Origin of the sequence: Solibacillus isronensis (assembly GCF_023715405.1) — a bacterium.
Taxonomy (GTDB): domain Bacteria; phylum Bacillota; class Bacilli; order Bacillales_A; family Planococcaceae; genus Solibacillus; species Solibacillus isronensis_B.
The window spans coordinates 748,885-979,570 of sequence record NZ_JAMBOC010000001.1 but is presented as its reverse complement, the minus strand read 5'-3'; the positions used below and the strand labels follow the sequence as shown (position 1 = coordinate 979,570).

The 230,686-nt window shown below is 37.4% G+C and carries 228 protein-coding genes, 1 tRNA gene, 3 pseudogenes and 4 riboswitches (2 of these 236 running past the window's edge); of the genes and pseudogenes, 59 read left to right on the top strand and 173 right to left on the bottom strand.

What is annotated here, in order from left to right; genetic code table 11:
- Positions 1 to 721, top strand: partial view of a nucleoside-diphosphate sugar epimerase gene (locus M3166_RS05010; RefSeq protein WP_251687931.1) — the 3' portion only. It extends 653 nt beyond the left edge of the window; the window shows 721 of its 1,374 coding nt (coding positions 654–1,374); the start codon falls outside the window, past its left edge; its stop codon occupies positions 719 to 721.
- Positions 722 to 833: 112 nt separating this feature from the next.
- Here the strand turns inward: M3166_RS05010 and M3166_RS05005 are convergent, their stop codons facing one another.
- Together M3166_RS05005 and M3166_RS05000 are read right to left on the bottom strand one after the other, a co-directional pair.
- Positions 834 to 1,001, bottom strand: a complete 168-nt coding sequence (locus M3166_RS05005) for a hypothetical protein (protein WP_251687929.1) — start codon at positions 999 to 1,001, stop codon at positions 834 to 836.
- On the bottom strand, positions 994 to 1,155 hold the full coding sequence (locus M3166_RS05000) for a transcriptional regulator (RefSeq protein WP_251687927.1): 162 nt from the start codon (positions 1,153 to 1,155) through the stop codon (positions 994 to 996). Before M3166_RS05000 ends, M3166_RS05005 begins: the two co-directional genes overlap by 8 nt.
- Before the next feature lie 199 nt (positions 1,156 to 1,354).
- Between M3166_RS05000 and M3166_RS04995 the strand changes: the two genes are divergently transcribed.
- Positions 1,355 to 2,614: a mechanosensitive ion channel family protein gene (locus M3166_RS04995; RefSeq protein WP_251687925.1), complete on the top strand. Its 1,260-nt coding sequence runs from the start codon at positions 1,355 to 1,357 to the stop codon at positions 2,612 to 2,614.
- Between the two features lie 131 nt (positions 2,615 to 2,745).
- Here M3166_RS04995 and M3166_RS04990 read toward each other — a convergent pair whose 3' ends face one another.
- Complete coding sequence (locus M3166_RS04990; protein WP_251687923.1) at positions 2,746 to 3,687, bottom strand: tyrosine recombinase XerC; 942 nt, start codon at positions 3,685 to 3,687, stop codon at positions 2,746 to 2,748.
- A gap of 277 nt (positions 3,688 to 3,964) precedes the next feature.
- On the opposite strand from M3166_RS04990, the gene M3166_RS04985 reads away from it, so the two are divergent.
- Positions 3,965 to 5,386, top strand: coding sequence for a CorA family divalent cation transporter (locus M3166_RS04985; RefSeq protein ID WP_251687921.1), 1,422 nt, complete (start codon positions 3,965 to 3,967; stop codon positions 5,384 to 5,386).
- Positions 5,387 to 5,439: 53 nt separating this feature from the next.
- On the opposite strand, the gene M3166_RS04980 is transcribed toward M3166_RS04985, so the two are convergent.
- Together M3166_RS04980 and M3166_RS04975 are read right to left on the bottom strand one after the other, a co-directional pair.
- The gene (locus M3166_RS04980; protein WP_251687919.1) at positions 5,440 to 5,844 is read right to left on the bottom strand and encodes a hypothetical protein; all 405 of its coding nucleotides are present in this window, start codon (positions 5,842 to 5,844) and stop codon (positions 5,440 to 5,442) included.
- A 38-nt stretch (positions 5,845 to 5,882) separates the two neighbouring features.
- On the bottom strand, positions 5,883 to 6,752 hold the full coding sequence (locus tag M3166_RS04975; RefSeq protein WP_251687917.1) for a tyrosine-type recombinase/integrase: 870 nt from the start codon (positions 6,750 to 6,752) through the stop codon (positions 5,883 to 5,885).
- A 172-nt stretch (positions 6,753 to 6,924) separates the two neighbouring features.
- On the opposite strand from M3166_RS04975, the gene M3166_RS04970 reads away from it, so the two are divergent.
- A complete protein-coding gene (locus tag M3166_RS04970) occupies positions 6,925 to 7,728 on the top strand; it encodes an enoyl-CoA hydratase/isomerase family protein (protein ID WP_251687915.1) in 804 nt (267 codons plus the stop codon).
- Between the two features lie 210 nt (positions 7,729 to 7,938).
- Here the strand turns inward: M3166_RS04970 and M3166_RS04965 are convergent, their stop codons facing one another.
- Together M3166_RS04965 and M3166_RS04960 are read right to left on the bottom strand one after the other, a co-directional pair.
- The gene (locus M3166_RS04965; protein ID WP_251687913.1) at positions 7,939 to 9,303 is read right to left on the bottom strand and encodes an FAD-binding oxidoreductase; all 1,365 of its coding nucleotides are present in this window, start codon (positions 9,301 to 9,303) and stop codon (positions 7,939 to 7,941) included.
- A 168-nt stretch (positions 9,304 to 9,471) separates the two neighbouring features.
- Positions 9,472 to 10,272 carry a hypothetical protein gene (locus tag M3166_RS04960; RefSeq protein WP_251687911.1) on the bottom strand — a complete coding sequence of 267 codons (801 nt, stop codon included), beginning with the start codon at positions 10,270 to 10,272 and terminating at the stop codon, positions 9,472 to 9,474.
- Positions 10,273 to 10,454: 182 nt separating this feature from the next.
- Between M3166_RS04960 and M3166_RS04955 the strand changes: the two genes are divergently transcribed.
- Positions 10,455 to 11,618 (top strand): aminotransferase class I/II-fold pyridoxal phosphate-dependent enzyme, encoded by a 1,164-nt coding sequence (locus tag M3166_RS04955; RefSeq protein ID WP_251687909.1) that lies wholly within the window; start codon positions 10,455 to 10,457, stop codon positions 11,616 to 11,618.
- Positions 11,619 to 11,663: 45 nt separating this feature from the next.
- On the opposite strand, the gene M3166_RS04950 is transcribed toward M3166_RS04955, so the two are convergent.
- The 3 genes from M3166_RS04950 to M3166_RS04940 all read right to left on the bottom strand — a co-directional run bounded on the left by M3166_RS04950 (position 11,664) and on the right by M3166_RS04940 (position 14,407).
- Positions 11,664 to 12,056 carry a cysteine synthase gene (locus tag M3166_RS04950; protein ID WP_251687907.1) on the bottom strand — a complete coding sequence of 131 codons (393 nt, stop codon included), beginning with the start codon at positions 12,054 to 12,056 and terminating at the stop codon, positions 11,664 to 11,666.
- 107 nt (positions 12,057 to 12,163) lie between these two features.
- On the bottom strand, positions 12,164 to 13,375 hold the full coding sequence (locus tag M3166_RS04945; RefSeq protein ID WP_427711591.1) for an AI-2E family transporter: 1,212 nt from the start codon (positions 13,373 to 13,375) through the stop codon (positions 12,164 to 12,166).
- A 93-nt stretch (positions 13,376 to 13,468) separates the two neighbouring features.
- Positions 13,469 to 14,407, bottom strand: coding sequence for an LCP family protein (locus M3166_RS04940; RefSeq protein WP_251687905.1), 939 nt, complete (start codon positions 14,405 to 14,407; stop codon positions 13,469 to 13,471).
- Positions 14,408 to 14,694: 287 nt separating this feature from the next.
- Here M3166_RS04940 and msrA (M3166_RS04935) point away from each other — a divergent pair, with 287 nt between their 5' ends.
- Positions 14,695 to 15,216: a peptide-methionine (S)-S-oxide reductase MsrA gene (gene msrA / locus M3166_RS04935; protein WP_251687903.1), complete on the top strand. Its 522-nt coding sequence runs from the start codon at positions 14,695 to 14,697 to the stop codon at positions 15,214 to 15,216.
- Between the two features lie 72 nt (positions 15,217 to 15,288).
- Here msrA (M3166_RS04935) and M3166_RS04930 read toward each other — a convergent pair whose 3' ends face one another.
- From M3166_RS04930 to M3166_RS04915, 4 genes are all read right to left on the bottom strand, one after another.
- Positions 15,289 to 16,536 (bottom strand): helix-turn-helix domain-containing protein, encoded by a 1,248-nt coding sequence (locus M3166_RS04930; RefSeq protein WP_251687901.1) that lies wholly within the window; start codon positions 16,534 to 16,536, stop codon positions 15,289 to 15,291.
- 284 nt (positions 16,537 to 16,820) lie between these two features.
- A complete protein-coding gene (recQ, locus tag M3166_RS04925; protein ID WP_251687899.1) occupies positions 16,821 to 18,584 on the bottom strand; it encodes a DNA helicase RecQ in 1,764 nt (587 codons plus the stop codon).
- A 307-nt stretch (positions 18,585 to 18,891) separates the two neighbouring features.
- Entirely contained in the window at positions 18,892 to 20,001 is a 1,110-nt protein-coding gene (locus M3166_RS04920) for a hypothetical protein (protein ID WP_251687898.1), read from the bottom strand.
- A gap of 88 nt (positions 20,002 to 20,089) precedes the next feature.
- Complete coding sequence (locus M3166_RS04915) at positions 20,090 to 20,251, bottom strand: hypothetical protein (RefSeq protein ID WP_251687896.1); 162 nt, start codon at positions 20,249 to 20,251, stop codon at positions 20,090 to 20,092.
- Between the two features lie 254 nt (positions 20,252 to 20,505).
- On the opposite strand from M3166_RS04915, the gene M3166_RS04910 reads away from it, so the two are divergent.
- Positions 20,506 to 22,110, top strand: a complete 1,605-nt coding sequence (locus M3166_RS04910; RefSeq protein WP_065215942.1) for an ABC-F family ATP-binding cassette domain-containing protein — start codon at positions 20,506 to 20,508, stop codon at positions 22,108 to 22,110.
- Between the two features lie 46 nt (positions 22,111 to 22,156).
- Here the strand turns inward: M3166_RS04910 and M3166_RS04905 are convergent, their stop codons facing one another.
- From M3166_RS04905 to M3166_RS04895, 3 genes are all read right to left on the bottom strand, one after another.
- The gene (locus tag M3166_RS04905) at positions 22,157 to 23,854 is read right to left on the bottom strand and encodes a hypothetical protein (protein ID WP_251687894.1); all 1,698 of its coding nucleotides are present in this window, start codon (positions 23,852 to 23,854) and stop codon (positions 22,157 to 22,159) included.
- Between the two features lie 215 nt (positions 23,855 to 24,069).
- On the bottom strand, positions 24,070 to 24,270 hold the full coding sequence (locus M3166_RS04900; protein ID WP_079526785.1) for a cold-shock protein: 201 nt from the start codon (positions 24,268 to 24,270) through the stop codon (positions 24,070 to 24,072).
- A 214-nt stretch (positions 24,271 to 24,484) separates the two neighbouring features.
- Positions 24,485 to 24,775 (bottom strand): DUF1033 family protein, encoded by a 291-nt coding sequence (locus M3166_RS04895; RefSeq protein ID WP_251687892.1) that lies wholly within the window; start codon positions 24,773 to 24,775, stop codon positions 24,485 to 24,487.
- Positions 24,776 to 25,072: 297 nt separating this feature from the next.
- Here M3166_RS04895 and M3166_RS04890 point away from each other — a divergent pair, with 297 nt between their 5' ends.
- Both M3166_RS04890 and M3166_RS04885 read left to right on the top strand, forming a co-directional pair.
- Complete coding sequence (locus tag M3166_RS04890) at positions 25,073 to 25,720, top strand: 5-bromo-4-chloroindolyl phosphate hydrolysis family protein (protein WP_251687890.1); 648 nt, start codon at positions 25,073 to 25,075, stop codon at positions 25,718 to 25,720.
- Positions 25,721 to 25,723: 3 nt separating this feature from the next.
- Positions 25,724 to 26,836, top strand: a complete 1,113-nt coding sequence (locus M3166_RS04885; RefSeq protein ID WP_251687888.1) for a toxic anion resistance protein — start codon at positions 25,724 to 25,726, stop codon at positions 26,834 to 26,836.
- 46 nt (positions 26,837 to 26,882) lie between these two features.
- Here M3166_RS04885 and M3166_RS04880 read toward each other — a convergent pair whose 3' ends face one another.
- The 10 genes from M3166_RS04880 to dapF form a co-directional block, all read right to left on the bottom strand.
- On the bottom strand, positions 26,883 to 27,080 hold the full coding sequence (locus M3166_RS04880) for a DUF6501 family protein (protein ID WP_079526794.1): 198 nt from the start codon (positions 27,078 to 27,080) through the stop codon (positions 26,883 to 26,885).
- Positions 27,081 to 27,418: 338 nt separating this feature from the next.
- Entirely contained in the window at positions 27,419 to 28,153 is a 735-nt protein-coding gene (locus M3166_RS04875) for an amino acid ABC transporter ATP-binding protein (RefSeq protein WP_251687886.1), read from the bottom strand.
- Between the two features lies 1 nt (position 28,154).
- Positions 28,155 to 28,901 (bottom strand): amino acid ABC transporter permease, encoded by a 747-nt coding sequence (locus M3166_RS04870; protein WP_251687884.1) that lies wholly within the window; start codon positions 28,899 to 28,901, stop codon positions 28,155 to 28,157.
- A gap of 124 nt (positions 28,902 to 29,025) precedes the next feature.
- Positions 29,026 to 29,862, bottom strand: coding sequence for a transporter substrate-binding domain-containing protein (locus M3166_RS04865; RefSeq protein ID WP_251687883.1), 837 nt, complete (start codon positions 29,860 to 29,862; stop codon positions 29,026 to 29,028).
- Between the two features lie 114 nt (positions 29,863 to 29,976).
- Positions 29,977 to 30,164: riboswitch (Lysine riboswitch) on the bottom strand.
- A 330-nt stretch (positions 30,165 to 30,494) separates the two neighbouring features.
- Complete coding sequence (gene odhB / locus M3166_RS04860) at positions 30,495 to 31,760, bottom strand: 2-oxoglutarate dehydrogenase complex dihydrolipoyllysine-residue succinyltransferase (protein ID WP_251687882.1); 1,266 nt, start codon at positions 31,758 to 31,760, stop codon at positions 30,495 to 30,497.
- A gap of 93 nt (positions 31,761 to 31,853) precedes the next feature.
- On the bottom strand, positions 31,854 to 34,661 hold the full coding sequence (locus M3166_RS04855; protein WP_251687881.1) for a 2-oxoglutarate dehydrogenase E1 component: 2,808 nt from the start codon (positions 34,659 to 34,661) through the stop codon (positions 31,854 to 31,856).
- Between the two features lie 315 nt (positions 34,662 to 34,976).
- On the bottom strand, positions 34,977 to 36,371 hold the full coding sequence (locus M3166_RS04850) for a HAMP domain-containing sensor histidine kinase (protein WP_251687880.1): 1,395 nt from the start codon (positions 36,369 to 36,371) through the stop codon (positions 34,977 to 34,979).
- Positions 36,372 to 36,376: 5 nt separating this feature from the next.
- Entirely contained in the window at positions 36,377 to 37,048 is a 672-nt protein-coding gene (locus M3166_RS04845) for a response regulator transcription factor (RefSeq protein ID WP_251687879.1), read from the bottom strand.
- A 123-nt stretch (positions 37,049 to 37,171) separates the two neighbouring features.
- Positions 37,172 to 39,184, bottom strand: a complete 2,013-nt coding sequence (locus M3166_RS04840; RefSeq protein WP_251687876.1) for a GGDEF domain-containing protein — start codon at positions 39,182 to 39,184, stop codon at positions 37,172 to 37,174.
- Between the two features lie 25 nt (positions 39,185 to 39,209).
- Positions 39,210 to 40,172 (bottom strand): diaminopimelate epimerase, encoded by a 963-nt coding sequence (dapF, locus tag M3166_RS04835; RefSeq protein WP_251687868.1) that lies wholly within the window; start codon positions 40,170 to 40,172, stop codon positions 39,210 to 39,212.
- Between the two features lie 379 nt (positions 40,173 to 40,551).
- Here dapF and M3166_RS04830 point away from each other — a divergent pair, with 379 nt between their 5' ends.
- The gene (locus M3166_RS04830; RefSeq protein WP_251687866.1) at positions 40,552 to 41,100 is read left to right on the top strand and encodes a GNAT family N-acetyltransferase; all 549 of its coding nucleotides are present in this window, start codon (positions 40,552 to 40,554) and stop codon (positions 41,098 to 41,100) included.
- Between the two features lie 131 nt (positions 41,101 to 41,231).
- On the opposite strand, the gene M3166_RS04825 is transcribed toward M3166_RS04830, so the two are convergent.
- From M3166_RS04825 to M3166_RS04785, 9 genes are all read right to left on the bottom strand, one after another.
- Positions 41,232 to 42,308 carry an undecaprenyldiphospho-muramoylpentapeptide beta-N-acetylglucosaminyltransferase gene (locus M3166_RS04825; protein ID WP_251687864.1) on the bottom strand — a complete coding sequence of 359 codons (1,077 nt, stop codon included), beginning with the start codon at positions 42,306 to 42,308 and terminating at the stop codon, positions 41,232 to 41,234.
- 448 nt (positions 42,309 to 42,756) lie between these two features.
- Positions 42,757 to 43,587: a CAP domain-containing protein gene (locus M3166_RS04820; protein ID WP_251687862.1), complete on the bottom strand. Its 831-nt coding sequence runs from the start codon at positions 43,585 to 43,587 to the stop codon at positions 42,757 to 42,759.
- Positions 43,588 to 43,766: 179 nt separating this feature from the next.
- The gene (locus M3166_RS04815; protein ID WP_251687860.1) at positions 43,767 to 44,669 is read right to left on the bottom strand and encodes a CobW family GTP-binding protein; all 903 of its coding nucleotides are present in this window, start codon (positions 44,667 to 44,669) and stop codon (positions 43,767 to 43,769) included.
- Positions 44,670 to 44,735: 66 nt separating this feature from the next.
- Positions 44,736 to 46,238, bottom strand: a complete 1,503-nt coding sequence (locus tag M3166_RS04810) for a S41 family peptidase (protein WP_251687825.1) — start codon at positions 46,236 to 46,238, stop codon at positions 44,736 to 44,738.
- Between the two features lie 167 nt (positions 46,239 to 46,405).
- Complete coding sequence (locus M3166_RS04805; protein WP_251687823.1) at positions 46,406 to 47,251, bottom strand: DUF6612 family protein; 846 nt, start codon at positions 47,249 to 47,251, stop codon at positions 46,406 to 46,408.
- A gap of 189 nt (positions 47,252 to 47,440) precedes the next feature.
- The gene (locus M3166_RS04800) at positions 47,441 to 47,899 is read right to left on the bottom strand and encodes an RND transporter (RefSeq protein WP_251687821.1); all 459 of its coding nucleotides are present in this window, start codon (positions 47,897 to 47,899) and stop codon (positions 47,441 to 47,443) included.
- A gap of 183 nt (positions 47,900 to 48,082) precedes the next feature.
- Positions 48,083 to 48,628, bottom strand: a complete 546-nt coding sequence (locus M3166_RS04795) for a hypothetical protein (protein WP_251687819.1) — start codon at positions 48,626 to 48,628, stop codon at positions 48,083 to 48,085.
- A gap of 177 nt (positions 48,629 to 48,805) precedes the next feature.
- Entirely contained in the window at positions 48,806 to 49,513 is a 708-nt protein-coding gene (gene deoD / locus M3166_RS04790; protein ID WP_251687817.1) for a purine-nucleoside phosphorylase, read from the bottom strand.
- Positions 49,514 to 49,703: 190 nt separating this feature from the next.
- Positions 49,704 to 49,928: a YozE family protein gene (locus M3166_RS04785; protein WP_251687815.1), complete on the bottom strand. Its 225-nt coding sequence runs from the start codon at positions 49,926 to 49,928 to the stop codon at positions 49,704 to 49,706.
- A gap of 90 nt (positions 49,929 to 50,018) precedes the next feature.
- Between M3166_RS04785 and M3166_RS04780 the strand changes: the two genes are divergently transcribed.
- Entirely contained in the window at positions 50,019 to 51,809 is a 1,791-nt protein-coding gene (locus M3166_RS04780) for a methyl-accepting chemotaxis protein (RefSeq protein WP_353056554.1), read from the top strand.
- 44 nt (positions 51,810 to 51,853) lie between these two features.
- Here M3166_RS04780 and msrB read toward each other — a convergent pair whose 3' ends face one another.
- The 5 genes from msrB to M3166_RS04755 form a co-directional block, all read right to left on the bottom strand.
- A complete protein-coding gene (msrB, locus tag M3166_RS04775) occupies positions 51,854 to 52,282 on the bottom strand; it encodes a peptide-methionine (R)-S-oxide reductase MsrB (RefSeq protein WP_251687813.1) in 429 nt (142 codons plus the stop codon).
- Complete coding sequence (msrA, locus tag M3166_RS04770; protein ID WP_251687811.1) at positions 52,283 to 52,810, bottom strand: peptide-methionine (S)-S-oxide reductase MsrA; 528 nt, start codon at positions 52,808 to 52,810, stop codon at positions 52,283 to 52,285.
- Between the two features lie 17 nt (positions 52,811 to 52,827).
- Positions 52,828 to 53,400 carry a YpmS family protein gene (locus M3166_RS04765; RefSeq protein WP_251687809.1) on the bottom strand — a complete coding sequence of 191 codons (573 nt, stop codon included), beginning with the start codon at positions 53,398 to 53,400 and terminating at the stop codon, positions 52,828 to 52,830.
- A gap of 4 nt (positions 53,401 to 53,404) precedes the next feature.
- Positions 53,405 to 54,316 (bottom strand): GDSL-type esterase/lipase family protein, encoded by a 912-nt coding sequence (locus M3166_RS04760; protein WP_251687807.1) that lies wholly within the window; start codon positions 54,314 to 54,316, stop codon positions 53,405 to 53,407.
- 156 nt (positions 54,317 to 54,472) lie between these two features.
- Positions 54,473 to 55,318 carry a DegV family protein gene (locus tag M3166_RS04755; protein WP_251687805.1) on the bottom strand — a complete coding sequence of 282 codons (846 nt, stop codon included), beginning with the start codon at positions 55,316 to 55,318 and terminating at the stop codon, positions 54,473 to 54,475.
- Between the two features lie 197 nt (positions 55,319 to 55,515).
- Between M3166_RS04755 and trhA the strand changes: the two genes are divergently transcribed.
- Positions 55,516 to 56,160 carry a PAQR family membrane homeostasis protein TrhA gene (gene trhA / locus M3166_RS04750; protein WP_251687803.1) on the top strand — a complete coding sequence of 215 codons (645 nt, stop codon included), beginning with the start codon at positions 55,516 to 55,518 and terminating at the stop codon, positions 56,158 to 56,160.
- Between the two features lie 53 nt (positions 56,161 to 56,213).
- Here the strand turns inward: trhA and M3166_RS04745 are convergent, their stop codons facing one another.
- The 3 genes from M3166_RS04745 to M3166_RS04735 form a co-directional block, all read right to left on the bottom strand.
- Positions 56,214 to 56,684, bottom strand: a complete 471-nt coding sequence (locus M3166_RS04745) for a dihydrofolate reductase (RefSeq protein ID WP_251687801.1) — start codon at positions 56,682 to 56,684, stop codon at positions 56,214 to 56,216.
- 12 nt (positions 56,685 to 56,696) lie between these two features.
- Positions 56,697 to 57,674, bottom strand: coding sequence for a thymidylate synthase (locus M3166_RS04740; protein WP_251687799.1), 978 nt, complete (start codon positions 57,672 to 57,674; stop codon positions 56,697 to 56,699).
- A 236-nt stretch (positions 57,675 to 57,910) separates the two neighbouring features.
- Positions 57,911 to 58,102: an ABC transporter permease gene (locus M3166_RS04735; RefSeq protein ID WP_251687797.1), complete on the bottom strand. Its 192-nt coding sequence runs from the start codon at positions 58,100 to 58,102 to the stop codon at positions 57,911 to 57,913.
- 436 nt (positions 58,103 to 58,538) lie between these two features.
- On the opposite strand from M3166_RS04735, the gene M3166_RS04730 reads away from it, so the two are divergent.
- Positions 58,539 to 58,880, top strand: a complete 342-nt coding sequence (locus tag M3166_RS04730) for a DUF378 domain-containing protein (protein ID WP_251687795.1) — start codon at positions 58,539 to 58,541, stop codon at positions 58,878 to 58,880.
- A gap of 655 nt (positions 58,881 to 59,535) precedes the next feature.
- Here M3166_RS04730 and M3166_RS04725 read toward each other — a convergent pair.
- Positions 59,536 to 60,129, bottom strand: coding sequence for a YpjP family protein (locus tag M3166_RS04725; RefSeq protein ID WP_251687793.1), 594 nt, complete (start codon positions 60,127 to 60,129; stop codon positions 59,536 to 59,538).
- Between the two features lie 671 nt (positions 60,130 to 60,800).
- On the opposite strand from M3166_RS04725, the gene M3166_RS04720 reads away from it, so the two are divergent.
- On the top strand, positions 60,801 to 61,856 hold the full coding sequence (locus M3166_RS04720; RefSeq protein ID WP_251687791.1) for a nucleoid-associated protein: 1,056 nt from the start codon (positions 60,801 to 60,803) through the stop codon (positions 61,854 to 61,856).
- A 65-nt stretch (positions 61,857 to 61,921) separates the two neighbouring features.
- Here M3166_RS04720 and M3166_RS04715 read toward each other — a convergent pair whose 3' ends face one another.
- From M3166_RS04715 to rsgA, 4 genes are all read right to left on the bottom strand, one after another.
- Entirely contained in the window at positions 61,922 to 63,718 is a 1,797-nt protein-coding gene (locus tag M3166_RS04715; protein ID WP_251687789.1) for a M3 family oligoendopeptidase, read from the bottom strand.
- A 124-nt stretch (positions 63,719 to 63,842) separates the two neighbouring features.
- Positions 63,843 to 65,291 carry a cardiolipin synthase gene (gene cls, locus M3166_RS04710; protein ID WP_251687786.1) on the bottom strand — a complete coding sequence of 483 codons (1,449 nt, stop codon included), beginning with the start codon at positions 65,289 to 65,291 and terminating at the stop codon, positions 63,843 to 63,845.
- A 223-nt stretch (positions 65,292 to 65,514) separates the two neighbouring features.
- Positions 65,515 to 66,144, bottom strand: coding sequence for a hypothetical protein (locus M3166_RS04705; RefSeq protein ID WP_251687784.1), 630 nt, complete (start codon positions 66,142 to 66,144; stop codon positions 65,515 to 65,517).
- Between the two features lie 120 nt (positions 66,145 to 66,264).
- The gene (rsgA, locus tag M3166_RS04700) at positions 66,265 to 67,326 is read right to left on the bottom strand and encodes a ribosome small subunit-dependent GTPase A (RefSeq protein WP_251687782.1); all 1,062 of its coding nucleotides are present in this window, start codon (positions 67,324 to 67,326) and stop codon (positions 66,265 to 66,267) included.
- A gap of 366 nt (positions 67,327 to 67,692) precedes the next feature.
- Here rsgA and M3166_RS04695 point away from each other — a divergent pair, with 366 nt between their 5' ends.
- From M3166_RS04695 to M3166_RS04670, 6 genes are all read left to right on the top strand, one after another.
- Entirely contained in the window at positions 67,693 to 68,208 is a 516-nt protein-coding gene (locus M3166_RS04695; protein WP_251687780.1) for a GNAT family N-acetyltransferase, read from the top strand.
- A 9-nt stretch (positions 68,209 to 68,217) separates the two neighbouring features.
- Positions 68,218 to 68,820 carry an FMN-binding negative transcriptional regulator gene (locus M3166_RS04690; protein ID WP_251687778.1) on the top strand — a complete coding sequence of 201 codons (603 nt, stop codon included), beginning with the start codon at positions 68,218 to 68,220 and terminating at the stop codon, positions 68,818 to 68,820.
- A gap of 133 nt (positions 68,821 to 68,953) precedes the next feature.
- On the top strand, positions 68,954 to 69,481 hold the full coding sequence (locus M3166_RS04685) for a YceI family protein (RefSeq protein WP_251687775.1): 528 nt from the start codon (positions 68,954 to 68,956) through the stop codon (positions 69,479 to 69,481).
- 115 nt (positions 69,482 to 69,596) lie between these two features.
- A complete protein-coding gene (locus M3166_RS04680; protein WP_251687773.1) occupies positions 69,597 to 70,142 on the top strand; it encodes a DUF5412 family protein in 546 nt (181 codons plus the stop codon).
- Between the two features lie 5 nt (positions 70,143 to 70,147).
- Positions 70,148 to 70,819 carry an HAD hydrolase-like protein gene (locus M3166_RS04675; protein WP_251687771.1) on the top strand — a complete coding sequence of 224 codons (672 nt, stop codon included), beginning with the start codon at positions 70,148 to 70,150 and terminating at the stop codon, positions 70,817 to 70,819.
- A 1-nt stretch (position 70,820) separates the two neighbouring features.
- Positions 70,821 to 71,084 (top strand): translation initiation factor 2, encoded by a 264-nt coding sequence (locus M3166_RS04670; RefSeq protein ID WP_251687769.1) that lies wholly within the window; start codon positions 70,821 to 70,823, stop codon positions 71,082 to 71,084.
- 56 nt (positions 71,085 to 71,140) lie between these two features.
- On the opposite strand, the gene M3166_RS04665 is transcribed toward M3166_RS04670, so the two are convergent.
- From M3166_RS04665 to M3166_RS19485, 7 genes are all read right to left on the bottom strand, one after another.
- On the bottom strand, positions 71,141 to 71,824 hold the full coding sequence (locus M3166_RS04665) for a hypothetical protein (RefSeq protein ID WP_251687767.1): 684 nt from the start codon (positions 71,822 to 71,824) through the stop codon (positions 71,141 to 71,143).
- Positions 71,825 to 72,029: 205 nt separating this feature from the next.
- Entirely contained in the window at positions 72,030 to 72,764 is a 735-nt protein-coding gene (locus tag M3166_RS04660) for an alpha/beta hydrolase (RefSeq protein ID WP_251687765.1), read from the bottom strand.
- A 9-nt stretch (positions 72,765 to 72,773) separates the two neighbouring features.
- Positions 72,774 to 73,559 carry an ABC transporter ATP-binding protein gene (locus M3166_RS04655; RefSeq protein ID WP_251687763.1) on the bottom strand — a complete coding sequence of 262 codons (786 nt, stop codon included), beginning with the start codon at positions 73,557 to 73,559 and terminating at the stop codon, positions 72,774 to 72,776.
- 6 nt (positions 73,560 to 73,565) lie between these two features.
- A complete protein-coding gene (locus M3166_RS04650; RefSeq protein WP_251687761.1) occupies positions 73,566 to 74,594 on the bottom strand; it encodes a FecCD family ABC transporter permease in 1,029 nt (342 codons plus the stop codon).
- A complete protein-coding gene (locus tag M3166_RS04645; RefSeq protein ID WP_251687759.1) occupies positions 74,584 to 75,594 on the bottom strand; it encodes a FecCD family ABC transporter permease in 1,011 nt (336 codons plus the stop codon). Before M3166_RS04645 ends, M3166_RS04650 begins: the two co-directional genes overlap by 11 nt.
- Positions 75,595 to 75,725: 131 nt before the next feature.
- The gene (locus M3166_RS04640) at positions 75,726 to 76,724 is read right to left on the bottom strand and encodes an ABC transporter substrate-binding protein (protein WP_251687758.1); all 999 of its coding nucleotides are present in this window, start codon (positions 76,722 to 76,724) and stop codon (positions 75,726 to 75,728) included.
- Positions 76,725 to 76,843: 119 nt separating this feature from the next.
- The gene (locus tag M3166_RS19485) at positions 76,844 to 77,653 is read right to left on the bottom strand and encodes a helix-turn-helix domain-containing protein (protein ID WP_251687757.1); all 810 of its coding nucleotides are present in this window, start codon (positions 77,651 to 77,653) and stop codon (positions 76,844 to 76,846) included.
- Between the two features lie 239 nt (positions 77,654 to 77,892).
- Here M3166_RS19485 and M3166_RS04630 point away from each other — a divergent pair, with 239 nt between their 5' ends.
- Complete coding sequence (locus M3166_RS04630; protein ID WP_014823793.1) at positions 77,893 to 78,231, top strand: GlpM family protein; 339 nt, start codon at positions 77,893 to 77,895, stop codon at positions 78,229 to 78,231.
- 79 nt (positions 78,232 to 78,310) lie between these two features.
- Here M3166_RS04630 and M3166_RS04625 read toward each other — a convergent pair whose 3' ends face one another.
- A complete protein-coding gene (locus tag M3166_RS04625; protein ID WP_251687756.1) occupies positions 78,311 to 79,663 on the bottom strand; it encodes a TraB/GumN family protein in 1,353 nt (450 codons plus the stop codon).
- A 321-nt stretch (positions 79,664 to 79,984) separates the two neighbouring features.
- On the opposite strand from M3166_RS04625, the gene M3166_RS04620 reads away from it, so the two are divergent.
- Positions 79,985 to 80,458, top strand: coding sequence for a YusW family protein (locus M3166_RS04620; protein ID WP_251687755.1), 474 nt, complete (start codon positions 79,985 to 79,987; stop codon positions 80,456 to 80,458).
- Between the two features lie 129 nt (positions 80,459 to 80,587).
- On the opposite strand, the gene M3166_RS04615 is transcribed toward M3166_RS04620, so the two are convergent.
- Positions 80,588 to 82,381 (bottom strand): S-layer homology domain-containing protein, encoded by a 1,794-nt coding sequence (locus M3166_RS04615; protein WP_251687754.1) that lies wholly within the window; start codon positions 82,379 to 82,381, stop codon positions 80,588 to 80,590.
- A 259-nt stretch (positions 82,382 to 82,640) separates the two neighbouring features.
- Between M3166_RS04615 and M3166_RS04610 the strand changes: the two genes are divergently transcribed.
- Positions 82,641 to 85,148, top strand: a complete 2,508-nt coding sequence (locus M3166_RS04610) for a sensor domain-containing protein (protein WP_251687753.1) — start codon at positions 82,641 to 82,643, stop codon at positions 85,146 to 85,148.
- Between the two features lie 64 nt (positions 85,149 to 85,212).
- Here M3166_RS04610 and M3166_RS04605 read toward each other — a convergent pair whose 3' ends face one another.
- The 3 genes from M3166_RS04605 to M3166_RS04595 are packed head-to-tail and all read right to left on the bottom strand — an operon-like array spanning position 85,213 to position 89,955.
- Positions 85,213 to 87,027 (bottom strand): ABC transporter substrate-binding protein, encoded by a 1,815-nt coding sequence (locus M3166_RS04605; protein WP_251687752.1) that lies wholly within the window; start codon positions 87,025 to 87,027, stop codon positions 85,213 to 85,215.
- A gap of 19 nt (positions 87,028 to 87,046) precedes the next feature.
- On the bottom strand, positions 87,047 to 88,543 hold the full coding sequence (locus M3166_RS04600) for an ABC transporter permease (RefSeq protein WP_251687751.1): 1,497 nt from the start codon (positions 88,541 to 88,543) through the stop codon (positions 87,047 to 87,049).
- Positions 88,544 to 88,557: 14 nt separating this feature from the next.
- Positions 88,558 to 89,955 carry an ABC transporter permease gene (locus tag M3166_RS04595; protein WP_251687749.1) on the bottom strand — a complete coding sequence of 466 codons (1,398 nt, stop codon included), beginning with the start codon at positions 89,953 to 89,955 and terminating at the stop codon, positions 88,558 to 88,560.
- A gap of 170 nt (positions 89,956 to 90,125) precedes the next feature.
- On the opposite strand from M3166_RS04595, the gene M3166_RS04590 reads away from it, so the two are divergent.
- Entirely contained in the window at positions 90,126 to 91,862 is a 1,737-nt protein-coding gene (locus tag M3166_RS04590; RefSeq protein WP_251687748.1) for an ABC transporter ATP-binding protein, read from the top strand.
- Between the two features lie 52 nt (positions 91,863 to 91,914).
- Here the strand turns inward: M3166_RS04590 and M3166_RS04585 are convergent, their stop codons facing one another.
- From M3166_RS04585 to ilvD, 13 genes are all read right to left on the bottom strand, one after another.
- On the bottom strand, positions 91,915 to 93,042 hold the full coding sequence (locus M3166_RS04585; RefSeq protein ID WP_251687746.1) for a Ger(x)C family spore germination protein: 1,128 nt from the start codon (positions 93,040 to 93,042) through the stop codon (positions 91,915 to 91,917).
- A complete protein-coding gene (locus M3166_RS04580) occupies positions 93,017 to 94,132 on the bottom strand; it encodes a GerAB/ArcD/ProY family transporter (RefSeq protein WP_251687744.1) in 1,116 nt (371 codons plus the stop codon). Before M3166_RS04580 ends, M3166_RS04585 begins: the two co-directional genes overlap by 26 nt.
- Entirely contained in the window at positions 94,129 to 95,472 is a 1,344-nt protein-coding gene (locus M3166_RS04575; RefSeq protein WP_251687742.1) for a spore germination protein, read from the bottom strand. The genes M3166_RS04580 and M3166_RS04575 overlap by 4 nt, the downstream gene beginning before the upstream one ends.
- Positions 95,473 to 95,698: 226 nt before the next feature.
- Positions 95,699 to 95,833, bottom strand: a complete 135-nt coding sequence (locus M3166_RS19330; RefSeq protein WP_285848729.1) for a hypothetical protein — start codon at positions 95,831 to 95,833, stop codon at positions 95,699 to 95,701.
- A 74-nt stretch (positions 95,834 to 95,907) separates the two neighbouring features.
- The gene (locus tag M3166_RS04570; RefSeq protein ID WP_251687741.1) at positions 95,908 to 96,474 is read right to left on the bottom strand and encodes an ABC transporter substrate-binding protein; all 567 of its coding nucleotides are present in this window, start codon (positions 96,472 to 96,474) and stop codon (positions 95,908 to 95,910) included.
- A gap of 123 nt (positions 96,475 to 96,597) precedes the next feature.
- Positions 96,598 to 97,188, bottom strand: coding sequence for a 3-isopropylmalate dehydratase small subunit (leuD, locus tag M3166_RS04565; RefSeq protein WP_251687739.1), 591 nt, complete (start codon positions 97,186 to 97,188; stop codon positions 96,598 to 96,600).
- 12 nt (positions 97,189 to 97,200) lie between these two features.
- A complete protein-coding gene (leuC, locus tag M3166_RS04560) occupies positions 97,201 to 98,610 on the bottom strand; it encodes a 3-isopropylmalate dehydratase large subunit (RefSeq protein ID WP_251687737.1) in 1,410 nt (469 codons plus the stop codon).
- A 72-nt stretch (positions 98,611 to 98,682) separates the two neighbouring features.
- Positions 98,683 to 99,783, bottom strand: a complete 1,101-nt coding sequence (gene leuB, locus M3166_RS04555) for a 3-isopropylmalate dehydrogenase (RefSeq protein ID WP_251687735.1) — start codon at positions 99,781 to 99,783, stop codon at positions 98,683 to 98,685.
- A 126-nt stretch (positions 99,784 to 99,909) separates the two neighbouring features.
- Complete coding sequence (locus tag M3166_RS04550; RefSeq protein ID WP_251687733.1) at positions 99,910 to 101,454, bottom strand: 2-isopropylmalate synthase; 1,545 nt, start codon at positions 101,452 to 101,454, stop codon at positions 99,910 to 99,912.
- Position 101,455: 1 nt separating this feature from the next.
- Positions 101,456 to 102,469, bottom strand: a complete 1,014-nt coding sequence (gene ilvC, locus M3166_RS04545; RefSeq protein WP_079526917.1) for a ketol-acid reductoisomerase — start codon at positions 102,467 to 102,469, stop codon at positions 101,456 to 101,458.
- Positions 102,470 to 102,697: 228 nt separating this feature from the next.
- A complete protein-coding gene (gene ilvN, locus M3166_RS04540; protein ID WP_008403681.1) occupies positions 102,698 to 103,213 on the bottom strand; it encodes an acetolactate synthase small subunit in 516 nt (171 codons plus the stop codon).
- Positions 103,210 to 104,955, bottom strand: a complete 1,746-nt coding sequence (ilvB, locus tag M3166_RS04535) for a biosynthetic-type acetolactate synthase large subunit (protein WP_251687731.1) — start codon at positions 104,953 to 104,955, stop codon at positions 103,210 to 103,212. Before ilvB ends, ilvN begins: the two co-directional genes overlap by 4 nt.
- A gap of 447 nt (positions 104,956 to 105,402) precedes the next feature.
- Complete coding sequence (gene ilvD, locus M3166_RS04530; RefSeq protein WP_251687729.1) at positions 105,403 to 107,073, bottom strand: dihydroxy-acid dehydratase; 1,671 nt, start codon at positions 107,071 to 107,073, stop codon at positions 105,403 to 105,405.
- Positions 107,074 to 107,747: 674 nt separating this feature from the next.
- On the opposite strand from ilvD, the gene M3166_RS04525 reads away from it, so the two are divergent.
- Positions 107,748 to 108,290: a cysteine hydrolase family protein gene (locus M3166_RS04525; protein ID WP_251687728.1), complete on the top strand. Its 543-nt coding sequence runs from the start codon at positions 107,748 to 107,750 to the stop codon at positions 108,288 to 108,290.
- Positions 108,291 to 108,461: 171 nt separating this feature from the next.
- The gene (locus tag M3166_RS04520; RefSeq protein ID WP_251687726.1) at positions 108,462 to 108,719 is read left to right on the top strand and encodes a GlsB/YeaQ/YmgE family stress response membrane protein; all 258 of its coding nucleotides are present in this window, start codon (positions 108,462 to 108,464) and stop codon (positions 108,717 to 108,719) included.
- A gap of 52 nt (positions 108,720 to 108,771) precedes the next feature.
- On the opposite strand, the gene M3166_RS04515 is transcribed toward M3166_RS04520, so the two are convergent.
- Positions 108,772 to 109,455 carry a lytic transglycosylase domain-containing protein gene (locus tag M3166_RS04515; protein ID WP_251687724.1) on the bottom strand — a complete coding sequence of 228 codons (684 nt, stop codon included), beginning with the start codon at positions 109,453 to 109,455 and terminating at the stop codon, positions 108,772 to 108,774.
- A 141-nt stretch (positions 109,456 to 109,596) separates the two neighbouring features.
- Here M3166_RS04515 and mscL point away from each other — a divergent pair, with 141 nt between their 5' ends.
- From mscL to metC, 3 genes are all read left to right on the top strand, one after another.
- Complete coding sequence (mscL, locus tag M3166_RS04510) at positions 109,597 to 109,989, top strand: large conductance mechanosensitive channel protein MscL (RefSeq protein WP_251687721.1); 393 nt, start codon at positions 109,597 to 109,599, stop codon at positions 109,987 to 109,989.
- Positions 109,990 to 110,172: 183 nt separating this feature from the next.
- Positions 110,173 to 111,288: a methionine biosynthesis PLP-dependent protein gene (locus tag M3166_RS04505; protein ID WP_251687719.1), complete on the top strand. Its 1,116-nt coding sequence runs from the start codon at positions 110,173 to 110,175 to the stop codon at positions 111,286 to 111,288.
- Complete coding sequence (gene metC, locus M3166_RS04500) at positions 111,285 to 112,448, top strand: cystathionine beta-lyase (RefSeq protein WP_251687717.1); 1,164 nt, start codon at positions 111,285 to 111,287, stop codon at positions 112,446 to 112,448. Before M3166_RS04505 ends, metC begins: the two co-directional genes overlap by 4 nt.
- A gap of 55 nt (positions 112,449 to 112,503) precedes the next feature.
- On the opposite strand, the gene M3166_RS04495 is transcribed toward metC, so the two are convergent.
- Positions 112,504 to 113,241: a DUF4362 domain-containing protein gene (locus tag M3166_RS04495; RefSeq protein WP_251687715.1), complete on the bottom strand. Its 738-nt coding sequence runs from the start codon at positions 113,239 to 113,241 to the stop codon at positions 112,504 to 112,506.
- 240 nt (positions 113,242 to 113,481) lie between these two features.
- Between M3166_RS04495 and M3166_RS04490 the strand changes: the two genes are divergently transcribed.
- Complete coding sequence (locus M3166_RS04490; RefSeq protein ID WP_251687713.1) at positions 113,482 to 114,420, top strand: ring-cleaving dioxygenase; 939 nt, start codon at positions 113,482 to 113,484, stop codon at positions 114,418 to 114,420.
- Positions 114,421 to 114,433: 13 nt separating this feature from the next.
- Entirely contained in the window at positions 114,434 to 115,489 is a 1,056-nt protein-coding gene (locus tag M3166_RS04485; RefSeq protein ID WP_251687710.1) for an LLM class flavin-dependent oxidoreductase, read from the top strand.
- Positions 115,490 to 115,638: 149 nt separating this feature from the next.
- Here M3166_RS04485 and M3166_RS04480 read toward each other — a convergent pair whose 3' ends face one another.
- The 14 genes from M3166_RS04480 to M3166_RS04415 form a co-directional block, all read right to left on the bottom strand.
- Complete coding sequence (locus M3166_RS04480) at positions 115,639 to 116,553, bottom strand: 3-hydroxyacyl-CoA dehydrogenase (RefSeq protein WP_435368072.1); 915 nt, start codon at positions 116,551 to 116,553, stop codon at positions 115,639 to 115,641.
- 133 nt (positions 116,554 to 116,686) lie between these two features.
- On the bottom strand, positions 116,687 to 117,220 hold the full coding sequence (ssuE, locus tag M3166_RS04475) for an NADPH-dependent FMN reductase (protein ID WP_251687706.1): 534 nt from the start codon (positions 117,218 to 117,220) through the stop codon (positions 116,687 to 116,689).
- Positions 117,221 to 117,232: 12 nt separating this feature from the next.
- A complete protein-coding gene (locus tag M3166_RS04470; protein WP_251687704.1) occupies positions 117,233 to 118,555 on the bottom strand; it encodes an LLM class flavin-dependent oxidoreductase in 1,323 nt (440 codons plus the stop codon).
- Between the two features lie 11 nt (positions 118,556 to 118,566).
- The gene (locus tag M3166_RS04465; RefSeq protein ID WP_251687702.1) at positions 118,567 to 119,694 is read right to left on the bottom strand and encodes an LLM class flavin-dependent oxidoreductase; all 1,128 of its coding nucleotides are present in this window, start codon (positions 119,692 to 119,694) and stop codon (positions 118,567 to 118,569) included.
- Between the two features lie 12 nt (positions 119,695 to 119,706).
- A complete protein-coding gene (locus tag M3166_RS04460) occupies positions 119,707 to 120,078 on the bottom strand; it encodes a chemotaxis protein CheY (protein ID WP_251687700.1) in 372 nt (123 codons plus the stop codon).
- 15 nt (positions 120,079 to 120,093) lie between these two features.
- Positions 120,094 to 121,392: an O-acetylhomoserine aminocarboxypropyltransferase/cysteine synthase family protein gene (locus M3166_RS04455; protein WP_251687698.1), complete on the bottom strand. Its 1,299-nt coding sequence runs from the start codon at positions 121,390 to 121,392 to the stop codon at positions 120,094 to 120,096.
- Between the two features lie 15 nt (positions 121,393 to 121,407).
- A complete protein-coding gene (locus tag M3166_RS04450; RefSeq protein WP_251687696.1) occupies positions 121,408 to 121,899 on the bottom strand; it encodes a redoxin domain-containing protein in 492 nt (163 codons plus the stop codon).
- Positions 121,896 to 122,249, bottom strand: coding sequence for a FixH family protein (locus M3166_RS04445; RefSeq protein ID WP_251687694.1), 354 nt, complete (start codon positions 122,247 to 122,249; stop codon positions 121,896 to 121,898). The genes M3166_RS04450 and M3166_RS04445 overlap by 4 nt, the downstream gene beginning before the upstream one ends.
- The gene (locus tag M3166_RS04440) at positions 122,246 to 123,016 is read right to left on the bottom strand and encodes an ABC transporter permease (RefSeq protein ID WP_251687692.1); all 771 of its coding nucleotides are present in this window, start codon (positions 123,014 to 123,016) and stop codon (positions 122,246 to 122,248) included. The genes M3166_RS04445 and M3166_RS04440 overlap by 4 nt, the downstream gene beginning before the upstream one ends.
- Before the next feature lie 13 nt (positions 123,017 to 123,029).
- Positions 123,030 to 124,100 carry an ABC transporter substrate-binding protein gene (locus M3166_RS04435; protein WP_251687691.1) on the bottom strand — a complete coding sequence of 357 codons (1,071 nt, stop codon included), beginning with the start codon at positions 124,098 to 124,100 and terminating at the stop codon, positions 123,030 to 123,032.
- Positions 124,101 to 124,112: 12 nt separating this feature from the next.
- Positions 124,113 to 124,988: an ABC transporter ATP-binding protein gene (locus M3166_RS04430; protein WP_251687689.1), complete on the bottom strand. Its 876-nt coding sequence runs from the start codon at positions 124,986 to 124,988 to the stop codon at positions 124,113 to 124,115.
- Between the two features lie 4 nt (positions 124,989 to 124,992).
- Complete coding sequence (locus tag M3166_RS04425) at positions 124,993 to 126,132, bottom strand: acyl-CoA dehydrogenase family protein (RefSeq protein WP_251687687.1); 1,140 nt, start codon at positions 126,130 to 126,132, stop codon at positions 124,993 to 124,995.
- 259 nt (positions 126,133 to 126,391) lie between these two features.
- Positions 126,392 to 126,610, bottom strand: a complete 219-nt coding sequence (locus M3166_RS04420) for a hypothetical protein (RefSeq protein ID WP_251687684.1) — start codon at positions 126,608 to 126,610, stop codon at positions 126,392 to 126,394.
- A gap of 22 nt (positions 126,611 to 126,632) precedes the next feature.
- Positions 126,633 to 127,001: an SLAP domain-containing protein gene (locus M3166_RS04415; RefSeq protein ID WP_251687682.1), complete on the bottom strand. Its 369-nt coding sequence runs from the start codon at positions 126,999 to 127,001 to the stop codon at positions 126,633 to 126,635.
- A 111-nt stretch (positions 127,002 to 127,112) separates the two neighbouring features.
- Between M3166_RS04415 and M3166_RS04410 the strand changes: the two genes are divergently transcribed.
- Positions 127,113 to 127,496 (top strand): SET domain-containing protein, encoded by a 384-nt coding sequence (locus M3166_RS04410; protein WP_079526970.1) that lies wholly within the window; start codon positions 127,113 to 127,115, stop codon positions 127,494 to 127,496.
- A gap of 21 nt (positions 127,497 to 127,517) precedes the next feature.
- Here M3166_RS04410 and M3166_RS04405 read toward each other — a convergent pair whose 3' ends face one another.
- On the bottom strand, positions 127,518 to 128,267 hold the full coding sequence (locus M3166_RS04405) for an alpha/beta hydrolase (RefSeq protein ID WP_251687680.1): 750 nt from the start codon (positions 128,265 to 128,267) through the stop codon (positions 127,518 to 127,520).
- Between the two features lie 156 nt (positions 128,268 to 128,423).
- Between M3166_RS04405 and M3166_RS04400 the strand changes: the two genes are divergently transcribed.
- Together M3166_RS04400 and M3166_RS04395 are read left to right on the top strand one after the other, a co-directional pair.
- The gene (locus tag M3166_RS04400; RefSeq protein WP_251687678.1) at positions 128,424 to 128,987 is read left to right on the top strand and encodes a copper resistance CopC family protein; all 564 of its coding nucleotides are present in this window, start codon (positions 128,424 to 128,426) and stop codon (positions 128,985 to 128,987) included.
- Positions 128,984 to 130,063 (top strand): copper resistance D family protein, encoded by a 1,080-nt coding sequence (locus M3166_RS04395; RefSeq protein ID WP_251687676.1) that lies wholly within the window; start codon positions 128,984 to 128,986, stop codon positions 130,061 to 130,063. Before M3166_RS04400 ends, M3166_RS04395 begins: the two co-directional genes overlap by 4 nt.
- A gap of 61 nt (positions 130,064 to 130,124) precedes the next feature.
- On the opposite strand, the gene M3166_RS04390 is transcribed toward M3166_RS04395, so the two are convergent.
- From M3166_RS04390 to ribE, 6 genes and pseudogenes are all read right to left on the bottom strand, one after another.
- Positions 130,125 to 130,850: a TspO/MBR family protein gene (locus tag M3166_RS04390; protein ID WP_251687674.1), complete on the bottom strand. Its 726-nt coding sequence runs from the start codon at positions 130,848 to 130,850 to the stop codon at positions 130,125 to 130,127.
- A 111-nt stretch (positions 130,851 to 130,961) separates the two neighbouring features.
- Positions 130,962 to 131,594, bottom strand: coding sequence for a LysE family translocator (locus M3166_RS04385; RefSeq protein ID WP_251687672.1), 633 nt, complete (start codon positions 131,592 to 131,594; stop codon positions 130,962 to 130,964).
- A 325-nt stretch (positions 131,595 to 131,919) separates the two neighbouring features.
- Positions 131,920 to 133,116 (bottom strand): DUF2812 domain-containing protein, encoded by a 1,197-nt coding sequence (locus M3166_RS04380; protein ID WP_251687670.1) that lies wholly within the window; start codon positions 133,114 to 133,116, stop codon positions 131,920 to 131,922.
- A 239-nt stretch (positions 133,117 to 133,355) separates the two neighbouring features.
- The gene (gene ribH / locus M3166_RS04375) at positions 133,356 to 133,820 is read right to left on the bottom strand and encodes a 6,7-dimethyl-8-ribityllumazine synthase (protein ID WP_079526989.1); all 465 of its coding nucleotides are present in this window, start codon (positions 133,818 to 133,820) and stop codon (positions 133,356 to 133,358) included.
- Positions 133,821 to 133,838: 18 nt separating this feature from the next.
- Positions 133,839 to 134,447: pseudogene (ribB, locus tag M3166_RS04370) on the bottom strand (3,4-dihydroxy-2-butanone-4-phosphate synthase); the annotation flags it as partial.
- Between the two features lie 14 nt (positions 134,448 to 134,461).
- Complete coding sequence (gene ribE, locus M3166_RS04365) at positions 134,462 to 135,097, bottom strand: riboflavin synthase (RefSeq protein WP_251687668.1); 636 nt, start codon at positions 135,095 to 135,097, stop codon at positions 134,462 to 134,464.
- A 120-nt stretch (positions 135,098 to 135,217) separates the two neighbouring features.
- Positions 135,218 to 135,352, bottom strand: a riboswitch (FMN riboswitch).
- A 98-nt stretch (positions 135,353 to 135,450) separates the two neighbouring features.
- Positions 135,451 to 135,587, bottom strand: a riboswitch (FMN riboswitch).
- Between the two features lie 321 nt (positions 135,588 to 135,908).
- Here ribE and M3166_RS04360 point away from each other — a divergent pair.
- From M3166_RS04360 to M3166_RS04340, 5 genes are all read left to right on the top strand, one after another.
- Positions 135,909 to 136,592, top strand: a complete 684-nt coding sequence (locus M3166_RS04360) for a VC0807 family protein (RefSeq protein WP_251687666.1) — start codon at positions 135,909 to 135,911, stop codon at positions 136,590 to 136,592.
- A 107-nt stretch (positions 136,593 to 136,699) separates the two neighbouring features.
- The gene (locus M3166_RS04355) at positions 136,700 to 137,080 is read left to right on the top strand and encodes a group-specific protein (RefSeq protein ID WP_251687663.1); all 381 of its coding nucleotides are present in this window, start codon (positions 136,700 to 136,702) and stop codon (positions 137,078 to 137,080) included.
- Positions 137,081 to 137,087: 7 nt separating this feature from the next.
- On the top strand, positions 137,088 to 137,603 hold the full coding sequence (locus M3166_RS04350; protein ID WP_251690011.1) for an RNA polymerase sigma factor: 516 nt from the start codon (positions 137,088 to 137,090) through the stop codon (positions 137,601 to 137,603).
- On the top strand, positions 137,587 to 137,835 hold the full coding sequence (locus M3166_RS04345) for a hypothetical protein (protein ID WP_251687661.1): 249 nt from the start codon (positions 137,587 to 137,589) through the stop codon (positions 137,833 to 137,835). The genes M3166_RS04350 and M3166_RS04345 overlap by 17 nt, the downstream gene beginning before the upstream one ends.
- A 36-nt stretch (positions 137,836 to 137,871) precedes the next feature.
- Positions 137,872 to 138,084 (top strand): transcription initiation factor TFIIIB, encoded by a 213-nt coding sequence (locus M3166_RS04340; RefSeq protein ID WP_435368049.1) that lies wholly within the window; start codon positions 137,872 to 137,874, stop codon positions 138,082 to 138,084.
- A 153-nt stretch (positions 138,085 to 138,237) separates the two neighbouring features.
- Here the strand turns inward: M3166_RS04340 and M3166_RS19325 are convergent, their stop codons facing one another.
- The 7 genes from M3166_RS19325 to M3166_RS04310 all read right to left on the bottom strand — a co-directional run bounded on the left by M3166_RS19325 (position 138,238) and on the right by M3166_RS04310 (position 143,060).
- Complete coding sequence (locus M3166_RS19325) at positions 138,238 to 138,372, bottom strand: hypothetical protein (protein WP_285848725.1); 135 nt, start codon at positions 138,370 to 138,372, stop codon at positions 138,238 to 138,240.
- A 125-nt stretch (positions 138,373 to 138,497) separates the two neighbouring features.
- Positions 138,498 to 138,677 carry a hypothetical protein gene (locus M3166_RS04335; RefSeq protein WP_251687660.1) on the bottom strand — a complete coding sequence of 60 codons (180 nt, stop codon included), beginning with the start codon at positions 138,675 to 138,677 and terminating at the stop codon, positions 138,498 to 138,500.
- 16 nt (positions 138,678 to 138,693) lie between these two features.
- Positions 138,694 to 140,964 carry a 5-methyltetrahydropteroyltriglutamate--homocysteine S-methyltransferase gene (metE, locus tag M3166_RS04330; protein WP_285848724.1) on the bottom strand — a complete coding sequence of 757 codons (2,271 nt, stop codon included), beginning with the start codon at positions 140,962 to 140,964 and terminating at the stop codon, positions 138,694 to 138,696.
- 162 nt (positions 140,965 to 141,126) lie between these two features.
- Positions 141,127 to 141,306: riboswitch (cobalamin riboswitch) on the bottom strand.
- 357 nt (positions 141,307 to 141,663) lie between these two features.
- Positions 141,664 to 142,278 (bottom strand): SCO family protein, encoded by a 615-nt coding sequence (locus M3166_RS04325; RefSeq protein ID WP_251687656.1) that lies wholly within the window; start codon positions 142,276 to 142,278, stop codon positions 141,664 to 141,666.
- Between the two features lie 106 nt (positions 142,279 to 142,384).
- Positions 142,385 to 142,525 (bottom strand): YvrJ family protein, encoded by a 141-nt coding sequence (locus M3166_RS04320; protein WP_251687655.1) that lies wholly within the window; start codon positions 142,523 to 142,525, stop codon positions 142,385 to 142,387.
- 63 nt (positions 142,526 to 142,588) lie between these two features.
- On the bottom strand, positions 142,589 to 142,810 hold the full coding sequence (locus M3166_RS04315; RefSeq protein WP_251687653.1) for a DUF2922 domain-containing protein: 222 nt from the start codon (positions 142,808 to 142,810) through the stop codon (positions 142,589 to 142,591).
- Positions 142,811 to 142,841: 31 nt separating this feature from the next.
- On the bottom strand, positions 142,842 to 143,060 hold the full coding sequence (locus tag M3166_RS04310; RefSeq protein WP_251687650.1) for a DUF1659 domain-containing protein: 219 nt from the start codon (positions 143,058 to 143,060) through the stop codon (positions 142,842 to 142,844).
- 164 nt (positions 143,061 to 143,224) lie between these two features.
- Here M3166_RS04310 and M3166_RS04305 point away from each other — a divergent pair, with 164 nt between their 5' ends.
- Positions 143,225 to 143,659, top strand: coding sequence for a DUF2621 domain-containing protein (locus tag M3166_RS04305; RefSeq protein WP_413078878.1), 435 nt, complete (start codon positions 143,225 to 143,227; stop codon positions 143,657 to 143,659).
- Between the two features lie 51 nt (positions 143,660 to 143,710).
- Here M3166_RS04305 and M3166_RS04300 read toward each other — a convergent pair whose 3' ends face one another.
- From M3166_RS04300 to M3166_RS04260, 9 genes are all read right to left on the bottom strand, one after another.
- Complete coding sequence (locus M3166_RS04300; protein WP_079527013.1) at positions 143,711 to 144,202, bottom strand: CcdC family protein; 492 nt, start codon at positions 144,200 to 144,202, stop codon at positions 143,711 to 143,713.
- 125 nt (positions 144,203 to 144,327) lie between these two features.
- The gene (locus tag M3166_RS04295; protein ID WP_251687648.1) at positions 144,328 to 145,038 is read right to left on the bottom strand and encodes a cytochrome c biogenesis CcdA family protein; all 711 of its coding nucleotides are present in this window, start codon (positions 145,036 to 145,038) and stop codon (positions 144,328 to 144,330) included.
- 215 nt (positions 145,039 to 145,253) lie between these two features.
- Positions 145,254 to 145,631: a hypothetical protein gene (locus M3166_RS04290; RefSeq protein ID WP_251687646.1), complete on the bottom strand. Its 378-nt coding sequence runs from the start codon at positions 145,629 to 145,631 to the stop codon at positions 145,254 to 145,256.
- Between the two features lie 115 nt (positions 145,632 to 145,746).
- Entirely contained in the window at positions 145,747 to 146,379 is a 633-nt protein-coding gene (locus tag M3166_RS04285) for a hypothetical protein (protein ID WP_251687644.1), read from the bottom strand.
- A gap of 144 nt (positions 146,380 to 146,523) precedes the next feature.
- Positions 146,524 to 147,165 (bottom strand): cyclic di-AMP binding protein CbpA, encoded by a 642-nt coding sequence (gene cbpA / locus M3166_RS04280; protein ID WP_251687642.1) that lies wholly within the window; start codon positions 147,163 to 147,165, stop codon positions 146,524 to 146,526.
- 94 nt (positions 147,166 to 147,259) lie between these two features.
- Complete coding sequence (locus M3166_RS04275; RefSeq protein WP_251687640.1) at positions 147,260 to 148,591, bottom strand: dehydrogenase; 1,332 nt, start codon at positions 148,589 to 148,591, stop codon at positions 147,260 to 147,262.
- Positions 148,592 to 148,606: 15 nt separating this feature from the next.
- Positions 148,607 to 149,230: a serine protease gene (locus M3166_RS04270; protein ID WP_251687638.1), complete on the bottom strand. Its 624-nt coding sequence runs from the start codon at positions 149,228 to 149,230 to the stop codon at positions 148,607 to 148,609.
- 122 nt (positions 149,231 to 149,352) lie between these two features.
- Positions 149,353 to 150,540: an NAD(P)/FAD-dependent oxidoreductase gene (locus tag M3166_RS04265; RefSeq protein ID WP_251687636.1), complete on the bottom strand. Its 1,188-nt coding sequence runs from the start codon at positions 150,538 to 150,540 to the stop codon at positions 149,353 to 149,355.
- A gap of 35 nt (positions 150,541 to 150,575) precedes the next feature.
- Complete coding sequence (locus M3166_RS04260) at positions 150,576 to 151,004, bottom strand: DUF1641 domain-containing protein (RefSeq protein WP_251687634.1); 429 nt, start codon at positions 151,002 to 151,004, stop codon at positions 150,576 to 150,578.
- Between the two features lie 537 nt (positions 151,005 to 151,541).
- Between M3166_RS04260 and M3166_RS04255 the strand changes: the two genes are divergently transcribed.
- Positions 151,542 to 152,381, top strand: a complete 840-nt coding sequence (locus tag M3166_RS04255; protein ID WP_251687631.1) for an aldo/keto reductase — start codon at positions 151,542 to 151,544, stop codon at positions 152,379 to 152,381.
- 62 nt (positions 152,382 to 152,443) lie between these two features.
- Here the strand turns inward: M3166_RS04255 and M3166_RS04250 are convergent, their stop codons facing one another.
- Positions 152,444 to 152,827: a winged helix-turn-helix transcriptional regulator gene (locus M3166_RS04250; RefSeq protein ID WP_251687630.1), complete on the bottom strand. Its 384-nt coding sequence runs from the start codon at positions 152,825 to 152,827 to the stop codon at positions 152,444 to 152,446.
- 107 nt (positions 152,828 to 152,934) lie between these two features.
- Between M3166_RS04250 and M3166_RS04245 the strand changes: the two genes are divergently transcribed.
- Positions 152,935 to 154,158 carry an MFS transporter gene (locus tag M3166_RS04245; protein ID WP_251687629.1) on the top strand — a complete coding sequence of 408 codons (1,224 nt, stop codon included), beginning with the start codon at positions 152,935 to 152,937 and terminating at the stop codon, positions 154,156 to 154,158.
- 204 nt (positions 154,159 to 154,362) lie between these two features.
- Entirely contained in the window at positions 154,363 to 155,163 is an 801-nt protein-coding gene (locus M3166_RS04240; protein WP_251687625.1) for a M15 family metallopeptidase, read from the top strand.
- Between the two features lie 85 nt (positions 155,164 to 155,248).
- On the opposite strand, the gene rarD is transcribed toward M3166_RS04240, so the two are convergent.
- From rarD to M3166_RS04225, 3 genes are all read right to left on the bottom strand, one after another.
- Positions 155,249 to 156,175: an EamA family transporter RarD gene (gene rarD, locus M3166_RS04235; protein WP_251687623.1), complete on the bottom strand. Its 927-nt coding sequence runs from the start codon at positions 156,173 to 156,175 to the stop codon at positions 155,249 to 155,251.
- An 86-nt stretch (positions 156,176 to 156,261) separates the two neighbouring features.
- Positions 156,262 to 158,028, bottom strand: a complete 1,767-nt coding sequence (locus M3166_RS04230) for an ABC transporter ATP-binding protein (protein ID WP_251687621.1) — start codon at positions 158,026 to 158,028, stop codon at positions 156,262 to 156,264.
- A complete protein-coding gene (locus M3166_RS04225; protein WP_251687618.1) occupies positions 158,018 to 159,781 on the bottom strand; it encodes an ABC transporter ATP-binding protein in 1,764 nt (587 codons plus the stop codon). The genes M3166_RS04230 and M3166_RS04225 overlap by 11 nt, the downstream gene beginning before the upstream one ends.
- A gap of 273 nt (positions 159,782 to 160,054) precedes the next feature.
- Between M3166_RS04225 and M3166_RS04220 the strand changes: the two genes are divergently transcribed.
- On the top strand, positions 160,055 to 160,633 hold the full coding sequence (locus M3166_RS04220; protein WP_251687616.1) for a copper resistance CopC family protein: 579 nt from the start codon (positions 160,055 to 160,057) through the stop codon (positions 160,631 to 160,633).
- A gap of 62 nt (positions 160,634 to 160,695) precedes the next feature.
- On the opposite strand, the gene M3166_RS04215 is transcribed toward M3166_RS04220, so the two are convergent.
- The 12 genes from M3166_RS04215 to M3166_RS04160 all read right to left on the bottom strand — a co-directional run bounded on the left by M3166_RS04215 (position 160,696) and on the right by M3166_RS04160 (position 171,291).
- Complete coding sequence (locus M3166_RS04215; protein WP_251687614.1) at positions 160,696 to 161,430, bottom strand: glucose 1-dehydrogenase; 735 nt, start codon at positions 161,428 to 161,430, stop codon at positions 160,696 to 160,698.
- 76 nt (positions 161,431 to 161,506) lie between these two features.
- Complete coding sequence (locus M3166_RS04210; protein WP_251687612.1) at positions 161,507 to 162,139, bottom strand: TetR/AcrR family transcriptional regulator; 633 nt, start codon at positions 162,137 to 162,139, stop codon at positions 161,507 to 161,509.
- Positions 162,140 to 162,262: 123 nt separating this feature from the next.
- Positions 162,263 to 162,451, bottom strand: a complete 189-nt coding sequence (locus tag M3166_RS04205; RefSeq protein WP_008403793.1) for a hypothetical protein — start codon at positions 162,449 to 162,451, stop codon at positions 162,263 to 162,265.
- 15 nt (positions 162,452 to 162,466) lie between these two features.
- Positions 162,467 to 163,663 (bottom strand): class I SAM-dependent rRNA methyltransferase, encoded by a 1,197-nt coding sequence (locus M3166_RS04200; RefSeq protein ID WP_251687610.1) that lies wholly within the window; start codon positions 163,661 to 163,663, stop codon positions 162,467 to 162,469.
- Between the two features lie 153 nt (positions 163,664 to 163,816).
- The gene (gene bioB / locus M3166_RS04195; RefSeq protein ID WP_251687608.1) at positions 163,817 to 164,812 is read right to left on the bottom strand and encodes a biotin synthase BioB; all 996 of its coding nucleotides are present in this window, start codon (positions 164,810 to 164,812) and stop codon (positions 163,817 to 163,819) included.
- A 249-nt stretch (positions 164,813 to 165,061) separates the two neighbouring features.
- A complete protein-coding gene (locus tag M3166_RS04190) occupies positions 165,062 to 166,303 on the bottom strand; it encodes an ABC transporter permease (protein WP_251687606.1) in 1,242 nt (413 codons plus the stop codon).
- Positions 166,287 to 167,189: an ABC transporter ATP-binding protein gene (locus M3166_RS04185; protein ID WP_251687605.1), complete on the bottom strand. Its 903-nt coding sequence runs from the start codon at positions 167,187 to 167,189 to the stop codon at positions 166,287 to 166,289. The genes M3166_RS04190 and M3166_RS04185 overlap by 17 nt, the downstream gene beginning before the upstream one ends.
- Before the next feature lie 220 nt (positions 167,190 to 167,409).
- A complete protein-coding gene (locus tag M3166_RS04180) occupies positions 167,410 to 167,820 on the bottom strand; it encodes a VOC family protein (RefSeq protein WP_251687603.1) in 411 nt (136 codons plus the stop codon).
- Positions 167,821 to 167,841: 21 nt separating this feature from the next.
- Complete coding sequence (locus M3166_RS04175) at positions 167,842 to 168,285, bottom strand: AraC family transcriptional regulator (protein WP_251687601.1); 444 nt, start codon at positions 168,283 to 168,285, stop codon at positions 167,842 to 167,844.
- 13 nt (positions 168,286 to 168,298) lie between these two features.
- On the bottom strand, positions 168,299 to 168,745 hold the full coding sequence (locus tag M3166_RS04170; RefSeq protein ID WP_251687599.1) for an aspartate aminotransferase: 447 nt from the start codon (positions 168,743 to 168,745) through the stop codon (positions 168,299 to 168,301).
- A gap of 115 nt (positions 168,746 to 168,860) precedes the next feature.
- A complete protein-coding gene (locus M3166_RS04165; RefSeq protein ID WP_251687597.1) occupies positions 168,861 to 170,753 on the bottom strand; it encodes an N-acetylmuramoyl-L-alanine amidase in 1,893 nt (630 codons plus the stop codon).
- A 301-nt stretch (positions 170,754 to 171,054) separates the two neighbouring features.
- A complete protein-coding gene (locus M3166_RS04160; RefSeq protein WP_079527068.1) occupies positions 171,055 to 171,291 on the bottom strand; it encodes a hypothetical protein in 237 nt (78 codons plus the stop codon).
- 224 nt (positions 171,292 to 171,515) lie between these two features.
- Here M3166_RS04160 and M3166_RS04155 point away from each other — a divergent pair, with 224 nt between their 5' ends.
- Together M3166_RS04155 and M3166_RS04150 are read left to right on the top strand one after the other, a co-directional pair.
- Positions 171,516 to 172,142 (top strand): LysE family transporter, encoded by a 627-nt coding sequence (locus M3166_RS04155; protein ID WP_251687595.1) that lies wholly within the window; start codon positions 171,516 to 171,518, stop codon positions 172,140 to 172,142.
- A 93-nt stretch (positions 172,143 to 172,235) separates the two neighbouring features.
- Positions 172,236 to 173,465, top strand: a complete 1,230-nt coding sequence (locus tag M3166_RS04150; protein WP_251687593.1) for an MFS transporter — start codon at positions 172,236 to 172,238, stop codon at positions 173,463 to 173,465.
- A gap of 46 nt (positions 173,466 to 173,511) precedes the next feature.
- Here the strand turns inward: M3166_RS04150 and M3166_RS04145 are convergent, their stop codons facing one another.
- Positions 173,512 to 173,775: a YqhV family protein gene (locus tag M3166_RS04145; RefSeq protein WP_420820144.1), complete on the bottom strand. Its 264-nt coding sequence runs from the start codon at positions 173,773 to 173,775 to the stop codon at positions 173,512 to 173,514.
- Positions 173,776 to 173,969: 194 nt separating this feature from the next.
- Here M3166_RS04145 and M3166_RS04140 point away from each other — a divergent pair, with 194 nt between their 5' ends.
- Positions 173,970 to 175,220, top strand: coding sequence for an MFS transporter (locus M3166_RS04140; RefSeq protein ID WP_251687591.1), 1,251 nt, complete (start codon positions 173,970 to 173,972; stop codon positions 175,218 to 175,220).
- A 96-nt stretch (positions 175,221 to 175,316) separates the two neighbouring features.
- Here the strand turns inward: M3166_RS04140 and M3166_RS04135 are convergent, their stop codons facing one another.
- Entirely contained in the window at positions 175,317 to 176,210 is an 894-nt protein-coding gene (locus M3166_RS04135) for a stalk domain-containing protein (RefSeq protein WP_251687589.1), read from the bottom strand.
- A gap of 55 nt (positions 176,211 to 176,265) precedes the next feature.
- Positions 176,266 to 177,069, bottom strand: a complete 804-nt coding sequence (locus tag M3166_RS04130; protein ID WP_251687587.1) for an N-acetylmuramoyl-L-alanine amidase — start codon at positions 177,067 to 177,069, stop codon at positions 176,266 to 176,268.
- A gap of 190 nt (positions 177,070 to 177,259) precedes the next feature.
- On the opposite strand from M3166_RS04130, the gene M3166_RS04125 reads away from it, so the two are divergent.
- Positions 177,260 to 178,186, top strand: a complete 927-nt coding sequence (locus M3166_RS04125) for an EamA family transporter (RefSeq protein WP_251687585.1) — start codon at positions 177,260 to 177,262, stop codon at positions 178,184 to 178,186.
- A gap of 407 nt (positions 178,187 to 178,593) precedes the next feature.
- Here M3166_RS04125 and M3166_RS04120 read toward each other — a convergent pair whose 3' ends face one another.
- The 4 genes from M3166_RS04120 to M3166_RS04105 all read right to left on the bottom strand — a co-directional run bounded on the left by M3166_RS04120 (position 178,594) and on the right by M3166_RS04105 (position 182,181).
- The gene (locus tag M3166_RS04120; protein ID WP_251687583.1) at positions 178,594 to 179,484 is read right to left on the bottom strand and encodes an IS3 family transposase; all 891 of its coding nucleotides are present in this window, start codon (positions 179,482 to 179,484) and stop codon (positions 178,594 to 178,596) included.
- The gene (locus M3166_RS04115; RefSeq protein ID WP_014822792.1) at positions 179,481 to 179,783 is read right to left on the bottom strand and encodes a transposase; all 303 of its coding nucleotides are present in this window, start codon (positions 179,781 to 179,783) and stop codon (positions 179,481 to 179,483) included. Before M3166_RS04115 ends, M3166_RS04120 begins: the two co-directional genes overlap by 4 nt.
- 210 nt (positions 179,784 to 179,993) lie before the next feature.
- Complete coding sequence (locus M3166_RS04110; protein WP_251687581.1) at positions 179,994 to 181,013, bottom strand: serine hydrolase domain-containing protein; 1,020 nt, start codon at positions 181,011 to 181,013, stop codon at positions 179,994 to 179,996.
- A 289-nt stretch (positions 181,014 to 181,302) separates the two neighbouring features.
- A complete protein-coding gene (locus M3166_RS04105; protein WP_251690008.1) occupies positions 181,303 to 182,181 on the bottom strand; it encodes a helix-turn-helix domain-containing protein in 879 nt (292 codons plus the stop codon).
- Between the two features lie 191 nt (positions 182,182 to 182,372).
- On the opposite strand from M3166_RS04105, the gene M3166_RS04100 reads away from it, so the two are divergent.
- The gene (locus tag M3166_RS04100; RefSeq protein WP_251687579.1) at positions 182,373 to 183,056 is read left to right on the top strand and encodes a VOC family protein; all 684 of its coding nucleotides are present in this window, start codon (positions 182,373 to 182,375) and stop codon (positions 183,054 to 183,056) included.
- Positions 183,057 to 183,087: 31 nt separating this feature from the next.
- On the opposite strand, the gene M3166_RS04095 is transcribed toward M3166_RS04100, so the two are convergent.
- The 9 genes from M3166_RS04095 to M3166_RS04055 form a co-directional block, all read right to left on the bottom strand.
- A complete protein-coding gene (locus tag M3166_RS04095) occupies positions 183,088 to 183,657 on the bottom strand; it encodes an AAA family ATPase (protein ID WP_251687577.1) in 570 nt (189 codons plus the stop codon).
- A 30-nt stretch (positions 183,658 to 183,687) separates the two neighbouring features.
- Entirely contained in the window at positions 183,688 to 184,092 is a 405-nt protein-coding gene (locus M3166_RS04090) for an HIT family protein (RefSeq protein WP_251687575.1), read from the bottom strand.
- A gap of 57 nt (positions 184,093 to 184,149) precedes the next feature.
- Positions 184,150 to 184,650: a DUF402 domain-containing protein gene (locus tag M3166_RS04085; RefSeq protein WP_251687573.1), complete on the bottom strand. Its 501-nt coding sequence runs from the start codon at positions 184,648 to 184,650 to the stop codon at positions 184,150 to 184,152.
- 148 nt (positions 184,651 to 184,798) lie between these two features.
- The gene (locus tag M3166_RS04080; RefSeq protein WP_251687572.1) at positions 184,799 to 185,008 is read right to left on the bottom strand and encodes a hypothetical protein; all 210 of its coding nucleotides are present in this window, start codon (positions 185,006 to 185,008) and stop codon (positions 184,799 to 184,801) included.
- Between the two features lie 735 nt (positions 185,009 to 185,743).
- Positions 185,744 to 185,935, bottom strand: a complete 192-nt coding sequence (locus tag M3166_RS04075) for a DUF6366 family protein (protein ID WP_251687570.1) — start codon at positions 185,933 to 185,935, stop codon at positions 185,744 to 185,746.
- A gap of 60 nt (positions 185,936 to 185,995) precedes the next feature.
- Positions 185,996 to 186,595 (bottom strand): protein kinase, encoded by a 600-nt coding sequence (locus tag M3166_RS04070; protein WP_251687568.1) that lies wholly within the window; start codon positions 186,593 to 186,595, stop codon positions 185,996 to 185,998.
- Between the two features lie 85 nt (positions 186,596 to 186,680).
- On the bottom strand, positions 186,681 to 187,040 hold the full coding sequence (locus tag M3166_RS04065) for a DUF4440 domain-containing protein (protein ID WP_251687566.1): 360 nt from the start codon (positions 187,038 to 187,040) through the stop codon (positions 186,681 to 186,683).
- A gap of 45 nt (positions 187,041 to 187,085) precedes the next feature.
- On the bottom strand, positions 187,086 to 187,871 hold the full coding sequence (locus M3166_RS04060) for a GNAT family N-acetyltransferase (protein WP_251687564.1): 786 nt from the start codon (positions 187,869 to 187,871) through the stop codon (positions 187,086 to 187,088).
- Positions 187,872 to 187,957: 86 nt separating this feature from the next.
- Complete coding sequence (locus M3166_RS04055) at positions 187,958 to 189,220, bottom strand: M48 family metallopeptidase (protein ID WP_251687561.1); 1,263 nt, start codon at positions 189,218 to 189,220, stop codon at positions 187,958 to 187,960.
- A 160-nt stretch (positions 189,221 to 189,380) separates the two neighbouring features.
- On the opposite strand from M3166_RS04055, the gene M3166_RS04050 reads away from it, so the two are divergent.
- Together M3166_RS04050 and M3166_RS04045 are read left to right on the top strand one after the other, a co-directional pair.
- Positions 189,381 to 189,602, top strand: coding sequence for a hypothetical protein (locus tag M3166_RS04050; RefSeq protein WP_251687559.1), 222 nt, complete (start codon positions 189,381 to 189,383; stop codon positions 189,600 to 189,602).
- Positions 189,603 to 189,726: 124 nt separating this feature from the next.
- Positions 189,727 to 189,799, top strand: a tRNA-Val gene (locus tag M3166_RS04045).
- A 66-nt stretch (positions 189,800 to 189,865) separates the two neighbouring features.
- On the opposite strand, the gene M3166_RS04040 is transcribed toward M3166_RS04045, so the two are convergent.
- The 15 genes and pseudogenes from M3166_RS04040 to M3166_RS03970 all read right to left on the bottom strand — a co-directional run bounded on the left by M3166_RS04040 (position 189,866) and on the right by M3166_RS03970 (position 211,183).
- A complete protein-coding gene (locus tag M3166_RS04040) occupies positions 189,866 to 190,417 on the bottom strand; it encodes a site-specific integrase (RefSeq protein WP_251687557.1) in 552 nt (183 codons plus the stop codon).
- A gap of 23 nt (positions 190,418 to 190,440) precedes the next feature.
- Entirely contained in the window at positions 190,441 to 191,679 is a 1,239-nt protein-coding gene (locus tag M3166_RS04035) for a hypothetical protein (protein ID WP_251687555.1), read from the bottom strand.
- A gap of 8 nt (positions 191,680 to 191,687) precedes the next feature.
- Positions 191,688 to 193,229 (bottom strand): hypothetical protein, encoded by a 1,542-nt coding sequence (locus M3166_RS04030; protein ID WP_251687553.1) that lies wholly within the window; start codon positions 193,227 to 193,229, stop codon positions 191,688 to 191,690.
- 373 nt (positions 193,230 to 193,602) lie between these two features.
- Positions 193,603 to 195,921, bottom strand: a complete 2,319-nt coding sequence (locus M3166_RS04025; protein WP_251687551.1) for a hypothetical protein — start codon at positions 195,919 to 195,921, stop codon at positions 193,603 to 193,605.
- Between the two features lie 20 nt (positions 195,922 to 195,941).
- Entirely contained in the window at positions 195,942 to 198,143 is a 2,202-nt protein-coding gene (locus tag M3166_RS04020; RefSeq protein WP_251687549.1) for a hypothetical protein, read from the bottom strand.
- Between the two features lie 4 nt (positions 198,144 to 198,147).
- Positions 198,148 to 200,586, bottom strand: coding sequence for an AAA family ATPase (locus M3166_RS04015; RefSeq protein WP_251687547.1), 2,439 nt, complete (start codon positions 200,584 to 200,586; stop codon positions 198,148 to 198,150).
- A complete protein-coding gene (locus M3166_RS04010; RefSeq protein ID WP_251687545.1) occupies positions 200,586 to 202,265 on the bottom strand; it encodes a hypothetical protein in 1,680 nt (559 codons plus the stop codon). The genes M3166_RS04015 and M3166_RS04010 overlap by 1 nt, the downstream gene beginning before the upstream one ends.
- Entirely contained in the window at positions 202,255 to 205,335 is a 3,081-nt protein-coding gene (locus M3166_RS04005; RefSeq protein WP_251687543.1) for a DEAD/DEAH box helicase family protein, read from the bottom strand. The genes M3166_RS04010 and M3166_RS04005 overlap by 11 nt, the downstream gene beginning before the upstream one ends.
- Complete coding sequence (locus M3166_RS04000; protein ID WP_251687542.1) at positions 205,332 to 206,732, bottom strand: serine/threonine protein kinase; 1,401 nt, start codon at positions 206,730 to 206,732, stop codon at positions 205,332 to 205,334. Before M3166_RS04000 ends, M3166_RS04005 begins: the two co-directional genes overlap by 4 nt.
- Positions 206,733 to 206,734: 2 nt before the next feature.
- Complete coding sequence (locus tag M3166_RS03995; RefSeq protein WP_251687540.1) at positions 206,735 to 207,469, bottom strand: protein phosphatase 2C domain-containing protein; 735 nt, start codon at positions 207,467 to 207,469, stop codon at positions 206,735 to 206,737.
- Positions 207,466 to 208,179: a vWA domain-containing protein gene (locus tag M3166_RS03990; RefSeq protein WP_251687538.1), complete on the bottom strand. Its 714-nt coding sequence runs from the start codon at positions 208,177 to 208,179 to the stop codon at positions 207,466 to 207,468. The genes M3166_RS03995 and M3166_RS03990 overlap by 4 nt, the downstream gene beginning before the upstream one ends.
- A gap of 722 nt (positions 208,180 to 208,901) precedes the next feature.
- Positions 208,902 to 209,252, bottom strand: a pseudogene (locus tag M3166_RS03985) (tyrosine-type recombinase/integrase); the annotation flags it as partial.
- A 62-nt stretch (positions 209,253 to 209,314) separates the two neighbouring features.
- Entirely contained in the window at positions 209,315 to 209,638 is a 324-nt protein-coding gene (locus tag M3166_RS03980; RefSeq protein WP_251687536.1) for a hypothetical protein, read from the bottom strand.
- Between the two features lie 648 nt (positions 209,639 to 210,286).
- Positions 210,287 to 210,439 carry a hypothetical protein gene (locus M3166_RS03975; RefSeq protein WP_251687534.1) on the bottom strand — a complete coding sequence of 51 codons (153 nt, stop codon included), beginning with the start codon at positions 210,437 to 210,439 and terminating at the stop codon, positions 210,287 to 210,289.
- Positions 210,440 to 210,712: 273 nt separating this feature from the next.
- Entirely contained in the window at positions 210,713 to 211,183 is a 471-nt protein-coding gene (locus M3166_RS03970; protein WP_251687532.1) for a DinB family protein, read from the bottom strand.
- Positions 211,184 to 211,488: 305 nt separating this feature from the next.
- Between M3166_RS03970 and M3166_RS03965 the strand changes: the two genes are divergently transcribed.
- Positions 211,489 to 211,833: a hypothetical protein gene (locus M3166_RS03965; RefSeq protein ID WP_251687530.1), complete on the top strand. Its 345-nt coding sequence runs from the start codon at positions 211,489 to 211,491 to the stop codon at positions 211,831 to 211,833.
- 321 nt (positions 211,834 to 212,154) lie between these two features.
- Here M3166_RS03965 and M3166_RS03960 read toward each other — a convergent pair whose 3' ends face one another.
- A complete protein-coding gene (locus M3166_RS03960; protein ID WP_251687528.1) occupies positions 212,155 to 212,511 on the bottom strand; it encodes a cupin domain-containing protein in 357 nt (118 codons plus the stop codon).
- A gap of 32 nt (positions 212,512 to 212,543) precedes the next feature.
- Positions 212,544 to 213,593, bottom strand: coding sequence for a spore germination protein (locus tag M3166_RS03955; RefSeq protein WP_251687526.1), 1,050 nt, complete (start codon positions 213,591 to 213,593; stop codon positions 212,544 to 212,546).
- 428 nt (positions 213,594 to 214,021) lie between these two features.
- Between M3166_RS03955 and M3166_RS03950 the strand changes: the two genes are divergently transcribed.
- From M3166_RS03950 to M3166_RS03940, 3 genes are read left to right on the top strand one after another with little or no spacing between them, the layout of a single operon-like run.
- Complete coding sequence (locus M3166_RS03950; protein ID WP_251687524.1) at positions 214,022 to 214,231, top strand: spore coat protein; 210 nt, start codon at positions 214,022 to 214,024, stop codon at positions 214,229 to 214,231.
- A 12-nt stretch (positions 214,232 to 214,243) separates the two neighbouring features.
- Positions 214,244 to 214,606 carry a spore coat protein gene (locus tag M3166_RS03945; RefSeq protein ID WP_251687522.1) on the top strand — a complete coding sequence of 121 codons (363 nt, stop codon included), beginning with the start codon at positions 214,244 to 214,246 and terminating at the stop codon, positions 214,604 to 214,606.
- A 21-nt stretch (positions 214,607 to 214,627) separates the two neighbouring features.
- Positions 214,628 to 215,764, top strand: coding sequence for a zinc-dependent alcohol dehydrogenase (locus M3166_RS03940; RefSeq protein ID WP_251687520.1), 1,137 nt, complete (start codon positions 214,628 to 214,630; stop codon positions 215,762 to 215,764).
- A 659-nt stretch (positions 215,765 to 216,423) separates the two neighbouring features.
- Here the strand turns inward: M3166_RS03940 and M3166_RS03935 are convergent.
- The 3 genes from M3166_RS03935 to M3166_RS03925 form a co-directional block, all read right to left on the bottom strand.
- The gene (locus tag M3166_RS03935) at positions 216,424 to 216,963 is read right to left on the bottom strand and encodes a DUF402 domain-containing protein (protein WP_251687518.1); all 540 of its coding nucleotides are present in this window, start codon (positions 216,961 to 216,963) and stop codon (positions 216,424 to 216,426) included.
- A 100-nt stretch (positions 216,964 to 217,063) separates the two neighbouring features.
- The gene (locus M3166_RS03930; RefSeq protein ID WP_251687516.1) at positions 217,064 to 217,549 is read right to left on the bottom strand and encodes an NUDIX hydrolase; all 486 of its coding nucleotides are present in this window, start codon (positions 217,547 to 217,549) and stop codon (positions 217,064 to 217,066) included.
- 426 nt (positions 217,550 to 217,975) lie between these two features.
- Positions 217,976 to 218,224, bottom strand: coding sequence for an NUDIX domain-containing protein (locus M3166_RS03925; RefSeq protein ID WP_251687514.1), 249 nt, complete (start codon positions 218,222 to 218,224; stop codon positions 217,976 to 217,978).
- 823 nt (positions 218,225 to 219,047) lie between these two features.
- Between M3166_RS03925 and M3166_RS03920 the strand changes: the two genes are divergently transcribed.
- Entirely contained in the window at positions 219,048 to 219,479 is a 432-nt protein-coding gene (locus tag M3166_RS03920) for a hypothetical protein (RefSeq protein WP_251687512.1), read from the top strand.
- A gap of 266 nt (positions 219,480 to 219,745) precedes the next feature.
- A pseudogene (locus M3166_RS03915) lies at positions 219,746 to 220,574 on the top strand (GNAT family N-acetyltransferase).
- A gap of 480 nt (positions 220,575 to 221,054) precedes the next feature.
- Here the strand turns inward: M3166_RS03915 and M3166_RS03910 are convergent.
- The 6 genes from M3166_RS03910 to M3166_RS03885 all read right to left on the bottom strand — a co-directional run bounded on the left by M3166_RS03910 (position 221,055) and on the right by M3166_RS03885 (position 226,647).
- Complete coding sequence (locus M3166_RS03910; RefSeq protein WP_251687509.1) at positions 221,055 to 221,435, bottom strand: hypothetical protein; 381 nt, start codon at positions 221,433 to 221,435, stop codon at positions 221,055 to 221,057.
- A gap of 184 nt (positions 221,436 to 221,619) precedes the next feature.
- Positions 221,620 to 222,195: a hypothetical protein gene (locus tag M3166_RS03905; protein WP_251687507.1), complete on the bottom strand. Its 576-nt coding sequence runs from the start codon at positions 222,193 to 222,195 to the stop codon at positions 221,620 to 221,622.
- A gap of 258 nt (positions 222,196 to 222,453) precedes the next feature.
- Positions 222,454 to 223,083 (bottom strand): hypothetical protein, encoded by a 630-nt coding sequence (locus tag M3166_RS03900; RefSeq protein ID WP_251687505.1) that lies wholly within the window; start codon positions 223,081 to 223,083, stop codon positions 222,454 to 222,456.
- A 214-nt stretch (positions 223,084 to 223,297) separates the two neighbouring features.
- Complete coding sequence (locus M3166_RS03895) at positions 223,298 to 223,789, bottom strand: hypothetical protein (RefSeq protein WP_251687503.1); 492 nt, start codon at positions 223,787 to 223,789, stop codon at positions 223,298 to 223,300.
- A 231-nt stretch (positions 223,790 to 224,020) separates the two neighbouring features.
- On the bottom strand, positions 224,021 to 225,328 hold the full coding sequence (locus M3166_RS03890; protein WP_251687501.1) for a sensor histidine kinase: 1,308 nt from the start codon (positions 225,326 to 225,328) through the stop codon (positions 224,021 to 224,023).
- 674 nt (positions 225,329 to 226,002) lie between these two features.
- Positions 226,003 to 226,647 carry a hypothetical protein gene (locus tag M3166_RS03885; protein ID WP_251687499.1) on the bottom strand — a complete coding sequence of 215 codons (645 nt, stop codon included), beginning with the start codon at positions 226,645 to 226,647 and terminating at the stop codon, positions 226,003 to 226,005.
- A 324-nt stretch (positions 226,648 to 226,971) separates the two neighbouring features.
- On the opposite strand from M3166_RS03885, the gene M3166_RS03880 reads away from it, so the two are divergent.
- A complete protein-coding gene (locus M3166_RS03880; protein WP_251687497.1) occupies positions 226,972 to 227,472 on the top strand; it encodes a hypothetical protein in 501 nt (166 codons plus the stop codon).
- 315 nt (positions 227,473 to 227,787) lie between these two features.
- On the opposite strand, the gene M3166_RS03875 is transcribed toward M3166_RS03880, so the two are convergent.
- Positions 227,788 to 228,081 (bottom strand): NUDIX domain-containing protein, encoded by a 294-nt coding sequence (locus M3166_RS03875; RefSeq protein ID WP_251690006.1) that lies wholly within the window; start codon positions 228,079 to 228,081, stop codon positions 227,788 to 227,790.
- 326 nt (positions 228,082 to 228,407) lie between these two features.
- On the opposite strand from M3166_RS03875, the gene M3166_RS03870 reads away from it, so the two are divergent.
- Positions 228,408 to 228,848, top strand: coding sequence for a hypothetical protein (locus M3166_RS03870; protein WP_251687495.1), 441 nt, complete (start codon positions 228,408 to 228,410; stop codon positions 228,846 to 228,848).
- Positions 228,849 to 229,564: 716 nt separating this feature from the next.
- On the opposite strand, the gene M3166_RS03865 is transcribed toward M3166_RS03870, so the two are convergent.
- Positions 229,565 to 230,686, bottom strand: the 3' portion of a protein-coding gene (locus M3166_RS03865) for a catalase (RefSeq protein ID WP_251687492.1). Its footprint extends 528 nt past the window's final position; only the last 1,122 of its 1,650 coding nucleotides appear in the window; its start codon lies beyond the right edge, outside the window; the stop codon is at positions 229,565 to 229,567.

Below are 230,686 nucleotides of genomic sequence, written 5' to 3'. Positions count from 1 at the left end.
CAAGCCTGTACTTGCGCGGTTGTCGATGTCCTTTAAACGTTATTTAGTAACAACATTAATGGCCAACAAAAAGCGTTTGAATCCGGATTTTGTCGATCAACTGGATGACTTCATTGAAAGTAATGTCTTTTATAATTCATTTGAGCTTATTTATTTACCGGAAGCCGATGAAATCCCGGATATGGATATGCAGCTTTTCGAATATGACCGCGGTTCGTATAAATGGTCTGGGAGTGAGCATTTAGTGAAAGGAATTCCGTCACTAGTCAGTCAGAAGTATAACCGGTATGGGGACCGACGATTAACAAATGCCGAAATGGATAAAAAATTTAAGGCATACAGTGACGAACAAAAACAGTTATTTACCGCAATTGCGGAGCTGCATTGGCTGAATAAGTACAAAAATGAGCTGGATTGGTCTTACATTTGCCAATATAATGTGCATTTAACGGAACAATTTTTAACGGCGCATATCAATTATGTCGATTTCAATGCGCTGGGCCAAAACACGGATATTGCAGTAAATGAGGATTTTTTATCGACCTATTTACACCGGTTTAACCATCAAAAAGCGGTTCCGTTAATAATCTCTCATTTGACAGAGCAGTTCTATTTAACACATAAAGATGAAATCAAAGTCGATCTCGATTTGCTGTATAAATATATGGACAATATCGATGAGGAAGAGTTTTTGCGAATTGAAAGTTATTTGCTTGATTAATAAAGGCCTGCTTTGTAACTCGATTACGAAGCAGCCTTTTTGATTTACAAAGAGCCAAACAATAAAAAAAATCAATCTACAACGGATTCGTAGATTGATTTATAACAGTAGATTAAGTTGTAATTTCATAAACACCTCGATGCAGCATGGCGTAATTTGCACATATGTGGGACATTTCCATCGTCAAATCGGGCTGGATATAGTGGATGTTCACGAGTTCGATTGAATGAATCGGCATTACATCCTTATAATAAACTGTTTCGGTTTGAGGACTAATCATTTTGTCTCATCTCCTGTTCCATTGCATAGCCGTTATACGCAAGTAATTGCTGATAGGAAAGCTGATTTACGTAATACCGGAAATTCAATGGCTGTAATCCAAACTGTTCACACTTTTCTACATACATTTTATACCCTTTTTCAAAATAACTCATTGTTCTTCTCTCCTTTGTTATATAACAGTTTTTATTTGTAAATTAAATATATAACAGTTTAGGGACAGTGTCAATGAATTATCTGAATCTTTATTTTACTTCCGGAAATTTTCGACAAGGGTTTTTATCAGGAATCCGCAGTAGACAATCATTTCATCTTATCGACATCTTTGTTACCATAGGAGGCGGGAGGAATTAGATGAATCTTATTTATAAAAAACTAATCGATTTTGGCGTAAATACTATAGTTGCTGAGTATCTCTCAGTGGGAATCATGATTATTTTTATCGTGCTCCTTTGTTTATTGGCAAACTTTATAACTAAAAAGATTGTCATCAGATTTATTACACATATTGTGAATAATAATAAATATACGTGGGATAACATCCTTTTAGAAAAGAAAGTATTCCACAAGTTATCTCATATCGTTCCGGCGATTATTATTTATCATTTTGCTGAAGCTTTTACGTATCAGGACCTCATTGAAAAAGGGGCCACTACGTATATCATCATCGTCGTAATAAGTCTAATAGGCAGTTTATTGAATGCTGTTCATGATATTTATCAAACATTTGAAATTTCCAAAGTTCAGCCGATTAAAGGTTATATTCAAGTAGCGAAAATTATTGTCTATGTACTGGGGATTATATTAATCATCGCGAACTTAATTGGTAAAAATCCACTGATTATCCTAAGTGGACTTGGTGCACTGTCAGCTGTGCTGCTGCTCGTTTTTAAAGACTCCTTATTAGGTCTTGTCGCAGGGATTCAATTAACATCTAATGATATGGTCCGTGTAGGAGATTGGATTGAAATGCCGAAATACGGCGCAGACGGTGATGTCATTGATCTTTCATTAAATACCGTAAAAGTCCAAAACTTTGATAAAACAATAACAACGATTCCTAGTTATGCATTGATTTCGGATTCTTTTAAAAACTGGAGAGGTATGCAAGTTACTGGTGGCAGAAGGATAAAACGCTCCATCTTTATTGATACAACAAGTATCGCGTTTTGTTCTGAGGAAAAGATCAAGGAGTTGCGCAAGATTCATTATCTTACGGACTATATTGATACGAGACAACGGGAAATTACGGAATACAATATTAAACATCGTATTGATATTAGCCATCAGGTGAATGGCAGAGCACTGACAAATGTCGGGTTGTTCCGAACATATATTAGCAACTATTTAAAAAACCATCCAGGAATCCATAAAGATATGACAACGATGGTAAGACAATTGGCGCCAAGTGAACATGGGTTACCACTTGAAATTTACACGTTCTCAAACGATATCAACTGGGCAGTTTATGAGTCGATCCAATCGGATATATTCGATCATCTCTTTGCAATCGCATCCGAGTTTGACCTGAGACTCTTCCAAAATCCAACCGGAAATGATTTTAAAGCAATGAACTCCATACAACTGAATAAAAATGAAGGCGAATTACATTAATTGATCGCTTAAAAAAACACCCGTTTTCTAACAAATAGAAAATGGGTGTTTTTTGGATTTTAACAGGATATGTGCCGATCTTCTTTCCTGATTAAGTCTTTTATATTTATTTAGTTTACATAATATTATTATTATAAATTATTGAATGGATTATTTTTAAGTACTTCCTGAATTTGTTCGTCTTCGATATGCGTATAAATTTGTGTTGTTGCTACACTCGAGTGGCCAAGAATATGCTGCAATGTTCGAATGTCCGCTCCGGATTTATACATCATGGTCGCGGAAGTATGTCGAAGTTTATGCGGTGTCAGCTTTTCTTTCGGTGACTGACTGTTGGCGTTGATCACTTTCACGATCCGTGCAATCGACTGTCTCGCAAAACGTGTCCCTTTTTGAGAAATGAACAGTGGTTCTTTCCCTTCCCCTTTATATGCATGTCGCTCCTGTAAATACTTTTCTAATGCATTTATACACGCATCATTTAAATACACATGCCGTTCCTTATTCCCTTTCCCGATCACCGTCAGCATTCGGCCATTGATGGAATCGATATTGAGTGAACACAACTCGGAAACACGAATACCGAGGTTCAGGAAAAAGACCATCATGCATTCATCGCGTGCACTGTAAGACTGTATCTGTACAGCACCGATAAAATCCTTTGCCTCATTATAATTTAAATAAACCGGTTGGCGTCGTCCGATTTTTGGTGTTTCCAAATGTTCAGCCGGGTTTTCATTAATTAGACGGCGCTTTCCTTTTAAATATTTGAAAAAGGATTTTAATGTTGCTACTTTACGAGCGCGGGCTGCAGAGGAGTTGCCGCGTTGTACTTCGCAATACTCCATAAACAAATATAAGTCTTCCAGAGACACTTCTTTAATTTGATCAACTGTAAACGTAGAAATGTCGATTGTATGTAAACGGTCTAACGGGATATCTTCTTCGATCGCTTTTAGAAAACGCATGAACAAAATAAGATCATATTCATATTCTTTTCGGGTTCTTTGGGACTTTCCCGTAATCGTTGTTAAGTAAATTAAAAAATCACGTAAAAATTTCGGCAGCTTCATTTTCGTCCAATCCCCTTCTATTTCGCTCTAATTATAGCATAAAAAATGTTCCCAAATTCATATTTGGGAACATTATTGCTAATTTAGTAGATTTAAGCGGTTTTTCGACAATAAATAGAAACATATGTTCTTGTTTCGCGATTTCGCTCTCAGACGAAGTGAAATGTCGAATCGTGTATGATGACCCGTGTCGAATCGTCTGAGATCGATTTCTGTCGAAGCCCTTTTTGGTTAAATTTATCGAATTTTGGGAATAGATGTTCCAGGAGGTGAAAGGATGAATTCGCTAAAAACCCACTATGTTTTTTATTATCCTTTCAATTATCGACAGTACGATTTTGAAAAGTTACAGCAAGTATTAAAGCGCAACAAATTTTATCACTTTACGATCGATGAAGAGGAATTTAACGAAACACTTTACGGACCCGATATTAAAGTATCCCCCCAATTGTTAACGCAATTCTTTTATCCTTTCATGGAGGAGAAATTATTGAATGACGAAATTTCCGTACGAAACTTCAACCGTTACTCGAAAAAAATCCAATGTGAAGGAAAAATGAAGACGGCATTCGATGAAATTCCATTTACGTTATTGAGTGCGGATATTAATCTGTGTCCATTTGGTATTGGAATTTTAGCGCTGAGAATTCAGTTGGCGGATAATGTCGATATGAATGCCGCGTTATCATTCGGTCATTTTTTTAGAGTGCTGCGGCCAAAAATTGATGAAGAGCTTGGTACGGAAATTTATTACGACAATTTTTTCTTTAATAATACAGACGAATTATTATTAAAAAAAATCGCCCCATTTTTGGAAAATTATTTTGTTGATTATTCATCAATTCACAAAAACATAAGCAAAATCCCATTTTTTGAAGATGAGCGCATGTATGTCAGTGCTTTTTTTCATATGGGAGAAGACGCGGAAATCGATGAACATTTACTGTATCGGGCAGGACAATTAAATGGTCGGGACAGCAAAGGGGGTCCTTATATTTCGAGTACAAATGAGGAGTATATCAAACGCTTTGTTGAGGAACATTGCTACGAAAGATGGGCACCAAAATTTCATATTATTACAACATTGCAAGGCCATATTCACCTATCATCCGTAGATGACAAAAGCATGTATAAAAATTTAAACAGCTTTCACTCAGTCTCTTACTATACATTGCTTATTCACTATTTTTATAAGCTGATGTTGTTAAAGCTCGTATTCGAACATAGTGAATTAAAGTTTTCAAAAGATAAGGATATTGTAAAGGAGTTAATCGAACAGATTACGAAGTTTGCATCGAGGTATTATTTTACTGAGGTATCGGCACGTACAGAGGGGAAGGAAATCTCGCACTATTTCAGGAAAGTATTCCGTATTGACGGACTATACCGCGAGACGAAAGAAACGCTAGAAGAACTGTACCGGATACAGGAAGACCGTTCAACAGACCGGTTAAATAAACTGATTTTTATTTTAACGATTTTCAGTATGATTTCCGGTATATACGGAATGAACCTTGTCATTGAAATGCTGGCAGAGCCATTTAAACTATCCGAAATTTTTAGTTTTACTTTCTTTGAATGGATCGCACTTATACTGATGGTTATCGGCTTACTGACGCTGGCACTGCTCATTTTAAACCAGGTTTATAAATATTCAATTAGCTATTACGGGAAAATAAACAGGCGACGACAACGCTAAAGGGGGTATGGGATGAGTCAATTGACTGTTCCCATATCCCCTTTTTATACCAACTAGACAAATAATGTAATTAGTTCCCCATTACGCTCGACTTTCCAGTTTGAAGAAAGCATTCCGCGAATGTGCTGTTCAGTGATCGGATCGACTTTTAATGATTGCAGACCGTTCCCTTCAGGCAGCAGTTCATACTGGTCATCGGAAATTTGAAAACGCATGCGCAGCAAGTTTTTCAAACCATTGATCGTTACAAATTTCACCTTATAGTTTCCTGCAAAAGCCCGTTCCATCTCTTCAGCCTTTTCATTCAATAAAATTTTCAAACTATCTGGATCTATATCATAAGTATCTGTTAATAGATACATTTCGTCATTTTCAATAAAGTGTTTAACTTGTTCAAATGTATAAGGATGAGTTTTTAATAATTCAATCGTATATGCTTCCATCATTGAAATTGCCATTGTATTCCCTCTCAATCTTTCATCAATCATATTAATTACTAGCCGTTTTTCGGGAATCGTTGTTCTCGTTCAAGCAGGACGCCTTTTCTCGCATAGCCGAACTGCTCATACAAAACTTTTGGATCCTCTTTTTTTGTTAATAGTTTTTGAATTGCATGATAGCGCATATTGGTAGCGGTCACTTTAAATTGGAGCTGTTCGGACATCGACTTAAAAATCCGTTCGATCGTTTTGACGGTGACCGGCTCCCCCATTTTATTACCGACACCGAGCCAAACATACGGTGACTGCTCCGTTAGCGGCATGAATTCAATTGTATGGCGTTTATAGTCTTCAAGCAGTTCGAGCAGTTTTTTTGAACACTGCAAAACACGGTAACTTTTCGAAGCCAGTACAATGATTTCTCGCTTTTCGGCATGGATATGCTTCCATTCCATCCGCACAAGTTCTGCTGGTTTAATACCAAGCTCCGCAATGGTAAAAACAATGACGGTATTGCGTAATGCAAGCCATTCATGTTCCTCATTTAACGCAATCTCATACTGTTTCGGCCAATAGGCTAATGCCCGATTAAATTGCTTTTCCTTCAGTACATTCAGTTCCGTTTCCTGCTTTGTCAACGGAGCAATGATTTCTTCGTTATATACGGAAATCACACCGCGCAGCTGTAAGAAAGTAAGGAAATGGCGAATGGATGCGAATTTGCGGTTGACCGAATTGAACGAAGGATACTTTTCCTGAATCATTTTTGAATAAAGTTGCAATGCTTCATTAATCTGATTCTCATGTTGAATGATTTCCGCGAATTGCTTTGCGTCCAATGTATATTGTTTCGTCGTATGAAAGGATTTATTTAATGACTTCAAGTAAGCTGTAAACGCTTTAACATACGGTTGGATTTCTTCCACATTTTTCGCCCCTTTCTTTATATTGTAACATGCGAAGTGGTAATAATTACACGGATTTCATACATGAAATTGCTGAATATTCGATATATTTACTTGAACCATCCGGAATGCATGTTATTGTATATTGTTTCGTCTATAATGACTATGTATACATAATTAAGGGGGACCATCAATGCAAGTACGTACGACAAGACTTGAAGCAGAAGAAGCGAAAATCATTTATCAGGAAACTGCGGGGCTCGCCATTATTACGATTCATCGCCCGCAACTTAAAAATGCATTAACGGCGAATATGTGGGATCAGCTTGCCAAAATTGCATTGCGTACATTGGAAAATCCAAAAAACAAGGTGCTGTTATTGCGCGGATCTGGCGAGAACTTTACAGCAGGCTCGGATATTAAAGAATTTAATTCGATTTCTCTGGAAAAAGCGGAAGAAGCCTTCGTGCATATGGAAAAAACGATTTCGACAATAGAAAACTTGCCGATTCCGGTGATTGGTGTCATTAACGGACCGGCAATGGGTGCTGGGCTGGAGCTTGCCCTTGCATGTGATATTCGTATCGGCTCGGACAAAGCGAAAATGGGCATCCCGGTCGGTAAGCTCGGCATTACTTTGAATAATAAATTCGCTAAGCGATTAGTCGATTTGGTCGGACCATCCGCAACGAAAGATTTTGTATTCACTGGACGAATGTATAAAGCAGAAGAAGCATTTAAAGCTGGAATGCTCAATTATTTAGTTGCCGAAAAAGATCTGAACCGTTTTGCAATCCGTATGGGTAAGCTTGTTGCCGGAATGTCACCTGATTCCTTATTAGCAGTAAAACGCTCGGTTAAAGAATGTGTGGATTCGGCCCCTGTTTTATGGGAAAGATCAACACCATTTGTTTCCGAAAGAGACTTTTCTGAAGGTGTTCGTGCATTTGTTGAAAAACGTCAGCCGGTTTTCACAAGACAGCTTCCAAAACAATAAAAAAACTGCCTCCTTTATGCGAGGCAGTTTTTTCGTTAGGAATGCATCAAATTAAAGTTCCTTAATTAGACGCCATTCGTGCAGAATATACAAAGTCGTTTGAGCTGTTTTTAACAAGACGCTTGTCAAATGCTGTTGAATTGCCTGTAGTTCAATTGTTTTTTATTTAAGTTCTGTAACTGTAGCGAATTTCGACAAATCGTTCAACCACTAATCAAGAAAAATTTTGCCGGGGTTCATAATGTTGTTCGGATCAAATACCCGTTTAATCTCTTTCATCCACATGTAGGCAAGTCCGTGTTCTTGCTGTTGGTACTTTTTCTTACCATAACCTACACCATGTTCTCCCGTACAAGTGCCACCAAGTGACAAGGCGTATTCAACGACATGTTCATTCAGTTCTTTTGCTCTTGCAATCTCTTCTTTACTTTCCATATCTACCATCAGCAATATATGATAATTGCCGTCTCCTACATGCCCGACAATCCCCGCGTCAATCTGCATGTTTTCAATTTTCTCGCGGGAATTTTGAATCGCGTCCGGCAATGAGTTAATTGGTACAACAACATCTGTAGACATCAGTTTTTTCCCTGGTGCGGAATGAATATATGTATAAGCCATGTTATGTCGTAGCTCCCATAATTGATTGCGCGCACGTTCGTCCTGTTCAAATGCCAGCTCAATACAGCCATTGTCGTTCAATAATTCAGTCGCAAAAATAACATCTGACTGCAAACCTGCCTCATTACCATGGAACTCCAAGAATAGCGTTGGAGTCTCGGGGAAATTTGTTCCGGAAGCAAAGTTTACTTTTTCAATACTTTGTTTATCGACAAGTTCCATTCGGGCCATTGGTATACCGGCTTGTTTTAATGAAACAACAGCATCGACCGCTTTCTGTATCGTCTCAAATGTCGCGCGGCCGGCAACAATGCTTTCCGGAATCCCGAATACACGCAATGTCAATTCAGTAATGACCCCAAGTGTCCCCTCGGAACCGACCATTAAACCATTCAAATGATAGCCTGAAGAAGATTTCGCGGCCAATCCTCCAGTATGGATTACATCACCATTTGCCAAAACCACTTCTAAATCACGGACTTGGTCACGCATGATGCCGTAGCGTACAGAAGTTGTTCCACTCGCATTCGTCGCAGCCATTCCGCCTAATGTCGCATCGGCACCCGGATCGACTGAAAAGAATAAGCCATATTTCTTTAATTCTTTATTTAGCTGGCTGCGCGTGACACCTGGTTGGACCTTTACAAGAAAATCTTCCGGTCTTACTTCCAATACGGCATTCATAAGCGATAAATCCAAAGAGATTCCGCCTTGATAAGGAATCACATGTCCTTCTAGACTTGTACCAAGACCAAATGGCACTACTGGAATGCGCTGTTCATTTGCAAGCGCTACAATTTCGCTTACTTCCTTTGGAGTTTTCGGGTAGACAACAACATCCGGTAAATGCGGTTCATGATAAGACTCATCTCTCCCATGTTGTGTACGTAACACTTCATTTGTTGTCACTTGCTCATGTGTTAAAATTTGCTGTAGCTGTTCCATGTAATTCATCTCATTTCCCCCTTATATTCTCATTGCAACTTTAAAAGATTTGATCCAATCAGTACTTGATAATTAGAATATACTTAATCATCTAAAAATAGAAACTACAAATTTATTATACAATATTCTCCATATAAAAAGAGCTGACATATACATGCCAACTCCTCTTATTACTATTCACTTGATTCCTTTTATTTGCACATGAATCATTTCCGGTTCAATACCGAAATGCAATGAAAATTCCTGTGAAATTTCATTCTGAAGTTTATATAGATATTCCGGCACAACATAGGATACAGGTGACTTTAAATAAAGCCCGATTGTCATTTGCGGTACGCCGTCGGTTTGGATATTGGCTATTTCGAATTTTGCCAGTTTATCCTGTTTCTCAAGTACATGGTCCAACACGTCGGTAAATACATTCCGAGAAATATAAACACTATTTTGATGAAAATCCGGCTGTACGATCGTCGTTTCGCCAAGCTTAACTTGTGAAGAAGAGAAAATTTCCTTCCCTCGCTGAATAAGGCGTTTGAAAAAGTTCTGTTCTACTTGGCGGTACGGAACAGGCATAACATGTTTGCCCTGAATTTCCCGCACATATTTTGCAATGCGGATTTCCTTTTCTGTTCGGATATTATGGACATAGTGAAATTCATCGATTTCTCCTAGCTGTAACCGAGCTGCAATTCTTTTCGTCATTTTGTCGGATGTGCCGATCAGTAAAATGGATTTCACATCATGGGAGCTAATCGCCTCCAGTACTTCCGATTTATGTATGTCATCATCCAAAATGGCGCGGCGCACTGCTTTTAACGTGTTTTTCTCAAATTTAGCGGATGTCCCCGCGACTTTTTCACCGTTTACGATCAATATGCCGTCATCAATGATGGCTTCAATTTCATTGTCATGTGCAAATTGTAAAGCACTCGTACTCTTCCCAGTACCGCTTGGCCCACTTAATGAATAGATTTTCATTCTACACCTCTTAATCATTTATTTTCCTAAGAATAATATTTTCCAGTACCTATATTGCTATTCCACTACGGTTTCGTGCTTTATGCAGTGAATTAATTCTCTTTTCTGATTTCATCCCCATTATACGTGATGTGTGTGATAAAATGGTGCTTACAATTGAAAGTTTTAAGGAGTGTTAAAGATTGAATATCCAACCGTCTAAAAAAATGTCATTATTTGTGCCGGCTATATTTGGTGACTTAAAAAAACATGCAAAATTGCAAGAGCAAAAAGGAACGGTACTCATTGATTTAAGCCTTGGGAGCCCTGATATTGCTCCGGCGGAGAATTTACGCCAAAAAATGTCCGAGCTTACGGCACTCTCGTCTTCTTACGGCTATACTTTAACGGGTATTCAAACATTCAATGAAGCGGTATGTCGCTATTATAAACGAGTAAACAATGTTGAATTAGATCCGGAAACTGAAGTTGTCCAAACAATTGGCTCTCAGGAAGGTTTAGTCCATTTGCCAGTCGCATTCTGCGATCCTGGTGATATCGTACTTACTACAAACCCTGCATATGTCGCTTATGATGCAGGGATTCATTTGGCAGGTGCAACACCTTACTATATGCCATTAACTAAAGAAAATCAGTATTTACCGGATTTAACAGCCATTCCAGAAGAGATTCGCCAAAAAGCAAAATTACTAATTTTAAACTTGCCGGGTAACCCGGTACCAGCCATGCCATCGATCGCGTATTTTGAAGAAGTCGTGGCATTCGCGAAAAAGTATAATATTATCGTTCTGCATGATGCGGCCTATTCGGAATTTTACTTTAAGGGGGATGCCCCAATCAGCTTCCTTGCGACACCTGGTGCGATGGAAGTCGGTTTGGAAATCAACTCTTTATCGAAAAGCTTCAGTCTGGCTGGTACTCGTATTGCCTACATAGTTGGAAATGCACAATTAGTCGGGATTATGAAACAGCTGAAGTCGAACCTGGATTTTGGTATTTTTGAACCGATTCAGCAAGTAGCTGCTTTAGCGTTGGACAATGCCGAGCAAGTTACTACTGTACTGAGAGAAACCTTCTCTGTCCGTCATAAAACACTGATGGAAGGCTTAACATCAATCGGCTGGGAAGTTGCGCCAAGTGATGGCGGGATGTTTGTTTGGGCAAAATATCCGTATGATATTAAATGCATCGACTTTGCTTATAAGGCAATTGAAAAAACAGGTGTCGTGATGGTGCCGGGTACGGTATTTGGCACAGCCGGTGAAGGCTATATGCGTCTCGCATTAGTGCAGCCTGTCGAGCAACTGCAAGAAGCTGTTAAACGACTGTCCACAATAAAACTATAAACTAAAAGGCGTTGCTGTATGTAAGTATCAGCAACGCCTTTTCTTTTATTCAATGGCGCTATACGATATAACACCTTTTTCTTCGATTTCCATACCATCTAAAAATACAACGGTCGTTTGCAAGATGAGTTGCTCATCTTTACCGCATACCCAGCGTTCGTCTGGAATAATCTCAAATGGAATAATTTCACCATCTTTTGATCGAATCCCGCCAACTAACTGAAACGAGTGTTTGCCGACAATGGATAATTCGCCATCCAATTCTTCACAAAGTACTAGTAATGAAATGTAATCGATTTTATCCTCTTCATCCTCTGTATGTGATGTCACATAAACAGAACCATTTAATATATCTCCTTCAACAAGCTCTGTCTTTTCAATGACGGTCTCAACCTTCACGCCATTCTCTTCTAATGATGTTAGCCATTTGCTTAACATGTATACTCCTCCATTATAAATATGTAATTGGTAAAAAATTTTAAAAAGGGAGCGTGTTAAAAGTTTCGCTTTTAACACACCCCATCTTTACGTTATCCTGTTTAATGTTATTTCAATTCTTCATACAAATTCGTCTCGTCTGACTGAAAACGGTTGTAACGCAGTTTAAAGATTCGATAAGTATGTGAAATGAGCACTTTTATTAAAGCATAACCAGGAATACCTAGCACGACACCAGGGACTCCAAATAAAGAGCCAGCTGTTAATAATACAAAAATAATTGTAATAGGATGGATACTTAATGATTTACCCATAATCTGAGGGGATATAAACTTCCCTTCTATTAATTGTACAATTGTCCATACAATAGCTAACTTTACTAACAGCCATGGTGAATTCACAATCGCGATAATTGCAGCAGGTGTAGCTGCAATGGCGGGTCCCAAATATGGAACAACACTTGTGATCATTGCCAGGAAGCCAAGTAATAAAGCGTACGGCATTCCGATAATTAAAAAGCCGATTGTCATCATGACACCAATACAAAACGATACTAAAATCTGGCCTTGTATGTAGGAGCTAATTTGCTTGTCCATATCATGCAATACATCTCCAATTCGCTCACGCATACGCGGTGGGAATAGAAGTAAGATGAAGCGCGGCATTTTATCGCCCTCATATAATAAATAAAATGTAATAAACGGCACAATGACCAGCGATAAAATGATGCCTGTAACAGTTGATAGGAAACCTGTTATCCCAGAGGCTACACCAGTAGCTAAACTACCTAACGTTACTTTTACCGTTGTAATAAAACTATCTGTAAAGTCCGTTAGAATCTGATTGTAGTCAAAGTTAATTTTTTCGAAATACTCACTGAAATGAGAGTTATTTAAAAATGCTAATAAATCATTTGCAAGAGCCATTAAAACTACAGGGAATTCTTGCACTAAGTTTGTAAACTGATCACGTAAAAACGGAAAAACAAGTAACACAAGTAACGTGATCAAGGCAATTACTATAATATACAAAATTAGAATCGCCAATGCACGCGGCACTTTCCATCTCACTAAAAGCTTCAATGGCGGGCGTAATAAGTAAAACAAGATGGCCCCTAGTACACCAGGCAATATGATGACTTCAAATAATACATGTAACGGCTCGAATATAAAGGAAATTTTATCGTACACGAATACCGTACAGCCAACCAATAAGATGATCACTAATAAGAATAATAAATTTTTACCACCTAAAAATCGAATAAATTTAGAAGAGAAAAATTTAGACGTTTCCTGGGGTAATGAATTCATTTTATTCATTTCATTTTTTCTTTCCAAAAGACCACCTCAATATTTCAACAATATTTAATTTATACTTTATTTTAGCATGAATAACGAATGTACATATAATGCTTACTCGTTTAAATTTAAAAAATCATGTAAAATTTGCGAATTTTTCGCTATATCGATTTCCAGTACTTCCCCTGCATGTCGGTACTTGTTAATTTTGTAAGTACCCTCTGCTGGAATCGTCATTTTTTCAACATTGATTTCACCGCCAGACACGGCTTTTAATGCAGTTGTCAGCTGGTCTTTACTTGTTAAATCTGTCGTAATGTAACCTTGAGTAGCACCAATGAATTTAGGGATATTCGCTACGTTTTTCGGTGAAAATAGCTGATCCTTTAGAGCTTCAATTACCTTTTGCTGACGTGCCACACGTCCAAAATCACCTTCAGCATCACTTCGGAAACGGGCATAGCCGAGCAGTTCTTTACCGTTCAGGTTTTGAATGCCTTTTTTAATTTCCACATAGATTAATCCGCCCATATCTTTTTCCACATCCATTTCAATACCGTTTGGAGCTAAAATATCAATTAATGTTTCAAAGCTTTTAAAATCAATCATTGCATAATGATGGATTGGTATATCGAACATATTATTTAACGTTTCCTGAAGTAACGGTACCCCGCCTAAATAATAGGCCGTATTCAGTTTATATGATTGATAACCAGGTATGTCCGCATAAATATCACGCATAAATGATACGAGCTTCATATCATTTGTTTTTCTGTTCCAGGAAAGAAGCATCATCGTATCGGAACGCGATTTTTCCTCCCCTCGAGTATCAACACCTAAGATTAAATAATTTTCTATAGTCGGGTGATTATCATTTGGTTCAAAACCTTCTACTTCAATTTTTTTATCGCTAGCCAAGTTCTTCCCCTTATTATATTGTACATAGCTATATCCAATTACACTTAAAAGTAAAAGAAATACAACTACGAATAGTAATCGCCCTTTACGCATTTTTCTCTTTCGATAGCGCGTTTGTCGCGTCTGTTCTTCCATTCCTACAACTTCCTTTCTATTTCTGTGAAGTTTAGACGATTTACATTAAATTTAGTTGCAAATTACTTATAGTATACCATTTTATGCACATTTTCTTCCTAACTAATGAAATGTCCGCATATCTTTTTTTCTTTATTTTTATTACGCGACACATTATTATATGCTATTAAAAGATTAATAAATTGAAAGTCATTCCTTATCCATGTTAGAATACAGCATATTTAACAGCTATATTGAAATAAAGTACAGGTTGAATATGTGTACTGGTTTATGAGGAGTGATTCAAAATGGAGAAGGCAACATTTGCAGGTGGGTGTTTTTGGTGTATGGTCAAACCTTTTGATCAATGGGAAGGCATCGAAAAAGTAACGAGCGGTTATATGGGTGGACATGTGGAAAACCCTACATATGAAGATGTAAAACGTGGAGACACTGGACATGTGGAAGTTGTCGAGATTGAATTTAACCCGGAGATTTTCAGCTATGAAAAACTATTGGATATATACTGGATGCAAATTGATCCGACAGATGCTGGCGGTCAGTTCCACGATCGCGGTGAGTCTTACAAAACAGTGATTTTTACACATAGTGATGAACAGTATGCGGCGGCAATGCAGTCGAAGCAAAATTTGGCGGAAAGTGGACGATTTAAAAAGCCGATTGTAACTGAAATTAAACAGGCAGAAACTTTTTGGCCAGCGGAAGGTTACCATCAGGATTATTACAAAAAAGAAGAATCACATTATCAAGAAGACCGTGCAAAATCCGGGCGCGATGAGTTTATTGATGCTCACTGGAAAGAAAGCTAATCATTCTGAATAAAGAAACGTACCATTCGATATTTCGAGTGGTACGTTCTTTTTTGTATAGTGTTATTGAAGTTAAATGAATATTTCATTGAAAGCTTTGTAAATAAATTTCTTGTAAATTGTCTCGGGAAAGTCCTCTACACCATTTTTCGCAAAAATGATATCACGTTTTGCGGCTACTGCATCATTTTCATAGTATGAAGCTAATGCCCGTACAGCAAAGAACTGATAATATTTAGCCAAATCAATGGGATGGTGTAAGTAGTCAGGAATGGTTAAAGCAGTACCGATTTGGAGTGCTTTCGAGTAGTTTTGTAATTTAAATTCCGCATACATCTCTTCACCGATGAAGATAGGATTTTTAAATAAAAATAAGTAATCCTTCAGTTTTGTTTTATAATGATTAATTTCCGGAACGATTTGTGCGTAGTTCTTTTCAACAATGTTCATATAATGCAGCTTGCTGTATAAATAACGTACCGATATCGCTGGATCATCAGCAAACTCCGATAAAAGCATTAATTTTTCTATGTACTCTTTACTCTTGTTAATATCCTCATTCGCAATCGATTGAATAAATAACAAATGATAAAAGCGGTCCATACGATAAAATATTTGCTTCTTTTTAGCCATGTTTAATGCCTTTTGTAAATAGTGTTCAGACATTCTAATATCATCCGCTGCTGAATAGGAAATTGTTAAATTATAGTACAAATCAAGGATTACCATAGGGTCCATCATTAGCTCATATGGTTCGATACGTTTTTCACCTTGCTTTAAAATAGCTAATGTTTCATTGTAATTCCGCTGATCGATCGCAGCCTGGCATAAATAAAAATAACAACGAAGCATTCGACTATATGCATGGATTTCTTCGTACTGATCGATAAACTTCCAATATTCGTCGAGTGATTTGGCCTTGTTAATTGTACGATTCATTAAAAAATAAACTTCTCTTAAACGAATTTGTTCATAGTTCGTGCCTTGAATTTCCGATAAATAAGGTTCAATTTTTTCGATTATTTTAATCGTAAGTGATTGAAGCTCTTTAGGGTCGCGTATGAGCTTTCTTCGCTCTACATCTTCTTCGATTGTAGTGTACAAGTTTCTGAGCATTGTAAGTGTCCCGTCATCCAGAAGATAATCGACATCGACATTTAATCTTGTGGCAATAAAACGTAGACTTTCCATTGACGGTTGTGCTTTACCGTTCTCAATTAAACTTAGCATACCTTTCGTTAAACGTTCCCCCACTAACTCGGTTTGAGTTAATTTTTTCTGTTTCCTCAGCTTTTTGATGCGTTCACCTAGTATATTCAATATTTCACCTACACTTCTTAACTGAATATTCTTATTAAACTATGAATACAGAATTTTTACAATATCTTAACTTAAAGTTTAATGATTTAAACCGTAAAATAGTAAAAAAAGAATGTACTGCACTTGGCAATACATTCCTTTAGTATAGTGAGATAGCAAATTTCATGAGTAAAATGAATTTATTCGTTTAAAAATATTTTATAAAATAAATTGGATATCTTTAAAATATTTGTGAAAAGTTTAATTCAGAACAATCGTTAAAATTGTAATTATTTAACAATCAATTATGAATTTGCAACAATCGCCTCAATAAAAGTTTTACCATACTTCTCCAATTTGCTCTCCCCGACACCGCTTACCTCTAAAAATTGTGTACTGTTTTTAGGTTTACGGACACACATATCTTTTAATGATTTATCTGAGAAAACAACAAAAGGTGGAACTTTCTCACGATCGGCAATTTCTTTTCGTATTTTACGAAGAGTTTCAAATAGAGGATCGTTTGGCTCTACTGTAGATTCAATAATGCGTGCTTCTTTACGCAAAACCTTTTTTTGACCAAGCAGTACTTCTTTTCCTGCATCAGAAATGGATAACGTCGGGAACTGCCCATTATTTACGACAATCAGTTTTTCTGAAATTAAAAACTCGATAAAATTGGCAATCTCTTTCGCATTCATTGCACGCAAAATGCCATATGTCGGCAACTTTTGAAAATTAAATTCAAGTACTTTCTTACTGCGCGAGCCAGCCAATACTGAAGCGGTTAATTGTTTACCGAATTTTTGACCCATTCGGACGATACAGGACAATACTTTCTGTGCATCTGTTGTTACATCCAGCTGCGGACGGTTATCTGTGCAATTCGCACATCTGCCGCAATCTTGACCTGCCTCGTCACCAAAATATTCAATAATATAACTTTGTAAACAGCGCTCTGTATGACAGTAATCAATCATCGCATGCAGCTTTTGCAGTTCAAAAGGAATGCGAGAGCGATCTTGTGCCTGATCGATTAAGAAACGCTGTGTTTGTTCGTCGGAAGAGCTGTAAAGCAATATACACTCACTATCCAGTCCATCACGCCCTGCACGGCCTGCCTCCTGATAATAGCTCTCCATATTACGAGGCATATTGTAATGAAGCACATAGCGTACATTTGTTTTATTGATCCCCATCCCAAAAGCATTTGTTGCGACCATTATTTGAACTTCATCATTTAAAAAGCGATTTTGTTCATATGTACGGTCTTCTTCAAACATACCACCATGATATTTTGCTACTGCAAAACCGGCTTTGTTCAGCATTTCATAGACGGATTCCACTGATTTTCGGGTTGCTGCGTATATAATCCCTGCTTCATTTTCATTTGCTTTCACATATTTTTTTATATAGGTTTCTTTGTTTTCTCCAAGTAAAACCGAAAATGATAAATTTTCACGTGCGAAACCAGTAATAAATGTATTTTCTTTTTCGATGGAAAGAAGCTGTTGGATGTCTGCACTTACCTCTTCAGTAGCCGTTGCCGTCAATGCAATAACGGTCGGTTTCTTTTTCCATAAATGCAGCAGTTGCTGGATAGAACGGTAACTTGGTCGAAAATCATGCCCCCACTGAGATATACAATGTGCTTCATCAATTGCCAAGAGTGGTACATTTATTTGAGAAAGTTCCATACAAAAGCGCTCATTTTCGAGACGTTCCGGTGCAATGTAAAGCAATTTGATTTTACCGCTTTGGACACCATACATAACGTCCTGCACTTCTTCATAGCTTAGTGAACTATTAATATAAGCCGCTGAAATTCCACTGGATACAAGCATATCTACCTGGTCTTTCATAAGAGAGATCAATGGTGAAATAACAAGTGTCGTTCCTTCCATACACAGTGCTGGAATCTGATAGCAAAGGGATTTCCCGCCCCCTGTTGGCATAATAACAAGCGTATCGTTGTTATTTAATACGTTATCGATAATTTGGGTTTGACCAGGACGGAAAGAGTCATAACCAAAATTAGTTTTTAAATGTTGTAATGCTAGTGAAATCATAATCCCTCCTAAATAACTTCAATTTCTTTATTATACATGCAAATAAAAGTTCGTAAAAGGAACTTTAGTTTACATAATATATTTATAGAATAATTCACAATCACTGAAGAGCTAATTTATATATTTATGTCCCCTATTTCCAATATTTTCGACATATAAAAATAGAACCCTTTCTAAATAGGCAAACAATTTATTTGCATTATTTTTTGGGTTCCTTTATTTCTTATGAGCTATATTTTGTAATTAAATTTATACTATATAGTGTCGGATAATATGTTCTATTGAAAAAATCGCCTATTCTCTATTCTTATCTTTCGAATGTGGCGATAATATAATTTTCACTTTTTGTGTTAATACAACCGTTTAATACAAGGTGATTCTCTTTCACACCGATGAAATTGCATGTAAATTGCGCAGAACCATTGTTGACAACAATTCCCTTGTCATCATGTTTCATATTCCACTGAAGTTCACCTACAGTTAATTGAATGGCCGGCAGTTGCTCTATTATAAATAATTGTAATGCAGGTACTGCTTCCATTTCCTGTTCATCGGATAGTTGAACTTCCGGTACCATTTCTTCCGGCCGATACTCGTCTGTTAGAAAATTTGCTCCGATTACTTTAAATTGCTGTTGTTCTTGAACAAATGTGAGGCGTACTTCTTCTTTTTGTTCGTCCACCCCATCCACAAAATAATAGACCCCTTCTTTTCGCGCATCTTTTATTTGATAACCTTTAATCGGTTTCTTTATATACTGCAGTGCTTGTACTACATCATCTGAAGCGGTATATCCTTTTAAAGGAGTGTGGTCTTTCTTTACTATAGAATCATTTAGTTGGTTAATAAAATCCAGACCCGCCTTCTTTAGTTCATCACTATTGTACGTAAATATATTTTTTTCATAGTACTTCGTAAAGTTATCGATCTGTTCTTGATTTGTGTGTTCCATCAAATCGGTATTTTTTTGCAGCCGCTGTTGCCAATCCATCTTCTCTTCCATTGCTTCATCTAATAAACGGTCAATTTGATCTTTGTTCGCAGCAAATTCCTTATTTGCGGGTATATCTTCAATCGAATAGTCTTTGCCATTACGGATATGAATGATTGCGATATTATTTGCAACGTCGATTGCCTCTGTTTCCCCGAGCGTAATATTTTCATCATAAATAAGTGAATTCGGATGACTTGCAACGTCCTGTGCATTTACTACAATCCATTTATCTCGCTTACTTTGATGGATGACAAAGCCGCTAGTTGTTGTATTCGGTGAATGGATCGCCACCTCCCCATTCAAAACAACCGGTTCTTTCTTTTCTTCATTTGGTAATGTTTGTGCAACCCATTTGGCATCACCGGGTTTGTCGGAACATGCCGCCAATAAGAGAACAAAGATTAGGGTAAATAATTTTTTCATGCACTTCCCCTTTACCATAATTGTATTATGTAAACTAAAACGATTCATTAAAAAAAGAAGTGACTGAACGGATTCAGACACACCTCCATTATACTGGTTTCTTTTGTCCTTGCATTGAGATGATCGAAAATGACATAAAACCGAATAATATGACGATAATCCACTTCAAAACGTAATGAGTACCGATCATATCATACTCAATTGCAATGATTTGTGGGCCAATCGCACTTATCATAAAACCAACTGACAATACCTTGGAAATCCATCGTTTGCTTCGGCTTTGTTTTTTGCTTCACATCGTTTCTCTTTTAATAACTCATTAGTAAAACGGATTATAAATGTGTGACAACTAAATGATTCAGCTGTATAAGATTCGGTTATTTCCGATACGCTGTTATTTAATTTAACAATAAGACATGCTATAATAGAAACATTGTGTGCAAAAGAGAATTCTCTTTTTTAAGCAATCGAAAATACAAAGAAACAATTCAAGGAGGTACTTGCATGATTCAAGTATCAGGTGTAGGTCTACGTTATGGTGACCGTAAATTATTTGACGATGTAAATATTAAATTCACACCAGGTAACTGTTATGGTCTTATTGGAGCAAACGGTGCTGGTAAATCGACATTCTTAAAAATCTTATCTGGTGATATTGAGGCACAAGAAGGCCACGTATCAATGGGTAAAGATGAGCGTCTTTCAGTATTAAAGCAAAACCACTTCGAATACGATGAATTTAACGTATTAGATACAGTTGTAATGGGTAACAAACGTCTTTGGGAAGTAAAAGCTGAAAAAGACGCAATCTACATGAAACCGGAAATGACAGACGAAGATGGTATGCGTGCTGCTGAACTTGAAGGCGAATTCGCTGACATGAACGGTTGGGAAGCAGAATCTGATGCTGCAACACTTTTAAACGGTCTAGGTATCGGCGATGACTTGCACTACATGATGATGGCTGACTTAGAAGGTTCGGACAAAGTAAAAGTATTACTAGCGCAAGCTTTATTCGGCAAGCCGGACGTATTACTGCTGGATGAGCCTACAAACCACTTGGACTTAAAAGCGATTAAATGGCTGGAAGAGTTTTTAATTAACTTTGAAAACACAGTTATCGTTGTATCCCATGACCGTCACTTCTTAAATAAAGTATGTACACATATCGCTGACTTAGACTTTGGTAAAATTCAGCTTTATGTTGGTAACTACGATTTCTGGTATGAGTCAAGTCAATTAGCGCAAAAAATGATGGCAGACCAAAACAAGAAAAAAGAAGAGAAAATTAAAGAATTAAAAGAATTCGTTGCACGTTTCTCTGCAAACGCATCGAAATCTTCTCAAGCAACGTCTCGTAAAAAAATGCTTGATAAGATTGAGCTGGATGACATCCGTCCTTCAAGCCGTAAGTACCCGTTCATCAACTTCCAAACTGGACGTGAAATCGGGAATGACGTATTAACAGTTGATGGCTTAACAGCTTCACAAGATGGCGAAACATTATTCAAAGACATCCGCTTCTCAATGAACAAAGAAGATAAAATTATCCTTTTAGGTTCACCAAATGCAAAATCTGCATTTATGGATATTTTAATGGGTCGTAAACAAGCAGATGCCGGTACGTATAAATGGGGTGTCACAACATCTCAAAGCTACTTCGAAATGGATCATGACCAATACTTTGGCGGTAACGAAAAGTCATTAGTTGAATGGTTACGCCCTTATTCTCCGGAAGATGAAACTGAATCGTTCTTACGTGGTTTCTTAGGCCGTATGCTATTCTCAGGTGAAGAAGTGAAGAAATCTCCTGCTGTACTTTCAGGTGGAGAGAAAGTTCGCTGTATGCTTTCAAAAATGATGCTTTCAAACTCGAACGTATTGTTATTAGATGAGCCAACAAACCACTTAGACCTTGAATCAATTCAAGCATTGAATGAAGGCTTAATCCGCTTCAAAGGTGCGATGATCTTTACATCACATGACCACCAATTCATTCAAACAATCGCAAACCGCGTAATCGAAATCCGTGAAGACGGTTCTATTTTAGATAAACCATTAACATATGATGAGTATCTAGAGTGGAAAGATGCACAAGGCTTAAGCTAATGAACGAAAAAGAAGGAGGCAGTTGTTCTGCACTCCTTCTTTTTATTTATTCGGTAATCGTATTTTTATAAATATCGAGTATGTCATGCAATTGGTTTTTCTTTGTTTCATCCGCCTTTAATTGATCCAGTTTGTCTATATATTGTGTAATCGAATAACGGGAAAGTACCGGTAAATCAAACGTTTTGACAAGCAGATCAAATAATATTTGCTGTTCATCAGATAAATAGATCGGAAGTGTGAAACTATAAGTAAAAACATATTCGCCTTTTTTATTTATACCTAATTGCGCATATTCCGGTAAGGAAAATGATAAATTAGGCTGCGGCTCAAGTGGCTCCACAATTTCCTCATCATCCATCGACCACATTTTCTCAAATTTATCTTCCCACGTGAAGTCTGCAGCCATTCTGTAGCGCGCTTCGATCCAGCCTTTATTGTACCGACCATTATGATCAAGACCTAAATTTTGCTCTTTCATTAGCTGCAACAAGAGTTTATATTCCTCCATCACTAATAAGTAATCATCTATATAAGTAGATAATGGAATATCAAATGTCTTCAATAAATTATCCATATACTTTTTAAAATAAGGATTCTCCAACTGCTCTGCCAGAGATTTTTCAAGCTGTACCCGCGCATTGATACGTGCTGCTTCATCTAATTCATTTTCGAAATCCTGCTTCAAATAATTAAATAAACCATACATCGCCCCTACTTCTTCATTGGCAATTCGGTAAGCATAGGATTTATTAGGGATGTTTTCTGCACGGTAATAATATTCATGCTCAAACAGCTGTAAAGTAATGTTTTGATGCTTCCGCAATTTACTGACGTCGTATGAAGGGATTTCGCTGAACTGATAATTTACCACTTCGCCAAGAACCATGTCTATACTCCGCTCCACTACTTTAAATAATTCCAGTAACTCGTCCGCAACCGGCGCATTTTCATTTCCCGATGCCGCTTCTTGCTGTAAGGCATTTTCATACAATTTGAAATTATACCGCGCCAATTCCTGAAGGTTATATTTTTCTCTAACTTCGTGAATTAAGGAATTCTGTTCATCTGTTAAACCCATCATATTAAAATCACTTGAGGTTAGAATAATTTCCCCATCTCGATTTTTAGCGAACTCGAAAAGATAAGAATCAACTGTAAAAGGCAAATCCAAATCAGTAACCGAAGGCTCGATATGGACGAATTCGCTTTCTGCTAAATATTCAAGGTAATCGAATGATATTCCCATCTTATTTGCGTACAGTTCATCCTGGTCACCAGCTGGATAGCTTGAGGTGCCCGACTCATCCAAAACCAAGCCTTTACCAGTATCTTGCATGTTCCTGTATAAAATATCATGTTCTTTGTTTACAAGTAAATATTCCTCGATATAGTCCTGTTTGCTAATTTCAAGCTCTTGGAACATCTTTTCAAAATACACTTTTAATATTGGGTTTTGCATATCATACGTAATCTGCTCATCTAATATTTTCAGTTGTAATTGGCGCTTTTCATCACTTAGAGTAATATTTTGCTGCTGTAAATAATTGATAAGCGCATATTTAGATATCGCTTCACTTAATGCAGAAGATTTTACCGCTTCTTTTGAACGCATGGGATTGTCTCGGTAAAAAAGCTCGTATTGGTGTATTTTTAAATACGTTCCGCTTATCGGTCTGAATTTGATTTCACTATCTGCCAGTGCATTCACTTGTTCGTTTGACTGCTTACTTTGTTTTTGCAAGTATAATAATCCGAACAAACCGGCCAATATTAGTATAATAATTACTCCCCATTTTAACGGCCTGTTATTGTTAGAAATTGCATTATGTACGTTTCGTATTGGTATCTCAACCTTCCCTATGTATTCCATAAATTATAACAATATATGTAAAAAATATGTAATATATAAATAGAAAAAGCTGCGTAAATTGATACGCAGCTTCGAAATTTGTACTATTATAGTTTGATTACATTCGATGCTTGTGGTCCGCGGTTGCCATCTACAACTTCGAATTCCACTTGTTGTCCTTCTTCTAATGTTTTGAAACCTTCACCTTGAATTGCAGAAAAGTGTACGAATACATCGTTTTCCCCTTCTACTTCGATGAAGCCAAAACCTTTTTCTGAGTTAAACCATTTTACTGTACCTTGTTTCATCAATAAATACCTCCAAAATAAAAGTTAACAATTAAAAAACCAAATAAAAAAACACATATTACAAGAGTACCGATCCACTAACTCGATTACTTTTTGTAATATGTGAAGCCATTGTATTCGGTCAATCTTTCAATTGTTAAATATAGTATATATATCATAATTATGTCTGTCAATTACCATTTGGCAAATTAAGCAAATTTTCAATTAAATGTTGTTATTGTGTAATCGCTTCTGGTGTTAATACAATAATGCCATGATAAATTTGGGCATCATCATCACAGGCTTCACAAAATTCACATTCATCCTCTGACCAAAATGCATAAAATCGTTCATTTTTATGTGCTTCAAACTCATATTTGTTTCGAAACTGAGCAAGCAAATGATTCAATGCCATTTGGAATTGATGCTCTGTATCATACTGCTCTGTTGATACGATATACTCTTCCCAACCGTCAAATTGCCACCAAGGCTCATAATCTGCCTTCATATAAATAATTTTATACATATACATTATCCTTTCTTTCTCTATATCTTATACACTTTTGTCCACGATGTCTAATAATGCTCATTATAATTAGGGGAACAATGGAAATCATAATAATTGTTTAGCTTTCCAAATCTTTTTACTTTTTAATAGCGCCAAAACTTGTTACGATTAATAAAAAGCCGCCATTTCATCTTCTTTAGAACTGTGTGACTTTAAATAACTAATTCCACTGATTTTTCTGCAATAAAGGAAGTAGTATTGAAACTTTTTTACGTTTCATACGTATCAATAGTATCGAGTAAAGGAGGTATGACAATGCTTGGTCCTATAAATTTTCTAACACGACATCTAATTAATGTATTAGTTTTATCAACAGCGGTCACTCTTACGTTTGTTAATTTTACCGGCATAACAACGATGCTGGCATTACCTCTTGGAGCAGCAGCATATTTCATCAGTAATAAAGTAACTTACGCTATTCAAAAAACGGCACAAAGTAAAAAAATCGGGCTTTCCAAATCGGAATACAATTTAATCGAAGCACAATTAAAACAGGCCCGTTCACATATTCAGGCATTAAACCAGCAATATGTCAGAGTGCGTTCGGTACGTTCTTTTAAGCAAATAAATGAAATGTCAAAACTGGCAAAGCGCATTATTAATATAGTGCAGACAAATCCGCACAAGTTTTATGCAGTGGAAGATTTCTTCTATGCACACTTGCCGTCAGCCGTACAGCTTTCTGATAAATATACGTTGCTGACAAAAGAGCAAGTACCTGGTACGGAAGTACATTTAGCGTTGGAAGATACGCGCAGAACTTTAAAAGAGCTGCAAATTACGATGGAATCTGATTTGAAAAGTGCTTTATCTTCGGATATCGAAAACTTGAAAATCGAACTCGACTTTGCAAAATTGTCGAATGAAAAGCGTAAAGATCGATTAAAAATCGGCGGTGAGTAACAAATGAATATGACAAACAATCCTTTTGATGCCTTTACAGCGAGTGAAAACGTTGACTTGCAAGTAAGTAAAGAACAATTTGCGGTGAATGTTGCAAACAATGCAGCCTCACCGCTTTTCGCATCATTATCAAATGATATGAAACAGCGGGCACTGCAATTAGCCCAAAATTTAGAGCCAAAAAATTACGAAACGGTTTTGGCATTTGGTTTACCCGCACAAGAAGCACTGAAAAAATTCACGACCCAGATGCTGCAGTATATTCAACGCAAAGATGTTCGGAAAGTCGGTGAAGTATTATCCGATTTAATGCAGCATTTGGAGATGATTGACCCGGATGCATTGATTGAACAGGATAAAGGTTTTTTTGCTAAACTTTTCAGCCGTTCCACACAGTCCATTCAAGAAATTATGACCCACTACAATAAGTTAAGTAAACGCATTGATCGCTTAAGCATCCAACTGGAATATAATCAAAATGCACTATTAAACGATTACCAGTTTTTAAATAAACTCTATGCGATCAATGAAGATTATTTTCAGGAAATCAATGTTTATATTGCAACACTGGAAATTAAAAAACAGCATATGCGGGATGTTGTCCTACCTGCACTGCAAAAAGAAATTGTAGATGGACAAAATCCGTTTAAACAGCATGAACTGAAAGATATTGAAATGCAAATCGAGTGGATTGACCGCCGTATGTATGATTTGGAACTTTCGCGTGAAGTGGCAATTCAATATGCACCGCAAATCCGAATGATTCAGCAAACAAATCAAATGTTAATCGAAAAAATTCAAAGTTCGATTATGACGACCATCCCATTATGGCAGTCTCAAATAGCCATGTTATTAAACATGAACAATCAGCGTCGTGCGATACGATCTCAGGAACGTCTTATGGATGCATCGGAACAATTGATGCGTAAAAACGGCAAGATGTTGGAAGTGTCCAAAAAAGCTGCAAATCGACCAGCATTATCCCATAGTGATATTGACCGATTTAAACAAACCCAGATGCAATTGCTGCATGATATTGAGGATACATTACGCGTGCACGTACAGACAGACGAAAGGCGCCATGAAATCGAGCATACGATACTGGAACAGAAATAAAAAAGGTGTGTGAAAAGCCATAAGACTTTTCGCACACCTTTTATTTTTAAGCGAAGTATTCTTTGTAGAAACCGCCAACTTCACCTGTGTTGTCGATTACAAAGATGAACTCTTCAGTTTCGTTTTTTACTTCATATTCTTTGCCTACTGTTAATACGTTTGATACTAAATATTTCGATGCATCTGTATGTACACATTTTACCGTGCGAATTGTCGGTGCATCTTTCCAATTTAAATGTAGCATGTTATTCCCTCACTTTTAACTAATATCGATACTCTCCTATTTTATATGATTTTCCTGCCAGTGGAAAGCGCGTTGTAGTAAAAATCAACTTTTCTTGCTTCTAATATAAATACAAGGAAACCAACCACATAAAAATAGTTTTAATTTATCGCTGTTTCCGATATTTGATAGAACAACTATTCCATGTTAAACTCACAAGCAGAGGTGGAATGTATGGCATTTGGTAGTATTCCAATGTGGTTTTTCGCAATTGTAATTGCTTTTGCAATTGTATTTATTTTAATAAGCGAATGGAACTCACGAAAATAAGCTCGCAGTTAACTGCGAGCTTTTTGCTATTACCGTAATGTTCGTTTCAAGAACTCTTTTGTTCGGTCGTGTTTTGGGTTTACAAGCAATTGTTCCGGAGGGCCTTCCTCAACGATAACCCCTTTATCCATGAATACAATCCGGTCCGATACTTCCTTGGCAAACTCCATTTCATGTGTAACGATCAGCATCGTATTTCCTTGATCTGCCAGATGGCGCATTACTTTTAACACTTCCCCTACCATTTCAGGGTCAAGTGCTGATGTCGGTTCATCGAACAGCATTACATCCGGATCCATCGCTAATGCACGTGCAATTGCGACACGTTGTTTCTGTCCACCGGATAAATGTTTCGGTTTCGCATTTTTATAGGCGCTCATCCCGACAAGTTCCAAATATTTTATTGCATTCCGTTCTGCTTCATCTTTTGAACGCTTTAGCACTTTGATTTGGCCAACAATACAGTTATTTAGTACATCCAAATTATTGAATAAATTGAACTGCTGGAATACCATACCTAAATGCGTACGGTACTTTTCAATTTGATGTCCGTCATTTAAAATATTTTCACCATTATAGATTATTTCCCCTGCTGTTGGTGTTTCCAGTAAATTAATACAGCGTAAAAGTGTTGATTTTCCGGAACCTGAAGAGCCGATCAATGTTACTACTTCCCCTTTGTTTACTTGGAAATTAACATCTTTCAATACTTCATGATCACCGAATTTTTTATTTAAATGGTTAATATCAATTACAACTGTCATTTTATTCACCATCCTTATCTAGCTTGTTGCCTGTAATGAGCTCCACTTTATACGAGGAAGGTCCGTCCATCTTTTTCTCGAATAATAGTAAGAAACGAGTTACAGTAAATGTCATAATAAAGTATAATACCGTCGCGATAAAGAACGCTTCAATATATTTATAGTTACTGCCCGCAATCGAATTAGCAGTAAAGAACAGTTCCACTACCGAAATAACACTTAATACAGATGAATCTTTAATATTCATAACGAACTGATTCCCCGTTGCAGGTAAAATATTGCGTGCTACTTGCGGCAGAACAATATGAATCATCGTTTGCAGGTGATTCATTCCAATCGCTTGTGCAGCCTCGAATTGGCCTTTATCAATTGATACGATACCACCACGCACATACTCGGCCATGTAGGCTCCTGTGTTTAAACTAATAACGATAGAAGCTGCTAGAAAGCGGTCAATATCGATCCCTAAGTAGACAAGACCATAAAATACGACCATCGCCTGTACCATCATTGGCGTGCCCCTGAAAATTTCCACATAAGCCGTTAAAATAAAGTTAAAGACTTTCAGAATAGCTGATTTAATATTTTTTTTGCGTTGTGGAATTGTGTGCATAATTCCAATGAAAAATCCGATCAGTGTTCCACAAATTGTCCCGATAATTGCCAACAGAAGTGCAGTCCAAGCTCCACGTACAAATAAATCCCAGTTGTTCGTAAACAAGTTCCATGATGATTCTAAAAATGCCATCGCCTTGTCCTCCATTTCTTTCTTTGTTTCTACTATTTATGTATGAAATCATAATTTTAATAGAAAAAGGTTGTCTTCCGTTTGCCGGCAAGACAACCTCATTAAAACTGTTAATGCTACACGATTATTGTGCTGCTGGTTGATTTGCAATTGCGTCTTCCATTAATTGTTGACGCTCTTCATCCGAAATTTCAGCTAAAACTTTGTTAATTTGTTCACGTAAATCTGAACCCTTTTTCAAACCTACTGCTACAGCTGTTGAGGCTTCGTCTGCTTCGAAGTTTGGTTCAGGTACGATGTATTTAATATTGTTCAGAGCCATTTCAGCTGAGATACCTTCTGGACGTTCTGAAACGTATCCATCGATTGCGCCTGACTGTAATTGCACGCGCATTGCACCAAAATCAGTTGCCGCTACTTGTTTTTGAACACCTTCGATTTGATCGATTACATCATAATGTGTTGTCGCTTGCTGACCTGTAATTTTTGCATCTGCAAAGTCAGATAATGAAGTTGCATTTGCATATGGGCCGTCTTCTTTTACAACAATGACATAGTCACTTGTATAATAGTTCTCCGTGAAATCAATTACTTCCTTACGTTCAGGCATTGGTGACATACCAGCAATTACTAGATCAATGGCACCTGATTGTAATGATGGAATCAAGCCATCCCAGTCTGTTTTAACAATTTGTAATTCCATGTCCAGACCTTCTGCAATTTTTTTTGCAATTTCCACATCATAGCCTGCTGCGTATTCCTTTGAACCTGCAATTTGAACTCCGCCATTGGCATCATCTTTTTGTGACCAGTTAAAAGGCGCATACGCTGCTTCCATACCGATTTTAATAACTTTTTTGTCTGAATCTGAACCGCTTGTAGTACCTTCATCGCTTGTACCACAAGCTGCTAGCAATAGCATTGTCATGGCAGTCAATAAAATTAATAGTCTCTTTTTCATAGAAAATCTCTCCTTATTTGTTAAATTTCGGGCGCCAAATATACAAAAAACGACCTAAAAGAAGAACTTTAGGTCGTTTAAATTATAATTAGCCCGAATCCTCTACAGTTCCCATTTTGAGATAGCACAACTCAACCATCAGGGATATAGATGATTGAGACAGTTCTGCAATTATTCACTGCAGACCCAGCATTGTATAATTGAGCATTTACAACACTTCGGCGATATTTCCTTCTCTTATATCTCACAGCCAGCTCATGGCTCCATATAAAACTGTTAAGTATCGCGCCTCTACCTCACGAGAGTGTGAGGTTTTAATATGAAATTGATATGTTTATATTACATTATTGCGACATTTCCGTCAACACTCATTTTTCTGAAATTTCACTGTAAGAATAAATGCGCTAAAGCGCCCGTTCAACTCTGACATACATTGGAGGGCCCGGCGCAAAAGTAAACGCTCCACCACTTTTGCACGGAGGGACCTAATGGTGCGAGGAGTTGGCGCTTTAGCCTAGACGTGGATAAAACTATATTTTTACGTTATCTACAATGCAATATTCTATAGTTTCCTTAACAAAAAAGCTAATGCGCAATATACAGAATATCGCGCATTAGCATAGAAAATACTATTAAGAATTTAATAATAAATCTTCTGGGTTTTCGATCATTTCTTTTACTGTTTTTAAGAAGCCAACAGAATCTTTACCATCGATGATACGGTGGTCGTAAGATAATGCTACATACATCATTGGACGAATTTGAACTTCCCCATTAACAGCTACTGGACGGTTTACGATTGAGTGCATACCTAAAATACCAGCTTGAGTACCATTCATGATTGGTGTTGACATTAATGAACCGAACACACCACCGTTAGTGATTGTGAATGATCCGCCAGCCATGTCGTTTAAGCCTAATTTTTTGTCGCGTGCTTTACCAGCTAATTCCGCAATGTTTTTCTCGATTTCAGCGAAGTTTTTAGCGTTTGCATCACGAACAACCGGTACTACTAAACCTTCTTCTGTTGATACAGCAATACCGATATCGAAGAAGTTGTTTAAGTGAATTTCATCACCGTTAATTTGTGCATTTACATATGGATATTTCTTTAATGCTGCTACTACAGCTTTTGTGAAGAATGACATGAAGCCTAATTTAATATCGTTAGCTTTCACGAACTCATCTTGTTTACGCTTACGTAATGCCATAATGTTCGTCATATCAATTTCATTGAAAGTAGTTAACATTGCAGTTGATTGTTTTACTTCTAATAAACGTTTTGCAATTGTTTGACGACGGCGGCTCATTTTTTCAACTGTTACACGGTCTGTATCAGCTGCTGGTGTGAAGATCATTGGACCATTACCTGCTGCTGGAGCTTGGGCAGCTGATGCTGCAGGAGCTGCTGGTGCTGTACCGTGTGCTGCAACGTCTTGTACACGTACGCGACCTTGTGGGTCAACAGGTGAGATTGCTGCTAAGTCGATACCTTTTTCACGAGCTAATTTACGAGCTGCCGGTGAAGCGATTACACGCTCACCTGAAGTTTCTTCAACTGCAACTGGTGCAGGTGCTGCTGCTTTAGGAGCTTCTTCTTTTGCTGGAGCCGGAGCTGCTGCTGGTGTTTCTTCTTTAGCAGCTGGTGCAGGTGCTGCGCCTTCGCCTGCTTCAACTACTGCGATTACTTGTCCTACTAATACAGTATCGCCTTCTTCAGCTAAAATTTGTTTTAAAACGCCTGCTTCTTCAGAGATGATTTCAGCATTAACTTTATCAGTTTCTAACTCAACGATGAATTCGCCTTTTTCTACGCGATCTCCAACTTTTTTCACCCACTGGGCAATTGTACCTTCAGTAATTGATTCTGCTAATTCAGGGACTTTAATTTCAGCCACGTTCATATCCTCCTTTAATTACGCTACACATTCATTGTATAGCAAGCCACTTCTATTTTAAATAGAAGCAGCTCTTTTTAAACAAATCATTTATTACTTTTCAAGTGCTTCGTTCACTAATTTAGCTTGTGCTGCTTTATGTGAATCGCCATCGCCTTCAGAAGTTGAGCTCATTGCAGGACGTCCTACATAGCGCACTTTTTTGCCTTCTGCTATATCATATAATGTTTCAAGAACATATGTCCATGAACCTTGGTTTTTCGGTTCTTCCTGTACCCAAACGATTTCTTTAACATTCGGGAAACGAGCGATAATATCTTTCACTTGTTGTGCAGGGAATGGATAAATTTGTTCAACACGGATGATGTGTAAGTGATCAAGCCCTTCGCCGTCTTTCACGCGTTCTGCTAAATCGATCATTACTTTACCAGTACCAAGTACTACTTTTTCAACCGCTTCTTTGTTTTTGCCTAAACCTTCTTGCTCGATTACTTCCTGGAAGCGACCAGTTGCAAGTTGTTCAGCAGTAGCTGCAGCAAGTGGGTGACGTAAAAGTGATTTTGGAGAAACCACTACTAATGGACGTACACCTTCTGTACCTAGTAATGCCGCTTGACGTCGTAATAAGTGGTAGTAGTTGCCTGCATTTGAACAGTTTGCTACGAACCAGTTATTTTCTGCAGATAATTGCAGGAATCGTTCCATACGGCTTGATGAGTGTTCCGGACCTTGACCTTCATAACCATGTGGTAAAAGAAGTACGAATCCAGATTTTTGACCCCATTTAGCGCGGGCACTTGAGATGAAGTTATCAAACATTACTTGCGCCATGTTTGCAAAGTCACCGAATTGTGCTTCCCATACTGATAATACATTTTGGTTTTCTAAATTGTACCCGTATTCAAAACCTACTACACCTGCTTCTGTAAGTGGTGAGTTATAAACTGAGAATGATGCTTTTGCACCTTCAATGTGATGTAATGGTGTGAATTCAGAACCATTGTTTTTATCATGTAATACTAAGTGACGTTGAGAGAACGTACCACGCTGTGCATCCTGACCAGTGAAACGAACTGGTGTGCCATCTTGTGTGATTGTTGCATATGCTAATGTTTCAGCATGACCCCAGTCAATTTTACCATCTGCGAATGCATCACGGCGTTTTGCTAAAATTTTACCTAACTTGTTTTGCGGTTCAAAACCATCTGCAAACACAAGTAAATCTTCATTTACTTTAGCCAGACGCTCAGCATCTACTTTAGTATCGATTTCAGGGAATTCGATTTTTAGTTCTTCCGGCATATTAGGCGTTACATGCTCGTCTTTTTCAGCCATTTCTTTTACATGATCATACGCAGCTTGCATTTCCGCATAAATAGCAGTATCTAAAGCTTTTACTTCATCAGCAGATAAAACACCCGCTTCTGCTAATTCTGCACCATACAATGCACGAATCGGCTCATGTTTTGCAACTAATTTGTATGTTTCAGGGTTTGTAACAGTCGGATCATCTGTTTCGTTATGACCGTATCGGCGGTAACCGATTAAGTCGATTACGATATCCTTTTTGAACTTCGCACGGTATTCCGCAACAAAGCGACCAACAGCTGCCACTGTTTCAGGGCTGTCAGCGTTTACATGAATAACCGGAATATCATAGCCTTTTGCAGGGTCAGATGAATAATTAGATGAACGTGAATCATGTAACTCAGTTGTGAAACCGATCATGTTGTTCGCGATAATTTGAACTGTACCACCTGTTTTGAATCCTTCTGTTTGAGAGAAGTTGAAGCCTTCAGTTACAATCCCTTGACCAGCGAATGCCGCGTCACCATGCAGGATGATACCGAATGCATTTGATGGATCATGTTTCGCAACACCAGCTGCTGATACATCATCTTGTGCTGCACGTACAGAACCGATTACAAGCGGATTTCCTACTTCTAAGTGAGACGGGTTGTAAGCTAATTTAACGTTCAATCCAGAATCATGAGTGTAAGATGCACCCATATGATATTTCACGTCGCCAGTCCAGCCTTTTGTAATTTCTAATTTACCATCTTCAGGGAAGAAAAGGTCGTTAGAAACATGGGCGAAATCAGAGAACATCATATCGTATGGTTTTTTTAATACGTGAGTTAATACGTTTAAACGACCACGGTGTGCCATACCGATTCGAACGTTTTTTACACCTTTAGCTTCTGAAGATTTGATAATTTCGTCTAATAAAATGATTTGAGTGTCTAAACCTTCTCCAGAGAAACGTTTTTGACCAACAAATGTTTTATGAATGAATTTTTCAAAGTTTTCAATGCGTGTTAAACGCTCTAATACTGCTTTCTTTTCTTCGGCAGATAACGTTGTTTTGAAAGTTCCGCCTTCAACTTGAGCTTCGATCCAAGCACGTTCTTCCGCATTTTGTAAATGTGCAACTTCCACACCTATTTTATCTGTGTAAACAGATTTCAAATAATCAATTGCTTCCTTACCGTTTGTAACACCTGCAGGAACATTTGCAAAAAATACTGATGCAGGGATAGCTTGTAAATCTGCTGCTGTTAAATTGAATACGCTTTCTTCAATGCGTGAAGTATCTAATTGACGATTTTTTAATGGGTATAAATCTGCTGCTAAATGGCCGTATTCACGAATTGATTCAGCCAGCTTAACTGCTGCTAATACTTTTTTGTAGTCTCCAGTACCTGTTACTGCTGCTGTTGCAACCGGTTGTTGACCATCTGCAAATACAGGACCACCGTAAGCTTGGAATAATTCTACTAGTTCCGGTTCCACTTCTTCAGGAGATTGCAGGAATAAGTCATACTGCTCTAATACGTAACCTAAGTTAGGACCAGAAAACGCTGACCATGGAGAACCTGCAGGTAATACATTGTTCGACATGAAAATAACCTCCAAATTTTGCCTTATGGCTGTTCCAATAATTTACTTAAAAAGGTATAATATTGTATATCACAATACAAAAATTACCTTCTTTTGTATGTAGATAAAGTAAGTACCCTCTTTTTATCTACCAAAACAAAGCAAATAATATTTTATCATTCTTCCACATGGACTAAAAGCACATTTATAAACGGCGGAAGAACATTTTTTCCATCTCAATCTTACTACTCTTCACAAAAAATACAACTCTTTTTATCAAATTAAGCAATTTTTTTCGTGAACTATTGAAATAGTAATTAGATTGAGAAAAATTATTCATTTTTTAAGAAGTTTAAGGTAAAAAAAGGTACCTTTCTGTAATTTACTTTCGACATCAATTTTCACTTCATATTTATCTGCAAGCATCTTCGTAATACTTAACCCTAGTCCAGTACCTGCAACTTTATTAGTTCGGGATGCATCCGCCCGGTAAAACCGGTCGAAAATATGTGGTAATTGTTGTTCAGAAATACCGATGCCATTGTCTTCTAACGTAACTGAAATCTGCGACTGTAATTCATTATAATCAATTGTTACATGAAGTTTTGGAACATTGCTATTATATCGTATACTATTACTCAAAATATTTCTAAAGATTTGCGCTAAAGCATGTTCGGTAATGGAAGCAGCCGTTTTATCACCGGTAACAGTGAGGCGAAACTCAGTGTTAGGATATAGCTGCAACAATTCTTCTCTTACCTGTTCATATACTTGTTCTATATCAGCCTCAGCCTGTTCATCCGCTTGCTCCCTTCTTGCCAATTGCAATAGTTCTTCGATCATTTTTCTCATACGCGCAATTTCGGTTAACGAAGTGTTTAACGATTCTTCCATTACTTCCGGTTCATCTTTACCCCACCGTTTAATTAATGATAAATGACCTTCAATAACTTGAATCGGTGTTCGCAGTTCATGCGAGGCGTCTGCGACAAATTGCTGCTGTTTTGTAAATGATATTTCCAGTTCATTCATTAAAGTACGATACATATGAAGTAAATCGCCAATCTCATCTTTTGCCGAATAATCAAAGTTAGGCTGTGCAGTAAACCCGTTTTTTCTAACAAAACTCATTGCGTCCCGTAATTGGACAAGCGGTTTCATTAGCATATTCGCCAGGTAATAGCTGATCACAACCGAAAATAAAATGGCACCGAAACCAATAATAAAAATTGTTGTCAAAATATAATTCATCATCGATTGAAATGCTGCTAATGGGTGAATCAGCTGCATAACCCCTTGAAATTGTCCGATTTGAACGACTCTGTGGATGACATAGCTTTCAGATCCTGAAATCATCTGCTTTTCAATAACAGTTGAAAAATAATTTTGATTTTTTGGCAGTTGTGCTGCCGGCGCAGCATCATTGATACGCATTACCTCAATACCATCCAGATTAAATACACGTACCGTTTGTTCTTGATTTAAAATGGCCTTCATCAATGCGGTGTTGTTTTGGAGTGCCTGTACTGTAACAGTGTTACCTTGTGATTCAAAGTATGTTGTCATATCATCAACCGTTCGCAATGCATTTTTTTCTTCATTATGAATAAGCCATGTTTGCAATGCGATATACAGCACAACAGAAATAAGGGCATAGCTTACAAAAATCGTTACACCGACTGCAAGCATCCACTTTGATTTTAATGAAAGGTTCAGTAATTTGTTTTTCATCATCCTCACCCGCGTATCACATATCCAACACCACGTACTGTTTCAATGTACGGAGTATTTTCTGTTTGCAGTTTTGAACGTAAATGGCGAATATATACATCAACTACATTAGTTTCTACCTCTGAATCGAATCCCCAAACTGTCTCTAAAATACGTTCACGTGTACATACATGGTTTCTGTTCTCCACAAGCAGCTTCAGTAAATCGAATTCTTTTCTTGTCAGCTCGATTTTATTATTTTCAAATATTACTTCATATGCATGCACATCGATTTCTAAATCCCTTACAATGAGTTGTTTAGATTTTTGAGTATGCTGGACTCTTCTCAAAATCGAACGGATCCGGGCTAGTAGTTCTTCTATCGCAAACGGCTTCACGATATAATCATCTGCTCCCGCATCCAACCCTGAAACGCGGTCCATTACTTCATCACGTGCAGTAATTAACAGAATCGGTACATCGCTTGTTTTCCGTATTCGTCTGCATACTTCAATCCCGTTTAATTGAGGCAGCATGACATCGAGCAAAATACAGTCGAATAGTTCACTTTCAGCCAATTCCAGACCCGTTCTCCCATCATATGCAACAACCGTCTCAAATCGCTCGTGCTTAAGCTCCAGTTCAAGGAAACGTGCAATATTTTTTTCATCTTCAATTATTAAAATCTTCTGTTTCATCAGCTACCCTCTCTATCAACAATATATATCTTCATTATTGTACCATTTGTATTTTACAATAAAAAAAGAATACGGAGTAAATTTCCGTATTCTTGCAAGTAAGATATGGATATGAAGAATGTGCTAATTGGAAGATTGTTTCGCCTTGTATAATACCTGATCTGCCAAGTCGATAAGCACATCCAAATTTAAACTGTGATGTGGATAAATCGATAGACCCATCGAGGCAGTAGGTGAGAAATGCGCATCTCTAATCATCCATCCGATTTGCAGATTTTCTTTGATTCTGTCCATAATATGGGCTAGTTGAACTGAACGGTCTTTTTCGTCAGTGGACAGCCCTGTTATAACAATTAAAAATTCGTCTCCGCCCAGCCTTATTACGAGGTCTTCGTTTCGCACACTGCGAACGAGTGATTTCCCGAATTGAATTAAAAACTCATCCCCTACATCATGGCCATATAGATCGTTTACTTGTTTAAAATTGTCACCGTCAAGATATAAAATTGCCAGGCAGGTGCCTGTTTCGTCTGCTTCGGTTTTAAGCAGCGGAAAGTCCTTGTATAGTTTCCGGCGATTACCTAGCTGCGTAAGACTATCATGATACGCTAAATAGGTTAATTTATCTTCCAGCTGCTTGCGCTCGGTAATTTCTCTAGAAACCATGACAATTTCCGTGATTTCATGATTTGCCAAATCGAACGTTAGCGTATAATTCCCTTCCGTCCATATCGTACTATTATCTTTTTTATACAAAAGCAATTCAATTTTTTGTTCTTCTACACTATCAAACTTTTCCGGGTTCAATGCTTCATGCCACAGTTGGACACTTTCAGGCTTCAGCAATCGATCGTACGGAACACCTATCAGCTCTTCTTCCCGATAGCCAAGTTTCCTTGAATAGGAAGGTGAAGCGTATTTAATTTTGCCGTAGCGGTCTGTTACGACAATAAAATCATTCGTATTTTCAGTAATCGCTCTGAAATTACGTTCAATTATATATAGTTCAGACATTAATTGCTTTTCAGACGAAATATTATATTGAACCATTAAAAACTGCTCGACATCCCCTAGTTCATTTTTCAAAGGAATTATAGTGGAGTCCACCCAATAAATTTCGCCATTCTTTTTACGAATGCATACTTCATCACGCCAAATTTCTTCTTTTCTGACTTTTTGCCAATAACTCATTGAAGCCGTATCTGCGTGATACGTTGAATGAAGAAAATGGTGTGGCAGACCGATTAATTCGTCGTGGGTAAAGCCTGTATTTTTAATAACTCTTTCATTTACATCTATTATATTTCCGTCAGCATCTGTAAAAATAACGTCAGCAAAAGAATTGATCGCATTTTTGAACATTTCCAGGCCATGCGATGCAGTGCGTAATGCCTGTCCTTGTTTTATATACTCTGTTATTTCTTGCAATATAATAAATACGGCAATATTTTCACCGTTACTTGTCAGCGAAGAAAAAGAAGCAGTAAAACATCGCTGTTCATTATGTTTATCGATAAAAAACAGCATTTTTGATTGAACATTTTCTCCAAGCTGAGCACGTTTCAAATAGCTTTTTAATTTTATTGCCATTTTTCTTTCTATAAAAGGCATATCCAATATACTTGTACGGGAAGCATCTTCCATTTGAATATTAAATTCACCCAAAAATTTTGTATTCGCTTCAAGCAATTGCAGGTCATTGGAAACTAATATCGTTGATAAAAATGAATTAGAGAATAAGGAACGCATAAATAAATATTTATCTTCTAAATCAAGACTCATCGACACTTCTTTTGTCATAGCCAAAACATAATTTTTCCCGTCTTGTATTACTGGAATAGTTGTCGTTCTTTGTTTTCGAACGTTCATTCTTTCATAAGTGAAATCTTCAAATTCAACTTGCTTATTTTGTTCGATTGTTAAGTCATAATGGTGAATAATCGTTTTTGCCAAATGGGAAGGAATTACCTGTTCGATCGTTTTGCCGCAAGGATTCGTATTAATCAAATTTACTGCAGCATCATTGACAAAAATATAACGATACTTTTCATCTATTTTTTCCATAAAGAACACAGCATCATTACTATTTTTGAATAACAAATTCAATAGATCCATTGAAAAAATGGAACTCATCATCCTTGTCCCCCTACTTTACTGATCTTTACAGAAAGCTTTCTATTTTATCTTTCACAAAAAGTTTGCATTTCTCATATTGGATTTGCTCTTCTGCCGGCTGAATATGAACCAACTGTAATTGTTCGTCTTGAATTTCGAATTCATATTCCCCTAATACCGTTGCATTTCCGATGAGCGCCAATTCCCAGTTTCCTTCATTATTTGAAACCTCACATTGAACAAAGCCTCCCGGGTTATAGATAGTTACTTTACTATTCGTTACGAATCCTTCAATTGAGGCAATCAGTGCAGAGGCGGTCATTGCAGTACCGCAAGCATTTGTAAAGCCTACCCCACGCTCATAAGTTCGGACAAATATTTCATCAGACGATAATGACTGGACATAGCTGACATTCACCCCGTCAGGACAATATTCATTTTCACTGTTCAAATAGGCTGCTAGCTTTTGTTGGTGCATCGTGTTTTCGATATATTTTTTATCAACGATTCCGATTAAATGCGGGTTCGGTACAGAAATCGCAGTAAAAGGAATTTCTTCTGAAAAAGCAGGTATAATTTCGTGGCGCAATTGTCGTTTGTTATCTACCTTCATTGGCAAAGATGATAGTTCAAATGAAATGGGCGAGATTTCTACAGAGTATGTAGGAAGCTGTTCAAAAATGGAGTCCTCACGTTTCACTTTCAAACAGGCATGCATTGTTTCGATCACCGCTTCATTAACATTTAACTTTTCGCAGACATACCGTGCGACACAGCGTAACCCATTCCCGCACATCGAAGCTTCCGAGCCGTCCGCATTAATGACGCGCATTTTTGCATCTGCTGCGGAAGAAGGAAGCACCAATAATAAGCCATCTGCCCCGCCATCAATGGATGGATGACATAATTGTTTTGTGAAATTCACAAAATTAAATTGTTCATCATATAATGCTTCGTATAAATAAAATGTATTTCCAGAACCATGAACTTTCGTAAGTTGGATATTCATATTTTGTGCCTCCGTGTTCTCTCTTGTTTTATTATATTATACTTTTAAAAAATTCATCCTGTCATTAATAGTTTTTATTTACGCATTATTCTGAATATATCGACTTTTAGCAGAAAAAAATGTTTTTTTCGAGCTTGAAAGTTGCGACAAGAGAATATATTATAATAAAATGTAGATATATTTCTTGTTATTAATTGTCTAGGATAGAGCGAGACAGACGAATTATGCATAATAGTTTAACGTCAAATTCTTTTAGGTAAGATCAAGCTCGAAATGACTACTGCCTTATGATAAAGAACCTTTTAGCATTAGAAGATTATTTGCACTATTTCTTTAACAACAGGCTCTACCATTTTCTTCTTAAAAGGAGGCGTTTCACATGTTAAAACAGAGAGAACTTCATGAAACAGCAGAATTATACGAATTATTACGTCATCCGTCTGTATTTCCATTCGTACGTCAAAAAGCGACTTCAGCTGAAGAGTATTTATTTATGACTAAACAATTAATAGAAGAAGAACAAAACGGATTAACGATTTCACGTACAATTGTAGATGATTGGGGTGCCCCAATCGGAACAATCAGTATTTTTGATATCCAAGATGGCGCCGGCTTTTTAGGAACATGGATCGGCAAACCATATCAAGGCATCGGTTATAATCAGAAAGCGAAATTAGCGTTTTTAAATGAACTATTTTTCGACTATGATTTCCATACAGTTTTCTTACGCATCCGGGAAGAAAATGCACGCTCACAAGCAGCAGCATTAAAATTACCTTATGTAGTAGATGCGGAGGAATCAAATCCATCTCTTTTCACAGAAATTAATCAAGGCGTAAATAAATTCCGTCTTTTTAAAATTCCAAAAGATCTGTTCTATTTAACAACTGCGAATTCGCACGAGGAAGCAGAGGAACAGGCAATGTAAAAAGGAAATTTTCACTAGTGACGTAATTACCTTCATTACGCTTATATGTTAAAATCGTCACAAATATTCCTTAAATAAAAAAGGGGCTACCTTAAAAGTATGAACTTTTAGGTAACCCCTTTTTTTATTAATTATTTTTCATATTGAGTTATTAATGCAACCATTTCTTTCGGAGTTTTCGGGTGTTCGACTTCAAGCATATGGTCGATCATTTCTTCCGCTTTCTCTTCAAGCTTTTGAATCGCCTGCATAAATGATACTTTTGTCAATTTTTCCTCATCCAATACTTGTGCAAAGCCTTGTTGTTTAAATAAGTTGGCATTTAAAATTTGATCGCCACGGCTTTTTGCAGCAGAAAGAGGAATGAGCAGCATCGGCTTATGCAATGCTAAAAATTCGAATATCGAGTTTGAACCGGCACGCGATACAACAAAATCTGTAGCGTACAGTAAATCCGGCAATTCTGTTGTCACATATTCAAACTGAGAGTAGCCTTGCAGATTTTCAAATTTTTTGTCGGCGTTCCCTTTACCGCATAAATGGATAATCTGATATTTTTCAAGTAGTACAGGCAAATTTTCACGAAGTGCGTCATTAATAATGACTGACCCTAAGCTGCCGCCCATGACAAGCAGAACTTTTTTTTCTGTTGTGAAGCCACATAATGCCAAGCCACGTTCACGATTTCCTTCAAATAGTTGCTGACGAATGATCGAACCTGTGCAAGTCGATTTGTCGTTCGGTAAATGTTTCATTGTTTCTTTAAAAACCGTAAAGATATGGGACGCAAACGGTAATGAAATTTTATTCGCTAATCCAGGCGTCACGTCCGATTCATGGACAACAACCGGAATATTTGCCAACTTTGCCGCAATCACGACAGGCACTGATACAAATCCGCCTTTAGAAAAGATGACTGTCGGCTTAATTTTTTTGATAACCGAAAAGGCTTGTGTAACCCCTGCCATTACTTTAAATGGATCTGTAAAATTCTGTACTGAAAAGTAACGACGTAGCTTCCCGCTCGAGATACTGTGATATGGCAATGAAGGAAAGGCATTTGTTATAAGCTCCTTTTCAATCCCATCATGAGAGCCTATATAATGGACATTATACCCCGCTTCCTGCAATGAAGGGATAATCGCTTCATTTAGTGATACGTGACCGGCCGTACCCCCGCCTGTTAAAATAATTGTTTTTTCGTTCATAAATTTCTCCTAACAAAGCAATTGTCATTGCATCTATTTTATGCAACATGACATTTCAACATGCTTCGATATATATCTTATTTATTTGATGTGACATTTTATTATCGATGATTGTTTTTACTATACTTTTTATAGTTCCTTTTTAATATTCAATAATTATTCTTGTTTTATTATTCTAAAAAAATGATTTAACTATTTATCACTTCTATTCCATCGAATTCTGCACCTTTTTTTAAAAGGCTTTTTAAAAGTATACCGTATATTGTAGCACATTTTGGCACTTTATAAAGCATTTCTCTAAAAATGGGTGTTTTCGCATATAAAAATTTTAATATCAATAGAAATAATAAATATTCGATAAAAGTATTTTTATTGTTTTAAGAATTCAATCAATAACTGAATAACAAAAAACTACCCTTTTCATTACAAAAAGGATAGCATCAGCAAATTACTTTTTAATAAATTGTTGTGTCCAAATATTACCGTCCTGCACATAGCCTACACCAATATGAGTGAAGTCTTTATTTAAAATATTCGCTCGGTGACCTTCTGAGTTCATCCATGCTTGTACAACTTCTTCAGGAGATTTTTGACCTTTGGCAATGTTTTCACCGGCAGATTTATAAGCAATACCTAATGCTTTCAATCGGTCAAATGGGCTGCCGAATGTTGGTGATGTATGAGAGAAGTAATTTTTATCTTTCATATCTTGAGATTTTTCACGTGCCGCCGCCATTAATGGGTGGTCGATCTGTAATGCACTTAAACCGTTTTTAGCACGTTCCGCGTTTGTTAACGCAACAACTTTTTCTTCAATCGCTAAAATTTGATCTGTAACTGTTGTTTCTTTTTGCTCTTGAGCTGGCGCCTGTTCAGTTTTAGATTGTGTAGCAGGCGTTTGTGACGGTGATTCAGTCGTTGGAGCTTTTGGAGTTTCGTTGTTTACTACATTTGTTGGCTCTTTTTCTACTTCCTTACTAATCTCTTTGTTCGTTTCCTTGTCAGCCTCTTTAGAAGTCTCTTTGCTTACATCAGTTGAAGCAGGTTTTTTATCTTTATTTGTTGACCCTTCCTGTTGAATAACTGTCCAATTTTGAGGTGTCGTTTTTACAAGTTTATAGAAATTGTTAAGTTTTATATTATAGTCATTCGCTAATTGAATGTGATTTGTAGTTGGTGTTGATTTGCCCCCTTCAATTGCGTTTGAACTTGCATTCGCAACGGGTGCTTGAGTTGCAAAAAGTATTACTGCACAAAATGGTAGAACTAATTTTTTCATTTTGTACGCCTCCTTTCGTGATTCCATCGTAAATGAAAAATCCAAGAAAAAAAGGCCTATAAATTGGTAAACTGCCCATCTACCAACTTATTAGCCTTTAAATCTTATATTTAAATTAATATTTTGCCATAAATTTATCCAATTCCCTCAAACATTTCATTTGAAAAGCTATTGACGAATTATGATACAGAGATAATTTTTAGATTGTTAATGTTTTCACCAATGATGACTAAGTTCGGTTCCATCTTTATATATTCCGGCAGCCATTGGACCATTCCATAAGCATATTGGAACAGCATCGGATTTTTGATTCCCTCAATCGGAACATAGCCTTTCATACGGTAAACTGTATCCGGTAATGAGCGCACCCAGTTTTCAAACTGTTCTTGTGTAAAGCTTGTATCAAATCGAACGAGTCGTGAGCCTAAATTAAAACTTTCACCAATACGGGCGGACACGATATCGTCTTTTGATATACGAGCAGTTGACTGCATATTTTGCAGTAACTTTAACGGAACACGGCCATTTGTCGTTTGAAGGATGAACGCATTTGCATTAAACCCTTGCAGCTCATAAACAACTTGCGCTTGTTCCGATTCCGTAAGCAAGTCCGTTTTATTGGCCAATAACAGATGGGCATGACGAATTTGCTCCATAAATAGAGATCGTACTTGCGGAGTAAGGCTTGTTCTGTCTAACCATAACCGGCTGTCCGCCACCGTCACAATTCCTTTAATATTTAACTTATCCGCAAATAGAGGCGAATAGACCGCATCCAGTGCTTCTACAGGGTGTGCAGCCCCGGTTGTTTCTATTATTAGTACATCAAAATCCTGATCATGTAAAAGCGATTGGATTTGAGCTTCCGTTTTTTCCGCTCCGCTGCAGCAAATACAGCCTTCTAACATTTCTTTCAATGGTACATCCTGTTCGACTGCCTGTGAATCAAATGGAAGCTTCCCAAGTTCGTTCATAATTACAGCAGGCTTCAAATTAGCTTCTTTCATCTGGCGAACGACATCGGTTAACATGGACGTTTTGCCGCTTCCTAAAAACCCGCTAAATAAATATACATCTTTCATATTTCCACTTCCTATAATAATGGGCTGGCAATAAAGTGTTGTATCACTTTTGCCAGCCCGCATTTTTTATTCGTTTGTTGTTTTTTCAGGCTTTATATCCAGTAATTCTTTCGCCTTTAAAATTTGAGGATCTTCTGTTTTCAGCTTTTCGCTAATGGCATCCATTAAGGCATATGTTGTATCACCTGTTAAAATACCTGTCACTTCTAATTCATTATCTTGTTGGTATGCTTTTATTGCCGCTTCAGTCTCTTCATCAAATTGTGTATCGACTTCACCTGGCTCATATCCTAATACCTCCAGAATACGCTCAGCTGTTTTGATTGACGCATGATTGGCATCCTGTTCATATTTCTGGCTCGGATCGATATATGGTAATGAAGCATAATCCGGATAGTCAACTTTCACATCCGGTGCAATTCCTTTTTCATTCACCCAGTTACCGTCTGGAGTTAACCATTTGCCTGTTGTGAACTTCAAGTTTGCTCCGTCTTCCATATAAATAATTTCCTGCATTGTCCCTTTACCAAAGGAATTTAATCCAACGATTTGGGCACCTGCCGACTCTTTGAGTGCACCTGCCAAAATTTCAGAAGCAGAAGCACTTCCTTCATCGATTAATACTGTTATCGGAAGATTATATTTTGAACGATTGTCCGCAGCTACAATTTGTGGCGCTTCATCTCGTTCTTGAATTTGAACGATTGTTTTTCCTTCTTCAACAAACAAGTTTGAAATATCGATTGCAGCCTTTAAATAGCCTCCTGGATTTTGGCGTACATCTAAAACAATCCCTTTCATCCCTTGTTTTTCATATTCAATTAGCAGCTTTTCCAGTTCTACTGCTGTTTTTTCACTGAAAGAAGTAATTTGGAAGTGTGCAATTCCTTCTTCATCAATATCACCATAGACAGTTTCTACAGGAATATCATCACGCACGATTGTCATATCAAAGCTTTCTGCATCTCCGCGTTGAATCGTCAGAGTGACGTCAGAACCTTTTTCACCGCGTATCAATAACACAGCTTCTGTAGAGCTCATGCCTTTGACGCTTTTCCCGTCAACCGCCAGTACCATATCTTTCGGTTGTAACCCGGCTTTTTCGGCAGGTGTATTTTTAATTGGGGAAACAATCATTATATATCCATTTCGTTCTTGGATTTCCGCACCAATTCCTTGAAAACTTGAAGACAGGCTTTCATTAAATGAACTTGCCTCATCTTTATTCATATAATCAGAATATGGGTCGCCCAATGCATCAAACATTCCATTGATTGCACCATATACCACTTCTTCTTCATTTACGTCTTCATAATATTTTTGCTGAAGTGCATCATACGCATCATAAAGTTTTTTAAATTCCGCCCGTTCCACCGGTTCCTTTACTTCCACAACTTTATTTTCGCCGAATGTTAACGCAAAAATTGTTAAACCGGCTGTACATAAAATTGTCAGGAAAATGACCATTATGAATGCAAATGGTTTCATTCGTAAATATTTCCCTGCCGGCTTTGTAATTTGCTCTTCGTTTAAACCGTTTTGATCCTCATCTCTTTTTTGTTCATCCATTTCAATTTCACCACTCTCATTTTTACACTGTCTGATGTCACACTATACCAATAATATCAGTTTACAAGCGACTAGAAAAGGATAGACGTCAATTTTTTTATTTCATTTCATATTAAATAGGAAAAAGCAGCGAATTCCGCCATAAAGCGGCCTCGCTGCTTGATTTATTATTCAGTTTTAGCTTCTTTTTTAACTTCATTCGGTATATTGATCTCTTTTACTTCATCAAATTTCGAATAGACAATGTTCGCATCATTTTCAATCGTAGTTTCCTGACCTTCGACATTTGTGATGATTTTCAGGTCCATATCCATTTCTTTTATATCAAACGTATCTTTCGCTACTACAATATTATATTGTGAATCTTCAAAGGACATATTCTCAAGCATTTCACCATTCATCTCCAGTGATTCACCTAAGCTGGCACCCATTTGTGAAAGTATGAACTGCTTGAACTGATCCCCTTCAATGTTCAGCGTCAACAAATAGTTTTCATCATCCTGTTCAAAGCTAAAATCTTCGATAAATTGTTCAAGCTGTTCGAGTTGCTCTGACGCATCTGCCTGCGCACCTGTTTGCGCTAAAAGTTGTTCATATTGTTCCTCAGGCATCTTTAACCATTCATTCGAATCGCCATTAAACAAGTAAAAGCCATCTTCTTCTGTCATATACATTTCGATTGGCAATTCCATTTTATCATCGCCCATATCCATCTCAACTGTTCCTTTTGAATACATCGCAATCGGATCTTGCTGGATATCCATTGCCAAATTTGAGTTGCTCGTCATATCTATCGTCTTACCGTCCATCACGAAGCTCGTCACTTGATCCATCTTTGTTTCTGCATGAACACTTTTCAAATTTTGCTGGCGCTGCATAGCTTTCTCATATACTTGCTGTAATGTTAAATTGGCTTCACTATCCGTACCTTCAACCGGTTCTGCTGTATTTCCGCAGCCTGCAACTAGTGCTATCGATAATGTAGACATCGCGAATAAGTATCGTTTTTTCAAATGATTTCAACCCTTCCTAGATAAACTTCTACTATCCATACCCTAATTTAGTGTATTAATATCTTTAATTTGGAAATAAGATTAAATGAATTTTATTATGAATTGAAAATATTGTATGGATAGAGTGCATTTTTTTAGGAATGACGGATAAAATAAAAAGTGTCTACAGGCATAGACACTTTTTATTCTTCACCAATTTAACTTAATACCGTATTGTTCATTTAAGAACACATGCAATTCTTTGTAAGTGCAAAGGGCAATGCCGATGACAATTTCGTTTTCATTCATGTCTTTTTCTATTTTGAGGTTGTTATCAAAAAGGTGAAAGTTCATCGGCAAAGCTCTAATATCCACACTAATGTTATGTGCGGCTTTGTTGCGCCAATAATTCAGCAACCATAAGTTTTCGAACAATTTTTGTTCGATTAAGCCTAATGCATAAACAGCATATACTTTTGTGCTGTAATTAGAGCTCGCCATCGGGATATAAGTTGACTGATCCTTGAAGCTTCGTACTTTCGGCAGCTTTTCCTGAATCAAATGGTTAATGGCATTTTCACAAAACAGACTAACCGTAACAATATTCGCTAACGGATCCACTGTGCTTGAGATTCGATCAACAAATTTCTTCGCTACTTCCTGACTCATCCCCTCACTCCTTTTTACTTTTTTGCCGTCATTTTATGTGCTTTAAAATTGTCGGTATCTCAGTTTGCCCACAACACAAATTCGATATGCCAAACATCCGCTAAGAAAATTTTTGGAATTTTTTTATCGCTTCAACTCAAAAATTAAAAAAACACATCTTTAGTATGATGTGTAAAAACAACGCTACTTATTTTCTAAATGTTTATCCATGCCGGTTACGAGCAATAAATAATCATTATGCTTTGATTGAATCTTTGCAATTTCCGGATCATCCCAATCATTCCCAAAAAATTTATAGCCACTAATGGCGGTATGCAAGCTAAGATAATCTGCACGTGAGAATAGGTGTAAAATAAAACCGATATGATCTACCAGCTCTTTATTAAGTACCTTCATATTGTCATCGGTTAACTGACTAATTTCTTCCACCGGTGTGTTGGGTGGAATCTCTTCATACCTAGAAAAACTAAACTTACCTGCATGAAAATCTTCTATACTTCCACTTCTAAAGATATATTGGGTAATCCGAATTGCTAATTCCCTAATTACTATTTCTAAATCCTCATTATAATCAATCTCAAATTGATCGCTGTACAAAGCTCTAAGTAATGCTCCATTACGACCTTGTTCTTTTTCTTCATCGTAAATTTCTTCAAGATTTCGTATCAAGATAGCATCTTCCTCATCAAACTTATCTTGAATAAGCTGTATCAACTGTTCCTTTTTCATAAAACCACGCTCCTCAACATTATTTGTATTCCTATGTTTTACTATTCGTAAGATGATGTTTTTTATACTAATAAACGTTTACAGTTTTTATGGGATTACGAACAGGATTAAAATTTTTACAAAAAAAAAAGCACTTAATAAGCGCAAATCGGCCTATTAAATGCTTATAATTTAAAATTAATCTTGAATTGCCGCTTCCAACGCAATAACCATCATGTCATTGAACGTAGTTTGACGTTCTTCTGAAGTTGTTACTTCACCTGTTAGGATGTGGTCAGATACTGTTAGTACTGTTAAAGCTTGACGACCGAATTTCGCAGCTAATGTGTAAAGTGCTGATGTTTCCATTTCAACAGCTAATACGCCATATTGCGCTAATTTTTCGTTTTGTGCTTCGTCAGAATAGAACATATCCGCAGTGAAGATATTTCCTACACGTACGTTTAAGTTCGCTTCTTTAGCAGCATTGTAAGCTTTTAGTAATAAATCGAAGTCTGCAGTTGGTGCATAGTCGATTGTACCGCCGAAAACAACTCGATTCATGTTTGAGTCTGTAGATGATGTTTGTGCAATAATAACGTCACGTACTTTTACGTCTTTTTGAATTGCACCACAAGTACCTACACGGATTAGTTTTTGTACACCGTATTCTTGCATTAATTCAGTCGCATAAATTGAAATTGAAGGTACACCCATGCCTGTCCCTTGTACAGAAACGCGTTTTCCTTTATACGTACCTGTGTAGCCAAGAATATTACGTACTTCGTTATATTGAACAACATCTTCTAAAAATGTTTCGGCAATATATTTTGCACGTAATGGATCTCCTGGTAATAGTACAATTTCTGCAATGTCGCCTTTTTTGGCATTAATATGAACGCTCATCAAAAAACCTCTTTTCATCATAATTCTTTTAAATTGTAAACGTTTTCGTATAAACATTCAATCGTTAGACGTCTTGCATCACAAAAAATTTTGCATAAAAAACAATATTTGGACAAAATAACGATTTTCTTTACGAAGACGTGTCTTATTTCACTATACCCCATCTCGCTTATTGCATGCAAAACAATGCCTATACTGAAAATTTATTTTCATATAGGTCCCATAATTGATCAAAGGCACCTATTGTCATATATTCATCGGATTGAAACTCTATATAATTCGTAAGCTCCTCGAAGCTGTCGGACATTTTTGGAAAAGCATGATCGAGAAACATACTTTCGGCAAAACGTACCTTTTCATCCGACCATTCTCCCCCTCTAAATGTTAGTGCAAAATGATAAAATGATTTTTTCAATATTTCCCCTCCTTTATACATTTTTTCACAATATATAGTGTAAATTTACCATTTATGTAGTAAAATAGTTAAATACTGTTTTTTCAGAAAGTGGTGAATTATTTGCGAAAGAGCAAGAAAACTAAGCCTAATAAAGAAAAACTAAGGAAAAATCCTATTAAACCGAAAGCCCTATTTCACTTCTTTCATCTAATACGAGGGAAAATTTTAATTGCTTTCACTATTTTAATGGCAATTATTATCTCCATGCAAATTTTGTCGTATATTAATATAACAAACTTGGAAAAAAACTTGCGAGAATTTGCGGAAGAAAATTTAAAACAGCAAATGCATATTAATAGTTTAGCTTCCGATATCGCGAAGCTTTCAAGCCATGAACAAACTTACTTAATTACAGGCGACGAAAAATTTCTTCAATTATATGAAGAGACTAAGGACCGAATAAATACAAATTTAACATCTGTTGAAACGTCATTTAAAAATCAGGATGAAGAGCTTAAAATCCTCGGATTAATCCAACAGTTTTATGCTAATTATTTATCCTATTCTAAATCGACAATTGAAGTACGTCAAAAATATGGCTATGAAAATGCCGCTAAACTTTTTGCGAATAGCGGAAGCCAAAACTTCAAAGGGTATATTGATGAAAATACAGGTAAACTGATTCAAATACTTGAACAGCGCAATGAAAAAACCATTTCAGACTTGGAACAGTTTGCATTCGCCTCTAAAATAATGATTTCAGCATTAACAGGAATTGCCGTTATTTTAACAATTTCATTAGGTTATATATTATCGAAATCAATCCGTAGAAATACGAAAAAGATCAATGAGTCAATTCTGGATATCGCCCAGGCTGGCGGTGACTTAACACGCCGCGTAAATGTTAAAACAAAGGACGAATTTTCTGTTATAGGAGATTCGACCAATATTTTAATCGACTCAATCTCTGCATTGGTTAAACGCGTTTCAAACCTTGCCGAAAATGTATCCGGAAGTTCACAGGAATTAATGGCCCTTGCAGATGAAAACGCTCGTACAATTGATTTTATTGCTGATTCTACGATGAAAATTGCGAGCGATAGCAGTGAAATTTTAAACAGTATCGGGAGTTCGGGTAATGAAATGCAGAAATTGGAGCAATCGATGCACGTATTAGACGGAAAGGCACGAGAAGTTCAGCGAGCGGCATCTGAAATGAAGGACGCTGCACACCAAGGAAGCAGATCAGTAAACCACTCATCCATTGTCATGCTTGAAATTGAGGAAACAATGGCAACGACTTCTGATACGGTTGAAAAATTAGGGGAAAAATCAAAAAATATTACTTCAATAATTAGTTCAATTACAGCAATTGCCGAACAAACAAACTTACTCGCTTTGAATGCGGCAATCGAGGCTGCTCGCGCCGGAGAACATGGACGAGGCTTTGCAGTTGTAGCGGCTGAAGTACGAAAACTTGCCGAACAATCCCAAAAGGCAGCAAAAGAAGTTTCGGCAATCGTTGGATCAATTCAAACAGAGGTCAAGTCCATTATCGAGCAAAATCACACAGGGGTAGAGAAAGTAATCCGTGGTGTGGAAGTGACAAATGAGACGACCAATTCTTTACAAAATATATTACTTCAGACAGAAAAAACATCTGATATTTTAACAGAGATGGTTGCTCAAATTGAACAAACTTTAAATAATAGTCACGGTGTAACAACATCGTTCGTACATGTTGCTGCAATAGCAGACAATACGGCTGTCAACACAGAACGCAGTGCAGCTGCCGCATCTAAAGGATCTGCTTCCATGGAAGAAATCAATGCATCTGCAGTGGAACTGGCTTCACAAGCAGATCACCTTCGAAGTGTTGTCAATGAATTTAAAATCTAGTATTAAAAAACTCGCTCATGGGACTTCCCATAAGCGAGTTCTTTTTATTCAAACAGTGATTTATATTCACCGTAGCCTTCTTTTTCAAGATCCTCCACCGGAATGAAGCGCAATGCTGCTGAATTGATGCAATAACGCAACCCGCCTAATTCTTGCGGACCATCCGGAAATACGTGCCCTAAATGGGAATCGGCTGTTTTACTGCGGACTTCCACACGACGCATACCGTGCGACGTATCAAAATGCTCGGTTACCTCTACTTTCTCAATCGGCTTTGAAAATGATGGCCAGCCACAGCCCGCATCATATTTGTCTTTTGAACTGAAAAGAGGCTTTCCTGAAACGATATCCACATAGATACCCTCTTCGAAAACGTCATTGTATTCATTGCGGAATGGCGGTTCCGTTCCTTGGTTTTGTGTAACATGATACTGCATTTCTGTTAACTCTTTTAAACGTTGCTCTTTATTCATTTATTTCGCCCCCCAGTATTTCTCAATAAATCCAGCACGCCCTGAACCAACCGAATAGCGTTCGTAATGTGCCGGGTTCTTCTGATAGTAGTGCTGATGATAATCTTCTGCCGCGTAGAACGGCTTCGCTTCAAGGATTTTAACGGCAATCGGTGATTTGAATTTTCCGCTTGCCTCCAGTTTGGACTTGGATAATTCGGCAATCTGCTTTTGGACATCATCATGGTAAAATATCGCCGTAGTGTATGATTCGCCACGATCATAAAATTGACCGCCCGCATCTGTCGGATCGATCAATGTCCAATAAAGTTCTACCAGTTTTTCGTACGGATAAATTTCAGGATCAAACGTAATTTGAACTGCCTCAAGATGGCCCGTTGTTTCACTGCATACTTGTTCGTATGTCGGGTTTTCAACATGCCCGCCCGTGTAACCGGAAACGACTTCTATAATACCGGGCTGTTGATCAAACGGCTTTACCATACACCAGAAGCAGCCCCCTGCAAATGTCGCTTTTTCATATGCCATTAAAATTACCTCCTATTTTACTTCGTCTGGTTTGGAATAACTACTTCCAACTCTATTTTATCATTTGGTAAATCAATTTCCTTCGCACGCACTCTGGAACCACTTGCAATATTTATGCGAGACAGATCTACATAAATTTCTTCGTCATTTGGTTTCACCGTAATCCAATTTGGAAAATTAACCGCATCATCAATCATTTTCAGGACGGTTTTCGGAGGAATATTTACCTTGCCGACGTGGACCGCTTCTTGACTCAGTGTAATATTACCGTTATTTACAACTGGAATGAAGTCCATCTGAATCGGCAAATCGATATTAAAAACAGTTAATGTACTGTATAGATAAATTTTATCATCCACTGTCAGCTCTACCGGAACAGGTGACTGGTTCATAGCTTCCGATAAATATTGTTTTGCAATTGCTTCGAATTCTTTAGCTGTCGTTTCCACAGTCAATATGTTGCCCTCAATAGGGAGTGGTGGCTGTTCTGTTGCTTGTTCTACATCAGCAGTTATTAAATAGAGCAATGTGGCAAATGTAATGAGTACTGCTCCAGCCAATAATAAAAATGCGACTTTCCATTTGTTCATCTTCTCACTCCTCAAATCCTAATAAACCGTCTGACATCTGCTCAATATCACATTGTTGCATTGTTTCAATGATGCGTTTTGTCATACGATCATATCCTGTGCTATTCGGATGAAAGAAGTCTACATGATATACCATATCCTCATTTGAGACAAATAAATCCTCTACTGATACGAAACACGCATTTTCATCTGTGGCAGCAAGCTTTTCGATTTCACCATTCCACTCCGAAATAATCGGATCGAAAGGTGTAATCTCATCGACTACGATTGAAAAAGGATTGTAGAACCCAACTAAAATAATCGGCGCATCAGGATTTACTTTACGAATTTCTGCAATGACTTCTTCGTAGCGCTCAGCAAATTTGGGCAATTCCTTATCAAACATAGACTTTTTCATTGAAAATAAATTCTTTTTTACAATTTTCATTACATCATTACCGCCGAGCGTAATCGTGATCAGATTTGCTTTTTGCAGCTCTTCTTCATAGTGGCCCCGCTCAAGTAAACTTAACAGCTGGTCACTGCGTCTACCGTTTTTACCTCGATTATCGAGTTCCACTTCCTCTACCATCGGCCATTTTTCCAGCTCCTCCTGCAGGCGAATTGTATAGCCATAATCCTGGGTTTCGTCTCCAACACCCCTTGTTAGCGAATCACCTAATGCTAAATAAAAAACCGATTGTGCATCTTCTTCCTTACGATCAGACCAGTCTAGTTGAAATACATCATTTATAATATCAAAAAAGCTCGTATTGATTGTTTCTTCGTTTTCGGCTTCTTCTTCTGATATAGACAAATCATTATTATCATTGGATGAATTGTCGGATTGTTGTGCTTCTTCTATTTGTGGGTCAATTGTAACGGAGCATGCGGACAAGAAAATGACAGCTAATGATGTGAGTACTAACCGCCACATGCAACTTCCCCCTTTTTATTTTGTTATTTCATTATAAAATATTTTCCTCACCTTTAGGAATGATTTGCCTATAAAAATAGTGATATATTTGAAAATATTTTTAAATTTATAAAAAAAGTAATTCTAAAGTTAATATTCTTTAGAATTACCTTTGAACTATTCTGTATAATAAATAAAGCCGATTGCACCTTCACCTGTATGTGTACTAATAACCGGTGAAGTAAAGGCAACTTCAACTTGTCCTGTATAACCTGTTGCTTTTACCTGCTCGATCAACGGATTCACTAAAGTATCCATTGCATTCGCATGAGAGATGGCAACACCTGCCACTTTTTTACCTTTAGTATCTTTTTCAAATTCACTCATTAAATATTTCACCACTTGCTTATAGCTGCGCGGTTTTGCACAAATCGTCACTTCCCCAATATCTAAGTGACCAATTGGCTTAATATTCAATAAAGAACTAACGACTGCCTTACCTTTTCCGATTCGACCGCCTTTAACCATGTTCTCCAACGTGTCCAATGCAACAAAAAGACGTGTGTTTTCACGTACACGATTCACACCAGCAACAATTTCCTCCAATGTAGCACCTGCATTACGTAGACGGATCGCTTCACGAAGCTGGAATGCCAACCCGAAAGCAATATAACGCGAATCTATTACGGTTACGTCAGAATCAGTCATTTGTGAAGCTTGATTGGCTGACTGATATGTACCGCTCATACTCCCTGTCATATGGATTGATATAATTTTTGAACCATCTTTTCCAAGTTCATCATATAACTCTTTAAATATACCAGGAGACGGTTGAGAACTTTTCGGAAGTTCTTTTGCTGTTTTTAATAATTTAATAAATGTATCCGGTTGCAAATTTACACGATCTGTATACGTTTTATCATCAATTTGAACTGTTAGTGGTACTACATGAATTCCATGTTCCTGAATTTCCGCGTCTGTTAAATCGCAAGTTGAATCTGTTACGATATGAATTTGACTCAAAGAAAACACATCCTTTTTCTATCTTCCTTACTATTATAAAGAAATCATATTTGTTTACCAATATGACATTTGTCATTGAAGAATGACCCAGTTTATCACTATTTTCATATGACATATAGCAGTATAACATCATGACATCCATCTATCACGAATATTTCGCTAAAGAATTATACTAATATAAAGGAGCGTGATGACTCATGCACAATTTAGACGCATTTGATTATAAAAACTGGAAAGAAGAACTTTGGAATGCCATAACACATGGTGTAGGACTTGCCATTAGCATACCTGCATGCATTCTATTAATTATTCATTCAGCAGCTAACGGCACAGCAGTACATATTACTTCCTACGCTATTTTTGGCTCATCCTTGATTTTACTGTTTTTAATGTCGACATTATTACATAGTGTTCCGGAAAAATATAAACGGTTCTTTTCAATACTGGATCATTCTTCAATATATATATTGATTGCTGGTACTTATACCCCGTTTTTACTTGTAGCAATCGGAGGTGTGACAGGCATTGTCATGCTGTGTATTATTTGGTTTATTGCAATATTAGGCGTTGTGTTCAAATGTTTGTTCATTCATCGATTCGAAAAATTATCATTGGTGCTTTATATTTTAATGGGCTGGCTTATCATTTTCGCCATTCGACCATTATATGCATATTTGACGTTTGATGGTTTTATGCTAATGCTTATTGGCGGTCTGCTATTTACATTTGGCGCAATTTTTTATGCATGGACCCGCCTTCCGTACAATCACGCGATTTGGCATTTATTCGTTATTGCAGGCTGTGGATGCATGGTGGCTTGTGTATATATGTATCTGATATAAAAGAAAAGGACATGCTGAAGTTTTGATTCAGCACGTCCTTTTGTTTTTAACAGCTATTTTTCGTAAATACAGTACTGGAACGTATATCCATCTTCGGACTCGATAGGCTCGAGGCATGAGATCTTCTTCCAGTCATCGTATGACGGAAAATAAGTATCCCCTTTAAAACTATGGTTGATGAATGTAATATATAACCGATCGGCAATGGCCATCGACTGCTCAAATATTTGGGCACCGCCAATGATCATCACTTCTTCTTCACCTTCAACTAGCGCCAATGCTTCTTCCAGGTTTCCTACTACTTCAATTCCTTCTGCTGTAAAGTTTTCATTTCGAGTAATGACAATATTTCGGCGTCCCGGCAAAGGTCGTCCAATTGAATCGTAGGTTTTACGGCCCATAATCATCGGTTTTCCCATTGTCATTTCTTTAAAGTATTTCAAATCACCCGGTAAATACCATGGCAAATCGTTTTGATAGCCAATTACCCGGTTTTCATCATGCGCAACGATTAATGAAATCATCGTGCCCCCCCTTTATACTGCAATCGGTGCTTTAATTGTTGGATGCGGATGATAGCCTTCAAGCGAAATATCTTCCATTTCAAAATCAAAGATCGATTGCTTATCTTGATTTAACTTTAAGATCGGCAATTGCTTCGGCTCACGAGTAAGCTGTTCTTTTACTTGTTCAAAATGGTTTGAATAAATATGGGTATCGGCCATGCTATGCACAAACTCACCTACTTCAAGTCCACATTCATGGGCAATTAAATGCGTCAGCAATGCATAGCTCGCAATGTTAAAAGGCACCCCTAAAAATGTATCTGCACTGCGCTGCGTAAGCATACAGCTCAATTTACCCTCAGCAACGTAGAACTGGAACATCACGTGACATGGCGGTAAAGCCGCTTTACTGCCCTTTCCTCCAGCATCGATCACATCTTCCGGGTTCCATGCATTCACGATAATACGACGCGAATCCGGATTATGTTTAATCAAATCGATTGCATCTTGCAATTGATCAATCGATTCACCCTCTGAAGTTGTCCAATTACGCCACTGTTTCCCGTAAACATTACCCAAATCTCCGTATTTTGAAGCAAATTCATCATCATGTAAAACACGTTCACAAAATGCAGAAAGTTCTATTTGATACTGTTCATTAAACGCTTCATCAATTAGGGAGCGTCGTCCAAAGTCACTCATATCAGGTCCGATGTACTCTTCTGATTCTACCCACTTTTTAAATGCCCATTCATCCCAAATATGGTTGTTGTTCTGAAGTAAATAGCGGATATTCGTATCACCTTTAATAAACCAAAGAAGTTCACTTGCAACAAGTTTAAACGGTACGCGCTTAGTCGTTAAAAGCGGAAAGCCTTCCTGTAAATTAAAGCGCATCTGATAGCCGAAAACGCTGCGTGTCCCTGTTCCTGTACGGTCAGATTTATCTGTCCCGTTGTCCAAAATATATTGCAATAAATTTAAGTATGTATGATCTGCATGTACCATTGTTTTTCACTCCTAAAGAATGTTCTCCGTTTATTATATAGACTTATGGTGAGAAAAACACGTCAATCTGCAAAATCGCTCGAAAATCCTACTGAGCGAAAATTTATTAATGATTCTAAATTAATATGTATAAAAAAGGGTACAATAAAAGGCGCTACTCGTATTTCGTCTGCTGAGTAGCGCCTTTAGTCAAATGTGTCTAAGTCATCGTATAGCTCAATCGTTTGCGTCAATTTTTATGTTGCCTCCCTAAGAATTGTTTTGTTGTTTTCCAGAATTTGAATCATTTGCAGTAAAATTTTGTCCTCAATTTTTTGAGCACCATTTACTTCTTTTGCAATAATTTTCGTTAATTCCAAAATTGTATTTACGTCGAGCTTATGTTTTTCCGCTAATTGGAATGCTCGCCCTAACTGACCGGTTATCATCGGCAGTCCTCCTTTTTACTATAGTATACAAATATTATACCTCGAGTTACATAAAAATTCACCTTTAATTTTTAAATTTTTGTAAATTACACAAAAAAATTAAGGTCCTTTTATCAACCGCATAGTAATATTATGATAAATCGCCGGATACTCTATTCCCAACGTTAAATAAATAACTTTCGCTTTATTTATTACGAAATCAGAACTATATATTTCCCGCTTTGTTGCTGCAGATATTATTTCCTATTTTTAATTATTTTTATTTTCAAAGGGACATTTTTATTCGTATTTTGATACATTTTCTTTTTAAAAAAAGAAGTATAAACAATCGGTTCCCGGGAAAAATACGAGCAGAAATAGATACTTGAATTTCTTTTGTATGTGTTTTTTACATACCGAATGAACTTCTTTATCTAAAATAAAGGAGAGGTTTTAAATGGGAGCATTATATAGAATTGCCCTCGTACTTGTAATTATTGGAGCAATTAACTGGGGACTTATCGGCTTTTTCAAATTTGATTTAGTCGCATCATTATTCGGCGGTCAAACTGCCGGGTTATCACGGATTATTTATGCACTTGTCGGTCTTGCCGGTCTTGCATGTATTCCTCTGTTAATGAAAAATCTTGACGAAGAAGACAATGCAACCGTTACTCATACAAGAGCAACGAACAGACCGAATTATAATATGGAAGCTGGTAAGGAAGCCGATTTCTCAGAATATGCAAAGCAAAAAAACAAAAACAACAATAACAATAACGACAATAAAGAGAAGTAATTCAGAAATATTAACAAAAGCAAAGCACAAGACCAGGCGCTCGATAATGAGTACCTGGTCTTTTAGCTTATTCAGTACTTTAATCTTGGGATTAAGTAAACTTATTTAAATAAAGTTCTTCTCTTCGCATATTTTATAATACTTAAAATAAACCTGTTAATATCTTTATCCATCCAAAAATAGAGGTCCATAATATAATGCTTAAAATCAGGCCATTAAATAAACCTAAGAAAAATCTGTTTTCCAAGATTACCACTCCCTAAATTAAAGGTTGGCCAATCACAGATTATTTAAGCTTTGATCGCTTATGTTTCTTTTGGCAAAGGATGGAAGAATAAGCACCAAATTTTGGAGCTCCTTGCTAAAACTTTAATATGGAATCTCCCTTTTTCGTGGAAAAAAAAGTGTATTGTTGATAATTCATCAGTAATCGTTTATCATTTTTTGGAAATAATCTTCCAAAAGTGTATAGTGTAAGGAGAGATTAAATTTAACGAGGTGAAATTATGAGTTTTTGGACATGGGTAGCAATCATTATTGCATTAGCTAGCGGAATTTTTGCCGCTAATTCCGGAAAGAAGAAAATCGAAAAATAGAATAAGAATTTTTAAAGCTTTAAAAAAGCACCCGACCAGTTGGCGGGTGCTCTATTTTGCTATGATAACCACTTAGGCGGTGTGTTTTTGCTCCAGTAAATCTCGCCAAGGTCGTAATGCTTTGAATAGTTGTCTTCAAACGTATGATAGTGGAAATTGTAATAGTAGCCATCAAAAGGACGGTTCTCTGTTCGCACATGGAAGCGGATTACGTCTGTTTTTGATTTGCTGTCAACAATGTGGAAGATTTTTTCTGAATAATCTCCACTCGGTTTTTCGGAAACCGTTAAGTTACGCAGTTTTTCATTACCAACTCGTTCCACAGTCATTACAATAGCTTCTTCGATTTTCGGGAAAATATTCGTTTCGAATTGTTGTTCAATAACCGGTCCGACTTTTGTTCCAAATTTTATGTATGATTGTTCTTTTGCAGCAGACACAAAGTCATCTGTAGTTGGCAGCGGTTTTTCATCAACGATAATATCATCCAACTGATAGGCAGCTGAAATATGGTTGTCGCTTGGACGATCCAATGCCGATTTGCCATGCCGGTCTTCATCAAAATTGGCCCAAATTTCATGCTTTGGTGTAATTAAACCAAACGATAATAACGCAACGGAGACAACAAGAGATTTGTAAATCCATTTTTTCAAGTCTATCACCCACTTTTATTATGTATAATTTTAAAACGCTCTTCTTAATATATACGAATATTATAACAAATAGTTTCATCTTTATTGTAATCATTGTACAATAAAAAAGGAAGATATTGTAGGTTATATTAAGGGAGGTTCTAAAAAATGGACATTGTTATGGGTCTTGGATTATTACTAATGCTTGGGTATATGACTTCTTTATGCTTCACGGACTAATATTTTTTAATGTGCCATCCAAACCGATTTGGATGGTTTTTATTCGGAGAATTGGACAAGGGGCCCCCAAATATTGGGGACCCCTTTAGTATTTAATAGATAGATTTATAAATAAATGAAAGTCTCAACCCGATCATCCGGGGAATTTATATTTATTCGGAGTGCACAACTCCAGTTTTAACCGCGGTAAAATTCTACTAATCTCTTCTAACTTAAGCAACATAGTCCCAACCTGCTACTATGTCCTTGCAGCCCTGAAGCTTGCGCCAGTGTGAATAAGTATCTTCAAAAACACTAGCAGAAATGCCAATTCATTTATAGCACTATCTAAAATAGCACAAAAACAATCATAACACATATGTTCACGTTTGTAAACTGAATTAGAGTCCGTGCAAATTTTCATGATGTCCGCTATACTTGAAAAATCGGAATTTAAAAGGAGTTATGTAAAGATGAATGAAGTTGAAACAACATTATCAATCCAAATGAAACGGATGGCTGTTACATTGCTGGATATGCAGCAAAGCCGTTTTGTATCTGCAAGTGAGACAATGGATTTATCCGCACTTCAATATGAAGTGTATAATCAGTTCTTTGAATCATACATAGATGCAACGATGAATAGTCCGAAATCTGTTGCATGTAAATTTTTAGACCGTGACAATGATATTCTGACTAAAATGAACCGTTATGTAGAATATCCTGATGATACCCATTTCTTATCGCTAGCCAATGATTTATCAAATAAACTGTATCAAATTATGCAAACGGTATCGAACAGTAACGGCTCGGTCTTTGTCGCGCATATCGAACTTATTGGCGAAGACTATATTCTACTGTTAAAGCTGGATCCAAAAGACGCGGTACAGATTGATTTGGAAACACTGCATTTGAAAACAATCGAAAATATTTTGCCTGATGCATCGAGTCGTGTACAAAAATGTGCACTCATTCGAATGAATTATGATCCGCTCGAAGAAAATGTTTATGTATTGGATAAACAATCGGATGGCGAACCGGCGAAGTTTTTCATGGAAACTTTCTTGCAGGCCACTCCGATCGCGTCCGACAAAAAGAAAACAAAAATGCTCATGAAGGAATTATATGAGAAAATCGCGGAATCGATCAATGAAGAGGAGACTCTCCACCTACAAAGAGCGATTGACGAGGAATTTGAACATGGCAAATATATTGAACTAGACGCATCGGTGCATAATATTTATGAAGCAATTGCACCACCTGAGAATCGGGAAGATTTCGTTGAACAAGGTGCCAAATTGTTTATCAATGAATTCACCGACCGCAATCCAGACTTCACGCCTACATTCGAAGTGAAACGGGATGATTTGCATGTTGTTTATAAATCGGCAGAAGGTGAAATTCTCTTCCGTTATGATAAAGGATTGGACAATATTGATGTAAAGCATGATCAAGTAAGCGGTACGTATACGATTACTATACGTGATGCGGATACAGTAGGATTTACGCTGCATAAAAAACCGCTATAAGTTTAATAAAAGTATAATAGAACATAAAAAGGGGCTGTGTGTTTTGCACTGCCCCTTTTTTCAACCTATTTCGATGTTAACGCAATAAATTCCTCGACATCTTTTTCGCAAAGTGAGATTCCTTTTAACCAGAAATCTTCTTTCGTAATGTCTTCGCCTAAATGCTTCATTGCCAATTCTTCAACTGTCATGATCGCTGTGTCACGCAACAGAGCCATATACTTCTCTTCAAAGCCTTTACCTTCTTCTTTTGCTTTCGCGTAAATGCTTAATGAGAATAAATAACCAAATGTGTACGGGAAGTTATAGAACGGTACACCTGTAATATAGAAGTGCATTTTTGATGCCCAGAAATGCGGATGTGTTTCCCCTAACCCGCCTGCATGTGCTTCAATTTGAGCTTCTTCCATCAGTTCGTTCAAGCGTTTCGTTGATACAATGCCTTTTTTGCGCTCATCATAAAAACGAGTTTCAAACAAGTAACGCGCATGGATATTCATAAAGAAAGCAACTGAACGCTGAATTTTATCTTCCAGTAACGCAATCTTTTCCTGTTCAGTTGTTGCTTCTTCAACTGCTGCATCTGCAACAATCATTTCTGCGAACGTTGAAGCTGTTTCAGCAACATTCATTGCATAGCGGCGGTTCAATGGATGAACAGGGCGCAGTGCATACGAATGGAAAGCATGTCCCAGTTCATGTGCCAGTGTGGAAACATTTGACATCGATCCGGAGTAAGTCATGAAAATACGAGATTGCTCTGATAACGGCATTCCTGTACAGAAACCGCCTGGACGTTTATTATCACGGTCTTCCGCTTCAATCCACCCGTCTTCAAACGCTGTACGTGCAAAGCTTTCCATTTCTGAACCAAAGCGGCCAAAATGCTTCAGGATAAACTCAGCACCTTCCTGATATGACATTGTAGCTGTTGAATCCGTGACCGGTGCATCAAAGTCAAACCAGTCTAAATTCTCTGTACCTAACAGATTTGCTTTATGCTGCAAATAACCTGCAAATGTCGACTTACGAGATGTAATGGCACCCCACATCGCATCGATTGTTTCCTGTTTCATGCGGTTAATTTGTAGCGGCTCTTTTGTTACTGAGTCCCAGCCGCGCTTTTTATAAACGGCTAACCGGAAACCTGCCAAGTGATTTAATGTTTTTGCAAAGAACTCTTCACGCTCTGTAAACACTTTTTCCAATGCTTCAAATGCCGCTTTTCGCACTGTGCGGTCCTTATGCGAACTTAAATTGTTCGCTTGTCCAACTGAAAGTAATTTCTTTTCGCCGTCCACTTCTACTTCCACTTTAATATCGCCGATCAGCATGTTATAAAGCTGGCCCCAAGAACTGTATCCATCAACACCTAATGCTGAAATTAGCGCTTCTTCTTCTTCCGATAATGACTCTTTCGATTTTTCGCGCCATTCCGTTAAGATGAATTCGAATTGAGCCAATTCTTCTGTCTGCAATAATGCTTCGAAAGTTGACTGTTCGATTTTACCCAATTTTTGATTGAAGCTTTCCAGAATCGGCGATGAATTTGCCGCTATCCCTGATAATTGGCCTTGCAATAGTAATGCATCACGATCCGTCGTGTCTTGTGCAGTTAAGCAAGAAAGCATCGCCCCTGCCTGGGAAATATGCAGCATTACTTCTTTGATGCTTTCCAATACCGATTGGATTTCTAATGCAGCATCACTATTTTGAGGTACTTCGAATTTGTCAATTTTCTCTTTTAATACTTCCAGTTTAGGTGTCAAACTTTCAATATGCTCGATTAATTGTGGAGAAGCACTACCACCAGGGAAAAAAACATCCAAATCCCAAACTTCAGGATATTTAACATTTACCATTCTATTACCTACTTTCTGAATTGTAGTTCAATTCATATTTTACTAAAAAATAAGTTATAATGCTCGAAAATATTTCGGATTTAGAAATAAAAAAGCTAGCCTTTGTAATCGGCTAGCTCTAGCATTATAAAATCGGTGATAATAAACGCGAAACGGATTCCCGAATTTTCGTCCAAGTTTTGCGTGCGTCGTATTGCTCCTTCGTTAATTCAAAACTTTCCTTAATATCTGCTTCGAACAGCTCTCTGCATTGTATCGCTAAATTTGCATCATATAGAATGGCGTTAATTTCAAAATTCAGGCTAAAACTTCGGACATCTATATTAGCCGTACCAATTGTCGCCACTTCATCGTCAATGACAATCATTTTTGCATGAAGGAAGCCCTTTTTATAACGGTATACTCGACCGCCAACTTCCAATAAGTCGCCGCTGTATGCTGAATTGGCTCCATATACGAAAGCATGATCGGTTACTTCGGGCGTCATTATGCGCACATCAACACCTGATGAAGCAGCAATTTGAACCGCATGCATAAATGGTTCGTCCGGTACAAAATATGGTGATTGAATATAAACATACTTTTTGGCACTTAAAATCATTCGGATATAACTGTTTTTAATTGATTCAAAGTCCGTATCAGGACCGCTCGACACAATTTGAACAGGTGTGTCTGCATCTACGGTAAACGTCGGGAAGTACCTTTGTTCGATTTCAGTCAGCTCTTCTTTTCTCGCCTGGTACCAGTCAAATAGAAAATGAGCCTGCATATTATAAACAGAATTACCTTCGATTCTCAAATGCGTATCGCGCCAATACCCGATATCGTCATCCAGACAGGCATATTCATTCCCGACATTAAACCCGCCGATATATCCGACCCTTCCGTCAATAATAATAAGTTTCCGGTGATTCCTAAAATTAATACGTGGATTAAACAGCTTAAAATACGATGAAAAATACGCTTCTACCTGCCCTCCGGCATCCGTTAATTTTTTCAGATCCTTTTTGCGTAATGTACGTGAACCTAAATCGTCGTACATCATCTGCACTTCAATGCCCTCTTTCGCTTTTTTGACGAGCGCATTGAAAATACTTTTACCGACATCATCCATTTTATAGATGTAGTACTGAATATGAATGGTCTGTTTTGCATTTTCGATATCTTCTATGACCGAACGGAATTTTTCTTTCCCTTCCGACAGTATTTTGACATCATTTTTTGAACTCAATAAAGAATGGTTATAATCGACGTTCATCTTAATTAAGGCTTCATGCTTTTTTGTAATAGCATTCGGAAAATCGTATGTCCCTTCTTCCAACGCATTCTTTTGATCCTGGAATGATTCCAGTGTTTCCTCCTGCTGGACCGCATGCCACCTTACAAAATGTTTCTTCTGTAAATTCCGACCTATTAGTAAATATAAAATAAAACCAAAAATCGGTAAGAAAAAGAGTACAAATAACCAAGCCCATGTAGATGATGCGCTTTTTCGGCTGATGAATATTAATACGAGAGCAAACAATATATTTAATACAAATAAGGTGACGGTTAAAATACCAGTGACTGTCATGAAATTCATCTCTTTTCATTATTTAATTATTAAGAGAAAGCAACTATTAAATGTTATAAATTACTAGTTTTTTCTACTATTTTACTATTCCCTGTAAATCTGCATTTAAGACATGCAAATACATATTTTAAAGGAATCGATTCACTTTTCGGGTGAGATTTGGAACTACAGTGAAAATGAAAATACCGCTTACCTGATAAGTAAGCGATAACATGGTTCGATACTATTTTCCCCACTCATGTTCCTGTTTGGCCTTCTTCAAACTGAAATATAATGAGTAACGTTGTAATCCTTTAGCACCCTCAATTGCTTTCGCTGCGGATTGATCAAATAGCTCAATGTTATTTTCTGCTAATGCTAATTGGGCATCAACCGCATCGTTCATCCACACCTTCTTTAATGGGTAACTTTTTGCCAAGTCTCGATTACCTAATAACGCTGCAATACTGGCCTTTCCATATAGACCATTTGGTGTATCCAGCAGTTTGTCTGCAAATTGCTCCGCACGTTCAAAATCATTAAGACGGAGTGCCCGGTTCATTTCATATGTATGTTTAATAACAGGTTGCTTGTAATGTGCGATAATGCGATCCATAGCCCCGATTTCCTCTTCTTTTGTCCCGTTTTCTACGGCAAGGATATAATTTAGCATTGGGTCTTTTTTATGCTTTTCGATGTATTTTTTTATTTTCAACAGATTCGTCGAAGCAAATGCAATGTAATACATATAGCCGATGGAACAAAGTGCAAATAGGACAATAATAGATATACTTACAGAGAATGGCCAATCCAACATAGCACTGATTAGCCCTACTGTTACCCCTAAAATAATGACATAAATCCAGTTAATCAATTTTTCACTTCCTCTTCTACTTCATTCATTATAGCTCAATCTTCATTACAATCAATGACTGTTCAAATTTCCCGGTTACATAAAAAAGCAGATGCACAAAATAAGTGCATCTACTATAAATTATCTCATTTTCTTTATGCTTTTTGATAGTTGCTTCCATTTACGTTTTTCAGCAAGCTGGGCATCCGTATTCGCCTTTTTCTCAATATAGGCAAGTTCCCGCTGCAGTTTAAAAAAGCTCGTCAATCTTGCAGCATCAAGTTCTCCTTTTTCAACTGCCTGCAATACAGCACAACCGGGTTCATTTTTATGCTTACAGTCGCGAAATCTGCAGTTTTCTGTAATCTGTTCAATATCGGAAAAACTTGCAGTTAGACTGTCCCCCTGATCCCAAAGCTGTAACTCCCGCATTCCAGGAGTGTCAATCAGGCAAGCACCGGATGGTAAAACAACAAGTTCCCGGTGTGTCGTCGTATGGCGACCTTTTGCATCATCTTCACGGATTGTCGACACTTTCATTTGTTCTGTGTTTAATAAAGCGTTTGTAAGTGTTGATTTCCCTGCACCGGAAGAACCGAGTAATGCGGCAGTTTTCCCTTCAGTTAACAGCGCATGTAATGAAGCGATTCCTTCACCAGTCTGCGCACTCACCGTCATAATATCCACACCGAAAGCAACCGATTCGATTTCTTTTAAATACGGTGTGACATCCTCGCATAAATCCGCTTTCGTTAATACAATAGCCGGTGTTGCCCCTGAATCCCATCCAGCAACTAAATAGCGTTCTAAACGGCGTATATTGAAATCATCATTTAAACTCATAACAAGTAATATGAGATCAACATTTGTTGCCACAATTTGTTCATCGACTTCTAGACCTGCCATTTTTCTTGTAAATTTGGATTTCCGATCAAATAAATGATGAATAATGGCACGTTCTTCTCCCGGCATTTGTTCAATAACGACAAAATCGCCTACAGCCGGGTAATCTTTTCTTGAAAAGGCGTGGTATGCAAAGTTTCCGGATACCGTTGCCAAAAATTCGCCCTGTTCTGTCAGGACACGGTAAGAGTGTTTATGTTCGAGTATGACGCGTCCAACAAGCTTTGTCGTCATATCAATCGATAATGTTTGTAGTTGTGTTTCAAAAAATGCTGTAAAACCTAATTGTTGTAAATTCAATGGAATTGCCTCCTAATGGTGTATGGTAGTATTTTTGTTTTTTAGGCAACAAAAAAACCTTATGATAGCAATTTTGCCGTCATAAGGTTTCATACGCACAGTTAAGAAGCGTGACTCTTCTCTATTAGAAGGCACTTTTGTGGCGAATGTCATATGACAGGCATAATTGCATTGATTCAATCTCATGTAATTTAGTCATATTCATCACCATCTCTCTCCATTAATTATTCCAACTATAACAATAGATAGAATGTTTTGTCAATACTTTCCTCAACTATAATTTACCAAATTTTCGGTTTACATCTCTTTAAAAGATTGGGAAAATGTAAAGCGAGGGTTAAACGCAAATATTAAGGAGTTATTATAATGAACATTCAACTAATACAATGTACTAACGAAAATTTAGACGCTTTACAAACAATCAGCCGGGATACGTTTTACGAAACGTTTCATGAGCAAAACAGCGAGGAAAGTATGACGGCTTATTTGAACACAGCTTTTTCAGCAGAAAAACTGACAGCTGAGCTTGAAAATAAACACTCACTATTTAAGTTACTGTTTGTAAATGAAGAGCTGGCAGGTTATTTAAAGGTCAATACAGATGAAGCACAGTCCGAACTGTTAGGGCCGGACACTCTGGAAGTGGAACGAATTTATATTTTAAGCTGTTTTCAGAAACTCGGTTTAGGGAAAGTATTGATGGATGATGCGATCAAACTGGCCAATGAAATGAATAAAAACAAAATATGGCTCGGTGTGTGGGAAAAAAATATGAACGCCATTGCGTTTTATGAAAAAGCGGGCTTTGTAAAAACAGGCTTCCATTCATTTTTCATGGGTGAAGAAGAACAAAACGATTTTATTATGACAAAACATTTGTGAGGGAAAATAATGTATATTCCAAAGCAGTATCAGTTAACAGATGAGCAAAAGATTCATAAGATTATTAAAGAATATAGTTTTGCGACAGTTGTTTCCATTCATCAAGGGGTACCGGAAGCCACTCATTTACCGCTCTTTTTAAGTGAAGATAGCAAGTTTCTTTACGGCCATTTTGCACGTGCCAACACACAGTGGAAAGATATTCTCAATCAACAGGTGCTCGCGGTTTTTAATGGCCCCCATAGCTACATCTCCTCTTCCTGGTACGAAACAAAAGATTCAGTACCAACGTGGAACTATGTATCTGTCCATGTAAAGGGGTTTATCGAAATGATGGAGGACGAGGAAGAAATCCGGAGATCTCTTCACCATTTAATTGAAAAGTATGAAACTCCGAATAGCTCCTATGATGTAAATGATGTTGACTCCAAATATATGACCGGCTTATTGAAAGGCATTGTGCCGTTCAAATTACGAATAAGCTCCATTGAAGCTGCGGCAAAATTGAGCCAAGGTCATTCGAAAGAACGCCAAAAACTTGTCATCGATGAATTACTAAAACGGAATGACGGTTTTGATGAAATTATCGCTAAATTAATGCTGGAAAATTAACACATTATAAAAAGTTGGAATTATTTAAATAGTCTTATATTTTAATTGACACCTATACCCTAATATGGTAAATTTATCTCGAATTCAAGGTAAAGAATTTCTTGGGTTTCATAATAGTTGGGAGGAATTTATCATGGCAAAATGGCAAATCGATCAGGCACACTCAACAATAGGTTTTGAAGTCAAGCATATGATGGTGTCGAAAGTTAAAGGTCAGTTTACGAATTATTCAGCGGATGTAGAAGTTGATAATTTAGAAGATTTAACATCGGCACAAATTGAAATTACTATCGATACGACAAGTATTAATACAAATAATGAAGATCGTGACAACCACTTAAAATCAGCGGAATTCTTTGATATTGAGCAATTCCCTGACATTAAATTTAAATCAGCAAGCATCACAAAAGACGGTGACGACTATAAAGTCTCGGGCGATTTGACAATTAAAGATGTAACAAAACCGGCCGTATTTGATGTGGAATATGGCGGTAAAGGAACTAATCCATGGGGTGTTGAAGTTTACGGTTTTGAAGCGGAAACGAAAATTGACCGTGAAGAATTCGGCCTTACATGGAATGCTGCACTAGAAACAGGCGGCGTTTTAGTCGGCAAAGATATTAAAATTAAAGTAGAACTTGAATTAAACCCAGCACAATAATTATTCATGAGCAGCCGTAGCTATTTTGGAAACGGCTGTTTTTTTGTGCAACTTCCCATTTTATATAGCGTCAAATATTAAAACATTATTTTCCAGTTAGTTAAGAGGTGCTTTTTTGCGGAATTTTTGGTCTGCCATTACGATCTTCAGTCTATGTCTTGCCTTTATCGGGGTTTGCTTTTATTTGATGAGTACAACATTATGGACGTTTTCCTATACAACACTTATTGTTGTTGCCCTTCTTTTTGTGCTCATTATATATGCACTACGGCAGGAATATAAACAATTGTCACGCTTAAAGAAAGTGGTTGCGTTTTTCGTAAATACTATCTCCATTTTATTTGCATCGTTTATTATTTTATTTTTCTCTTTAAAAATCGTTGTCTATTCATTTGGCGGGACTGAACATCTGTTTACATCCTATTCACCGAATATGGACTATTCATTGGATTTTTATGCTTTCGATGCAGGAGCAATGGGATCATTTGGTATCCGTGGAGAACTTGATGGTCCTTTTGGATTTAAGAAACAGGTTTATTATGAAAGACATGCCGAAAAAGCGAATATTCAATGGCTGACCAATGAGATTGTCGTTATTAATGGACACGAAATCAATTTAAAAAACGGAGAATCATTCGGCTATAAAATTAATACGAGGTGAAGTTAATGCAAACAGCAATTATATTTGATATGGATGGCACTTTATTTCAAACAAATCTTATTTTAGAGCCGGCGCTCGAGCGTACATTTGAGTATTTACGTCAAAATAATCTTTGGTCAGGTGCTGCTCCTATCGAGCAATACCGAAAAATAATGGGTGTACCGCTTGAAGTCGTTTGGAAGACGTTGTGTCCCGATCATTCCGATAAAATTCGTGAAAAGAGCAATCATTTTTTTCAGGCATCACTTATTGAAGAAATCCGACAAGGTAACGGTGCCCTTTACGAAAACGTATTGCCGTCACTTCAATCGTTAAGTGAATCTTACCCATTATTTATTGCCAGTAATGGCGAAACGGCTTATTTACGAGCAATTATGTCTACATATAATTTAGAACGTTGGATAAAGGGATGCTACAGTATTGATATAATTCCATCAAAAAATAAATCTCAACTTGTAGAACGAATAATAAAGGAACAGAATATAGTCAGCGGTTTTGTCGTTGGTGACCGCGCATCCGATATTAACGCAGCGATTGATAACAATTTAATAGCCATTGCAGTGAACTTTGATTTTGCCCAGCTTGCAGAAATAAAAAAAGCCCATCATATCGCTGAACAATTTCCTCAAATAATCGACATTATGAACACCTATCGAATACGTTCAGTGGGGGGATAACATGTTAAATTCGACAAGAAATTCGGATTTGCTTAAATTAAGCAGTATATTTGCGCTCATTGGACTACTATTAATTTTTTTTAACGGACGAATTGCCAATTCACTTAGCTCTATTTGGATACAATCTCTTGGTGGTATGTCAGATACGAATGAATACATATTTATTAAAACAAGCTATGCCAATGCATCTCTTGTTGTCGGCGGGATATTGTTGAGCATCGGTTTAGTCGCAATGCTATTCAGCTGGTATCAGCTTAGAAGCTAAACAAAAAAGCATCGATTTTAAATTCGATGCTTTTCTTGCGTATAATGAGATGAAATTTATTTGTTATTACTTTTATATTTTTCATGCACTAATGTTTCCTGAACCGGTTCGTCAGGTATACGATTGTACGATTCTTTCTCGGTCTCAACATTCATTTCTTGTTGCTGATTGCCTTCTACGTGACTGCGTTCATTATAAGATTTCATCACTTCGCCATTGCGTTCATCTGGTAAACGGTTATAGGACTCTTTTACGGTTTCAACAGGTTTGTCTGTATGTCCGTTCCCTTCCACATGACTTCTCTCATTATAATTTTTCATATCTTCATCATTACGTTCATCCGGCAAACGGTTATAGGACTCTTTCACCGTCTCGGCGGTTGTATCCTGCTTAATGTTATCTTCTACATGGCTTCGTTCATTGTAGTCTTTCATTTTTGCTTCATCACGCTCTTCCGGTAAGCGGTTATACGATTCTTTATTCGTTTTTAGGCTTTTTTTTTCCTCGTTCCCTTCGACATGACTGCGTTCATTATACTTCTCCATTTTTTTATCATCACGCTCATCCGGTAAACGGTTAAACGATTCTTTATTCGTTTTAAGCAATAAATCATCTTTCATTGATTCGTTTTGTACATTTACATGATTCGTTTCATCAAATTTTTCTACTTTCTCGTCTTTACGTTCATCAGGTAAGCGGTTATATGATTTTTTGTTTGTTTCAGATTCTTTGTTTCCCATTTTGCATTCCTCCTACTATATCCATGTAGCTAACGATGTATGAAGCGTGATAGTCATCTCTTCCCGTAAACAACTACATAAAAACATGTTGTGCAAATGGCCCGCTGTTTTATTTAACATAAAAGGCGGTTCTATGGATTTGAATTAAACTAAAAGAGTTCAATTAGTTATAAAGCAGCCGGTTCGTTCCACCTGCTTAATTCATTTAATCATCTGATTTTAAAAATCGCAAAACCCGGCTCATCGTAGTTGGAATGACAGATGCGTGATTTTCGCTTTCTGCTATATAAAATTCAAAGTTAATCCATTTCTCAGAAGCCATTGCAACAAATTTCTGCGCATCATCAACCATATCGCCCTCTTTACCTCCGACTCCTATGAATATAGGTGCTTCAATAGGATTTTCCACTTGTCGAATTGTCCGAAAAAGCTCATGATTATTCCACCAAATCGATGGACTTAAAGCTACATATTTATAAAAGCTGTCCGGATAAATTAAATAACTCCACAAGACAAATAATCCGCCTAACGAGTGTCCATACAGCGATATTTTCTGATCGTCAACTGCATATTTTTCTTGAAGCATCGGTACAATTTGCTGCAAAATAAAATCCAAAAATTGTACTGCTCCTCCAGCCGGAAGCTCCTGCATCACTTTCCCCCTGCGAACAGGAAAATGATAATGAACTGCCGGTGCCGTGAAATCATAAAATCGCTGTTTTGTAATATCCTTATCATCATGGCCGATACCAACAATAATTGCAGGATCAACTAATGTTTTTTTCCTGTTTCGCAACTGCATTGCCATTGTTTCGTACATCAGTTTACTGTAGCGTGTTCCATCCAACACGATGATTAACGGAAACCCTTCTGCGGGAGGTATTTCATTCGGTACGTAAATGTCCAAAATATAAGAATAGCCATTGTACTTTGATTGCATTAACTTCACCTATTTCATTAAATTATATGAAAAACAGACGGGTACCTGATGTTCATGATCAACCATAATCTTAGCATCAATCTGGAATACATTTTTTAATATGTCGGCTTTCATTATTTGTACGGGTGTGCCTGTATGAAGCACTTCCCCCTTTTTCATCGCGATCAGTTCATCTGAAAATCTTGCAGCATGATTCAAATCATGGAGCACCATAATTATCGTACAGCCAAACGTTCTATTGAGTTGCTGAACTATTTCAAGCACTTCCAGTTGATGTGCCATATCCAAGTATGTCGTCGGTTCGTCCAACAATAAAATATCGGTCTCTTGCGCCAAAGCCATCGCCAGCCACACACGCTGCCGTTGCCCACCTGAAAGTGCTGCGATTTCCCGATTTTGGAATTCCAAAGTATTTGTGACCTCCATCGCCCAATTGATTTTTTCGTTGTCTTCTTTCGTAAGTCGTCCAACATTTTTCCGGTGAGGATAGCGTCCATACGAAATAAGCTCATGTACTTTCAACTGTCCTGGTGCTGCCGGAGACTGTACGAGTAATGCCAGCTTTTTTGCGATTTCCTTAGTAGACATCTTATTCATGTTTTCATCCTGCAGAAAAATTTCGCCACATTCCTTTTTTAATATACGGCCGATTGTTTTTAATAAAGTAGATTTACCGCAGCCATTTGGTCCGATAATCGTCGTAATCTTACCTGTTTGAATGCTCACATTTAAATTTTCGATAATTCTTGAATTCTCATAACCTGTCGTTAAACTTTCAACTTCAAATGCATACAATATATCTCACCCTTTCGATTTTACAAGTAAATACAGAAAATACGGAATCCCGACAAGTGATACGACTATCCCAACCGAGAGCTCTACAGGTGAAAAGACCGTTTTTGCTACATAGTCTGAAAACACAAGCAATACAGCCCCTATAAAAAGACTTACCGGCATCATATAGCGATGATGAATTCCGACTAGCTGTCTTGCGATATGCGGTGCCATTAAACCAATGAACCCTATGCTTCCCGAAACTGAAACACAGGCACTGACAAGTCCGACACTTGCAAGCATTAGTTTAATTTTTTCTTTCTCAATACTAATTCCAAGACTAGTTACCGTCTCTTCCTCCAATTGAAAATAGTCGAGCAAATAGGTTTTCCGGTAAATATAAACACCTAAAATAATCAGCCATGGGAGCATTGCATTGACAAAATACCAGTTGGAATTATAGATCGAGCCATTCATCCAAATAGCAGCGGCCTGATAATCCCCTTCATCCATTTTCAGTGACCAGAATAAAGTAACTGCACTAAAGCCGGTGTTTATGGCAATCCCTGTTAAAATCAGCCTTTGCATATCCATTCGTCCATGTTTATATGAAATGACCAATATTATTGCTGCAGCTATTGCTCCTCCTACAAAACCAAAAATCGGAACTATTAATATTTTTACAAGGCTGTTTATTTCCACATTAATAAGTTCCATATTGAAGAAAAACATGAAAATAACAATTGCACAGCCAGCACCGGCGTTAATTCCGATAATTCCCGGATCAGCAAGCGCATTTTTTGTAATTCCCTGAAGTACAACGCCAGCCATCGCAAGGCCCATACCTACAAGTGCAGCCGTAATGATTCTAGGCAGCCTAAAATCAAAAATGACTAAATCAAATTGTTCTGTTGAATCAATCCTCAGTAAAGTTTTAAATACTTCAGGTGTCGTCATCGTGAACACGCCACTTGTTAAATGGATATACATTGCAAATAAAAGCGTAAAAAACAGTGTGCCCATTATAAACAGCCATTTTGTTTTATTAAGCGGCATATTTTTCCCCGCCTTTACGTCGTATTAAATATAAGAAAAACGGTACCCCGATTAATGCCGTTACTACTCCAATCGGTGTTTCAAATGGAAAATTGATGTACCGGCTTAAGAGGTCACAGCCTGCAAGGAAAAAGGCACCCATAACAGCCGAACAAGGAATGATTACACGATAGTCGACGCCCACAAGCATTCTTACAATATGAGGTACGACTAATCCTACAAAAGCAATTTTTCCAACAAGAGCTACAGCAGTACCCGTCAAAATAGCAACAGCTAACATACTCAATACCTTTACTATTCTTGTGTTCTGCCCCAATCCGACCGCAACATCTTCGCCAAGTGCTGTAATTGTCACAGCGCGCGCCAATGAAAGTGCCAGTATTAGTCCGATCATTCCAATTGGAACACATAAATAGATTAATTCCATTTCTAACATATGTACTTTCGAGTTATACCACATTGTAATCGTTTGTGAAATTTGATGATACATCGCAATTGCAGTTCCGATGCTGCTTATAAATGTACCGATTACCGTACCGATAATTGCCAGTCGAACTGGAGATAGCCCGTTTTTAATTATGGATGCGAAACCAAATACAAGTGCACCGCCAAAAAGTGAACCTAGCATAGAAAGGAGGACTAAATTAAAACTTGAAATCCCTGGCAAGAAAACAAAGGCCATCGTAATGAAAAAAGCTGAGCCGTCCGTTACGCCCATAATTGATGGAGACGCAAGAAAATTTCGTGTAATCCCTTGCATAATTGCACCTGCTGTTGCTAAAAATGCACCGACACATAAAACAGCGAGCGCTCTTGGTAACCGACCAGACCATATGATTTGGTGATCTATATTTTCTTTGTCGTAACGGATAAATGCATCATTAATAGTTTCAAGAGAGATTGATTTTGTACCCATCGAAATCGACATGATTGTCACAACAACAATCAGAACAGGCATTATTGTTGAAAATAAAATGAAATGCCGGTATGAAAAATTCAAAAATATAGGCCTCCTTTTATTGGTTAAATGAAAGAGGCTGCCCGGAAAAGCCTTTCCGGTACAGCCCTTTCACAGAAATATTGTACAGTCTGTTCTACCTTCTCTGAAGCTGTCTATTGAATAATTCGTAATTATTTAAATACGTTTTCATTAAATGCTTTCAGGAAGTTAATTTTTGACCAAGCTGTTCCTCCCTGTGCCATTGCATCTATAAGATTAACATGTACATTATTTGTTTTAGCAGCAGTTGTACTGTTAAATATGGGATTATCTAAAATCTCTTGTAATAACTCAGGAGTATCCTTATTTTCATCATCAGCAAATTGAAGGAAAATCATATCCGGGTTCCACTCTGCCAATGTTTCATATGTAATCGTTGTTTGTGCTTCAATTGAATTCAATTCTTCCGGCACTGAAAAGCCAAAATCTTCATAAATAGAAGGGTTTAAATATACTCCTGCTGGATAGACCGACAAACTGCCACGTACACGGATGATAACAACCTTTTTATTTTTCAGCTCACTGTTGGAAATCGATTCTTTCGTACTGGCTAATTGCTTATCATAGTCATCCAGTGCTTTCTGTGCTTCTGATTCTTTGCCGGCTAATTGGCCAAATAATAATAAATTTTCTTTCCAGTTTGTAGAAATATGAGAATAAGGGAATGTCGTTGCTATTTTGTTGTAATTCGACATTTGTGCTTCATCCCATTTGCTCGTTCCTATAATTACATCAGGGTTTAAAGAAAGCATGGCCTCTGTACTCGGTTCTTTTTTGGACCCGACAACAGTTGCTCCTGCCAAATCCGCCTCCAAGTATTTAGGAATTGACGTGCCATCAGTAGAAATAACACCTGCAGGCTTTACACCGAGTACTGCAGCATCTTCCATCGCTTCCAGACTTGCTGTAATAATTGTTTCCACATTATCAGATACTTTGTAGTCGCTTCCTAAATAAAATATTTTTTGTTCTGTTGCTTCATCTACAACAGGTTTTTCTTCATTTGAAACTTGTGCTGTCTTATTTTCTGATTCAGCTGCAGATGACGAATCCACCTCTTTATCCGCATTGCATGCAGCAAGCATTAATGCAATTGCCCCTGCACTGATTAATGTACGATATTTTTTCATCATTTTTCCTCCCGCTTAACCGATAATGATTATCATTATCATCTTATTTACAATGTCGATAATATCAAACGGTTGTTTTTACGTACATAGAGTTTTTTACAAATTGCATGGATTTTTGCTTAAACAGTTAAATATTGCTTACGGAAATTTGTCGGTGTCATGTGATATTGCTTTTTAAAAACTCGGCAAAAGTAGAATGCATCTTGGTAACCGATTAGTTCAGCAATCTCCTTAATCGGAATTGATGTGGTACGCAGCAATTCCCGGGATTGTTTTAATCGGATCTCCGTTAAAAATTGAATTGGTGACATGCCTATTTGCTTATCAAACAAATAGGCAAATCTTCGACGATCACACCCTACCTCCTCCGCGATCTCTGCTATTGTTATAGGTAAATTATAATGTTCGGTTATAAATGTAATCGCCTGGTCCACTACATTGTTTGAAGTTTGCATTTTTGCGCAAATAACAATAAATTCCACCAACTGCAAAAACAGAGACTTACATTTCAGCCGGTTCATATCGCCCGGTATTTTTTCGAAATAGATTAATTGATGGACTAAATAATCCAATTTATGATGATGACCAGTAGCGATTTCAAAATGGCCTATATCCATTGAAAAAGGACGGTTTAACATTTCATAATGCAGTACCGTATAATGCCATGGTTCCTTACTTGTAACTTTAATATCAATCGCCATATTAGGTCCGGCATGGAGGATTACCCCTTTATGTATAGCGTATACTTCCCCATTCAGTGAAAAATCTGCACTACCCGACAGAGTAATAACGAGTCCATTTAAACATGGGGCTGTATTACGATTGTGATCATGTACATTAGGATCTAAACTAGTTACAAATAAATCAGTATATTGAATCGATGTGTTGGCAAAATATTTTATTAAATCGTTCGTTTGAATTCTCCTCACCCCTTTACCATTACGGTAATGATAATCATTTTCAATAAGGGTACACTACTATGACTAGAAAATTCAACATATTCTTACAACTCGAGAGAATTAATGCAATTTTTTATAAAACTAAACGGAAAACCTACCTAGTAAATCTCGTTTTAATTAATAAATTCTATTTTCCGAAAATGAGATTGATAGATTCAATTCGATGATTTATAGTTATTGTATTTTAATGGAATTGAGGTATACGAAACGTGTTTTATGTCATTCAGTTTATTCTTGGTGGTACAGTTATGCTGTTGGCTTCTTGGTTAAGCAAATCGAATCTGCACTTTTTGTCCGGTATTATAACATTGCTTCCGATCTTAACGTTGCTCAATATGCGATTGCAAATGAAAAATATGACGGAAGACACTTTTCATATTGTCCAGCAAAACGCCATTTTTGGTGCTGTCGGCATGGTGTTATTTACTGTACTTGTTTTTTATTTGTCGGGCTTATGGAAGCCTAGTTATGCTATTTTAGGAGCACTTTCGGTTTACATCGTTTTCATGGTTGCCGGAAGACCTGTGCTAGCGTTATTAAACGCTTAGTAACAGTTTTATTATGAATTCCCAAAAATAAAACGCATGGAGCAGCTACTTTCGTAACCAGCCCCATGCGCTTTTAATTTTATTGATAAAATGGTTTTACTTCATAACCGCTTTGTTCTAAATGATAGCGAATATTTTTATCGACTAAGAAGTGACCTGCGCCAACAACGACAAAGAATGTCCCTTTTTGTTTTTCCAATACATCAACAAGCTTTGCGGCCATTTCTGCATCGCGTTTACCAAACAGCATCTGATTGAACTCAGATGTGTCCCCTTCCATTTCAGTTAAGCTTTCCGCAAACTTTTCCACATCACCTTTGACCCAATTCGTGAACCAGTCTGCCATTAACTGAACATCTTCTTCAGACTGTTCAGTTGGCTCCAAAATACCGTCAAGTGCGGCTACTAACGATTCTTCCTGTGCTTCTGGCGATAATGCTTCAAACATATCGACTTGTGCATTGATACCTTCCAGCTCATAAATAGGTTTTTGCTGTAAGTAAGCTGTTAATAAAAACTGCATATCTACTCCATGCATCGCCATTTCTTCTGCTGTTAAACCAAATGCCCCATCCATCATCATCGACGAAAAATTATTTGAAAGCAGCCATGGCTTTTGTATTTCCAGCTCTTCTATTGGCATTTCTAGCTGTGCTGCAACCTTTTGAAGTTTCGCATACGTTTCTTCACTTACAACATCTTTAATCGTACGTCCATCATTAAACATTGCCTTTTCAATATAATAATCCATCCCGGTAGGATCTAATAAATTCGCCTCAACAAAAAGACCGTCCGACTCATCAAAGGCTTTTGTTAATTTTTTATGCATTGGGTACATATCCGGTGTTCCTACATGAATTGATCCAAGCATATACACTTTTGTATCTTCATCTTCCACTATCCATGCAACACCTTTCGCGCCGGCATTTGCCTGCTCAAATGTATCCTGGATTAGTCGTACGGCGAAAATAACTGCATGTTGTGTTGTAGCTTTTTGATCGAGCATCAAGCCTTTTTCCGAGCCTTGTAAAATTTTATGTTTCTGCATATATGTAACAGCATCTTCTACTGTATCTAATTTGTATTGTCCGACAATATTATAAAGACGGTTAATAACATCGCCGCGTGTGCCACCACCTTTTATCGGAACTGGCTTAAATTCTTCATTTTTATCCAAATTTAAACTTGCAATTTTTTGTGCAGTTAGCTCAATTAATGAATCTAAACGCTCCGTTGTAATCGCTGTACGGAACCCATCATAGTACCATTCGATCGGGAAAATTCCGTATTTCTCACCTTCATTTAATGTACCGAGTGCCCAGCTGCTTATATCAGGTGTTACTTCCTCAGCTTTAACGGCAGGCATAATCGATGTTAGCATCAATGTAGTCCCCAATGTTGTAGCCAAAACGGTTTTACTCATCTTTTTCATTCAAACATCCTCCTGCATTAGAAAGTCATTTCCAATTGGTTTTATGAAATAAATTGGAGAGACAATGGAGAAATTCAGTATAAGTTCATTTTCCATTAAAATCTATTTCACGTGATAAGTGTAACATAAATTTATTTAAATATAGAATATTTTGGCATTCAATTATTTATTGAAGTACCTATTTTATTTTCAGCTAATGATTCGCTATAGACAATATGACATAAACAAAAATAACTATATTTTTCAAAATATTATTAAGTTGATTAATTTTTATTTTATCGGGTATTTTAACAGTAGTTACAAGAAAGGTGGTTTCAATTAATGAAAAAATTTGCATTAATTTGCGCATTGAGTACAACTGCATTGTTAGTAGGCTGTGGTGACAGCGAAGAAGCAACAAATTTGCCTGAAAATGCGCCGACAGAACAAAATACAATGAATCAGACAAGTACTGTAACCGAAACTTCTGATGCCCCATTTAACTTTACTCACTTTGATTTGGATATCCAGTATGCGGATGATAAGAGTTATGAAGTGAGTTATGAAAATGAAGCATCCCGAGCAGAAGCACAAATTGAAGATGAAGTTAACAAAACAAAATTAGAAGGTAATGAAGCAACGAACAAATTGGTCCCAATTTTCGAAGGATTTACATTCGATAAGGATACACCAGATGATGAAGTAATTGATGAAGTACTTCAAAAATTCGAACAACCCGACAGCTTTTTGGAAGTGGAAATAGAAATTAAATTTGCTGATGGTACAGTAAAAGAATACCGTCGTGTAGCACAGTAATAATATATAGGGTTGGGTCAGAAGCTGAAATTTATAAATACCTAAAAAGGCCGTTTATCTCCCAGAGAAAAACGGTCTTTTTGGCTTAGATCCTACCCATTTCATTTTTTAACTCTTAATTTGACACATTTAAATCATCTTTGCGATCTGCAATGTTTTGTACAATACTTTTGCCATTTGAGAACGCGTCAGTTTTCCATTCGGATCAAATTGGCCATTCTCCTTACCACCAAAAATGCCCAATTCATATGCGGCTGCAACAAAATAACGATCAGATGTTGAAAGCTGTTTAAAATCAGTAAATGGAATTTTATTTAAAACTGGGTCTGAAAATTGAATCCCTGCATATTGAAGCAATCGTACCGATAAAACAGCCGCTTCTTTTCGTGTGACAACTTTTTCAGCATTAAAGTAATTTGAATTTGGTTGCTCTAGTATTCCCGCTTCCAACAGCGCTACTATTGAGCTTTCATACCACTTCCCATGTACATCTTGATATGTAGAGCTTTCATTTGTCGTAATATTCATCGAACGAGCAATCATAGCAGCGTATTGTGCTAATGTTACTTTGGCATTCGGTTTGTAATAGCTGCCATCTACTCCTGATACAATTTTACGTTTTGCCAACTGCTCAATTTCATATCGATGTCCATCTGTATGAATATCAAAAAATTGCACTCGACTATTTAAAGCTGTAAACTGTGCGGATGTTTTCGTTTTTATCATAAATTTATTTGCTAGTTTTCTGTATGGCGTTGCTATATACTCCCCACCTTCATGCAATCGCACAATTGTTGCTGATGAAGGCAAGCCTTTTACCTCTATGTCAATATAGGAAGAAAATTCGAAGCTTTCATCATACATATTTGCGGTAAACAGTATGGATTCTTCATTCATTTCTTCAATTGTCATTGTCAAAACATCATCATTATTTGTTTTTTGCACCGCGTCTTTCGGGATTGAGAGTGTAATAGTATCTGAAACAATTATTTTTGTGTTTGTATAACGTTTCATTTGGGAAACAGGCATTACTACCGTGTACATTTGATCTTTTTTTGTAACTTCTATGTTTGTCGAATACTCGCTTTGCTTGTCCTTTTCATCCTCATGATAAGGGTCCCAACCAAAAGACGTATTGCGTTGTACTTCTTCTATATACAGTAAGTCATGGTAATTGGAAACAAAGGTTTGCTGTAAAGTAGTTAACCCGTTGTACCTTACACGTACGGATGCTACTTGTTCCTGTGAAGAGCTTGTCGATAATTTGGAAATTTCATTTATTACTTGCTGTGCGATTGTACGATTGTTTGTTGGTGAAAAAAAAGTCTCATACTCTCGCTTTTTCTCATTCATAAGTGGTGTTAACAACGTTCGAAAATCATAAGGCAGTAATTGATACTCCTGCATGGTAGTTTCATAATTGTAAACATAACTGCTGTCCTGTAGAGATAATTGTTCAAGTTTAAGTTGTACTGCTTTCATTTTTGTCATGTTTTCCATATAATTTTGAAGCTGTAAGTATAAATAATTTGGGATTATCGCTTGTTGAGTAGTCGTCAATGAATGGTAATACCGATTTGTTTCCTCTATATCGCGCAAGAATGTACTGTTTCGTGCAGAGATGGCAGCGATTTTATTTGAAAACATCGTCAGCACATATTGATGATCATGATTACTTCCTAAAAAATAGAAAAGTGTTGTCGAATTGCGGACTTGGTTTTGCTGATAATTCGATAATAAATAATAAGCATTTTTTGCCTCATTTAAATAATAATCGTATGTAGTGTTATATGGATTAATCTGATCAATTAGATTTTCCGTATTTTCGACTTGCCAGTCATATGCAGCATCTATGAAAGCAGGTGCGGTAACGATGATAGCTGGAATTGTAAAGAGTGCCATATATTTTGTTGTTTTTTTCATACGTATAAACTACCTTTCTTTTGTAAACTGTTAAAATCAGTTTAGCACGAAATACCTAGTCGTTGTATATTTTTCCAGATTTTATTAAATACTCACATTACCTACATTTGGTTAAGTTTTATGATTAAATATATTATAATATCCAAAAAATAGTATTTTTTATCAGATAGTATTAAATTATATTGACATTTTGGTGTTATGAACATGAATCATTACGTATCAAAGAAATGGATTTTATAGATGGATGGTGGAAAAATTAATGGAAAATGATATGAACTATCATAAATTCAATCAATTATTTTTAGATCGAAATCTCAATCAAGAAGTGAATAAAGATTTTTTCAATTATTTCACATCTCTTACGAATAATCATCCGAATATTGTCATTGTATTATCTAAAATTGGTAAAGTACTTTCATTAAATGAAAATAAACTCCATGCTTTACTTGGTAAGCCAATAGTAAATGACGAGGACTTCCAACAGTTTGTGTGGGGGGATAACTTAGATTTACTCGAAAATACATTTAATAAAACATTACAAGGCCATGCTGAAAAATGTAGTATTGAAATAAAAAATAATCTTAATAAAACTTTATTTCTCGATCTGACTTTCATTCCGATAATCATTGAAGAAGATGTTGTCGGTGTTTATTTGATCGTTACCGATAATACAGATAAAACGGTGATGAAACAGGAACTGATGTTATGGGAAAATCACTTGAACTATGCTCAGCAAATAGCTGAAATCGGAAGCTGGGAATATTATTTCAATGAAGATAAACTTATTTGTTCCAAAAATTTTTATAATATGTTCGGCATTGATTATCAAAAATATATAAGTATTGAGGAGCCGTTCAAGCAAATACACCCTGAAGATTTGAATATATCTTTACAATATTTAAAAAAATCCATTAGTGACGGCGAAAATTATACGCATAAACTGCGGGTTTATCATAGAAAAACAAAAGATTTAAAACATTTTAAAGTACATGCAGAAGTGTTTTGGGAAGAAGGAAAACCAGCTAAAATCTTCGGAATTATTAAAGATGAAACCTATCAAACATTGCTGAAAAAGCAGCTGATCGAGCAGAATGAAGGCTATAAATCGATTTTTGATAATTTGACATCAGGCATTTGGATGCGAGAAAAAATAGGAGGTAAATTTCTTTTCGCTTCGAAAGGATTGGAAGACATATTAGAGATCCCCCTCTCGACCCTATATGAGGATTCTAAAGCTTGGTTTAACATGATCCAACCCGTCCATCTTTCGGAGTTGGAAAACGGTAAAAAGAAAATGATGAACGGGCAAAGTTTCCAGTGGATTTATCGGATTAATTCCGGAAAAGGTAATACAAAGTGGCTGCTTGAAGAAGTTGTGCCCCGTCTTAATGATCATGGCAAGATAGCGAATATATTCGGTTTAGTTACAGATATTACTTATGAAATAGAAAAGGAACATAAAATAAATTACTTATCCAACTACGATAATCTTACAGGTCTGCCAAATCAGCAAAGTCTATTTAAAAAATTGGATCTCATGTGCGAAAGTGATGAACCATACGCCATTTTTTATTTCGACCTGGACCGCTTTAATATAATCAATGATTCACTCGGCTATTTTATCGGGGATGAAACATTAAAATTCGTTGCAGACCGTCTTGAAAAAATAATGCCTAAAGACAGTTATCTTGCACGTTTAAGCAGCAATGATTTTATTATGATCATAAGAAATTTCGAAAATAAAAAAGAAGTGCTTCAATATGCCAAAACGGTCATCAAAAAAATTAGAGAACCGTTCACTATTCAGGATTACGAGTTAAACATCTCGACTAGTATCGGCATTACCTTCTATCCTGAAGAAGGCAGGGAAAAATTGACCCTTTTGAAAAATGCTCACACGGCACTTTATAAAGCTAAAAAGGAAGGGAAAAGTACTTATCAGCTTTCATCTGATGAAGAGGATGTATCAACTTATAAAAAGTATGCTTTGGATCGCGATATGCGAAAAGCGATTTTAAATGAGGAATTTGAGTTACATTTCCAGCCGCAAGTAGAAACGAGTAATGGTTCTCTTTGCGGAGCCGAAGCACTAATTCGCTGGAACCATAAAGAATGGGGATTAGTGTCCCCTGGTGAATTTATTCCGCTTGCGGAAGAAAATCATATGATCAACGGGATAACTGATTGGGTGATTGAAAAGGTGTGCCAGCTTCTTAAAGAATGGAAAGAAAAAGGACTGCCGATCATTCCGATAGCAATTAATATCCCACCCATCCGATTTATGAAAAAAGGATTGTTTCAACATGTGAAAACACAGTTGGAGCATTACGGGATTGATCCGTTCTATTTGGAATTCGAAATTACAGAAGATACATTGCTAAATATAGAATCAAGTGTTTATTCAACGATTCAAAGCTTAAAAGACCTCGGGATTCGCATCGCGGTTGACGATTTTGGTACCGGCTATGCATCTTTAGCTTCGATTCGAAAGTTTAAACCGAATAAAATTAAAATCGATAAAATATTTATAGATAATATTAATAATGAAGACAAAGTAGATAACGGGATTATTTGCGCTACATTGCATTTAGCGAAATCGTTGGAGATGAATGTAGTTGCTGAAGGTGTAGAGGAGTTTGAACAGCTTAAATTTCTTAAAAAAAATGACTGTGATGTAATTCAAGGGTATCTATTTTCCAAACCCCTTAAGAAAGAAGAGTTTGAAAACATCCTGAAAGTCGGCTATTTATCACCACAAGTTTCATAATCAATCATTTACTGTATTTAAACAAATAAACCGAAGCAACTTTCATAGCTGCTTCGGTTTTTAATCATTTTGATTCGTTATATGCTTTTAAGAATTCTTTTACTTTTGCGCTGTCTGCTTCCAGTTTTAAACCTGTGTCAATTAAAGGTGAAACTGTTGATACAGCCGGCTTTTTCTTACCTTGGTAGTAGCTGATGAACTCTTCTTGATTGATTGAGTGCAGAACTGCTTTACGTAAGTCTGCAGATTTCGCAGTTTCACGACCGCTTGTATTGAACAATAAGTAAGAAACGGCGTTACTGTCAGCTGTTTTTAATTCTAAGTTTTCATCGCCTTCAACTACATCTGTTTTCGTTTCAGGAACTGATTGTAATACGTGGATTTCACCATTACGCAATGCTGATAGTGCACTGTCATTATCCTGGATGAAACGAACGCTGATGTTTTTAATTTTCGGCTCGTTTTCAGTTCCCGCCTGGTATGCAGGGTTTTTCACGAATGTTGCTTCATAGTCATTTTTCTTCACTAAAATATATGGACCTGATGCTGCTAAATGGTTTGCATAACTTGCGCCTTCTGTAACTGTCGATTGATCACCGTAAGCGATATCCGTATTAGGATCATAGCTTGCTACATCAAATGTATTTACTGCAGTTACCGCAGCTTCAGATACAATACCGCCAGATTGGTGCGCTAAGTAGTTTAATACTTGCGGGAAAGGATTTGGCGTTGTTAATTTAACAACTTGGTATTTACCTGCTGCATTGTCTACATCTTTTTCATCTGTCACTACTTCAGAAATCGCTGCAGGCAGCTCATCCGATAATTCTTCTAAAACAGACTTGCCATCTGCTGTTTTCACTGATTCTAATGATGTAATATCCGATACGATTTCAACTGTATCAATATTTTCATGGATTGAATATGTGCGGTGATCCGGTACCGATGTTTCGTCTTTTGCACGGTTTAATGAGAATACAACATCTTCTGCTGATACTAAATCCCCTGTATCAACTGCTTTTTCGCCTTCCACTTTTGCGAAGTTAATATCATCGCGCAGTACGAAATAATATTCTTCATTGTTTTCAGCAATTGCATGGTCGTAAGAAAGTGAGCCATCTGATACGACTTCATCCGTATCTGATAAATTCACTAAACGAACATACATATTTGTGTTCAATGTATTGATCGAGCCATCGTTTGCCTTAACCGGGTCAAGTGAAGTCAATGATGCCAATGCTTGGTGAAGTACCAATGTTTCTGATGCATTTTTCCCTTCATCATTGAATGAAATTGTTTCCCATGCTTGAGCACGTGATTTTGGCAGACGTACTGTATCCGGATTAACTTCCGCTTTATAAATACCTTGGAATTTTTGAGAAATATACAATGGCGCGATATAGGCATTGTCGAATACTAAAGCCTGTTCAAGCTCTTTATATTTATCCTTTGCTTCATCACCAGTTAATGTACTCGCTTCATCGATTAATTTATCGACTGTTTCATCTGAAGTACGGCTGTAGTCCCCACCCGTTTTGAATAAGCCACGTACTGCATAGTCTGGGTTACCAGTTACAGTCGTCCAGCTTGAAATGGCAATGTCAAAGTTGCCCGCATCTTGCTGTGCTGTGAATGAACCGTAATCCGGTTGGATATTCAATTTCACATCGAAACCGTTCTTCACTAATTGGTCACGCACGATATTCATGTCCTGCTCTGAAGAAGCCATACCAAGTAATTCGATGACTGGCTTTGCCCCAGCCGTTTCAGTAGTTGCTGAATCGTTTTCTTTTACATCTGATTTTGTTTCGACACAGCCTGCTAATGCTACTGCTGCCACCGTTGCTGTTGATGCTAACGTAAATAATTTTTTATTCATGAAAAATTCCTCCATAAAGTTAATTAGATTTTGGGTCCAATGCGTCACGCAGTCCATCGCCGAAAAAGTTAAACGATAAAACAAGCAGCATAATACATAGCCCCGGGAAAATCGCTAAATATGAATGTGATTCTAAATACGTACTTCCAACTTTTAAAATATTGCCCCACTCCGGTATATGTGGTTCGATACCTAATCCGAGGAAGCTTAAACTACTAGTTGAAATAACAGCTCCTCCGATTGTTAATGTTGCTTTGACAATCATAGGCGCCAACGCATTTGGAACAATATGCTTGAAAATAATCGAACGGTCATTTGCCCCTAATGCGCGGGCGGACTCAACAAATTCATAGTTTGAAATCTGCAGAACATTCGCCCGCATCGTCCGCGCATATGTCGGAATGGCACCCACACTTAATGCGATAATCAAGTTTGTCGTATTCGCGCCAAATGCGGCAATGATTGCAATTGCCAGCAGAATTCCTGGAATCGCATATAAAATATCCAATGCACGCATAATAATATTGTCGGTATTTTTTCCGTAATAGCCGGAAATCGCACCGAGCGCCCCGCCAATTATTGCCGGGATGATTGTTGCACAAAAACCAACTATTAATGAAATTTGCGCACCGAACACAATGCGGGAAAATAAATCCCTGCCGAAATTATCTGTACCTAATGGATATTCAAGTGTCGGTGTTTGCAGCAATACCGCATAATTGTTTTCAACCGCAAAGTCATAATCGAATGTCCATGAGCTGACAACAGAAAAACTGAACATGAAAACGATGAAAAACAGGCCAAATACTGCCATCGTATTACGCAGGATCTTATTCCATGTAATTTGCCATTTCTCTACTGCGGACGGATCTGCATTTCTTGCTTTACGAATTAACGTTATACCGAGTAACAGCGAGAAGAAATTGCCTGTCAATGTTGGGATAAGCAGTACTATTCCAAGCGGCAGCATCCATTTCGGCGCTGTATCAATTGTTACAAACTTCGCGATTAACACAGCCACTGCTAAATACAGCAATGCCAGTAGGATAAATGCGCCCATTGCAAGAACAAATGTATCCACTACATATGGTTTGAACAAATTTAATCCCGAAATCAGGATAATGAATATTTGCGTCATAAAAGCATAAACAGCAAAAGTATATTCTGCCGTTTTGTTTTTCGATGCGAGCATAAAACCGAATCCAGCAGCAAATACATTCCCGACAAAAATCGTAAGTATCAACGGGATACCAAGAAGGCGTGTATGCTTTGTCAGTTCCCTGTGCTTTGCTAAATCCTTCTTAATAAGCAGTGATGTGAGCCATACATATATTGTTGTACCAATATAAATCGCAAAAAATACAACTACATAAGGCCGCCATACACCTTCTGAAAAATTAAAACTATAAAGTAAAAACAGCAATGAAAAAATCGCAGAAAAAGCAATGGTAAACTGTGCATTTACATACTCTTGTGTTATTTTCAACAGCAGTTTTACGTCTGATATAAATTTCACGTCGTTACCCTCTCCTAAGATTTTTTCATTTTCGAACGAATTCTCGGGTCAAAGAAAGCGTATAAAATATCGATCAGCATGTTCACAATGGAAATGGTGATTGCAATATAAACAACTCCACCCAAAATTGCCGGAATATCCGGAATAAACTGCTTGTCGACAATATAACTTCCTATACCGCTAATATTAAATACTTTCTCTGTTACTGCCGCACCGCCGAGCATTCCGCCAAACAACAGTCCAATAACTGTAATAATCGGAATCATCGCATTACGGATTGCGTGCTTAGTAATTACTTTCCGTTCACTTAACCCTTTTGCTTTCGCTGTAATAATATAATCTTCATGGATTACTTCCAGCATACTTGATCTGGTCATACGGGCAATCGATGCAGTGATCGATGTTCCGAGTACAACAATCGGCAGAACGAGCGACATCCAATTGCTCGGATTATACGTTGCCGGGAACCATTTTAATTCAAGCGAGAACGTCAAAATAAAAATCAACCCTTGCCAGAAACTTGGAATCGATAAACCGATTAATGCGATTAACATAAATACATAATCGATAAATGAATTCGGACGTACTGCCGATACAATGCCGACCGGAATTGCAATGGCAATCGCCATCAGTAATGAAAACATTGCGATTTCAAGTGTTACCGGAAATTTGTTTAATATGCTTTGCGTTACATCTTCCTTTCCAGCAAAAGATGTTCCTAGATCGAATGTGAACAGGCCTGACAGTGAATGCCAAAGCTGCACTAAATAAGGCTGATCCAACCCGTATAGCTTGTTAAAGTTTTCGACTTGTGCAGGAGTTGCCTCCACCCCAAGCAAATTGCGGGCGGGATCAAACGGTGAAATATACAAAATCGTAAACACGAGTGTCGCCACCCCAATGATAACGAACACACTTTGTAATAAGCGCTCAAAAATAAAGCGAGCAAATGGATTACTCGTAATGAGTAGTAAAACATACATCAAAATACCGGGAATTATCGTAATCAGTAAAAAGTTGGGACGTTTTAATAGTGTACTAAAATAATTTTTGTAGGAGTTTTCCACTACTCCATTTAACGCAAGTCTTTTTTCAACTTCCCTATCCAACTTTTGCTGAGCAAGCGCTTTCGCCGTTAGAGTGATCGTTTGCTCATCGACCTTTTGATTGAAAAACTGAGCTTTTGTCCGTTCCTCTACTTCATATTGCTTATGCCATTCGAATACTTTCTCGTCTTCTATTAATTGTCTCTTCACATTCATAGCTTTTTCCGCATACGTTGATTTAGATCGATTTACTAAATAGAACGGAATTGTAAAAATGTGTACGAGCAGACCGAGCAGCACGAAAGCAAAATAATAACTTTTTTTCGAAGCATTTTTTTGAAAGCTTTCAAAAAATAAATGCTGCATGTAACTAAAGCAGCTCCTTTCTTACCAATTCTTCCCACCATTAAAAAGGTGTAAAGAATCTTCACACTTTTAATATTGTATAATCCCTACCTGTATAGTAATGTATTATGTAGAACGAACATTCAGAAGTCAATGAAATTATTTTATTTTTATTAAAGGATGAGCATTTTATGAGTAAAAAGTTGCTTCAAGTAAAGGATTTACGTGTATCTTTTATAACTGGCGAGCAGGAATACGAAGCCGTTAAAGGCGTAAGTTTTCATGTAAATGAAGGTGAAACAGTCGGAATTGTAGGAGAATCCGGTAGTGGTAAAAGTGTAACGGCCCGTTCAATTATGCGTTTACTTCCTTCCCCTCCTTCGTTTTTAAAGGATGGAACGATTGAATTCCAAGGAAAAAATTTAATTACCCAAACGGAAAACCAAATGGAAGCGATCCGCGGAAAAGACATTAGTATGATCTTTCAGGACCCAATGACCTCAACAAACCCTACTATTCGTATTGGAGACCAAATTGCGGAAGGTATCATAAAGCATCAAGGACTTTCAAAAAAAGAAGCGTATTTAAAAACAATTGAACTACTAAAATTAGTCGGAATAAAAAATAGCGAAGAACGTTATAACCAATACCCCCATGAATTCAGTGGCGGAATGCGACAACGCGTTATGATAGCAATGGCATTAGCATGTAATCCTTCCCTTCTTATTGCCGATGAACCGACAACAGCGCTTGACGTAACAATCCAAGCACAAATTTTATCGTTAATGAAGGATATGCAACAGCGATTTGGTACGTCTATTATATTGATAACTCATGATTTAGGTGTCGTAGCGGGAATGTGCGACCGGGTTGTTGTTATGAAGGAAGGCGAGGTCGTCGAACAAGGTACAACGGAAGAGATTTTTGCCAATCCGCAGCATCCTTATACAAAACGACTATTAAACGCTTTGCCTAAGCTTCATGAACCGAAACAGCCAAAAGAACTGCCAAACTTGTCGCCTGACTTGAATATTAATGTGCCGTTAGTCGAAGTTAAAAATATATCCAAACATTTTGAATTAGCAAAAGGCAATGTATTAAAAGCTGTGAACGACTTATCGTTCCAAATTTTCCCGGGTGAAACATTAGGGCTTGTTGGTGAATCAGGTTCCGGAAAATCAACAACCGGACGTACGTTATTGCAGTTGCATGAGCCAACAGACGGTGAAGTTCTTTACAAAGGTGTACCCGTTAGTCGATTAACGAAAAATGAACTGAAAAGTATGCGACGTCATATGCAAATTATTTTCCAGGATCCATATTCAAGTTTAAATCCGAGAAAAAAAGTACTGGATATTATTGGGGAAGCATTGGATGTCCATAAACTGTCCCCTTCCAAGGAAGCACGCCGGGCAAGAGTGGAAGAATTGTTAGAGCTTGTTGGTTTGAATAAGAAACATGCACTTCGCTATCCGCATGAGTTCAGCGGCGGTCAGCGCCAACGAATTGGAATTGCACGTGCACTTGCTGTGGAACCACAATTTATCGTTTGTGATGAACCATTATCCGCGCTTGATGTATCCATTCAAAAACAAGTCGTGGATTTATTAAAAGATTTGCAGCAGCGACTAGGTTTAACGTATTTATTTATTGCACATGATTTGTCGATGGTGAAGCATATTAGTGATCGTGTAGCTGTTATGTATGGGGGAAAAATTGTTGAGCTGGCAGAAAGTGAAGAGCTGTATGCCAATCCGCAGCATCCTTATACGAAAATGTTGCTAGACTCGATTCCCATTCCGGATCCGGCTATCGAAAAACAGAAAAAACGTCATGTTATGACAGACGAGGAACTGGCAGCAAACCGGTTCGATGTAGAAAACACAGAGCTTGTTGAAGTTACAAAAGGCCACTGGGTAGCTATTTAACAGTAAAAAGACTTCAAACAATCGATTTGAAGTCTTTTTTTATACCTATTGCTTATTGGATTGATCCGGTACTTTTTATTCCTGGCTTAACAGTTAAGTTGACTTTAGCTTTTTTATAGGCTTCCATCCATTCTTCATCGGTCATGCGCCGATTATGCAAAACCTTTGCTTTGTAATCGATGCCGAAACCTAAAGGATCGTAGCCATTTTTTTTCATCTTCGTTATAAATGCCGTAAATTTCTCTTCCGATTCCTTCTTCAATTCCTCATTATACCGTGGAAGATCTTTATTTATCATTGGTTTATGAGATTCTGCTATCGAGCCGTATAAACTAATATTAATAGCAAGTTGGATTTCAGACGGATTTTTAATATCTACATGATATTTCGATTTGACCGTATCGATATTGGCAATGAAATGATCTCCGTCCTCTTTAATAAGTAAATTCGCGTGTTTTACACTTCTTGAAAGCATATTATAAATCGATGTATCTAAAGAATCCAATTCTAATGGCTCTTTATTCAATGCAAGCAATAGGGATTTGTTAACTTCGAAATGCTGATCTTCCTGATTTATTTCAATGATCGGCAGAACACTATCGATTCCACTTTCTTTTATATTTCTTCTGAATTCAAATAAGTGTGTCGTCACAATATAAGGTGTTGTCGTACCATTACTGTCAAAGTAGTTAAACAATTCCGGATAGGCCGCCGATTCCCCCTGCGGAATCATTTTAATAATTTCTTCTGCATTAGGACGCCCGACTGCTATCCAGGAAATCATCTGTATATCAGGTCTGCGCAGTAAAAAGTCCAAAATCTCCTTATTTTTATTATCTTTTACTAATTCCTCACCGAGAATAATTAGCTTTGAATGACCAAATTCAAGCTCCTTATCTGAATAGGATTCCATCATACGAATTGCTTCTGAAAGAGTTTCTCCATTTTCCGATAAATAGGAATACTGAGGTTCTGTTGCCTCATTAAAAGATCCGGTCGGTTCATATAACTTCAATGTAACTTTGTACGGTTTCTCCTCATCATCAGAAACATCCAATGCGATCATTGCAACAAATACACTTTTATCAATGTCTTTAAATGCGCAGCCCGATAATAGAACACTTCCTAGTACAACAAACAACAGAATCGTTCCTTTAATTTTCCGGGGAAGACTCTTCATTTTTCATCCTCCTGTTAATGTAAGTAAACAATAGGATCATGCCTGGAAAAATAAAAACCAAAACATCATAAAAATAACTCGAATACTGAAAAAGCTGGTATTCAGTTAATACGGTTACAAAGTATAAAGAGATGGCAACAAAAATAGGAAGCGGCAAAAAAATCCCGATAACTTTATCTTTGTATTTAATTTTTTCCAGCTTAAATATAAATTTCAAAAACTCTACTGCCGCATGCCAGTGAATAAGTATGCTTAAAAAAGCAATCCCTAAATAAAACAGTAAAAACATGAATAACACACGTTCAATAATAAAATAATCCATCCTGATCGAATCAGTCGTCGATATCCACGGATAGACTAAATCATTAATTCCTTCAAATCCATTAAAGCCTATCGGTATGAAATACGTTGTAAATAAAGTCCCGACCGATATTAAAACGATAAACATAATCTGTCTAAAGCCAAACTTCTGTTTATCCGTAAAAAATCGATTGAATATAAATAGATTGGCAGCACCCAAAAATAAAAAAAAGCAAGCAGAAAATGAATGCCAGTTTGGTAATTGATTAATATATAAAGCCGCTTCCCTAACAAAATCCCAATTCAAGCTTTTGCTGCTGTATGCTTTAAAAAATATGAAAAGTATTAAAGGACTTGTTATAATCATAATCATCTCAACGGTGTACATTATACGGTCTGTTTTTAAGATACTGCCAAAAATTACCGATAATATAAGCGTCAGGCAAATTAGAATAATCGGCATTTCGGGACTTAAATAGCGAATTAGTAAGAATGTAAATGTTATTAGTGTAATAAGCCCGGCTACAAACCATAATACAGCAAGCAGAAAAACGAAAGGCAGGTAAAACCATTTGGAAGTAGTCTTTTCCAGCAGTTCAGGTAAAGTTTTACCTGGATACTTTAGAAAAAACTTTGTATATAGAGTGACAAGAAGTACCCCTGCAGCTATCGATAGGAGCATGGAAATGATAGCACCATCATTATGATAATGGAGAAGTATAGCTGGTACAGACGCAATAATGTTCGCAACCATATTAATGCTAATTAAATAGTAATAAAACCTGCTCATATTTTCTCCCCTGCCTTCGTTTTACTTGTCTTCTTTTCGTTAAATTTCAGATACGGTTCACCAAAGCTGTCGATACTCACTAAATACATAATCATCGCGTAAAGCGCTAACGTTAGTCCCGCCAAGCCGAGTAATGTTGCGGCAAGGATGAAAAAGAAGCGAATTACGCGTATGGTAAATGCCATTTCATTGATCGGAATAACAAAAGTTGATATTGCTACCGCCGACACAATAATAACCATAATATCCGATGCAAGTGATGCTTCTGTTACAGCCGTCCCTAAAATTAAACCCCCAACGGTAGTAGCCGTTGCACTGATAGTTTTCGGCAGCCGAATACTCGCTTCCAGCAGCATTTCCATAAAAAACAGCATGAACAATACTTCTACAAATGAAGAAAACGGAACCCCAATACGGCTTCCTGCAATTGTCAGAGCAAGTTCGGTTCGGAAAACTTCCGGTGCAAATGAAGTAATACCGATATATAAGCCCGGTAAAAGGAGACTAATAAATAGCCCGGTATAACGAAGGAATTTAAGGAAAAACGATATATAAAACGAATGGTAATTATCCTCCATCGATGTCATGAAATCGAAGAAATATACAGGGGCAATCAATGCTTGCGGGTTACCGTCCACTAATAATATTACTTTGCCTCCAGCCAAGTTATAGACAATCCTGTCCGGCCGCTCTGTCATAATTAATTGTGGAAATAACGAATACTTTTTATTGTTGATATAGTTACTTAGCTGAACTGTTGATGTAATGACCTGCTTATCTACTTGCTGCAGTTTTTCCGTGATAATGTTTAGGGCATTTTTATTTACTTTTTCTTTGTCATAAATGATAGCCAGTTTATGATTGTTTACTTCTCCAATCGTGGAATATTCAACATACAATGTCGGCTGATGGTAATCGGATCGAATAATATTAATATTGGTCGCAATATTGTCGCTAAGTGCCAGCTGTGAACCATGAATTGTTGTTTCAACTGATGCTGTATTCGTCTGATCATTGAAAGAAAATTTCAGGTCCAGCAAATAAAACTTATTCTGTATGAAAAGGACCACATTGCCGTTAAGCACTTCAGTTTTCAGCTGCTCCTGCGACTTACTGTCCTGAAATTGGGGCAAGGCTTTTAAATATCGAATGTATTTCGTTTCTGATTGCATTTCAAAATAAGGTTTGATCACAATTTGTTGAAGCAATCCCACATCGATAAGCGGCTTTATGTAAAATAGCTCGGCTTTCTTGTCTTCATCTTCCAGCGTCTTCATCGTTAATTCATTTGTATCTTTGAATTGTTCATTAATCCACTTAATGTTCTCTTCCGAAGACATAGTATTTCTCCAATCTCAGCTAAACTTTTTTATAGAATGTCCAATATGAGAAATAATATTCAGGAAAGGTTAAATTTGGTTAAGGTACAACTAAAAGAGGTTCATACATAACCCAAAAAAGCTATTCTTCTCTGAGAGAAAAATAGCCTTTTTTTCTGAGCATTAAAATTAATTTCCATTCCGGGACGCTTTCTGCGGGTGTGGCCTTACACGAACGTCTCAGGCGTCAGTGCTCCTGACGCTTCGCTTTCGTCGCAAAATAAATTTCGCTATTCCCGCTGGAAGCTTTGCTTGTAGCGAAAGGCGTAGCCGTTAGCTGGTATTTTAACAGTGCGAAAGGTGATACCGTCAGCACGAACACTCGCCCTCCATTCCAATCAATTTTAAATTCTATCCACAGTATTTCTATTTCTACTGTTTCAACCTCTTGCCAATTTATTGTTTACTTGCTTTTAATAAGCAGTATGCATCCATATTAATTGTTTTAACTGGGCTGATATCTTCCATGATTTCCACTACATCTTTTAGCAATGGTGTTAAATTTTCTTCGATAAATTCTTTTTTCACCGCATCTGTTACTTCGATTTCCAAGTTATCCATTCGGATTAGCAGTTCATCGCACATAATATGCAATACTTCTTCTTCACGGTAAGTTGGCGTATCGTTCAAAATAAGCTTTGCTCGCAAATCCAAATATTTATACCAGTAATCCCTTAAGTCCAGCTGTTGCTTATTTTTATATTGCTGACGCTTAAAACTATTCGGATCCGTATTATTCGTCAAAGTAAGCAGTCTTTCCATTTTATATTCAATAGTTGACTGATTTTCGTTAATTTTCAGTTGATCGGCTTCTGAAATTCTTTGTTTCTTTTTCTCTTTAGAAAATTTTATAATTTTTTTAACCGCATAATACAATACAACTGCTCCAACGATAAACATCCAGTAGCTAATAATAAATCCAATGATAAATATTATGCCTATCCAAATCCATACATTTTTCATTGATACACTCCCGATACTTAAACAATTTGAAGAAAATTATAGCATCGGAAAATTGCCACAACAACCGGTAAAATAAGACAAAACCTCTTGCTAAGGGTGAACCCAAAGTAAGAGGCTTGTAGATTAGTATGCTACTCGGTTTTTCTCGTATGCTGCAATTTGCTCTTCATACTGGAATGTAAGAGAAATTTCATCCCATCCATTTAATAACATTTGTTTATAATATGGATCGATTTCAAATGAATACGTTTTGCCGTAACCTGTAGTAACTGATTGCTGTTCTAAATTAACTTCAATTGCCTGTGCTTCTGCTAAACCTTTTTCTAAAATTTCATCACATTCGTTTTCCGTTAATTTAATCGGTAAAATACCGTTTTTGAAGCAGTTATTATGGAAGATATCCGCAAAACTTGGTGCGATGACAACTCGGAATCCATAATCAAGGATTGCCCACGGTGCGTGTTCACGTGACGAACCACAGCCAAAGTTATCTTGTGCAACTAAAATTTCTGCGTTTTTATATTCTGGTTTATTTAACACGAAATCCTCGATTGGATTACCGTTTTCATCAAAACGCCAGTGATAAAATACGAATTGCCCGAATCCTGTGCGTTCAATGCGTTTTAAAAATTCTTTTGAAATGATCTGGTCGGTATCGACGTTTTTACGATCTAGTGGTGCATAAATACTATTTACTATATTAATCGGTTTCATGCTGATCTCTCCTTATGCTTCCTGCTTTTGTAGCTTACGAACATCGACAAAACGTCCGTGAATTGCAGCAGCTGCTGCCATCGCCGGTGATACAAGATGTGTTCGGGCACCTGCACCTTGACGTCCTTCAAAGTTACGGTTAGATGTAGAAGCACAACGCTCACCCGCTGGAATAACATCTTCATTCATCCCTAAGCAAGCAGAACAGCCTGATTCGCGCCATTCAAAGCCGGCATCAAGGAAAATTTGATGTAGACCTTCTTCTTCTGCCTGGCGTTTTGTTGACCAAGAACCAGGAACTACAATTCCTTTCACACCCGGTGCAAGCTTTTCGCCTTTAACAATTTCAGCGGCTGCACGTAAGTCATTAATACGGGAGTTCGTACAAGATCCGATAAATACATGTTGGATTTCAATATCCGTAATTTTTTGGCCTTCTTGTAAATCCATATATTTCAGTGCTTTGTTTAATGCAGATCTATCAGTTTCATTGTCATAATCAGCAGCAGTAGGAACTGTTTTCGAAACGCCGACACCCATCGCTGGATTTGTACCCCATGTTACAATCGGTTCAATATCCTGAGCATCAATTTCAAGGACAACATCATATGTTGCATCCGCATCAGAAGCAAGACTTAACCAGTATTTTGCCGCTTCCTCAAATTTTTCACCTTGAGGAACATGACGGCGACCGCGTAAAAATTCAACTGTCGTTTTATCCGGTGAAATCAGGCCTGCTTTTGCTCCAGCTTCAATTGACATATTACAGATTGTCATACGCTCTTCCATAGAAAGCTTGCGGATTGCTTCACCTGTATACTCTACGATATGTCCTGTACCGACACCGATTCCCCATTTTGCAATGATGGCTAAAATGATGTCTTTTGCTGTTACCCCAATACCAAGTTCACCGCTAACACGGATTTCCATTGTCGGCGGTTTTAATTGCCATAATGTTTGTGTCGAAAGTACATGCTCTACTTCCGATGTACCGATCCCGAATGCGATTGCACCGAATGCACCGTGAGTTGCTGTATGTGAATCACCGCAAACAATTGTTTTACCAGGCTGTGTAAGACCTAATTCCGGTCCAATTACGTGAACAATCCCTTGATCCGGATGACCGATATCCGCTAGTTCGATACCGAATTCTTTTGCATTTTCAGCAAGTGTCATAATTTGTTTTTTTGCGATTGGATCGTTAATCGTCGGCAGGTTTTTTGTAGGCACGTTATGATCCATTGTTGCGAACGATAGATCTGTACGACGCACTTTCCGTCCTGCCAGGCGTAGTCCTTCGAATGCTTGAGGACTTGTAACTTCATGAATTAAATGCAGGTCGATATAAAGTAAGTCCGGTTTTCCTTCTTCACGATGTACGACATGCTGTTCCCACACTTTTTCAATAATATTTTTCCCCATAGTTCTCACCGTTCCTTAACCATATATAGTGTTGATATCCAAAACCATCAACAATTTTCTTTCGATTTGAAATTAATTATATGAAATCATAATGCTGTCTGATACGAAGCTTGCATCGATTTCGTTTAGTACTTTTTCTGTCCATTCTTCTGTTGACAATGTACGTGTATGTTCCTGAGCTAAATCGGCTGTGTAGTAGCCATCTTCGAATACGGCTGCAACAGCACGTTCGATTTCTGCAGCTTCTTCTTTTAAGCCGAATGAATATTGAAGCATCATTGCTACTGAAAGAATGGTTGCTGCCGGATTCGCAACACCTTGGCCTGCGATTTCAGGAGCTGAACCATGTACAGGCTCATAAAGCCCAAAATTATCGCCGCGAATTGATGCAGAAGGTAATACACCAAGTGAACCCGTAATAACAGAAGCTTCATCACTTAAAATGTCGCCGAATAAGTTTTCTGTAACGATGACATCATATTGACCAGGGTTAGTAATCAGTTTCATAGCCACTGAGTCAACTAAGTTGTGTTCTGTTTCTACATCTGGGTACTGCTTTTTCTTTTCTTCTACAATTTCACGCCATAAACGGGATGTATCCAGTACATTTGCTTTATCTACCGAGCAAAGTTTTCCTCGGCGTAAACGTGCTAATTCGAATGCATTTTCGACAATACGTTCGATCTCTTCACGGGAATACACACATGTATCAATAGCACCTGCATCTGTTTTTTTACGTGGCTCCCCGAAGTATAGCCCTCCTGTTAATTCACGGACGATCATTAAGTCTACATTTTCCGCAACTTCACGCTTTAATGGAGAAGATGCAAGTAAACTTGGGAATGCTTTCACAGGACGTAAATTCGCAAATAAATCAAAGTGCTTGCGGATTTTTAGTAAACCTTTTTCCGGACGCAATGCTGGCGGGTTGTTATCCCATTTCGGACCACCTACTGCACCTAATAAAATGGCATCACTTGCTTCACACATCGCAATTGTCTCTTCCGGTAATGGATTATTGTACTGATCAATTGCAGCTCCGCCGATTGCCGCATAGTTTAAATGAAATGTATGGTTAAAACGTTTCCCGATTACTTGTAATACTTTTACTGCACTTGCAACAACCTCTGGACCAATGCCGTCACCTGGTAGTACTGTAATTTTCTTTTCCATTTGTAAAACACCTTTCTTTCTACGTGAAGTAACTTGATGTAGAAGCGCCACCGATTAAGATGGCGCTATTGTTAATATAAAGAGCTTAAAGTTGTATTCCTTTACGGGAACAACCTTATTATTCTGTTAAACTGTAATTGCCTGTTTATCGCGTATTTGCTGTTGAATCAATTGTCTGTTTACTGCATTTAAATACGCTTTTGCGCTTGCTTCCAGCACATCTTGTGCTGAGTCACGTCCTGTTGATGTATAGTCGTTATATTTTAAATTAATGACCGCTTCTCCAAGTGCATCGCGTCCTTTACCGACTGATTGTACTCGGTAGTCCAAAATATTGACTTTACCTCCAACAAGCTGTTCAAGTGTATTAAAAATGGCTTCGACTGAACCTGACCCTGTTGATGCGATTGTTTTTAACTCACCTTCAGGAGTCATAACTGATGCAGTAGCTGTTGGAATATTTTCTGTACCATATTGAACTTGAACGGATTTAAGTTCAAATAACGGAACATCTTCTATTGAAACTTGCTGCTCAGTTAAAATCGTTGTTAAATCTTCTTCTGTCACTTCTTTTTTGCGGTCCGCTAATTTTTTGAACTCAGCGAAAGCTTTGTTCAGTTTTTCATCAGACAGCTGGAAGCCCATTGTTTCAGCACGGTCACGGAATGCTGCGCGGCCTGAATGTTTTCCTAAAACTAATGGGATATCGTCTTCACCGATCAGTGCCGGTGAAATGATTTCGTATGTCTCAGGATTTTTAAGTACACCATCCTGGTGAATACCCGATTCATGTGCGAATGCATTTTTACCGACAACCGCTTTGTTCGGTTGAATGACTACATTTGTTAAACGGCTAACCATCTGTGATGTACGTTTAATTTCTTTTAAGTTCAAGCCAGTTTCAACACCGTAGAAGTCATTACGAATATGTAGAGCAACACCGATTTCTTCCAATGCGGCATTTCCTGCACGTTCACCTAGACCGTTAATCGTACATTCTACTTGGTCTGCACCATTTTCGATGGCTGCCAATGAATTTGCAACTGCCATTCCTAAATCGTCATGACAATGGGCAGAGAATTTAATTTTTTCTGCACCGATTACGTTTTCACGTAAATAACGGAATAAAGCGCCGTATTCTTCCGGTGATGCGTAACCAACTGTATCTGGAATATTAATCGTTGTTGCACCAGCTTTAATAACTTCCTGGCAAATACGAACTAAAAATTCTTTGTCTGAACGGAAACCATCTTCTGCAGAAAATTCTACAAGCGAGAATTTTTCTTTTGCATACTTTACCGCAGTAACAGCTTGCTCAATTACTTCATCTGGGTTTTTCTTAAGCTTATATTCCATATGAATCGGACTTGTTGCGATAAATGTATGAACATGTGGCTGCTCAGCATGGCGAATTGCTTCCCAAACTGCATCGATATCGCTTTTCACAGCACGTGCTAAACCTGTGACGATTGAATTCTTCACTGTTTTTGCGATTAACGATACCGCCTCCAAGTCACCTGGAGATGAGGCAGGGAATCCCGCCTCAATGATTGTGACACCTAAACGCTCTAGTTGTTTTGCGATTTCTACTTTCTCTGCTGTATTTAAATTAATACCAGCCGATTGTTCTCCGTCGCGCAATGTTGTATCAAAAATGTCAATTTTTCTCATATTATTTCACTGTTACCTTTTGTTTTCCTTGGTTGATGAATGGCATCATAGCACGTAATTTTTCGCCAACTTCTTCGATTTGGTGGTTTGCGCCAGCTTCTTTGAATTTTGTATATTCAGGACGACCATTTTCGTTTTCAGCGATCCAGCGTTTCGCAAATGTACCATCTTGGATATCAGTTAATACGTCTTTCATACGAGCTTTAACTGATGCGTCGATAATACGTGGGCCTGAAACATAATCGCCCCACTCTGCTGTATCAGAAATTGAGTAGCGCATTGTTGCCATACCACCTTCGAACATTAAGTCAACGATTAATTTAAGTTCATGTAATGTTTCAAAGTAAGCTAATTCTGGTTGGTAACCTGCTTCAACTAATGTTTCGAAACCTGCTTTAACAAGTTCAGTTGTACCACCGCAAAGTACTGCTTGCTCACCGAATAGGTCAGTAACTGTTTCTTCAGCAAATGTAGTTTCAAGTAATCCGCCACGTGCTGAACCGATTCCTTTACCGTATGCAAGAGCTAAATCACGAGCTTGACCTGTCGCATCTTGGTGGATTGCGAATAATCCTGGTACGCCAGCGCCTTCAGTGAATTGACGACGCACTAAGTGACCTGGGCCTTTTGGAGCTACTAGGAATACGTCTACATCTGCTGGTGGTTGAATTTGACCGAAGTGTACGTTGAAACCGTGTGCGAACATTAATGCTTTACCTGGTGTTAAATGTGGTGCGATTTCAGCTTCGTATACTGCTTTTTGACGCTCATCCGGAAGTAGGATTTGGATTACATCTGCTTCTGCTGCTGCTTCTGCTACTGATTTAACTTCTACGCCATCTTCTTTTGCAGCGTCATATGATTTACCTGGACGGATACCTACTACTACATCAAAACCTGATTCTTTTAAGTTAAGCGCATGAGCATGGCCTTGTGAACCATAACCGATGATCGCGATTTTTTTCCCTTGTAATACTTGCTCGTTAATTTCGTTTTCATAATACATTTTTGACATTTTCATTTCCTCCAATTAATTGAATGTTTTTTTATTTTGTAATTCGGGCTTCAGATGACATCCTCCACCCTGTTTAAAACCAATTGAGTAATGTTGTATTCCGTTGCGGTGGACGCTTTCCAGGGGCACGGCTCGAGCCTAAAGTCTCTCCCTCGTGCTTATCCCCTAGGAGTCGCCACCTCCACTACATACAACGTATCCATCTTTGACATAAAATTGGCCGTTTGCTTATTTTAAAATCGATAATTGCGGGCTTTCGATTTTTTGTGCTTCACGGATAGCTGCTGTTGCACCTGTACGTGTTAACTCTTTAATGCCATATGGACGAAGTAACTCGATAAATGCATCGATCTTTTCCGGGTGACCAACTACTTCATATGTCACGACATTTTTTGATGTATCGACAACTTGCGGACGGAATGGCTCAACGATTGCATTCATTTCCAGGCGCAAGTTTGGCGGTGAAACTACTTTAATAAGCGCCAGCTCACGAAGAACGATTGCTTTTTCAGTAATATCATTTACTTTTAATACATCAATTTGTTTCGAAAGCTGTTTGATTAATTGTTCGATTTTATTTTCATCTTCAACATGGACGATGAACGTCATTTTCGAAAAATTAGGCTGCTCCGTATGACCTACTGTAATCGATTCAATATTGAACTGACGTTTCATTAATAAGCCAGTCACTCGGTTCAATACGCCGCTTTGGTTAATTACTGTTACTGTCAGCACTCGCTTCATGGCTTCATCACTCCAATCATTTCATGTAACCCTTTACCAGGCGCAACCATCGGGAATACGCTCACAAGTTGCTTCACTCGGCAATCAATAACAACCGGTTCGTCTGAATTGATCGCTTCGTCAAAGATCGCTTCCGCTTCAGAGATATTGTCAATGCGGTAGCCTTTAATGCCATATGCATCGGCAAGTTTTACGAAGTCCGGCTGGATAGGCATTAAGCTTTGTGAATAACGCTCATCATAGAAAGTTTCCTGCCATTGACGTACCATTCCTAAACAGCTGTTGTTAAGGATTACTACTTTTACTGGCAAGTTAAATTCTTTGAGTAATGCAAGCTCTTGATTTGTCATTTGGAAGCCTGCATCACCTACAATCGAAATAACTTTCTTCTCAGGTTTCGCAAACTGTGCACCGATCGCTGCCGGGAAACCGAAGCCCATCGTTCCTAAGCCGCCTGATGTTACCCAGTTATGCGGATTATTTAAATGATAGTATTGGGCTGCCCACATTTGATGCTGTCCAACATCCGTTGTGATAATCGCTTCTCCGTCCGTCAATTTATGAAGGATCTCAATTGCTTGCTGCGGTAATACTTCTTCTCCTGCATCTTCATACCAAAGCGGATATTTATCACGGCTATCATTTAAGTAATGGATCCATTCTGTCGTATCCGGTCCTTGGAAGTCTTTTTTCAACAGTGCAAATAGTGCTTCTTTTGCATCCGCAACAATCGGAATATCAGTTGGTACATTTTTTCCGATTTCTGCCGGATCGATATCGATATGGATGATCGTAGCGTTCGGTGCGAATGTTGCTAAATTTCCTGTTAATCGGTCATCAAAACGTGCACCGATATTAATTAATAAGTCGCATTTTGTAATCGCGTCATTTGCCGTTGCATATCCGTGCATCCCAGCCATTCCATAGAATTGTTTGTGCTGTCCGTGAATGCTGCCTAAACCAAGCAATGTATTAATAACCGGTAAATTATATTTTTCAATAAATTCTGTCAATTGTTCACGTGCATCTGCGAATAATACACCGGCACCTGCTAGCACTAAAGGTTTTTTAGCTAAACTTAATGCTTGAATTGCCTTTTGGATTTGAAGATAATTCGGTTTTGTTGTCGGTTGATAACCCGGTAAATAAATATCTTCCGGAGCTTTAATTTCATCCAGGAACACTGTTTGTGAGATATTTTTCGGGAAGTCAATGACAACCGGTCCTTTACGTCCTGTGTTGGCAATATGGAATGCCTCTTTTACTATACGAGGGATATCCGCTACGTCCTGCACCTGATAGTTATGTTTTGTGATCGGTGTTGTAATTCCCATAATGTCCGCTTCCTGGAAAGCATCTGTACCGATTACGGATGTCGCAACCTGCCCTGTAAAAATAACTAACGGAATCGAGTCAATCATCGCATCGGCAATACCTGTAACGAGGTTTGTCGCTCCCGGTCCTGATGTTGCAATTACTACACCTGGTTTATTCATAACACGTGCATATCCTTCTGCCGCATGAATCGCACCTTGTTCGTGGCGTGTCAGAATGTGACGAATCGGGTTACGGTAAAGAGCATCGTAAATTTGCAAAACTGCCCCACCCGGATAACCGAAAATAATATCAACATCTTGTTCATGCAGTGCCTGCACTAAAATATCCGCACCGTCTCTCGGTTTTGTTACTTGTTGTTCTTCGGGCTTTTCGATTTCTTGATTTACTGAAACGTTTGCACTCATAGTAATTTCTCCTTCCTTTTTCAAAACTTTATATATGAAGTCATTTTTTAAAATTTGATAAAAAGAAAAAGCCTTGTTCTCCGCACGCAAAAGAAAACCTCTTACGTAGGGATGAAAAAGACTTTTCATGGTACCACCCTCATTTATAACATCGATGAACATGTGCTTCTATAAGAAACAGTGTCCACCTAGTTACCTCGCGAACCGCCTGAGCCTCTTTATTTCAAAATTCCCATTAGGAAATTTGTGCAACTAAACAAAGAGCACGGTTCATTAATAACGAGCAATTCGAATATGCCCGGAGCTATCTAATAGCGAATGCGTTTAACAGCTCACTCCGAGGGGATGTCGGATATAGTTGTATCGCCGGCTTCCACCACTACCGGCTCTCTGGTAAATACAAGACTCTATATCCTTTAACCTCATCAACGTTTTAATATATTCAGATTATATTTTCATTACGCCGCCTTGGGAAGCATTTGTTACTAATGCAGAGTAACGTGCCAACCAGCCGCGCTTAATTTTTGGTTCAAATGGTTTTAAGTTTTGACGACGCTCTGCAAGAAGTTCGTCGGAAACTTGTAAATTAATTGTTCTGCTTGGCAAATCAATAATAATTGTATCGCCATTTTCGACTAATGCGATCGGACCGCCTTCAGCCGCTTCCGGAGAAATATGGCCGATTGAAATGCCGCGTGATGCACCTGAGAAACGGCCATCTGTAATGAGTGCGACTTTCGTTCCTAGCCCGCGCCCTTGAATCGCAGAAGTTGGTGCCAGCATTTCCGGCATACCTGGCCCGCCTTTTGGACCTTCATAGCGAATGACAACTACATGTCCTTCACGTACTACGCCGTCATCGATTGCCTGCTGTGCTTCTTCCTGTGATTCGAATACAATCGCTTCGCCTGTAAAGGTTTTAATAGAAGGATCAACCGCACCGACCTTAATTACCGAGCCTTCAGGGGCAATATTTCCGAATAATACGGAAAGTCCGCCTACAGCACTATATGGATTATCTTTTGTGCGAATGACACGATCATTCGTAATTTCATAGTCTTTCACAAGCTCTCGCATTGAAACACCTGCGATTGTTGGTCTGTCAGGGTGAATTGCCCCTGGAATTTTTGTTAATTCATTAATAATCGCCTGAACACCGCCAGCTTTTGCAATGTCATCCATCGAAATGTCCGATGCCGGCATAATTTTTGCAATGTAAGGAACACGTTCTGCTACTTTATTAATATCTTCAATGTTGTAGTCAATTTCTGCTTCATTGGCGATTGCCAGTGTATGAAGCACTGTATTTGTAGAACCGCCCATTGCCATATCAAGAGCAAAAGCATCATCAATCGCTTCTTTTGTAACAATGTCGCGTGGTTTTACATCTTCTTTAATCATGCGTACTAAATGTTTCGCTGCTTCGTAAATCAGTTCTTTACGTTTTTCGCTTGTTGCAACGATTGTACCGTTACCCGGTAATGCTAATCCTAGCATTTCCATTAAACAGTTCATTGAGTTAGCTGTGAACATTCCCGAACAAGATCCGCAAGTTGGACATGCATTGTTCTCGATATCAAGGAGCTCTTCAGCCGTCATCGTACCTGCCTTATGTGCACCGACCCCTTCAAAAACACTCGTTAATGATAATGTTTTACCTGAAGAAGAAGTACCTGCTTCCATTGGTCCTCCTGATACGAATACTGAAGGAACATTTGTACGAACAGCTGCCATTAACATACCTGGTGTAATTTTGTCACAGTTTGGTATGTAGAACACTCCGTCAAACCAGTGTGCGTTAATTACCGTTTCAGCTGAATCGGCAATAATCTCACGTGATGGTAATGAATAGCGCATCCCTATATGACCCATTGCAATTCCGTCATCGACTCCAATCGTATTGAATTCGAATGGAATTCCGCCTGCTTCAATAATGGCCTCTTTTACTACGTCCGCGAATTCTCGCAAATGGACATGGCCTGGAATAATATCAATATAAGAATTACATACACCGATAAATGGCTTTTCTAAATCTCTCGCCTTTACTTTACCTGTAGCGTATAAAAGACTACGGTGTGGAGCTCGGTCCACTCCCATTTTAATCATATCACTTCTCATTTTAAACGCCCCTCAACGTAATGCTTTTACTCTAGCTGTATTTTTATATGTTCGATTTTTCATATAAATTTCGAATATTCGAAATTTTACAATCAGAAAGTATCGAATGTTTTACACCTTGCAAGCTCACATCAAAATGTCGCTTGAGTGATGTGGTGTACTAAATTGTTGTTATCATAGTACGAAATGAACTAGAACGTCAACACTATTTTTTGAATTTTTTATACAATTCAAAAAGTCTGAATTTAATGCAATCGCTTTCATCCTTATTGATGTTGCTTTTTTACTCTTTCGTCACACTTTTTATAAAAATTGAATTTTTAAAATTTTTTGTACATAATTATTGAGTCCGAATCTTTTTCTCCATAAAAAAGAACCTAGCACCTATTCAGGCTAGATTCTATTAAGTATCGTAATCTATTAGAGTAATAATAATTCAATAGCAAAATTCAAAATGATTAAACTGTGGATTCCTACAAAAATTAACCCTTGACGGTCCAGCTTCTTCTTTATTGCCATATCCATATTAATCACCCCATTTATTTGATATCCTAACTATACATCATCAAACATTAAAAATCAAAATATTTAGAATGTTTAATTAATTATTTTACCTACATTTTTTCATTAACCATGGCATAATAACGTTACAACTAATAAGGAGTGAAATACGGATGAAAAAAGCTTTAATTGTAATTGATTACACGTATGATTTTGTAGCGGATGATGGAAAACTAACTTGCGGTAAACCGGGACAGGCAATAGAAAATAATATTAGCACTTTAATAGAACAGTTTATTGAACAAAATGATGTTGTCGTATTCGCTAACGATTTACATGTGGAAAACGATCCATATCATCCAGAATCAAAATTATTTCCGGCCCATAATATTGTAGGAACTAAAGGTCGTGAACTTTATGGTTCAGTAAAAGAGCTATATGAAACATACAAAGATCGCGTCATTTCATTTGATAAAACCCGTTATAGTGCTTTTGCAGGGACGAATTTGGATATTTTACTTCGTGAACGCAATGTGGAGGAAGTTATACTTGTTGGAGTATGTACTGATATTTGCATTTTGCATACCGCAGTGGACAGCTATAATTTAGGCTATAAAATTACGATTCCTGAACATGCCGTTGCGAGTTTTAATGAAATCGGTCATAAATGGGCACTTGGTCATTTTAAATCATGTTTAGGTGCATCAATTATATAAAATTAAATACATTACCTAATTACTATTCAATATAAAGTAATTTCACTTCCAGAATTTCCGGATCTGCTTAAAAACTTCCAGCTAAAAAAATGTTTAACCTTTTGCCTGATAGGAAATAAATAACTAGATGCAATTATTATTCAATAATTTTAAACAAAGGAGTTGGAAAGTATGATGAGTTTCATTTGGTTTTTAATTATCGGAGGTATTTTAGGTTGGTTAGCGGGTGTCATTTTAGGTAAGGATGTACCTGGTGGCATTATCGGTAACATTATTGCAGGTATTGTCGGATCATGGATTGGTAGCATGATTTTAGGTAACTGGGGCTGGAAAGTTTCAGATTTCTATGTATTCCCCGCATTAATCGGTGCCATTGTTTTAATCTTTATCGTAAGCTTTATCATGCGCTCAATGCGTAAAGCGACTTAATTGGAAATCTGCATCTGGAATAATCAAAGTGTGACGTTACGTCACACTTTTTTTATTTGTCCTCTTCAAGAGCAATTTGTTTCAGCTGATTGCCGTAATCCCGGTACATCTTATAGTAGTATAAAATGTCTTCCACATAATCATCACTATGATTATACTGAAAAATCGCTTTTTTCAATTGCCCATCATTTACACCGGCAATGGATAAAAATTTGGCTGCACTGAATACGGCATCTTCTATATCAAATGGATCTGCTATACCGTCGCCATTCGCATCTACCCCATACCCCCCATATTTTTTTATGATCGCTGGATTCGTTTTATCATGATCCGGGATGTCCCCCAGCCCTAAATCTTTGCAGGAAGGATGTTGCCAGCCGACAAATGTACAAGGCATAAACTGAAAGTGTCCTTCTGCGCCAACCGGTGAAATAAGTGTTTTCATTGTGGAAAAACGGGTTTCTACGCGGTGATGTGCTGCCAAAAGCGTCCATGGAACACCGTATTTCTGTTCGGCTGCGACGTAAACAGGGATATATTCGATTGGAATTTCCAAATCAAATTGTTCCTGAATTTGCTGGTACACTGTTTTATCAGTAAATGGCCAACCACGGAGTTGCTGCCAGCTGAAATAAGCGACAATATAAACTATTAAAGTGATGGGGATAAGCAAAATAATTAATACTATTTTAGTTTTTGGAGAGAATAAAGGGTTCTTTTTCTTGCTTTTTGCCATATAAGCCACCAATCTTTAAAACGAAATAATGTTGTTAACTTTCATTCTACTAAAAAAGCAGGTAATTTTCACTGTTGAAAATTAGAATATCAATGTATAAAATTAAACTTTGTTTAAAAAAGATAAAAGGAGTTTTATATTATGTGGAAAGATTTTAAAGAATTTGCGATGAAGGGCAATGTTATCGATTTAGCGGTTGCAGTTGTTATTGGTGCAGCATTCGGTAAAATTGTTACATCATTGGTTGAAAATATTATTATGCCACTTGTCGGTATGCTTACAGGCGGAATTGATCTGACAAACGAATGGAAGTTTGGACCAGGTGAAGCACAAGTTGCGCTAGGCGTATTCGTTCAATCGATTATCGATTTCATTATTATCGCATTTGCTATTTTTATGGCTTTACGATTACTGACGAAACTGAACCGTAAAAAAGAAGCACAAGTTGCCGAAGAACCGGCACCGGAACTGGATGCTAAAGAAGAACTGCTGAAAGAAATCCGTGATTTATTAAAAAACGAGCAATCTAAATAAAAATATCTAATCCTAGTTTACAAATCAAATGTATTCTAGGATTTTTTATATTTTAATTCAATTAATCCCCTATTCTACTTAATACTCGTTTCTCCTATTGTCCCTTTGATCTGTTCATGATAAATTGATGTAATACTCGATTCATTCGAAATGTTTAGTAAATTCATGTAAGGAAGTGTATTCATGTCACAACGTTCAATTGAAACAAAATTAGTACAGCTCGGAAATTTAAGTGATGCCAAAACAGGTGCGATCAACCCGCCGATCTATATGTCGACAGCATATCAGCATACGGGCATTGGTGAATCGACAGGCTATGATTATACACGTACAAAAAATCCAACTCGTACAATCCTTGAACAAGGAATCGCAGAGCTGGAAAACGGCGATGCTGGATTTGCCTGCAGTTCCGGAATGGCGGCAGTACAACTTGTCATGTCCTTATTTAAACCGAACGATGAATTAATCGTTCCGGAAGATTTATATGGCGGAACATATCGTCTATTCAAAACATTTGCGGAAAACTATAATATTAAACCGGTTTATAATCCGTTTACTAATGTTGAAGAAGTTGAAAGGTTAATCAATGAAAATACGAAAGCATTGTTTATCGAAACTCCGACAAATCCGTTAATGCAGGAAATCGATCTTGTGGAATATGCGGCTTTGGCAGAAAAACACAACTTATTGCTAATTGTTGACAATACATTCTACACTCCTTATTTCCAGCGTCCTCTTGAATTAGGTGCACACATTGTTTTACATAGTGCAACAAAATATATTGGCGGACATAATGATGTATTGGCAGGTCTAGTCGTAGCAAAGGGTGCTGAATTATGTGAAAAGTTAGCATTCTACCATAACGGGATTGGTATGGTGCTTTCGCCGATGGATTCATGGTTGCTCATTCGCGGACTGAAAACATTGCATTTACGTTTAAAACAGCATGATGCGAATGCAAAAAAAGTGGCGAAATACTTAGCCGATGAACCTCTCGTGACAGATGTACTGTATACAGGAAAAGGCGGTATGCTGTCTTTCCGTGTCAAAGATTCGTCAATGGTCAACCCGTTTTTAAAAGGTATCAAACTGATTACATTTGCAGAAAGTCTTGGCGGCGTTGAGAGCTTTATTACTTATCCTGCTACTCAAACACATGCCGATATGCCATATGATGAACGTGTTGCACGAGGTGTTTGTGACCGATTACTTCGTTTCTCGGTAGGTATTGAAGAAGCAGAAGATTTAATCGCTGACTTAAAGCAAGTTTTCGATTCGTTACGAGGTGAATTTGCATGACAAACCGCATTGAAACAGCATTAGTTCATGGGGCGATCCGTGAAGGCTATGCCGATAAAAAAGGTGCTGTAAACGTACCAATGTATTTATCATCGACTTTCCATCAGGAATCGATCGATGAATTTGGTGAATATGATTATGCTCGTTCGGGAAACCCGACACGTGCCGCATTGGAAAAAGCGATTGCCGAACTTGAAGGCGGTAATCGAGGTTTTGCATTTGCAACTGGTATGGCAGCTGTATCAGCTTGCTTTATGATTTTATCTGCAGGCGACCATATTGTCATTACCGAAGATGTTTACGGTGGTACGTACCGTTTCGTTACAAAAGTATTGCCGCGCTACGGGATTACCCATACATTTGTGGACTTTACAGATACTGAAGCAGTAAAAGCAGCTGTACGTCCTGAAACGAAATTAATTTATATGGAAACACCTTCGAATCCTACATTAGGCATCACGGATATTCGTGAAGTAGTTGAAATTGCAAAACAACACGGTGCACTCACGTTTTTAGATAATACGTTCATGACACCGCTGCATCAAAAACCGCTCGAATTAGGTGTCGATGTTGTGATTCATTCCGCAACGAAGTTTTTATCAGGACATTCCGATATAGTAGCGGGCCTTGTAGTAACAAAAGATGAAGCGCTGGGCAATGAAATATATTTCGTTCAAAATTCATTCGGTTCTGTACTAGGTGTGCAGGATTGCTACACATTAATTCAAAATATGAAGACGACGGCTGTACGTTTTAACGAGGAATCACGTGTTGCAATGCGCATCGCACAATTTTTACATGCACATCCGTTAGTGGAAAAAGTCTATTATCCTGGACTCCCTACTCACCCGGGGTTTGAAATTCATGCAGCACAGGCAACTTCAGCGGGTGCGGTCTTATCGTTTAGTTTACCGAATTATGAGATTGCAAAAGCTTTTGTCGAAGCGATGAAAATTCCGGTATTTGCGGTTAGTCTTGGTGGTGTTGAATCAATTTTATCGTACCCTGCCAAAATGAGTCATGCAGCGATGGAGCCCGAAGAACGTGCAAAACGCGGAATTACTGATGGTTTGCTGCGCTTTTCAGTCGGATTGGAAAATGAAGATGATCTGATAGAAGATTTTACACAGGCATTGGAAATCGCCAGTAAAATTAAATAGTTTGAAGGCCGACATAATTTCCTAATACGGATTTTGTCGGCTTTTTGTTATGTGCTTATTCACTTATTACCGATAATAAATTGATTTCAAAGCCTCCTTCACATGATTTAAAATTATAATCAGTTAAAGAACCTGTAACATCTTTACTTAATTTATCACATGTATAATTTTCAGTATTTTTACTTCCAAAATTATCTTCTCGATTATCGACTTCGATTTTATATTGCCCTTCTTGAAAATCAACTTTCCAGTAAATTGGTGCCCCCTCAATCGTATAGCGCGTCATCTCCAATGATGTTTGTTTGTTTTCGTCGGTAGCTTTTAAAAACTGATGGAATAACTCCAAATTTTCCACCTGACCATGTTGATCAATTACACGATTCTTCCCCATTATGTTTTGTTGAAGCAAATCTTTAAAAGGTTTTCCGAATTTCCCTTTTAATTTACCAAACCCCTCTGATTTAAAATTGCTCATTATAGTCATCGAGTTGTCTTCTTCAAACCAGATTTGATATTCGTTAATACGTTCGGGCATGTTTTGTTCAACTTCAATAAATAGACTTAAAAGAAGATCTTCATGCGTTGCCATTTTAGCTTCAGTATTCGGCTGCCAATCTACTTTCGATAAATAACTACTGATTTCTTCCAGTTCTTTTGGATCGTGTATTATTATTTCTTCGGCAGCTGAGTTTTTAACGTTAATGACGGCCCATTCAAGCGTTTCTGATAGCTGCCCATTATCATTACATCCGACTAATAGAAGCAGCAAGCCAAATGCGAGTAATCCCTTCAATAAATCCCCACCTCTAACTGATTATTTTTTATACAGAACAATTTTTGAATTCTATTATTAATAGACGTATAAAAAGGTAAATAGTTACAATAAATATTTATTTCGAATTCGAGATATTTTCCTTGTCGTCGAATTAGTTGAGTAGTAAAGTAATAGGAAACAAATTTCTTGATTAATTGCCTTTTTGAAATGTTGTTCAATGAAGATACAGCACTGTAAATAATTATTGGAGGAATGAACATGTATACAATTCCAGGACATCATCATATTTCGATGATTACAAAAAATGCACAGCAAAACAACAAATTTTACCGAGATATTTTAGGATTACGCCGTGTTAAAGTGACGGTCAATCAGGATGACACATCAATGTACCACCTTTTTTATGGTGATAAAACAGGCAGTCCGGGTACAGAGCTTTCGTTTTTCGAGATTCCGTTAGTTGGACGCACTCACAGAGGCACAAATGCCATTACAAAAATCTGTTTGATTGTACCAAGCGTCGATAGCCTTCAGTATTGGGCAAAACGTCTGGATGAATTTGGCGTTAAACATGAAGACATTACAACATTTACAGGTCGCCCTGCCCTCCTTTTTGAAGATGAAGAAGGTTTACGTTTGGCACTTATAGCTGCACCAAATACGAAAGCAGGACATTGGGAAACGTATGAAAAATCCCCTGTTCCGGTTCAACATCAAATTCAAGGGATGGGAACTGTTGAAATAACCGTGAAGAATAAAGGAAAACTGGTTCGAACATTAACAGAAATTTTTGGTTTTGAATTGAAAACGCAAGATGAAACAACTGCCCTGCTCCAATCAATCGGTGATGAAATGTTTGGGGAGATATACATTATCGAACAGGAAGGACCTTCGGAAAAACCTGGTCGCGGCAGTATTCACCATTTGGCCATCCGTGTGAAAAATGATGAAGAACTGTCGTATTGGGATGAGCAAGTAAAAGCTCGAGGTTTTATGTCCTCGGGTATTGTCGACCGCTTTTATTTTAAAAGCTTATATTTCCGTGAATCGAATGGAATCTTATTCGAAATTGCGACGGATGGACCAGGATTTTTACGCGACGGCGATGTGACATCGCTCGGTGAACAATTGGATTTACCGGATTTTTTGGAACAACAGCGTGAAGAAATTACAGCAAAATTGAAGCCTATTTTATAAGGGGGCAATAATCATGGAACAATATCGAATCAATGAAAAAAATGGGATGGAGTTTGGACTATATACGTTAGGTGACCACATTCCAAACCCTTTAACAGGGTCACGCATCCCTGCGCAGCAGCGCATTCAGGAAATCATCGAAGCGAGCCAATTAGCGGAACAGGCAGGAATTGATGTATTTGCAGTCGGTGAAAGTCATCAGCAATATTTCACTACACAGGCTCATTCAGTCGTACTCGGTGCAATTGCACAGGCAACGAAAAGCATTAAACTGACAAGCTCTGCGACCGTGTTAAGCGTAGCGGATCCAGTCCGTGTTTACGAGGATTTTGCGACAATCGATCTAATTTCGAATGGCCGTGCAGAAATCGTTGCAGGTCGCGGTTCACGGGTCGGCGCACATGAACTGTTCGGGGTCAGTCTACGTGACTACGAGGAAATTTTTGAGGAAAAACTCGCTCTGTTAAAACAGTTAAATGATAATTCGGTTGTAAACTATAACGGCAAATTTCGTCCGACTTTAAAGGATGCACATATTTTACCTCAGCCTTTAAATGGTTCGATTCCGATTTGGCGGGCTGTTGGCGGTCCTCCCGGCAGTGCGATAAAAGCCGGCTATATGGGCATTCCCATGATGCTGACTACTTTAGGCGGACCTTCGATAAACTTTAAAGCTTCTGTTGATGCATACCGCGAAGCAGCAGATCGCAGTGGTTTTGATGCAGCATCTTTACCGATTGCAACGACGAGTCTGTTTTATGTTGCGGAAACGGAAAAAGAGGCGGTCGATGGGATGCACCCGCATTTAAGCAGCGGTTTCCAGGCGATTCGCGGTCAAGGCTATCCGCGCTGGCAAGTGGAACAGGCACCGCAAGTGGAAGATGCACTCATGGTCGGCAGTCCGAACCAAATAATCGAAAAGATACTGTACCAATACGAATTGTTCGGCATGCAACGCTTCATGGCCCAAATCGATTTTGGCGGTGTACCGTTTGACAAAGTAATGAAAAATATCGAACTGATCGGTAACGAAATCATCCCAGCGATTAAAAAATATACGGCGAAATAACATAAAACCCATCCATTTTCTTTGAATTAAATGGATGGGTTTTTGCGATAATACCTATACAGAATCAGCATTCATCCGGTTCAACAAAAAAACCGTGAAGTATGAATTCCTTCACGGGATAGAATTGGTTGTTATCCATACTTTTGGTATTAATTCGATTTTAAAAAGTCTGGATCCATATAGGCCGGATTCGGGTATTTGTAGAAACCTTCGCCTGTTGAAACGCCCATTTTACCATGATCAATCATTTCGCGTTTAATTTTTTCTGCCACTAGTTTTGCTGTTGGATCATGTTCTGCGCGCATTAAGTTTAAATTATACGGTGTCTCCATCCCTACGATGTCGTATATTGCAAATGGCCCGCGTGGTGATCCTGTTGAAACCATCCAGTTTTTATCGATTGTATGCGGATCTGCGATATCTTTTACCCAAAGCTCCATTGCCGCAGATAAAAATGGTACTAATAATGAATTAAGAATATAGCCAGGCTGCTCTTTTTTCAGCACAAAAGGAATCATGCCGATATTACGTGCAAAATCTGCCACTTGTTCAACATACTGCATATCTGTTCCAGGATGTCCCATTACTTCCGCCGTATTGTTTTGCCAAATAGAGTTCGCAAAGTGTAATGCCAGGAACTTTTCCGGGCGGCCCGTAAACTCGGCGAATTGACTTGGTAATAATGTTGAGGAATTGGAAGCAAAAACTGTTTTTTCAGGTGCCACTTTCCCAAGGTTTTCATAAAAATCCTGTTTGATTTCTATACGTTCCGGCACTGCTTCAATAACGATATCTGCATCTTTTGTTGCTTCTGTTAAATCAGTGTAAAACTGAAGACTGTCAGACGCTTTTTCAGCACGGCCAACGTCTTGAAAATATTCGCCATATGTTGTTTTTAATGTGGCCATTCGCTGTTTTGCCTTAGTAATTGCCTCTTCATTAATATCATAAACATTTACTTCAAATCCGAAAAATGCGGATTGGAATGCAATTTGACTACCTAAAACACCGCTTCCTGCAATTGTTACCTTTTTATACTTCATAGGAACCTCTCCTTTTAAAATAAACTCAATCCACAGTGAGTATTCCCGGTTTTGCCGTAAATAAAAAGCAGTTACTTCATAAATTGACAATGAGTTAGAGTTATTCATTCAATAAAAAACCCCCGCGAAGGAATGACTCTTCGCGAGGTCCATTTTATACAGTTACTTTACTTTTGGGTGCAACACTTTCCCACACCTTTTCGATGCGTTCTTTTGCTGCTTCCTCTAATGTAAAGCCATTGTCAGTTTTCGTTACTTGTGAGTCAACGATATAAATCGGACTAGAAATTGTAGTCGCCCCTAAAATCGAAAGGACCGGCTTCAATGAATATTCCAGTGCCAACAAGTGTGCGATTGACCCGCCGATTGCAACTGGTACGACAATTTTGTTTTCCAGCCCTTTTTGCGGCAGTAAATCGATGAATGTTTTCAAAATGCCAGTATAGGAACCTTTATAGATCGGTGTAAGGAAAAATACGATATCGGCCTCTCCTACTTTGACAATTTCTTCAGCAATCGCTTCACTCGCATAGTTTGCAGTAATTAAGTCTTCTGCAGGCAACTGATGAACCTGAATTGTTTCATGAGAAATGCCCTGCTGCTCAAGCAATGATTCAATTGATTGCTGAACGCCTGTTAATCGGGATGTCACACTGTTTCCCCCATTAATTAAAATCGCTTTTGTCATGATTCACTCCTCCTAAATATTTTGTAAAGTATAACGGGATGGGACTTGTTTTAACCCTAAATTTTCACGTAGTGTCTTACCTTCATATTCTGTACGGAATACCCCGCGCTTTTGAAGCTCCGGAATAACTAAATCAATAAAATCGGTAAAACCGCCCGGGAAATACGGAGGCATTAAGTTGAAGCCATCCGCAGCTTCCTGATCTACCCACTCTATTAACTGATCAGCTATTTCACTTGGTGAACCGAAAATAATGCGATGACCACGTGAACCGGCGATACGTAAATACAGCTCACGAATCGTCAGATTTTCACGTTCCGCCAGTTCGATGATCAGCTGCTGACGGCTACGGTTACCGTTTGTCGGAGGAATATCTTTCGGCAATGGGCCATCCAGGTCATGTTGTGACAGATCTACACCTAAATAGTCTGCTAAAAAGTCCAGGCCAATTTCCGGTGTAATTAACTGTTGCAGTTCCTCATATTTGGCGTAGGCCTTTTCTTTCGTTTCCGCCACGTAAATCGATACGCCCGGCATGATTTTAATATCATCACGGTCACGGCCTGCAGCAACTGCCTTGTCTTTCAGTTTTTTATAAAATTGTTGTGCGTCTTCAAGCGTCTGCTGTGCTGTAAAGATAACATCCGCTTGTTGTGCAGCAAGTGTCGTACCGGCTTCCGATGATCCTGCCTGTACTAAAACCGGTCTTCCTTGAGGCGGACGCGATGAATTTAACGGACCGCGTACAGCGTAATATTCACCTTTATGGTTTAACGTGTGCAGCTTCCCTTTTGTAATATATTCACCCGTCTGTTTATTGCGTGCCAATGCATCATCTTCATAAGAATCCCATAATCCTTTAACTACTTCGACAAATTCTTCTGCCCGTTCATAGCGTAGAGAATGATCCAGATGCTGATCCTTGTTAAAGTTGCTCGCTTCTGCTGAATAGTAACTTGTTACAATATTCCATGCAGCACGCCCGCCGCTTAAATGGTCAAGCGATGAAAACTTACGTGCGATATGGAATGGCTCATTGTATGTTGTTGAAGCAGTAGCTGTTAAACCGATATTTTTAGTCACTGTTGATAAGACACTTAGTAATGTAAGTGGTTCAAAGCGAACTTGTTCTGCCGGGTGTGAAAGCTCGTTAAAAGATAAACCATCACTTAAGAACAGCATATCCAATTTCCCTTGCTCCGCTTTTACAGCAACTTCTTTAAAAAACTCGACATTTTCGCTTGCGTCAGCCTGTGCATCCGGATGACGCCATGAAGCGATGTGATGCCCTGTACCCATTAAAAAGACGCCTAATTTCATTTGTTTTTTCGTCATTTACGTCCCTCCTACACTAACTGTTCTTCGCGTTTAGCCAATATTTCATGAACGAGTGGAATGACCTTTTCGCCAATCTCTTCAATTACTTCCAAGTGCGGGAAACCGCGTAACAACACTTTGTCGAAGCCTAAATCAACGAACTCCACGATGCGCTCCGCTACCTGCTGTGGCGTACCGACAAGCGCAATCGAGTTGCCGGATAACACTTGTGTTAACCCTGCCCAAATATTCGGTGCGATCACGAAATTATTGTCTTTTGACTCAAGCATCAACTGATGAAGGCGGCTCACACCTACTGCTCCGTTGCTAACTGTATTAGCATGTTTTGCTTCCAATACTTCCGGGTCCACTTGGCTAATAATTTTGTTAGCATTTTCAAACGCAACTTCTTCTGTTTCACCCAATACAACCTGGAATGAAACACTGTATGAAAGATCGCGATTTTTTTCTTTTGCCAGTTTAACTACCGTTTCCAGCTCTTCTTTTGTCGTTTCCAATGTTTCGCCCCAAAGCATGTAGACGTCAGCCACATCTGTTGCGACATCTTTTGCAATCGGTGATGAACCACCGAAGAAAATCGGAGGTGCATTTTTAACAGGCAATGGTAAGTTCGCTCCTTTTAATGTGTAGAACTCGCCATTATAATCAAACGTTTCCCCGTTAAACAGGCGTTTTAAAATTTCAATATACTCACGTGTACGCTTGTAACGATCAGTATGTGATAAGAAGTCCCCGTCATTTTCTAGTTCCTTTGGCGCTCCGCCAGTTACGACATTGACAAATACACGGTTATTCGTCCAGTAGTTGACTGATGAATACTGTTTTGCCAGTTGTGTAGGCGCAGTAGACCCAGGTCGAACAGCAATCAGGTAATTCAATGTCTTCGTATGTGCAGTCAAATGCGATGCGGCAACCAATGAATCTACACAGCTTCCGCCAATCGGTAACAATAATGTCGAGAAGCCTGCTTTTTCAGCAGCCTGTGCCACTTTTGTAATATAATCTACAGATGGTTCACGATCCGAATCAACACCGACACCTGACCATGTTTGTGCACCTTTATTTGACGTTTGGTTTCCTACATATTCACTATCGCCTGAAGTTGGCGCCATCGTAATAAACTCTACTTTTGTCATTTTAATTCCCCCTTATTTTGTAACCGGTGCACTTGCTACTACTTCATCAGCCGGTAATTCGTTTGATTGTTGAATTATGTCTGATTTCAACTGTTCTGCCACCTGTGCAAATGATTGATTTGCCGGAATGTTAATAAACGAAATTTGCTCTTCCTGTGCTTTTTTGTAAGATAATTCGCAGAAAGTTTCAGGCGGTGCAACAAAAGTTGTCGCCCCCAGTTCAATTGCTTTACGTAATGTTGCGCCACGACGTCCTTCTGTTAAATCAAGTGCCGGATTACGCAAATCTTCTACAGTATGGTCCTGCTGAATAATACGTAAAATTGTTCCTTCCACAATCGGTGTTACTATACCTTCATCATTTACTACAACTGCAATTGCCATGTTAAAATCCCCCTGTTATTTTGTTATTTGAGCAACTTCGGCAGCTTTTTGTAAGCTTTGTGCCAAGTCGTTTTTAATATCTTCAATGTCTTCCAAACCAATTGATAAACGGATCAAACCCGGTGTTACACCACTTGCCAATTGCTGTTCCGGTGATAGTCGTGAGTGCGATGTACTTGCCGGATGGATGACAAGTGACTTCGAGTCGCCAACATTTGCAACATGTGAAAGTAGCTGAACATTATTAATAAATGCCTTTGCTGCTTCTAGTCCGCCTTTGATACCAAAGCTGAATATTGACCCCGCCCCTTTTGGTAAATACTTCTCTACTAAATTGTTTGGATCATTTCCAGGTAGTGTCGGATAATTTACCCATTCCACTAAATCATGCTCTGCTAAATATTCAGCTACTGCCTGTGCGTTTACAACATGCTGACGAACGCGCACTGCCAGTGATTCAAGACCTTGAATAAAAAGCCATGCATTGAATGGTGATAATGTGGCGCCTAGATCATGCCCCAGCTCAAAACGTGCCTTCGTAATGAATGCTTTTTCTCCAGCAGCTTCAACAAATGAACGATTGCCAATTAATTCATTCGGTTCCACGAAGCTTGTGAATCGAGGCGCTTTCCATTCAAATTTACCGCCATCAATTATCGCACCGCCTAATGATGTTCCGTGACCGCCGATAAATTTCGTTGTAGAATGTACAACGATATCTGCTCCAAATTCAATCGGTTTTGATAAGTAAGGTGTCGCAAATGTATTATCAACAATAAGCGGGACATCATGGCGATGGGCTACTTGTGCCAATCCTTCAATATCTGCAATTTGCAAACTCGGATTGCCAATTGTTTCAGTGAATACGGCGCGTGTTTTATCATTGATTGCTGCTTCAACTTCTTGTAAGTCAGATCCTTCGACAAAGCGTACCGTTACACCGAAGCGAGGCAAAGTCTTAGAAAACAATGTATACGTGCCGCCATAAAGGGCGTTCGTTGCTACAATTTCATCGCCTGCCTGTGCGACAGTCAGTACAGCAATTAAGATTGCCGCCTGTCCGGAAGCGACCGCAAATCCTCCGACACCGCCCTCCAATGCAGCAAGACGCTCTTCAAATACAGCATTTGTCGGGTTGGCATTTCGCGAATATAAATAGCCGCTTTCCTGTAATTTAAACAAGTTTGCCGCATGTTCCGTGTCATCAAATACATACGAAGTTGTCTGATACAGCGGAACTGCACGCGAGCGTGTTACCGGGTCAACTGTCTGACCTGTATGGAGAGCAATTGTTTCCTGGTTAAAAAATGTCATATGAAAGATTCTCCTTTAATAAAGAAATTTTTGGGTAAGTGTAAGCAATTCTTGTTCTGTCAGTTCACCTTTTACGGTGTGTACTACTTTTCCATCTTGCAAAAATAACGTCGTCGGCAAAGTTAAAATTTTATAGTTTTCTTTCAGCTGCCCTTTACGGTCTAACAGAATCGGAAAAGGCAAATCGAATTTCGTTAAGTATTGATTGACCAGCCTTGTCGGTTCTTCCACATTGACTGCATAAAGCTCAATGTTATGTGACTGAAGTGTTTCATACGCCGCTTTAAAGGCGGGCATTTCCCTTTCACATGGGGGGCAGTAAGTTGCCCAGAAGTTAAGGATATAGTTGCCTTCATCCGGAATGGCAAATTGCTCACCGGAAGTTGACTGGAGCACAATTTCCTCAGTTTTCGCTTCTGCCTTCTGTTTGGACGTATTTGAAATAATGGCATAGCTTAGTGCGACTATCAGGACCGTGGATAATGATAACTGGACCCATTTTCTCAATTCAGCTTCACCTCGATTTCAGGCATTTCGTGCTGTTCCCCATAACTAACATGTGAAATCACTTTATAAGTGCCGGTACCGTCAAAGCTCGTTTCGATCGTAAACTTCCCGTCCCCGCTAGTATCTGGTGTCACGGAACCAATGGCATTGCCGGTTGGATTGATCAGTTCGAATTCAATTTCCACATCGTTTTGAATTGGTTCACCGTTGTACGTTACGGTTGCTGTGATCGTTACAGGTTCGAATGCTTCGAGCTCAGATTTACTGGCATTTAATGTTACATCGAGCGTTTCATTTGCTTGTGCACTACAGCCGGTAAGCAGTAGCACTGTAAGTAAAAGTCTTTTCATTTACCATCAGCCTTTAAATTTGTCCAGAACAGCAGGCGTTTTTTTAATTTTTCAAATGCGATCATGATAGCGACAATTATAATACTGTTAAAAATAATGCCTGCAAGCACGTAATGATATTGTGAGAAGTCACTGTAATACTGGATGAAAAAGCCCATTCCTGATGAAGCACCGAACATTTCGGCGATCGTTAAAATCAGGAAGCTCATACCAAGTGATGTACTCGCACCACTTAAAATATGGGGTGCACTTGCGGGCAACACGACTTTCAGTAAAAACGTTGGTCCTTTTAAACCAAGAGATTTCGCATTGTCAAGATAATGCTTTTCAATCAGCAGCACGCCATGAATCGTTCCTAAAAATACTGGCCAAAATGCGCCGATAAAAATAAGAGACATCGAAGCTGTTTGGAAAGTCGGTAAAATTGCAATGACATATGGTATGAACAGCGTTGGCGGAATCGGACTTAGTGCATGAAAGTAAGGCATTAATATTTCACGTGACCGTTTGTTCAATCCGAAAAACAGACCGCCTACAATACCTGTCACTAAAGCTCCGAAGAACCCTGGTATCAGTAGTTTCATCGAGCTCACAACACCGGTTAATAGCTCCCCGATTTTCGCGGAAAATGACTCAACGACCGTTAGAGGCTGCGGGAATATTACCGGATTGATCCATGTCGCATATTTTGTGACAAGTGCCCAAACCGCAATAAATATTATTCCTATCAAAATAGTAAGATTATAGCGTTTAAAAAATGTGAGCATTCCATCCCACCCCTTAAATGTTTTGTTCATTAAAACGAACGAGCTGATCTTTGTAATAAGCATCATCCGGATATTGTTCGATTAACTCAGTTAATGCTTTTTCGTATAGATCGATATTTACATATTCGTTTACATCAATATCATCCACATTTTCAACATAGCCGATTTCTTTCATTTGCTCCCACATTTGAACGACTTTCTCTCTGCTTGGGTCAGAAGAATAATTCGAGTGGCTGTCGTTTACAATCGTATTAATTACTTTCTCATCGACTTTCATATACTCTTTCGCTGCAGTTACTGCTGATTGCGGATCTTCAATCTTTTTACGTTCAGCGCGAATAAGTGCCTTTAAGAAACGTTTATATGCTTCCCCGTCTTCTTCCGCCAATAATTCCGAGCGTGTTACAACACGACAGCATACATGCCCTTCCTGTAAATCATTGCTCCATGCAACTGCTTCAAGACCCATATCAACTGCTTGTGCGTAGAATGAGTTTGCCGATACTGCAACGTCCACTTTTCCTGATGCTACCGCTTCAAGCAGCATACTACCTGTTTTGAATTCAACAATTTCCAGATCTTTTTTCCAGTCGATACCTGCATCTTCAAGCGCAGAACGGAAAACGATATCCGATGTAAAGATCCTGATCGTTCCAACTTTTTTTCCTTTATAGCTTTCAAGTGAAGTATATTGCCCCGCGTTTTCCTTTTTCGTTAAAATCGGGTGTCCGCCCTCCAAATGCCCTCCAATAATGGAGAAATCCGAGCCGTTTGCGATAAACGTTAAGGGGCCAGCTGTACCGAATGTTAATCCGACATCAATTTTCCCCGCCTGCAGTGCATTCAGTCCGTCTGCCGAGTTTGCAAAGCCAACACGATTGACCGTAATATGTTCTTCTTCAAAATAGCCTTCCTGATGAGCAATGTCGACAAGTGTTCCACCTGCAGACTGACTTAAACCAACCGTGATTTCATAATCGTCAGAGGCTGCCCCTTTTGAAATTTGTTTATCATCTCCGCATGCAGCAAGTAAACCTACTGTTAAAGCGAGTGAAGCAATCCATTTCTGATTTGTTTTTTTCATTCAACGATCCTCCTATATTCCTGCGCCATCTGCTATTTCTGTTTTTAAACTATTGACGATCTGTTCGTTCATCTCATTTAAAAGGGATTCACGAAATGCACGGAACTCCTTGTTTTCAAATAGTTTTTGACGATCCGTCCCTTTTTTCTCAATCGGTACTTGAATGCTTTTCGTCACCGCCCCGTTTTTCCCGGGAGCAAAGATGACAATACGGTCCGCCAAATAAATGGCTTCGTCAACATCATGTGTAACAAATACGACTGTACGTTTTTGTTCGGCACTAATTTGAACAAGCAGATCCTGCAGTTGAATACGTGTGACAGGATCCAAAGCGCCAAATGGTTCATCCATCAGCAGTAAATCCGAACCGTAGCTTAATGCACGCGCAATGGCTGCACGCTGTTTCATACCACCTGACATTTGGCCAGGGTATTTTTTTACGGCATGCCCTAAATGGACAAGTGTCAAATATTGCTCTGCGATATGTGCCAGCTCTTTTTTCGGCATTTTTTTATTACGCTGTTTTAATGCAAGCATGACATTCGCCTGTGCCGTCAGCCATGGAAATAAGGAATAATCCTGGAAAACGACTCCGCAGTCAGGGTGAGTTTCCTTTACGGATTTACCGTTTATTTCGATATTGCCATTTGAAAATGGTTCAAGCCCTGCCATCATTCTGAGCAATGTACTTTTCCCGCATCCGGAAGGTCCCATAAATACGAGAAACTCGCCATCTTGCACTTCAAGCTGAATATTGTTTAAAATTTTTGTCGTCGCATCATAACTGAAATCGATATTCTGGACTTTAATCTTCGTTTTTTTCTTAGTACTATCTTTCGTAGATATAGGGGTTTGTTGTGGCACTGGACGTTCCAATAATTGAACCATGTACTCACTCTCCTAACAGAAATTTTCTACCTAATGATTGGATCGATGTATCAACCGGAACATGCAGTGTCATCGTCCGCAAATTACGCCAATAGCGGTCAAACCCATAACGGCCTGCAGTAGCGCGGCTACCCATCACTTCGAAAATTTTTGATGTAATATCGAGCCCTACTTGCGTTGTGAAAATTTTCGCTGTTTGCAATGCATCATCAAGATCACTGCGATGCTTAGGGGTAATCTTTTCAGGTTCATCCCAAAGCTCCTGTAATAATTGATCCGCTTTTTTCACAACCAGGGTTGCTGCTTCTACCTGTACGTAAAACTGGCCGTAATGATGCTGGATAATCGGATCTTCAATCGCCGAAGTCTGTGTAACGGCGCGCGGTCTTGTTTGCTCTCTTGTATATGTAAGCGCTGATTGAAGAGCACCTTCTGAAATCCCTAAATAAACATGGTTTAAAATAAAAGTAGCGATATTCAGACGCAGCTGTGAAAACTCGCTTGCGTAAAAGCCTTGCTGCAACACTTCTTCATCATGTACTTCAACATCGTTGAAAAGAATCGTTCCACTGTCTGTCTGGCGTTGCCCCATATTGTCCCAATCGCCTTTTATATCTACACCTATCCGTTTACTAGGAATAACGACCAATAATGGCTCATCCTGCTCTTCTACTAACGCCGATACTAATAATACATCCGAATCGACACTACCAGAACAGAACGTTTTTACGCCGTTTAACAAATAGCCTGTTGTTGTTTTTTCAGCCTTCAGTTGAATAGCCACCGGGTTGAACGCATTCCCCCAAAAATAATTGTGCTTGGCTGTTTCGCGATAATAAAATTCCTTTTGCTCTTGTGAACCACATAAATGCGGTGTAACAAGATTGATAAAATGATAGCCTATAACATGTGCCAGTGAACTATCCGCACGTGCAATCGTCCGAACGACTTGAAACACATCATACCAATTCCCACCTAAACCACCGTATTCTGTCGGAATTAAAAGTTTCAAAAGTCCGCTTTCGCGAATTAGATCTCGCTCAGTTTTAGCATTGCCTCCAATTTTATCTCTTTCTACTGCTGTTTGTTCAAACTGTTCGGCAAGCTTTTCCGCGATTTCATCAATATGTGCAACTGCTCCCATAACACCTCTCCTTTACTAGTTATAGAATTTTCTTGCAATTCAGTATTCTTAATTCGTTAGTTTACAGATGCATGTATTTAAAGTCAATAGTTAATTTGAATAATTCATACTGGAATAGTATGCTTTTAGCGAATTAACGTAAAAAACCGCATTTATTTGTATTTTTTTACAAATTAATTGTGTGATTTATAGGGTGATTTCGAAGTTAGAAGAAGAAAAAACCACTATTTCCATAGCGGTCTTTTGGTTTTTGGCATGTTTAGTAATGCATGACTTGATAATAAACAACAATTTGATAAATCGCCGGTACAATTAATGCAATCGCCAAAGAGATGACTGCACCCCACTTCGATTGTGTCATTAATCGATCATTGTCGATTTTCAAGTGCTGTAAAAATGACAGTGTAAAATATAACGCACTGACTAAAAAGATAGGGGTTACGAATGTGAGCCAAATTCCTGCATTCATTTCATGCATCGATTCCTTCACCTCAATCTCATTATATTTCAATATCCATCTGTTTTATTTCTGTGAATTGAAAATTAATACTTTCGTCGAAAATAAAAGTCCACGGCATTGAACAATAAGGAGGAATTTCAAGTGCATCCATTGTAAAATTTTGAGCAATTTTCCCCGCTTCTGTTATAATACTTACTTCCCTATTATGGAAATTAAGTTGTTGATCAGTCCGGTTATGAATAAGCGTTGTAATGAGCAGCTGTTTTCTATGATTCATGGCCGTTCGAATTACGTAACAGGAAATATGCTCATCCTGTTCTTTTGTTTTTTGAAAAGCTTGTTCGATTAATAATCGGTCCTGATCTGAAATCGTTTTATCCCATGCAGCTTCAAATTGCAGTTTTTGCATGAACTTCACCCCTTCAATGAATAATTTATGTAAATAAGCAATAAAACAACCTTTCTTCTATAATACATGTTACAGTAGGAAAGAATCTTAAAAGTTAGAAGGCGAAAAAATATGATCGAAGTAAAGAATTCCCCGATAAGTGATGGGGAATATAATCGCGGTATTTTTGCGATTAATGCAATTCCTAAAGGAACGTTATTCCACCAAGCACCGGTACTAAGCTATCCAAATGAGCAGCATGAACATATTGAAAAAACAAATCTTGCAGATTATGCGTTTGAATTTGGCATTGGCCGTTCTGCAATCCTATTGGGCTACGGAATGCTATTTAATCATTCATATGAGCCGAATGCCACGTATGAAATTAATTTCGACAACGAAACATTCGATTTCTTTGCTTATAAAGATATTGAAGCCGGTGAAGAGATTTTTATTAATTATAATGGCGATGTAGATGATAATGACCCACTATGGTTTAACAACGAAGAAGAATAACAATGGGGAGCTGTCTAAAAATTAGACAGTTCCTTTTTCTATTCCTTCGATAAAGCGAATGATATCTTCCGTCAGTAATTGGCGTTCTTTTCCTAATGTAATAAGATGACCACTGTTGTCGTATTGTTTTTTCGTAATGACGTTGCTAATTGCATTCTTTTCAATCATGTCAATGCTTTGATGGAAAACCGGCTCGTCCAGCATACCTTTTGCCAAGAAAAGAGGCTGTTTCAGCAAATGAAGCTGTTTGCCTGTTTCAACGATAAACTGCTGCAGCGCAATCAGTTTTCCGGCAGGTCTTGGGAAGTGATTATCTAAAAACGCTTGCAGTTCCTGTTCAGAGCTTCCTCTATTTTGTAAATACCTCTTGGAATAATAGACGACACGCTGTTCCAAACCTTCCACTGGCCGCTCCAATACTGGTGAAGAAATAATACATAAAGCTTTCACTTCAGGGAATTCATTTGCCAGTCTTATTCCAAGTACACCACCTAATGACTGGCCAATTACTGTAATCGCTTCATATTTTTCATCGATTAAAAACTGTACTGCTTGTCTGCTATGTTCCCATACGCGTTTCATAGAACTTGCAAATAATTGTTCCGGTGATGCTCCGTGCCCTGCCAGATTTGGCGCATAACTCGTATACCCTTTACTATGAAGCATTTTTGCCAAATAGTGCATCTCCTTCGCATTGCTCGTAAAACTATGTAAAAGCAGAACGGCCTGTTTATGTCCTTTTAAATAAATATCCTCGACAAACTGTTGCATGTTAATCCCCTTTTCATTTGTGACAATATTATAGCATAATAATTCTCTGTTACTGTCATTTCCTCAAGTTTAAAAAGCGGAAACAGTGCATTTGTTTTATTGTTCGGCTACAATATGGTTGAACAAAAAAACATATGAAAGGAGAATCATATTAATATGAGAACAATATTATTATCGATTCTTGCTGCACTATTTTTAGCTGTACCGAGCGCAGCAGCACATACGTATTTAGACACGACTAATCCCGAGGATGGAGCAGTTGTAACTGAACCGTTGCAGTCGATTGAACTTACATACGCCGGGAGAATTGAAGTAGGCAGTACATTTAACGTCATTTCAAGTAACGGTGAAGAAATAGAAACAGTATCGATGGATTTAGTCGATGGTGTATTGACGGGTACTTTTGAAAATCCATTACCAAATGATGACTATACCGTTGAATGGAATAGTATTAGTGCAGATGGCCACCCATTGTCAGGTCAATTTTCCTTTACGGTTGATGCACCTGTAGCAGAAGAACCGGCCGAAGAAGAAGTTACAGAAGAAAATGAAGAGCAAGCGGAAGTAGACGAAACGGTAGAAAACAACGTAGCGGAAACGACTGCGGCAGATAATGAAGAAACATCAAACGATACATTACTATACATCATTGGAGCCCTTTTACTTCTTATTATAATAGTAAGTATTTTCACTATTGCAAGACGGAAAAATACAAAATGATGTCATTGACAATTTTTAGTCAATTTTTACTTTATGTGAGTTTAGCTCTTCTTATGGGAACATTTATCTTATACTGTATCCCTGAAACAATTCGCCCAAAAATCGATATTTCAGCCAAGTGGCTTATTGTTAGTGCGGTCATTTTGCCGATTGTCACATTTGTACCGAATATTCAATTGCTGACAATTTTGACACCACAGTTCGGCTTCATCGAATCATTGGGCATGCTCCTTTTGAAATTTAAAGTTGGCCATTCATGGCTCGCGGTCGTTGGCTTTACGATTATTTTGCTTATAATGATTCGCCAGTTTATGAAAAAACCTTCGAAGCTTATATCGGTCATGTCAATTTTTATTTTAATCGCCATTATGACGGCAATTGGCTATATTAGTCATGCAGGTTCGATGACAGGCATTGTCGGATCGGCATTGGATTTTGTTCACCTTCTAGCTGTCAGTGTATGGCTCGGCATCTTAGTTCTGATGAGCTTTTTCTCAAAAGATGCGCAAAACTGGGATGCCTTTCTGAAGTGGTTCTCCCCCGTGGCACTCGTAGCTTTTACGGCAGTTGCATTAACAGGTGTCCTTATGACTGACACAATCGTGCCGGGCTATGTGACAAGCTGGTCGAGCAATTATGGACAGTTTTTGTTCATTAAGCATGTTCTGCTCGTACCTTTGACTGTTATTATTTTGGCAAACAGTCTGCTCATTAAACTGAAGATGGACAAGCCATTATTTGAACCGCGTACGTGGGTACGAATCGAAACAGTTTTGCTCGTAATGATATTATTCATTACAGCGCTCTATAGTGAACAACAGCCCCCGAGTTTTTATGTTCAGGAAATTTCTCCGTTTTTTGAAATGTTCTACCGTAGCTCGATTGAAGCTGGCATGCGCGGGTATTTACAAATGACGGGTATCGGGTTAGGATTTTTCCTGTTGACTGCACTGTTCATCGCTCTTGTCATCGTAAGTTATATTAAACAGCTGCCGGTTGTTGTATCGGCTGCCATGACTTTTGCGCTGGCATTATGTTTTTACATGGGCTTTATGTCGATTGTGTTCTTTAAATAACGTCAAAAAATAAAGGGTTGTAGTAAAAGTCATTTCCGACTAATACTACAACCCTTATTCATTAGGCGAGCCTTTTTGTCTTCATACGCATATAGCGAACAAGCGCCGCGATGATTAATATTACTGTTAACACTATTGTACCGTTCTGCATTGTTGGTTCATCTGTTTTTACAGCAATACCGATGAGTGCCCAAACGATAACAAGAGTAAAGAAAATATCTTTTGAAACAGCAACCGCCAAATAACCGAGAATGACCGCAACCCCGACAAGTACGAATGATCCGATCACCTCTGATATCCCCAAATCGACTCCATGATGTTTTAAGACATAGCTTACATTAGCGATTGTCGCTACGGATATCCACGCTAAGTAAAATGAAAACGGAAAGCGTTCTGAAATACCTTTTTCCGTGTTTTTATACTGCAGGTAAATCGCAATGAGTGTAAATAACAAAAAGAACATTACAATAATGGATAGTATAAATTGTTCATAATGCCAGCTGAACAGCCAAGCAATATTAAATATACAGCTGATGATAAATAAAATACCTACTTTTCCTTTAAAACGATTGTCTTTCACTTTGCGGTATATCGTAATCAGCCATATGACAAGCAGTACATAAATTAACGACCAAATAGAAAATACGTAGCCTGCTGGTGTAAATAACACTTCTAATCGATTCGTAATTTCTGATGCCGTTTGCCCGTTTAAAGGCAGTGTATTGGATAGCGCATTTACTACGATTACAGCAATCATGGCTATCCACATTGTAATATACAAGCCCATTTTTCATCATCCTTTTTTCTAGAATTAGGGAACTATACCCTTCTTTAAAAAAGAATAAGCGGTAAATGGGCTATTGATTGTAAAGGTAATGTGATTTATGCAAAATTATTTTTAAGTCTGCTTTTCAAAGGCAAGTTTGATTCCAAAACCGATAAGAACAGCTCCAGTCAACGTTTCGATTACCGATTGTGTAGCAGGTTTTTTCATGAAATTGCGGATTTTGTTTAATAAAAAAACATAGAGCGCAAACCAAATAAATGTTAAAACAATATAGATGATTCCCATCGTCAAAAATGGCCAAAACGGTTCTGCGCCTTTAGATAGGAATTGCGGTAAAAACGTCAGGAAAAATACTGCTACTTTAGGGTTTGTGATATTCGTAATGAGTCCCTGCTTAAAATACGAATTGCCTTTAGCTTCAATTTCCGGAATGTCCGTCAATTCCTCTGAATCAGCTTTTTTAGCACGCATGCTCATCAATGTTTTTATACCCAAATAGCATAAATAGGCTGCTCCTACGTATTTCAACACTGTAAATGCCACGGCAGATTTTACGATAATCGCCGATAGCCCTGCCACCGCTGCAATTGTATGGACCGTTAATCCTGCGCAAGAGCCGACCATTGTTTGAAATCCGCCCTTTTGTCCGTTAACGATTGTATTTTTCGTAACGATAGCTGTATCAGGACCCGGCAATACAATCAGAAGAACACACGCAATGATAAAGAACACAACATTCTCCATTTACTCACCTTCATTTTCTGAATTTTTAAATATGGTAACATGTTCATCTGAATGAAGCTAGGGGAATTTATAGTTTAATGGATTGCTAGTGTGGCATTACTTGTATGCATTCTTATGATATGACCGGCAACTGATTTTATTAGAAGAATTTTATATTTATTAGAAAACTTCAATAGGTTATTAGCATTTTCCGAATGTTTATTTAAACATCTAAGAGCATTATTAGTACAATTGCCTTATAATTAGAAAATCGGTAACTTATTAGAAGATGTCAACTTGATATTAGATGATTTAAATATTTATTAGAATATTACTAGTGACTCCTTCAATCGTCAGCAAGTAATGCCATTTTCTCAGCAGCTTTCTCTATGATTACATCATCTTCAACCTGACCAGTATAATTGATATACATCACGGCCCGCCCCTTTACAAAGAGAAAATCTTTATGAAAAGAATTATCCCGAATCAGCAGTCGATCAAAAGCTGTGTGTTTTCTTTCTTTAAAACTTCTAGGTTCACTTCCATATGTATGCTTGATTATTAACTCATTAACTAATGAGCTAACATGGGAATGGAACCGTAACTTATAAACTTCCGATGAGATTGATGGTTGATATGCATGATTGGGATCGTACCATTCCCCTTCCTGAATAACGCCCATTTCTGTTGAATCATATTGGACAGAAGCAAAAATATTCCACTGTGATGAGTAGTTGCTTCCCAAATCCTCGCCTTCAAAGTAAAGTGGCTTCCTTTTAAGATGCGGCTGATTTTCAATGGAAGCTAGTCGGACAATTGGCAGCCCTGCATCTTCTTCTGTTAAAGGGCTTGTTTTCATACTCCATATTTGGTAAATCGGTATTAACACAAGAGTTAATGTAATTACTAATACTATGAAACTGTAGACAATACTTGACCGGTAAAAGTTTTCCCATGGTTTTTGTTGATCGTCTAATATCCCAGCTTTAAGTTCATTCCGCAAATGATTGATTCCAAATAAGCTTTTACCTATCGGAATTATTTGCATAAAACTAACAAACAATACTAATAATGGAGCAAGTGTATATCCATCTATCAGTTGCAAAACAGAAATATTTCCGTTTTCGAAAGATTTGACGAAGACCGTAGTGATTACAATAATCGCGATTAAATTAACTATAAAATTAAATAATGCTTTATTAAAAGCTTTTTTTGCTATTGAGATTTGCTCTTCCCGATCTATCGGAGGTTCACTAGCTTTACGATCAACCGGTGCCGCAAATACGTGAAAATTGCGGTCACTTGCAATATAATCCCAGCCGCTTTCTTCAAATAACCGGATTTTTTCACTCGATATATATTTGCTTTTCGCCAGTTCCAGCCGGTAATCCATTCGTTTGCGATCCCCTTTTTTAAACTTCGCAAAATGTGTGCCAATCTCATAAAAATGCAGCCCTTGCTCGGACATATCCGAAAACCAGCTTTCATGTTCCTTAATACGCCCGTACTGCCCGGGTCTTATTCTGCGTACTATTTCTGCCATCGCTCTCCCTCCTCATATGTCTGACCTAACAATAAAATAGAAGGGAATGTTTGTAAATAAATAATTAGAATCAGCAAACTATTTCAGCACTCTCTGACGCAATAAAGAATATTGAAAATGTTCACAGTAAAAAGGCAACCCTACCAATGCAGGATTGCCTATTACACCGCTTAGAACTAACTTTCCGCAAGCAGCAATATTTTCTGAGCTGCATTTTGAGTGGCGTGCACTAATCTTTATTAAAACATTTTATTCAAGTTCGCCATTTCAATTGCAGACATTGCGCTGTCGTAGCCTTTATTGCCTGCTTTTGTACCAGCACGTTCGATTGCCTGTTCGATATTTTCAGTTGTGACAATGCCGAAAATTACCGGTACGCCTGTGTCCAACCCTGCTTTGGCAATTCCTTTTGCCGCCTCGTTACATACATAATCGTAATGTGTAGTTGATCCGCGAATGACCGTACCTAAACCGATTACTGCATCATAATTATTTGTTTCAGCCATTTTTTTTGCTACAAACGGTACTTCGAAAGCACCTGGAACCCATGCTGTATCAATGTTTGCTTCGTCTACACCATGACGTTTTAAGCCGTCAATTGCACCGCTTAATAATTTATCATTAATAAATTCATTAAAGCGCCCTACGACAATTCCGATTTTTAGATCTGTTCCGACTAATTGTGCTTCAAATGTTTTTCCCATATTAATTGCTCCTTTTTATACCAATACGGTAGTTAATTTTATATATTGAACTAAGTCTTCGATTGTAATAAATTTCAGGTTATATTTTTGTGCAATCTTTTCGAGCTGTGGCATGCGGGCCATTGAACCATCTTCGTTCATAATTTCACAGATGACCGCAACTTCATTCGAACCGCATAGTTTAGCCAGATCAACACCTGCTTCCGTATGCCCGCGACGTTCCAACACGCCTCCCTGTTTAGCAATGAGCGGGAAAACATGGCCGGGACGATGAAAATGCTCCGGTTTTGTTGCAGGATCCAGTAATGCTAACATCGTTTTAGAACGCTCAAATGCACTTATACCTGTCGTTGTATGGATATGATCGATACTAATCGTAAAAGCTGTTTGATATGTATCGGTATTGCTTTGCACCATTGGATGAAGGGAAAGCTTTTCTGCAAGTGCAGATGAAACTGGTGTACAAATTAACCCTCTTCCATAAAGCGCCATGAAATTAATATTTTCCGGTGTAGCGAATTCTCCTAACACTAGAAAATCCCCTTCATTTTCACGGTTCTCGTCATCTGACACAATAATAATCTCGCCGTTTTTCAATGCGTGAATTGCTTCTTCAATTGTATTCATTTTGTAGCACTCCTTTAAAATCCTGTACGTTGCAAAAAGTCCATTGTAATTGTACTTTCCGTTTGATTTTGTAAATGTTTTTTTACATATTTTCCGATTAGATCTGTTTCAATGTTCACAACATCTCCCGGCTTTTTAAAGCCTAATACAGTCTGTTCATACGTATGAGGGATTAAGGAAATGGTAATGAATGTGTCCGTCACATCAAAGATTGTTAAACTCGTGCCGTCCACTGTAATTGAGCCTTTCTTAATACATTCAGCAACCAAATGCTTTTCCATTGCCAAATCAATATAAACTGCATTGGCAACGGGTCTTTTCCGTTGTATTGTTGCAATTCCATCAACATGGCCCGAAACAATATGCCCTCCGAAACGACCATTCGCCGACATTGCCCGCTCTAGATTGACAGGCATCCCAGCAGTTAATTGCTGTAGGCTTGTTGCTTTGACAGTTTCCGGCATGACGTCTGCCAAAAATACGGTCGGCGAAAATTGTTTCACTGTCAGACAGACACCATTAACGGCAATGCTGTCCCCGAGTTGAACATCCTCTAGAATTTTGCTTGCGCGAATGGCTAGTTCCATCGCTTGTGTGGATTGGCTGACTGTTTCAACCGTTCCAAGTTCTTCAATGATTCCTGTAAACATCCTGCTCACCTCTTTTTAGGATTAAAAAAGAACCCCGATTGAATTCGGAGTTCGATGAGAGGAAAATTGAGCATCATCAAATAAGCTTTTCGAAGTAAATTTTCAAAAAACTGCTGACATTGCTTCCTTCTCCCATCCAGACTATAACTGTCGGCTTTGGACTTGCACCAAATCCTGCACACATAAGTGGCTCACGGGCTTAGAGATAAACTCATCACCGTCGATTGGGAATTTCACCCGACCCCGAAGGAAATTATTTTTTTCAAATAAAATAAAAAAACCCGTCACAAGGTGCGACAGGAAAAGTGTATAGCAAAAAAGCACATTTAAAATCAAATTTTTAAAATGCGTTGCCATTCCTTCTCCCATCCAGACTATAACTGTCGGCTTTGGATTTGCACCAAAATCCTGCACACATAAAGTGGCTCACGGGCTTAGAGATAAACTCATCACCGTCGATTGGGAATTTCACCCGACCCCGAAGGAAATTATTTTATTTGAAAGTTATTGTAACATAAATAATTTAAAAAGCTAATAGTATTTTAGCACCTACTTACTTTTTGTTCCATCAATCCTTTTACCTCTATCCCCTCTGTTAAATTATAAAAATTTTGAAACTTTAATAAAGGTAATACGTAGAAGAATATACATAATATTACATAAATTAGAAAGGGGTTATTGCAAGCTGTTTTTAAGTGTCTTTCGTTTACTTGGTTGCTTTTTTTCGTATAACTATTTCATAAATATAGTGTCGGATAATCTTTAGTAATATAAAAAAACAAATACCTTTTTAACGGTAATGGAGGCTTTTATGGCGAATAATTCACAATCGAATAAATATCTTATCTTTCTAGAGCTACTGTTTTATGCAGCATTACCTTATGTAATCTGGAAGTTTGGGCGAGAGCCTTTTGGTGACTATGCGGCAATGCTGCTGTCCACTGTTCCCGGGATAATTTATACGGTTTACCGCTTTGCTAAAGACCGGCAATTCAATGTGACAGGCCTGTTTATTTTAGGCTCAATGCTTATAGGTACAGCGGTCGATTTACTGTCGGGTTCAGCGGAGCAGATGATTTGGAATAACGTTTATTTAGGTCTTTTTTATACGTTGCTCTATGTAATTTTATTCATCGTAAAACAGCCTTTTCCCCTGTATATTGCAGTTGATTTTGCTTATTTGCAAGGACATGCACGAAAGGAAAGTAAAGCATTATTCTTTCAAAAAGGGATCTTCCGATGGTTTCAGCTGATCCAGGTTGTCTTCATTATTCGAGGACTGGTTATGGCAGGAATTACGGTCTTCCTGCTTCGTAAATATGGAATTGACAGTTATGGTGACATGCTTATTTATAAACGGATAACGAGTTGGGTGTTTTCCGGAATTTTAATGGGGATGTTCTTTTACATTAATGTTGTTGTACAAAACTATATGAACCGATTACATGAAAATAATCTGCAAAAGCTGCAGGAACCGGAAATTGTCGCAGAATAAATATCAAAAAATTTTTGAACCTTTTTCCTCTCCTGTTTGTATAGTCAGTGAAAGCATCAAAAGTTGCAGCTTGTTATAAAATTTAACTAAGTAAGGAGAAATGGGATATGGGGATTGGTTTTAAAATTTCGCTAATTGTGAGTGCAGTTGAAATGGTTATATTATTTACGATTTTGATTCCGTTTTTCAGAAAACATATTATCAGGGAAGGTAAAAAAATTAATTATGCGAAAACAACCGTTTATTTACGCTGGAATATATTTGACACGATTACTCTGATTTTAGCGGTTTATACGATTATCTGTGTGCAAGTTTTGAACATTTTACTTTCATCCGGTGAAACAATTGAAAACCCTTATGTTCAGTTTTTTACGAACCAGGCACAGGCATGGGTCATTGTAATGGTTGTGTATTTGGTCATGCGCATATCGGCTACACTAAAAAGTATTAAAGCACGTTTCGGTGACGTTTATGATAGCGAACAATGAGCAGTTGATGACCGCGTTTCAAATTGGCGATTCGGAAGCGTTGGCACAACTGTACGACCAGTTGCATGAGCCGCTGTTCTGTTTTTTGTACCGTTATACAAAAGATGAGCAATTGAGTGTCGATATTGTTCACGACAGCTTTGAAGTGCTGCAATCAAAAAAATTTCAGTATGAACAGCAACGTGGTACGGTAAAGTCCTTCTTGTTTCAGATTGCCTACCGCCTTATGATCAATAAGCTGAAAAGGCGCAAACGATGGCAGACACTCCTGCCTTTTCTCATCCCTATTCAGAAAAAAACGCTGCAAACCGAAGACACACTCGTCATTCAACAAGCGATTTCAAACTTGCCGGATAAACAGCGGGCTGTAATTTTGCTTGCTTACTATGAAGATTTGCTGCAAGAAGAAATTGCCTTAATATTGGATGTTCCGATCGGTACGGTAAAATCACGGCTTCATCACGCTATTAAAGCTTTAAAGGCTGAATTAAAGGAGGATTTCCAACATGAACGAGGAATTTAAAAAGGAAAAAGAGCTATCCGGTTTGCTTGATTCCTATAAAATCGACATACCTGTGACAAAACTTGCAAAAAAGCAGTCACCATTTCAAAAGTTTATTCGCTATCTTGGTTCTCCGACGAAAGATCCATTTGAAGAATGGACAATTCAATCAAAGGGCTATCTGTTTTTTAAAATTTTCCCCGTTTCCCTTGGTTTGTTTTTAGCAATTTTACAGGGATTCCTAATGAACTAATGGTAATTCCTTTGCTGGCTACCTAACTATGAAAGGGTGATAGAAATTAAGAATACGACAACCGTAAAAGAATGTCCAAAATGCGGCTGCTCTGAATTAGGGAAAGGCAAACATAGCGGGTACAGTGTTATGTCACCTGTCAATAAAATGAGCTTAGGTTCCAATATCGAATATATTATTTGTACACAATGCGGTTTTATTATTGAAGGCTATGTCGTAAAGCCTGAGAAATTTAAAGGGACATTTTAATTCGATATCGGGATTACAAATAGAGGGTGGGACATAATCCAAAAATGCAATTTTTCTCTTAGAGAAAAATTGCATTTTTTTGCTGAGCGTAAAAATTGATTTCCATTCCGGGGCGCTTTCCGCGGGCGTGGCCTTACACGAAAGTCTCAGGCGTCAGTGCTCCTGACGCTTCGCTTTCGTCGCAAAATAAATTTCGCTATTCCCGCAGGAAGCTGTGCTTGTAGCGAAAGGCGCAGCCGTCAGCTGGTATTTTAACAGTGCGAAAGGTGATACCGTCAGCACGAACACTCGCCCTCCATTCCAATCAATTTTAAAAAATATCCGTTTCTTAATAAGGTTTTTCTCCTTAGTTTATGAAATTTCTACTTCTGTCCCGGCCTCATTGTATTTTCTACCTGTTTCTAAAGATCACTTCAACCTACTAATTCCGCTTTTACAAAATAATATGCTTTTTGAATTTCCTTTTCATCCGCTGGGTATGACGTCATCAACTCATCACGTAACTCTTTAAGGCTTTTTGTATTACTTTCTGTAAAGCCATTCATTACAGCCGTCAAAAACACGGGGTTGTAATTTCTTTTCATTTGACTCATAGTATCCGCCCCTTCATTAATTCAACAGTTTTAGTCGCTCTTTTGCGGCCACCATATTTTTCAATGATGCAATCGTCTCTTGCTCCGTGCGAGTTTTCAGTCCACAATCGGGATTGATCCAAAATTGTTCTTTTTCGATCACTTCTTTACTTTCTCCGATAATAACGGCCATTTCTTCCACTGTTGGTATACGGGGGCTATGAATGTCATATACACCTAAACCGATGCCCAGTCTGTACGGTGTCTCTTTTAGTATTTTTACCAGTTCTCCGTGGCTTCGTGATGTCTCAATCGAAATCACATCCGCGTCCAATGATTCAATTACATCAATAAAGTCATTAAATTCACAATAACACATATGTGTATGAATCTGGGTCGTATTCCGCACACCGCTTGTCGCTAATTTAAATGCATTTACACTAGATTCGATATAAGCCCGATGTTGATTTTTACGGATCGGCAGCCCTTCTTTTAATGCAGGCTCATCAACTTGAATAATATTGATTCCTGCTTTTTCAAGCGCATATACTTCTTCCCTTAATGCCAGGGCGATTTGATAAGCAACTTCCGAGCGGTCCAAATCATTTCGCACAAATGACCAGTTCAATATTGTAACGGGTCCTGTCAGCATCCCTTTGACCGGCTTATCCGTAAGTGATTGTGCGGCACTTACTTCCCTTACCGTCATCGGTTCCGTCCATTCAACATCTCCGTAAATAATAGGCGGTTTAACACAACGTGAACCATAAGAAACAACCCAGCCATTATTCGTAAACGCAAAGCCATCCAATTTTTCACCAAAAAATTCGACCATATCTGTACGTTCAAATTCTCCATGAACAAAAACATCAAGACCAAGCTGCTCCTGAATCGCAATCCATCGTGCTGTTTCGTTTGCATTAAATGCTTCGTACTCCGCTGTTGTAATTTCCCCTTTACGCCACAAACTGCGATTTTTCTTAACTTCAGCCGATTGCGGGAAACTCCCGATTGTTGTTGTCGGGTAATCCGGCAACTGTAAAAAGGCACGTTGCAGTTTACTGCGCTTGTTGTAGTTATCTGCTCGTTTAAAAGCTTCCTGTGTTAGTGCGTTCACCTTGTCAAGTACAGCTTGTTTCCGTCTTGATTTATGCTGCGCCAATGTGCGGATTGCTTTTTGACTTTCTAAAATTGCATGTTGATAAGGACCTTCCAACTGAAGTATTTTTCCTTTAATCATTTGCAGTTCCTTTATTTTTTCATTGGCGAATGCTAAGGCGTTTTGCAGCTCAGGTACAACCCCTTTTTCTCCTGCTGTTGTAACAGGCACATGCTGGAGGCTGCACGATGTTTGTAGATGGATAGGTGAATATGGTACGTAGGAACGAATTTCCGCTACTAGTGCCAACTGCTTCTGCAATTCGGCTCTCCATATGTCACGTCCATTAATAATTCCTGCATATAGAACTTTATCTTTTGGGAAAGTAAATTTTTTTAACGATGCTATATTTTCAATTTTCCCATGAACAAAGTCCAGTCCAAAGCCATCGACTGGCAAATTAATCATTGTTTCATAGTCGGATAACGCTTCAAAATAAGATGTGCAGATCGTTTCAACTGTAAGTCCTTTTAATACTTGATGATAGAAATGCTGAACTAATGCAATATCTTCGGAAGTAAGGTCTTTTGTAAGGCTTGGTTCTTCAAGCTGGATTGTCGTTGCACCACTTGCTTCTAACGACTGAAGCAACTCTTTATACACAATCACCAGCTGCTGAATATAGTGTTGTTTTTGTTCTTGGCCAACACCTTTTGTCAGTTTATAAAATGTAAATGGACCAATAATTGTCACACGAGGGGACATGCCGAATGCTTCGATTGCCTCCTGGATATATTGCGCGTAAACATTGTGCTGCAATGCGAGTTGTTGTCCCTCATATTCCGGTACAATATAGTGATAATTCGTGTTGAACCATTTCGTCATTTCACATGCCACCACATTTTCAGCTCCACGGGCCATTGCAAAGTATGCCGTAAAATTATGCTGCAAAGAAAGATAATCATAACGCGATGGAACCATATTGAACATTACAGCCATGTCCAGCATACGGTCATAGTATGTAAAATCACCTACTGTTAAAATATCCAGCCCTAAAGCTTTTTGTTGATATAGCTGAGCAAGGCGTAAGTTTTTCATTTCCTGTTCATAGCATTGCAAAGTCAGTTGTTCTTTCCAAAATGCCTCTGTCACACGTTTCCATTCACGATTTTGTCCAATATACGGGTAACCAATTACTGCTGTTTTCATAAACAATTCCTCCTTAAATTTGTTACATAAAAACCAAAACCCCTCTTTCTAAGTGAAAGAGGGGTGTGAATGTTTAAGAGATTGACAAAAGAAACCTTTGTAAACTCAAAGGTTGTTGTCTCACTATCGCACAAAATCACCACCTATTTCCACGTAGGTATTGGCGTGTACTAGTTTCCGGCAGGTCTCCTGGCTCATCATCAACGTTCTTGTGATCCTTCCCATCAATAGACAGTGGTTGAATATCACGAACTCCGATTTACAGTTGCGGGACAGCACCAGACTTTCACTGGTTTCCCTTTTCAGCTTGTTCTCACAAGCACCGTAACTTACACAGTATGTAATTTTGTATACTATATCACAGAATTTGAGTTTTGAAAATTCTTTTTATTTATTGCTTTATCAATATACGGGTTGAAACAATTTGGGTTGATGCATTGTGCTTTTTATTAGAAGGAATTTATTTATTTTAGCACTTTTGCAGGTGATATTAGAAAAGTTGGCGTGCTTATTTGCTAATCAAGAACTGATATTAGCATATCAAGCATATCCAGTTCCTTTGTTAGAAGATCCGCAACTTATTAGAAAATTTGTAGTTTTATTAGCACAATTTCAATTTTATTAGAAAAGCCCTCACTCCACAAAAAAACTTGCTTAAAAAGCAGCTACACTTTTTTCGCAAGTTAATCTTACATTTCACTATTGTTTTAGACGCTCGTCAATGAGTGCCTCCATATCACTAGCAATCGTTTCATATGGAACACCATCTTCTCCTGTGCCATAACCTGAATAGTTTTTCACGGCAATTCCTTTTTCATCCACTAGGAAAAATGTATCAGCGTGGATAACTTGGTCGTTTCCTTCAATTGACTGAACAGGTGTTTTAAATGAGTTTCTGCCAAACTGCTCGATAAATTTTTGATCGTACCCTGTCAGCATATGCCATTTTGATTCATCTACCGGTTTATGGCGCGATAAATATTCTGTTAAACGCTCCGGTGTGTCGTAGTCCGGATCTACTGAAAACGCGACAATTTTATAATTTTCCAGCCCTTTTTTCTCAAGGTGGTCTTGTACTCGGGTCATATTCATTGTCATTGGCGAGCAAATGGTTGTACAGCTTGTGAAGATGAACATTGCCAGCCATGGTTCCCCTTTTAGGCTTTCCAGTGTCACCTCTTTGTTACGGTGATCGGTCATCGTAAACCCGCTAATTTCAAAGTTGGTCGTCGGTTTAAACTGATAATTGCTGCATGCAGTGAGAACTGTTGCTGCCAAGAGCATAAGTGCGAATACTATTTTTTTCGTTTTCATTTCTCTCTCTCCACTCTTTGAACATTACTCTCATCTTACCCAATATTTAGTATATTCTCAATAGTTATCGGAAGAAAGGAAGTGTGTCAACATTGTGAAGAGTTTTTCATGCTCTGTCTGCAGGATGATGTAATGATACGAGTGCTGTATGAATCGCTTCAAGTTTTGTTTCTATCCGATACAGTAAATAAAAAGATATAAAGATTGGAAATGTTACTTCTTGAAGAATTGCTATCCACTGTTCCATTAAAATCCCTCCTTTTTTCATTTGAAAAGGCCGGCAAAGCATCACACTTCACCGGCCTTGCTATTAGCTATTCAGTTCGATTGCTGTGACATTACGTTCAACGATGCGAGCTGATTTTTTCACATTGTACAAAAATCCGTCCTTCGAAAACACTGCCTGATCAATAATTGTTTGCATCGCAGCATTCACTTCAGCCTCAGTTAAATTCGGCTTCGGATCATTAATATTAATCGTCATCGTATCCCCTGCAATGTTGGCAAATGTTAATTGTAAAACTTGCGCCATGTGATCACCTCCAATTCAATGATAATGTTAATTAAGCGGTAATACTGTCTTTTTGCGTTTTCACAGATTCAATATAATTGTAATCTGTTAAGCCGACGATTGTTGTTGCAACAGTGTATAGTTGCTGAGCTGTCGCATTTCTTTCCAAGTTACGGAATGTGGAACTTTTAATAATCGGCTCATTAAATTCATCAAGGCCTGTCTGATAAAATACTGTCAATGTTGCAGATAAAAATCCGAATTCGTTCATGTTTATCACCTCCTTGCCCTATATATGTCATGATTTACCGAAAAAAGGGACAATGACGATGAAAAATTTTACAAAACCTTATATAATAGACAATAATGAGGTTTATCACCAGTAGTTTAGTAGAAGGAATTTCATAAACAATATTTAGTAATGAGGTGAACATTGTGGGCTTAGATGGCTGGTTTTTATGGTTTATTTTATTTTGGGTTGTAGTATTGATTTCGCTTATGGGGATTGGCGGCTTTTTTATGTTCCGCAAGTTTTTGAAGGCCCTGCCGAAACAGGACGGAAAATCGGATCTAGATTGGCAAAACATATACTTAGATAAAACGATTCATCTTTGGGGTGAAGATGAAAAACAATTACTTACCGAGCTTGTCAGTCCTGTACCAGAGCTATTCCGCCAAGTTGCCAAAGAAAAGATTGCCGGTAAAATCGGTGAAATTGCACTGAATGAGCGTGCCTCAAAAATCGATTTGGACTTAATTATTCGTGGCTATATTATTGCTTCGCCAAAACGCGACCATAAGTTTTTACGTAAAAAACTCGATGAAATGAAAATTGATACAACGAATTATGACCATTTATTTGAGGCATAGACGAAAATAAGACTGTCTTTAAAAGTATAAAACTTTTAGAGACAGTCTTTTCTATGCGACAATATGCGATTTTTCAAGCTTCTTATATTTAATAAGCATACCGATTCGCCACGGCAAAATCATCGAGAACGCCAAGATGAAGAACATACCGGCAAGTTCACCGACATCGAATGTTTCGGCAAATATTAATTTTAAAATAATACGTAGTACTAATAATCCCACTAATATGAATGGAAATGCTTTAGATTGCTTCATATAAATTGCGCCGTCTCGCACTTCGAACTTCGACGTTAAGATTAATACAGATGAAAATAACAAGCCTAGTGCGGCCGCTTCTACTATTTGAATTGGCGCTACACGAAACTCCTCAAAAATAAACATCAGCGCGCCTGTTGACATCGCAAAAGGCGGAATGAGTATTTTTTTCGTGGATACCGGCTTTTTTTGTGCACGCAGTCTTATGAACATAACAAAAGAGCCCATTATGACTGCCATAATCGTCGAACCAATTAATAAATAGTGAGAAGGTATACTGTCGAACATCATATTCCTCCTCTTGCATGAACGTATGTAAAATTATCGTGTAAACAAGATAATATGGATCATGCACACTTTTTCACTTATGTTACTTCCCTTAGTATAGCACGGTCTGAATAAGCAGGGAACTGTTAGAATCCTTTAAAACCATCGAAAATCGGCAAGAGAAGATTAATAATGTAAGTCAATCCGTCAAAGAACAATAAAATGCCGACCGCGATCATAATATAGCCGCCAACTACTATGATTTTTTGGCTATGTGTGCGAATCCAGTTCATTCGTGAAATGAAGAATGATAATGTAAAGAATGGGATTGCAAAGCCTAAGTAATATGCGACCATATACAACATTGCCGAATCAGGGTTCGTACCGCCAAGCGTAATAATCGCTGCCAGTATCGGACCTGTACAAGGAGTCCATCCAGCTGCAAAAGCTAGACCGATCAGCACCGAGCCGAAATAACCGGATGGTCGGTTTTTGAACTGGAACTTGCGGTCTTTCATTAAAAAGTCAATCTGCAGAAGACCAACAATCATTAAACCGAATGCGACAATTAAAATAGCGCCGACTTGACGCAGTAAATCCTGGTACTGGAAAAAGAAATCTTTCGCTAATGATGTTCCAAATCCGATAGCGATAAATATAATCGAAAACCCAAGCAGAAAAAATAAAGTATGTAAAATTGCGCGTTTTTGCATCATCCCTTTTTCGGTTTTCAGCTCATCGAGTGTCATCCCGGTTATATAGGATAAAAATGCAGGATATAGCGGTAGCGTACATGGTGAAATAAAACTTAAAAACCCGGCACCGAACGCTAAAAGGACATTTAAATCTGTATTCATGCTGCTTCATTCTCCTTAACATTGATACCTTCATCGTACCAAATTTCCCCATACATTACTTGCTTTTTTAAATGAATATTTTTTGTCAGTGATTTGTGGGTAAGGTAAAAGATAAATGTGCGAAAGTGCCGCGTTATTTGTATTTGAAAATAAATGCTCCTTCTTTATACATGGAAGGGCTCTATCGCACATTTGAGAAAGGAGGGGTGATTTTATTATCGAATCATATCAATAATAAAAAGACTGGAATAAATAACCGAGGTAAACAAGACCACTATTGAAATAGTAATTAGTTGGAATTTTAGCGACCAGCGCCATACACATTCCTTAGGATAGCTTTTTTTCCATCGAAGTGCTGCTTTAAAGTTAATAAACCAGCAATGCAATGTTACAACGATGGAAGGTACCGTATACAGGGCAATCAACAACAAAGATTGCTGGAATACGTTTGTCGTATATTTTCCGTAATTAATCATGAAGTATGGAAGTACGAACCAGAATACGGATGTAAATACTAATACGACAGCCGCCAAAAAATGCAGCCATTTATATTCGCTGTGTGTTTGCCTGTAATGTTTTAATGCTGCCTGCATGATCATCACCTACTTTTTTCACTTACTATTCCCTTTTTTTGTCGAAAATGAAACCGGAAAAATGTAGTAAAATGAAAAATTCTGCCTTTATCTATAAAGATTAAGGCAGAATTATTTATAACGATAACGAAGATAATTCGAAAACTTCTCTGTTGGACCGTAAATTCCATTCAGGTTCGAAGCGCTTCACAATCGCATTCTTCAATTTATTCATCGCTTTTTCGTTCTCCATTGGATAGATTGCAAAATGTACATCGCTCGCAGGCAAAAGCTGTGTTATCTTTGCGTTAACATGGCAATGAGTAGATGTTCCATCCCGATAGCAGCCTTTTGCATATATACTGCCAATATGCTGATTAAAACGCTCTTTAAATGTTCTTGCACATACACCGCAAAATTTCAGTTCATTGTTCGCAATAATTGTATACACACCCCGTTTCTTCAATAAATGCTCTTCACCACTGACGACAAAGCGAGAATATATAAGATCACCGTAGTTATTCAAAAACTGCCTGTAAAAATGATTCCCTTCTTTTTTTAGCGCCTTTATTGCTGCCCCTGCCGGCTTATCCTTTAAGTGTGCTTGTTCGTTAACAAAGTCATATAAGTGCTCATATTTCTTTTGTTTCGCAAGTTCGCCAAGCGTCTTTTTATCAAAACTCTCGTATAAGTCGGCAATTCCCTGTTCTAGTACAATTATCTCGATTTTAGTGAACTCTATTTTTTCCTCGTTTATTTGGATAAACATTATTGTTCTCCTTTCAGAAAATCCCCTTTTTACATACATTTCTATATAAATTAGCAAATCCCTCTTAATTTTATCGATTTCTGTATTAGTACACAATTATTAAAAGAAAAAGCGATTCGCTCTATTGAACGAATCGCTTTATAACTAAAAATTTTCTTTATCAAATACTTCCAAATCAATAATACGGGCACCCTGTTTTAAGATGGCTGCCTCCAGCTCGTCCACTGTCGATTGTTTCGCACCTTTTGCCAGAGTAATAATCACTCGACGTAAATAAGTCGTATCATCATCAAGAGAGAACACACAATGCAGTGGCCACACCTTTTTAACCGCAGTCAGAACTCTAATTAAGATACCGTCTGTGTCCGGCAATGCAATTGTAATGGCACAGCTTCCTGTACGGTAGCCCCACGCCTCTTCCAGCAACTCAAATACTTTAGAATGAGGTAAAATACCGGCAAAGTTCCCTTTCGTGTCAACAACGGCCAAATAAGGCAATTGTTTAATTGAATGGAATACTTCAAAAAATGAACTGTTTTCGTGGACGAAAGCATCCGGTTCTTCAGTAAGTGCTTTAACCGGGGCTTTCATGTCGCCTTCTTTTAATTTATATTCGAGTACTTGGACTTTATAAATATTTCCGACGAATTTTTCCCCCGCTTCATCCAATACAGGGATGCATCTGTAGCCGTTGTCATTTAACTGACCGAGAACGTCTTTGATAGGATCCGTCTCTTTCACATAACTTACATCTTTTTTCTTTACATATCTTTGTTTCACTAACATGGCATTACCTCCTTGATGTTCTACTCTTATTTTAAAGGTAGTCCTTCAAATACGAAAGTAATTTTTAGAATATTTCGTATTTTACAGTTAAATCTTATTTGTAAATTTCATAATAAATATACGCATATGCTAAATCAAGGCATTTTTGGTAGCTCGGTAAATTATTTTCTTTATTATTTACCGATGCAAAATAGATGGCCTCCAGTACGCTTTCGTTTTTCGGGTAATGTTCACGGATTTTATAGAAGACCTTTGCGCACAATGTATCGGTACATTTTTCAGATAGCTGAATAATATAGCCGATTGTAGATTCATCAAGGCGTGTACTCGTTATGATGACCTCTTTCATCTCTTTCATCATTTCTAGATTGATTAAATGGATGATTTCATTTAACTTCTCTTTTTCAGACTCCACCACTTTACAATCAACTAGTACGAGCGTAAACCCTGCATCTTTTGTCGATTTTAATAGATATGTACCCGCGAGCTGAAACTGCTGTAATGGCGATATAAAACTTTTATCCAATTCAAATTCGTTGGTTATTGACGTTTTAATATATTTTTCCATATAGCGTTTATCTGTTTCAATTTTGCGGTAAAAACGCGCTTGGTACTGCTCCATCTTTTTTAGAAGAGTTTCTTCATTTATCAGCTTATATGATTGGGTAATATATTTATAGCACTCCTGCACTAAATCCTTATGGCTGTTGGCTTTCATACAAAGAAGGAGCACCTCATGAAGTACTTCTATTGCACATTCAAATCGGTCATTTTCAAAAAGAATTTTTCCCCTTAGTACACGGACATGCAAATCTATACGAGAAAACTTTTCGAATGGGTACTCTTCAAAATAGTCATTAAATAACTTTTTCGCATACTCCACTTTACCAATCTGCAGGGACAATTCAATATGAGTGATAAAACGGACGAGCAAAAACCTCTCATCTTCCGGGTTCCCCATCTTTAAAAAAACAGCTGGAATCTTGCTAATATCCCAAAAGATATCTTTTGGTAATTCATCCATTTGTGTTGCATAATAATTATTCATCGCAAGTGACAGTAATGAAAAATTTTCATCCTCCAATGCGAAACTGCTCGCCAGTCTGTAATATTTTTTTGCCTGTTCAAAATCAATACTGAAATAATAGCAATGTCCAATGACCAAATAGAGGCTTGCTAAACACTCTTTTAAGTTCTCTTTTATATGCTGTTCAGTGTCCAATAACAATTGTAAAATTCTCATATTGCTATTGGCTAATATAAAAGGCTCGCTATCAAAACGAAGGAAGGCATTCACCTTTTCAATATTTCCCTCTACTACTAATGTTTCTAACATTGCTATATATGCCTCATAATGTGCATCGATTGATGAAAATGTTTGTGAACGATAATGATCAAGTTGCAATGACTTAAGTTGCTTCCCCATCGTTATATCCACCTCCTAATTTTTCAAAGATAACGGTTCGTACAGCTCTCGTTTAATAATTGAAAATTGATCCATAAAACGAATGACTTTATATTTACTGTCAGCATATTTCGTTTCGTTGTCTGCCAGGTAATCACGTAAACTCTTTATAATTTTTGTTTCGATTTGGACGAGTTTTTTTGGATAATGTTCGTATTCATAGAAGCGATCATGAAATAATTGCTTCGAGCTGTTTTCAAACTTCATATATAAATCATATTGTTCTTTTGGTAATATCCCGAGTACTTCACGCAAATAATCCAAAAATAGATTGACGGTCATTACCGAAGCCATTAAAGCTTTAGTATACGACCCAACCGTGGCTTTTTTCAGTCGTTTAAATTTCGAACTTATTAGTACTTCATTCAATATAAAATTACGAAGCAGAAAAATGAGTGCATGCTCTGAATTGATGACCGGCTCTTCTTCAAAATAAAAGTAAACCCAAACATCGCTTACAATGTATTTCGCGAAAGATAATTGCGCAAAATCATGGCGGATTAAATGAAAGAAATAGTCGTAGTGTTCGAGCTGGATTAATTGTTCGAGCTGCTGTTCATTTAAAATAAACAAAGAATTTGATGTATCAAAATCTTTCATCTTCACACCTCTTTCTCGACATTTACTACCATTATAATAGTTTTTTGTTAAAATTTGTTGTTTTTTGGAGAAATAAAAAGACATACCCGAAAGAATGTGACTTTCGGGTATGTCTATATTAATTAATATGCTAGGCCAAATAACGCTTTAATATGAGTCATATAGCGGATATTTGAAGCTTCTTTCATTAATGAAGCTGGTAAACCTACTAATTGAGTATTGTTTGCCCCAACTGTAGCAATACCGTCTTTGCGGCCTAAAGAACCTAAAGTACCTGAGTTAGTAAATTTGAATTCTTTAAGGTCAGCACCTTTAATTTGTGCAAAAATGTTGTAACCAGCAATTTCACCTTGCTGCCATGCTACTTGAGCAGTTGGCGCATAGGTTGGACGGTCACCTGGGTTTGGAATATGTGCTGAAGCATCACCAATAACAAATACTTCAGGATGTGAAGTAGATTGTAAGAAGTCATTGATTGTTGCTTTACCGCGATCTGCAGCTAAACCTGATTCTGCTACTAATGGAAGTGGAGCAACTCCACCTGTCCACACTAATGTGTTTGCAACGATTGGCTCACGGTCTTTTAATTGAATAACATTGCCTTCAACGCCAGTAACAGGTGTTGATGTAATGAATTCTACACCGCGTTTAGATAATGACTGAGTTGCACGATCGATTAAGTTTTCTGGGAATACCGGTAAGATTTTTGGACCTGCTTCAACTAGTTTGATTTTAAGATCTTCAAATTTAACACCGTATTTCGCCGCAACTTTAGGGAAGTGGTCTACGATTTCACCAACAAGCTCAACGCCTGTTAAACCGCCACCGCCGATAACGATTGTCGCATCTGCTTCGTCTTTTGTTGTTGCATATGCTTTAATGCGTGCTTCGATATGCTCGCGAATTGCATTAGCTTCATCAACTGATTTTAATACGAAAGAGTTTTCCTCTAAACCTGGGATTCCGAAGAAACCAGTTTGGCTACCTAGAGCAACAACTAATGTATCGTATTGTAATGTTTTGCCGTTTGAAAGTACTACATTTTTGCTTTCAACGTCAAAGCTGTTTACTTTTGCGATTTCCAAGTTGATGTCATAACCTTTGAAAATCTTTTCAAGTGGCAATGCTACAGCACCTTCAGCAATTGTACCGCCAGCTAAACGGTGTAATTCAGTAATGATTTGATGTGTAGGGAATTGGTTTACAACTGTAATACGCGCTTCGTCTTTATTTAAATATTTACGAGCTGTTTGTGCTGCTAATACACCAGCAAATCCAGCACCTAAAATAACGATTTCTTTAGTTACCATATTAAAAATCCTCCAATAAAATTAGATTATACAAATTATTTCATTTGTTTACGTTCAGATGCTACTTGTAAAAATGCATTAGCAAAACGTAATGCCCCTTGAACTTGTGGGTCTTTTAACATTTTTAATAAACCGAATACGCCTACTGTTTCATTGTTAACTTCAGCACGGTCTTTTGCTTCGATCGCTGTTTGTGCCAATGATTTTGCAGTACCAACGACTGGACTAGCCATTTCTGTTACAGCAGCAACTGTATCATTTTTTAATGTCTCGTCAGTTGCAACACTCGTCGCGAAATCATATGCTTTTGTTAATAATGTAGTCATCTCAGCCAATTTCGGTAAGTTATCTACTAAAGTAGTTAATGAAGCTTGTACCTCTGGCTTTAGTAACTGGTCTAATACATCTAATTGCTCTTGTGTAACAGCCATTTTTTCTACCTGCTGATTATTCATTTCTGACATAATAACTCTCCTTTGCCATCACTTAATATTATTTTTTTTCGAAAATTTTATACCGATTGTAAAAACTTTCACATACCATTCAATAAGCAACGATAGCACAAAGATTCGTTTGTTACAATTAGAAAACGGAAATAAACGACCGGAAAACTTAATTCAAGAATATTCTGTTATTTTATTATTTAAAAAAATTTTGTTTTTATGTATTTAGCGTATTTTTGTGTATTTTATAATAAAAATTTTCCTTCATTATTTTTAATATTGGAATTATTTAATAAGTTGTTTCTTATCATTATTAAAGGTTAATTAGGTATTTATATGATAGAAAACAAAAATTCTTTACTAGTAAAAGTGATTCACCCCCTCCTCTATTTCCCACCATGTTATTTTTCTAAAAAAACTTACTCTCCAAACGGTTGATTTGACTCAATAGGAACCTCCACGTTGCTATGAAACGAAAAAGTGCGTACTTTTTTTAATTTTTAACTGAATCCATAATAAAAAAGCAACGAAATACTTATTCAATTGGAGGATCAATAAATGATTACTAGTTTACAGGATACAATCAAATTAAATAATGAGGTAAAAATGCCAGCAATGGGCCTTGGCGTCTTTCAGGTGGAAAACGACACAACAGCAGAAATCGTTAAAAATGCGATTGAGCTAGGTTACCGCAGCATTGATACAGCCGCTATTTACGGAAACGAAGCGGGTGTTGGCGAGGGCATTAAATTAGCACTGGCCTCTACCGGTTTAAATAGAGAGGACTTATTCATCACATCTAAAGTTTGGAATGCCGGATTAAATTATGAGGAAACTGTTTCAGCTTACGAAGAGAGCTTGGAAAAATTAGGGCTGGACTATTTGGATCTATATTTAATCCACTGGCCAGGTAAAAATAAATTTGCCGAGTCTTGGAGTGCTTTAGAGGATCTGTATATAAAAGGTAAAATCAGAGCAATCGGTGTTTGCAATTTCAATATTTCGCATTTGCAGGATTTAATGAAAAACGCTCGGGTAACACCAGTCATTAACCAAGTTGAGTTTCACCCGCGCTTACAACAACAATCATTACGTGCATTTTGCAAAGAGCACAATATTCAATTGGAAGCTTGGGCTCCATTAATGCAAGGCGATCTACTCGAAGATCCGACGATTGCAAAGATTGCCGAAAAGTATGGAAAATCAAATTCACAAGTTATTTTACGTTGGGATATTCAAAATGGAGTTATCACGATTCCTAAATCCGTTCGTAAAGAGCGGATGGCGCAAAATGCCGACATTTTTGACTTTAGTCTAACTGATGAAGAAATGCAGATTATTAATGCGATGAATTTAGATAAACGGGTCGGTCCGGATCCGGTAGTTTTTGATTTCTAATTTGAATGGAAGATTTGAAGAGACAAAAAGCCTCAAGTTTTTTGAGGCTTTCATTATTTTCATTAGGATAGTTTTTGCTCAGCAATATCATCATCACGCTGCATAAGAAGAACTTCTTCACCATTCTCTTTTAATTTATCGATATGTTTCTCCCCCCACGTGCAAAGTAAGTTGAGCACCGGCTCCATCTCGTGTCCATATGGGGTTAAGGAATATTCCACTTTCGGCGGTACTTGGTTGTACACCTTACGATTAATTAAACCGCATTGCTCAAGTTCGCGTAATTGGGACGTCAGCATTTTCTGTGAAATGCCGGGAATTAACCGGCGAAATTCATTCGTCCGGATTTGACCATGGTGATTGAGGTGACATAGAATGACTGGTTTCCATTTACCCCCAATGACTTCGAGTGTTGCTTCGACACCAATATTATAAACTTTTTTCATTTTGAAACCCCCGTATTATCAAAAGTAACTAAAAGTACTGTACATGCTTTTTTGTATGTATGAATAATACTATACCCTATAAAATAAATCAAAGGAGTTATTTTAATATGTCTACATTAAAAACACCAAACGCCAGATTAACACTTCTTGCGTTAGCAATCAGTTCGTTTGGTATCGGTTCCACAGAATTTATTAGCGTTGGATTGCTCCCGCTTATCACAAATGAGTTTGGTATTACTTTAAGTACTGCAGGATTAACAGTATCAATCTATGCATTAGGCGTTACAATCGGAGCACCAATTTTAACGGTTTTGACTTCCCGGCTTGACCGTAAAAAGGTGCTGCTGCTCGTAATGGTACTTTTTATCGTCGGTAATTTATGGGTAGCGATAGCACCAACGTTTACTTTACTGTTGATCGGACGCATTATTTCTGCTTTTGCCCATGGTGTATTTATGTCGATTGCGGCGGTTATTGCTGCTGACGTTGTGGCACCTAACAAACGGGCAAGTGCCATCGCTTTTATGTTTACAGGATTAACTTTGGCAACTGTCAGTGGAGTACCTTTAGGAACATTTATTGGCCAAATAACGGATTGGCGGCTATCATTCATTTTTATCGTCGTTATTGGCATAATTGGGTTAATCAGCAATGCGTTCCTTGTACCAAATAATTTAACAAAAAGTAAACCGATTTCATTAAATGATATCGGAAAAGTATTAAGCAATTTCCGTATGCTGTTAATTTTATTTATTACAGCAATGGGTTACGGAGGCGTATTTGTTGTTTACACATATGTGTCCCCTATTCTTGAAAATCAAATGGGCTACTCTCCTCATGCGATTGTCGTAATATTAGTTATATACGGAATTTGTGTTGCTATTGGCAATACAATCGGTGGCCATTTTGCAAATATTAATCCATTGCGTGCGATATTCATCTTCTTTATTGGACTAGCGTTAACGTTACTTGGTGTATACTTTTCTTTTGATTCCAAAGTAATTGGGCTCATAATGGTATTAGCAATGGGTCTGTTTATGTTTATGAATGTGCCAGGCTTACAACTGTATGCCGTTCAGCTATCCGAGAAATATGTACCAGCTGCTACTGCAATGGCTTCCGCTTTAAATATTTCAGCTTTCAATATCGGGATTTTCCTCGGTTCATATGTCGGCGGTTTAATTGTACATTATCAGTCACTGGACAATACTCCCCTATACGGATTTTTAATGGTAATCATTGCAGCAAGTATTACGTTAGTTTGGATGATAGTAGAAAATAAACAAAATGTTTGTACTAAGAATGAATTCCCGCCATTATCCAAAAATTAATATTTATAATATAGTTAAGTAGAAATGGATAGAAACCTCTCAAACATTAATGTTTGAGACGGTTTCTGTTTTTGTTTATAATTCCATATGGAAATATTTCAAGAGGAGCTCAACCGAATTTCCTAGTTCTTCGGAATATCTCCACAATTTAACCTTCAAAATTCCATTATATTTGCTATGCTTAGATTGAAGGAGCGTTATTTAATGAAAAAGATTATTTTTATACTGATTTTGGCCGTTATTGGCTTTCAATTTTTTACGACTGAACAAGTTGGTGCTCCCGACTTACCTCAGCAGCTTTCACTAGCATCGTACTCCGTCTCAAACGGGGATCTTGTCCTTGTTAACCGGGACATCGCATTACAGAATGAACCAGGCAACTTAGCCACCATTCCAGATGATATTGCTGAAAATGTAATCGTCAATTCAGAGTATTTTCTTGAAGAACAGGCTATTGCACCACTCAAGCAATTATTTGATGCGGCAGCGAAGGATGGAATCGAGCATTTCATAATCAATAGTGCCTATCGCAGCGGAAAACTTCAGAAACAGCTTTTTGAACAAATCGGTGCCGATTATGCCCTGCCAGCCGGCTATAGTGAACATCAGACGGGCTTATCGATTGATATTGGTTCGACTATCGGCAAAATGGAGAATGTTGCAGAAGGAAAATGGATGGAAGAACATGCAGCGGAGTTTGGCTACATTCTACGCTATCCTAAACACAAAGTCGACATTACCGGTATTGAGTATGAACCTTGGCATTTCCGATACATAGGCTTGCCCCATAGCGTGATGATGAAGCAGCACGACTTCGTTTTTGAGGAATATATCGCTTATCTAAAAGAGAAGCAATTTTATAAAATGAAATTAGATAATACAACTTATTTCGTGCATTATACCGATAACAAAACATCTGTTAACACACTTGAATCAGACAATATCAAAGTATCGGGTGATAATGTCGGAGGATATATTATTACTTCCGTATTGGAGGAAATATGATAGGCGTTCGTTAATGTTAATGGGATAAATAAAAAACGACCATTTGCAAGTTGCAAATGGGTCGTTTTTCATTTTTATTGCTAGATTATACTTTAACTTCATTCTCTTTATTATACGTTGCATGTTGTTTTCTCGCTTCGAGCACTTTGGATGCCGAAAAGATGAATACTGCCAGCCAAATACATACGAAAGTGATGAATTCTGTCAGTGTAAAAGGCTCCTTGTATAAAAAGATACCGAGCATTAAGCTGATCGTTGGTGCCAAAAATTGAATAAAGCCCAATAAATAAAGTGGAATTTTTTGCGCACTTTTTGCAAATAGTACAAGTGGCACGGCCGTCACGATCCCGCCGCCCATTAATAATAGATTGGTTTTCCAGTCCACATGCATAAAGGCAATTTCCGACGTATTCATTAAATAAATATATATCGCAACGGCAATCGGTAAAACAAACAATGTTTCGATTGCGAGTCCGCGTGTCGCATCGAGCGGAATCTGCTTTTTAATTACACCGTAAAAAGCAAATGTCAGCGCCAGCGCCAGTGATACCCAAGGAATCGTTCCGCCTAATATCGCCTGATACCCTACCCCGATGGCCGCAATGATAACGGCTACTGCAGTTGCCCGGGAAATTTTCTCTTTAAAAAAGATCAATCCGAACAATACGGATATAAGCGGATTAATATAATAACCTAAACTTGTCTGTAGTAAATGTCCATTGTTTACTGCCCAAATAAAAATTCCCCAATTGAGCGAAACAAAAACCGATGCTATGAACAGTAAAAAAAACTGTTTCTTATTTTTCCATAGCATTTTTATATCTGCTATCATCTGTTTGTACTGACGGATCAGCAACACAAACAGAACGGTGAATACAAAGGACCAAATTACACGTCCCACTAATATTTCTACACTGCCCACATGCTGCAGCTGCTTCCAGTACAGGGGAATGATTCCCCACATTAAATAGGCGCCGATTGCTAATAAGACGCCCTTCTTTAGTTCTGACATTGGTGCACCTTCTAATTTTTGATACTCTCATTATAGATGTCCATATTTGAGAAGTAAATAATTGTAGCTTAATAGTGACATTAAAATTATTCCACTATACCATTTTGTAGTAAGTACATTTTGTGATATAACCCTTTTTGTGCGATGAGTTGCTGGTGTGTACCACGTTCAACGATCTCACCTTTATGCAATACTAATATTTGCTCGGCATCCTGAATTGTTGAAAGTCTGTGGGCGATTGCGATCGTTGTACGGCCTTTGCGCATTTTTTCCAATGACTGCTGAATACCGACTTCCGTTTCGGTATCGATCGCTGCCGTTGCTTCATCGAGTACAAGGATTTTCGGGTTTGTCGCAATTGTCCTCGCAAAAGCCACCAGTTGGCGCTGACCGCTTGAAAACGTTGAACCTCGTTCTGTTACACGGCTTCCATAGCCATCCGGAAGCGATTCAATGAAATCATTTGCCTGCACAAACTCTGCCGCTTCCTTCACCTTCTGTAATGTGAGATTTTCATTATACAGTCGAATGTTCGAATCAATCGTTCCGTAAAACAGGAAAGGATCTTGCAGTACAAGCCCCATTTTTTCTCGCAGTTCCCTTTGTTCGTAATCTTTGATCGACTGGCCGTCAATTAAAATTTCACCGCGCTTAAACTCATAGAAACGCATTAGGAGATTGATAATTGAACTCTTTCCGCTGCCGGTATGCCCAACTAATGCAACCGTCTCCCCTGGATTGACCGTGAACGAAATATTTTTAAGCACGTCTTGCTTGCCGTCATAGCTAAACGACACATTTTTAAATTCGATATGGCCTTTTGAAACTTGAACCGGCTTGTTTTGCTGTGCTGGCTCGAGCTCTTCATTATCTATCAGCTCAAATACACGGGATGCCGCTACAATCGCTTGCTGGAACAGTGCGAGACGTTCCATTACTTGATTGATCGGGTCAAAGAAACGGTTCATATATGTTATGAACGCATAAACAACCCCGACTTCCACTGCTGTTTCAAATGATGTCCATCCAAAGTAAAACAGTAAAATAACGATTGCTGTAAAGTACACTAAGTCAATAATCGGACGAAGCAAAAGACTGTTCATTTTCGTATTGGCCATCATTGACTGGAAATGCTCTTCATTGACACGGTCAAATTCGTCATTGAAACGAGGTTCTTGACGGAAAGCCTGCACGATACTCATTCCTGATAATGTTTCAGAAAGTTTCGCATTAAGCTCACTCAGTTTTTCCCGCATGCGCATATACACAACCGAACTCATTTTGCGGTAGAGCCAAATGATGTACATAATGACCGGCAGCAAAAGCAGCATGTAAAATGCTAGCTTTGCATTTAGGAAAAACATCGCAAAATACACCCCGACAATTAAAAACGCCGCCTGTACAAAGCTGATGAGTACCGACACGAACATATCTTTAATAGCTTCCGTATCATTTGTTGCCCTGGACACGATTGAACCAGCCGGAACCTGATCAAAATAGCGCATGCCAAGTCGGTGAATTTTTGAAAACACATCAATTCGCAGTTGTTGAATAACTTTTAGTGCAAGCTCCTGGAATTTAATATTTTGATAATATGTGATAATAACGTTCAGCAACTGAATAATAAAGTACCCAACCCCGAGTGTGACGATTGGGGTCATATCAAAATTGCCGATCATTAAATGGTCGTCGATATAGACTTTGATCAAATACGGACCGATAATATCTCCGAGCACGGTTAAAACAAGAAGAAACAGCGCAATGGCCAATATCTTTTTATGTGGCTTTAAATACGTAAAGAGGCGCTTTAAAACGAGGCGCTGTTCTTTACTTGAGATCGTCTCATTCGCCATCGTGGTCACCCCCCTGTTCCACTAACTGCTCAAGTTGCTGTAACTGGTACATTTCATAATAGCTTCCTTCTAGTGCCATTAACTGTTCATGGGTACCTTTTTCAATAATTGTACCTCCATCAAGAACAATAATGACATGTGCCTGCTGGATTGCGCTTAAACGGTGTGATGTAATAATCGTTGTCGCATTTTTCCGCTCTTCTTTTAATGCATGCAAAATCGCTTCTTCTGTCCGCGCATCAACCGCAGATAAAGAATCATCCAAAATGAGCAGTTCAGGTTTCATAAGTAATGCTCTAGCGATGGAAATACGCTGTTTCTGTCCACCTGAAAGGGATACCCCTCGTTCTCCGACAATCGTGTCATAACCATCTGTAAAGCTCATAATGTCTTCATCAATATTTGCAAGTGCCGCCGCTGCACGAACTTCCACCATGCTTGCACGTGGATTGGCAAAGGCAATATTGGAATAAAGTGTTGCCGAGAATAAAAAATGATCTTGCGGTACATAACCAATCGCCTGACGCAGAGAACTTTTCTTATAGTCATTTATATTGTGTTCACCAAATTGTATTGTTCCTTCATATCCTTCAAACTCACGAAGCAACAGCTTTAAGATCGACGTCTTCCCCGCACCTGTTTTACCGACGATTCCGAGTGTTTCGCCGTGTTTCAGCTCAAAATGCACATCGTGTAATGTCGGCGCCGCATCTCCAGGGAATGTAAATGAAGTGACATTGAATAGAAGATCTCCTGAAGGATTTTCTTCAATTGCGTCAACCTTGTCATCGATTTCAATCGGGGTATTTAAAATGCGTTCGATCCGGTCATATGAAACACTGCCTCGCTCGACAATATTGAACAGCATTCCAATTGCCAGCATCGGCCAGATCAGAATACTTAAATACGTCGTAAAAGTAACTAAATCACCGACTGTCATCGCATCTTCCAAAATAAATTTCGTCCCGAATCCAAGGCTTAGCATGAAACTTAACCCGACAACAAAGCTGATTGTTGGGTCAAATAATGAATCGACTTTTGCTACACGCATATTTTTTTCCACAACTTCATCGGAAAGCTTCGTAAAATCCGTAACGTCCTCCTGTTGCTGACCAAACGTTTTCAGTACTTTCATTCCGCTGATACTTTCCTGAGTTTTATCGTTTAAATCGGAAAATGCAGCTTGGGCATGACGGAAACGCTCATGCAGAAGCTTGCCGTAATAGCTCGTCGATAAGGCTACTAGCGGCATCGGAATGAGTGCAATTAATGTCAGACGCCAGTCAATCGTGATTGCCATTGCCAAAATGACAAAGCCCCCTGTTGTAAGCGAGTCAAATAATGTTAAAACCCCGCCTCCAGCTGTTTGCTGTACTGCACTTATATCATTTGTTGCATGTGCCATTAAATCCCCGACACGATTTTTTTGATAAAATGACGGAGACATTTGTGTAAAATGGCGATGGAGCTTCTCGCGTAATGTTCGCGCCAACAAGTTAGACGATCCAAAAATCATTTGACGCCAATAGTAACGCAGTATGTACATGGCAATTGCTACACCGATAATGACAGCGAGCCATTTAAATAGGCCTGCTTTTGTTAATGTCCGTGCTCCGATCTCATCAATAGTAAAGCCAATAATTTTCGGTGGCACGAGTTGCAGGATGGCTACTAGTACAAGCATTAGAAGTCCGACTGTGTATTGGTATTTTCGCTCTTTAAAAAACCAACCTAATTTAAGAAATACCTTCATTCTTTCACCCTCTTTTTTTACTCAAGTTCCACCATTTTACCAAATATTTTAATTTTCCGATATATTTTACAATTTTTTTCGGATTCCGAATTATTTTTCTGATAAAAATTTTACTGATGATTTTGTAACGTTTTTTGCATTTATATTTTCGCATTCAATATTTCTGTATCTTTTTGTCCATACTACATTCAATACTCCATTTACAGAAGATTTATTTTAATTTTTCTGCAGGAATGGGAACTGCTAAATGAATATTGAAAGGAAGTTTTTTTATTGAGGAAACAATTATTATTATCGTTTGTTGCTACATTTTTATTATTTGTACCGGGAGCCTTCGCACATACACACTTGGTATCAACAAATCCTGCAGAAGGTGAGTCGGTTAACGAAAATATAAAAACGATTGATTTAACGTTTGAAGGAAAAATTGAAGAAGGCAGTCTATTTAAAGTAATAGCAAGTGATGGTAAGGAGATGGCGATTCATTCTATTTCTGTAAATGATGGAGTCCTATCCGGAATTATGCTTGATCCTCTTCCAAATAACACTTATACCGTTGAATGGGATAGTATTAGCGAGGATGGCCATCCGTTATCAGGTTCATTTTCATTTGCAGTAAATGCGCCTGCGGAGACAAAGAAAGAAGAGGATAACGCAGCTGATACAACTGAAAAAATTGCCAACGATGTAGATTCACTTGTCGATACATTAAAGGATGAAACGAATTCAGATGATAATGACGAAGGATCATTTTGGACGCTCGTTATTGTCATTACGCTGATTGTACTTGTGCTGGCAGTGATAACGATGTACAGCTATAAGAGATGGTTAGTTAAGAAAACGAAAAAATAAAACAAATAAAAACTGCACTTTAACTGTTTAAAAGTAACAATTAGAGTGCAGTTTTTTACAAATTACTGTGCTGTTATTCCGCCATCTACTACAAACTCTGCACCTGTTGAGTAGCTTGACTCGTCAGATGCTAAGAAGACTACTAATTGAGATACTTCTTCTGGTTGCGATACGCGTTTCAGCGGGATATGTTTAGCAAATTCTTCGATCGCAGCTTTTGCATCTTCCTGCATAATCATTGGAGTTGCAATAACACCCGGGTGTACTGAGTTTACACGAATCCCCATTGGCGCCAAGTTTAATGCAGCTGCTTTCGTCATACCACGAACAGCAAATTTAGTATCTGTATAACCTACAGCACCACCAACTAAGCCATTGATTGACGAAATGTTGACGATTGAACCTCCACCAGCTTTCATCATTGAAGCCGCTACTGCTTTCATACCTAAGAATACAGATACTTGGTTAATATTGACGATTTTCATGTATTCATCTAAAGACATTTCCAGCATATTTTTGTTCATCGAAATACCTGCATTGTTTACTAGTACGTTTACAGGACCAAATGCTTCTTCTGTTTTCGCGATAACAGTTGTCCAATCTTCCTCTAAAGTAACGTTTTGTTTTACGAAGATAGCATTTCCCCCTAATTCTGCAGCAAATGCTTTCCCTTTTTCTTCATTTAAATCTGTTAAAACTACTTTTGCACCTTGTTCTACAAATGCCTTTGCATGGGCAGCACCCATACCTTGAGCAGCACCTGTAATAATTGCAACTTTACCTGTTAATCGAGTCATCAAAATCATCCTCCCAAAAATATGATAGTTAACTATCACTATCTTAATTTAACAATAACAATGTTTGATCGGTCCGTCAATTTTTAGTCGCTATAAATTGTAAAAACATCTTCTTAATAAGTTGTAACTGCTTTTTAGGATCTAATTTCACAGGTAGATCAGGGTCATGCTCGGTCAAATAGGATTCTACAGTAAAATAACTTATATTTTGTACGACAGTAAACACATACTCCGGAATGTCAATGCCAGCTCGGATTGATTGATCTTCCATTCCTTTTTTTGCAATAGAATACAATACATTGGCCATTTCTCTTCGAATATCTAGAAATTCCTTGTACTCGTACGTCTCTTCAGATATCGGTTTATATGCTTCGAACGCTTTAAAAAACTTCACGAATTGATGCTCCGAATCATCGATTAACTCAATATAATAAGTTAATATCCGTTCAATTTGTTCATAAGCGGTCATTGGTTCATTTGCAATGTGCTTGATAGAATTTGTCATTTCCCTAGTTATTTCATTATTGATTGCTAAAACGAGCAATTCTTTATTGGCAAAATAACGATAAAATGTCGCAATACCAATCCCTACTTCATTTGCAACGTCCTGTAATTGAACTTGTTGAATTCCGTTATTTAACATCAATGTTTTTGCTGCCTGAATGATTTGTTCCCTGCGCTGTTGTTTTCTTTGTTCTCTAATGCTCAATAGTATTCCCCTCAATTTTACATATTATAGCTGTATTGTATCATGATTATGCACGGTTAATTTAATGGTCATGCTCAAAAAAATACACCGCAACAATTGTATTCAATCGTTGCGGTGCGTATATTAGCGTAAACGTTCCAAGTCCTGATAATCTTTCATATATGGGCCATCTTCTGCCACAGCTGAATGGTACAGCGCTTTAACGGCGAAGTTTTTTTCCAGTCCCATTTCCGATTTCAGTTTTTTCAGTTCGTCATGCAGTTCGCGATGCTCGTTGATTAATTTCAGCATCGTTGTTTTATTGTATTTCATATAATATCACTCCGATTAGTTCATCACTTGAATGATGACTACTTTTAAATAATTGAATTCCGGGAAATTATGCGGCACCGTGAAATCTTCCGGCAACTGGTGCTCTTCTAAAATTTTATAGCGTGCCCCATAATCTTTAAACGCTTTGTCGATAAATGTTTTGAACTTTTTCATATTAAAGCTTGCATTGTTTGTCGATGCGATAATAACGCCACCATCGTTTGTAATAGTTAACGCATCCTTGAGCAATTTCGGATAATCTTTTGACGTACTGAACGTCATTTTTTTCGTACGGGCAAAGCTTGGCGGATCCAGTACAACGACATCGAATTTCAAGCCTTTTCTGGCAGCATAGCTGAAGTAGTCAAACACGTTCATCACTTTAATATCTTGTGATTCATAGTCGATTCCATTCACACTGAATTGCTCAATTGTTTTCGGCAAGCTGCGTTTTGCCAGATCGACACTCGTCGTACCTGATGCACCGCCTAAAGCTGCGGCAACCGAAAACGCACCTGTGTACGAGAATGTATTTAGCACCGTCTTATCAGTTGAATAGCGGTCACGTAATGCTTTGCGTACATTTCGCTGATCCAGGAAAATTCCTGTCATTGCCCCATCATTCAGATCAACCGCAAAATTCATGCCGTTTTCCTGAACGATCAGCGGGAATTCGCCTTTTTCACCGGATACATAATCATCCTGATCGATATATTGACCATTTGTATCAAAGCGCAGTTTTTCATAAATACCGCGTGTATTCACTGCCGCATTCAATGCTTCATAGATATCATTACGGAATGAATAAATTCCTTCACTGTACCAGCTCACCATATAAAAGCCGTTAAAGAAATCAATTGTCAAACCGCCAATGCCGTCGCCTTCACCGTTAAACACACGGAAAGCAGTTGTATCTTCAGAGGCAAAAAAGTCTGCACGTTTTTCAGCAGCTTCACGGATTTTTTTCGTAAAGAACTTCACATCAATTTGCTCTTTTTCTTTACGAGTCAGTACCCAGCCGATTCCCTTATTTTGAATCCCGTAATAGCCAGTTGCAATATATCCGCCGCTTTTATCAACTAAATGAAGAAGACTACCTTCTTCAATCGATACTTCCGGCATTACAACAGTATCTTTTAAAATTAATGGATTGCCATTCGTCAAATCCTTAATCGCTTTACTTTCTACTTGTAGTTCTGTTTTTTTTCTCATGCTTTCATCCTTACTACTGTTTTCGTTCATAAAAAAGAGAGACTTGTTATAGATACAAATCTCTCCGTACAATATAAGTTTACTACGAATGCTTGCGAATAGCTACTCGCATGTTGAGTTGTGCTTACTTTTGGATGAACTCTCGTATACAGCCTACTTTTGAAGTGTTGCTTGTTTCTCATTAATTTCAATTTCAAAGCCTAAATCTCTGATTAATGCATAATCCGCATTTTCCTCTTGCCCTTCTGTTGTTAAATAATTCCCTACAAAAATACTATTTGCGGCATACAACCCAAATGGCTGTAACGAACCTAAGTTGATTTCACGTCCTCCAGCAATTCGTATTTCCTTTGTTGGATTAATGTAGCGGAATAAGGCGAGTACTTTCAAGCAATAGCGGGGATCCAGCTCCTTTGTACCTTCTAGCTTTGTACCGTCAATTGCATTTAAAAAGTTGATCGGAATGGAGTCTGCATCCAGCGCATGAAGTGCATAGGCAATATCAACAACATCCTGTTTCGTTTCACGCATCCCAATAATGGCCCCCGAACAAGGTGACATTCCATATTTTTTAGCAATTTCAACTGTATCGACCCGATCTTTATATGTATGTGAAGTTGTAATATAATCGTGATGCTTTTCGGATGTATTCAAATTATGATTATAGCGGTCGACTCCAGCTGTTTTTAATTGTTCAGCCTGTTCATCTTTTAGCAGCCCTAAACAAGCACAAACTTTTAAACCATATTTTTCTTTAATTTCCTGAACCGCTTCACTTACAACCTTTACATCTTTACGTGTCGGTCCGCGTCCACTCGCAACAATACAAAACGTTCCAATCTGATTTTCAAATGCTTTTTTAGCTCCGGCAATAATTTCTTCTTTTGTTATAAACGGATATTTTTCAATTGGTGCAGTGGAAATGGATGATTGTGAGCAATAGCCGCAGTTTTCAGGACAGTAGCCACTTTTAGCATTCATAATCATATTTAGTTTTACCTTTTTACCGTAATAGTGTTTCCGAATAAGGAAGGCCCCTTGCATTAATAGCAGCAATTCATCGTCTGGTGCATGGACAATGGCTAACGCTTCCTCATTCGTAAGTATTTTTCCTTCGAGAACTTCTTCAGCTAATTGAACCCAATTCATTAATACTTCCCCCTATTGATCAGTTCGATTTCTTTTATAATCATTAAACAACTGATTTAAAATTCTTCACTTTCGTTAACCTTTAATTTTATAAGGTTAACGTAAATATAAAGTAATCACCTTTTTACGTCAACTATATTTTTTATTAGGTTAACTTAAAAGATGATTTTGTTAAGGGAACGCATAAAAAAACTCCCCATTAAAAGGAACAGTTTTCCTGTCCACATAATGGGGAGCATATTTTAAAAGTTACGTTGTTACTTTAAATACTGTTTTCATTTTTTCAATAATTCCGCCTGATGAATATGTCAGTACACTTCGTTTGTAGAATGACAGACTTAAGAAGTATAGTGTCAGTACTGTCACAACTAAAAGAACAAAGCTAATGATTGGTTCAATGGCATTCATATCCGTCGCACCTAAACGCATTGGCATAACCATACCTGATGTAAACGGTATGTACGAGAATACTTTAATCAGCATTGTATCCGGGTTACCCATACCTGTCAGCATTACGTAGAATCCTACAAGTGTCAGCATCATTGCCGGCATCATTACTTGCCCTGCCTCTTCTACTTTTGAGACTAGGGAACCGAATAATGCGCCAATAATTAGATACATGAAAATCGTTAAGAATAAGAACCCGATAATATACAAGAAGTAACTGATCGATAATGAATTAAGCAGATCGGTTACAATTGACCATTTGTTACCGCCATCCGAGAAGCGAAGTAATAATAATAGGCCTCCGAATAGAATGACGAATTGGGTAAGTGCGACTAAAAATACACCGACAATTTTTGAACGGAAATGCACTTCAGGCTTCACGCTCACTAATAACATTTCCAGTGCACGAGACCCTTTTTCCGAAGCAACATCTGTTGTAATCATTGATAAATACGATGCGACAAAAATATAAATAATAATGCCAATCGCATACGAAACCCAAACACCCGCCATTTTTTCTTCTGCAGATTTACCGTCATCCGCAGCTTCATTCAATGAATTTAACGTAATGACCGGTTCTGACGATAAAAGTAGCTGTTGCTGTTCTGGTGATAATTCCATTTGGCTCATCGCATACAGCTGACCTGCTGCACTTAGCGCACTTTGGAAATCTTGCTGGTCATTTAGCGGAAGCGGATCATATGATTCAATTTTCGCCGCTAGTTTGCCATCTGCATCTGATAAGGTAAAGGCAGCATAATAATCTCCATCTTTCAATTTATCCGCGATATCTCCCGATTCAACATATACATATTCCACATCATCGGTATCCTGCAGTACTTGCGCGATATCAAAATCAGTTTCATTTACAACAGCTACTGTATCGGCATCCCCAGAGAAAATGAGGTCTTTGATTTCAGACCAGAACATAAACCCGCTTAGCACAACTAAATAAAGCAATGTTGTTAAAATAAAGGACTTCGATGTAATTTTTTGTTTATATAACTTTTTAATGAGCACTTTAAATTTAGACAAGGCCAGCACCTACTTTCTCTTTGAAGATTTCATGCAGGGATAAATAATCTAAACTGAATTTTTCGATGTAATTGCCGTTTGAAAGCAGGTCAAAAATTTCAGGTGCATATTTTTCATCTTCAAGGGTCAGTACTGCCTGTGAATCCCGTTCCATTTTGACATGATTCACACCTGGGTAGTTGCTTAATACTTCAAAAGATTTGTCAGTACGTACTGTCAGTTTCGTTTTACCGTACTGCTTTTTCAGATCAAGCAGCGAGCCTGAAAACAGGGATTCCCCGCGCTTTAATAAGCATAAGTGATCACAAAGCTCCTCAACGTTATCCATTTGGTGACTCGAGAATAAAATTGTCATACCTTGGTCGCGCAAATACAGAATTGCATTTTTCAGCAGCTCCATGTTTACCGGGTCCAGTCCACTAAACGGTTCATCAAGAATTAAAAATGCCGGTTTATGAATAAAACTGGCAATTAATTGGACCTTTTGCTTATTCCCTTTCGATAAAGTCTCGGCTTTTACATGTCGTTTTTCTTCCAGATCAAAGCGCTCGATCCAAAAGTCGATATCTTTTTTCAGCTCGTTTTTATCCATTCCATGCAGCTCGCCGAAAAAGTAAAGCTGCTCTTCCACTTTCATTTGCGGGAAAATACCGCGTTCTTCCGGTAAATAACCTAAAAAGTCACGGCTTACCGATTTAATCGGCTGCCCATCCCATGTAATGATACCTTCTGTTGTATCCTGTAAATCCAGAATCATTCGGAATGTAGTCGTTTTACCTGCGCCGTTTTGTCCGATCAAGCCGAATATTTCGCCTTTTTCAATTGTAAAGTTCAATCGATTTACCGCAACAAAATCACGGTAACGTTTCGTCACATCTTTCAGTTGTAACACCATGAGCGTACCTCCTGTTTATAAGAACTAGCGAAATTCCATTATATAGCAATTATTCGGATTATAAAATGAGTAAAAAAAATATGTAATAAACACAGCATATAAAAAAATACTTAACAATTTCATTCGCCACTATGTTTATGTACGGAACAGAACAAGAAAAGATTCATTATTACGAAAAAAACTTAGTAAGGAATTTATCCATACTAAGTCCGTAAAGAAGTTATTTAAATTTTTCTTTAAAAGTAGGGCTCAGTTCGCTCCACACATCGAATTTGTTTTTATCCAAATCATAAAAGACAAAGTTTCTTCCGGCATGCCCTCGATCTTCAATCTCACCGACTTTTACACCGCTTTGCTGAAATTCTTTATGCAATTTTGCTAAAGCGTGGAATCCATCAACTTCAAATGTTATTGAAAAACGTTCGTTTCCATTTTTATCTTTAAAATTGGCAGTGACATTTTCATTCGATTTCACTAGAAAGAAACTTTGATTCGCAAAATTTAATATGGCTTTATCCGTGTCTTTGTAACTTAAAGCCGCTTCCAAGTTCTTCACATACCATTCAGCAGATTGATCCACATCCGTTACCGGTATGTAAGTTGTTCCGACTCTCACTAATTTATCACCCATTTTTCTTCTCCCTTTTAAGTTCTACGCAATGATTGGTAAATAGATTTCTACTTCTTCCCCTTCGCTGACAGGGTGATAAGTTTCGATAATATAAGAATCAAGATCTCTTTTATAACCTTGCGCTGTTCCCCAATTCAGCAAATTTTCATGAAGTTTATCCAACTCCATTATGTTCCCTCTTGTCGTGATATAATGGTTATTCGTCTCTAAATAATCCATTCCTGTCGGGATTCTCTTCACTCTCTCGCGAACGATAAGTCCTACATAGAAATTGCCTGTCGTATGGTCGGCACTCTTTTTAGGCTCATACAATGCAATTTCACTTTCAGTCGGGAAGTCGATCTCACTAAAACGGCTTAATAACCGTTTTGCAAGCAATGGTACTTCACTTCCAAAGTTTTCATACACCCCGCTGCCCATTAAACCAATCAACTTGAATTCTTTTTTTATCATTTTAAATGTCAATTAAATCACCGCATTATTCATTATTTTTAATCCACTCTTCCAGCAATTTACGGTCAAACGGTTCATTTAATTTTAGATAGCCGGTTGACCGTAAATTTGTTCCCTCTTTTTCCCGTTTTACTCTATCATTATCGTAAATCGTATAGGTGACCGTCTTCCCGAGCGATTGGTCGGAGAATTTAATCGTATAATAGGATGTGGTTTCTTTTACTTTACGTACCCTTTCGGATGGCATTGTCTCCAGCATAAGATAAAGTTCATTTACTTCATCCATATTGTAAGAAACTGATGAATCATTTGATGGATATTTAGCGACTGTGACCTTTGTTAATTCTTTACTGTCCACTGTATGCCATTCATCGAACTCTTTAGAAAACTGGTACATTTCATATTGATTCCACAAATAATAAACACCTAAAATAAATCCAATTAATAAGACTATTTTTATTGATTGCTTCATTTCATCCCCCAATATGCAAACGTTAATTTCAATAAATTTTACCATATTTTCCTTTTAATCTTAAATAAAAATGGCTTAGTCCTTTTAAAAGAACTAAGCCATCAAACAGCATATTTTATTTTCTGTAGTAATCAACAATCCCGTTGTAAATAGATTGTGCATAGATTTCTACATACTTATCATTGATTAATTTTTTACGGTCTTCTGCATTGGAGATGAACCCAAGTTCGACTAATACAGAAGGAATGATCATATTGCGTGTCACATAATACTGTGCTTCTTTTACCCCTCGGTTTTTCATATCCGCATTTTTGACGATTTCATTATTGATATACGTCGCAAGCTTTTTATCCTCTTCATACTGGTCACCTGTTGTAATGCTGTAATACGTTTCCGTACCTTTCGCACTTGTAGATGTCGCTGAATTTACGTGAATGCTTACATAAACTTCACCGAACTTGTCCTTTGTAAATTTCACGCGTTCCTGAAGGGATGGATACGTATCTCCTGAACGTGTAGTAAATACTTTTGCGCCGTTTGCTTCAAGTTTTTGTTTGACAAGATTGCCAACTTTTAAAACGATCGCTTTTTCAGTACTACCAGAGTTAACAGCACCTGGATCTTTACCACCGTGCCCTGGGTCTAAAATAATAATACGGTCTTTAACAGGACTGCCTTTTTCGTTTACTAGTTTAATGTACGACTTGTGGACATAACCTGTATCTTTGCCCGCTGTTACCTTTGCCCAATAGCCATCAATGGAATGTACCGCAATTACTGATCCTTTTGATAACTTTTTAATTGTTGCTGATGATCCTGATGCCGATTTGCGCATGTTTAAACTCGCAACTGTTACTTTACCTGTTGTGCCGGATGTTACGACAGGATCGTTATTGTCGGAATCTGTTTCTGATGGTGGCGGAGTCACAATTGAACCCCCTACATCCGTCGTGCTATTTTTTACAATATAGCCTGGAATTCCACCTACTGTTGTTAAATAATAACCGTCAATTTCTTTATAGACTGACAATGTTGAACCGGCTGAAATTTGTTTAATTTTTTTCGATGACGATGTCGGTTTGTAATACAGATTTATAATTGTATTTGTCTTGACAGCTTTAATTGATGGTCCAATGGCACTGCCGTCTTGTTCAAGGAATTTAGCATATGATTTACTGATATAACCGTAATAACCTTGATAAGAAACTTTTAACCAATTACCTTCCACAGCATACACCGATAACTTACCGCCCGAATTTACTCTGCCAATCACTGCACTTGATGTTGTCGGCTTTGTACGAACATTTAAGCCATCTGTTGTTATTGAAACAAGTCCAATTACTTGTTTCGTATCAACTGAATCAAGGTGTTCGGGTAAGGCTAGTCGGAATTCATCGCTTTTTGCTCTTGCGATAAATGATGCAAACTGTGCTCGTGTTACCGAGCCTTTTGGCATATATTTGCCGTCACTACCTTTTGTAATCCCATTATAGTAGATTGCTTTAATATACGGAGCATATGTATTCGAATTCGATACATCTGGGAAGTACACCGGTAAATCTTTATAGTCACTAACATTTAAATTAAATGCGATAGATAGAACGTGACTCATTTCTTCACGAGACAAAGTGGCATTAGGAGAAAATTTCCCTGATGTTTTAGTAAATAATCCAAGTTGACGTGCACGTTCGATGTATGTCGATTGTTCTGTCCCGACTTTAACATCTGTGTACGAGGAATTACTTACTTTTAGTGGACTTTTACCTGCAGCAATGACTGCCATCTTGGCAGCTTGTGCACGCGTCACACTCATGTTGGGTTTGTAGTACGTTTTGCCCTTTTCCTGATATCCTTTAATTGCCCCTAGGCTAATTAAATACTGGATCTCGTCGTAAGTGGCATCGGTTGTCGCAACATCTGCAAATACTACTTTAGCTGATGTCGGTGTAACAGCTAGTGTACAAACGAGGAAGATTGCAACAACCAATGTAATCAATTTTTGATTCATTGTTCCCTATCCTTTCATAAGCTGTCCACCTCATTGTATAGTACAAAACCGGAAAAAAATAGAGGTAAATCCATATTTAATGTCAAAATCTTGTTACAGTCTAGTTACAAAAAGATTACATTGCATAATAAATTAGGTTTGTAAAGTGGAAGTAAGGGGTAAATAGTCTATTTAACATTGTTGTAATAGAGCGAATTATCGATGTTTTGTGATGGACAAAAAAAAGAATCCTGTCCGTAATATTTCGGACAAATGGATTCTTTGTGAGTCTATAAATTTTTTGTGAATTCTTCTTTTTTTATTAGAAATTGATAGAAAATTGTTTTGCGATTGTACGAATCTCTTCAATTTTTTCCGGTTTTAAGTATTCCATCATTTTTGGAACAAACTGTTCAACATCCTCTTTAGTAAATGTACCTTCATCCTGCTTTTTAAAATTTTCAGCAAGTAAAGCTTTAGCTTCCTCCATCTTGTCCTCTTTTACTCGTTGTAAAATGAAGTTCGAAAACATTTCCTGCATATTTTTATCTATTTGCATAATGACTGCCTCCCTATAATTTAAATATCATCATTACTTTAAAATTATAACAATAAATCCATTTAATAATCTATTTATTGAATATAAATCTAAGTAAACTTCCTCCCCTTAATTGCTGCAAATAAAATTCCTCAAAATAAATAATCAGCTCAGCCTATTACTAGTCCTAAAAAACCCCACCATCGAATAAAATGCACAAATATGTAATTAATGGAGGACATTTTATGAATTCAATATTTACCTATATCTTTTTAGGCATAACGATGGCCGCTACATTTGGACCTGTTAAGAACGTCCTTTTAAATACAGGTTTAAAGAACGGATTTTTTCATGCCTGGTTTTTCAGTCTTGGTGCTTTGACTACTGACATTGTCTATATGTTCGTCGTTTATTTTGGAGTGGGAAAATTCATTGATTCGATACTTTTACAAACAATACTATGGTCTTTTGGGTGCTTTGTTCTTTTGTATACAGGGATAGAAAGCTTACTCACTCTACATAAAATTGAGATGAACTCTAAAACCGGCAAAATAGTTAGATTGAGACATTCGTTATTAGCTGGATTGTTAATGTCATTGTTAAATCCGATAACAATTCTTTTTTGGCTAGGGATTTATGGATCCATCCTCGCAAAAACAGCGGGTATCGCTTCTGGATTTGACATCATAATAATAAGCAGTGCCATATTGCTCGGCATTATATTAGTTGATTTTCTATATTCATTTTTGTCCAGTGTCGCTCGCAAATTATTATCCATCAATCTATTGAAAACTGTAACGGTTATTTCATCTATCTTTATGATTGGATTCGGCATTTACTTTGGAAATCAGGCTTTTCATTTGTTATTTTAATTGTTAGAGCATAGCCAAAAAAAGCCTTGCGTATAAAATGTACACGAAAGGAAACCATACCTAAATAAATATAAAATTAGCCGAGGTGTGGTAATGGATAAAAATAAGGGACATGTAAGTATATGGTGTATTGTAAGTCTGACTTCTATTCCTCTCATCATGACTTTAGGAAATTCAATGCTTATTCCAGTGCTCCCAATACTAGAAGACAAAGTCGGAATTACATCATTTCAATCGAGCATGATCATTACAAGCTATTCAGTCGCAGCAATTTTTCTTATTCCCGTAGCAGGCTATTTATCTGACCGCTTTGGCCGGAAAGTCGTCATATTACCGAGTCTGATCTTAGCTTTAATCGGCGGACTAATCGCAGGTTTTGCTTCATGGAAAATGGATGACCCTTACACAATGATTATTATCGGCAGGATCATTCAAGGTATAGGTGCTGCCGGAGCGATGCCAATTGTTTTACCTCTTGTAGGTGACCTTTATCAAGATGACGATGAAAAAATCAGTTCAACTTTAGGGATAATAGAAACTTCAAATACGTTCGGAAAAGTATTGAGTCCTATTTTAGGCTCAGTTTTTGCTGCTATATTATGGTTCCTTCCGTTCTTTTCTATATCAGCACTCAGTTTAATTTCCATTGCACTTATATTCTTCTTTGTTAAAGTACCTAAAGATAAGGATGAACCTTTGAAGTTTAAGGAATTTATACGTAATACAAAGGAAGTTTTTAAAGACGAAGGAAAATGGTTGTATACGGTATTCCTTAACGGTGTCCTTGTTATGCTCATATTATTCGGCATGTTATTTTTCTTATCAGAAAACCTGGAAAAAGTTCATGATATTAAAGGGATTAAGAAAGGTTTTGTACTGGCCATCCCGCTTTTACTTCTCTGTATTTCTTCTTATATTTCCGGTCGGAAAATTAAAGGAGATTTAAACAGAATTAAGAAAATTATTATATTTTCCTTGATTGCAATGTCTGTCAGCATTATCTTTGTCGGGTTCACAAGCAAAAAACTCATCCTTTTGCTGATTGTCACAAGTGTAGTCGGAATAGCTATCGGTGCTCTATTGCCTGCGCTTGACACCATTATTACGGATAATATTAGAAAAGAATTACGTGGTACTGTATCCTCATTCTATAGTTCTGCGAGATTCATCGGTGTTGCAGCAGGTCCGCCTATCATGTCACTTGTCATGAAAGAACACCTCAATATTAGCTATATTACTGCAGGTATATTAGGATTTATTCTTCTATTTTTCGTTATAAAGTTTATCAAAGTAGAGGATATTGAGCCAAAAGAAATAACATAGAAATAAGGACCTAACAGCAATAGCTGCATAGGTCCTTTTTTATGTTTCATGCAGATTTTAAACTAAAAAGTATGAGGGAAATCCCGCAGAAAAGACATATTATTCGTGTCAGCGAAATTTTTTCTGCCAGGCCAAGCAATGCTAGTGCTGTTGTCACAATTAAGACAACCGGACCGACCAGGGCTAGTAGCGTATTAATATAAAAGGCTTTTTCTAAATCATTGAATTTAAACATTAATGCAGCAGCCGTTAATTCTATACTTCCGGACATAATTCTTAAAGCAATGATAATAATGAGTGCCTTATCCATAAATGTAACCACATCCTTGCTAGTGTTGTTACCTAACATATGCAATCGAACCTAGAAATATATTTATAAAACATATGGAAATCTTTAGTTAGCAAAAGTCCGTACGATATTTTCAAAACAATCTGAAAATATAATTTTACATATGATCCATTTCTATTTAAAATTAAAATATAGTAAATAAAGGCGGTGTTCAGTTGAAAAAAATTCATTATAGCTGGATTATTCTTGCTATATCATTCTGCTCCATTATTGCCGCCGGGATTGCGATGGCATCCTCAGGAGTTTTCTTAACTCCTTTTGAAAAAGAGTTTGGCTGGAATCGTCAAGTGATTTCTCTAGCCTTTGGAATCAGCTTGTTTTTCTACGGATTTGCTGGACCATTCATGGCAGCATTGCTCCAAAAATTCGGATTAAAGAAAATGATGCTTGCTTCAATGGGGACGTTACTGATTGGTCTTCTATTAATTTTCCTGATGAATCAATCATGGCAACTGATCATTATTTGGGGAGTAATTATCGGACTTGGCTCCAGTCTGTTTTTAACAGTTTTAAGTCCATATGTAGCAAATCACTGGTTTAAAGAAAAAAGAGGACTTGCAACAGGGATTCTGACAGCGAGTACGGCAATGGGTCAGTTAATACTCCTCCCTGTATTAGCCACAATCATCGAAAATTACTCGTGGCGATGGGCAATTGGTTTAATTATAACGATTAGTTCTGTAATGTTTTTCCTCATCTTTTTGTTTATGAGAAACACACCAAAAGAAATCGGCATCCTCCCATATGGACAGACAGAGGAAGTAGAGGCCGCGGATGATCAATCAAAAGGCAATCCCATTGTTCTCGCATTTAAAGGGTTGATCGATGCTATACGTGCTAAAGAATTTTGGTTATTGGCAGGAAGTTTCTTTTTTTGCGGCTTTTCAACAAACGGGCTTGTCGGGACTCATTTTATTTCATACTGTATCAGCTTCGGCATACCTATCGTGACTGCGGCTTCCTTGCTTTCATTTATGGGCGTTTTCAATATGGTAGGAACAACACTTTCCGGTTGGCTATCCGATCGTATTGATAATCGCTGGCTACTGTTTTGGTATTATTTGTTTAGAGGTGCTTCTCTTGTCTTGCTGCCTTTTGCGTTAATGGAAGGCAATCTGACTTGGATCCTTGTTTTCACTGTATTTTACGGATTGGATTGGGTGGCGACTGTACCGCCGACCATCAATCTTTCGAGACAAATATTTGGAGTACATAAAAGCGCGATTATTTACGGGTGGATTTTTGCATCTCACCAAGTAGGTGCCGCAACTGCCGCATATGGTGGGGGTATGTTATATTCCTATTTTAATACTTATACTTGGGCATTTTTTATGGCCGGTGTCTGCTGTGTCATGGCAAGTTTATTTGTAATATTAATAAAGAAACAGCCTCGCTTTATACATTAAAAACATGGTGCTTTGAGTTTTCAAAGCACCTTTTTAATATAAAAAATGGCTAAAATCCATATGACGAATGAATTTTAGCCCTTGCACAATTTCATTTTATTTCAGTAACTCTTTAACAAAATCATATTCTACATATGTTTTGTTTTCTTCCAGTAATGCTGGTGCAACGTCAAAATGTTTAAGTGCACGGTTATGGCCATATGTTTTCTCGCCACGTGTAATTGTGTACGACAAAGCATCTTTTGAAATGACCGCGCCATTTCCTGTTGAAGTGACTTTAAAGCCAAGTTCTTCTGTGACAATGCGTAACGGCACCATGATTTTGCCATCGACTTCTTTGTAATCTTCTCCAATTATTTCCTGTATTTCTGGTGCTATTTCAGGGTTTTCTACTTCTTCTTCAAGTTTTGGGAATACAATGATTTTTTCTGGTGCTGCCTGTGCTGGAATACTCTTTGTTGTTGGTCCGTAAAATACAATTGCGCTATAGTTTTTCAATTCCTTTGCAGACACTTTTTCGCCTTTTGTATTAATAATGACCGATTCCTCATTTAAATTCAGTTTTAACTTTCCATCATCACTTAAGAAGTTATCGTCAAATTGTGTGATCTTTGCTGAGTTGGCAGTATCATCTTTTTCCACAATCACTACAGGTGGTGCATATTGCGGAGGATAAATTAAGATCATTGGCTGATCCGCATAAATTGAAAGTGAAATCGTATCACCAATTTTCAGTTCCACTTCATTGCCATGTTCATCAAAAACAAGTGTTTTGTCATCTACATAGAAATTGAACACATTGTTTTCAAGTTCTGCCGTAAATAATTTGGCATTTCCCCTCTGTTCGACTGCAGTAATATTCCCTCTGTGCTGGATAAATGTCCCTGCTTTTTCCACTTCTTCAGTCCCTTCTGTTGTTGGCTGATCAGCGTAAGCAGTAACGGTTCCAAGTAGCAGTACAGATAATGCTAAAGGTGCAATTTTTTTCATATAGTTCCATCCTTTCGGTAATTTCACTACATTAGTCGATTTAAGGGGGAAAAGGTTACATATTCAAGTTATTTTTTTGAAATTGCAATGTTGTGAGCGCAATATAATCGTATAACGTTAATTTACCAAGATCAAAGTTTTCCAACCATAATGGCTGAAATGCGCCTAGTTGTACACCTTGTTTAAGTTGTTCACGTACAGCTTCTTTTTCATTGAAAATTGCTTCCACTTTTTGCTGTAATGCCTTGCTCGTAATCGTTTGCGGGTCCGGTTTTGGTGCCGGTGGTGTCGGTTTTACTGGTGGTGATGGTGTCGGCGTTGGTGGTGCCGTATTTGGAAAATAGCTTTTCAATGTCTCGGCAATTGCTTCAATTATTTGGTCTTTATTGGACCGGTATAACTTTACATCTTGCTCTGAATTGACAAAACATACTTCTATGAGAATAGCCTTTTTCGTTGTGCCATTTAAAAATGCCAAGTTCGTTCGCTGTTTTGCCCCGCGATTTTTAAATTTTCCTGCTTTCGCAATTTCGGTGCTCATCTTTTGCGCAAATGATGATATAGAAGGATTTACATACAGCACTTCTGTCCCTATCCCTTCTTTTTGCTGTGTGGGTGCAGAATTAAAATGAATGCTGACATCAAGTTCGCGTTGTGTTGCATTATGCTGCTTCACTAAATACGTCAAATTTTGCTGCTGGCTTTTAGATTGTTTATCGATAATTACATTGACCTTCACACCTTTTTGCTGCAATTTTTTCCCGAGTTCCTGCACAAGCGAGGCAGTTTCCTCTCCTTCATTCATGTAACCTGATGCGCCTGTCCCCTTTCCGTAGTGACCTGCACTAATTGTTAACATCGTTATTCACCTCCTTTTTCTATCTATATGTCCGTTTGTGTACCGAAAAAGGGACATCGCGGTTTTTTATTATATTAAAATAGCAGTTAGGTTTTTAACACATTGAAAGACCGTCGTCCAAATAGCGATATAGCAATTCGAATAATAATTCGTTACAATGAAGTAATTATACATAATGTGAGGGTTTGGCATGAAAAACAAACGAATGATTGGCTTTTTATTAGTTGTGAGTGGCAGTTTTTTCTGGGGTATCGGCGGAACGATGGCACAACAACTGTTTTCTCTTGGCATTGAAGTGAACTGGCTTGTGTCAACACGCCTTGTCATTGCCGGTATTCTTCTTTTAATTGCCCAGGCAATATTTAAAGATCGGGGGCAAATTTTCAAGATTTGGCGTGAGAAACGAAATGCATTCCGCTTATTCGTTTTTGCGATTATTGGAATGCTGGGGGTTCAGTATACATATATGGCTTCGATTAAAGAAGGCAATGCAGCGGTCGCAACATTATTGCAATACTTGGCACCGGTCATGATTATTATTTGGGTAACGGTGCGTGGCCTGTCCAAATTCACGAAAAAAGATGCGGTAACAATTGTGCTAGCTCTTAGCGGAAGCTTCTTTTTATTAACAAATGGTTCACTTTCCGCATTTGCTGTACCGCTCCCTGCAATTATTTGGGGGTTATTGTCCGGTGTGACGTTGGCATTTTATACACTCTATGTCATTCCACTATTAAAACGCTTCGACTCGCTTGTCGTTGTTGGCTGGGCGATGTTTATAGCGGGATTGACAATGAGTTTTGTGCAGCCTCCATGGGATGTGGATGTATCGGTTTGGACAAGCGCGACAGTATTTTATTTAGTAATTGTGATTATTTTTGGCACGATGCTGGCATTCTGGTTTTACATTGAAAGCCTACAAACTCTTACTGCGAAGGAAACAAGCCTGCTTGGCAATATTGAACCGCTGACTGCCGTGCTGGCAACAGTTTTATGGCTGAAGGAACCGTTCGGCGGATTCCAGTGGCTCGGAACTTCACTGATTTTAGTGATGATGATTTATATAGCGTTGAAGGCGGATCGGGAGAAGGTTGAGGATGAGGCAGTAGACGTTTGATAGAGGAAGTGCTCGCATGGAGTGTGCAGCGCTTTTTTTCCGAAATCTGCGGAAGAATTCGGAAGCGTATTTGAAAACTGTGGTAAGGGGTGTGATTTTCAAGTTAGTTTCCGGGAAATATTAGGGTTTGATGAAGCTGTTTTGGTTTTTATTTGAATATTGGCGACTTTTATTAGAAGAGTTGAACCGGTTATTTGAACATTTCGGAGAGATTTTAGAAAACTCTTATTAGAACAAATCTGCAGTTATTAGAAAATCTGAGAGTGATATTAGAACTTCTGGTCTTCCGTCAATATTTCGGACAAACGTTAAGAGACTTTTTTTGCTACCGCCCTTCGGTTGCTCTGCTTTTCATCCCTCCATGCCCAGGTCTGGGCATGGAGGGATGAAAACCCTGTAAGAGAACTTTATGAGGCATTTTGACAAACAGACTCCTGTTGATTTCTCTCAAATTGGTTTGGTGATAAATAACCGATTGTTGAATGACGTCGTCGTTCATTGTAAAAGTTTACGATATATGACTCCACGCTCTTTCTTGCTTCTTTTTTGGATTCGAAACGGTTACGATAGATCCATTCTTTTTTGATTGTGGCGTGGAAGGATTCGATACACGCATTGTCATAGGGATCTCCTTTACGACTCATGCTAATTTTAATTCCATGTTCTTTTAAAGTTCTTGTATAGCTTGTGGCACAATATTGTGCGCCTCGATCTGAATGATGAACTAATCCCTTCTCGGGTTTTCGAACTGCTAAAGCATGCTTCAAGGCTTGATCTACTAATGTTTCTTCCATATGATCTGCGATGGCCCAGCCGACGATTTTACGAGAATATAAATCCATGATTGACGCAAGATACACCCACCCCTCCAGTGTTCGGATATAAGTTATATCTGCGACCCATACTTTATTTTTCTCTTTTACTTGAAATTGACGTTTGACTAGATTCGGATAAATAAATTGATGGTGATTGGAATCCGTTGTTCGTTGAACAGTTTTCGGGATTATGGCACTTAACCCAAGGTTTCGCATCATATTCGCAATTTTCTTTTGCGAACAGACATAACCTAAACTCGCTAAGTCTTGCGCAATTCGAGGGCTACCATATGTACCAAAACTCCTCGCATACGATCGATGAATCTGACGGGCAATCTCTGTATCACGTACTTCTTTTTCCGATAAGGGCTGTATCTGTTTTTTACGCCAATCATAATACCCGCTTTTTGAAACCATCAATACTTTACACATCATCGCAATGCCAAAGTCGTTTTTATGCTTTTCAATGAAGGCATAAATCACTCGGGGTTTTTCGCGAAGATGTGCATAGCCTTTTTTAGAATTTCATTCTCTTCTTCCAAATCGCGTAACTTCTTATCAAACGCTGCCTGCAACTTATCTACTTCGCTAGAAGTAAAGTATCGTGTGACATCCTGATTTTTCGATTCACGATAATCTTTAATCCATTTATGGATCGTTGAAGACCCGATTTCAAACTTAAATGCCAGATCTGAAACTTTTGCGCCATCTTCTAAAACAGACTTTAAAATGTATTCTTTTGTTTGTGCGTCTAATCGCTTACGAGTTTGTTTTTCTTTCATGGGTTCCACGTCCTTTTTTAGATATCTTAATCTTAAAGTGTCTCTTAAGACGTGTCCATTTTTTATACTAACCTCATTCTATGGAGGTTATTTGAACATTTTGATGGTTTATTAGAATATTGAACGATTATATTAAAAGATCAGAGCTGGATATTAGAAAACTGTACCCCCAAAATAAAAACCAACTAGCCCCAGCTAGTTGGCTCAAAACTAAATGTTTTCAATTTCCTTAAATACGTCAAAAGCGCCTTCACTTTTATTTGAACAGACGACACTAACCAAACCACTTTCCGGATAATATGCTGAGTGGAAACTCACACCGGGGTCATAGCCCATCACATGGTATTTCGAGATACAATCTTCCTTCTTATCAATCCATACACCATAGCCGTAAAAACGGTCATAATCATCATCCGTATTTATATATGGCGTTAACAATTGCTGCGTTATCGCTTCGCCTAAGAGTTCAAATTTCATCAATGCTTGCCAGAAGCGATGCATATCTTCCACAGTGATAAAAGCTCCGCCGTCCGCCCCTCCTTTTACGGGAACAGAGTAAATATTCGATTTCCATGAGCCGTCTTCCTCATCAATATAGCCGAGTGCCGTATTTCGAGGCAGTGCATCCAGTTCAAAGTACCCTGACTGCTCCATTTCTGCACGCTTGAATATATTTTCCGTCACATAAACATCAAAGCCTTTGCCACTCACCTGTTCAACGACAAGACCGAGCAGTATATAGCCTGCATTATTATAATGGAAGCGCTCGCCTACTTTAAACTTCATCGGTTCAAGCTGGAACAACGGTAAAAAATCAAGGCCGTTTCGCATCAAATACATTGGCTGACTTACCCATAAATCCGCAAAATCCTCCATTACTTCTTCGTCAAAGTAATCCGGTATCCCGGCTGTATGTGTTAACAGATGGTGGATAGTTATTTCCTCATCGAATCGGGGAAATGGAATTTCCAAAATATCGGATAACTTCGAATCAAATGAAAGCTGGCCCTTCTCTGCAAGCTGACAAATCGCTACTGCTGTAAAAATTTTGCAACCGGAAGCAATCCCGAATCGCGTTTGCTCATTATTCAAAATGCTATGTGTACGATTCGCAAAACCGTCACTGTGTTGCTGTAATAAATCATTATTTCGTTTTACTAAAACATTGCCTGAAAAATCAACTTCATTCATAACTGCTATTACTTTTTCGTTTAACATATTCATTTTCATCTTACTTCCCTTCAAATTTGAATGAGTTCAGATAAAAACTGGTTAACTAATATTTTCCGAATGGTATTTTCGGAATAACAAAACTTGGCAATTTCATTTTAACATAATAGCCATTGTTCCATATATAAAAGTTTCAAATAAAAAAGGACCGCTTTTAATAGTCCCCAAAACACCCCTCTGTCTTGTCCATTTCACTTTTAGTTTACATAAAATGCTTATCGTCTGCCTAAGAAATAAGACAAAAAAAACGCAAATCCACTTACACTGGAAATGCGCTTAATTTCTATTATTACTCATTAAAATCTAAATTACTTGGTTGTTTTGGCAAATGTTCAACGTCCAGCATATTTGTTGTCGGCTCTTTTAACGTTACTTCTTCAAAACGGAAGCCATCAGCCCATACCTTTCCCTGCCCTATAAGTAAAACGCCAAAGTAAATAGAAGAACTTTCTTCCGGAACATCTAATACGATTGAATAGTGGTTCCAATTTGATGTTCCGTGTATCGATCGATTGTCCATATTGTCAAATTGAATTGTATCTCCCATGGCATTGTCAATTCGAAGCCAAGCCCCGCATTTAAAAACATTCTCTGTTTTCAGGAAACATGAAAGCTTTAACCGTTTCCCCTTATAGTCCTCCGCTTGAAAACCTTGCATCATTGTAGCAAAGTACTGCTGCTTTATATCACCTTTAGAATAAAGTAGTCCTGATTTTGTCCCTGTATGAAAAACATCTGAATCGACCGTTATTTCATATAACTCAGGGTTCGATCCACTTAAACTCCACCCTTTAACTTCTTTACTTTCATTCATTTCTTTTTCCTCCTCCATCATTTGTACGGATCGCATAAGCTTTCGATATTTTCCCGGTGGCAAGGAGTACATTTCCTTAAAAGCTCTCGTAAAGGCTTCCTGTGATTGAAAATGAAATATGAAGGCAATCGTCAATATAGATTCATTTGAATGCAGAAGAAGCATTGCAGCGGTAGCTAATCGCCGCTCACGAATATATTCACCAATTGACTTACCAGTTTCATGCTTAAAAATGCGCAATAAATGATATTTTGAATATCCAATGACTGATGGGAAAGTATCAAGTTGAATTTCTTCAGTTAGATTACTTTCAATAAATGCAATGACTCTTTGCGTTACTTCACTGTAATACAACTTGCTCACCTCACAATCATCATAACGAATGTAGAGAAGAATTTTTTGATAAATCTTGCTCAAGTTTTATATCCATATTTTAACATAAACTTTCGCATGCGATAGAAGCGAAAATTCAGTCTATTTAACGATTCGTATTTGACGAATACATGGTAATTTAGAGTTATCACAGATTGAGAGAAGGAAATGTTATGAAAATTAAACATGTTACGATGTACGCTTCAAACTTTGATGCAACAAAACAATTTTATTTAGATAACCTGCAATTCCCTATACTTTCAGAAGAACGGAATCGCTTTACAATGAATGTTGGAGAAACGGCAGTCACTTTCATAGAGGCTCCTTTGAATGAAAAGCCATTCTATCATTTTGCTTTTGATATCCCTTCAAATCAATTTGAAGAAGCGAAAGAATGGACTAAAGGAAAAGTAACATTATCGCAAGAACAAGGTGAAGATGACGTTTACTTTGAAGGGATTGATGCGAAATCGATTTACTTTGAGGACCCTGCAGGAAATATTGTAGAATTTATTTGCCGCCTTTCAGATGCTAAACAAAGTGCGGTACCGTTTACCGCTTCATCTCTTCAAAAGGTGTCGGAGATGAGTATTGTCGTAAAGGATAAATTAAAATCAGTATCAGCGTTTCATGAAGTATCTATTTTTGAACGAGACCATAAAGAAATTACGGCAGAAGGTTTAACATTTATGGGGGCACGTGAAGATGCATCCTACCTTTTATTCGTAAATGAAGGCCGCACATGGTACTTCTCAAATAAGAATGCTGATATATTCCCAGTTGAGGTTTTATTAGCGGATGGAGTATCGTTGAAAATTGATGAAAATCTGGAATTGATGAGTTCAAATCGAGTTTGAAAATGCTCACTATAATAAAACGAGCTTGGCCCTACAAGCTCGTTTGTGCAATATGTATTATACTCTTAATTACTAAATCCATATCATTGTCATCCTTAATGACAAATAAATGGTCGGCCTCCTTTTCTGTTGGATCCACTATATCTTCTTTGAGAGATTCTTCGTGCTGTCTAACAAGCAGTTCATCAAAATTTTTAATTGGACCTCTAAATATATTTGTACTTCTTTGACTATGTTTTACTCTGGAATGGAGTACATCATACGATATATCAAAGTGAACCAATATCCTTACAAAATCTTCAGCTGGGAATAAATCCTCAAGTAAATACTTTCGACCTTTGAGGCTTCGATTCGAGTTGCAAATAATAAAATGAAAATCTGTATGTTCTTTAGCATAATCGACCATCAACTTAGAGAGTGAATGTTTAAGTATATTTGGTCCTTCATCTCGTTGTAACTTCTTATAATAAGTATTAAGAAATTCAGCGTGGTTGTCTTGGTCGACTACAAAAGAATTGCTTAATTGTTCTTCTAAAGCATGAGCAAATGTAGTTTTTCCGGAATGGGTTTTGCCCACTGTTATAATTACTAATCTTTTCATATTTAAAACCTCTTTTATTAAACTTTAATATTATCCATTTCCCCTTCTATTCGTCTCACCTTTAAACATGTACCGGATGCCTTTACCTGCAAGCGGTTCATCTGTATACCTTGGTAAAACATGAAAATGAGCATGAAAAATATGCTGTCCTCCAATCTCTCCACAATTCCACCCCAGATTATATCCTTGAGGTTGGTACATCTTATCCAAGTAATCTTTGACATCTTGAAGAAGTATATATGTGGCATTCCATTCATCTATTGTTAAGTCAAACGCAGTTTCTCGATGGATTTTAGGTACTATTACGCCAGAACCTTCAAGTTGGATTCCTTTCTGTTGGGATTGTTCTAGTTGTAAAAACCAACAATGTTCATTGCTTAAAATAATATTTTGAGTTGGCTCTAATTCTGGATGACAAAATATACAATCATACATTCTGTTTCACACATCCTTACTAATTTACTATCTTGTTCTGAAATAGTTTAGCGTTTATTATGGTTTTAAAATAGAAGTAAATTCTTTTATAAAAGGAAAGTTCCCTTCATCAACTTCTACTTTCAATCGTTCTAATGCCATGATTGCTTCTTGTTTTAACTCTTCAGGGTACAGATATTTTATACTGTTCTCTTCAAATTCATCTTCGTCCACAACTTCCCAATCGTGATTTTCCCTTTTTATAAAATCTAAATCCAGATCTACAAAACTAAGCTCGTTTTGATTTAAATTTGAAGGCATTGCGACATTACAATATGCTGAAACAACGGCCCCTTCTTGAACTTCCAACGCTGCGGTAAACCATTTATTGAAAGGGAAATATTCTATTGACGTATTATTAATCGTGTAAACTTCATTTTTAGAATGATGCACTAACTTCCTCCCTGATTTGCATAAAACAAGTATGTATTCAGGTGTCGTTTCTAGTATTTCCCCTTCCCATTCATAATGAGGAATATCTGGAAACTTCAACGCTTTAATTTTCAAGATATTATTCAAATAACTCTCCTCCGAATACATTTTAAATTTAACACACTAAGTATTTTTTACTCCTATTCATATTAACATAAATTACCAAACTGAATTTATGACATTTTTGGAACTAAAAAAGCATTACCCGTCTCAAGGTAATGCTCCTCATTTTAAATCAAATATTATCATTTTTCTTTTGATGAATCAGTTGAATTAACTGATCGATTTTTTCATTTTTTTCTTGATCCAATTTTTGTTTCATTTCCATAAATTTTATCGCTTTGACAATAAAATAAATCACAAAAATAATGATAACTAAGTTAATTAGAATTGGTAACAACCCGAATAAAGCAAACACGCCCATACCACCGCCATCATATAACATTTCCACCACTCCATCTTGATAGATCCTTTTATTATATCATTAAATAAAGTAGAGGTATTAAGACTTATTGTGGCTGCGCTAATTTTTTTCCTGTTCAATAAACAGTACATTACTTTGTCTAGCTACTCTATAAATCTCGTTTTTATCTTCATATAGGAAATGCTCGTTTAATGGTATCCGAATTGAATTACCGTCATTTGATTGGTATTCGAACTGTAGTACCCTGTCATGTGCAAAGTAAAGATATTAAACGTAAGGTTCATTTGTATAGGTTACAACAACATAAAATTTAGGCATAGGAATCCATAAATGCCCTCCACTGACGCTATTTCACTCTAAATATATTCCAATTCATCCAAAAGATAATCCGTTACTCTATTAGCAAAAATCTGTTCGTTCACTTCAATATAAATAAACCGAGCTAGTATTAACTATTTTATATTTATCTCCACGACATTCCATATAAAACGATGTAGAAAGTAAGCTACTCCCCCAAAAATAAGAAGTATCAACTCGATTTTGATTAAAGACACCTGTTCCATAAGGGGGTATGCGTTGAGCGATTCGCTGAAAAAATTGACCACCAGCTCGGATCTGGATATTGATGTGAAATCCCAATCCAGAGCAGAAAAAATAGCAAAACTAAAAACCAATAGATTTTCATCTAAACCACCTTTAAAATACTTTTATGTAAGATTCCAAAGTTTGTATTCCTCGGTCTATAAGAATGCGCCTTTAGTTGAAAAATGTTAAATAAATTACAATAGCGATTACTATTATAAGAAAAAGAATTCCTGTACCTTTCCACCCTAAATCTCCGATTAAATCTTGAAATCCGCCACCATGCATAGCTGCCGGATTTCTCTTTAATTCTTGTTGCCTTAATCTTTCTCTTCTTGCTTCTGGAGTTTCTTGATCTTTATTCAATATAGATTCCTCCTACAAACAACACTCGTTTACGTTTTAACATAATTATCCAGTATAAAATTAATAATCTTTTCCACAAGTCATACAGCGATTATCTGTATCTTTTTCTCCATACATCCGAAGTTCTTTTTCTATGTTACAGACACGACATTTTTCAAATCGTATTTGAGGCAATGTACCAGCTTCTGCTAATGGGACCCATTGTTCTTCATATAATTTTTTTGTCATTCCATAGTCAATTAAAACAAGATACCCCTCTTCATTTAGCCCGTAATTTCCACTATCTTTAAAATCAAAGCCATCGAGTTCTTGATCGATGACTTCGATTGCGGTTTTTAAATCTTCCAACATTCTTGGGTCGTTCTCTAAATCAATATCGTAAGAGCAGTGATTGTGTAGAGGGAGTTGTTCATAAAAAGGCTGAACGACATATTTCTCACTCAAAAAAAGAATTGGCGCAATATGCTTCTCCAGTCCCTGCATTTCCAATGATTTGTACATTTGATCCTCATTTTTACTTTGGGCATAACCAATAGAATGTAAAAATGTTTTTATGACAATATCTTCGAAACGATAAACTTTTCTCGTTGAACCGATTCCTATCATGTCAGCTTGTTTAAGCAAACCTTCTATGTTTTCTACTACTTTAGAAATATTCATTTCTCCATCCCCGAATCATTTATGTATTTAGTTCTCGCTATTGCAAATCAAGCGCTAATCCTTTAAAAAGAATAGCGCTTGAAAACTATAGTGGGATTTTTGTTCCTTGATGGAAATGCATTTTCCACTGTCCATTGACTAATTTCCAAATTGAGCTCCTTAATGAATGCTGGTTGTTTAGCTCATTATAAATTCGATACGTTGCTAGAACGATCTCATCAGACATTAAATGTATTTCAAAATCACTCATTGTCATTTTTACGATTCCAAGAGTCGCTGCGCTAATTTCCTCATCTTTGTACAATACTTTCCCTGAGCTTCCAAATTCAAAAAAATTGTCTGAAAGTAAGTTCGTAAGCTCCTCTTTTGATGTCCGAATTTCTGGTAACAACAATTTGTTTTCTAATTGAAATAAATGTCTTTCTAATGTTGATTTATTCTCCACTTTCCAATCACCTTTTCTGTTCATGTTAATGTAAAAAGTATTATCCTAATCTGGTACAGGAATACTAGGTGATTGGCAACCATAAGAGTATGCTAGACAACTAAAACCAGACTTTTCAAGGATCGGTTTACTCATTGGACTGGCATCAACTGTCAGGAAAGAATACCCCTTCTCATAAGCTTTTTGTGCACGAACAGCCAAGAGTTTTGAATAATAACCATTGCCTCTGTATTGCGGAAGCGTTGAGCCTCCCCATAAGCTGGCAAAGGACGAATTATTCTCTAAGTACATCCAAGCAGCACTTACAAGCTGACCATCTACATAAATTCCATAAATATATAGCGAGTCCGGACTATTTTGCTTATCTCTCCATAGTCTTTCCCCAAGCTCTGTATGGGATCCATTCCAGATCGCCTCTTCTAGCACAATAACATCATGGATGCCCTGTTCATCCGTTATTTCCTTTACTGCATGCAGATCGTAATTTGTAAGAAAAGGATGACTTTCTGATAATTTCACGACCATGAGTGCTTCTTGATCATCAATCGTAAATCCCTCTTGTTTGAGTAATTCAGTCAAATTATCAGGTTTGTCATAGCTGTACACTTTCCATTCGAAACTTTGCTTAAGGTTCCCGAAAAAAGTTAGCTCCTTTCGAATTACTTCCCTTGCCGACCTTTCATTTACATTAGAAGCTAATATAAATCCGCTTTCGTTAAATTTTGAAATGTGCCGAACAACATGGTCGGTTTCTTCCCTTATAAATCCTGGTGTTACAGCTTCTTGGCGCAATTCTTTGTGAAAAAGTGAAATCCATTCGTTTTTGTCCATAGCCAGTTCCTTTCAACGCCTCAAACATTTATTACAAAAAATTGAAGCGTTTATAGATATAGTAAACTAATTATACATGTTTTTATTTAATCCTCATCAACTTCTTCTGCAATTTTATCGATTCTTTCTAACATTGGCGGATGCGTGTAACGGAACCATTTCACAAGTGCTGGCGGGTTTACTTCACTAAGACCGGCTTTTGTCAACTGTTGAAACGATGAAATCGCTGCTTCAGGGTTTTCTACAAGCTCAATAGCAAATTCATCTGCACGAATTTCCTGATAACGTGAAATCGCATTGGACAATGGGCTAGAGAAGAAAAGTAAAAATGATGAGATTAACAAAAATAACGGCAATGAATTTAAATTGCCCATTTCTTTAATTTTCAGGATCGGTCCGTAACGACGAATCATCCAAGGCATGATTTTTGCGATCAGCCAAAGTCCAATGAGCGTCATAAATATATAAACCGCGATGTTAATATAAATATCCTTCAGCAAATAATGCCCCATCTCGTGCGCCATGATAAACAGGATTTCATCATGGGTTAACCGGTTTAATGTCGTATCCCACAGCACAATCCGGGAATTGTCGCCGATTCCTGTCACATAGGCATTTAAAGCATTCGTTTTCTCCGACATATTCACTTCAAACACATGGTCTGATGGAATGTCCGCCTGCTCAGCGAGAGATAGAATTTTCGTCTCTAATTCCTTGTCTGTTAAAGGAGAAAAATCATTGTAGATCGGATCGATGACGACAGGTTGAATAAACATTAGGAAGATTGAAAACGGTACAGTCAAAGCCCATGCATAGAGCCACCATTTTTTGGGGCTTTTTCTGATAAGCCAATAAAGAACTGCTATCATGATGACCGACATCCCAAACTCCAGCCAAAAATCAATTATATTTTCCCGCATCCATGAGGAGAAAATCTGCGTACTGATCCCATAGCTTTTGCTAAGCGTATAGCGGTAATAGTCCATCGGGAATTGGAGGATGAACAACAGCAAGGACAGGAAGAACAGATACATTGTTGTTCTGAATATGGACCATTTAAATTGTTCAGCACTCCATTTCTCAAACAAACGTGAAATTCCCGTAATTAAAATAACGAAGTAAAGCAGCCATTCCAACGGCGTCGTGATAAAGAACAGGAAATTTCTTACTTTCGATAACTCCTCACTTAATAACAGCTCCTGTGTTGTAAGAAAAGTGCTTGGATCTGCTGCCGTTCCTTGAAGAGCGGCTGGAATCCCACTATTTTGTCCATGGAAAAAATACAAATACATTGCGACAACATACAGTCCAAATGCAAAAACAGCCAGTAAACCCCATTTTTTTGTCATTCCTTCTACACCTCAATTCATTCGTTACCATATCCTATTATTGAAATGTGGAAATCATTTCTATCGAGTTGGTCAATTTCAATTTTTGATGGTTCTATACATCTTGGAATCTTCATAAATTGACTCAATTTAAAATCGAATTAACAAGGAGCGCTTAATCATGTTGTTTGCTGTTCATTATTTGGAAAATAATACGCCTGTCCTAAGCCAGTGTTTGGAACGTATTCCTGAAGTAGATGAGGATTTAAAAATAAAAGGTCGTAAAGGAAAGGTTGTAAATGTTGTTCAAATCGAAGAGAGTAAATACCACGTCTATGTCGTCCTGGAAAAAGTAAATAAAAAACAAGCTTTATTAAAAGACGATAAAAAGAAAAGACGTTGATCTATGGGGAAATTGTAGGATTCAATAAAAATAAAAGTAAAAATATAACAGTTTTCTATATACCGCTCCCTCTGAAACTGCTATAATAACAGGTAAGAACATTGTTATATATGTTCCTTATCACGGTCTTGTAGCTCAGCTGGGAGAGCACCACCTCGACAAGGTGGGGGTCGCAAGTTCGAGACTTGTCGAGACCATCATTTCAAATGCCCGTAAACGTTGTTATATCAATGTTTACGGGCTTTTCCTTTTTAGGAGACTTTCTAACTTACACCTGGATTTTTGGATTTGTCCGCAATTTGTCCGCAAGATTTTTTCCAATTATTTAGTGTTATTTTGGATTGCGTTGCGTTGTAAAAAATGTCTGCAATGTCATTGTCTACATTCGGCAATAGGTGCGCATAAAACTCTAATGTAATTTTAGGGTTGGCGTGACCTAAACGCTTTGAAATTTTAACTATGTCTACACCTTCTGAAATGAGTATTGATGCATGTGTGTGACGAATATCATGAAAACGAATGTTAGGTACTTTTGTACTTTTAATAAGCCGCTTCAAGACCCGAACAACATTTCGTGGATCTTGTAAGGTCCCCGTATTCGTACAAATGACTAAGTCGTTATCTTCATATAACTGTCCAACTAATCCCTTCCACTCTTCTTGGTGCTGTTTATGCGTCCGTAATTCATTAAGCACAAATTCAGGAATCGGAATTTGACGTTTTGAGTTTTTTGTTTTCAATGTCGTAAACATATAACCACTTTTAGGGACGTCTTCTGTTTTTTCTAAACATACATAATTCCAAGTGGTAACCATTACACATACGCCTACTTACATTTTCAAATTTTCTTCCCATACGCTACCATTGCTTGCTCTACTTCTGAAAGCTCTTTACGTAATGTAAAGGCATGTATTCCTACTTTTCCTAGCACCTGTACTATCCGTTCAAATGCGTGAAGCGGATTTTCATCTACGGTTTTTTTAATTGATGTTAGCTCCATTTTTACATTGCTTAGCAATTTAAGGCGGCGTTCATGCTCTTTGTCTAAAGGAGATTGGGTCGGATTCGGTAGCATGCCAACTAACAGCTGCCATTTATCATTTTTTATCCCTTCTTTTACAGCAAGCATGTGTTGCATTTTATCAATGAGCGCGTGCAACGACAGACAAAAGGTTTTTTCCTCACTTCTTGCAAATTGGCGTTTTATCAAGCGTGCTAAATTCCCGCCTTGTGCCACCCCGACGTATGCGCCGACCACCGGGAATATAATCGCACCTGCTCCCGGTAAGAGCACGGAGCCAACTGCGCCAAGTGCCAATTTTCCTGTAGCTGCGAGTGCGGTACGGCTTACTGTGTCCGTTACGACATTACGTGTTACTGTTTTAAGTGTAATACCATCCTTGCGCATGCGCTTTGCATTCGTATATGTACTAACCCCCGCAGCAATCCAAGGAATTTGAAAATCGAGTAATTCCTCTGCGTGCTGCAATGTTTTTTGAGTATCTACCAACACTTGTTCACGTGAAACGGAACTGGTCATAACTAAAGGATTGTCCGTGTAATAAGCACCTAGCTCTTCATTGACGATTACCGGTGTATCCGGATACTTTTCTAAATGTGTTTCTACAATTTGTTTATCTTGTCCACACTTCACTTGAAATGGCTGACCATCCACGAGCAAATCCCAGCCAGGCTGATTGGACGTTTCAGGAAACGACACATCATGTCCTACTGCAATTAGCTGTTGTGCAATCATTTGCTCGGCTACATACCCTTGTAGCTGTGCCATGTCTCCGGTAGCAACCGTTGTATCGATTGTGTTGGAGAATTTTGACAGATGAAATAAATGTGATAAATCTTCTGCCCTTGCAAAATCAATGCCTTTGACGACGGTTGGATCAATCATCAGATAATCATACAAAAATTCCCCTGCGCTAATCCCAGTAATCGCATTCGTTTCAGAAATACCGCGCAATAAGGCCCCTTTCTTTTTAGGTTTTTGTCCTAATGAGCAGTTTAGCGCCTTTTCAAACTCCCCAGCACGCCAATGTTGCCAAAATTGTTCATTTTTAATCATTTATATCCTCACTCAATATCCTTTAAGCCGTAACAAGTTTTTTGATATTGTTTCAATTCTTTTTCGATTTGTTCAATCTGATTTGAATAGCTAACCACTTCAAGATTTAATTGCAAGTACTGATCATTTGCCTGTTTGATTTCTTCACGCAGACTAGTTAGCTCTTCTATTACACCGTTTATTTTTTCACATTGTGATTTAAGTTTGCTCGGCTGCATCGAGATTACTTCCCATACACGTTCATTTTCTTTTGTAGCTAGTTTACCTTCAATTTTTTTGAGTTCATTTTTTTCAGATACATTGGACATAGTACCTTTAATCAAATTCCAAAAACCAACTTGAAGATTATTCGCAGCAATTTTCCCTAATTGATGTTGAATTCGCTCATTCAACTTATTGATTTCTACTGTTTGAATTTGATAGCGAGTGGATTGTTCATCTATCGGAATCGACGTACTTTCATTTTTTATAGCAGCAAAAGCTGTATCGAACTCCATTTCTTGATTATTTAAACAATTAGTTAGTTCATACTTTAACTTTAAGCTTTGATTACATTGTTCTCGGTAATTATTTCGCAGTGTATTTAGATTTTGTATACGCTGTTTATATGCCTGTTGTTGCTCATAATACTTCGACCATTCGGTAATAAACGGCGCATAATCCACCTGGTCTGCTTCATCCATAACAGCCGGCAACAACAGCTGAACAACGCCAATCGGTACAAAAGAAAGCTTCATTTTATCGTTTTGCTTTTTCAATAGATAGCCACCACCGGCCATAATTGCAGCAATACCAATCGGTCCTGTCAGAATCGATAAGGCGGATGTCGCAAAAATATAGGCGCCAAAAGGTAAGGTAATTCCTACAAGGCCAAAGAGCGCCGCCATTGTAGACGTTAACGTCGTAAAGGCTGTAAAACCGGCTACTTCCACGATAATCGCTAATACAACAACCGACCCTTGCGATAGGACCAGCTGCTTCACTGTCTTACTTGTTAACTCATCTAGTTGTAATTTTTCTTTAATTTCACGCTGCTTTTGCTCTGGCAAGCTCGCGATAAATTGCTCGATTTGTTCAACAAAATCATCCGTTTGCTCTGGTGACATTTCTTTTAAGCTTTCATCAAAGGATTGAAATACTTTGTGCATTTGATATTTGACAAGTAGCACCGCTTCCAAGTCATTTTGTCCTACGACAAAAGCTTGATAATCCTTATCTTGTTTCAATTGCAACTCATGCGCTTTTTCTACAATTTGTTGGCATGCATAGTCAATCTCTGTTTTTAAATTAAAATGTGCGCCATTAATTTTTAATTGCTTAAGCAAATATAAAAATAAGCGTACTTGTAGTTCTTCATCTGAATATGTATCTAATCGCTTAATTTCCTTTTGTAAATTTCCATTAAAATGATCTCCGTCCTTGTCGAACAAGTCTTTCGCCTTCGCAACAATCATTTCATGCATTTTGGTTTCCACTAAAAGCGCATATACTAGACGCAGCTCATCCCCTTTTGACTGAAGCAATCCTTGAGCTAAAATTTTCCCATCCAATTCAATTCCTCTTTCTGTAAAACTATAATATCTTCATTTTTACTATATTATAAAGCGTTGATAACCTACTATTTCAATATTCTCCATTAAAAACAATATAATAGTTAATATTCTAATTCTACACAGAATATAATTTATCGTTCATTTGAAATTTAAGTGAGATTTCGTATCTTTTTACACCTTTATTTCCTCACCTATCTCTCTAAAATATATCACCTATCCTTTCAACTAAATCGACTATCTAAGTAAACCCTAGCAAACCGTTATAAAGGTTTACTAGGGTTAGTTGGTACCCAATTTTTGAATCGATTATATTTTACATTTCATCAATAGTTCAAGTAGATGAAAAGTATTTTTTCACCTACTCATTCCGTCATTTTAAAAATTCATCAAAATCATCATCAATTACAGTTCTTATATTTTGGAGAACCTGCATTTGATCGTGAATAGAAGCCATGTTTCCCAATACTTCATTATTTAACTGATGATAGACAGGTGAACGTTTTTGAGCAGTAACTTGCTGAGGCTCTTCTGTTTTTTTCATTATTTTCATTTTTTCTGTCAATGCAGCTATCTGTCGCTTCAATTTTCCATTTTCAGCTTTTAAATTTTCATTTACTTGCTGAATCTCTTCGTTGGCGTTTTGTTCTTTTAAATGTTGAATCTGTTTTTGCTGAATAGTAACTTGCTCCATTAACTCGGCATATTGCACCGCTAATTGCTCTGCTTGCTGCTTTAATGGCTCACTGTTTTGTTCAACCGCTACCGTTACTTCTTGTTGGAGCAGATCGTTTAATGCATTATTTTGCTGTTGTAGCTTTTGTTTTGATTCTGATAATTTATGCACCATTTCAAGCTGTTGCTCTAGCTGCTGTTCAAGATTTTCGATTGTTTTACAGAGCTGTACGTTAGTTTGTTGCTCTGCTTTAAACTGTTGTTCAAAATTAGATTTCCCATTTACCTGCTGCTGCAAAGCTTCGAGCACTTGTTGTTGTTCGTTAAAACGCTGTTGTAATTGCTGCTTTTCCGCTTCAAGTAATTCAATCGTTATTGTACTATCTTTTAACTGTTGTACATATCTTGAAAGATCTTCCTTTTTACTAGCTACTAATGATTGATAGTTTTCAAGGCGCTGCTGAATCATTTTTTTCGATTTACTTAGGCGTGCAAGATGCTGGGTCGTTTCACTAAACTCGGCATGTAATTGCTCAGATGCTTGTTTTCCCTCCAAAGCCGCTTCATTTTGTGCAACACTTTGTTGCTCCACTGTTAACTTTTGCTCTAGCTGTTGTTTTTCAGCTTCAAGAGTAGCATAACTATTCTCTATTTTTTGGTTTTCAGCTTGAAGCTTTGTAAGTGCTTCGTTTTTTTGCTGAATAATAACTTTTTGCTCTACTATCATCTCGTCTTTACAAATCGCTTCTTGCAGCAAATTATTGTATTTCGTAGCCGACATTTTTACTTCAGCGCTCTGTGCCTCCAACTCGGCTTGTAATGTATGCAATTCTTCCGACGCTACCTGTAAAGATCCTTCCTGCTGCTGTAATACTTCGAGTTGTCCGGCTAACTGCTCGGACAACTCAGTGAATGCTTGCTGCTGCTCGGTCATTTGCTGTTTCTGTTGTTTTTGCAGGGCTGACATTTTTTGCTCAGCTTCTTGTAAAGCTTCTTTTGAGGCTATATGTTCAAGTCCTAATTGTTCTTTTTCCGCCTTTACACAATTGAGCTGGTACATCGCTTCATCGAGCTGCTGCACAATTTCATTTTTTTCCTCTGCCCACGCTTCGCTAAATTGCTGCTCGAGCGTCTCGAGCTGCTGCTTTTGCTCGACATTTAATGCACTAAAATGTTCTACCTGCTGCTGTGTTTGGCGCATACCGCGCTTAATTTTACTGGACTCTTGTAATACCTGCTCTAAACGCTCTTCAAGCATCTGTTTTTCTGCCTGCAAACGCTCGGCATTTTCGACTTGATATTCTGCTTCCGCTAAGGCATTTACCAGTTGGTCTTTTAATTGCTGCTCGACTTCTTGAAGTGCCGCAATTTCACCTTGAAGTGAAATGACTTGCGTTTCGAAGGCTAATTGCAGATCCACGCTTTGCTGTAAGATGTTGTCGTATTGATTTTTAAGTAACAGCGCTTCACTATTATTTACCTTTATTTGCTGCTGTAACGCTTCGATTTTAGAGGTGTTTTCGCTAATCGATTGCTCGTATCGCTTGTGTTCAGCTTCAGTATCTTTTATCTGCTGATGAAGTTCATTGTAATGGGTTTCTGCTGTTTTCTTTTCTTGTTGCAGCTTTTCAAAGCCTTCTACTAAATACATATGCTTTGTTTCTAAGGTTTTCAGTTCGTTCGTAACAGTATCTAGCTGGGCTTCGTAACTGCGTTCATAAAGCTCTTTTTCGGATTTTAATTGCTGCAGCTCTGCATTTTTTTTATTGAGCTCGAATGCAATTTCTTTCACATAGCTTTTTGCTTTACTAACGTCCTCCATCTGTTTTTCAAGCTGCTCTTTTTCCGCCTTTACTTGCTCTGCTTGACGGTTTTTAATTTCTAACGCCTGTTGGAGCTGATTTGCACGCATTTTTTGACGCTCTAACAAAATTTTATGTTGCTCGAATTCAGAGGACACTTTCGCAAATTTTAATTCAAGCGCTTGAACGGATTCAGGTGTGTATAAATTAGTCATTTTGTTCAACTCCTTTTAAGTTACTGACCGCAAGTTGGACAAACCGGTACATAACTTACACCATCTTGGCTACGACTGACAAAATCGGTTAACACCGTGTAGCCAAACATTAACTCTTTCTCTTTTAACGCCTCATAGCCATTTGAAGACATCGCTTTTCGACGCTGCAATGTTGGACGCATCCATGCAAAATATTCGCCGCAGCGATCGGTACATTTCGTCGTGCCCCACTCTAAGCTACACGTCATTTCGCGACACAGCCAATGGTTATCCGTTTTTAAAATATTCGATGATTGGCAGCTTGGACAACACGTATATGGAAGCGACCATTCCATATGCAGACGATGCTCAAACATAAATAAACATTTCATGAAGCGTTGTACGGAATGAAAATCTTGTTGACTAACGGAAAATAGACCTGTTCGGTATTGCCCAAATGCTTCATCCTCATGATGAAAGGCTTCACCAAATGTTTGCAGACGCGCCCAGTAACGAGCATTCGTAAGCTGGAAAGACTTCAATTTATACGGCATACAGGCAATATACTGCTGTTCCCCTATTAACGAAGACATTAATTGATCCGTTAACTGTACAACTTCATTTTCCTCTGCGCCGATTAATTGGAATAACGGGGCAACTGATAAAAGTTGTTTTCTTGGTGTTTTGAACTTTTGTAAAAACGCTGTTACGTCTGCACGCCACTGCGAATCTAATGATTTCCATTCACGCTGCTCTTTTACCGGTAGTTGTTGCATGTGTTCACGAACGATTTGCAACAATTGCTTTTGCTCGTCGCTCGTTAGCGGTTCATGGAAACGAAGCGCATCATTATGGAGATTGTCGCTAAACAGACCGAGTTGCGGACGAATCTTTTCTGGTACAGCAAGTGTTTCCGCTAATTTTTCAACAAGCTCTATTTGAAGCATCTTTTTATGGTTCTTTTCAATCGTCGTTACCGTCATATACGTAGCCCCGGTATCGTATTTTGCAAATAGTTTAATACTATAATCATTCACCGCTACGGTCGACTCGATACAGCGATAGTTAAGTAAATGCATTGCATACAGAAGTGAAATCGACGTATAAAGCTCATAATAGCCATCAATATTGTGGACTACTTTCCCGTCGATTCCCGTTTCTGGCGTTTTACGCTGCTGCTTTAATAACGTATTCCATAGCTTATACACTGCATTGTAACGATGGTCCATTGTTAAAATATTCGTCGGCTGCACCGGCAAATTAATTGTGCGGTTACGGTCTAGCTTTTGATAAAAGGCAGATGAACGAACAATTACAAGTTGCTTTTCGAGCGCTTGAATTTGCTCAAGAACGCGCACATATTGTGATTTTAACGATTCATTTTCCTCATAATCGATATCCGGTAAAATTTGCTTTAGCACTTCCACTTTACGATAATCGTTCATTTCCGCTAAATAGCTCGACCAATCTGCTAAATCTTCCTTTTGTGCTATGGCCGATAGCATTTGCTGTCCTTTAACGGCTAAATATTGCTGGACCTTTTCAATTGTCATACGGAAAAAGACGTTTTCATAAATGTTGAAATCATCTTCATACACTTCTGCCTTTAAGCGTGCAGGGCGTAACCCTGTAACCGTTCGTGAATGCCAATGCTCGGAGTGGGCCGATAAATGCTGTAAAGTAGAAGCGTTAATGCGTTTCACTAGACTGACATCTAGCACTTCTTCTTGTGCGATTAAGTGCATACGTGGCTTAGCAGAAATTTCGAGTAAAAAAGGTATCGTTTTTTCGATTTCTTGCAATACCGTTTCCTCGTCAAAGCCGCTCATCGGATTTAACATTTTCATTAAAGATAGCTCACCGGTTTGAACCGCATCGATAATCGCATCTACTTGCTGCGGTAGCCCTTCACTCCAGTTTTCATATGCGACATAAAAGTTTGTGTAATCGAGTAATAATTCCTCGTGAATCATTTGCTTTTCATCTAGCTTTACAAGTATACGAATGAACCCTTTCTCACCAAGTTCTAAAGTTATAAGAAAGCTATTTTCGGCATTTACTAGGCACGGAATTTCATACGTCCCACCGTGCCAGTCAAATTTTACATCCGCATAGGAAACTGATACCAGTTCATCTTGCTCCGCTTGAATGACGATTTTATTAAAAAATGCTTTCATTTTAATCGTTTGGCTTTTCACTTCAAGCTCAGTTTTCGTGACCGGATTTTCTAGAAATATTTGCATACGATTATTCTCCTAATCGGTTTAACTTCACTTCGATCACTTGACGACATTCTGTAAAGCTACCTGGACCACCAAGATTTTCTAAATTTTCTAGCAGTTCTTTTAGCTTTTTCACCATGTACGATTCGTAACGACCTTCTAATTTACGCAGCACCTTATGCGCAATAACGTAATCAATCGCATCTAATTTCGAACCACCTGCTGCGCTATATGTCGCAACAAATCGCTCAAGTTGCATTAATATACGGTTACCGAACGTAATCTCAAAGTCCTCCTGTAATTGCACATCTATTAATTGCAATACTTGGTGTTCATTAGACGTTAACTGGTGTTTCGAATCTGTAAATGGCGCTGTTAAAAGATGATTAAACTGTTCAAATGACAAATCGATTTTGTCAACAGGCTGTGCATCGAATTTTTCCTCGCGTTTTACGAAGTTAGTGACTTGTGCACGGTCATACACTTTGTCGGTAATTCCAAACGTCGACTCATCGCGGTTAGCCGTCCCGATAAACCAAATGTTTTGCGTAATCATTAAGCTCGTTCCGTTTTCGACTAAATATTTCGGACGGTTCACCTCTAGCTCCTCGTTGCTCGACACTAGCGCGACCTTCCAATCGTCTTTATGCTCCTCCATGACCGCTAAAAAGTCTGCGAAATAGTATTCGATACGGGCTAAGTTCATTTCATCGAGTACGATAAAGTACGAGTTTTGCTGATTTTCGGGTGCACTTGCTTCATACAGCTTTTTCGTGAACACCGTTTCTTTGAAGCGACGTGTGAAATCATTATCGTAGCCAAGTAGCTCACGGTTATCGCGCCAAGACGGCTGTACAGGAATTAGTGTTTGTTTCACATTAATCGCTTCTTTAAAAAGTCGTGCTAAACTCGATTTACCAGTACCACTTAAACCTTGTAAAATGATTAGCTTTGAAGCTGCTAGCGAGGCGATAAAAGCACGAATCATTTTTTCGCTATAATACAATCCTAGCTGAGTTGCCCCGTAGTTTTGTAAATATGTGACAAGCTCTGGCAATGTAATATCTAACAGCTGTTTTTTCGTCGGAGGCTGTGTAGCAATTAAATGATCAATTTCCACTAAGCCCGGGAATTTACTTTGCGTATTTTGCTTGTACACTTCGTTAATTTTATCAAGCTCTTGCTGTAGCTGTGCGTTCACCGTTTTTAACGTCTCTGTTACGCGCTTCGTTTGCTCTAGCTCTAATACGCCGATCTGTAAGTTTTCAGCACGTCCTTCCGCATTGATGCGTGATTGACGTTCTGCAATTAAGTTTTCTTCGAGCATTTCTACTTTTTTCGGGAGCGATTTTAAATAGAGCAGCTCTTGCTCAGAAGGTGTTTGCGCCAAAATGTCTAGTAAACGCTTGTTTTCTTGCTTTAAAGATTCAACCTCTTCAGTAATGACCGACATTGAACGTAATTCATCTTCTGGGATAAGCTTTTTCAGCGATTTAATTTCATCTTTTAGCTGTTCGATAATTTGATAGTCTGCTTCTTTCGTTTCCTGTAAGCGACGAATTTCAAATTGTAGTTGCTCGACACGTGATGGTGAGAGCTCGCTTAGCTGCTTTTCTAAAAACTGCTGCTTTTTCTTATATTCTACTTGCATTAGTTCTACGTCTTGTTCAGAAATGGATAGTAACATTTGACGGTTCTTTAATGTTTGCTCTTTTTCGATAACCTCTAATAGCTTCGCCTCATAATCTGCATTTAGCTCTGCGTATTTCGCCTCTAGCTTTTGGCGTGCTTCTTGAATGCTTTTTACTTTCTTTTCCTCGGCATCCACTAGTGAATCGTGCGCCTGCTGTAGCTTTTGCTGGGCTTCTTTCGTCGCCGAAAATAGCGTTTTTTCTGCTTGTACGCGTGCATCGTGTAACAACTGTTGTTGCTGTTTTTTCATCGCTTCAAGCTGCTCTTTTTCAGAAAGTAACGCTTGTTGGAGTTGTTTCTCTTGTTGGTTCATTTGCTGCTGCCAATCTGCAAATAATTTCACGCGCTGAGCTTCTAGAATTTTTTGCTCGTTTTTCTCGATTTGTTCGATTAGTTGCTTCTCACGATTTTCGTACGCCGTTAACAGTTCTTGACGTTCATTTTGTAAATCTACGCGCCTATCATTTAACGTCGCCTTTGCTTTTTCAATTTCCTCTTTTTGTTGCTCGATTTCTGTCAGTAGCTGTTGTCGTAGTCCCTTATACTCCGCCTCTAGCTGCTCCTTTTCCTCCTGCAAGTCTTCACGGTACAATTCGTTTTCCGCTTCAATTTGCTCAAGGCGCTGTTGAATACGCTCGTCTTGGTCCAAATGCGCATTGCGTTTTCCGATATTTTCTTGTGCAATACGAGCAATATTGTCCTGCTTCGTCATGTTACTATTTTTTTTGGCTGCACTGACTTGCTTAAAAATACTGTTAGACTTTTTACTCATTATGTTCGCTCATTTCTTAAAAGGATGTGACTAATTAAAGTTTGTAAAATCTCAATAGATGATTGGCGTACTTGCGTATATGTCGCCTCATGATCAATTGCTTTGGTCGAATAGTGTGCACCGTTATTACGCGCATCAACAATTGCGCTAATTTCGCTAAAGACGTTCGGCAATTGGCGTAGCACTTCAATTAACACGATATCCTTGCTAAAATAGGCATTCAGGGCGTATAGCATAATCGCGTCTTTACTCGAGCTAAAACTTATTTTCGATTTAGCTGAGCGACTTACTCTTTCGAACGTATTGAAGTTATAATAATTTTTCGGAATGGCAATGCTTAATTCATTGCTAATTTTATCGAGTGTTGCCGCATAATTTTCGCGTCGCACCGTTTTTAAAATAGGCGATACCGATAGGCGCTCAAATACTAAGTAAAAGGCAAGCTCTAACGTTCTTTGCACGCGCATATAATAATTGTCATAATCTTTGTCGCCATTTTGGATACGTAAATACGCAATTTCTGCAGACTCAATTTCATTGCGTAGTTTTTTCCATTTTGCATCATTTGCAATTAGCGGGAAATCCGTTAGCAATTGAATATTCATCGTATTTGAAAATGCATATCGGGCTTTAAATTGCTCATACATTTCATCCCGCATCTTTTCAACAAACTGCTGTAGCGCGTCATCATTACTTTGAATAAAGACAAATTTCGAATTGAACCATAAATCCTCGTTTTCCGAAAATGGCGATTTTACACTAATTTTTTTATTTAAAAACGTATCGGCATGGCCATAAATCGTAACCGGCACATAAATGAGCTCTGGTTTATCGGTTCTAAATTTAAGCGTACGGTTATGAAGCGTTGGCTGATTAGCTTGCACTCCCTTTTGTTGTTGCGATAGTTCCTCGCTATGGCCGAACGAACCGTCCAGTTGCTGCTCACCATCTAGCTCATTTAAGACATCGTCAATGCCTAAATGTGAGACGTTAATCGTTTCAATCGCAACTTCATCTTCTAGTTGTACACTTTCGTCTTCGAAAAATCCCTCGAATTCTAGTAGAAGCTCGTCATAATTACGGTCTTCATGGTCTAGTTCTTCGAGCGTTACCGATTCTACACCACTAACTTTTTTAATGGCGTTCATTTGCTTACGCATTAAATTCGCTTTACGAAGTTTGTCTTCAATTTCAAACATATTAGGCTTTCGTTCGTTTTTACGGTCATACGAAAGTCCGTGGTGGAAGGTCATTTCACGCGCAATCGGCAATTCATCGATTGAAAAAGTCGGCACTAAATCTCCCGTTACAGCGTCAATGAATAAATACATTAGCTTCAACTTTTCCATCGACGTAATACTTTTGTCGTGATTGGCATGTAAAACGCTCTCTCCCTCTTTGGTTAGCGTATTATTTTCTAAATAACCTAACTCTTCACATTTTTGAATAATCGTTTCTTTTAAATCCTTTGTAATACCGATTTCTATAAAAATATTAGTCGTTTGCAAATTTTCGACTTCTGCTACCGCTAATACAAAACGCTGCAAAATATCGATTTCCGACGTGACTTTTTCCGGTAAATACACTTTCCACGCATAAAGCGGCCAAGTGATTTGCTGTTCATAGACAGGACCTGAAACATCCGCTTTTCGGAATGTCATTGCATATTTATTGATCATAATAGCCCTCTTTCTTACATAGCTGTTCAAACGCTGCAAAAGCCGGAATAACTGGCTTTTCCTCGTCACCGCAAATCGTTGCACGGTCACCAATGACTGCTAAAACACGTTTCGCACGACTAAAGGCAACGTTCAGACGATTGGCATTGGATACGAATCCAACCTCTTGGCGTTTATTGCTTCGTACTGTTGATAAAAAGACAAAATCAAACTCTTTCCCCTGGAATGAATCGACTGTACCCACTTCAATGCGTAGCTGATCAACTTCCGGGAATGTTTTAATCATTGCTTCAATTTCAACTAATTGGCGTTTATAAAACGTAATAATGCCGATTGTTTCATCGGTCGTGTGTTGTAAAACATGGTACAGCTCCTTCTGTAATCGTTCTACTTCTGCTGGACGATATTTACTTTCTTTACTAGTCCCTTTTTCCGGTCCCTTTTCTGCGTCCACATTTAACCAGGCAATCGCCTTTTCGTCATAGCGTATGACATTCGTTTGACGCTGCGCTTTGGTAACACCATTTTTCAGCTTGCCATCATAAAATTGGTCGCTTACAAACGTGCCGATGACAGGATGCATTCGATATTGCTCTGTTAGCATCGTTGTACGGACACCAAAAGCATCTTTATTTTTGTTTAATAAATCGAATAAGCGTTCGAACAATGAATTTTTTACGAGCTTTTCCACCTCAGGATCCTTTTTCGCTTCGATTAACTGCTTGACGATTTCTGGCTCTAAAATATGCGGCAGCTGCTTATGGTCACCTACTAAAATAATTTTTCGACCAAGGCTCATCGGAATGAGTAAGTCGAGTGGATTTGCACGCGCTGCTTCATCGATAATGACGTAATCGTAAATAAGACCATCCATTTTACCGAATGATTTTTTCGACACCGCCTGCTGACAAGTTGACGCATTAATTTTTGTATACTGTTCAATTATTTCCTTAATATTTGACGGACTGTTTAAATCCTCCTGGAACTGCTGTAACACATTGACAATCGTTTTCTTTTTGTTAGTTAACGACTGTACTATCAGTTCATGTAGCTGCTGAATTTTTTCAGCAAGCGGTTGCTCGTCAACAATATTTTCTAACTGATGTTGCTCTAAAAGCTTGGTAATCGATTGTTTAAAGTCTGGTAAGAGCACTTCCACTTCTGCTGCTTCGAATGCTAGTCGCATGCCGTTCCATACTTTTGGCATCTCAAAATCTGGATGCTCCATTTTGAAATAGCGCATTAACTCGCCTAATTTAAACGCACCGTCATCTAAATAACTCGCCATCGTTAGCCGCTGTGCCTGAAGCAAGCTTACAAGCTCTGACTGTGTATCATGTGTAACGACATGCTCTTTTTGGTGTAAAGTTGAAATGAGTGCTTCGATTTTTTCTATAATGTCTACATGCGCATCCGGTAGCATTTTAATAAGCGATGCTAGCTCATGCAATTTTTGCATCGTATATTTTGAGTCGTCTTCAAACATATACAAGTCTTGTAGCGTGCCGTATATATCTCGTGTCGTTTTATACGTAAGCTGCTTGTCCTTTTGCTGCATTAAATTTTCAGTCGTTGATTGCACATTGTCTAACCATTTAATAATGTTGCGTGATCGTTTAAGCTCATCATCGCCCATTTTGCCGCCGATTCGGTTTGCTGGTAGACCACAAAACTCCATATTTTTAATGGCATTATCTACTGCATCATGCTGAGCACTTGAAATTAAAATATTTACGCGCCCGTTATGTACCTCATTAATGCGGTGTACAATAGAACGAATGACCGTCGTTTTACCAGTGCCGGGAGGACCTTGAATTATGACTAAATCGCTTGCATTTAAACCAATGCCAATCGATGCCTCTTGCTGAGAGGTGAATTGCTTAGAAGCGTCATTAAAGATTTTTTTCAATAAATCATTCGTTATCGCTTTTCGGAGTTTAACAGGCTCAGTTGAACCTTCACCGCTTTGAATAATATATTTTAACGTTGGTAATGCCGATGAGCCGTTCAAAATTTTCTCTAACGCTTTATTACGACGGTCATTCATTACTTTTGAACCAACGATACTACCGCAAATATAACCAACGTCTGGAATGGTCACATCTCGGTTGTCTACTTGAATAGTAAACTCATACTCAAATTCACTTACCTTTTGAATATTTGTTAGCTTATTGCCGATAAAAGTCGAGTTCATAAAGTCCCCTTCTTTTAACGTCCAGGCAAAGCCTAACTTCGTTTCTGCAAATTGCGCATTTGGCCGTTTATCTGTTAAAAATTTTACTTGACGCTTTCCATCGATATCATAAAACTCAGTTTTATCGTGATAGGACACAAAGCCAAGCTTTTCGCTTTCCTCAAGTGTCGTTGATAATTCTAGCTCACCGTACAAACGCCATAATCCTAAAAGCTCTTCATTATCACGTACGTTTTTTTCATATTGCTTTTCAAGCTCAAATTTCATCTGCGCATCATTTAAATGCTCTTGGAATGATATTGCTCCGCGTAGCACCGCGATATTATTGGCGCCAATATTTTTTGGTCGTTTTTTGAAATCATACGTCATTAAAATACGCTGGTTATTTTGCTTAAATGTAATTAAATAATTTTCACCGATAAGCGTTATTTCCTCTAATGATTGCTGTGAGAATGCAAAAGCATAATCATCAATCAAAAATTCGTCCGTTAAAAATTCCACTACATTTGTTGTCGGTATGTTAAATGACTTGCAAAGTGATAAAAACTTTGACGATACGACAAGCTTTAAAGGATTTTCTGTTGTAATCGTTAGCCCTTTTGGAAAACTAAACGTAGTGAAATACACTTCATTTCCATTTACTTCATCGACACGCACTAATAATCGCTCATGCAAATATTGATAGCTCTCACGCAACGTTTCAGCTTCATACGGCGTTATTTGCAGTGTTAGCATGCTATCGTCTAAGCGTATATAGAGCTGTTCAGCAATTACTTGTAATTGAACAAACGTATTTATATACTGAGGTGCTAACGGCTGCTGTAACATTGCTCGATATTGTAGCTGTTTGCCTAAATTTAATTGTTGTGGCTTCATTTTTTCACCTCTACTGAAAGCTCGACATAATTGAATAATTTGACACTCTCTAATTCTGGTATGTAATTGTTCAGTTTTTCCGTCATACTTTGAATTAAAATCGTTTGTCCAGCATTTAAAACAACCCCATCATTAAACTCAATTTTTTTGCGTTGCTTCGTCATGCGGTCTACTACTAGATACGGCTTTTGATCGCTATGTCGATTAATAAAAACGACTTTATCTACCTCTAACCGAATCGTCCCAAGCGCTATATTGTCCTCTTGCGCGACATTCGGATTAAAATGATGCTGATAGACCGGCTTCCAAATGTTAAGCGGCAGTAAAATTTGATGCGCTACTTCTTTTGATTTAGTTAAACGACCGTTTTCTAAAATGGCGTCTTTGACAATGCTTTCTTTCACGCAGTTTAAAAATGTTAACTGCTGCGCTGGCGTATCACACCATGGGCAACAATTCGTTTGCAAAATATACGATGCTCCACAGCTACAGTGATTGACGCAATCTTGCGTTAAATTAAATTCGCGGTACATTTCAAGCAGTGTCGGACGTTTTAAAAAGTTTTCTTGTCCTTCGACAAAAAGGCGCTCGAATAATTGATTGATGGCAGGTGTTAAAATTAAATTTGCTGGTAAATGCACCGTACTTCGATTCGAATCATCGGTTGGATGCTCAATGTACGGGTACAAACCTTTAAACGCTTGCTCCTCTTCCTCCGGTGACGCGTCCGCTAAATCGTCACCAATATACGGATGACCTAAACGGAACATTTCAAACATTAATACTCCATATGCATATGTATCCGTTAAAGAACTAATCGAACGCGACTCATGGAATAATTCAGGCGCGATATATCTTGGCGTGCCTAAAACTTTTTGATTAAACATCCCCGGTGACGTAATATTATCCGGGTCGATTATCCAAATCGACTTACTTGTCGGTGACACTAATATATTCATAGGTGATAAATCGCTAAACGCTAACCCGACCGTATGTAAATTGCGAATACTTTTTGCTAAATTCGCTGCGATTTCAACTCGTTTTTTGACACCACCCGTTTTCACGTTATACCAGTCACTTAACGCTTCATCTTCAGGTTTTTGAATCCATTCAACGAGTGGTACATGGTTTTCGACCTCATTCATTACATAACCTAAATCATCTCCAGTAAGAACGGCTAGCGGTAAAATGATTTGGACACTTGACGGAATATTTTTGCGCACGAGCCATTTTTTATGTTCGGTCCAGCTTTCCTTATGCGTCGCCTCAATTTTAACTAACTTCACTAATTTCCCTTCGACATCCGTTCGGTAGACAGCACCCTCTGCTCCTTCACCTATACATTCCTTTAATAAGTATTGATTGCCGAACTGGTCGGTCACTTGCTTGTTCGTCATCCCTATTCCCTACCTTTTATATGTAAAATGCCAATTGTTCGGTCATCAGTATGTTTGGCGGTTTCCCAATTTTTTACCCAGCTTTGTAACTCTTGTTGGAACGCTACGGTATCAAGCACGATTTGCTGCTCCATATATTGTAGCAGCTGCGGTAAAGCCTCCTGCTGTAAATCGTTGGCAATGCCATCAGTTGCAGTAAGCAGCAGCATTGGCTCGCTAATTCTTTTAGATAGCTGTATAGACCATTCTGTACAGCCTGTTAAACTAACGGTTACATTGCTAAACGGCTGTTTTGCTTGTGGAAATAGATAAAAAGTTTGCCCTTTCGAACAAACTATTCCATCACCAATGCTGCCGACAAAATAGTAATCATTTGTAAAAATGACCCATTGTAATGTTGTATCATGATCTTTCATGGCGCTCTGAAACTGATGTCGCCACATTTGTACAAACGTCCATATGTGGCTTCGCTCTATATTGATAACACCATTAGCAAATAGTTCATCGATATAATGGCAAAAGGCTGTAACAGCATATTGTGCTCCTGCTGCGCTTTTTGAACATGACCCTAGTCCATCAGCGATTGCCATAGCAAAATAATGCTGTGAATACGTAAAAAAAATTGCGTCTTCATTGTGCTTACCTTCATGTTTATGCGCATCGCCAGTTTCGGAGCCCCAAAAGAAAGTTAGTTTGAGCTTTAGTAATTCGATCTGGTGTAGGCCGTAGTCAATCATAGAAGCTCGTCCTCAGTAAATATTTCATCAAATGGTACATCCTCAAAGCTGTATAAATTCGGATTAGCCGCTAATGATTTTTGCGTTACTGTACGTGTAACAAACTTGAAAAACTTCTCAATTGTCACAATATTTTTTGCACGGACGATTGGCACTTGAGGATTGTTCACGATTGCACGCAATGCATTGAAATCCGCTTCATCACCAATCCCTAGCGCAAGCTTTAAAATTTTTGTCCCTTCAAATAAATGATTCAGTTCCTGAATCGGTGCCCATTGTTCGTAAGCCTGCTGCGTAATTGGACGATTTTCATGCATCTCTCTCGTAATATCCGTTGGAATGCCGTCACTCATCACAATTAAAATCGGCGCAAAGTCACGCGGCTGGATCATTGTCTCGTCTGTCATTAAACCCGATACGAGCTGCAATGCTTCTCCAAGCGGCGTTTTTCCACGCGCTTTAAATTGCAGTGGCGTTACCTCTTCAATATTTGTTAATGGCTGGACGACTTGTGCAGTTTGTGCAACTTCAATAATGCACAGCTTAATTTGCCCGCGTGCGCCACGTACGCCTTTTAGTAAAACAAGCATTTCCTGCAGGGCGACATTGACCTGCTCGATTTTTTCACCTTCCATGCTGCCACTTGCATCAACAAGTATAAAAACCGGTAATGCTCTCGCTTTTTTTATCGTAAAATCGTTTAATCCCACAGTAACCACCCCAAAATTTCCATATATATGAATTGTAGCATAATATGACTATTCACCGATAGATTAGGATGACGATTTTCTACTTTATTACCTATGATAAAAGTATTAGTTAAAACTAAGCTGTGAAAATTAAATGCAGAATCTCATTTCAAAAAGTAAATCCGGTTTAAATTTATTATCCCACAATATGATTTTTCTGGATTAAATTCACTTAAATACATCAGCAAAAAAGAACTATTATTACGAAATATTTTGTGACCTCTCTCCTGTCTGTTCAATTCTCCCCTTATCTACGTACGCCTCTGCTAAGATGTTCGCTACAATTGAACCGAAAGCTGTAACATTTTCCGTTAGATAAGTAACTGTATAATAGCTTATACAGAGCCCCTACCTATATAGACATAAAATTTATAATACAGTTAATACAGAAAAACAAAAAAAGAGTAATACAAACCACTTGTTTACTCTTTTGTCCGCAATTTGTCCGCAGAATTATTTTTTTGTGCTAATTTTATTTAACTGAATTAATTTTTACTGTTTCAAAAACCTTATTAAATCAGGCTTATTTAACTTAATTGAATTTAATTTGACTCGGTTTATTTAGCTGGATAAATTCGACAAGGTGGGGGTCGCAAGTTCGAGACTTGTCGAGACCATCCATTCAAGTGCCCATAAACGTTGTTATATCAACGTTTACGGGCTTTTCCTTTTTGGGAGACTTCCTACTTTACGCCTGATTTTTTGGATTTGTCCGCAATTTGTCCGCAGGATTTTTTCCAATTATTTAGTGTTATTTTGGATTGCGTTGCGTTGTGAAAAATGTCTGCAATGTCATTGTCTACATTCGGCAATAGGTGCGCATAAAACTCTAATGTAATTTTAGGGTTGGCGTGACCTAAACGCTTTGAAATTTTAACGATATCTACACCTTCTGAAATAAGAATCGATGCATGTGTATGCCGAATATCATGAAAACGAATGTTATGCACTTTCGTACTTTTAATTAGCCGCTTTAAGACACGAACAACATTTCGTGAATCTTCTAAGGTTCCCGTATTGGTACAAATGACTAAGTCATTATCTTCATATAGTTCCCTCGCTAATCTCTCCCACTGTACCCCCTAATATTATTTCCTTATCTCTTGATATATTTTTTTTGTATGTATTCTACTAACCCTATATGCTCTAGTATTCCACCAAGCGATGTAAAATTACAAGGAGATGTTTTGGCTAGACTGGGATACGACTTGTTAAACCAAGTTCTTGATAATTCACCATTCGTTAGGATTTCATTGAAAGCATTCTCTAACGCTTCAATGGTAATATTTTTCGAATTGCCTTTATTACCGATAGAATATATTATACGTTTGTCATTTATTGCTATAATTTCACTTTCTACCCTAGGTTTTTTAAATTTCATTCCTACATAAATAGAATTAATTACTTCCTGAAATTCCATTTCACTCACCACTTTCTATAAACTTATATGTTTTTAAGAGTTGGGTTTGTTCTATCGAAGCTCGTACTTGTATTTTCAGCATAACCACCAGCCATTTTCATGACGTTTCCGATGTAGATTAACCAACAATTATTATTTATGTTACCAACTGTTATTCTATATTTAGTTAAATCATTATATTTATCAAGACTTCATCCATAATGCTGAATAAACTCATTATCTGTTATATCCGCTACATGAATTAAATTTCGGGCTGTCCCTTCCTTTCCAGGGACAATGTAATATCATTTATCTCCTGGATATGCTCTAATGTATTTTCCATTGAGATTAAATACCGTATTATCAGAGGAAGGACTTCCCGTTAATTTGCCATCGTAAATTGTTGTATAACGAAAATCCTCTTAATATTCCTCCCGATAAACCTTTTTTTCTACACACAGGTATTCATTACTTTCACCTGCAATCAATTGTAAAATATCTAAATAAATATCCCCATCATATAATGGTACTTGACTGTTTGCCTTAGCATTTTCACTAGTAAAAATATCTCCAAAAAATTGAGGAGGTAAATTACTTAATACAAGTACAGCGATTAGAAGAAGCGAAAGTGTTTTTTCATACTTTTCACCTTTCTTTAAACTATTTGTACTATTGTTTTTGAATTTCTATCCAAAAATAATTTGATTCACTATCTCTTGTAATTCCGTAACGAATTTTAAAATCATTTAATTCAAGAATATCAATGTAATAAAGCTGTTTGTCTGTATTTTGTAAAAAATTCGTTACCTTGTCATCAACCATTTTTCCGAACTCTTTTGTATCAAAATCTGAAGCATAAATTTCATCAATTATACGTTTAGCAACAACTTGGGATGAGGCAACCTGTAATCAAATGAGATCTTTTGGCGATTCTTTGTTCTATCGCTTTCATAACCTACTTGAGAAGTTAATAATCGGTCAACAGGTTGCCAACCATCTTTTTGAAAATGAATACCACTACCTAATAAGCTGACTACTCTTAAATCTGTATTTTTTAAAATCTGTTCTGTATTTACAAGAATCTTTTTATAGCTTTCAAATAATAGGATTAAACCTTCTGCCAATAAAGTCAGCAGGTACGGGGGTGAGTTCTAATTCTCTTGACCAAATAGAGAGTTGTCCAATGTGATGAATTTCATGGGCAATTATATGGTGTAATATTTCCTCAACGGTATATTTATCTTCATCCCATGGTACATATACAACTTTATTTTTAAATTCATCTATATCTTTACTTAGAAATTCTGCTATTTCATTTCGCAATTTATCAGAAAGAGCTTTAACCTTTTCAGGCGTATCATAATCAGCAAATTCAACTATTATGTCTTCTTTGCCTTGAATACCACGAAGCCAACTGAATTCAACATCAATAATGTGAAAAAGAGTATATAATATACTCCCTACTCCACCAGTTCTTTCTTTTTTCAATTCATCATTCGATAGCTGGTTACACCAATCAAACCATTCGTTTCTTACCTGCCAGTTATATTTAAAAAAGTTTATCAATTTGATCACTCCAATATAATTGTTTTAACTATAAGAGTTAGATTCTAGTCACCAAAATCCTCTATGTTTTTTTAGTAATTTGCTAAACGTTTCTTATCAAAGAAACTAATTGCTTACCGTTACAATATGTAAATAAAGAAGGCCACCTAATCATTAGTCAACTAAAGCGCCCGATTGTTGAATAACGAATATTAATATATACTTCATTCTGGTATTGTAAATTTAAAAGGAGATTTAAAAATTTGATAGACATAATCTATCCGTTAATAGGACTAATCATATGCACTTCTATCGTAGTCTTTTTTGTGAAGAAAAAACGAGAACATAAAGATTTTTATGCGGTTGTGATTACAACAACTTTTTTTGGAATCCTATGTTTATTACTAACAATTTGGGAAACAGAGGATTATGTATCCATTAAAAATAAAAAATTTCAAACTTATAGTGGTGAATGTGTTGTAACAGAATTTGAATCAACAGGTAGAACATCTATCCACGAACTTCACGTAGAAATTAATGGTGATCTTGTTGTTTTTGGAGATTTTGATGATTTTAGAAATATTAAGCAAGGGACATATCAATGTACTGTAAAATATATCGAGAAATCACGTACATTATATAACATCAAATCCCAATCACCCAACGAATAAATATAGTAATAAAAGTTGATTATTAAATCGTAGTAACTCCTAATTATTCACCACTTGAACCAATAAGCGTATTCAATTTACTTTGGATTACGCTTATTAATTTAATAAAAATAACAATCAAATTTTACAGCACAGCACCTAAAAATATAATGGATTATCTCAAAACAGCCCCTTATTATCGTATATATTTATTCCAGAAAATGGCCCTTTAATTGAATAAAGCACTTTTCTTATTCAAGAAAAGCGCCGATTGTTAATGGAGCTGGAAGCCACTGACTAGGGTTTTGTATTTCAGGAATTTCAAAGCGATTTCACTACATCTTATTTCTTTAAGGGCATAAATAAGGAAGGATTTAGCTCAACACTTTCAATTACAATAGCAGTTAAACCTTTATCTGATTTAGTTTCATGCCATTCATCTTTTCTCCAAAACACCCCATCTCCAGATTGGACCATAAAATACTTTTCTTTATCGTTACGTACATACCCTTCTCCTGCTATTACTAATAAAAGTTGGGGTACTACTGCTTGATGATATCCTATAACGCCACCTTCCTCTAAGTGCATCCATCCAATATTGGTTTTTTCATCTGTTTGAATAACTCGGGTCATTATAAAATTTGAATTAAAATGAGAAATCTTCTTACCACTTTCTTTACTAATTTTATAAAACTCCATTATGTACCTCCAAGCATCCGGATATAGAACACTTATGCAACAATATTGAACGATAATCCTTTAATTCTTATTAAACTCATCTCCTGGTGAAAGGTTGTCGCAGCGATGTAGACTGCAGGCCCAACAAGGGATATAAAGAAGATAATCGTACGTAATAAACGAATGGCTGATGAGATGTCAAAACGTTCATAGTAATCCTCAACCGATTGAAAAAAGTCAATAAACAAGGCTGGAACCATCAGCACAAAAGGAGTCCCGTTTACGAATATAGCAATCCTTCCTTCAAGAAGATTACCTGCCACTCCATCGGGTCTCTCTGTATGATGTATAGTAGGGAAAGTAGTATTTGTCTGATCTTCAATCAGCTGTTCTATAAAACCGGATTCCAAGACGCCATCGATTTCAATTCTTTTTAAACGTTTACGTACTTCTTCGATGATTTCAACCTTTGCTATGCCATTTATATACATGATGGAAACATCTGTTTTCGTCATTTTGCCAATCTTCATGGATTCAATCCACAAATCTGGCGTATTGATAATCCGACGTACCAGAGCAATATTAGTCTCAATTGATTCATTAAATGCTTCTTTCGAGCCACGAATCGATCCATTGGTAGTCGACTCTTGAATGGCACGTCTTTCCCCACCTTGAGTACTGACACTTAGTGCTGCGTTGTTGCCCTCGATAAATATAATCGTATTTCCTGACATTAATTCTGTGAATAGTTCGTCCCAGTCCCTTGATTTTTTTATTCCACCGACAGCTACAACATCTTCGGCAATCATATCGATTACTTCCTGTTGCGGATTCTGTTCTTGGGATGCAGGATGATCAATCATCGCTTCTATTAAAAAGTCGTTAATAGTTTGATTATCTACCAGCCCTTTAACATAAATAATTTTCGTTTTAACCTTAGGGAATTTCCCAAGTTTAACCGGTCTGATTACAATATCCGAACTATTTCCTGTTCTTTTTTTAATGATTTCTACATTTACGAACAATGAGGTATCGATGTTATTCGACGATTTATCAGTAGATTCAGTAGGGCTATTTCCTTGCTGATTTTTACTATAATTCATTTACTTTTTCCCTTTAAAAAATGAAAACATGGCACCGATACCTTTCTTTGCTTTTCTACAGTTATTTCAACCATAGCGACCTTTTATACAAAATTTTCTATCATTCCATATAGATTTAGGAGTACTGAGGTGCATTTTATGTAGGATTTGAGGTTAAGTATTTCTAAATATTACATTAATGCATTAATGGATGGTGAAGCACTAATTATCTGCTAATCCTATATTTCAATAACAAAGGCGCAATTCATTTATAAATAGCTCCTTCTCTAACCAATGTACATGTACGGAAAAGCTTTTAAAGCAGATATAGTTTTCTTTAGTATTTTCATTTCTAATCCAATACCTAAATGTATATATAGATTTCTGCAGGGTAGACTTTCATCATAGTAACTTTACTTTTCAAAGGAAAATCTGGAGGTGCGTTTTACGTGTTAGAGAAAAAATTAGCAGTTCATGAAACAATGGAATTTCATGAAGTTATAAACTTTATGACAACTAGTTTACTTAAATCGAAGCTGAGTCAAGGGGTTGTCTTTGATGATGATTTAAGAGACTTATTAGACAAAAATGTTAAACTTTCTACCCCTGCACTCACTGCCATGGTTAAGCTTTACTCTAAATCAGAATTAGAATATTAGGAGGACAATGATATGCAAGACTATTTAGATCCTATAAATTCAGTTGGAATGCCTGAACTAACGGATTCGGGAGTTGCGCTTGAGTTTTTACTTACTACCAAAACGGGTATTCGAAACCTTTCAATCGCCTTAACCGAAACAGCTTCCCCTGCACTCCAAAAAATTATGAGAACGCAACTGAACGTCATGATTGATCTATATTTTGAGATTTCTGAACTCATGATGAAAAAAGAATGGCTGAAGCCCTTTAATCTTGAAGGTCAAAAAGAACTGGATATTAAATCTGCAGAAAATGCGATTAGTATTGCACAGTTGGAATTATTCCCTAAGAGCATGAACCGCAAAGGAATGTTCCCTACCCCACCAAAAAATTAACTAAAAAAGAGGGATTTTTTAATGAAAGCTGTTACTTATCAAGGTGTTAAAAATGTTGAGGTCAAGGAAGTAAAAGACCCTAAAATAAAAAAAGCCGATGATATTATTGTCCGCCTAACAACAACAGCCATTTGTGGGTCAGACTTGCATTTGATCCATGGAATGATTCCAAATCTTGGACAAGATTACGTTATTGGCCATGAACCGATGGGAATTGTAGAAGAAGTCGGCAAGGATGTGACGAAGGTAAAAAAGGGTGACCGGGTTATCATTCCTTTTAATATTGCCTGTGGTCAATGCTGGTACTGTAATCACGAGCTGGAAAGTCAATGTGATAATTCCAATGACAATGGTGAAATGGGTGCCTACTTTGGCTATTCAGACACTACAGGCGGTTTTCCAGGAGGACAGGCAGAGTATATGCGTGTTCCCTATGGCAATTTTCTCCCTTTTAAAATTCCGGAGAAATCTGAAGTTCCTGATGAAAGTCTTGTTCTCCTTGCCGATGCTGCCTCTACTGCTTTTTGGAGTGTAGAGAATGCCGGTGTGAAAAAAGGAGATACGGTTGTTATTCTTGGCTGCGGACCTGTTGGGCTATTGGCACAAAAATTTGCTTGGTTGAAAGGTGCAGAAAGAGTAATCGCAGTTGACTACATCGCGTATCGTCTTAAACATGCAAAAAAGACAAATAACGTCGAAATCGTTAATTTTGAAGATCATCAAAATTGTGGTGAATATTTAAAGGAAATTACAAAGGGCGGTGCCGATGTTGTCATTGATTGTGTCGGGATGAGCGGAAAAATGACGCCTCTAGAATTCCTTGCAAGTGGCGTAAAACTGCAAAGTGGTGCTATGGGAGCGATTGTGACCGCCAGTCAAGCAGTACGTAAAGGAGGAACGATCCAAATTACCGGTGTTTATGGTGGGAGATATAATGCCTTCCCACTCGGTGATATATTCCAACGCAATGTAGCGATACGTACTGGACAAGCACCAGTTGTACACCTGATGCCTCATGTCTATAACTTAATCGCTGATGGTAAAGTGAATGCAGGTGATATCATCACACATGTCCTTCCTCTTGAAAAAGCAAAACATGGCTATGAAATATTCGATACAAAACAAGAAGATTGCATTAAAGTGGTTTTAAAACCTTAAAATTAGTGTGAAGGTACTTTTGTCTTTGTTTTATCGCAAAAGTATCTTTTTCTTTTGCCCTGTCCCTCAATACAAATTTTCAAAATAGTTCTTCTTTTATTAAAGTAAAGAATTTGGTAAAGACTTTCTATAGCTTTACTATAGGAAGAGTTTTATTTATGGTATTCAGTTTAATTTTTTTGTTGTTACTCAAAGTAATTACTATTCAAGAAATAATTACAAACTAAATGGATGGATGGTCATCTTTTAGTTCTTCTTTCTAATCATCTTGCCACATAAGCAGTCATGAGGAACACAAATAGTATTAGAAAATTACATTCTGACATGGTGTAACAGTTATAATAATCTTCACAGTTACAATTGCATTAATGGAGATTCTTTTTTTATTCTTCCAATCCCAAAGAAGTCCTTTTACAAAACTCCCTTTAACGAACCCCCCGTTATTCAAATAAAGCTTAAATCCTATTAAAATATAATATTTCTAAATGAACAATATATAAAATTGATGGGATTAAGTAGCATAATATACACACATATAACACACATACTGTGCCACCTTATGACGTAAAAGATTTTTATTCAAGAACTGGTCCTATAACGGAAAAACGCGATCTTCTTATTGAAGAATCGCGCCCGAGTGTTGAATAAATAGCCTTTGACTATTTTAATTTATTTACTAAGATTTCCTTGTGGATATTAGATAATTTTATCAATTCAAAGCTTTTATTATTTATTAACTCAGTAATATTGTTAGCTTCTTCCCAAGCTAAATTGTAAAGGGATTCTTCAATAATCCCATTTAAATAAGCCTCCTCTAGTTCGTCAGCATCTTTTAGAATTACTTCTCCAGAAGGTAACAAAATAAAATCCAAAAATAAATCATCAAGCCAAGGAATATTTCTATCTAATCCATTCTTTAAGCAAATATCTATATACCACTGCACGATATTCCCCTTATTATCAAACATGGTTGTTACTGAATGCTTTTTGTCTATGGGAAATTGTTGAAGCCACATATAACCATCATCACAAATACATATATCATTTTCTCCATACATGACTGATAATGGTTTAGTTACTTCAATAGTATGTAGTAAAGTGATATACCCCTTAAATTCCTTTGTATCAAGATAAGATTGCGCGTATTTTCTCTTTGTGATTCTTTTCCATTCTGAACGATCCCCATATTTTCTCTTCATCCCATCCTCCGTATCGACGCATCTCCTTGTTTAAGAAATGCGTCCGATTGATGAAAATTGTTTTTCGATTAAAGGCTCCGTTAGCACAAAAACAAACAACTTATTTTAAGACCTTCCATTCTTCATAAGTTTTAGCATCAATAGTTAAACTTTTGGTTTTTAACCATTTGAAAGCTTCCAGAACAAGTGGTGAAGCATTATCCAAAGAAACTTCTTTTTCAGATATCCATAATGCTCCAAGTGAATCTTGTCCATCGAATTGAACTGGCACGCTTAATTCTCCACCCACTTTTTTAACAGAATAATAAACTACAATATGATGTACATCCGTATAATCTCTCCACAACCAAGGGAGTATGAAATCGATGACACCAATATTTTCTATAATTTCAATTTCAAGACCCGTTTCTTCAATAAACTCTCTTTTCATTGCCTTAGATAAAGTTTCACGTTCTTCTAAACTACCTCCAGGAAGGTCATATCGGTTAATATAGGGACCACCATTTTTATTTATCACCAATAGTTTGTCATCTTCCACACAGATTCCATATACACCAAAAGCTCTGTGATATTTTTTTCCAGACAAAAATAACTCCTCCTATTTCAGGAAAGCTTATTAAATAAACTGCCCCGATAGTTTAATAAAATAACTTCCAAGCAAAATTAACATAATTATAAAGTTAATAATGTAGGTATTATTTAAGAATGGTCCGTTAGCTGAAGAAGGTACAATTCCTATTAAAGAATTGAGCCCTTAAATGGAATAAGTCAAGATTTTTAACTAAAGCTTTTTCTACTGCTAATTACGTAACTTAACAATTCGGTTGTTCTGTTTAAATCAAATCTAGAAGGCCTTCAGGAACAAGTCGCAATTCACCGTTTTGAAATTTACATATGGGTAATCGCTTAATTTTAAATATTTTCCCGTCATCCTCCTTACCTTCAAACAATTCCTTGGTATAAAAAGAGGTATCAATAAAGGCTGCATCATATACTTGTACAATCTCGTGTCCTACTTCACCGCCAAAAGTAAAGATATTTTCAACGTTCCTAAATATTTGAGATTAAAAATATCAGCTTCAATTTCTTCCCTTACTTCTCTTATTAATGCTTCTGCGCTTTTTTTCCCGAATTCAATTTCCCCTCCAATAGGACGGTAATAATAATCCTCTTTTACTGGATCATATCCCTCTGCAATAAGGATGGATTCATCATTTCGAAAAATACAGATAACCAATGGTCGTATTATTCCTTTTTTCACAGTAATCCCCCAAATCGTTTATCTATTACCTTTAGTTGTTTCTATTCAATTACAAATATACCCTTCTTTTATTCCATACAATGGCCCTATAATTGAATAATGCACTTTTCTAATTCAGAAAAGCGCCCGATTGTTGAATACGGGGCCACTATGCTTTCGGATATATAGCGTTAAGTACAAAAATGTTACTAGCTATGGTATTAGAAACGTTGGGACGGTGGAGGTAGGGAGAATGTCATCATGTAAAAAAAGTTTCCAAATATTCAAATTGAAATTGAATTCTACTTTAATTTATCAGAATGTTTATAATTAAATAATTAAATTCTTTCATACGAAGGTGGTAAAAAATGAATTTTCCAAGACTTTCTCAAATACGTTTTTCAAAATTAATATTACACTCGCTGTTATTAGTCAGCTTTTTGACACTAATATCTATAATTACCCAAAGCTTGATTAAGTGGATATTTAATATAAATTTCTCTTCAGTAGATGGTCCTGCTACAACCTTAGTTTTGATTTGGATTTTCTTTGCTATACAGAATAAAAAATATCAGAAAGACGTTTAGGCATAAGGCGCCCGATTGTTGAATAAGAGATCGTCATATTCGTATGGTCTCCTACCTTATATACAAAGAAGTTGCCAAATACGATTTTGGCTAAGTGAATAGACTTTAATTATATTACCAAACGTCGTATGGGAAGGTTATACTTTAACTAACGGGTGCTTTAGTGTAAAAAGTATTCCCAAACTCCGCTTTGAGGACTTTAACCCCTCTATTTTACGTTTGATAAAATACAATTTGAAAAAATTAGAGGTGATAGGTTGTTAAGAAGATGGGTGTTATTTATAGGAATAGCCGTTTGTCTGTTAGCGTGTTCGAATGGAATAGAGTATTCTTCAAATCAAAACAATGATAAACACGATTTGTTTTCATTTTCAATTAAAACTAGCGCATCTCCTAATCAAGTGAATTTTATTGAATTAAAAGAAATGGGCAAGAATTTCAAGGATATAAATGAGAATAAAACATTCCCAGCCTTTTATTCGTTTCGCATATATTACGGAGAATATGGAAGTATTCTAGAGGAATATAAAGAGTATGTTCAATTCGATTTATCGACCGTAGATTATTTTGATATTCAATGGAGTAATGATAGTTTAGTTTCCATTAATGTAATTAGAATAAAAGATGATGGTAGTACATTCAAGGCAGAATCTATTGACTTGGACATATCAGACAGCTCTTATAAATAGTATTGCTCGTAAGCTCTTCGTGCAACAAAGACTTTATTAAGCAGACAAAATAAACTGAATAAACGTTCCCAAATAAAAGCTTGGTAACATTTCAAATAGCGGCAATCACTGTTAAATCAGTGATTGTCGTTAGAAAATAACGCTCTGAGACGCTGTGAGAAACTATTTTAAAGAGGACTGTTCAATTCACTTGTTCTGAAATGTTACCAAAGGACGCTTTGGTAGCTTTCTTTGTATTAGTTTATGGAAAGTGAGGAAATCTTTTAATGATTACAGAATTAAATAGCTTAGAATTTTTCAAGTGTAAAGAACTGTTATATGAGCATGGTCAATTAGAAGTAAATGCAATAATTGAAGGTATAAATCCAGGTAGAGTATTTGTAGATGATGTTGATTCGCCAACATCTGGCCTTATTTGGCTAGGTAATAATGATGGTTTTATCTTTATTGGAGATGAAAAAACGAAGCATTCAATAACGAATTAAATGCTTTTATTGACCAATTCATTATACCGAGGCACGAAAGTTAGGATTACATTGGTTTGAAGTTGTTGGTAATCATCCAAAATGGAATAAAGTAATTGAAAAAGTGTTGAGTAATCGTGAATTATGTAGCTGGAATCAACGTGTATATACGCTGCAAAAGGCTGATTATACATATAACAATGAACTCACTATTGGAAAAGAGTATAGAGCTGAGAAAATAACAAAACAGCTTTATGAAAATAAAGACAATGCAATAAAAAATATCGAATTTTTACATACAAAAATTTTAGAGTTCTGGTCTTCGTCTGAAAAATTTTTTGATCATGGGATTGGTTACTGTATCATTTATAAAAATGAAATTGTGAGTATTTGTGTTTCGTGCTTTGTCGTTAGAGATGTGCATTGTGTAAGTATTGAAACCTTAGAACTGCATCAAGGAAAGAAGCTAGGTCAAAAAATAGCAAAGTCTTATGTAGAAGAATGCTTACATTATAATCTCATTCCGTATTGGGACTGTATGGAATCAAATAAGCCCTCTATTGCTGTGGCAGAAAATTTAGGATTTACAATGACATTTAACTACATAGGTTATGAATTTCCTTTTAAGTAAATTTAATTTTTCTATATAGAGCCTTCGTTCAATAAAGATTTATAAAATATATATAAATAAATTAAAAAACGTTCCCAAATGAAAATTGGGGGGCAACAGAAAAACCAGTAAACGTTGTTGTAGCAACGTTTACTGGTTTTTATTGGAACATTGTTTATACGATATTTGATGCAAGTCAATGAAACGTTATTAAACCAACTTCTATACTTGTTGGGCATAATCTTTAATTTGCATAAAAACTTATATAGCCATTCTTTTATCAATATAAATCTGCATCTTCTCTAGGACTCCCCCAACAAAAAGTGTTGCTCCACAATATGGCCCTATAATTGAATAAAGCACTATTCTTATTCTAGAAAAGCGCCCTTTAATTAAACTCCATTTATAAAGGTGAAAAGGAGTTATCAGTAATTGCTACTTATTCTCTATAAAAAGTATCCAACTAAGTGTAGTGTTTCCAAATAAATCCTCTTGGAGAAGTTACTTATTCTTATAATTTATGGCCTCTTTAAATTCTTCGCTAGCTCTGATATTGTAAAACATATTTCTACTTTTTATGTTCGCTATTGTTCCTGTTTTTGTATGGTCTATCCACAAATAATATTCACCATCGCTTAGTTTGATTTTATATTGCGGAACTATTTGGTTATCTACTTCACCAAATTCTCTAGCCTTTTTAAATGTTTTCTCTATAATTTTAATATCCTTCACATCAGATATTAATTGTAATGTATCTGGTTTTTCTTCTTCAAAATTAATTAATTCTTGAATTTCTATAGTGTTTATTGTTTCTCTAGTGCTGTCACAAGCTACTAACCACATAGTACAAATAATTACAAATAAAATTGTCTTTATATTCATCTTATGTTCACCTCTTTTTGTTATTACCTATATACTATTCGGATTTATTGTATCAGTAAAAAATTCTATATTTCCCCATTAAGTCCTTCTTCAATAACTAAATGCTGTGTTAGTTGAACAAAAAAGCTAGCAAAGTATCATTTAGTAACTCCCCTTAAGATTGTGGAATAACTATAATGTGATTTCAATTGATAACACTAAATCCTACCTGTGCTTCTAATACATACTTTTCCTCTGGTTCAGTCCCCTCTGAAACTCTAATATAAAAATCTGCAATACCGTTTACGACATAATGTCCAGCAGGAAATTCTTTATCCATAACTCGTTTCATGAAATCTTTATATTCATTTTTGTCTTCGGAACTATATCCTCCACTGCCAACATATTCTTCTCGAAGTGGTTCCCCCTTAACTAATGTCGTACTAATTAACGGCTCATTCATTCCATATTCAATTTCATAATTTCTCGTAGTCTCAACCATTGGAAACGAAAATGGCGAAGCAGAATGGAAAATTTCAATTTCTCCTTTATCACCTGTATATTCCAGTTCTGCGTATATTTTTATCGGCTCATTTTCACTATACTCTGCTTTTTCGGTTACAAGTCGATAGGTAAAATCCCCCTCAGTGACTTTGGCCTGTGTTTCCAGCTTATCTGTGTTGGACACCTCATTATCAAGCTTCTTGTCATTACTTTGTTGGCAACCAAATAGAATAATTGATATAAATACAAAAGATAAAATCGTTGTTATTTTTTTCATTTAGTCATACCTCCTAGTATAATTAGACGGGGTTTCATAGCTTTCGTTTCAAAATAAATCCAGTAGCTTCTTTTTTACACTAACTGACTCGATTGTTGAATAACGTGTTTATCTTGGAAGGAAAAAATAATGCAATAAAAAAGAAGACCGTTGCCTCGACAAGGGTCTTCTTTATATGTCTTATATGGGTGGCGGGACATTACCGCCGCAGAGCTTTAAAAGTACTCCCAATTATAGATTGAGTTTTTACTAAAGAAACTAATGTATAGTCATACTGGTATCAGTTTTTACCACACCAAGTAAATATCCTTCATATATATCTTCCCGATCATAGTTTTCGTTGATTAATGTCAGGTTTGCTAGTACTTCAACTTTTTCTGCAGGATAATTTCCGGATCTAGAGACAGCTGAAATAAATTCAGTTTCTATCTTTTGAGTGTCAGATAAAATCTCAATTTTTGGCTGATTCATTACAGTTATCTTATGACTAATTGGGTTAAGTTCAAGAGTAGCAATTAGTTTAATCTTGGATTTTTTTAATTTGATCTCACGATAAACAAGCTTTTGATTGCTTTTACTCAGTTTCTCACCATAAGTAAATAATAGTTTATTTGATTCCTTATCTCTAATATCGATAATTATCGTTTCATTTTCTACTCTTTTATAAAGATTTACTTGTTCTTTTCTATAGGGTATTTCTATATATAAATCATTCAATGCTATTTGGTGCTCACCTAATCCAATATCATCTTCTATTATCTTTTCTCCCTTTATTTCCTCAGTAACTGTTTCTTTTGGGGGTACAGCATTTTCCTGTTTTTCACAGCCTGTAACATTACCTAAAATTAATATTAGGATTACAAATAAATTGTGTGATGTTTTCCTCATAAATAAGCATCCTTTTTAAAATGTCATTTGGTTCCAATTGTAACATATTGTTTAAATTTTCATTGTTTTAAAAATAACAATCTCTTCTAAGGTATTGCTCAACAATCTGGCCCTATAACGGAAAACGCAATTTTCATATTGAAGAATCGCGCCCTTTAATTGAATAACTAAGTCTAATATTAATGGTTAATTCTGACGTAAGAGTGGAGCATTATTATTGAATATCTAATGCAGTTACATAAGTAGCAGTACTACCTTCCCATGTTCCTACTATTTCAACTATATACTTCCCTTTTTCTTTTATTTCTTCAAACGTATTATACGTTGCAACCACATTATTATTGTCCCAGACTTTTATTTCATATTGAGTTGGTTCTTTTTCAAAATCTAATTTTACAGTTTCGGCTATATTAGCTTTAACACCCTGTTCGATATTTACCATCTCGGTTGGAGGAGCATGATCTGCCTCCACAGTTACTACTTGCCCTGTACTTTTATCAAAATAACTCCAACTATAAATTCCTCGGTAAGTTATAATCTCGTCTTTGCCAATTTTTAATTTTATAGCGGGTGGTTCTTCCCGATTATTTGACTTTGTGATTATATTATTACTTGTACTTTTAGATGTATCCTCTTCGACATTACTACACCCTAATAATGTGAATAACATCATTAATGAAAACCCCATTCGAATTAATATATTCATAATATTCCTCCTTTTTAAATTAGTCGACATTTTAAAGTTACAAAACATTTTATCCTAGTAGTCTGTTAATTTAAGTTTATTTTTTTATCTGTACTTAAACATTAATATCAATTTTTTTGTGTTGTTGTAGCAGCGTTGGACAACTTGCGCTAGACACAGCTTAAAAAGCTTCTTTTCCACTAAAAAAGGCTATGGTACGTTTTTTGAATTTGTACCATAACCTTTTACTATTTACTTAATAGGGATTTTTACAATCGCTATTGTCTCTTTTTCATTTATTCTATCAAATGTAATCGTTCCATTGTATTTATTAATTGTTTCTTTAACAATAAACAAACCTTGTCCTCTAACTCTTCCTTTCTCTACTTTTTTCGTTGAGTAGCCTTGTTTAAATATTTGATTTTTATCAGGTAGCTTTCGCCCAGTGTTCGTAATCGAGAACGTATAATATAACTCGTCTGCTTTACAGCTAACTGTAATTTTACGTAGTTCCTCTGGCAACTCCATTGTTGCTTCTATCGCATTATCAATTATGTTCGATAATATATTGATTAAATCAATCGTTTTTATGTTATCAAATGGATTGTCATCAACAGTTATCTGTATATCAATTTGTTGATTTTGACATGTTAATTTTTTTGTTTGCAGTAATATCGCTAATCCTGGGTGATCAAGATTCAATTTAATAGATTCAATTGTCTGTATATCTTTAGACAAAGAATCGACATACTTTGTCGCTTGATCTACCTCACCTATATGCAGAAAGCCATGTAAAACCTGGATGTGATTAATATAATCGTGCCTAAATGATGAGACAGAAGCAATTAACGTTTTAATTTCCTTTTGATACGTATCCTCCGTAGTTCCAACTTCTTTTTGATACCACTTTTGTAAAAGTAAGAAAGAAATAATAACAATAATAACAAAAAGTCCGCTGAGTACTAATAGAAAAATATTACTATTAATAACTGTTTCTTTAATCCCGTCAAGTGTCTCCGTACTAATATCAATGCCAAGGTAGCTGATGATTTCCCCATTTTCATTCATAACAGGCGTCCCAACCGTTATATAATGATGACCATATTTCGTATCTTCCAGAATCCCTGTTACAAATTGCTTTCCTTCCTCATACGCTAATTTCACTTGGGCTTCCGGTACAGTACACCCTTCACCTATTGGAAAATCATTTGGATTATCCTTGTTTTCAGGATAACCTACAATTAAAGCTTTCGATGTAGTAGGATTGTCTATTTCCATAGTATAGACGTATAATACGCCTAGTTTTTCTCGGGCATCATTCAAATAATGCCGTATTGTCCAATAATCTTCATCACGATTCCGTTCTTTTAAAAATCGCTCATACGTTTCCAGGTCAATCGCCTTTGCAATGGATTTGGCAGCTTCAAGATTTTGGTTAGCAATCGCCTCTTCCACGGTATCTTCAATCTTTATATAGGAAGTATACATACTAATTCCAATAAAGAATATGACTAATACTATAGATAACACTATTATTAGCTTTAATTTAAAACGTTTCATATCAAAATAATCTTCCTTACTATTAAATACATATTTTGCTGTAAATTAAACAATTAAATTATTTCCCTGAAATTGAAATAGCCCTTCCCACCGACTGTTGAAATAAGGGCTATTTCATTTAATTTCTTTATTCTTTGTACCAATAAAACACATTTTAATACCATTAAGTCATTACTTTCAATTAGTAATCTGTTATAAAATCTATAATTGTTACTATTAATTCGATATAAAGGAACAAAAAACAGTATAAACGTTCTAAATCCTTTTGTCCAAAAAACTTTAATATTACCAGGAATGCAATTATTTACTTTTTTCACAAAGTTAATCCAATTTTTATAGAATACTGCTGAGTTAATTTCTTTAATAATCTTGCTAGATTTTCTCGCAAGATTATGATGTACTTACCAAAGTTTATTTTTAACCTTATTGTACTAACCTACTTCGTCTTTAAGTTCATCATTTCACAATTCCACCTAAATATTAATATAAATATCCAGTCTTTTTAGTAAAGGATATTGTTCAATTATATGACCCTATAATGGAAAAACGCAATCTTCCTATTGAAGAATCACGCACGATTGTGGAAGATTGGATTTCTGTATCCCCAAACGCTCCAATAAAAAAGCACTTTCCTTATTCAAGGATAGCGCCTATGAATTGAAGAAGTTATTTAATTAGAAATCTTTATGCCATTCATCATCTAAAATCACACCTTTTTCATCAATATAACTCATAGCAAACGAACCGTGGTTTAATTTATCTTCGCTTTTTAAAGAAGCAATTAATTCATTTAGGATTTTTTCGTCATCATCGCTCTTTTTACGAGGGACAGTAATACGGATGATTGGTGCAACATCAAATTCTTTATAACTTTTAGGTTTTTGAGGATCGATATCTAATTCTCGACCGATAGTATCATTGGTAAAGTAAACGAAGAAATCCGTTGTTTCACCAAAACTTTCTTCAATAAATGGATATATTTCACTTTTTAAGTCTTTTTCCCATTTATCCGCAATGTAAGTGTCCACCATTTGTTTTGTTTCATCATCATAATAAGCTAAAAACTCTATATTCGTCTTCTTATCCCTGACCTTAGCAGCATATTCAAATCCATAGTTCCCCATATTATCATACAAAGTGTCATATATCTCGAAGTTTTCATTAAAATTATCTTCTAAATATTGTTCAGCTTGAATTCTGACTTCCTCTTCTTTATCTTTGTCTGGTTTCATTTCTAATAGAAAGACAAATACAATTACTCCAACTCCTATTAATATGACACCTAAAATGCTAAGTATGATTTTAAGAAATATTTTCAAAACATCTCCTCCCTCATTCAATAATTTACCATAATATTCTACCTCAGTCTCATACTATAGTTATTCAACAATCTGGCCATATAACGGAAAAACGCGATCTTCTTATTGAAGAATTGCGCCTGATTGTTGAATATGGGTATCATCAGATTTATTCATTTGTAGGCATAAATAAACTTAATAACTTTCCTAAATGACACTTTGTCGATGTTCGAACCAGCAGCATTACAAAGTGTTCAGCTGCTTGTTCTTTCATGTAAAGAATGAGTTTTTTTGAATGATAAGGTATTATTAGGGCTGATACCTATTTGAAGGGAGAATTAAACGATGTTTTCAATTGATAAATATATTGTTTCAATACAGACTAATTTAGAAAAACATACAACTACATTAGTTAAAGAACTGGAAAAAATTATTTCTTACAAATTTGATGATGCTGTTGATTTGGTAGATTTTTCTGTATTTACAGATCCTACAAGATTTGAACTATCTATTATGATGTTTTCGATGGATAGGAATGCAAATGAAGTATTTGGTGAAAACCTTACAGATAAAAGTTTTGCAGGAAGTGTTGAGGTTCTTGGAGTCACGTCATATTATCAGTTGCAAGACAATCAACAAGATACTTTTTGGGATTTCTATGAACAAAATGATGAAGAATTGGCTATTAAGGAACAACAATTATTTACGGAGTGGTTTATTGGATGCTGGGAGAAAGCAGGTGGAAAAGAATTTAACTTACCTGTTTATATTGGGTTCCATGACGAAACATCTTCATATGACTTGCAGAATGCAAAGTTTATAGAGGATGAGGAAAAATGGATTTAGGAATCACTATACATCTACATCAAAATAATGTTCCCAAATCAAAGTTTTGGAACACATTAAAAAGTCACGAATGTTGTTAAATCAACGTTCATGACTTTTTATGAGAACTATTGTTTATACAGTTTTTATACAAAAGGTGCAAACGTTGATGCAGCAGCATTTATATTTGCTGGGCTTGTTCTTTAATTTGCATAAAAATTTGTATAATATATTTCATATCGTTGTAAATCTGCATCTTCTGAATCTTTTCTGACGCTATCTCATGGAAAATGTTATTCAATAATATGGGCCGATTGTTGAATAACTTAATCCTCATTAATTAGATAAGGATTGAACTTTAAAAGCTACTTCTCTCAGTTTAACATCAATATACGATAGCATGTTTATATCTACCCACGTCGGCAAATATATTCCTCTCGCTCTCTCTTTGTCTTTGTATTCCTCACCTTGTCCAGTACCGAATGTTCCATTAATGATTTCAGTTAAGAAAAAGTATTGAGTTCCATTATATTCAATTTTTGCTATACACTCATTGAGCTTTACCTCTACTCCTAATTCCTCAAATGCTTCTCTTTTGGCACCTTCTTCTGGAGTTTCCCCATTTTCTATTCCTCAACATATTTTCAATACCACTATCTAAATTTAATTAACTTACCTGCCTATTGGCTTCCACCTCAAATATCCAATTTGTTTGTTGTATTTTACGCGATTTTCTTATTGAAGAATCGCGCCGATTGTTGAACAATGAATGATCTTAATTTTATGCGTTCACAAGGTTAAGGATAACATTATTCCCTAACAACGCTTTGGGAATCATTAAAGGATTTTATTAGCACTTTCTAGAAATATAATTATATCGATTTAGAAGGTGTCTTATACTTTAATGACGCAATTTAGTGGAATAAGCCGTCTTTAAAAACACAAAGGAGGCATGTATGAAAAAGGTATTAATTTCTTTATTAGCCGTAGCTGTGTTAGTAGGTGGAATGTATTTTGCATCTAACTCTGAACCACCTAAACCAGTCATAACAATAGAAAATAAGACTGTAAAAGTGGCACAAGGTTCTTATTGTTGGAACGGGCTTATTAACGCACAATGTGTTGATAAGATTTCTCCACCTGATCTGATTAAACATCACGAAATTAAAACCGTTGTTGTATCACCTGGAGCTGAATTAAAAATAAAATTTAATCGTAAACCACTAGAGAATACGTTAAACGCATCTATATGGTTCAGTAACAATGAAGTAGAAAATGCTCCATTAAATGAAAATGTATTATCAGTTCCAAAAGAAAAAGGTGTTTATATTTATAGTATTTCTGCATATTGGGAAAAGGGAAGTTCAAGTTATGTCTTTATAATTGAAGTTAAGTAAGTTTTTCACTTAAATGTACTTTAGTGAAAAAGTATTTACAATGTATACATAAATAAATCTAATCACGTTGCCAAATCAAAGTTTTGGAGTGCAAAAAGGGACAAGCGTTGATGTGACAGCGCTTGTCTCTTTTTTAGAGTAACTTTGTTTATACAAATTTTTATACTTCCCTATTGCTGAAAATGGTACAATTCGTCTTCAAGAATTGCGCGCGATTGTTGAAGAACATATTTTGTTTCCCAAACCTCTCACTAGGAGACATTATATAGTTTTACCTTTAAAATTAATAGTAATGACTTCAATTCAAATGAATAACGGGAAAGATAAAAAGTACATGCTACAATACAAATTTTACTTATTCTTAATATCAAACTTATTGGTGTTTTGTTATTTCTAAAGATAAATAAAGCGCCAGAAATTCTATTACATTGACCACTTTAAACAAAAATAAAAAAGACAGAGCATAAAAAGCCATTTTACTCGGTTTCTCTGCAAATAGTTTGGAATTTGAATACAGCCATGATTCCTGCAATAATTGCAACTACAACACCGCTGCCAGTCGCAGTTAAGATAAAAGACTTAAGCCCGGTTGGTTACCAAACTTAAGTCTTTTAATTTTACATGATTGCATTTTTTAACTTTTAGTCAAATCAAGGAATAGTTTATAACTATTCCTTTTGAATGTATCACAACCATCAAGGTGTTCTTTTAAATCATTAATACGGGTCTGCCTCATGGCTTTTCTTCACTGCATCTTTTGTTGCCTCATTCGCAGCGATCGTACCCTGACCATATTTAGAAATCCCTGACTCTCTGCCCGGTAATTTACCTTCCTGAGCCATCTTTTCAATTTCTTTCATTTTCTTTTCTGTCGCTTCCTTCACACGGCGGCCGTAATCTTCATCAGCCTGTGTAAAGTGATTAAACATCGCATCCTGAATACGCTTGTCACAGATTGCCAAAGCATCCGATAAGTTATTTATAAGCTCATCACGTTCCCAGTCTTCAAAACTGCGGTACGTTTCACCTGCTTGGCCATAGTTATTCGGGCGATCAATAGGCTCACTCATTAATGCCGCATTATAAGACGGTTGATGTGGTGGATATGCTTTATCCCCTGCATCACGGTAGCCACCAATCATTGACGGTTCATAATTGATATGTGGGCTTTCGCCGGATTCTTTCGGATCACGAGTATCCATCTGACCACGCTGCTGATTTGTACGAACCGGTACCTTTGGTGCGTTGACTGGCAATTTCAAATAGTTTGAGCCTACACGGTAACGCTGTGTATCTGAGTAAGAGAATGTACGTCCCTGCAGCATTTTATCATCCGAAAAGTCCATACCGTCTACTAGAACACCAGTACCGAATGCAGCCTGCTCGATTTCTGCATGAAAGTCTTCCGGATTACGGTTAAGTACCATTCTACCTACAGGCAGCCAAGGAAACTTATCTTCTGGCCAAAGCTTTGTATCATCAAGTGGATCAAAATCCAGTTCTGGATGATAGTCGTCCTCCATAATCTGAACGAACAGCTCCCATTCTGGATACTCACCACGTTCAATTGCTTCATACAAGTCCTGAGTAGCGTGTCCTACGTTTGTAGCCTGGATGGAGTTTGCCTCTTCTTGTGTCAAATTACGGATGCCCTGTTTTGGTTCCCAGTGATACTTCACAAGTACAGCTTTCCCTTCTTCATTAACCCATTTATATGTGTTAACCCCTGAACCCTGCATATGGCGGTATGTCGCTGGAATCCCCCAAGGTGAAAATAGGAACGTAATCATATGCGTCGCTTCCGGTGAACGTGAAACAAAATCAAACATACGCTGTGG

Coding starts and splice junctions, on each gene's coding strand:
- M3166_RS05005 (WP_251687929.1), bottom strand. CDS start 1,001: ATGATTAGTCCTCAAACCGAAACAGTTTATTATAAGGATGTAATGCCG.
- M3166_RS05000 (WP_251687927.1), bottom strand. CDS start 1,155: ATGAGTTATTTTGAAAAAGGGTATAAAATGTATGTAGAAAAGTGTGAA.
- M3166_RS04995 (WP_251687925.1), top strand. CDS start 1,355: ATGAATCTTATTTATAAAAAACTAATCGATTTTGGCGTAAATACTATA.
- M3166_RS04990 (WP_251687923.1), bottom strand. CDS start 3,687: ATGAAGCTGCCGAAATTTTTACGTGATTTTTTAATTTACTTAACAACG.
- M3166_RS04985 (WP_251687921.1), top strand. CDS start 3,965: ATGAATTCGCTAAAAACCCACTATGTTTTTTATTATCCTTTCAATTAT.
- M3166_RS04980 (WP_251687919.1), bottom strand. CDS start 5,844: ATGGCAATTTCAATGATGGAAGCATATACGATTGAATTATTAAAAACT.
- M3166_RS04970 (WP_251687915.1), top strand. CDS start 6,925: ATGCAAGTACGTACGACAAGACTTGAAGCAGAAGAAGCGAAAATCATT.
- M3166_RS04965 (WP_251687913.1), bottom strand. CDS start 9,303: ATGAATTACATGGAACAGCTACAGCAAATTTTAACACATGAGCAAGTG.
- M3166_RS04960 (WP_251687911.1), bottom strand. CDS start 10,272: ATGAAAATCTATTCATTAAGTGGGCCAAGCGGTACTGGGAAGAGTACG.
- M3166_RS04950 (WP_251687907.1), bottom strand. CDS start 12,056: ATGTTAAGCAAATGGCTAACATCATTAGAAGAGAATGGCGTGAAGGTT.
- M3166_RS04945 (WP_427711591.1), bottom strand. CDS start 13,375: ATGAATAAAATGAATTCATTACCCCAGGAAACGTCTAAATTTTTCTCT.
- M3166_RS04940 (WP_251687905.1), bottom strand. CDS start 14,407: ATGGAAGAACAGACGCGACAAACGCGCTATCGAAAGAGAAAAATGCGT.
- msrA (WP_251687903.1), top strand. CDS start 14,695: ATGGAGAAGGCAACATTTGCAGGTGGGTGTTTTTGGTGTATGGTCAAA.
- recQ (WP_251687899.1), bottom strand. CDS start 18,584: ATGATTTCACTAGCATTACAACATTTAAAAACTAATTTTGGTTATGAC.
- M3166_RS04920 (WP_251687898.1), bottom strand. CDS start 20,001: ATGAAAAAATTATTTACCCTAATCTTTGTTCTCTTATTGGCGGCATGT.
- M3166_RS04910 (WP_065215942.1), top strand. CDS start 20,506: ATGATTCAAGTATCAGGTGTAGGTCTACGTTATGGTGACCGTAAATTA.
- M3166_RS04900 (WP_079526785.1), bottom strand. CDS start 24,270: ATGAAACAAGGTACAGTAAAATGGTTTAACTCAGAAAAAGGTTTTGGC.
- M3166_RS04895 (WP_251687892.1), bottom strand. CDS start 24,775: ATGTATAAAATTATTTATATGAAGGCAGATTATGAGCCTTGGTGGCAA.
- M3166_RS04890 (WP_251687890.1), top strand. CDS start 25,073: ATGCTTGGTCCTATAAATTTTCTAACACGACATCTAATTAATGTATTA.
- M3166_RS04885 (WP_251687888.1), top strand. CDS start 25,724: ATGAATATGACAAACAATCCTTTTGATGCCTTTACAGCGAGTGAAAAC.
- M3166_RS04880 (WP_079526794.1), bottom strand. CDS start 27,080: ATGCTACATTTAAATTGGAAAGATGCACCGACAATTCGCACGGTAAAA.
- M3166_RS04875 (WP_251687886.1), bottom strand. CDS start 28,153: ATGACAGTTGTAATTGATATTAACCATTTAAATAAAAAATTCGGTGAT.
- M3166_RS04870 (WP_251687884.1), bottom strand. CDS start 28,901: ATGGCATTTTTAGAATCATCATGGAACTTGTTTACGAACAACTGGGAT.
- M3166_RS04865 (WP_251687883.1), bottom strand. CDS start 29,862: ATGAAAAAGAGACTATTAATTTTATTGACTGCCATGACAATGCTATTG.
- M3166_RS04855 (WP_251687881.1), bottom strand. CDS start 34,661: ATGTCGAACAATGTATTACCTGCAGGTTCTCCATGGTCAGCGTTTTCT.
- M3166_RS04850 (WP_251687880.1), bottom strand. CDS start 36,371: ATGAAAAACAAATTACTGAACCTTTCATTAAAATCAAAGTGGATGCTT.
- M3166_RS04845 (WP_251687879.1), bottom strand. CDS start 37,048: ATGAAACAGAAGATTTTAATAATTGAAGATGAAAAAAATATTGCACGT.
- M3166_RS04840 (WP_251687876.1), bottom strand. CDS start 39,184: ATGATGAGTTCCATTTTTTCAATGGATCTATTGAATTTGTTATTCAAA.
- dapF (WP_251687868.1), bottom strand. CDS start 40,172: ATGAATATCCAACTTACGAAAGTTCATGGTTCTGGAAATACATTTTAT.
- M3166_RS04830 (WP_251687866.1), top strand. CDS start 40,552: ATGTTAAAACAGAGAGAACTTCATGAAACAGCAGAATTATACGAATTA.
- M3166_RS04825 (WP_251687864.1), bottom strand. CDS start 42,308: ATGAACGAAAAAACAATTATTTTAACAGGCGGGGGTACGGCCGGTCAC.
- M3166_RS04820 (WP_251687862.1), bottom strand. CDS start 43,587: ATGAAAAAATTAGTTCTACCATTTTGTGCAGTAATACTTTTTGCAACT.
- M3166_RS04815 (WP_251687860.1), bottom strand. CDS start 44,669: ATGAAAGATGTATATTTATTTAGCGGGTTTTTAGGAAGCGGCAAAACG.
- M3166_RS04810 (WP_251687825.1), bottom strand. CDS start 46,238: ATGGATGAACAAAAAAGAGATGAGGATCAAAACGGTTTAAACGAAGAG.
- M3166_RS04800 (WP_251687821.1), bottom strand. CDS start 47,899: ATGAGTCAGGAAGTAGCGAAGAAATTTGTTGATCGAATCTCAAGCACA.
- M3166_RS04795 (WP_251687819.1), bottom strand. CDS start 48,628: ATGAAAAAGGAACAGTTGATACAGCTTATTCAAGATAAGTTTGATGAG.
- deoD (WP_251687817.1), bottom strand. CDS start 49,513: ATGAGCGTTCATATTAATGCCAAAAAAGGCGACATTGCAGAAATTGTA.
- msrB (WP_251687813.1), bottom strand. CDS start 52,282: ATGAATAAAGAGCAACGTTTAAAAGAGTTAACAGAAATGCAGTATCAT.
- msrA (WP_251687811.1), bottom strand. CDS start 52,810: ATGGCATATGAAAAAGCGACATTTGCAGGGGGCTGCTTCTGGTGTATG.
- M3166_RS04765 (WP_251687809.1), bottom strand. CDS start 53,400: ATGAACAAATGGAAAGTCGCATTTTTATTATTGGCTGGAGCAGTACTC.
- M3166_RS04760 (WP_251687807.1), bottom strand. CDS start 54,316: ATGTGGCGGTTAGTACTCACATCATTAGCTGTCATTTTCTTGTCCGCA.
- trhA (WP_251687803.1), top strand. CDS start 55,516: ATGCACAATTTAGACGCATTTGATTATAAAAACTGGAAAGAAGAACTT.
- M3166_RS04745 (WP_251687801.1), bottom strand. CDS start 56,684: ATGATTTCATTAATCGTTGCGCATGATGAAAACCGGGTAATTGGCTAT.
- M3166_RS04740 (WP_251687799.1), bottom strand. CDS start 57,674: ATGGTACATGCAGATCATACATACTTAAATTTATTGCAATATATTTTG.
- M3166_RS04735 (WP_251687797.1), bottom strand. CDS start 58,102: ATGATAACCGGTCAGTTAGGGCGAGCATTCCAATTAGCGGAAAAACAT.
- M3166_RS04730 (WP_251687795.1), top strand. CDS start 58,539: ATGGGAGCATTATATAGAATTGCCCTCGTACTTGTAATTATTGGAGCA.
- M3166_RS04720 (WP_251687791.1), top strand. CDS start 60,801: ATGAATGAAGTTGAAACAACATTATCAATCCAAATGAAACGGATGGCT.
- M3166_RS04715 (WP_251687789.1), bottom strand. CDS start 63,718: ATGGTAAATGTTAAATATCCTGAAGTTTGGGATTTGGATGTTTTTTTC.
- cls (WP_251687786.1), bottom strand. CDS start 65,291: ATGACAGTCACTGGTATTTTAACCGTCACCTTATTTGTATTAAATATA.
- M3166_RS04695 (WP_251687780.1), top strand. CDS start 67,693: ATGAACATTCAACTAATACAATGTACTAACGAAAATTTAGACGCTTTA.
- M3166_RS04690 (WP_251687778.1), top strand. CDS start 68,218: ATGTATATTCCAAAGCAGTATCAGTTAACAGATGAGCAAAAGATTCAT.
- M3166_RS04685 (WP_251687775.1), top strand. CDS start 68,954: ATGGCAAAATGGCAAATCGATCAGGCACACTCAACAATAGGTTTTGAA.
- M3166_RS04675 (WP_251687771.1), top strand. CDS start 70,148: ATGCAAACAGCAATTATATTTGATATGGATGGCACTTTATTTCAAACA.
- M3166_RS04670 (WP_251687769.1), top strand. CDS start 70,821: ATGTTAAATTCGACAAGAAATTCGGATTTGCTTAAATTAAGCAGTATA.
- M3166_RS04665 (WP_251687767.1), bottom strand. CDS start 71,824: ATGGGAAACAAAGAATCTGAAACAAACAAAAAATCATATAACCGCTTA.
- M3166_RS04660 (WP_251687765.1), bottom strand. CDS start 72,764: ATGCAATCAAAGTACAATGGCTATTCTTATATTTTGGACATTTACGTA.
- M3166_RS04650 (WP_251687761.1), bottom strand. CDS start 74,594: ATGCCGCTTAATAAAACAAAATGGCTGTTTATAATGGGCACACTGTTT.
- M3166_RS04640 (WP_251687758.1), bottom strand. CDS start 76,724: ATGAAAAAATATCGTACATTAATCAGTGCAGGGGCAATTGCATTAATG.
- M3166_RS04625 (WP_251687756.1), bottom strand. CDS start 79,663: ATGAAAAAGATGAGTAAAACCGTTTTGGCTACAACATTGGGGACTACA.
- M3166_RS04620 (WP_251687755.1), top strand. CDS start 79,985: ATGAAAAAATTTGCATTAATTTGCGCATTGAGTACAACTGCATTGTTA.
- M3166_RS04615 (WP_251687754.1), bottom strand. CDS start 82,381: ATGAAAAAAACAACAAAATATATGGCACTCTTTACAATTCCAGCTATC.
- M3166_RS04610 (WP_251687753.1), top strand. CDS start 82,641: ATGGAAAATGATATGAACTATCATAAATTCAATCAATTATTTTTAGAT.
- M3166_RS04605 (WP_251687752.1), bottom strand. CDS start 87,027: ATGAATAAAAAATTATTTACGTTAGCATCAACAGCAACGGTGGCAGCA.
- M3166_RS04595 (WP_251687749.1), bottom strand. CDS start 89,955: ATGCAGCATTTATTTTTTGAAAGCTTTCAAAAAAATGCTTCGAAAAAA.
- M3166_RS04590 (WP_251687748.1), top strand. CDS start 90,126: ATGAGTAAAAAGTTGCTTCAAGTAAAGGATTTACGTGTATCTTTTATA.
- M3166_RS04585 (WP_251687746.1), bottom strand. CDS start 93,042: ATGAAGAGTCTTCCCCGGAAAATTAAAGGAACGATTCTGTTGTTTGTT.
- M3166_RS04580 (WP_251687744.1), bottom strand. CDS start 94,132: ATGAGCAGGTTTTATTACTATTTAATTAGCATTAATATGGTTGCGAAC.
- M3166_RS04575 (WP_251687742.1), bottom strand. CDS start 95,472: ATGTCTTCGGAAGAGAACATTAAGTGGATTAATGAACAATTCAAAGAT.
- M3166_RS04570 (WP_251687741.1), bottom strand. CDS start 96,474: ATGAAAAATGTATGGATTTGGATAGGCATAATATTTATCATTGGATTT.
- leuD (WP_251687739.1), bottom strand. CDS start 97,188: ATGAAACCGATTAATATAGTAAATAGTATTTATGCACCACTAGATCGT.
- leuC (WP_251687737.1), bottom strand. CDS start 98,610: ATGGGGAAAAATATTATTGAAAAAGTGTGGGAACAGCATGTCGTACAT.
- leuB (WP_251687735.1), bottom strand. CDS start 99,783: ATGGAAAAGAAAATTACAGTACTACCAGGTGACGGCATTGGTCCAGAG.
- M3166_RS04550 (WP_251687733.1), bottom strand. CDS start 101,454: ATGAGAAAAATTGACATTTTTGATACAACATTGCGCGACGGAGAACAA.
- ilvC (WP_079526917.1), bottom strand. CDS start 102,469: ATGTCAAAAATGTATTATGAAAACGAAATTAACGAGCAAGTATTACAA.
- ilvN (WP_008403681.1), bottom strand. CDS start 103,213: ATGAAGCGAGTGCTGACAGTAACAGTAATTAACCAAAGCGGCGTATTG.
- ilvB (WP_251687731.1), bottom strand. CDS start 104,955: ATGAGTGCAAACGTTTCAGTAAATCAAGAAATCGAAAAGCCCGAAGAA.
- ilvD (WP_251687729.1), bottom strand. CDS start 107,073: ATGAGAAGTGATATGATTAAAATGGGAGTGGACCGAGCTCCACACCGT.
- M3166_RS04525 (WP_251687728.1), top strand. CDS start 107,748: ATGAAAAAAGCTTTAATTGTAATTGATTACACGTATGATTTTGTAGCG.
- M3166_RS04520 (WP_251687726.1), top strand. CDS start 108,462: ATGATGAGTTTCATTTGGTTTTTAATTATCGGAGGTATTTTAGGTTGG.
- M3166_RS04515 (WP_251687724.1), bottom strand. CDS start 109,455: ATGGCAAAAAGCAAGAAAAAGAACCCTTTATTCTCTCCAAAAACTAAA.
- mscL (WP_251687721.1), top strand. CDS start 109,597: ATGTGGAAAGATTTTAAAGAATTTGCGATGAAGGGCAATGTTATCGAT.
- M3166_RS04505 (WP_251687719.1), top strand. CDS start 110,173: ATGTCACAACGTTCAATTGAAACAAAATTAGTACAGCTCGGAAATTTA.
- metC (WP_251687717.1), top strand. CDS start 111,285: ATGACAAACCGCATTGAAACAGCATTAGTTCATGGGGCGATCCGTGAA.
- M3166_RS04490 (WP_251687713.1), top strand. CDS start 113,482: ATGTATACAATTCCAGGACATCATCATATTTCGATGATTACAAAAAAT.
- M3166_RS04485 (WP_251687710.1), top strand. CDS start 114,434: ATGGAACAATATCGAATCAATGAAAAAAATGGGATGGAGTTTGGACTA.
- ssuE (WP_251687706.1), bottom strand. CDS start 117,220: ATGACAAAAGCGATTTTAATTAATGGGGGAAACAGTGTGACATCCCGA.
- M3166_RS04470 (WP_251687704.1), bottom strand. CDS start 118,555: ATGACGAAAAAACAAATGAAATTAGGCGTCTTTTTAATGGGTACAGGG.
- M3166_RS04465 (WP_251687702.1), bottom strand. CDS start 119,694: ATGACAAAAGTAGAGTTTATTACGATGGCGCCAACTTCAGGCGATAGT.
- M3166_RS04460 (WP_251687700.1), bottom strand. CDS start 120,078: ATGGCAATTGCAGTTGTAGTAAATGATGAAGGTATAGTAACACCGATT.
- M3166_RS04455 (WP_251687698.1), bottom strand. CDS start 121,392: ATGACATTTTTTAACCAGGAAACAATTGCTCTCCATACAGGTCAGACA.
- M3166_RS04445 (WP_251687694.1), bottom strand. CDS start 122,249: ATGAAAAGACTTTTACTTACAGTGCTACTGCTTACCGGCTGTAGTGCA.
- M3166_RS04440 (WP_251687692.1), bottom strand. CDS start 123,016: ATGCTCACATTTTTTAAACGCTATAATCTTACTATTTTGATAGGAATA.
- M3166_RS04435 (WP_251687691.1), bottom strand. CDS start 124,100: ATGAAAAAAACAAATCAGAAATGGATTGCTTCACTCGCTTTAACAGTA.
- M3166_RS04430 (WP_251687689.1), bottom strand. CDS start 124,988: ATGGTTCAATTATTGGAACGTCCAGTGCCACAACAAACCCCTATATCT.
- M3166_RS04425 (WP_251687687.1), bottom strand. CDS start 126,132: ATGGGAGCAGTTGCACATATTGATGAAATCGCGGAAAAGCTTGCCGAA.
- M3166_RS04420 (WP_251687684.1), bottom strand. CDS start 126,610: ATGCATGAAATGAATGCAGGAATTTGGCTCACATTCGTAACCCCTATC.
- M3166_RS04415 (WP_251687682.1), bottom strand. CDS start 127,001: ATGCAAAAACTGCAATTTGAAGCTGCATGGGATAAAACGATTTCAGAT.
- M3166_RS04410 (WP_079526970.1), top strand. CDS start 127,113: ATGATCGAAGTAAAGAATTCCCCGATAAGTGATGGGGAATATAATCGC.
- M3166_RS04405 (WP_251687680.1), bottom strand. CDS start 128,267: ATGCAACAGTTTGTCGAGGATATTTATTTAAAAGGACATAAACAGGCC.
- M3166_RS04400 (WP_251687678.1), top strand. CDS start 128,424: ATGAGAACAATATTATTATCGATTCTTGCTGCACTATTTTTAGCTGTA.
- M3166_RS04395 (WP_251687676.1), top strand. CDS start 128,984: ATGATGTCATTGACAATTTTTAGTCAATTTTTACTTTATGTGAGTTTA.
- M3166_RS04390 (WP_251687674.1), bottom strand. CDS start 130,850: ATGGGCTTGTATATTACAATGTGGATAGCCATGATTGCTGTAATCGTA.
- M3166_RS04385 (WP_251687672.1), bottom strand. CDS start 131,594: ATGGAGAATGTTGTGTTCTTTATCATTGCGTGTGTTCTTCTGATTGTA.
- M3166_RS04380 (WP_251687670.1), bottom strand. CDS start 133,116: ATGGCAGAAATAGTACGCAGAATAAGACCCGGGCAGTACGGGCGTATT.
- ribH (WP_079526989.1), bottom strand. CDS start 133,820: ATGGGAAAAACATTTGAAGCACAATTAGTCGGAACAGATCTAAAAATC.
- ribE (WP_251687668.1), bottom strand. CDS start 135,097: ATGTTTACAGGAATCATTGAAGAACTTGGAACGGTTGAAACAGTCAGC.
- M3166_RS04360 (WP_251687666.1), top strand. CDS start 135,909: ATGGCGAATAATTCACAATCGAATAAATATCTTATCTTTCTAGAGCTA.
- M3166_RS04355 (WP_251687663.1), top strand. CDS start 136,700: ATGGGGATTGGTTTTAAAATTTCGCTAATTGTGAGTGCAGTTGAAATG.
- M3166_RS04350 (WP_251690011.1), top strand. CDS start 137,088: ATGACCGCGTTTCAAATTGGCGATTCGGAAGCGTTGGCACAACTGTAC.
- M3166_RS04345 (WP_251687661.1), top strand. CDS start 137,587: ATGAACGAGGAATTTAAAAAGGAAAAAGAGCTATCCGGTTTGCTTGAT.
- M3166_RS04335 (WP_251687660.1), bottom strand. CDS start 138,677: ATGAGTCAAATGAAAAGAAATTACAACCCCGTGTTTTTGACGGCTGTA.
- metE (WP_285848724.1), bottom strand. CDS start 140,964: ATGAAAACAGCAGTAATTGGTTACCCGTATATTGGACAAAATCGTGAA.
- M3166_RS04325 (WP_251687656.1), bottom strand. CDS start 142,278: ATGAAAACGAAAAAAATAGTATTCGCACTTATGCTCTTGGCAGCAACA.
- M3166_RS04320 (WP_251687655.1), bottom strand. CDS start 142,525: ATGGAACAGTGGATAGCAATTCTTCAAGAAGTAACATTTCCAATCTTT.
- M3166_RS04315 (WP_251687653.1), bottom strand. CDS start 142,810: ATGGCGCAAGTTTTACAATTAACATTTGCCAACATTGCAGGGGATACG.
- M3166_RS04310 (WP_251687650.1), bottom strand. CDS start 143,060: ATGAACGAATTCGGATTTTTATCTGCAACATTGACAGTATTTTATCAG.
- M3166_RS04300 (WP_079527013.1), bottom strand. CDS start 144,202: ATGTTCGACAGTATACCTTCTCACTATTTATTAATTGGTTCGACGATT.
- M3166_RS04295 (WP_251687648.1), bottom strand. CDS start 145,038: ATGAATACAGATTTAAATGTCCTTTTAGCGTTCGGTGCCGGGTTTTTA.
- M3166_RS04290 (WP_251687646.1), bottom strand. CDS start 145,631: ATGCAGGCAGCATTAAAACATTACAGGCAAACACACAGCGAATATAAA.
- M3166_RS04285 (WP_251687644.1), bottom strand. CDS start 146,379: ATGTTTATCCAAATAAACGAGGAAAAAATAGAGTTCACTAAAATCGAG.
- cbpA (WP_251687642.1), bottom strand. CDS start 147,165: ATGTTAGTGAAACAAAGATATGTAAAGAAAAAAGATGTAAGTTATGTG.
- M3166_RS04275 (WP_251687640.1), bottom strand. CDS start 148,591: ATGGGGAAGCAACTTAAGTCATTGCAACTTGATCATTATCGTTCACAA.
- M3166_RS04270 (WP_251687638.1), bottom strand. CDS start 149,230: ATGAAAGATTTTGATACATCAAATTCTTTGTTTATTTTAAATGAACAG.
- M3166_RS04265 (WP_251687636.1), bottom strand. CDS start 150,540: ATGGTAACTAAAGAAATCGTTATTTTAGGTGCTGGATTTGCTGGTGTA.
- M3166_RS04260 (WP_251687634.1), bottom strand. CDS start 151,004: ATGTCAGAAATGAATAATCAGCAGGTAGAAAAAATGGCTGTTACACAA.
- M3166_RS04255 (WP_251687631.1), top strand. CDS start 151,542: ATGATTACTAGTTTACAGGATACAATCAAATTAAATAATGAGGTAAAA.
- M3166_RS04250 (WP_251687630.1), bottom strand. CDS start 152,827: ATGAAAAAAGTTTATAATATTGGTGTCGAAGCAACACTCGAAGTCATT.
- M3166_RS04245 (WP_251687629.1), top strand. CDS start 152,935: ATGTCTACATTAAAAACACCAAACGCCAGATTAACACTTCTTGCGTTA.
- M3166_RS04240 (WP_251687625.1), top strand. CDS start 154,363: ATGAAAAAGATTATTTTTATACTGATTTTGGCCGTTATTGGCTTTCAA.
- rarD (WP_251687623.1), bottom strand. CDS start 156,175: ATGTCAGAACTAAAGAAGGGCGTCTTATTAGCAATCGGCGCCTATTTA.
- M3166_RS04230 (WP_251687621.1), bottom strand. CDS start 158,028: ATGGCGAATGAGACGATCTCAAGTAAAGAACAGCGCCTCGTTTTAAAG.
- M3166_RS04225 (WP_251687618.1), bottom strand. CDS start 159,781: ATGAAGGTATTTCTTAAATTAGGTTGGTTTTTTAAAGAGCGAAAATAC.
- M3166_RS04215 (WP_251687614.1), bottom strand. CDS start 161,430: ATGACTCGATTAACAGGTAAAGTTGCAATTATTACAGGTGCTGCTCAA.
- M3166_RS04205 (WP_008403793.1), bottom strand. CDS start 162,451: ATGAAATACAATAAAACAACGATGCTGAAATTAATCAACGAGCATCGC.
- M3166_RS04200 (WP_251687610.1), bottom strand. CDS start 163,663: ATGAGAAAAAAAACAGAACTACAAGTAGAAAGTAAAGCGATTAAGGAT.
- bioB (WP_251687608.1), bottom strand. CDS start 164,812: ATGAATTGGGTTCAATTAGCTGAAGAAGTTCTCGAAGGAAAAATACTT.
- M3166_RS04185 (WP_251687605.1), bottom strand. CDS start 167,189: ATGGTGTTACAACTGAAAGATGTGACGAAACGTTACCGTGATTTTGTT.
- M3166_RS04180 (WP_251687603.1), bottom strand. CDS start 167,820: ATGGGTGATAAATTAGTGAGAGTCGGAACAACTTACATACCGGTAACG.
- M3166_RS04170 (WP_251687599.1), bottom strand. CDS start 168,745: ATGAAGCAATCAATAAAAATAGTCTTATTAATTGGATTTATTTTAGGT.
- M3166_RS04165 (WP_251687597.1), bottom strand. CDS start 170,753: ATGAATCAAAAATTGATTACATTGGTTGTTGCAATCTTCCTCGTTTGT.
- M3166_RS04160 (WP_079527068.1), bottom strand. CDS start 171,291: ATGCAAATAGATAAAAATATGCAGGAAATGTTTTCGAACTTCATTTTA.
- M3166_RS04155 (WP_251687595.1), top strand. CDS start 171,516: ATGAATTCAATATTTACCTATATCTTTTTAGGCATAACGATGGCCGCT.
- M3166_RS04150 (WP_251687593.1), top strand. CDS start 172,236: ATGGATAAAAATAAGGGACATGTAAGTATATGGTGTATTGTAAGTCTG.
- M3166_RS04145 (WP_420820144.1), bottom strand. CDS start 173,775: ATGGATAAGGCACTCATTATTATCATTGCTTTAAGAATTATGTCCGGA.
- M3166_RS04135 (WP_251687589.1), bottom strand. CDS start 176,210: ATGAAAAAAATTGCACCTTTAGCATTATCTGTACTGCTACTTGGAACC.
- M3166_RS04130 (WP_251687587.1), bottom strand. CDS start 177,069: ATGTTAACAATTAGTGCAGGTCACTACGGAAAGGGGACAGGCGCATCA.
- M3166_RS04125 (WP_251687585.1), top strand. CDS start 177,260: ATGAAAAACAAACGAATGATTGGCTTTTTATTAGTTGTGAGTGGCAGT.
- M3166_RS04115 (WP_014822792.1), bottom strand. CDS start 179,783: ATGAAAGAAAAACAAACTCGTAAGCGATTAGACGCACAAACAAAAGAA.
- M3166_RS04110 (WP_251687581.1), bottom strand. CDS start 181,013: ATGAAAATGAATATGTTAAACGAAAAAGTAATAGCAGTTATGAATGAA.
- M3166_RS04100 (WP_251687579.1), top strand. CDS start 182,373: ATGAAAATTAAACATGTTACGATGTACGCTTCAAACTTTGATGCAACA.
- M3166_RS04095 (WP_251687577.1), bottom strand. CDS start 183,657: ATGAAAAGATTAGTAATTATAACAGTGGGCAAAACCCATTCCGGAAAA.
- M3166_RS04090 (WP_251687575.1), bottom strand. CDS start 184,092: ATGTATGATTGTATATTTTGTCATCCAGAATTAGAGCCAACTCAAAAT.
- M3166_RS04080 (WP_251687572.1), bottom strand. CDS start 185,008: ATGTTATATGATGGCGGTGGTATGGGCGTGTTTGCTTTATTCGGGTTG.
- M3166_RS04070 (WP_251687568.1), bottom strand. CDS start 186,595: ATGAATATTTCTAAAGTAGTAGAAAACATAGAAGGTTTGCTTAAACAA.
- M3166_RS04060 (WP_251687564.1), bottom strand. CDS start 187,871: ATGGACAAAAACGAATGGATTTCACTTTTTCACAAAGAATTGCGCCAA.
- M3166_RS04055 (WP_251687561.1), bottom strand. CDS start 189,220: ATGACAAAAAAATGGGGTTTACTGGCTGTTTTTGCATTTGGACTGTAT.
- M3166_RS04050 (WP_251687559.1), top strand. CDS start 189,381: ATGTTGTTTGCTGTTCATTATTTGGAAAATAATACGCCTGTCCTAAGC.
- M3166_RS04040 (WP_251687557.1), bottom strand. CDS start 190,417: ATGGTTACCACTTGGAATTATGTATGTTTAGAAAAAACAGAAGACGTC.
- M3166_RS04035 (WP_251687555.1), bottom strand. CDS start 191,679: ATGATTAAAAATGAACAATTTTGGCAACATTGGCGTGCTGGGGAGTTT.
- M3166_RS04025 (WP_251687551.1), bottom strand. CDS start 195,921: ATGACTAATTTATACACACCTGAATCCGTTCAAGCGCTTGAATTAAAA.
- M3166_RS04020 (WP_251687549.1), bottom strand. CDS start 198,143: ATGCAAATATTTCTAGAAAATCCGGTCACGAAAACTGAGCTTGAAGTG.
- M3166_RS04015 (WP_251687547.1), bottom strand. CDS start 200,586: ATGAGTAAAAAGTCTAACAGTATTTTTAAGCAAGTCAGTGCAGCCAAA.
- M3166_RS04010 (WP_251687545.1), bottom strand. CDS start 202,265: ATGATCAATAAATATGCAATGACATTCCGAAAAGCGGATGTTTCAGGT.
- M3166_RS04005 (WP_251687543.1), bottom strand. CDS start 205,335: ATGAAGCCACAACAATTAAATTTAGGCAAACAGCTACAATATCGAGCA.
- M3166_RS04000 (WP_251687542.1), bottom strand. CDS start 206,732: ATGACGAACAAGCAAGTGACCGACCAGTTCGGCAATCAATACTTATTA.
- M3166_RS03995 (WP_251687540.1), bottom strand. CDS start 207,469: ATGATTGACTACGGCCTACACCAGATCGAATTACTAAAGCTCAAACTA.
- M3166_RS03980 (WP_251687536.1), bottom strand. CDS start 209,638: ATGGAATTTCAGGAAGTAATTAATTCTATTTATGTAGGAATGAAATTT.
- M3166_RS03975 (WP_251687534.1), bottom strand. CDS start 210,439: ATGGTTGATGACAAGGTAACGAATTTTTTACAAAATACAGACAAACAG.
- M3166_RS03960 (WP_251687528.1), bottom strand. CDS start 212,511: ATGGAGTTTTATAAAATTAGTAAAGAAAGTGGTAAGAAGATTTCTCAT.
- M3166_RS03955 (WP_251687526.1), bottom strand. CDS start 213,593: ATGAATTATAGTAAAAATCAGCAAGGAAATAGCCCTACTGAATCTACT.
- M3166_RS03945 (WP_251687522.1), top strand. CDS start 214,244: ATGCAAGACTATTTAGATCCTATAAATTCAGTTGGAATGCCTGAACTA.
- M3166_RS03940 (WP_251687520.1), top strand. CDS start 214,628: ATGAAAGCTGTTACTTATCAAGGTGTTAAAAATGTTGAGGTCAAGGAA.
- M3166_RS03935 (WP_251687518.1), bottom strand. CDS start 216,963: ATGAAGAGAAAATATGGGGATCGTTCAGAATGGAAAAGAATCACAAAG.
- M3166_RS03910 (WP_251687509.1), bottom strand. CDS start 221,435: ATGAATATAAAGACAATTTTATTTGTAATTATTTGTACTATGTGGTTA.
- M3166_RS03905 (WP_251687507.1), bottom strand. CDS start 222,195: ATGAAAAAAATAACAACGATTTTATCTTTTGTATTTATATCAATTATT.
- M3166_RS03900 (WP_251687505.1), bottom strand. CDS start 223,083: ATGAGGAAAACATCACACAATTTATTTGTAATCCTAATATTAATTTTA.
- M3166_RS03895 (WP_251687503.1), bottom strand. CDS start 223,789: ATGAATATATTAATTCGAATGGGGTTTTCATTAATGATGTTATTCACA.
- M3166_RS03890 (WP_251687501.1), bottom strand. CDS start 225,328: ATGAAACGTTTTAAATTAAAGCTAATAATAGTGTTATCTATAGTATTA.
- M3166_RS03880 (WP_251687497.1), top strand. CDS start 226,972: ATGTTTTCAATTGATAAATATATTGTTTCAATACAGACTAATTTAGAA.
- M3166_RS03870 (WP_251687495.1), top strand. CDS start 228,408: ATGAAAAAGGTATTAATTTCTTTATTAGCCGTAGCTGTGTTAGTAGGT.